This window comes from Ralstonia chuxiongensis (assembly GCF_024158925.1).
Classification (GTDB): domain Bacteria; phylum Pseudomonadota; class Gammaproteobacteria; order Burkholderiales; family Burkholderiaceae; genus Ralstonia; species Ralstonia chuxiongensis.
In genome coordinates, this window is the sequence record NZ_JAMYWC010000002.1 from 728,208 (window position 1) to 953,365 (window position 225,158).

The 225,158-nt window shown below is 64.1% G+C and carries 205 protein-coding genes, 1 tRNA gene and 1 other RNA gene (2 of these 207 cut by a window edge); 116 read left to right on the top strand and 91 right to left on the bottom strand.

The genetic code is table 11. From position 1 onward, the window contains the following. The 17 genes from ubiB to NKG59_RS08160 all read left to right on the top strand — a co-directional run. Positions 1–497, top strand: the 3' portion of a protein-coding gene (ubiB, locus tag NKG59_RS08080; protein ID WP_253536283.1) for a ubiquinone biosynthesis regulatory protein kinase UbiB. It extends 1,081 nt beyond the left edge of the window; the window shows 497 of its 1,578 coding nt (coding positions 1,082–1,578); its start codon lies beyond the left edge, outside the window; its stop codon occupies positions 495–497. A gap of 23 nt (positions 498–520) precedes the next feature. After that, positions 521–1,150: a class I SAM-dependent methyltransferase gene (locus tag NKG59_RS08085; protein ID WP_045203780.1), complete on the top strand. Its 630-nt coding sequence runs from the start codon at positions 521–523 to the stop codon at positions 1,148–1,150. A gap of 231 nt (positions 1,151–1,381) precedes the next feature. Continuing rightward, the gene (locus tag NKG59_RS08090) at positions 1,382–2,821 is read left to right on the top strand and encodes a high affinity choline transporter 1 (protein ID WP_253536285.1); all 1,440 of its coding nucleotides are present in this window, start codon (positions 1,382–1,384) and stop codon (positions 2,819–2,821) included. Positions 2,822–3,069: 248 nt separating this feature from the next. Next, entirely contained in the window at positions 3,070–3,411 is a 342-nt protein-coding gene (locus NKG59_RS08095) for an FmdB family zinc ribbon protein (protein WP_045203778.1), read from the top strand. 31 nt (positions 3,412–3,442) lie between these two features. After that, a complete protein-coding gene (locus NKG59_RS08100) occupies positions 3,443–4,180 on the top strand; it encodes a DUF502 domain-containing protein (RefSeq protein WP_037027596.1) in 738 nt (245 codons plus the stop codon). A gap of 50 nt (positions 4,181–4,230) precedes the next feature. Continuing rightward, positions 4,231–6,102: an aspartate--tRNA ligase gene (aspS, locus tag NKG59_RS08105; protein WP_092973306.1), complete on the top strand. Its 1,872-nt coding sequence runs from the start codon at positions 4,231–4,233 to the stop codon at positions 6,100–6,102. A 162-nt stretch (positions 6,103–6,264) separates the two neighbouring features. Continuing rightward, positions 6,265–7,125, top strand: a complete 861-nt coding sequence (locus NKG59_RS08110; RefSeq protein ID WP_253536287.1) for a hypothetical protein — start codon at positions 6,265–6,267, stop codon at positions 7,123–7,125. Between the two features lie 116 nt (positions 7,126–7,241). Beyond that, entirely contained in the window at positions 7,242–7,727 is a 486-nt protein-coding gene (gene nudB, locus NKG59_RS08115; RefSeq protein WP_253536288.1) for a dihydroneopterin triphosphate diphosphatase, read from the top strand. Position 7,728: 1 nt separating this feature from the next. Continuing rightward, on the top strand, positions 7,729–8,475 hold the full coding sequence (locus tag NKG59_RS08120; protein WP_045203774.1) for an endonuclease/exonuclease/phosphatase family protein: 747 nt from the start codon (positions 7,729–7,731) through the stop codon (positions 8,473–8,475). Beyond that, complete coding sequence (gene clsB / locus NKG59_RS08125) at positions 8,472–9,740, top strand: cardiolipin synthase ClsB (RefSeq protein ID WP_253536290.1); 1,269 nt, start codon at positions 8,472–8,474, stop codon at positions 9,738–9,740. Before NKG59_RS08120 ends, clsB begins: the two co-directional genes overlap by 4 nt. A 42-nt stretch (positions 9,741–9,782) precedes the next feature. Beyond that, complete coding sequence (locus NKG59_RS08130; protein ID WP_253536291.1) at positions 9,783–11,447, top strand: acyl CoA:acetate/3-ketoacid CoA transferase; 1,665 nt, start codon at positions 9,783–9,785, stop codon at positions 11,445–11,447. Positions 11,448–11,851: 404 nt separating this feature from the next. Continuing rightward, positions 11,852–12,442, top strand: a complete 591-nt coding sequence (locus NKG59_RS08135) for a TetR/AcrR family transcriptional regulator (protein ID WP_021196492.1) — start codon at positions 11,852–11,854, stop codon at positions 12,440–12,442. A 51-nt stretch (positions 12,443–12,493) separates the two neighbouring features. After that, positions 12,494–14,281: an acyl-CoA dehydrogenase C-terminal domain-containing protein gene (locus tag NKG59_RS08140; protein WP_045203771.1), complete on the top strand. Its 1,788-nt coding sequence runs from the start codon at positions 12,494–12,496 to the stop codon at positions 14,279–14,281. Between the two features lie 74 nt (positions 14,282–14,355). Then, positions 14,356–16,836: a 3-hydroxyacyl-CoA dehydrogenase/enoyl-CoA hydratase family protein gene (locus NKG59_RS08145; RefSeq protein WP_253536292.1), complete on the top strand. Its 2,481-nt coding sequence runs from the start codon at positions 14,356–14,358 to the stop codon at positions 16,834–16,836. Between the two features lie 42 nt (positions 16,837–16,878). Beyond that, positions 16,879–18,078, top strand: a complete 1,200-nt coding sequence (locus tag NKG59_RS08150) for an acetyl-CoA C-acyltransferase (RefSeq protein ID WP_092973292.1) — start codon at positions 16,879–16,881, stop codon at positions 18,076–18,078. Positions 18,079–18,304: 226 nt separating this feature from the next. Beyond that, complete coding sequence (locus NKG59_RS08155) at positions 18,305–19,270, top strand: DegV family protein (RefSeq protein WP_253536294.1); 966 nt, start codon at positions 18,305–18,307, stop codon at positions 19,268–19,270. Positions 19,271–19,296: 26 nt separating this feature from the next. Next, positions 19,297–20,061, top strand: coding sequence for an enoyl-CoA hydratase (locus NKG59_RS08160; RefSeq protein ID WP_253536296.1), 765 nt, complete (start codon positions 19,297–19,299; stop codon positions 20,059–20,061). 65 nt (positions 20,062–20,126) lie between these two features. Here the strand turns inward: NKG59_RS08160 and NKG59_RS08165 are convergent, their stop codons facing one another. After that, complete coding sequence (locus NKG59_RS08165; RefSeq protein ID WP_024976649.1) at positions 20,127–20,564, bottom strand: acyl-CoA thioesterase; 438 nt, start codon at positions 20,562–20,564, stop codon at positions 20,127–20,129. 92 nt (positions 20,565–20,656) lie between these two features. Between NKG59_RS08165 and NKG59_RS08170 the strand changes: the two genes are divergently transcribed. The 7 genes from NKG59_RS08170 (at position 20,657) to NKG59_RS08200 (ending at position 28,597) form a co-directional block, all read left to right on the top strand. Continuing rightward, positions 20,657–22,495, top strand: coding sequence for an ABCB family ABC transporter ATP-binding protein/permease (locus tag NKG59_RS08170; RefSeq protein WP_253536298.1), 1,839 nt, complete (start codon positions 20,657–20,659; stop codon positions 22,493–22,495). A gap of 15 nt (positions 22,496–22,510) precedes the next feature. After that, the gene (locus tag NKG59_RS08175) at positions 22,511–23,455 is read left to right on the top strand and encodes a LysR substrate-binding domain-containing protein (RefSeq protein WP_004633215.1); all 945 of its coding nucleotides are present in this window, start codon (positions 22,511–22,513) and stop codon (positions 23,453–23,455) included. Positions 23,456–23,606: 151 nt separating this feature from the next. Next, on the top strand, positions 23,607–24,908 hold the full coding sequence (locus tag NKG59_RS08180) for a Glu/Leu/Phe/Val family dehydrogenase (protein ID WP_253536300.1): 1,302 nt from the start codon (positions 23,607–23,609) through the stop codon (positions 24,906–24,908). Positions 24,909–25,429: 521 nt separating this feature from the next. Beyond that, positions 25,430–26,338, top strand: a complete 909-nt coding sequence (locus tag NKG59_RS08185) for a glutamate/aspartate ABC transporter substrate-binding protein (protein WP_045203763.1) — start codon at positions 25,430–25,432, stop codon at positions 26,336–26,338. Positions 26,339–26,436: 98 nt separating this feature from the next. Then, a complete protein-coding gene (locus NKG59_RS08190) occupies positions 26,437–27,165 on the top strand; it encodes an amino acid ABC transporter permease (RefSeq protein ID WP_045203762.1) in 729 nt (242 codons plus the stop codon). A 17-nt stretch (positions 27,166–27,182) separates the two neighbouring features. Next, positions 27,183–27,866, top strand: a complete 684-nt coding sequence (gene gltK, locus NKG59_RS08195) for a glutamate/aspartate ABC transporter permease GltK (RefSeq protein WP_253536301.1) — start codon at positions 27,183–27,185, stop codon at positions 27,864–27,866. Next, positions 27,863–28,597, top strand: a complete 735-nt coding sequence (locus NKG59_RS08200) for an amino acid ABC transporter ATP-binding protein (protein WP_004633206.1) — start codon at positions 27,863–27,865, stop codon at positions 28,595–28,597. Before gltK ends, NKG59_RS08200 begins: the two co-directional genes overlap by 4 nt. Positions 28,598–28,662: 65 nt before the next feature. Here NKG59_RS08200 and NKG59_RS08205 read toward each other — a convergent pair whose 3' ends face one another. Continuing rightward, a complete protein-coding gene (locus NKG59_RS08205; RefSeq protein ID WP_045203830.1) occupies positions 28,663–29,493 on the bottom strand; it encodes a class II glutamine amidotransferase in 831 nt (276 codons plus the stop codon). A 158-nt stretch (positions 29,494–29,651) separates the two neighbouring features. Between NKG59_RS08205 and NKG59_RS08210 the strand changes: the two genes are divergently transcribed. From NKG59_RS08210 to rnpB, 4 genes are all read left to right on the top strand, one after another. Beyond that, positions 29,652–30,950 carry a glycerate kinase type-2 family protein gene (locus tag NKG59_RS08210; RefSeq protein WP_253536303.1) on the top strand — a complete coding sequence of 433 codons (1,299 nt, stop codon included), beginning with the start codon at positions 29,652–29,654 and terminating at the stop codon, positions 30,948–30,950. Positions 30,951–30,983: 33 nt separating this feature from the next. Beyond that, the gene (gene pyrC / locus NKG59_RS08215) at positions 30,984–32,018 is read left to right on the top strand and encodes a dihydroorotase (RefSeq protein WP_024976641.1); all 1,035 of its coding nucleotides are present in this window, start codon (positions 30,984–30,986) and stop codon (positions 32,016–32,018) included. Between the two features lies 1 nt (position 32,019). After that, positions 32,020–32,823: a DUF3025 domain-containing protein gene (locus NKG59_RS08220; protein WP_253536305.1), complete on the top strand. Its 804-nt coding sequence runs from the start codon at positions 32,020–32,022 to the stop codon at positions 32,821–32,823. Positions 32,824–32,836: 13 nt separating this feature from the next. Then, positions 32,837–33,178: RNase P RNA component class A (rnpB, locus tag NKG59_RS08225), an RNA gene on the top strand. A gap of 1 nt (position 33,179) precedes the next feature. On the opposite strand, the gene NKG59_RS08230 is transcribed toward rnpB, so the two are convergent. Further along, positions 33,180–33,626, bottom strand: a complete 447-nt coding sequence (locus NKG59_RS08230) for an OsmC family protein (RefSeq protein WP_004633197.1) — start codon at positions 33,624–33,626, stop codon at positions 33,180–33,182. A 702-nt stretch (positions 33,627–34,328) separates the two neighbouring features. Here NKG59_RS08230 and rplM point away from each other — a divergent pair. The 5 genes from rplM (at position 34,329) to erpA (ending at position 37,099) form a co-directional block, all read left to right on the top strand. Continuing rightward, entirely contained in the window at positions 34,329–34,757 is a 429-nt protein-coding gene (gene rplM, locus NKG59_RS08235; RefSeq protein ID WP_009239122.1) for a 50S ribosomal protein L13, read from the top strand. Between the two features lie 12 nt (positions 34,758–34,769). Further along, entirely contained in the window at positions 34,770–35,162 is a 393-nt protein-coding gene (rpsI, locus tag NKG59_RS08240; protein WP_004633190.1) for a 30S ribosomal protein S9, read from the top strand. Between the two features lie 231 nt (positions 35,163–35,393). Beyond that, entirely contained in the window at positions 35,394–36,149 is a 756-nt protein-coding gene (locus tag NKG59_RS08245) for a DUF6776 family protein (protein WP_045203756.1), read from the top strand. A 43-nt stretch (positions 36,150–36,192) separates the two neighbouring features. After that, complete coding sequence (locus tag NKG59_RS08250; protein ID WP_253536307.1) at positions 36,193–36,597, top strand: bactofilin family protein; 405 nt, start codon at positions 36,193–36,195, stop codon at positions 36,595–36,597. A gap of 127 nt (positions 36,598–36,724) precedes the next feature. Continuing rightward, positions 36,725–37,099 carry an iron-sulfur cluster insertion protein ErpA gene (erpA, locus tag NKG59_RS08255; protein ID WP_004633183.1) on the top strand — a complete coding sequence of 125 codons (375 nt, stop codon included), beginning with the start codon at positions 36,725–36,727 and terminating at the stop codon, positions 37,097–37,099. Positions 37,100–37,165: 66 nt separating this feature from the next. On the opposite strand, the gene NKG59_RS08260 is transcribed toward erpA, so the two are convergent. Next, the gene (locus NKG59_RS08260; RefSeq protein ID WP_253536309.1) at positions 37,166–38,320 is read right to left on the bottom strand and encodes an anhydro-N-acetylmuramic acid kinase; all 1,155 of its coding nucleotides are present in this window, start codon (positions 38,318–38,320) and stop codon (positions 37,166–37,168) included. Between the two features lie 175 nt (positions 38,321–38,495). Between NKG59_RS08260 and tyrS the strand changes: the two genes are divergently transcribed. Genes tyrS through NKG59_RS08275 form a run of 3 tightly spaced genes read left to right on the top strand, consistent with a single transcriptional unit; the run spans position 38,496 to position 40,970 of the window. Next, entirely contained in the window at positions 38,496–39,761 is a 1,266-nt protein-coding gene (tyrS, locus tag NKG59_RS08265) for a tyrosine--tRNA ligase (RefSeq protein WP_253536311.1), read from the top strand. After that, the gene (gene dtd, locus NKG59_RS08270) at positions 39,758–40,270 is read left to right on the top strand and encodes a D-aminoacyl-tRNA deacylase (protein ID WP_253536321.1); all 513 of its coding nucleotides are present in this window, start codon (positions 39,758–39,760) and stop codon (positions 40,268–40,270) included. Before tyrS ends, dtd begins: the two co-directional genes overlap by 4 nt. Positions 40,271–40,289: 19 nt before the next feature. Next, on the top strand, positions 40,290–40,970 hold the full coding sequence (locus NKG59_RS08275) for a histidine phosphatase family protein (protein ID WP_253536323.1): 681 nt from the start codon (positions 40,290–40,292) through the stop codon (positions 40,968–40,970). Here NKG59_RS08275 and NKG59_RS08280 read toward each other — a convergent pair. The 11 genes from NKG59_RS08280 to NKG59_RS08330 all read right to left on the bottom strand — a co-directional run bounded on the left by NKG59_RS08280 (position 40,967) and on the right by NKG59_RS08330 (position 52,430). Next, complete coding sequence (locus NKG59_RS08280; protein WP_253536325.1) at positions 40,967–41,683, bottom strand: queuosine precursor transporter; 717 nt, start codon at positions 41,681–41,683, stop codon at positions 40,967–40,969. The genes NKG59_RS08275 and NKG59_RS08280 overlap by 4 nt on opposite strands. A 23-nt stretch (positions 41,684–41,706) precedes the next feature. After that, positions 41,707–42,780, bottom strand: coding sequence for a Holliday junction branch migration DNA helicase RuvB (gene ruvB, locus NKG59_RS08285; protein ID WP_253536327.1), 1,074 nt, complete (start codon positions 42,778–42,780; stop codon positions 41,707–41,709). A 64-nt stretch (positions 42,781–42,844) separates the two neighbouring features. Beyond that, complete coding sequence (gene ruvA, locus NKG59_RS08290) at positions 42,845–43,426, bottom strand: Holliday junction branch migration protein RuvA (protein ID WP_253536329.1); 582 nt, start codon at positions 43,424–43,426, stop codon at positions 42,845–42,847. 100 nt (positions 43,427–43,526) lie between these two features. Next, entirely contained in the window at positions 43,527–44,660 is a 1,134-nt protein-coding gene (locus NKG59_RS08295; protein WP_253536331.1) for a glycerophosphodiester phosphodiesterase, read from the bottom strand. A 78-nt stretch (positions 44,661–44,738) separates the two neighbouring features. Then, on the bottom strand, positions 44,739–45,284 hold the full coding sequence (gene ruvC / locus NKG59_RS08300) for a crossover junction endodeoxyribonuclease RuvC (protein WP_092973250.1): 546 nt from the start codon (positions 45,282–45,284) through the stop codon (positions 44,739–44,741). A gap of 83 nt (positions 45,285–45,367) precedes the next feature. Beyond that, the gene (gene purH / locus NKG59_RS08305) at positions 45,368–46,942 is read right to left on the bottom strand and encodes a bifunctional phosphoribosylaminoimidazolecarboxamide formyltransferase/IMP cyclohydrolase (protein ID WP_253536333.1); all 1,575 of its coding nucleotides are present in this window, start codon (positions 46,940–46,942) and stop codon (positions 45,368–45,370) included. Between the two features lie 96 nt (positions 46,943–47,038). Continuing rightward, positions 47,039–47,272 carry a Fis family transcriptional regulator gene (locus NKG59_RS08310; protein WP_045203747.1) on the bottom strand — a complete coding sequence of 78 codons (234 nt, stop codon included), beginning with the start codon at positions 47,270–47,272 and terminating at the stop codon, positions 47,039–47,041. Beyond that, the gene (gene dusB / locus NKG59_RS08315; RefSeq protein WP_253536335.1) at positions 47,269–48,336 is read right to left on the bottom strand and encodes a tRNA dihydrouridine synthase DusB; all 1,068 of its coding nucleotides are present in this window, start codon (positions 48,334–48,336) and stop codon (positions 47,269–47,271) included. Before dusB ends, NKG59_RS08310 begins: the two co-directional genes overlap by 4 nt. 195 nt (positions 48,337–48,531) lie before the next feature. Further along, a complete protein-coding gene (locus tag NKG59_RS08320; protein WP_253536336.1) occupies positions 48,532–49,815 on the bottom strand; it encodes an NAD(P)/FAD-dependent oxidoreductase in 1,284 nt (427 codons plus the stop codon). Positions 49,816–49,818: 3 nt separating this feature from the next. Next, positions 49,819–51,054 carry a UbiH/UbiF/VisC/COQ6 family ubiquinone biosynthesis hydroxylase gene (locus tag NKG59_RS08325; RefSeq protein WP_253536337.1) on the bottom strand — a complete coding sequence of 412 codons (1,236 nt, stop codon included), beginning with the start codon at positions 51,052–51,054 and terminating at the stop codon, positions 49,819–49,821. Further along, a complete protein-coding gene (locus NKG59_RS08330) occupies positions 51,051–52,430 on the bottom strand; it encodes an aminopeptidase P N-terminal domain-containing protein (RefSeq protein ID WP_253536338.1) in 1,380 nt (459 codons plus the stop codon). Before NKG59_RS08330 ends, NKG59_RS08325 begins: the two co-directional genes overlap by 4 nt. 227 nt (positions 52,431–52,657) lie before the next feature. On the opposite strand from NKG59_RS08330, the gene NKG59_RS08335 reads away from it, so the two are divergent. Continuing rightward, positions 52,658–54,715 (top strand): putative bifunctional diguanylate cyclase/phosphodiesterase, encoded by a 2,058-nt coding sequence (locus tag NKG59_RS08335; protein WP_253536339.1) that lies wholly within the window; start codon positions 52,658–52,660, stop codon positions 54,713–54,715. Between the two features lie 4 nt (positions 54,716–54,719). Here the strand turns inward: NKG59_RS08335 and murU are convergent, their stop codons facing one another. From murU to NKG59_RS08355, 4 genes are read right to left on the bottom strand one after another with little or no spacing between them, the layout of a single operon-like run. Beyond that, entirely contained in the window at positions 54,720–55,412 is a 693-nt protein-coding gene (murU, locus tag NKG59_RS08340) for an N-acetylmuramate alpha-1-phosphate uridylyltransferase MurU (protein ID WP_253536476.1), read from the bottom strand. 17 nt (positions 55,413–55,429) lie between these two features. Then, positions 55,430–55,756: an AzlD domain-containing protein gene (locus NKG59_RS08345; RefSeq protein ID WP_045203740.1), complete on the bottom strand. Its 327-nt coding sequence runs from the start codon at positions 55,754–55,756 to the stop codon at positions 55,430–55,432. Continuing rightward, positions 55,753–56,481 carry an AzlC family ABC transporter permease gene (locus NKG59_RS08350; RefSeq protein WP_253536340.1) on the bottom strand — a complete coding sequence of 243 codons (729 nt, stop codon included), beginning with the start codon at positions 56,479–56,481 and terminating at the stop codon, positions 55,753–55,755. Before NKG59_RS08350 ends, NKG59_RS08345 begins: the two co-directional genes overlap by 4 nt. Further along, positions 56,481–57,542: an aminoglycoside phosphotransferase family protein gene (locus NKG59_RS08355; protein WP_253536341.1), complete on the bottom strand. Its 1,062-nt coding sequence runs from the start codon at positions 57,540–57,542 to the stop codon at positions 56,481–56,483. The genes NKG59_RS08350 and NKG59_RS08355 overlap by 1 nt, the downstream gene beginning before the upstream one ends. Before the next feature lie 176 nt (positions 57,543–57,718). Between NKG59_RS08355 and NKG59_RS08360 the strand changes: the two genes are divergently transcribed. From NKG59_RS08360 to rsmA, 4 genes are all read left to right on the top strand, one after another. Continuing rightward, positions 57,719–60,148: an LPS-assembly protein LptD gene (locus NKG59_RS08360; protein ID WP_253536342.1), complete on the top strand. Its 2,430-nt coding sequence runs from the start codon at positions 57,719–57,721 to the stop codon at positions 60,146–60,148. Continuing rightward, complete coding sequence (locus NKG59_RS08365) at positions 60,141–61,643, top strand: peptidylprolyl isomerase (RefSeq protein ID WP_253536343.1); 1,503 nt, start codon at positions 60,141–60,143, stop codon at positions 61,641–61,643. The genes NKG59_RS08360 and NKG59_RS08365 overlap by 8 nt, the downstream gene beginning before the upstream one ends. A gap of 87 nt (positions 61,644–61,730) precedes the next feature. After that, complete coding sequence (gene pdxA, locus NKG59_RS08370; protein WP_253536344.1) at positions 61,731–62,747, top strand: 4-hydroxythreonine-4-phosphate dehydrogenase PdxA; 1,017 nt, start codon at positions 61,731–61,733, stop codon at positions 62,745–62,747. Between the two features lie 31 nt (positions 62,748–62,778). Next, positions 62,779–63,624, top strand: a complete 846-nt coding sequence (gene rsmA, locus NKG59_RS08375; protein WP_253536345.1) for a 16S rRNA (adenine(1518)-N(6)/adenine(1519)-N(6))-dimethyltransferase RsmA — start codon at positions 62,779–62,781, stop codon at positions 63,622–63,624. Here the strand turns inward: rsmA and NKG59_RS08380 are convergent. From NKG59_RS08380 to NKG59_RS08505, 26 genes are all read right to left on the bottom strand, one after another. After that, entirely contained in the window at positions 63,611–64,516 is a 906-nt protein-coding gene (locus tag NKG59_RS08380; protein ID WP_253536346.1) for a DMT family transporter, read from the bottom strand. The two genes, rsmA and NKG59_RS08380, sit on opposite strands and share 14 nt — an antisense overlap. Further along, positions 64,500–64,907 carry a lactoylglutathione lyase gene (gene gloA, locus NKG59_RS08385; protein WP_253536347.1) on the bottom strand — a complete coding sequence of 136 codons (408 nt, stop codon included), beginning with the start codon at positions 64,905–64,907 and terminating at the stop codon, positions 64,500–64,502. The genes NKG59_RS08380 and gloA overlap by 17 nt, the downstream gene beginning before the upstream one ends. Positions 64,908–65,030: 123 nt before the next feature. Beyond that, a complete protein-coding gene (locus NKG59_RS08390; RefSeq protein ID WP_253536348.1) occupies positions 65,031–65,909 on the bottom strand; it encodes a M48 family metallopeptidase in 879 nt (292 codons plus the stop codon). Then, entirely contained in the window at positions 65,906–66,658 is a 753-nt protein-coding gene (locus tag NKG59_RS08395) for a lysophospholipid acyltransferase family protein (RefSeq protein WP_045203731.1), read from the bottom strand. The genes NKG59_RS08390 and NKG59_RS08395 overlap by 4 nt, the downstream gene beginning before the upstream one ends. Before the next feature lie 10 nt (positions 66,659–66,668). Beyond that, positions 66,669–67,247: a D-glycero-beta-D-manno-heptose 1,7-bisphosphate 7-phosphatase gene (gene gmhB / locus NKG59_RS08400; protein WP_024976609.1), complete on the bottom strand. Its 579-nt coding sequence runs from the start codon at positions 67,245–67,247 to the stop codon at positions 66,669–66,671. Between the two features lie 31 nt (positions 67,248–67,278). Then, complete coding sequence (glyS, locus tag NKG59_RS08405; RefSeq protein WP_253536349.1) at positions 67,279–69,372, bottom strand: glycine--tRNA ligase subunit beta; 2,094 nt, start codon at positions 69,370–69,372, stop codon at positions 67,279–67,281. An 86-nt stretch (positions 69,373–69,458) separates the two neighbouring features. After that, complete coding sequence (locus tag NKG59_RS08410; protein WP_253536350.1) at positions 69,459–70,118, bottom strand: hypothetical protein; 660 nt, start codon at positions 70,116–70,118, stop codon at positions 69,459–69,461. Then, complete coding sequence (gene glyQ / locus NKG59_RS08415) at positions 70,115–71,101, bottom strand: glycine--tRNA ligase subunit alpha (protein ID WP_253536351.1); 987 nt, start codon at positions 71,099–71,101, stop codon at positions 70,115–70,117. Before glyQ ends, NKG59_RS08410 begins: the two co-directional genes overlap by 4 nt. Before the next feature lie 175 nt (positions 71,102–71,276). Then, positions 71,277–72,788 (bottom strand): apolipoprotein N-acyltransferase, encoded by a 1,512-nt coding sequence (lnt, locus tag NKG59_RS08420; protein ID WP_253536477.1) that lies wholly within the window; start codon positions 72,786–72,788, stop codon positions 71,277–71,279. Positions 72,789–72,852: 64 nt separating this feature from the next. Further along, a complete protein-coding gene (locus NKG59_RS08425) occupies positions 72,853–73,746 on the bottom strand; it encodes an HlyC/CorC family transporter (protein ID WP_253536352.1) in 894 nt (297 codons plus the stop codon). Between the two features lie 163 nt (positions 73,747–73,909). Next, entirely contained in the window at positions 73,910–75,196 is a 1,287-nt protein-coding gene (locus NKG59_RS08430) for a hypothetical protein (protein WP_253536353.1), read from the bottom strand. A 371-nt stretch (positions 75,197–75,567) separates the two neighbouring features. Continuing rightward, a complete protein-coding gene (gene ybeY, locus NKG59_RS08435) occupies positions 75,568–76,380 on the bottom strand; it encodes an rRNA maturation RNase YbeY (protein ID WP_253536354.1) in 813 nt (270 codons plus the stop codon). A 12-nt stretch (positions 76,381–76,392) separates the two neighbouring features. Beyond that, on the bottom strand, positions 76,393–77,388 hold the full coding sequence (locus NKG59_RS08440; RefSeq protein ID WP_253536355.1) for a PhoH family protein: 996 nt from the start codon (positions 77,386–77,388) through the stop codon (positions 76,393–76,395). A 21-nt stretch (positions 77,389–77,409) separates the two neighbouring features. After that, positions 77,410–78,780 carry a tRNA (N6-isopentenyl adenosine(37)-C2)-methylthiotransferase MiaB gene (gene miaB / locus NKG59_RS08445; RefSeq protein ID WP_045203723.1) on the bottom strand — a complete coding sequence of 457 codons (1,371 nt, stop codon included), beginning with the start codon at positions 78,778–78,780 and terminating at the stop codon, positions 77,410–77,412. A 52-nt stretch (positions 78,781–78,832) separates the two neighbouring features. After that, on the bottom strand, positions 78,833–79,246 hold the full coding sequence (locus NKG59_RS08450) for a hypothetical protein (RefSeq protein WP_045203722.1): 414 nt from the start codon (positions 79,244–79,246) through the stop codon (positions 78,833–78,835). 90 nt (positions 79,247–79,336) lie between these two features. After that, positions 79,337–80,335 (bottom strand): NAD(P)/FAD-dependent oxidoreductase, encoded by a 999-nt coding sequence (locus NKG59_RS08455; RefSeq protein ID WP_253536356.1) that lies wholly within the window; start codon positions 80,333–80,335, stop codon positions 79,337–79,339. Between the two features lie 140 nt (positions 80,336–80,475). Further along, complete coding sequence (locus tag NKG59_RS08460) at positions 80,476–81,408, bottom strand: OmpW/AlkL family protein (protein WP_253536357.1); 933 nt, start codon at positions 81,406–81,408, stop codon at positions 80,476–80,478. A gap of 211 nt (positions 81,409–81,619) precedes the next feature. Further along, a complete protein-coding gene (locus NKG59_RS08465) occupies positions 81,620–82,525 on the bottom strand; it encodes a DUF1571 domain-containing protein (protein WP_253536358.1) in 906 nt (301 codons plus the stop codon). 20 nt (positions 82,526–82,545) lie between these two features. Next, positions 82,546–84,285 (bottom strand): AMP-binding protein, encoded by a 1,740-nt coding sequence (locus NKG59_RS08470; RefSeq protein WP_253536359.1) that lies wholly within the window; start codon positions 84,283–84,285, stop codon positions 82,546–82,548. Between the two features lie 89 nt (positions 84,286–84,374). Then, a complete protein-coding gene (locus NKG59_RS08475; protein ID WP_253536360.1) occupies positions 84,375–85,694 on the bottom strand; it encodes an acetyl-CoA C-acetyltransferase in 1,320 nt (439 codons plus the stop codon). A gap of 4 nt (positions 85,695–85,698) precedes the next feature. Then, positions 85,699–86,619: a MaoC family dehydratase gene (locus NKG59_RS08480; RefSeq protein WP_253536361.1), complete on the bottom strand. Its 921-nt coding sequence runs from the start codon at positions 86,617–86,619 to the stop codon at positions 85,699–85,701. Positions 86,620–86,626: 7 nt separating this feature from the next. Further along, the gene (locus NKG59_RS08485; RefSeq protein WP_253536362.1) at positions 86,627–88,039 is read right to left on the bottom strand and encodes a 3-oxoacyl-ACP reductase; all 1,413 of its coding nucleotides are present in this window, start codon (positions 88,037–88,039) and stop codon (positions 86,627–86,629) included. A gap of 34 nt (positions 88,040–88,073) precedes the next feature. Beyond that, positions 88,074–90,584, bottom strand: a complete 2,511-nt coding sequence (locus NKG59_RS08490; protein WP_253536363.1) for an acyl-CoA dehydrogenase — start codon at positions 90,582–90,584, stop codon at positions 88,074–88,076. A 116-nt stretch (positions 90,585–90,700) separates the two neighbouring features. Further along, complete coding sequence (locus NKG59_RS08495) at positions 90,701–91,765, bottom strand: TetR/AcrR family transcriptional regulator (protein WP_253536364.1); 1,065 nt, start codon at positions 91,763–91,765, stop codon at positions 90,701–90,703. A 256-nt stretch (positions 91,766–92,021) separates the two neighbouring features. Next, complete coding sequence (locus NKG59_RS08500) at positions 92,022–93,056, bottom strand: histone deacetylase family protein (RefSeq protein WP_253536365.1); 1,035 nt, start codon at positions 93,054–93,056, stop codon at positions 92,022–92,024. A 25-nt stretch (positions 93,057–93,081) separates the two neighbouring features. Next, positions 93,082–94,389: an MFS transporter gene (locus tag NKG59_RS08505; protein ID WP_045203711.1), complete on the bottom strand. Its 1,308-nt coding sequence runs from the start codon at positions 94,387–94,389 to the stop codon at positions 93,082–93,084. 129 nt (positions 94,390–94,518) lie between these two features. Here NKG59_RS08505 and NKG59_RS08510 point away from each other — a divergent pair, with 129 nt between their 5' ends. The 3 genes from NKG59_RS08510 (at position 94,519) to NKG59_RS08520 (ending at position 98,371) form a co-directional block, all read left to right on the top strand. After that, the gene (locus tag NKG59_RS08510) at positions 94,519–95,523 is read left to right on the top strand and encodes a LysR family transcriptional regulator (RefSeq protein ID WP_253536366.1); all 1,005 of its coding nucleotides are present in this window, start codon (positions 94,519–94,521) and stop codon (positions 95,521–95,523) included. A gap of 131 nt (positions 95,524–95,654) precedes the next feature. Then, complete coding sequence (locus tag NKG59_RS08515) at positions 95,655–97,331, top strand: DEAD/DEAH box helicase (RefSeq protein ID WP_253536367.1); 1,677 nt, start codon at positions 95,655–95,657, stop codon at positions 97,329–97,331. A 5-nt stretch (positions 97,332–97,336) separates the two neighbouring features. Then, positions 97,337–98,371, top strand: coding sequence for a serine/threonine protein kinase (locus NKG59_RS08520; RefSeq protein ID WP_045203827.1), 1,035 nt, complete (start codon positions 97,337–97,339; stop codon positions 98,369–98,371). A gap of 39 nt (positions 98,372–98,410) precedes the next feature. Here NKG59_RS08520 and NKG59_RS08525 read toward each other — a convergent pair whose 3' ends face one another. After that, positions 98,411–99,307 (bottom strand): pirin family protein, encoded by an 897-nt coding sequence (locus NKG59_RS08525; RefSeq protein WP_253536368.1) that lies wholly within the window; start codon positions 99,305–99,307, stop codon positions 98,411–98,413. Between the two features lie 150 nt (positions 99,308–99,457). On the opposite strand from NKG59_RS08525, the gene NKG59_RS08530 reads away from it, so the two are divergent. The 3 genes from NKG59_RS08530 to NKG59_RS08540 all read left to right on the top strand — a co-directional run bounded on the left by NKG59_RS08530 (position 99,458) and on the right by NKG59_RS08540 (position 101,986). Then, positions 99,458–100,375 carry a LysR family transcriptional regulator gene (locus NKG59_RS08530; protein WP_045203707.1) on the top strand — a complete coding sequence of 306 codons (918 nt, stop codon included), beginning with the start codon at positions 99,458–99,460 and terminating at the stop codon, positions 100,373–100,375. A 458-nt stretch (positions 100,376–100,833) separates the two neighbouring features. After that, positions 100,834–101,574: a response regulator transcription factor gene (locus NKG59_RS08535; RefSeq protein WP_253536369.1), complete on the top strand. Its 741-nt coding sequence runs from the start codon at positions 100,834–100,836 to the stop codon at positions 101,572–101,574. A 79-nt stretch (positions 101,575–101,653) separates the two neighbouring features. Then, positions 101,654–101,986: a cupin domain-containing protein gene (locus NKG59_RS08540; RefSeq protein ID WP_253536370.1), complete on the top strand. Its 333-nt coding sequence runs from the start codon at positions 101,654–101,656 to the stop codon at positions 101,984–101,986. Here NKG59_RS08540 and NKG59_RS08545 read toward each other — a convergent pair. Further along, the gene (locus NKG59_RS08545; RefSeq protein WP_253536371.1) at positions 101,970–102,545 is read right to left on the bottom strand and encodes a hypothetical protein; all 576 of its coding nucleotides are present in this window, start codon (positions 102,543–102,545) and stop codon (positions 101,970–101,972) included. The genes NKG59_RS08540 and NKG59_RS08545 overlap by 17 nt on opposite strands. Before the next feature lie 19 nt (positions 102,546–102,564). Further along, a complete protein-coding gene (locus NKG59_RS08550) occupies positions 102,565–103,773 on the bottom strand; it encodes an FAD-dependent oxidoreductase (protein WP_253536372.1) in 1,209 nt (402 codons plus the stop codon). A gap of 119 nt (positions 103,774–103,892) precedes the next feature. On the opposite strand from NKG59_RS08550, the gene NKG59_RS08555 reads away from it, so the two are divergent. From NKG59_RS08555 to NKG59_RS08565, 3 genes are all read left to right on the top strand, one after another. Continuing rightward, positions 103,893–104,816 (top strand): LysR family transcriptional regulator, encoded by a 924-nt coding sequence (locus NKG59_RS08555; RefSeq protein ID WP_253536373.1) that lies wholly within the window; start codon positions 103,893–103,895, stop codon positions 104,814–104,816. 139 nt (positions 104,817–104,955) lie between these two features. After that, positions 104,956–106,284: an MFS transporter gene (locus NKG59_RS08560; RefSeq protein WP_253536374.1), complete on the top strand. Its 1,329-nt coding sequence runs from the start codon at positions 104,956–104,958 to the stop codon at positions 106,282–106,284. A 38-nt stretch (positions 106,285–106,322) separates the two neighbouring features. Further along, positions 106,323–107,309: a M14 family metallopeptidase gene (locus tag NKG59_RS08565; RefSeq protein ID WP_253536375.1), complete on the top strand. Its 987-nt coding sequence runs from the start codon at positions 106,323–106,325 to the stop codon at positions 107,307–107,309. Here the strand turns inward: NKG59_RS08565 and NKG59_RS08570 are convergent. Beyond that, positions 107,306–107,974: a TetR/AcrR family transcriptional regulator gene (locus NKG59_RS08570; RefSeq protein WP_253536376.1), complete on the bottom strand. Its 669-nt coding sequence runs from the start codon at positions 107,972–107,974 to the stop codon at positions 107,306–107,308. The genes NKG59_RS08565 and NKG59_RS08570 overlap by 4 nt on opposite strands. 120 nt (positions 107,975–108,094) lie before the next feature. On the opposite strand from NKG59_RS08570, the gene NKG59_RS08575 reads away from it, so the two are divergent. Both NKG59_RS08575 and NKG59_RS08580 read left to right on the top strand, forming a co-directional pair. After that, positions 108,095–109,633: a flavin-containing monooxygenase gene (locus NKG59_RS08575; protein ID WP_253536478.1), complete on the top strand. Its 1,539-nt coding sequence runs from the start codon at positions 108,095–108,097 to the stop codon at positions 109,631–109,633. Positions 109,634–109,656: 23 nt separating this feature from the next. Continuing rightward, entirely contained in the window at positions 109,657–110,613 is a 957-nt protein-coding gene (locus NKG59_RS08580; RefSeq protein ID WP_253536377.1) for an alpha/beta fold hydrolase, read from the top strand. 82 nt (positions 110,614–110,695) lie between these two features. Here the strand turns inward: NKG59_RS08580 and NKG59_RS08585 are convergent. Beyond that, a tRNA-Met gene (locus tag NKG59_RS08585) sits at positions 110,696–110,772 on the bottom strand. 48 nt (positions 110,773–110,820) lie between these two features. Beyond that, a complete protein-coding gene (locus tag NKG59_RS08590; RefSeq protein WP_253536378.1) occupies positions 110,821–112,524 on the bottom strand; it encodes an MFS transporter in 1,704 nt (567 codons plus the stop codon). Positions 112,525–113,027: 503 nt separating this feature from the next. Here NKG59_RS08590 and NKG59_RS08595 point away from each other — a divergent pair. The 4 genes from NKG59_RS08595 (at position 113,028) to NKG59_RS08610 (ending at position 117,622) form a co-directional block, all read left to right on the top strand. Then, positions 113,028–113,336, top strand: coding sequence for a DUF485 domain-containing protein (locus NKG59_RS08595; RefSeq protein ID WP_045203695.1), 309 nt, complete (start codon positions 113,028–113,030; stop codon positions 113,334–113,336). Next, positions 113,333–115,063 (top strand): cation acetate symporter, encoded by a 1,731-nt coding sequence (locus NKG59_RS08600; RefSeq protein WP_045203694.1) that lies wholly within the window; start codon positions 113,333–113,335, stop codon positions 115,061–115,063. The genes NKG59_RS08595 and NKG59_RS08600 overlap by 4 nt, the downstream gene beginning before the upstream one ends. 65 nt (positions 115,064–115,128) lie before the next feature. Beyond that, positions 115,129–116,955: a DUF294 nucleotidyltransferase-like domain-containing protein gene (locus tag NKG59_RS08605; RefSeq protein WP_253536379.1), complete on the top strand. Its 1,827-nt coding sequence runs from the start codon at positions 115,129–115,131 to the stop codon at positions 116,953–116,955. Between the two features lie 16 nt (positions 116,956–116,971). After that, a complete protein-coding gene (locus NKG59_RS08610; RefSeq protein ID WP_253536380.1) occupies positions 116,972–117,622 on the top strand; it encodes a 3'-5' exonuclease in 651 nt (216 codons plus the stop codon). Positions 117,623–117,632: 10 nt separating this feature from the next. On the opposite strand, the gene NKG59_RS08615 is transcribed toward NKG59_RS08610, so the two are convergent. The 3 genes from NKG59_RS08615 to NKG59_RS08625 are packed head-to-tail and all read right to left on the bottom strand — an operon-like array spanning position 117,633 to position 120,212. Next, positions 117,633–117,944, bottom strand: coding sequence for a sodium/substrate symporter small subunit (locus tag NKG59_RS08615; protein WP_253536381.1), 312 nt, complete (start codon positions 117,942–117,944; stop codon positions 117,633–117,635). Then, positions 117,941–119,509: a sensor histidine kinase gene (locus tag NKG59_RS08620; RefSeq protein ID WP_253536382.1), complete on the bottom strand. Its 1,569-nt coding sequence runs from the start codon at positions 119,507–119,509 to the stop codon at positions 117,941–117,943. The genes NKG59_RS08615 and NKG59_RS08620 overlap by 4 nt, the downstream gene beginning before the upstream one ends. Continuing rightward, positions 119,502–120,212, bottom strand: coding sequence for a response regulator (locus tag NKG59_RS08625; RefSeq protein ID WP_024976564.1), 711 nt, complete (start codon positions 120,210–120,212; stop codon positions 119,502–119,504). Before NKG59_RS08625 ends, NKG59_RS08620 begins: the two co-directional genes overlap by 8 nt. Before the next feature lie 265 nt (positions 120,213–120,477). Here NKG59_RS08625 and recA point away from each other — a divergent pair, with 265 nt between their 5' ends. The 11 genes from recA (at position 120,478) to NKG59_RS08685 (ending at position 131,069) form a co-directional block, all read left to right on the top strand. Further along, complete coding sequence (gene recA / locus NKG59_RS08630; RefSeq protein WP_045203689.1) at positions 120,478–121,536, top strand: recombinase RecA; 1,059 nt, start codon at positions 120,478–120,480, stop codon at positions 121,534–121,536. A 96-nt stretch (positions 121,537–121,632) separates the two neighbouring features. Then, entirely contained in the window at positions 121,633–122,112 is a 480-nt protein-coding gene (gene recX / locus NKG59_RS08635; protein WP_253536383.1) for a recombination regulator RecX, read from the top strand. A gap of 287 nt (positions 122,113–122,399) precedes the next feature. Further along, the gene (locus tag NKG59_RS08640; RefSeq protein ID WP_253536384.1) at positions 122,400–123,026 is read left to right on the top strand and encodes a DUF2889 domain-containing protein; all 627 of its coding nucleotides are present in this window, start codon (positions 122,400–122,402) and stop codon (positions 123,024–123,026) included. Positions 123,027–123,092: 66 nt separating this feature from the next. Continuing rightward, positions 123,093–124,259 carry an ADP-forming succinate--CoA ligase subunit beta gene (gene sucC, locus NKG59_RS08645; protein WP_253536385.1) on the top strand — a complete coding sequence of 389 codons (1,167 nt, stop codon included), beginning with the start codon at positions 123,093–123,095 and terminating at the stop codon, positions 124,257–124,259. A gap of 88 nt (positions 124,260–124,347) precedes the next feature. Next, a complete protein-coding gene (gene sucD, locus NKG59_RS08650) occupies positions 124,348–125,229 on the top strand; it encodes a succinate--CoA ligase subunit alpha (protein ID WP_039600709.1) in 882 nt (293 codons plus the stop codon). Positions 125,230–125,390: 161 nt separating this feature from the next. Then, on the top strand, positions 125,391–126,089 hold the full coding sequence (locus tag NKG59_RS08655; protein WP_253536386.1) for a TerC family protein: 699 nt from the start codon (positions 125,391–125,393) through the stop codon (positions 126,087–126,089). A gap of 184 nt (positions 126,090–126,273) precedes the next feature. Further along, a complete protein-coding gene (locus NKG59_RS08660; RefSeq protein ID WP_253536387.1) occupies positions 126,274–126,792 on the top strand; it encodes a pilin in 519 nt (172 codons plus the stop codon). 263 nt (positions 126,793–127,055) lie between these two features. After that, a complete protein-coding gene (locus tag NKG59_RS08665) occupies positions 127,056–127,628 on the top strand; it encodes a pilin (protein ID WP_253536479.1) in 573 nt (190 codons plus the stop codon). Positions 127,629–127,742: 114 nt separating this feature from the next. Then, complete coding sequence (locus NKG59_RS08670; RefSeq protein ID WP_253536388.1) at positions 127,743–128,519, top strand: hypothetical protein; 777 nt, start codon at positions 127,743–127,745, stop codon at positions 128,517–128,519. 124 nt (positions 128,520–128,643) lie between these two features. Next, complete coding sequence (locus NKG59_RS08675; RefSeq protein ID WP_253536389.1) at positions 128,644–130,380, top strand: PglL family O-oligosaccharyltransferase; 1,737 nt, start codon at positions 128,644–128,646, stop codon at positions 130,378–130,380. Positions 130,381–130,550: 170 nt separating this feature from the next. After that, on the top strand, positions 130,551–131,069 hold the full coding sequence (locus NKG59_RS08685) for a pilin (protein WP_301288086.1): 519 nt from the start codon (positions 130,551–130,553) through the stop codon (positions 131,067–131,069). A gap of 62 nt (positions 131,070–131,131) precedes the next feature. Here the strand turns inward: NKG59_RS08685 and moaC are convergent, their stop codons facing one another. Next, positions 131,132–131,608 (bottom strand): cyclic pyranopterin monophosphate synthase MoaC, encoded by a 477-nt coding sequence (moaC, locus tag NKG59_RS08690; protein WP_253536390.1) that lies wholly within the window; start codon positions 131,606–131,608, stop codon positions 131,132–131,134. A gap of 105 nt (positions 131,609–131,713) precedes the next feature. Here moaC and NKG59_RS08695 point away from each other — a divergent pair, with 105 nt between their 5' ends. Continuing rightward, complete coding sequence (locus tag NKG59_RS08695) at positions 131,714–133,417, top strand: beta-barrel assembly-enhancing protease (protein WP_253536391.1); 1,704 nt, start codon at positions 131,714–131,716, stop codon at positions 133,415–133,417. 20 nt (positions 133,418–133,437) lie between these two features. On the opposite strand, the gene NKG59_RS08700 is transcribed toward NKG59_RS08695, so the two are convergent. From NKG59_RS08700 to NKG59_RS08720, 5 genes are read right to left on the bottom strand one after another with little or no spacing between them, the layout of a single operon-like run. Further along, entirely contained in the window at positions 133,438–134,019 is a 582-nt protein-coding gene (locus NKG59_RS08700) for a DUF2946 family protein (protein ID WP_253536392.1), read from the bottom strand. Further along, a complete protein-coding gene (locus tag NKG59_RS08705) occupies positions 134,012–135,088 on the bottom strand; it encodes a YheT family hydrolase (RefSeq protein ID WP_253536393.1) in 1,077 nt (358 codons plus the stop codon). Before NKG59_RS08705 ends, NKG59_RS08700 begins: the two co-directional genes overlap by 8 nt. A 34-nt stretch (positions 135,089–135,122) precedes the next feature. Next, entirely contained in the window at positions 135,123–135,563 is a 441-nt protein-coding gene (locus NKG59_RS08710) for a YybH family protein (protein ID WP_024976550.1), read from the bottom strand. Positions 135,564–135,588: 25 nt separating this feature from the next. Then, positions 135,589–136,614 (bottom strand): lipopolysaccharide heptosyltransferase II, encoded by a 1,026-nt coding sequence (gene waaF / locus NKG59_RS08715; protein ID WP_253536394.1) that lies wholly within the window; start codon positions 136,612–136,614, stop codon positions 135,589–135,591. Between the two features lie 49 nt (positions 136,615–136,663). Then, complete coding sequence (locus tag NKG59_RS08720; RefSeq protein ID WP_004636130.1) at positions 136,664–136,861, bottom strand: zinc-finger domain-containing protein; 198 nt, start codon at positions 136,859–136,861, stop codon at positions 136,664–136,666. Positions 136,862–137,189: 328 nt separating this feature from the next. On the opposite strand from NKG59_RS08720, the gene NKG59_RS08725 reads away from it, so the two are divergent. The 11 genes from NKG59_RS08725 to NKG59_RS08775 all read left to right on the top strand — a co-directional run bounded on the left by NKG59_RS08725 (position 137,190) and on the right by NKG59_RS08775 (position 148,211). Further along, positions 137,190–137,984, top strand: a complete 795-nt coding sequence (locus tag NKG59_RS08725; RefSeq protein ID WP_253536395.1) for an AzlC family ABC transporter permease — start codon at positions 137,190–137,192, stop codon at positions 137,982–137,984. Beyond that, complete coding sequence (locus NKG59_RS08730) at positions 137,981–138,304, top strand: AzlD domain-containing protein (RefSeq protein WP_024976546.1); 324 nt, start codon at positions 137,981–137,983, stop codon at positions 138,302–138,304. Before NKG59_RS08725 ends, NKG59_RS08730 begins: the two co-directional genes overlap by 4 nt. 2 nt (positions 138,305–138,306) lie before the next feature. Further along, the gene (rarD, locus tag NKG59_RS08735) at positions 138,307–139,203 is read left to right on the top strand and encodes an EamA family transporter RarD (protein WP_045203825.1); all 897 of its coding nucleotides are present in this window, start codon (positions 138,307–138,309) and stop codon (positions 139,201–139,203) included. A 119-nt stretch (positions 139,204–139,322) separates the two neighbouring features. After that, on the top strand, positions 139,323–140,534 hold the full coding sequence (locus NKG59_RS08740) for a phosphoglycerate kinase (RefSeq protein WP_253536396.1): 1,212 nt from the start codon (positions 139,323–139,325) through the stop codon (positions 140,532–140,534). Between the two features lie 48 nt (positions 140,535–140,582). Beyond that, positions 140,583–142,022 (top strand): pyruvate kinase, encoded by a 1,440-nt coding sequence (gene pyk, locus NKG59_RS08745; protein WP_253536397.1) that lies wholly within the window; start codon positions 140,583–140,585, stop codon positions 142,020–142,022. Positions 142,023–142,110: 88 nt separating this feature from the next. Further along, positions 142,111–143,175, top strand: coding sequence for a class II fructose-bisphosphate aldolase (fba, locus tag NKG59_RS08750; protein ID WP_024976542.1), 1,065 nt, complete (start codon positions 142,111–142,113; stop codon positions 143,173–143,175). A gap of 113 nt (positions 143,176–143,288) precedes the next feature. Beyond that, positions 143,289–144,212 (top strand): phosphoribosylaminoimidazolesuccinocarboxamide synthase, encoded by a 924-nt coding sequence (locus NKG59_RS08755; protein WP_004636116.1) that lies wholly within the window; start codon positions 143,289–143,291, stop codon positions 144,210–144,212. 15 nt (positions 144,213–144,227) lie between these two features. Beyond that, positions 144,228–144,737: a 5-(carboxyamino)imidazole ribonucleotide mutase gene (purE, locus tag NKG59_RS08760; protein ID WP_253536398.1), complete on the top strand. Its 510-nt coding sequence runs from the start codon at positions 144,228–144,230 to the stop codon at positions 144,735–144,737. Between the two features lie 19 nt (positions 144,738–144,756). Next, positions 144,757–145,992, top strand: a complete 1,236-nt coding sequence (locus NKG59_RS08765; RefSeq protein ID WP_045203671.1) for a 5-(carboxyamino)imidazole ribonucleotide synthase — start codon at positions 144,757–144,759, stop codon at positions 145,990–145,992. 13 nt (positions 145,993–146,005) lie between these two features. Continuing rightward, positions 146,006–147,019, top strand: a complete 1,014-nt coding sequence (locus NKG59_RS08770) for an L-threonylcarbamoyladenylate synthase (protein WP_253536399.1) — start codon at positions 146,006–146,008, stop codon at positions 147,017–147,019. Between the two features lie 145 nt (positions 147,020–147,164). Beyond that, the gene (locus tag NKG59_RS08775; RefSeq protein WP_045203669.1) at positions 147,165–148,211 is read left to right on the top strand and encodes an SGNH/GDSL hydrolase family protein; all 1,047 of its coding nucleotides are present in this window, start codon (positions 147,165–147,167) and stop codon (positions 148,209–148,211) included. Between the two features lie 62 nt (positions 148,212–148,273). Here the strand turns inward: NKG59_RS08775 and NKG59_RS08780 are convergent, their stop codons facing one another. The 5 genes from NKG59_RS08780 to ku form a co-directional block, all read right to left on the bottom strand. Further along, positions 148,274–149,446 (bottom strand): tetratricopeptide repeat protein, encoded by a 1,173-nt coding sequence (locus tag NKG59_RS08780; RefSeq protein WP_045203668.1) that lies wholly within the window; start codon positions 149,444–149,446, stop codon positions 148,274–148,276. A gap of 78 nt (positions 149,447–149,524) precedes the next feature. Further along, positions 149,525–150,052, bottom strand: coding sequence for a molybdopterin-guanine dinucleotide biosynthesis protein B (gene mobB / locus NKG59_RS08785; protein WP_045203667.1), 528 nt, complete (start codon positions 150,050–150,052; stop codon positions 149,525–149,527). After that, positions 150,049–151,587 carry a D-alanyl-D-alanine carboxypeptidase/D-alanyl-D-alanine endopeptidase gene (dacB, locus tag NKG59_RS08790; protein ID WP_045203666.1) on the bottom strand — a complete coding sequence of 513 codons (1,539 nt, stop codon included), beginning with the start codon at positions 151,585–151,587 and terminating at the stop codon, positions 150,049–150,051. The genes mobB and dacB overlap by 4 nt, the downstream gene beginning before the upstream one ends. A 139-nt stretch (positions 151,588–151,726) precedes the next feature. Continuing rightward, on the bottom strand, positions 151,727–154,330 hold the full coding sequence (gene ligD, locus NKG59_RS08795; RefSeq protein ID WP_253536400.1) for a DNA ligase D: 2,604 nt from the start codon (positions 154,328–154,330) through the stop codon (positions 151,727–151,729). A gap of 18 nt (positions 154,331–154,348) precedes the next feature. Continuing rightward, positions 154,349–155,263: a non-homologous end joining protein Ku gene (gene ku, locus NKG59_RS08800; protein ID WP_253536401.1), complete on the bottom strand. Its 915-nt coding sequence runs from the start codon at positions 155,261–155,263 to the stop codon at positions 154,349–154,351. 156 nt (positions 155,264–155,419) lie between these two features. Between ku and NKG59_RS08805 the strand changes: the two genes are divergently transcribed. The 3 genes from NKG59_RS08805 to NKG59_RS08815 all read left to right on the top strand — a co-directional run bounded on the left by NKG59_RS08805 (position 155,420) and on the right by NKG59_RS08815 (position 158,040). Then, complete coding sequence (locus NKG59_RS08805; RefSeq protein WP_253536402.1) at positions 155,420–156,604, top strand: MFS transporter; 1,185 nt, start codon at positions 155,420–155,422, stop codon at positions 156,602–156,604. A 211-nt stretch (positions 156,605–156,815) separates the two neighbouring features. After that, the gene (locus NKG59_RS08810; protein WP_253536403.1) at positions 156,816–157,205 is read left to right on the top strand and encodes a hypothetical protein; all 390 of its coding nucleotides are present in this window, start codon (positions 156,816–156,818) and stop codon (positions 157,203–157,205) included. Between the two features lie 19 nt (positions 157,206–157,224). Continuing rightward, entirely contained in the window at positions 157,225–158,040 is an 816-nt protein-coding gene (locus NKG59_RS08815) for a hypothetical protein (RefSeq protein ID WP_253536404.1), read from the top strand. Here the strand turns inward: NKG59_RS08815 and NKG59_RS08820 are convergent. Both NKG59_RS08820 and NKG59_RS08825 read right to left on the bottom strand, forming a co-directional pair. Beyond that, on the bottom strand, positions 158,030–158,806 hold the full coding sequence (locus tag NKG59_RS08820) for a DUF1045 domain-containing protein (RefSeq protein WP_253536405.1): 777 nt from the start codon (positions 158,804–158,806) through the stop codon (positions 158,030–158,032). The genes NKG59_RS08815 and NKG59_RS08820 overlap by 11 nt on opposite strands. A gap of 8 nt (positions 158,807–158,814) precedes the next feature. Further along, the gene (locus NKG59_RS08825; RefSeq protein WP_253536406.1) at positions 158,815–159,990 is read right to left on the bottom strand and encodes an alpha-D-ribose 1-methylphosphonate 5-triphosphate diphosphatase; all 1,176 of its coding nucleotides are present in this window, start codon (positions 159,988–159,990) and stop codon (positions 158,815–158,817) included. 169 nt (positions 159,991–160,159) lie between these two features. On the opposite strand from NKG59_RS08825, the gene NKG59_RS08830 reads away from it, so the two are divergent. Both NKG59_RS08830 and NKG59_RS08835 read left to right on the top strand, forming a co-directional pair. Then, complete coding sequence (locus NKG59_RS08830) at positions 160,160–162,883, top strand: sensor domain-containing protein (RefSeq protein ID WP_253536407.1); 2,724 nt, start codon at positions 160,160–160,162, stop codon at positions 162,881–162,883. A 149-nt stretch (positions 162,884–163,032) separates the two neighbouring features. Continuing rightward, positions 163,033–164,445, top strand: a complete 1,413-nt coding sequence (locus tag NKG59_RS08835; protein WP_253536408.1) for a methyl-accepting chemotaxis protein — start codon at positions 163,033–163,035, stop codon at positions 164,443–164,445. Between the two features lie 560 nt (positions 164,446–165,005). Here NKG59_RS08835 and NKG59_RS08840 read toward each other — a convergent pair. The 4 genes from NKG59_RS08840 to NKG59_RS08855 all read right to left on the bottom strand — a co-directional run bounded on the left by NKG59_RS08840 (position 165,006) and on the right by NKG59_RS08855 (position 169,330). Then, the gene (locus NKG59_RS08840; RefSeq protein ID WP_045203657.1) at positions 165,006–166,328 is read right to left on the bottom strand and encodes an MFS transporter; all 1,323 of its coding nucleotides are present in this window, start codon (positions 166,326–166,328) and stop codon (positions 165,006–165,008) included. 166 nt (positions 166,329–166,494) lie between these two features. Next, positions 166,495–167,856, bottom strand: a complete 1,362-nt coding sequence (locus NKG59_RS08845) for an amidase (protein ID WP_253536409.1) — start codon at positions 167,854–167,856, stop codon at positions 166,495–166,497. Positions 167,857–167,883: 27 nt separating this feature from the next. Beyond that, the gene (locus NKG59_RS08850; protein WP_253536410.1) at positions 167,884–168,561 is read right to left on the bottom strand and encodes a DUF2848 domain-containing protein; all 678 of its coding nucleotides are present in this window, start codon (positions 168,559–168,561) and stop codon (positions 167,884–167,886) included. A 46-nt stretch (positions 168,562–168,607) separates the two neighbouring features. Beyond that, complete coding sequence (locus tag NKG59_RS08855) at positions 168,608–169,330, bottom strand: GntR family transcriptional regulator (protein ID WP_045203654.1); 723 nt, start codon at positions 169,328–169,330, stop codon at positions 168,608–168,610. A gap of 176 nt (positions 169,331–169,506) precedes the next feature. Between NKG59_RS08855 and NKG59_RS08860 the strand changes: the two genes are divergently transcribed. From NKG59_RS08860 to NKG59_RS08870, 3 genes are read left to right on the top strand one after another with little or no spacing between them, the layout of a single operon-like run. Beyond that, positions 169,507–170,772 (top strand): flavin-dependent oxidoreductase, encoded by a 1,266-nt coding sequence (locus NKG59_RS08860; RefSeq protein ID WP_253536411.1) that lies wholly within the window; start codon positions 169,507–169,509, stop codon positions 170,770–170,772. Positions 170,773–170,813: 41 nt separating this feature from the next. Next, positions 170,814–171,947 (top strand): ABC transporter substrate-binding protein, encoded by a 1,134-nt coding sequence (locus tag NKG59_RS08865; protein WP_253536412.1) that lies wholly within the window; start codon positions 170,814–170,816, stop codon positions 171,945–171,947. A gap of 57 nt (positions 171,948–172,004) precedes the next feature. Further along, positions 172,005–172,520, top strand: a complete 516-nt coding sequence (locus NKG59_RS08870; protein ID WP_092973072.1) for a MarR family winged helix-turn-helix transcriptional regulator — start codon at positions 172,005–172,007, stop codon at positions 172,518–172,520. 74 nt (positions 172,521–172,594) lie between these two features. Here the strand turns inward: NKG59_RS08870 and NKG59_RS08875 are convergent, their stop codons facing one another. Further along, positions 172,595–172,936 (bottom strand): hypothetical protein, encoded by a 342-nt coding sequence (locus NKG59_RS08875; RefSeq protein WP_045203650.1) that lies wholly within the window; start codon positions 172,934–172,936, stop codon positions 172,595–172,597. 343 nt (positions 172,937–173,279) lie between these two features. On the opposite strand from NKG59_RS08875, the gene NKG59_RS08880 reads away from it, so the two are divergent. Further along, positions 173,280–174,488, top strand: a complete 1,209-nt coding sequence (locus NKG59_RS08880; RefSeq protein WP_253536413.1) for a cyclic di-GMP phosphodiesterase — start codon at positions 173,280–173,282, stop codon at positions 174,486–174,488. Between the two features lie 19 nt (positions 174,489–174,507). Here the strand turns inward: NKG59_RS08880 and NKG59_RS08885 are convergent, their stop codons facing one another. Continuing rightward, positions 174,508–174,669 (bottom strand): hypothetical protein, encoded by a 162-nt coding sequence (locus tag NKG59_RS08885; protein ID WP_253536414.1) that lies wholly within the window; start codon positions 174,667–174,669, stop codon positions 174,508–174,510. A gap of 229 nt (positions 174,670–174,898) precedes the next feature. Between NKG59_RS08885 and NKG59_RS08890 the strand changes: the two genes are divergently transcribed. From NKG59_RS08890 to NKG59_RS08900, 3 genes are all read left to right on the top strand, one after another. Further along, a complete protein-coding gene (locus NKG59_RS08890; protein ID WP_253536415.1) occupies positions 174,899–175,885 on the top strand; it encodes a DUF6685 family protein in 987 nt (328 codons plus the stop codon). A gap of 105 nt (positions 175,886–175,990) precedes the next feature. Then, positions 175,991–176,407, top strand: a complete 417-nt coding sequence (locus NKG59_RS08895) for a hypothetical protein (RefSeq protein WP_253536416.1) — start codon at positions 175,991–175,993, stop codon at positions 176,405–176,407. A gap of 85 nt (positions 176,408–176,492) precedes the next feature. Beyond that, positions 176,493–178,688, top strand: coding sequence for a TonB-dependent receptor (locus NKG59_RS08900; protein WP_253536417.1), 2,196 nt, complete (start codon positions 176,493–176,495; stop codon positions 178,686–178,688). Between the two features lie 50 nt (positions 178,689–178,738). Here the strand turns inward: NKG59_RS08900 and NKG59_RS08905 are convergent, their stop codons facing one another. Both NKG59_RS08905 and NKG59_RS08910 read right to left on the bottom strand, forming a co-directional pair. Further along, on the bottom strand, positions 178,739–179,371 hold the full coding sequence (locus NKG59_RS08905; RefSeq protein WP_253536418.1) for a hypothetical protein: 633 nt from the start codon (positions 179,369–179,371) through the stop codon (positions 178,739–178,741). Between the two features lie 134 nt (positions 179,372–179,505). Beyond that, positions 179,506–180,093 carry a hypothetical protein gene (locus tag NKG59_RS08910; RefSeq protein ID WP_253536419.1) on the bottom strand — a complete coding sequence of 196 codons (588 nt, stop codon included), beginning with the start codon at positions 180,091–180,093 and terminating at the stop codon, positions 179,506–179,508. Between the two features lie 174 nt (positions 180,094–180,267). Between NKG59_RS08910 and NKG59_RS08915 the strand changes: the two genes are divergently transcribed. Together NKG59_RS08915 and NKG59_RS08920 are read left to right on the top strand one after the other, a co-directional pair. Continuing rightward, positions 180,268–180,573 (top strand): hypothetical protein, encoded by a 306-nt coding sequence (locus tag NKG59_RS08915; RefSeq protein WP_253536420.1) that lies wholly within the window; start codon positions 180,268–180,270, stop codon positions 180,571–180,573. Continuing rightward, the gene (locus NKG59_RS08920) at positions 180,570–180,758 is read left to right on the top strand and encodes a hypothetical protein (protein WP_253536421.1); all 189 of its coding nucleotides are present in this window, start codon (positions 180,570–180,572) and stop codon (positions 180,756–180,758) included. The genes NKG59_RS08915 and NKG59_RS08920 overlap by 4 nt, the downstream gene beginning before the upstream one ends. A gap of 18 nt (positions 180,759–180,776) precedes the next feature. On the opposite strand, the gene NKG59_RS08925 is transcribed toward NKG59_RS08920, so the two are convergent. Then, positions 180,777–181,118, bottom strand: coding sequence for a hypothetical protein (locus NKG59_RS08925; protein ID WP_253536422.1), 342 nt, complete (start codon positions 181,116–181,118; stop codon positions 180,777–180,779). A 218-nt stretch (positions 181,119–181,336) separates the two neighbouring features. Between NKG59_RS08925 and NKG59_RS08930 the strand changes: the two genes are divergently transcribed. Continuing rightward, complete coding sequence (locus tag NKG59_RS08930; protein WP_253536481.1) at positions 181,337–182,800, top strand: aminotransferase-like domain-containing protein; 1,464 nt, start codon at positions 181,337–181,339, stop codon at positions 182,798–182,800. A 9-nt stretch (positions 182,801–182,809) separates the two neighbouring features. Here the strand turns inward: NKG59_RS08930 and NKG59_RS08935 are convergent, their stop codons facing one another. Genes NKG59_RS08935 through NKG59_RS08950 form a run of 4 tightly spaced genes read right to left on the bottom strand, consistent with a single transcriptional unit; the run spans position 182,810 to position 186,619 of the window. Beyond that, complete coding sequence (locus tag NKG59_RS08935; RefSeq protein WP_253536423.1) at positions 182,810–183,484, bottom strand: PqiC family protein; 675 nt, start codon at positions 183,482–183,484, stop codon at positions 182,810–182,812. Then, positions 183,481–185,124, bottom strand: coding sequence for a PqiB family protein (locus NKG59_RS08940; RefSeq protein ID WP_253536424.1), 1,644 nt, complete (start codon positions 185,122–185,124; stop codon positions 183,481–183,483). The genes NKG59_RS08935 and NKG59_RS08940 overlap by 4 nt, the downstream gene beginning before the upstream one ends. After that, positions 185,121–185,858 carry a paraquat-inducible protein A gene (locus NKG59_RS08945; RefSeq protein ID WP_045203638.1) on the bottom strand — a complete coding sequence of 246 codons (738 nt, stop codon included), beginning with the start codon at positions 185,856–185,858 and terminating at the stop codon, positions 185,121–185,123. The genes NKG59_RS08940 and NKG59_RS08945 overlap by 4 nt, the downstream gene beginning before the upstream one ends. After that, a complete protein-coding gene (locus NKG59_RS08950; protein ID WP_253536425.1) occupies positions 185,855–186,619 on the bottom strand; it encodes a paraquat-inducible protein A in 765 nt (254 codons plus the stop codon). Before NKG59_RS08950 ends, NKG59_RS08945 begins: the two co-directional genes overlap by 4 nt. A gap of 251 nt (positions 186,620–186,870) precedes the next feature. Here NKG59_RS08950 and NKG59_RS08955 point away from each other — a divergent pair, with 251 nt between their 5' ends. Continuing rightward, complete coding sequence (locus tag NKG59_RS08955) at positions 186,871–187,365, top strand: hypothetical protein (protein ID WP_253536426.1); 495 nt, start codon at positions 186,871–186,873, stop codon at positions 187,363–187,365. Between the two features lie 23 nt (positions 187,366–187,388). On the opposite strand, the gene fghA is transcribed toward NKG59_RS08955, so the two are convergent. Beyond that, positions 187,389–188,252, bottom strand: coding sequence for an S-formylglutathione hydrolase (fghA, locus tag NKG59_RS08960; protein WP_253536427.1), 864 nt, complete (start codon positions 188,250–188,252; stop codon positions 187,389–187,391). A gap of 22 nt (positions 188,253–188,274) precedes the next feature. Beyond that, complete coding sequence (locus NKG59_RS08965; protein ID WP_045203824.1) at positions 188,275–189,381, bottom strand: S-(hydroxymethyl)glutathione dehydrogenase/class III alcohol dehydrogenase; 1,107 nt, start codon at positions 189,379–189,381, stop codon at positions 188,275–188,277. A gap of 232 nt (positions 189,382–189,613) precedes the next feature. Between NKG59_RS08965 and NKG59_RS08970 the strand changes: the two genes are divergently transcribed. Continuing rightward, entirely contained in the window at positions 189,614–191,416 is a 1,803-nt protein-coding gene (locus tag NKG59_RS08970; RefSeq protein WP_253536428.1) for a methyl-accepting chemotaxis protein, read from the top strand. A 6-nt stretch (positions 191,417–191,422) separates the two neighbouring features. Here NKG59_RS08970 and NKG59_RS08975 read toward each other — a convergent pair whose 3' ends face one another. Continuing rightward, complete coding sequence (locus NKG59_RS08975) at positions 191,423–192,091, bottom strand: glutathione S-transferase family protein (protein WP_253536429.1); 669 nt, start codon at positions 192,089–192,091, stop codon at positions 191,423–191,425. 129 nt (positions 192,092–192,220) lie between these two features. Between NKG59_RS08975 and NKG59_RS08980 the strand changes: the two genes are divergently transcribed. Further along, a complete protein-coding gene (locus tag NKG59_RS08980; protein ID WP_253536430.1) occupies positions 192,221–193,033 on the top strand; it encodes an AraC family transcriptional regulator in 813 nt (270 codons plus the stop codon). 13 nt (positions 193,034–193,046) lie between these two features. On the opposite strand, the gene NKG59_RS08985 is transcribed toward NKG59_RS08980, so the two are convergent. Further along, positions 193,047–194,804, bottom strand: a complete 1,758-nt coding sequence (locus tag NKG59_RS08985) for a GGDEF domain-containing protein (RefSeq protein ID WP_315862596.1) — start codon at positions 194,802–194,804, stop codon at positions 193,047–193,049. 354 nt (positions 194,805–195,158) lie between these two features. Beyond that, a complete protein-coding gene (locus tag NKG59_RS08990) occupies positions 195,159–195,440 on the bottom strand; it encodes an antibiotic biosynthesis monooxygenase family protein (RefSeq protein WP_253536432.1) in 282 nt (93 codons plus the stop codon). Between the two features lie 254 nt (positions 195,441–195,694). Here NKG59_RS08990 and NKG59_RS08995 point away from each other — a divergent pair, with 254 nt between their 5' ends. Then, positions 195,695–196,744, top strand: a complete 1,050-nt coding sequence (locus NKG59_RS08995) for an AI-2E family transporter (protein WP_253536433.1) — start codon at positions 195,695–195,697, stop codon at positions 196,742–196,744. Between the two features lie 30 nt (positions 196,745–196,774). Here NKG59_RS08995 and NKG59_RS09000 read toward each other — a convergent pair whose 3' ends face one another. Then, on the bottom strand, positions 196,775–198,019 hold the full coding sequence (locus NKG59_RS09000) for a saccharopine dehydrogenase family protein (protein WP_253536434.1): 1,245 nt from the start codon (positions 198,017–198,019) through the stop codon (positions 196,775–196,777). A 440-nt stretch (positions 198,020–198,459) separates the two neighbouring features. On the opposite strand from NKG59_RS09000, the gene NKG59_RS09005 reads away from it, so the two are divergent. After that, the gene (locus NKG59_RS09005) at positions 198,460–200,046 is read left to right on the top strand and encodes an isocitrate lyase (protein ID WP_045203631.1); all 1,587 of its coding nucleotides are present in this window, start codon (positions 198,460–198,462) and stop codon (positions 200,044–200,046) included. Positions 200,047–200,125: 79 nt separating this feature from the next. Here the strand turns inward: NKG59_RS09005 and NKG59_RS09010 are convergent, their stop codons facing one another. Then, positions 200,126–201,067 (bottom strand): LysR family transcriptional regulator, encoded by a 942-nt coding sequence (locus NKG59_RS09010; protein ID WP_253536435.1) that lies wholly within the window; start codon positions 201,065–201,067, stop codon positions 200,126–200,128. Between the two features lie 252 nt (positions 201,068–201,319). On the opposite strand from NKG59_RS09010, the gene NKG59_RS09015 reads away from it, so the two are divergent. From NKG59_RS09015 to NKG59_RS09065, 11 genes are all read left to right on the top strand, one after another. Further along, a complete protein-coding gene (locus tag NKG59_RS09015) occupies positions 201,320–202,636 on the top strand; it encodes a cation:dicarboxylate symporter family transporter (RefSeq protein WP_253536436.1) in 1,317 nt (438 codons plus the stop codon). A gap of 26 nt (positions 202,637–202,662) precedes the next feature. Beyond that, complete coding sequence (locus tag NKG59_RS09020) at positions 202,663–203,226, top strand: carboxymuconolactone decarboxylase family protein (protein ID WP_253536437.1); 564 nt, start codon at positions 202,663–202,665, stop codon at positions 203,224–203,226. Between the two features lie 26 nt (positions 203,227–203,252). Continuing rightward, positions 203,253–204,086, top strand: a complete 834-nt coding sequence (locus tag NKG59_RS09025) for an SDR family NAD(P)-dependent oxidoreductase (protein ID WP_253536438.1) — start codon at positions 203,253–203,255, stop codon at positions 204,084–204,086. A 2-nt stretch (positions 204,087–204,088) separates the two neighbouring features. Continuing rightward, entirely contained in the window at positions 204,089–204,910 is an 822-nt protein-coding gene (locus tag NKG59_RS09030; RefSeq protein ID WP_253536439.1) for an amidohydrolase family protein, read from the top strand. Between the two features lie 9 nt (positions 204,911–204,919). After that, entirely contained in the window at positions 204,920–206,221 is a 1,302-nt protein-coding gene (locus tag NKG59_RS09035; protein ID WP_253536440.1) for an MFS transporter, read from the top strand. Continuing rightward, positions 206,218–207,159: an SMP-30/gluconolactonase/LRE family protein gene (locus NKG59_RS09040; protein ID WP_253536441.1), complete on the top strand. Its 942-nt coding sequence runs from the start codon at positions 206,218–206,220 to the stop codon at positions 207,157–207,159. Before NKG59_RS09035 ends, NKG59_RS09040 begins: the two co-directional genes overlap by 4 nt. A 39-nt stretch (positions 207,160–207,198) precedes the next feature. After that, positions 207,199–208,002 (top strand): substrate-binding domain-containing protein, encoded by an 804-nt coding sequence (locus NKG59_RS09045; protein ID WP_253536442.1) that lies wholly within the window; start codon positions 207,199–207,201, stop codon positions 208,000–208,002. 109 nt (positions 208,003–208,111) lie between these two features. Beyond that, entirely contained in the window at positions 208,112–208,993 is an 882-nt protein-coding gene (locus NKG59_RS09050) for an alpha/beta fold hydrolase (protein WP_253536443.1), read from the top strand. Positions 208,994–209,063: 70 nt separating this feature from the next. Next, positions 209,064–209,963 (top strand): alpha/beta fold hydrolase, encoded by a 900-nt coding sequence (locus NKG59_RS09055; protein WP_253536444.1) that lies wholly within the window; start codon positions 209,064–209,066, stop codon positions 209,961–209,963. Positions 209,964–210,203: 240 nt separating this feature from the next. Continuing rightward, on the top strand, positions 210,204–211,499 hold the full coding sequence (gene tcuC / locus NKG59_RS09060) for an MFS transporter (RefSeq protein ID WP_253536445.1): 1,296 nt from the start codon (positions 210,204–210,206) through the stop codon (positions 211,497–211,499). A gap of 55 nt (positions 211,500–211,554) precedes the next feature. Next, positions 211,555–212,337 (top strand): substrate-binding domain-containing protein, encoded by a 783-nt coding sequence (locus tag NKG59_RS09065; protein WP_253536446.1) that lies wholly within the window; start codon positions 211,555–211,557, stop codon positions 212,335–212,337. Between the two features lie 36 nt (positions 212,338–212,373). Here NKG59_RS09065 and NKG59_RS09070 read toward each other — a convergent pair whose 3' ends face one another. Further along, a complete protein-coding gene (locus NKG59_RS09070) occupies positions 212,374–213,288 on the bottom strand; it encodes a LysR family transcriptional regulator (protein ID WP_045203629.1) in 915 nt (304 codons plus the stop codon). Positions 213,289–213,595: 307 nt separating this feature from the next. Between NKG59_RS09070 and NKG59_RS09075 the strand changes: the two genes are divergently transcribed. Continuing rightward, on the top strand, positions 213,596–215,854 hold the full coding sequence (locus NKG59_RS09075; protein WP_253536447.1) for a LamG-like jellyroll fold domain-containing protein: 2,259 nt from the start codon (positions 213,596–213,598) through the stop codon (positions 215,852–215,854). 65 nt (positions 215,855–215,919) lie between these two features. Then, positions 215,920–217,185: a hypothetical protein gene (locus NKG59_RS09080; RefSeq protein WP_253536448.1), complete on the top strand. Its 1,266-nt coding sequence runs from the start codon at positions 215,920–215,922 to the stop codon at positions 217,183–217,185. A gap of 66 nt (positions 217,186–217,251) precedes the next feature. On the opposite strand, the gene NKG59_RS09085 is transcribed toward NKG59_RS09080, so the two are convergent. Next, positions 217,252–218,754 (bottom strand): GGDEF domain-containing protein, encoded by a 1,503-nt coding sequence (locus NKG59_RS09085; RefSeq protein WP_253536449.1) that lies wholly within the window; start codon positions 218,752–218,754, stop codon positions 217,252–217,254. 199 nt (positions 218,755–218,953) lie between these two features. After that, positions 218,954–219,817 carry an SDR family oxidoreductase gene (locus tag NKG59_RS09090; RefSeq protein WP_253536450.1) on the bottom strand — a complete coding sequence of 288 codons (864 nt, stop codon included), beginning with the start codon at positions 219,815–219,817 and terminating at the stop codon, positions 218,954–218,956. A gap of 103 nt (positions 219,818–219,920) precedes the next feature. On the opposite strand from NKG59_RS09090, the gene NKG59_RS09095 reads away from it, so the two are divergent. Continuing rightward, positions 219,921–220,820, top strand: coding sequence for a LysR family transcriptional regulator (locus tag NKG59_RS09095; RefSeq protein WP_045203624.1), 900 nt, complete (start codon positions 219,921–219,923; stop codon positions 220,818–220,820). Positions 220,821–221,693: 873 nt separating this feature from the next. Next, entirely contained in the window at positions 221,694–222,062 is a 369-nt protein-coding gene (locus NKG59_RS09100; RefSeq protein ID WP_253536451.1) for a hypothetical protein, read from the top strand. A 59-nt stretch (positions 222,063–222,121) separates the two neighbouring features. Here NKG59_RS09100 and pdxR read toward each other — a convergent pair whose 3' ends face one another. Continuing rightward, positions 222,122–223,657 carry a MocR-like pyridoxine biosynthesis transcription factor PdxR gene (pdxR, locus tag NKG59_RS09105; RefSeq protein WP_253536452.1) on the bottom strand — a complete coding sequence of 512 codons (1,536 nt, stop codon included), beginning with the start codon at positions 223,655–223,657 and terminating at the stop codon, positions 222,122–222,124. Between the two features lie 188 nt (positions 223,658–223,845). Between pdxR and NKG59_RS09110 the strand changes: the two genes are divergently transcribed. Continuing rightward, positions 223,846–224,601, top strand: coding sequence for an SDR family oxidoreductase (locus tag NKG59_RS09110; protein WP_253536453.1), 756 nt, complete (start codon positions 223,846–223,848; stop codon positions 224,599–224,601). Positions 224,602–224,694: 93 nt separating this feature from the next. Then, positions 224,695–225,158 carry the 5' portion of a carboxymuconolactone decarboxylase family protein gene (locus NKG59_RS09115; protein WP_253536454.1) on the top strand. The gene runs 16 nt beyond the window's last position, so only the first 464 of its 480 coding nucleotides appear in the window; it begins with the start codon at positions 224,695–224,697; the stop codon falls past the right edge of the window.

Genomic DNA, 225,158 nt, shown 5'->3' on the forward strand with positions numbered 1-225,158 from the left:
TCCGCGCATGCTGCGAGCCGTATTTCGATCGGCCGCTGGGTGAAATTTCGCTGGGTCTGGTGCTGATGCGGCTGTTCCAGACTTCGCGCCGCTTCAACGTGGAAGTGCAGCCGCAGCTCGTCCTACTGCAGAAGACCCTGCTTAACGTCGAGGGCCTTGGCCGCCAGCTCGATCCGGATCTGGACCTGTGGAAGACGGCCAAGCCATTCCTCGAACGCTGGATGCACGAGCAGATCGGCTGGCGCGGTTTTGTCGAGCGCCTGAAGGTCGAGGCGCCGCAGTGGGCCAACAAGCTGCCCGACTTCCCGCGCCTGGTGTACCAGATTCTGGATCGCCGCTCCCGGGAGGACGGCAATGCGCAGACCGCGGCGCTGACCGCACTGCTTGCCGAGCAAAAGCGCACGAACCGGCTGTTGTCTGCCGCGCTGTTGTTCGTCGGTGGTTTCGCGGTCGGCATCGTCGCCACGCATGTGCTGGCCTGGATGGCCCGCTACTGATCTGTCCTCACCTTCTGAGTGCCATGGCCCAACCGCCCGTCTTCCAATCCCGTGATGCCGCCGATCCCGCCTTCTGGGACGAGCGGTTCAGCCGCGAGCACACGCCCTGGGATGCCGCCGGTGTGCCCGCGGCGTTCCGGCAATTCTGTGAAGCGCAGCCTGCGCCGCTTTCCACGCTGATTCCCGGTTGCGGCAACGCCTATGAGGCCGGCTGGCTGGCGGACCGCGGTTGGCCGGTTACGGCCATCGACTTTGCGCCAAGTGCCGTGGCATCGGCCAAGACCCTGCTGGGCCCGCATGCCGGCGTGGTGGAGTTGGCGGATTTCTTCCGCTTTTCGCCGCCGCGTCCGGTGCAATGGATCTACGAACGCGCTTTCCTGTGCGCCATGCCGCGTCGTCTGTGGCCCGATTACGCTGCGCAGGTGGCAAAACTGCTGCCGCCAGGCGGCTTGCTGGCCGGCTTCTTTGCCGTGGTGGAAGGCCGGGAGGCAGCGCCCAAGGGGCCGCCGTTCGAGACCACGCAACCTGAGTTGGATGGGCTGCTATCGCCCGCGTTCGAGCGCATCAGCGATATGCCCATCGCCGAGGCCGATTCGATTCCGGTGTTCGCGGGTCGAGAGCGCTGGCAAGTCTGGCGCCGCCGCGCCGATTGATGCGTTTGCCCGGCCAGTGTTGGTGCGAAGCAACATGGGTCGTGGTCAACAAAAAGCCTGCCGGCGCCCGTTGCGGGCCGTCGCTCAAAATTCTGGCAAACGGGGCCGCCTTCGTGGTCGCACCGATGCCCCGGCGCGCGGTCCCATCGCTATAATCCGGCCACTTTGCCCGGCGCCCCTGGGCCCAAAACCGGGCTGCCATGGGGTTTTTCAGCTTCTTTCTGCGCTGCCATGCTGATCTGGTTTGTCATTGTTTACTGGGTGATTTCGGTCGGGATCGGCCTGTGGGCGGCACTGCGGGTGCGCAGTACCGCCGATTTCGCCGTGGCTGGCCGCAGCCTGCCGTTCTATGTCGTGACCGCCACGGTGTTCGCCACCTGGTTCGGCTCCGAGGCGGTGCTCGGGATTCCCGCAGAATTTCTCAAGGATGGCCTGCACGGTGTGGTGGCCGATCCGTTCGGTTCGTCGCTGTGCCTGATCTTGGTGGGTCTGTTCTTCGCCAAGCCGCTGTACAGGATGAACCTGCTCACCATTGGTGACTTCTATCGCAACCGCTTTGGCCGCACGGCCGAAACGCTGACCACCCTGTGCATCGTCGTGTCGTACCTGGGCTGGGTGGCGGCGCAAATCAAGGCACTGGGCCTGGTGTTCTATACCGTGTCTGACGGCGCTGTTTCGCAAGACCTCGGGATGATGATCGGTGCGGGCAGCGTGCTCGTCTACACGCTGTTCGGCGGCATGTGGTCGGTGGCGGTGACGGATTTCATCCAGATGATCATCATCGTGATCGGCATGCTGTACATCGGCTGGGAGGTGTCGGGCCAGGCCGGTGGCGTGGGGACGGTGGTGGCGCACGCGGCGGCTTCGGGCAAGTTCTCGTTCTGGCCGGCGTTCAACCCGATCGAGGTCGTCGGCTTTGTGACGGCGTGGATCACCATGATGCTCGGCTCGATCCCGCAACAGGACGTGTTCCAGCGGGTAACGTCATCGCGCACCGAGCGCATCGCCGGTACGGCCTCGGTGCTGGGCGGCGTGCTGTACTTCATGTTTGCGTTCGTGCCGATGTTCCTGGCGTATTCCGCCACGCTCATTGACCCGGAGATGGTCGCGAAGTACATCGATACCGATTCGCAGATGATTTTGCCGAACCTGGTGCTGCAGCATGCGCCGATCTTCGCTCAAGTGATGTTCTTCGGCGCGCTGCTGTCGGCCATCAAGAGCTGCGCGAGCGCGACGCTGCTGGCGCCGTCCGTGACGTTTGCCGAAAACGTGCTGCGCCCGCTGTTGCCGAATATGGACGACAAGCGCTTCCTGCGCGTGATGCAGGCAGTGGTGCTGACGTTCACGGTGCTGGTGACGCTGTTCGCGCTGAACTCGCACCTGTCGATCTTCCACATGGTCGAAAGTGCTTACAAGGTAACGCTGGTGGCCGCGTTCGTGCCGCTGGCCTTCGGCCTGTTCTGGAAGCGCGCGACGAAGCAGGGTGGTCTGCTGGCCATCATCCTGGGCCTCGCGGCATGGATCTGGTGCGAAGTGTTCCTGCCCGATGCGATGCTTCCGCCACAATTGGTTGGCCTCCTGGCCAGCTTCGGCGCGATGGTCTTGGGCTCGCTCGGGCCGCAGTGGATCGCAAACCGCGCGCCGACCACCAAGGCGGCCACGCAAGCCTGAGCGTCTCGCTGCAGGCGTGCGCGGCGTGCCACTTTGTCGCACATCGCCATCGCCCGTGCCGAATCTGCGGTCGGGAATTCCCCCAAAAGGGTTTATAATTCAAGGCTTTGCGCGCCAGCACTTGTATGGCGCGCAGCTGCCCCGATCTTGCGTGAGCCCGTGTGCATTATTTCCCGCACCGTGTTTGCGGGAAGCGCGGGCAATCCAATCGCTTTCTTGTCATTTGTTTGTTTCAGGGTGAGGACACCATGCCGATCTATGCTTATCGATGCGACGCCTGCGGCCACGCCAAAGATGTGCTGCAGAAGATGAGCGACGCTCCGCTGACGGATTGCCCCGCATGCGGCGCGCCGGCGTTCAAGAAGCAGCTAACCGCTGCCGGCTTCCAGCTCAAGGGTTCGGGCTGGTACGTGACGGACTTCCGCGGCGGTTCGGGCGGTGCCTCGGCTGCGGCACCTGCAGCCGGTCCGGCGGCCAAGACGGACGCTGCTGCGCCTGCGGCAGCTGCCGCCTCGTCGGACAGCGCGTCGTCCAGTGCCAGTACGCCGGCCGCGTCCGGTGGCTGTGGCACGTCGTGCGCTTGCCACTGATCGCATCGCTCACCTTTCGGTCCATCGCCCCATGAAACAGAAAACCAGCGCACTCAAGACATGGTTCCTGACCGGTCTTCTGGTGCTTGTCCCGCTTGCGATCACGCTGTGGGTGCTGTCGCTCATCATCGGCACGATGGACCAGAGCCTGGCGCTGCTGCCGTCGGCATGGCAGCCGGATCAGCTGTTTGGCCGGCGCATTCCCGGCGTGGGTGCGATTCTCACGCTGGCGTTCATCCTGATCGTGGGCGTGCTGGCGCACAACTTCATCGGCCAGAAGCTGGTGCTGTGGTGGGAGGCGCTCGTGGGCCGCATTCCTGTGGTCGGCCCGATCTATTCGAGCGTGAAGCAGGTGTCGGACACACTGCTGTCGTCCAACGGCAATGCGTTCCGCAAGGCGCTGCTGGTGCAATACCCGCGCGAAGGCTCGTGGACGATCGCCTTCCTGACCGGCCGCCCCGGCGGTGATGTCGAGAACCATCTGCAGGGCGAGTACGTCAGCGTGTACGTGCCGACCACGCCCAACCCGACGTCGGGCTTCTTCCTGATGATGCCCAAGGCCGACACCATCGAGCTGGACATGACGGTGGATGCGGCACTCAAGTACATCGTGTCGATGGGGGTGGTGGCGCCCGAAGCGCTGCCGCGCCGCATGGACCCGCCCGATGCCTCGCCACAGACGGAGGACCGGTCGCCGGCTCAAGGGCCGCGCGACCCTTCGAATCCGACCGCGCTGCCTGCAGAGGGCGGCGCCATCGCGGCACCCTGAGCCGACGATACGAACGAAGTCGAATCGACCCCGGCCCCCAATCAACTTTCATGCGCGACGTTTTCTTGGCGGCGCGCTTCGCGGAAAACCACAACATGCAAATGCGTACTCAATACTGCGGTCAGGTCACCGAACAACTGCTCGGCCAGAGCGTCACGCTGTCGGGCTGGGCCCATCGTCGTCGTGACCACGGTGGCGTGATCTTCATCGACCTGCGCGACCGTGAAGGCCTGGTGCAGGTCGTGTGCGACCCGGACCGCCCGGAGATGTTCAAGGTGGCCGAAGGTGTGCGTAACGAGTTCTGCCTGCAGGTGAAGGGCGTCGTGCGCGCCCGCCCGGAAGGCACCACCAACGCCAACCTGACCAGCGGCAAGGTCGAAGTGCTGTGCCACGAGCTGACGGTGCTCAACGCCTCCGTCACGCCGCCGTTCCAGCTGGACGACGACAACCTCTCGGAAACCACGCGCCTGACGCATCGCGTGCTGGACCTGCGCCGCCCGCAAATGCAGTACAACCTGCGTCTGCGCTACAAGGTCGCGATGGAAGTGCGTAAGTACCTGGACGACAAGGGCTTCATCGACATCGAAACGCCGATGCTGACCAAGAGCACGCCGGAAGGCGCGCGCGACTACCTGGTGCCGTCGCGCGTGAACGCCGGCCAGTTCTTCGCGCTGCCGCAATCGCCGCAGCTCTTCAAGCAGATGCTGATGGTGTCGGGCTTTGACCGCTACTACCAGATCACCAAGTGCTTCCGCGATGAAGACCTGCGTGCTGACCGCCAGCCCGAATTCACCCAGATCGACTGCGAAACGTCGTTCCTGAGCGAGCAGGAAATCCGCGACCTGTTTGAAGAGATGATCCGCACGGTGTTCAAGAACACCATGTCGGTTGAGCTGGATGCCAAGTTCCCGGTGATGGAATTCCGCGAGGCGATGGCCCGCTTCGGTTCCGACAAGCCGGACCTGCGCGTCAAGCTGGAATTTACCGAGCTGACCGACGCCATGAAGGACGTCGACTTCAAGGTGTTCTCGAGCCCGGCCAACGCAGAAGGCGGCCGCGTCGTAGCACTGCGCGTGCCGGGCGGTGCTTCCCTGTCGCGTGGCGATATCGACGCATACACCAAGTTCGTCGAAATCTACGGCGCCAAGGGCCTGGCCTGGATCAAGGTCAACGAAGTGGCCAAGGGCCGTGACGGCCTGCAATCGCCGATCGTGAAGAACCTGCACGACGCGGCCATCGCCGAGATCCTCAAGCGTAGCGGCGCACAAGATGGCGACATCCTGTTCTTCGGCGCTGACCGCGCGAAGGTCGTCAACGACGCGATGGGTGCGCTGCGCCTGAAGGTCGGTCATTCGGACTTCGCCAAGAGCAACGGACTGTTCGAAGATGCCTGGAAGCCGCTGTGGGTGATCGACTTCCCGATGTTCGAGTACGACGAGGAAGACGCGCGCTGGGTGGCCATGCACCACCCGTTCACGAGCCCGAAGGACGAACACCTGGAATACCTGGAAACTGATCCGGGCAAGTGCATCGCCAAGGCTTACGACATGGTGCTCAACGGCTGGGAAATCGGCGGCGGCTCGGTGCGGATCTACCGCGAAGAAGTGCAGAGCAAGGTGTTCCGCGCGCTGAAGATCAACGATGAGGAAGCGCGTGCCAAGTTCGGCTTCCTGCTCGACGCACTGCAGTACGGCGCGCCTCCGCACGGCGGCATCGCGTTCGGTCTGGACCGCGTCGTCACGATGATGGCCGGTGCGGATTCGATCCGCGACGTGATCGCCTTCCCGAAGACGCAGCGTGCGCAGGATCTGCTCACGCAGGCACCGAGCCCGGTTGACGAAAAGCAACTGCGCGAACTGCACATCCGCTTGCGTGCTGCCGAGGCCAAAGTGGCCGCGCCGACGGCTGCAACGACTGCCTAAGCGCCCGCGCTGACGCTTCACAAAGACCGCGCCGCCTGACAAGGGCGGCGCGGTTTGTTTTTGGGCGCCTGCCGGGCAACGCGCAGCAATCGGGAACATTGCGTGCTAAACCGAATCTTTCGTTTCTGTCACGTTGGGTGACGACGAAGGAGGAGTGTTTAGATGGACTACATCGACTTTGCGCGCACATGGATCGCCGCACATGCCGAGTTCTTGTTGACTTGGTTGATCGCCGCGCTGGTGGTGATGACGCTGGCGTGGATCGAAATTCGCCGTGCCACGCGGCGTGCCGCCATGGCCATGACCGAAGCAGTGGCCACCACGGTTGCGGCTTGCGTGCCCGAAATTGCGGCAGCGGCGCAGAGCGCACATCTGTCGGTACCCGCATCGGCGGCGTCTCCGGGTTTGGTCAAGGCGATGCGCGCGCTGGGTCACCTTGCGGCGGAGCGGATGCGTTGGCTGCACGCGGTCGCCAACCTGCGTTTGCCCGACACGGCGTTGCCGCCGGCCGCACCGGGCATGCCTGTGCATCCGCTCGTATATGACACACCGCGCCCGTTGGCCGAAGCGCATTTGGCGGCAGAACTTCGCTTTGCCGACCACGCACGTGTTTTGCAGGCCGAACGCCGCGCCCTGCAAGCGCTGGAGACCGCTGAGCGTGAGGGCACCAGCGAGCTGCATCGCATTGAGCGCGAGACCTCAGCCATTGTTGAACGCTTCGACCAGGCCAACGCGCAATCGGAGCAGACCGATGTACAGCGCTTCCTCATTCAGAAATTCAACACGCTGGGCAATCGCGAACGCGAATTGACCGCGCAGCTCGCTGCGCTGCGCCAACAAATCGGCGAGCGTACAGAAGCGTTGTGGGCGCAATCGCAGCGCGCTGCCGATGACTATGCAGCGATGCTCGATCCGCTGCTTGCTGTGGCTCGCCGCGAGCTTGGTCACGAAACGGCGACGGATGAGACAGCGCTGTGGCTCGCCCGCACACGCACCGGTCAAGGGCCGCTGCGCGCTGCCTGATTGTTGCCACGGCATGGCAGCACGCTGAGCGTCACGGTGGCACGCTTCTGGCTGCGGTAAGCTATTGCCTTGCAGCGCGATCGCGCCGCCCATCGAAGCACGCAGCAACCGCACCCATGTCGCACAAGATTCCCGTCTCCGTTCTCGTCGTCATTCACACGCCCGATTTGCATGTGTTGGTGATGGAGCGGGCAGATCATCCGGGCTTCTGGCAATCCGTGACCGGCAGTTGCGATACGCTCGACGAGCCCCTGGCCGACACGGCTCGCCGCGAAGCGCTCGAAGAAACCGGCATCGACGCGGCCCAGCATCATCTGATCGACTGGGGTCACCACATCGAATACGAGATCTACCCCCGCTGGCGGCACCGCTACGCGCCGGGCGTTACGCGCAACACCGAGCATTGGTTTGGCCTGCTGGTGAGCGGCAAGGTGTCGGTACGGATGTCACCGCGCGAGCATGTGCAGGCCGAATGGCTGCCCTACCAAGAGGCTGCCGAGCGGTGCTTCTCACGCAGCAACGCCGAGGCCATTTTGCAGTTGCCCGAACGCCTTGCTGCCTATCACGCGCGTCAGGCCGCGCTGACAAAGGACCGAGCCTGACATGCTGCGTTTGCGCGTCGCCACCTACAACATCCACAAGGGCGTGACGGGCATTGCGCGGCGCGTGCGCGTGCATGACGTGCGGCAGGGCCTGCATACCATGGACGCCGACATCGTCTTTCTGCAGGAAGTGCAGGACCGCAACGATCGCCTCGTCGCCGCCGAGTTGTTCGACCCGAACTACACGCAACTGCGCTACCTCGCGACCGACGTCTATCCGCACACGGTCTATGGCCGCAACGCCGTTTACGAGCACGGGCACCACGGCAACGCCATCCTGTCGCGGTATCCGATCCTGCTGTCGGAAAACCTCGATATCTCTGACCACCGCTTTGAGCAGCGCGGCCTGCTGCACGCCGTGACGGATCTTGGCTTTGGCGAAGTGCATCTGCTGTGCGCGCACTTCGGCCTGTTTGCACGCAGCCGGCAGCGGCAGGCTGAAGCGCTCGTTGATCGCGTGCGTTCGGTCGTGCCGCCAGATGCGCCGCTCGTGGTGGCGGGCGATTTCAACGATTGGAACAACCGGCTCGATCGCATGATCTGCCAGGCGCTGGGTGCGACCGAAGTGGCCGACAAGGCCGCCGATACGCGCCCGGTGCGCACTTTCCCGAGCCACATGCCCTGGCTGCGGCTGGACCGCATTTACGTGCGCGGGTTCGAGATCGAACGGGCGCATGCGCTGACCGGCCGCGAATGGGCGCAGCGCTCCGATCACGTGCCCCTGCTGGCGGAACTGGCGCATCCATGAGGGTCGTGCGCGATGCGGGTCCGCTGCGCTCGGAGTGGCGGCGGGGTAAGCCCCTGCCGGGGAACGACGTCGACCTGCTGTGCGGCGGTGCCGAGTTCTTCCCGGCCTTGATCGAGGCCATCGATGCCGCGCAACGCCGTGTCGCGCTTGAAACCTACATCTACACCGACGACGCCGCCGCCCACCGTGTGACCGAAGCGCTCGCCCGCGCGGCACGCCGTGGCGTGGATGTCCACCTGACCATCGACGGCTTCGGCACCAGCCCGCTGCCCCCCAGCATCGCCGCGATGCTCGAAGGGGCGGGCGTGATCTTGCGCATCTATCGTCCGGTGCGCGGTTTCCGCCTGCAACGCCGCTACTTGCGCCGGCTGCATCGGAAGATCGCAGTCATCGATGACCACGTGGCGTTCGTGGGCGGCATCAATATCATCGACGACCTGAATCACGCGCCATTTCACGACGCTGCGCTGGGACCGCGTTACGACTTTGCCGTGCGGGTGCGCGGGCCACTGGTCGCGCAGATTGCGCTGACCGTCGATCGGCTCTGGTGGCAGATGGGCGTGCGCGCAGGCATGCGGGAGGTAGGCGTCACGGGTGTCGCCGCCGACTTTCCGGTGATGACCGATACGCTGCGACCACGGCATCGCGGCGCGTCCGGGCGAGAAAGTGCGCGCGCACCGGGCACCGTGTTGGCTTCGCTGGTGCTGCGTGACAACGTCCGCAACCGGCGCGCGATCGAACGCGAATATCTGCGCGCGCTGGGTGTGGCGCGGCACGAGGTGATCATCGCCAACGCGTACTTCTTGCCGGGCGTGCGTTTCATGCGTGCGCTGGCGGCATGCCGCCAGCGCGGTGTGCGCGTTCGCCTGTTGCTGCAAGGACAGGTCGAATACCGGTTGCAGCACTACGCGACGCGTTCGCTGTATCACATGCTGCTGCGGGACAACGTCGAGATCCACGAATACACGGCCAGCTTCCTGCACGCCAAGGTGGCCGTGGTGGACGACCGCTGGGCCACCGTCGGCTCCAGCAACATCGACCCGTTCAGCCTGTTGCTGGCACGCGAAGCCAACGTCGTCGCGTGGGATGCAACCGTGGCCAACGAATTGCGCGGCGCGCTTGAAGACGCGATCACTCATCACGCACGCCGCGTACTGGCTGATGAGCACGCCGCGCGCCGCTGGTGGTGGCGCCTGGCAGACTGGTGCGCCTACCGGCTCGTGCGCCTTGGCGTCGTCATCAGCGGGCGCGCAGCGCAGTATTAGCGGTGCAGACATCTGAAAAAAACATAACAAGACGGAGGAGACATGCAAGTCATCACAGCCGATGAGGCGGCGCGGTTGGTACAGCCGGAGTGGACGGTTGCGTGCGCAGGGTTTGTCGGCGCGGGCCATGCAGAGGCCGTCACGCATGCGCTCGAACGCCGCTTTCTGGCCACCGGCGAGCCGCGCGATCTCACGCTGGTCTACTCCGCCGGGCAGGGCGATCGCGCCACGCGCGGCGTCAACCACTTCGGCAATCCCGGGATGACGCGCTGTGTGGTCGGCGGGCATTGGCGCTCCGCCACGCGACTGGCGGACCTAGCGCTTGCCGAGCAATGTGATGCATTCAACCTGCCCCAGGGCGTGCTCACGCATCTGTACCGAGCCATCGCGGGTGGCAAGCCCGGCGTGCTGACCAAGATGGGTCTGCACACCTTCGTCGACCCACGCACGGAGCTTGACGCCCGTTACCACGGCGGCGCCATCAATGCCCGCGCCAAGGCGGCGCGCGCAGCAGGCACGGCCTCGTGGGTCGAGTACGAACGCTTTCGCGGCGAAGACTATCTCTTCTACCCCAGCTTTCCGCTGCACTGCGTCTTCTTGCGCGGCACGGCCGCCGACCCCCGCGGCAATATCAGCACGCACGAAGAAGCCTTTCATCACGAACTGCTGGCCATGGCGCAAGCCGCGCGCAACTCGGGCGGCATCGTCATCGCGCAGGTGCGTCGGCTCGTCGATCGGCACGACAACCTGCAGGCGATCCACGTGCCGGGCATCCTCGTCGATTACGTGGTCGTTGCTGACGATGAAACCGAGCACCAGATGACCTTCGGTGAGGCGTTCAACCCGACCTATATCCGGCCCTGGCAAGGCGAGGCGATCCAGCTCAAGGAAGACGCCATCGAAGCGAGCGAGGCGCTGGAGACCAGCCAGCACGGCGCGCTTGATGCCCGTACGCTGGTGCAACGCCGCGCCGTGCTGGAACTGATGGCGCAGCAACCGCGCGTCGTGAATCTGGGCGTGGGCATGCCTGCAGCGGTCGGAGCCCTGGCAGAACAGGAAGGCGCGCGTGGCTTTACGCTCACCGTGGAGGCTGGCCCAATCGGTGGCACGCCGGCAGATGGCCTCAGCTTCGGCGCCTCGGCCTATCCTGAAGCCGTGGTGGATCAGCCAGCGCAGTTCGACTTCTACGAAGGTGGCGGCATCGATCTCGCCATCCTCGGCCTGGCAGAACTGGACGGCGCCGGCAACGTCAACGTCAGCCTGTTTGGCGAGGGCGGCGACACCGTCGTCGCGGGCGTCGGCGGTTTCATCAACATCACGCAGAGCGCACGCTCGGTCGTGTTCATGGGCACGCTCACCGCTGGCGGCCTGCAGGTCGAAGCCGAGGACGGCAAGCTGCGCATCGTGCGGGAAGGACGGCTCAAGAAGATCGTGCCGGCCGTGTCGCACCTGACCTTCAACGGTGAATACGCCGCGCGGTCGGGCATTCCCGTGCGCTACGTGACCGAGCGCGCTGTCTTCGAAATGCGTGACGATGGCCGCGGCAGCCGGCGCCTCACGCTGACCGAAATCGCTCCCGGCATCGACCTGCAGCGCGACGTGTTAGATCAGTGCGCTGCGGAGGTTGCCGTGGCAGCTGATCTGCGCCAAATGGACGCCCGCATCTTCCGCCGTGGTGCCATGTCCGCAGGCATCGCGCCGGTCTGAATTTACGCCGGTTTATTTACTGATGGGTAGCACTAGAAAATCCGTCAGATATGCTGCGCCGCACGCGTTTTATGGGTGCGGCGCACACCCTGCGAAGCCTTTCATCTAAAGGGTTTACGGGATTTGCGCTGCACCGCGGAAGGTGGCGATTCAGAGTCGCCATTTAGATGCCGCTTTCTAATAAAACACTTGCCGCTCCAAGAGCCCCTGTAAATAATTGAACGACCGTTCGATTTTGGGCTAGAGTGTTCGCGCAGGCTGGTTTACAGTCCTGCCCGGCACGCGAAAGGCGCCCTGCAAGAAGCCAATTTTCTCGCGTGTCACGCCCCAGAAAAGAACGGAGAGAAATCATCATGCGTCACCCGACCGCTCGTCTCGAATCAAATCACGCAGCAGCCACCCCGATGCGCAAGGGCGAACTGACGCGTGCGGCGATTCTCGATGCCGCGCTGGAATTGGCTTCGCGCGACGGACTGGAAGGATTGACGATCGGTGTGCTCGCGGAGCGCATGCAGATGAGCAAGAGCGGGGTGTTCGCGCACTTCGGCTCGCGTGAGGATCTGCAGGTGGAAGTGGTTCGCGAGTATCACAAACGGTTCGAGCAGGAAGTCTTCTACCCGAGCTTGACGGAACCGCGCGGTCTGCCGCGCCTGTGGAGCATGGTGCGACGCTGGATGGAGCGTCGCATTCAGGAAGTGACCACGGGCTGCATCTACATCAGCGGCGCGGTGGAGTACGACGATCGTGCCGAAAGCCCGGTGCGCGACGAACTCGTCAAGAGCGTGACGATCTGGCGTGCAGCATTGGCTCGCGCGATCGCACAGGCAAAGGAAGAAGGCCACCTGCGTGCAGAAGCGGACCCGCAATTGATGCTCTTCGAGATGTACAGCCTGGAGCTGGGTCTGCATCACGATGCGCGTTTCCTGCGGTTGCCGAACAGCGCCGAGCTGGCCATGGTGGCGCTTAACAAACTCATTCAGTCTTACCGAACCTGACGCGGCATCGCACACCTAGCGGTCGCGCAGTACACACCAAGGAGTTGCAAGATGGGTCAATACACCGCACCGCTGCGTGACATGCAGTTTGTTCTCCACGAACTTCTCGGCGTGGAGGACCACCTGAAGCAAATGCCGCAGCACGCGGAGATCGATGCAGACACCATCAATCAGGTGATCGAGGAAGCGGGCAAGTTCTGCTCTGAAGTCATCTTCCCGCTCAACCAGTCCGGCGATCGGGAGGGCTGCACCTACCACGGCGACGGCGTGGTGACGGCACCCAAGGGTTTCAAGGAAGCGTATCAGCAGTACGTTGAGGCTGGCTGGCCCTCGCTGGGCTGCGATCCCGAGTACGGCGGCCAGGGTCTGCCCATCCTGATCAACAATGCGCTGTACGAGATGCTGAACTCGGCCAACCAGGCCTGGACGATGTATCCCGGCCTCTCGCATGGCGCGTACGAAGCCCTGCACGCGCACGGCACCGACGAGCTCAAGCAGCGCTACCTGCCGAAGCTGGTGTCGGGCGTGTGGACCGGCACGATGTGTCTGACCGAGCCGCATTGCGGCACCGACCTCGGCATCCTGCGTACCAAGGCTGAGCCGCTGGCCGATGGCTCGTACGCCATCACCGGCACGAAGATTTTCATCTCGGCGGGCGAGCACGACCTGGCCGAAAACATCATCCACCTGGTGCTGGCACGCCTGCCGGACGCGCCGGGCGGCACGAAGGGCATCTCGCTGTTCGTGGTGCCGAAGTTCATCCCCGATGCCAACGGCAACCCCGGCGAGCGCAACACTGTGAAGTGCGGCTCCATCGAACACAAGATGGGCATCCACGGCAACGCCACCTGTGTGATCAATCTGGACGGCGCACGCGGTTGGATGGTCGGCGAGCCGAACAAGGGCTTGAACGCCATGTTCGTGATGATGAACGCCGCCCGTCTGGGCGTCGGCATGCAGAGCCTGGGTCTGACCGAAGTTGCGTATCAAAACTCGGCCGCTTACGCCAAGGAACGCCTGCAAATGCGCAGCCTGTCGGGCCCGAAGGCACCGGACAAGCCGGCTGACCCGATCATCGTGCACCCGGATGTGCGCCGCATGTTGCTGACGCAGCGCGCCTTTGCAGAAGGCGGCCGCGCATTCAGCTACTGGATCGCACTGCAGATTGACCGCGAGCTGTCGCACGAAGATGAATCCGCGCGCAAGGACGCGGCTGATCTGGTCGCGCTGCTGACGCCGATCGCCAAGGCCTTTCTGAGCGACAACGCATTCATCTCCACCAACGAAGGCATGCAGGTGTTCGGTGGCCATGGCTACATCGCCGAGTGGGGCATGGAGCAATACGTGCGTGATGCCCGCATCAACATGATCTACGAAGGCACGAACACCGTGCAGTCGCTGGACCTGCTGGGCCGCAAGATCCTCGGCGACATGGGCGCCAAGATGAAGAAGTTCGGCAAGCTGGTCCAGGACTTTGTGGAAGCCGAAGGCACCAACGAAGCCATGCAGGAGTTCATCAATCCGCTGGCCGACATTGGTGACAAGGTCCAGAAGCTGACCATGGAAATCGGCATGAAGGCCATGGCCAACCCGGACGAAGTGGGCGCGGCGGCGGTGCCGTACCTGCGTGTGGTCGGCCACTTGGTGTTCTCGTACTTCTGGGCCCGCATGGCCAAGATCGCTCTGGAAAAGCAAAACAGCGGCGACACCTTCTACAAGGTCAAGCTGGCAACGGCGCGCTTCTACTTCGCCAAGCTGCTGCCCGAAACGGCTTCGCAGATCCGCATGGCACGTGCCGGCGGCGCGACGCTGATGGCGCTCGAAGCGGATCTGTTCTAAACAGCCGCATTCTCTTGGGGCGACGTATGCAAACGTCGCCCCCTCGTCTCTTCCTCTCTCCCCGCGAGGACACCATGACCCGCACTGAACTCTCCACCAGCGCGCAGCCGCAGGCCGGCCAGCGCTCCAACTTCCTCGTCCGGCGTGTTGCTGTGCTGGGCGCCGGCGTGATGGGCGCGCAGATTGCCGCGCACCTGGTCAACGCCAAGGTTCCCGTCACGCTGTTCGATCTTCCGGCCAAGGAAGGCCCGAAGAACGGCATCGTGCTCAAAGCCATTGAAAACCTGAAGAAGCTGTCGCCGGCGCCGCTTGGCATCAAGGACGACGCCAACCTGATTCAGGCTGCCAACTACGAAGACGACATCGAAAAGCTGCGCGACTGCGACCTCGTCATTGAGGCCATTGCCGAGCGCATGGACTGGAAGCACGATCTGTACAAGAAGGTCGCGCCGCACATTGCTCCGCATGCGATCTTTGCGTCGAACACCTCGGGCCTGTCGATTACCGAACTGTCGGACGGCTTTGATGCCGAGCTGAAGTCGCGCTTCTGCGGCGTGCACTTCTTCAACCCGCCGCGCTACATGCATCTGGTCGAGTTGATCCCGACCGCACATACGCGCGGCGACATCCTCGACAAGCTGGAAACGTTCCTGACCTCCGCGCTCGGCAAGGGCGTGGTGCGCGCGAAGGACACGCCCAACTTCATCGCCAACCGCGTCGGCATCTTCTCGATCCTGGCGGTGTTTGCAGAATCGGCCAAGTACGGCATTCCGTTCGACGTGGTGGATGACCTGACGGGCTCGAAGCTGGGCCGCGCCAAGTCGGCGACGTTCCGCACGGCCGACGTGGTGGGTCTGGACACCATGGCGCACGTCATCAAGACGATGCAGGACAACCTGAAGGACGATCCGTTCGCCCCGGTCTACGCCACGCCGCCGGTGCTGGCCAAGCTGGTGGAAGCGGGTGCCCTGGGCCAGAAGGCAGGCGCCGGTTTCTACAAGAAGGAAGGCAAGGAAATCAAGGTGCTGGACCCGCAAAGCGGCCAGTACGGCCCGAGCGGCAAGAAGGCGGACGACATCGTCGTGCGCATCCTGAAGAAGGAGCCTGCCGAACGTTTGAAGCTGCTGCGCGAATCGACCAACCCGCAGGCGCAGTTCCTGTGGGCGGTATTCCGCGACGTGTTCCATTACATCGCTGTGTATCTGGAGCAGATTGCGGATTCCGCTGCAGAAGTCGATCTGGCAATTCGCTGGGGCTTCGGTTGGAACAGCGGCCCGTTTGAAGACTGGCAAGAGGCCGGCTGGAAGCAAGTGGCCGAGTGGGTGAAGGAAGACATCGAAGCTGGCAAGGCGCTGTCGAACGCGGCGCTGCCACAGTGGGTGTTCTCCGGCCCGGTGGCGGACAACGGCGGTGTGCATTCGGCAGAGGGTTCGTGGTCGGCCAACCAAGGCACGTTCCTGTCGCGCAGCACGCTGCCGGTGTACGGCCGTCAGGTGTTCCGTGCGCCGATCAAGGGTGCGACGACGGTCAACCCGCTCACGTATGGCAAGACCATTGAAGAGACCGACGCCGTGCGCATCTGGGTGGACGACGCGGCAGGGCAGGACGACGTGCTGATCGTTTCGTTCAAGAGCAAGATGAACACGATCGGGCCGAGCGTCATCGACGGTCTGACGCGCGCAGTTGATCTGGCCGAAGCTGGCTACAAGGGCTTGGTGGTGTGGCAGCCGACGTCGCTCAAGCTGGGTGCGCCGGGCGGTCCGTTCTCGGCCGGCGCCAACCTGGAAGAAGCCATGCCGGCCTTCATGATGGGCGGCGCCAAGGGCATCGAGCCGTTCGTCAAGAAATTCCAGGACGGCATGATGCGCGTGAAGTACGCCGGCGTGCCGGTTGTGTCGGCCGCATCGGGCATCGCACTGGGCGGCGGCTGCGAGCTGCTGCTGCACTCGGCCAAGCGTGTGGCTGCGCTCGAAACGTATATCGGTCTGGTGGAAGTGGGCGTGGGCCTGGTTCCGGCGGGCGGTGGCCTGAAGGAAGCGGCGCTGGCCGCTGCAAAGGCTGCACAGGCGGCAGGCAGCACGAACATCCTGCAGTTCCTGACCAACCGCTTCCAGGCGGCGGCCATGGCCAAGGTGTCGAGCTCGGCGCTGGACGCGCAGAAGATCGGCTACCTGCAGCCGACCGACACCATCGTGTTCAACGTGCACGAATTGCTGCACGTTGCGCGCAACGAAGTCCGTGCGCTGTCCGATTCGGGCTACCGCGCGCCGCTGCGTCCGGTGGGCATTCCGGTGGCGGGCCGTTCGGGTATCGCCACGATCAAGGCTTCACTGGTGAACATGCGTGATGGCGGCTTCATCTCGCAGCACGACTTCACGATCGCCTCGCGCATCGCTGAAGCCGTGTGCGGCGGTGACGTCGAAGCCGGCGCGCTGGTGGACGAAGAATGGCTGCTGGCGCTGGAGCGCAAGGCCTTCGTGGATCTGCTCGGCAGCTCCAAGACCCAGGAACGCATCATGGGCATGCTGCAGACCGGCAAGCCCGTTCGTAACTGACCCGCGCGACCTGTAGACGAAAACGAGAACAGGAATTTCATCATGACCAAGCAACTGCAAGACGCCTACATCGTCGCCGCGACGCGTTCCCCGATCGGCAAGGCACCCAAGGGCACGCTCAAGAATCTGCGCCCCGACGATCTGCTGGCGACCATCCTCAAGAGCGCCGTTGCCCAGGTGCCGAACCTGGACCCGGCGCTGATCGAAGACGCCATCGTTGGCTGCGCGATTCCCGAAGCGCAGCAGGGCCTGAATGTGGCGCGTATCGGCGCGCTGCTGGCCGGCCTGCCTAACACCGTGGGCGGCGTGACCGTCAACCGTTTCTGCGCCTCGGGCCTGACCGCCGTGGCGATGGCTGCCGACCGCATCCGCGTGGGTGAATCCGACGTGATGATCGCCGCCGGTGTGGAATCGATGAGCATGGTGCCGATGATGGGCAACTCGCCGTCGATGTCGCCCGAAATTTTCACGCGTGACGAGAACGTCGGCATCGCCTACGGGATGGGCCTGACGGCCGAGAAGGTCGCCCAGCAGTGGAAGATTTCGCGCGAGGCGCAGGATGCCTTCTCGCTCGCTTCGCACCAGAAGGCACTGGCCGCGCAGCAAGCCGGCGAGTTCAAGGACGAGATCACCCCGATCGAAATCATCGAGAAGTTCCCGAACCTGGGCACGGGTGCGATCGACATCAAGACGCGCACGATGTCGCTGGATGAAGGCCCGCGTGCCGATACGTCGGTCGAAGGCCTGGGTAAGCTGCGCGCCGTGTTCGCCAACAAGGGCAGCGTGACCGCCGGCAACAGTTCGCAAACGTCGGACGGCTCGGGTGCGCTGATCCTGGTGTCGGAAAAGATCCTGAAGCAATTCAACCTGGTGCCGCTGGCGCGCTTCGTATCGTTTGCGGTGCGCGGCGTCCCGCCGGAAATCATGGGTATCGGCCCGAAGGAAGCGATTCCTGCCGCGCTGAAGGCTGGCGGCCTGACGCAGGATCAGATTGACTGGATCGAGCTGAACGAAGCGTTTGCCGCGCAATCGCTGGCCGTGATCCAGGACCTGGGCCTGGACACCAGCAAGATCAACCCGCTGGGCGGCGCGATTGCGCTGGGCCATCCGCTGGGCGCGACCGGTGCCATCCGTGCAGCCACGGTTGTGCACGGCCTGCGCCGTCGCAACCAGAAGTACGGCATGGTGACGATGTGCGTCGGCACCGGCATGGGTGCCGCGGGCATTTTCGAACGCATGTGACCCCACGCAAGGGGGAAGGCTCAGGTAGCTTTTTAGGGCCTTCCCCTGCTTGCTAATCGCCCGTCTCACCACGCATAGTTGCGCAGGCGCGCAGTCGTCCAGAACAAGCGCGCCGAAGAATGCGGCCGGCACCAAGCCGGTATCGCAATAGAAGCGGAGCCACGACTCCGCAACAGAGGAGACACACCACCGGGTCACCGGCGGTGCACCAAGAGGAGGGCGCGCGATGGGCAACACTGTCGGCGACACAATCGTATTGACCGATGCGGCATGCGATATGCCGCGCTCGATGATCGATCAACTGGGTTTGGGCGTGGTGCCGTTCCGCATTCGTGCCGGCGAATTGTTCGTAGAAGACCGTCGCGACGAGGCGGCGCTGCCGCAGCTTTATCGCAAGTACCTCGTCGACAAACAGGATCACTATGCCGAATCAATTCCGCTGCTTGAGCGCGAGATCGAAGACTACCTGCTCAAGCACGTGGTCACGCAGTACGACCGTGCCTTGCTGCTGACGATTGCCAGCTCGCGTAGCCATTTCTACAGCCATGCAACTGGCGCGGTGGTGGGCACCACCGCCAAGAGCTTCAAGCCACGCAAGGATGCCGGTCGCTCGGGGCTGTTCGAGTTGACGGTGGTGGATACCGGTGCCATTGGCCCCGGCCAGGCGCTGATGGTGCACGAAGCCGCGCGCATGCTGCGTGAGGGCGCGGAGGTGCGTGACGTCGTGCACGTGGTCGAGAACCGCCTGCGCGATGCCTCGCACGTCTATCTCGTGCCCGATGAGCTGCTGTACATGTACACGCGCGCCAAGCAGAAGGGCGAGAAGAGCATCACCTGGAGCCGCTACATGATGGGCACGGCGTTCAACGTGCGCCCGCTCATCCATATGCACCGGGGCGAGACGGAAGCCATCGCCAAGGTGCGCGGTTCCGATGAAGGCATCCGCCGTCTGATGGCGCATACCGAAACCATGATCGCCGAGGAGCGTCTGGCCACGCCCGTGGTGGCGATCACGTATTCCGGTTCGCTCGACACCGTGCGCCGCATGGAGCCGGTGCAAGCGTTGATGCGAACCGCACAGGATCACGGCGTGGAAGTGCTGCTCGCGCCGATGAGCCTGACCGTGGCGTTGAACGTGGGGGCCAACGCGTTCTCCGTCGGTTATCTATCTGACTCTCCTGTGCCGATCTAGCCGCGCAGGTTTCACCTGGAGTTTTCATGTCGATTCGTACCGAGACCGCAGACGGCGTCCTGACGCTCACTTTTGACCGCCTGGATCGCAAGAACGCCATCACGGCCGCGATGTATCAAACGCTGGCCGATGCACTGGTGGCCGCCGAGACCGATCCTGCCATCCGCGTGATCGTGCTGGCCGGCCACGAGAGCGTGTTCACGGCGGGCAACGATCTCGAAGACTTCATGAAGAACCCGCCCAAGGACGAGAGCGCCCCCGTGCACCAGTTCCTGAAGGCGATCAGCAGGGCGACCAAGCCGCTGATTGCCTCTGTGAGCGGCGCGGCTGTCGGCGTGGGCACGACGATGCTGCTGCATTGCGACCTCGTCTACGCATCCGAGACAGCCAAGTTGTCGATGCCGTTCGCGCAGTTGGGCCTTTGCCCGGAAGCCGCATCAAGCTTGCTGCTGCCGCAACTTGCCGGTTATCACCGCGCGGCGGACAAGCTGCTCTTCGGCGAGCCTTTTGACGCGAACGAAGCGCGCGAACTCGGCCTGGTCAACCGCGTGCTGCCGGCCGGCGAGCTGGATGCCTTCGTGCATACGCAGGCGCGTAAGCTGACGCTGCTGCCGCCCGCATCGCTGCGCGCCACCAAGCGTTTGATGAAGGAAGGCGCCACGCCGCAGATTGCGGAGCGCATGTCGGTGGAGGGCAAGCAGTTTGGCGAGATGCTGCGCGCGCCGGAAGCGCGCGAGGCGTTCACGGCGTTCTTCGAAAAGCGCCGCCCGGATTTCTCCAAGTTCAACTGAGCGAAGCGTTCATACGCAAAAGAAAACCCGGCGCGAGGCCGGGTTTTTTGTTGAGCGCTGCCGGTTCAGAGCGGCGGTAGCACGCGCGGCTTGCGTGTCTCGTCGGTGGCCACGTAGGTAAGAGTGGCTTCCGTGACCTTGACGGTGGCGTGGCGGCCGCTGGCGTGCATGCGCTGCGCATAGACCTCCACGTCCACAGTAATCGACGTGCGCCCTGTCTTGACCACGTTGGCGTAGAAGCTCACAAGATCGCCCACGTACACGGGCTGCTTGAAGACGAAGGAGTTGACCGCGATCGTGGCGACACGGCCGTTGGCGCGCACCACGGCAGGGATCGACCCGGCGATGTCCACCTGCGACATGATCCAGCCCCCAAAAACATCGCCGTGGACGTTGGCGTCGGAGGGCATGGGCATCACGCGCACGGCGGGCTGCTTGTCGGCGGGCAGCGTGACGGTTTCAGTGGTGGCTTGGGTATCGGACATGATGATGCAGGGCAGCATTGAAGCGGAGGGAGGGCCCACCAGCGGGCCCAGGGCGCGCGCGCAGGTGATCGGTGGGAGAATACACAATCCGCCATTTTATTGCACCGCACATGCGCCGCTTTCCCGCCTCTTCCGAACCACCTCCGCCGGGGGCTGCCCGCGGCGACTGGCGCACCATCAAGAGCCTCCTGCCATATCTGCTGGCCTACAAATGGCGCGTGGCGCTGGCGCTGTCGTTCTTGATCGCGGCCAAGGTGGCAAACCTTGGTGTACCGGTGGTCATGAAGCGGCTGATCGATTCGATGAACGTGTCGCCGTCCGACCCCCGCGCGCTGCTGGTTGTGCCGGTGGGCGTCATCATTGGCTACGGGCTGCTGCGGTTGTCGACGTCGCTGTTCTCGGAGCTGCGCGAAATCTTGTTCGCGAAGGTGACGGAGAGTTCGGTGCGCACGCTCGCGCTGCAGGTGTTCCGGCATCTGCATGCGCTGTCACTGCGCTTTCACCTTGAGCGCCAGACGGGCGGTATGAGCCGCGATATCGAGCGCGGCACGCGTGGCATCCAGTCGCTCATTTCGTATTCGCTGTACAGCATCCTGCCGACGCTGGTGGAAGTCGGCCTCGTCATCACGTATTTCTTCGTGAAATACGACGTGTGGTTCGCGCTCATCACGTTCTGCGCGCTCGTGAGCTACATCGTCTTTACGGTGACGGTGACGAATTGGCGCACGCACTTTCGCCGCAAGATGAACGAGCTGGATTCGCGCGCCAACCAGAAGGCGATCGATTCGCTGCTCAACTTCGAGACGGTCAAATACTTCGGCAACGAAGATTACGAAGCACGTCGCTACGACGAGAACCTGAAGCACTACCGCGCGGCTGCGATCCGCTCACAGAACTCGTTGTCGGTGCTGAACTTCGGTCAGCAGGTCATCGTGGCCACCGCGCTCATCCTGATTCTGTATCGCGCCACTCAAGGGGTAGCGGCGGGGCACATGACGCTGGGCGACTTGGTGCTCGTCAACACGTTGATGCTGCAGATCTACATTCCGCTCAACTTCCTGGGCGTGATCTATCGAGAGCTGAAGCAGGCTGTGACCGACATGGACCGCATGTTCCACCTGCTGCAGACCAATCGCGAAGTGGCTGATAAGCCCGATGCCAAACCGCTGGCGGTGCACGCGGGCGAAGTCCGCTTCGCGCATGTCGACTTCAGCTACGAAGCCAAGCGCCAGATCCTGTTCGATGTGGACTTCACCATTCCTGCCGGCACGACCACGGCGGTCGTGGGGCAAAGCGGCTCGGGCAAATCGACGCTGGCACGCTTGCTGTTCCGCTTCTATGACGTGAAGTCCGGCGCTATCCAGATCGACGGCCAGGACCTGCGTGACGTCACGCAATCCAGCGTGCGTGCGGCCATCGGCATCGTTCCGCAAGACACGGTGCTCTTCAACGACAGCATCTACTACAACATCGCCTACGGCCGCCCCGAAGCCACGCGCGACGAGGTGATCGAAGCCGCCCGCGCGGCGCAGATCCACCACTTTGTCGAATCGCTGCCTGATGGCTACGAGACGCAAGTCGGCGAGCGCGGTCTGAAGCTCTCCGGCGGCGAGAAGCAGCGTGTGGCGATTGCACGTACCTTGCTCAAGCGCCCGCCGATTCTCGTGTTTGATGAAGCAACGTCCGCACTCGACTCGCGTACCGAGCACGCCATTCAAGAAGAGCTGATGCGGCTGGCGCAGAACCACACCACGCTGGTCGTTGCGCACCGGTTGTCGACCATCGTGCGTGCGCACCAGATTCTGGTGATGGAACACGGCCGCATCATCGAGCGCGGAACGCATGAATCGTTGTTGCGTGCGGAAGGCCGTTACGCGCAGATGTGGCGCATGCAGGCACGCGAGCCCGAACGCGTGGCCGAAGAAACAGAAGACACCCGAGCAGGTTGAGGGAGAGACAACGCGATGGAACTCAAATGGCTGGAAGACTTCATCAGCCTGGCGGAGACGCGCAGCTTTTCGCGCTCGGCCGAATTGCGGCACGTGACACAGCCGGCGTTTTCGCGGCGCATTCAATCCCTCGAGGCGTGGCTCGGCAATGAGCTGATCGACCGATCAAGCTACCCAACCCGCCTGACTCCCGCCGGAGAGGTCTTCTACGAACAGGCGTTGGCGATGCTCGCCCAGGTGAGTGAGACGCGCGCCCTGATGCGCGGCCAGCGTCCGGCCAGTGCGTCGACGATCGACTTTGCCGTGCCGCATACGCTATCGCTGACGTTCTTCCCCGGCTGGCTCGCGCAGGTGGAAGAGAAGATCGGCAAGCTGCAATGCAGGCTGCGCGCGCTCAATGTGCACGATGCGGTGATGACGCTGGTGGAGGGCGGTTGCGATCTCGTGATGGTCTATCACCACGCACGGCAGATGATCCAGCTCGACCCTACGCGTTACGACATGCTGGTGCTTGGCACCGAGCGGCTTTCGCCGTTTTCCAAGCCCGATGCAAGCGGGCGGCCGATTTATCGGCTTGTTCCCACCGCACGCAAGCCGATCGCCTACCTCAGCTACACGCCCAATGCCTTTCTGGGCCGCATGGTGGATGTGCTGCTGGAAAACTCGCCCGTGGCACCGCTGCTCGACAAGTGCTACGAAACCGACATGGCCGAAGCGCTCAAGGTGATGGCGCTGGCTGGCCATGGCGTGGCGTTTCTGCCCGAGAGTGCGGTGCGGGAGGATGTGGCAGCGGGACGCCTGGTGCGTGCGGAAGGCAAAGGCGGCGGTACGTTGTCGATCGAGATGGAAATCCGGCTCTATCGCGAGCACCCGCAAAGCGGCGCCCACGACCGTCGGCACCCCCAGTCCAAGCGCAAGCGCGAACTGATCGACACGCTATGGAGCGCGCTGGCGGGCTGAGCGGGCTATCGGATTCGACCACGGGGTTATGCGTTCAATGCATAACCCAATGTAAAAACGGCATTGGATTTCGTTCTGGGCGGTCCCTAAGCTGGCGGGCATTTTGTGGGACTTGAAGGGCCTTACCAAGGTCCAAAAAAGGAAGACAGCCATGTCCAATGTCGCATCTCCGTCGACACTCCAGCACTCCATCCCGTCCTATCTGCCGGCCGACAATCTTGGCCCATGGGGCATCTATCTGCAGCAGGTCGATCGGGTCACCCCCTATCTCGGCTCGCTCGCACGTTGGGTTGAAACGCTCAAGCGCCCCAAGCGCGCGCTGATCGTCGACGTGCCGATCCAGATGGACGATGGCCGAATCGCCCACTTCGAAGGCTACCGCGTGCAACACAACACGTCGCGCGGCCCGGGCAAGGGCGGCGTGCGTTTCCACCAGGACGTGACGCTGTCGGAAGTGATGGCGCTGTCTGCGTGGATGTCGGTGAAGAACGCGGCTGTGAACGTGCCGTACGGTGGTGCCAAGGGCGGTATCCGCGTCGACCCGCGCAAGCTGTCTTCCGGTGAGCTCGAACGCCTGACCCGCCGCTATACCAGCGAGATCGGCATCATCATCGGCCCGAACAAGGACATTCCGGCTCCGGACGTGAACACCAACGCCCAGATCATGGCGTGGATGATGGACACGTACTCCATGAACGAAGGCTCCACCGCCACCGGCGTGGTGACCGGCAAGCCGATCGCGCTGGGCGGCAGCCTGGGCCGTCGTGAAGCTACTGGCCGTGGCGTGTTCGTGGTCGGCAGCGAAGCCGCACGCAACCTCGGCATCGACGTCAAGGGCGCGCGTGTGGTGGTGCAGGGCTTCGGCAATGTGGGCAGCGTGGCCGCCAAGCTGTTCCACGACGCTGGTGCCAAGGTCATTGCCGTGCAAGACCACAAGGGCATCGTGTTCAATGGCAACGGCCTGGATGTCGACGCGCTCATCAAGCACGTTGACCACAATGGCAGCGTGGCCGGCTTTGTTGCAGAGACCGTCTCGCAAGACGACTTCTGGGCGCTGGACTGCGAATTCCTGATTCCGGCCGCGCTGGAAGGCCAGATCACTGCGAAGAACGCGCCCCATATCAAGGCAAAGATTGTCGTGGAAGGTGCAAACGGCCCCACAACGCCCGAGGCGGACGACATCCTGCGCGATCGCGGCATCCTGGTCTGCCCGGACGTGATTGCCAACGCCGGCGGCGTGACGGTCAGCTATTTCGAGTGGGTGCAGGATTTCTCGAGCTTCTTCTGGACCGAAGACGAGATCAACCAGCGCCTGGTACGGATCATGCAAGACGCCTTCCGTGGCGTCTGGCAAGTGGCGCAGGACAACAAGGTTACTCTGCGTACGGCGGCGTTCATCATCGCCTGTACGCGGATTCTGCAGGCCCGCCAAGAGCGCGGTCTGTACCCCTGATCGGCAACGCGCTGATCAATACCGGCGCGGTGCCCCAACAGGGCGCTGCACTGGTCTATCGCGTTGCTGCCGATCAGGCGGCCATGCGCGACGGTTGAAGAAAGCCGGTGCTCATGGGACGAACCATAACGTTCCGGAGTACCGCACCATGAGAAGGGCGATGGCATCATCGTCGTCCTTCCCATCCTCAAGTCGGGTTCGTTAAGCGACAGAGAGCGCACATCGGGCGGGCTTTATTTCCCCTTGTTTTCCTTAGCAATTGGCGGTGATCCGCTCAAGCAATCTGGCATGCGTGCCGATGTTGCAGAGCGTTGCCATGTCTGGCGCTGCACGTCTTTTCCAGATTTTCGGAAAAGCACAGCGTAAGGTATCCGGTTGCCTGGAAAGCGCGGTTGCGGCAAGGTCCGCGCCAGAGGAAAAACTCCGTTGGATTCAACGATTTAGTGGCAACACCAATACTGTCGCCAAACGTTTTTTGGTACAGTCCCGTCTTTCTCTTTCATGGTCAAAAGGAGACTTTCATGAACCTCGCCAAGCTGGCAACCGTGGTTGCAGCCGTTGGTGTCGCCGTTGGTACATTCGGCAGCGCAGCCCACGCAGAAGAGCTGACTGGTACGCTCAAGAAGATCAAAGACACCGGCACCATCACGCTGGGCGTGCGTGATTCGTCGATTCCGTTCAGCTACAACGTCGGCGGTGTCCGCACGATCGGCTATTCGTACGACGTCGCCACCAAGATTGCCGAGGACGTGAAGAAGCAGCTCGGCCTGAAGGATCTGAAGATCAACGAGATCCCGGTCACTTCGCAAAACCGCATCACGCTGCTGCAGAACGGCACCATCGATCTGGAGTGCGGCTCGACCACGAACAACCTCGAGCGCCAGAAGCAAGCATCGTTCACGAACACCATCTTCATCATCGGCACGCGCATCATGGTGAAGAAGGATTCGGGCATCACCGACTGGGCACAGCTCAAGGGCAAGAACGTCGTGACCACCGCCGGCACGACGTCGGAACGCCTGCTGCGCAAGATGAACGATGAAAAACAGATGGGCATGAACATCATCAGCACGAAGGACCACGGCCAGTCGTTCCTGACGCTGGAATCGGGCCGCGCTGTGGCGTTCATGATGGATGACGCCCTCCTGTACGGCGAGCGCGCCAAGGCCAAGAGCCCGACTGACTGGGTGGTCGTGGCCAAGCCGCAATCGCGCGAAGCCTACGGCTGCATGGTTCGCAAGGACGACAAGCCGTTCAAGGCACTGGCTGACAAGACCATCGCCGGCATGATGAAGGACGGCTCGATCGCAGCCGAGTACAAGAAATGGTTCGAACAGCCGGTTCCGCCCAAGGGCGTGAACATGGAGTTCCCGCTGTCGGACGACATGAAGGCGCTGATCAAGAACCCGAACGACAAGGCTCTTGACTGATCGGCTCCCTCAACGGGCCTGATACAAGCGTCACGAAACGGAAGGCAAAGGCCGGTTAACAGGTCTTCTCCCTTCCGTTTCTTTTTGAGGGAACCATCATGAATTACCACTGGAACTGGGGCGTTTTCTTTACGGAAGCCGCCCAGAATCAGACCTATCTGGACTGGCTGCTGGCGGGGTTGAAGACCACCGTCGTGCTCGGCCTGTCTTCCTGGATCATTGCGCTCGTCATCGGCTCCGTGCTGGGCGTGCTGCGTACGGTGCCGAACAAGTGGCTGTCGGGCCTTGCCGCAGCGTACGTTGAGCTGTTCCGCAACATTCCGCTGATCGTGCAGCTCTTCATCTGGTACTTCGTCATGCCCGAACTCGTGCCGGGTGGCGATTACATCAAGCAGATGAACCCCAATACGGCGATGTTCCTGTCTGCGATGCTCTGTCTCGGTACCTTTACCGCGGCGCGTGTCTGTGAGCAGGTGCGCTCGGGTATCAATTCGCTTCCGCGCGGTCAACGCAACGCCGGCCTGGCCATGGGCTTCACGCTGGCGCAGACGTATCGCTACGTGATGCTGCCGATGTCGTTCCGGATCATCGTGCCGCCACTCACGTCGGAGTTTCTGAATATCTTCAAGAACTCGGCCGTGGCGTCGACCATCGGTTTGCTTGAGCTTGCCGCACAGGGTCGCCAGCTGGTTGACTACACCGCGCAGCCGTACGAATCGTTCATCGCCGTGACGCTGATGTACATGCTGATCAACCTGACCGTAATGGGCCTGATGCGCTGGGTGGAAGCACGTTCCCGGCTGCCTGGCTTCATCGGTGGCAAGTAATCGGGCGAGGACTCTTCATGGCTTATCAATTCGATTTCTCGTCCATCAACGTCGACAACATGCGCGTGCTCGGCGAGGGGATGGTCCTCTCGCTCCAGATCACGGGCACGGCCATCGTGGTCGGCATCGTGTGGGGCACGCTGCTCGCGATGATGCGCCTCTCCGGCATCAAACCGCTGCAGTGGTTCGGGCAGGCGTACGTGAACCTCTTCCGGTCCATCCCGCTGGTGATGGTGCTGCTGTGGTTTTTCCTGATCGTGCCGCAGTTGCTGCAGAAGATCTTCGATCTGTCGCCGGCAACCGACATGCGCATGATGTCTGCGCTGGTCGCTTTCGCGCTGTTTGAAGCGGCGTATTACTCGGAGATCATCCGCGCCGGTATCCAGAGCGTGTCGCGCGGGCAGATGTTCGCGGCCTATGCGATGGGCATGACGTATGGCCAGGCCATGCGCTTGGTGGTCCTGCCGCAGGCATTTCGCAACATGATTCCGCTGTTGCTCACCCAGGCCATCGTCTTGTTCCAGGATACGTCGCTGGTGTATGTGAGCGCGCTGTCGGACTTCTTTACGCAGGCATACAACATCGGTGAGCGCGACGGCCGTATCGTCGAGCTGCTGCTGTTTGCCGGCTTGTGCTATTTCGTGATCTGCTTCGGCGCCTCCGTGCTGGTGAAGCGACTTCAGAAGAAGGTGACCCAATGATCGAGATCAAGAACGTTTCCAAGTGGTACGGCAGCTTCCAGGTGCTGACCGACTGCACCACCAGCGTGAAGAAGAGCGAAGTGGTGGTGGTGTGCGGCCCGTCGGGTTCGGGCAAGTCCACACTCATCAAGACCGTCAATGCGCTGGAACCGTTCCAGAAGGGCGAGATCTTCGTTGACGGCACTTCGGTGGGCGCCAAGGGTACGAACCTGCCGAAGCTGCGTTCGCGCGTGGGCATGGTGTTCCAGAACTTCGAGCTGTTTCCACACCTGTCGATTACCGAGAATCTGACGATCGCGCAGCAAAAGGTGCTGGGCCGCTCGAAAGAGGAAGCCATGGCCAAGGGCCTGAAGTATCTGGACCGCGTGGGCCTGAAGGCGCACGCTGCCAAGTACCCGGGCCAACTGTCGGGCGGTCAGCAGCAGCGCGTGGCAATCGCACGCGCGCTGTCGATGGACCCGATCTGCATGCTGTTCGACGAGCCGACCTCAGCGCTGGACCCGGAAATGGTCAACGAAGTGCTCGACGTGATGGTGGAACTGGCCAAGGAAGGTATGACCATGATGTGCGTGACCCACGAAATGGGCTTCGCTCGCAAGGTTGCCAACCGCGTGATCTTCATGGACCAGGGCCGCATCGTTGAAGACTGCGAGAAGGAAGAGTTCTTCGGCAACATCGACGCTCGTTCCGATCGTGCCAAGCAGTTCCTGTCGAAGATCCTGTCGCATTGATCGACGGTTCCCGGCAGCAAAAAGCCGCTCTTTCGAGAGCGGCTTTTTTTATGGGCGATGCGGCGTCAGGTGCAGGCGGTGTTGGCTGCGTTGGCGATCTGCACGGCTTCCGGAATCGGCACCTTGGTGGCCATCGTGGCCTGGCCCGATTCGAACATCAGCAGCTCGCCCGGCACGAATTGCGTCCAGACTTCGTTGTCGGTGAGCGGCGCGGTGGCGATGACAGCCACGCGGTCGGCAGGCGTCGTGTATTTGGCGAAGTCGATTGTCATGTCGGCGTCGATCAAATGCGCCGTCGAGAACGGCCACTGCCGCACGATGTAATACAGCCGCGTCGAGCAATGCGCGAACTGGGCCTGCCCGTTGCACAGCAAGAAATTGAACACGCCGTAGCGGGTGATTTCCTTGGTGATGTCGGAAAGCGCGTAGAACAGCTCGTTGAGCGGCGGCTGCGAACCCGGAAAGCGCTTGCGCAGCGCCTGCATGATGAAACAGAAGGCGAGCTCGCTGTCGGTATCGCCCACGGGCTGATAGACGCCCGAGAGGAACGGCGAGAAGTTCTTCAGGTCGCCGTTGTGGGCGAAGATCCAGTGCCTGCCCCACAGCTCACGCATGAAGGGGTGGCAGTTTTCCAGTCGCACCGTGCCCTGCGTCGCCTTGCGGATGTGCGAGATGACGTTCTTGGACTTGATCGGGTAACGCTTGACCAGATCCGCCACCGGCGAGGTGCCGGCAGACTGGTTGTCGATGAACAGGCGGCACGCCTTGTCTTCGAAGAAGGCGACGCCGAAGCCGTCGGCATGGTGGTCGGTCACGCCACCGCGCGCAGCGAACCCCGTGAACGAGAACGTCACATCGGTCGGTTCAGCGCAGTTCATGCCCAGCAGCTGGCACATGGTGGGGGAAAAGTCGGATGCAATAAAATGATCATTATCCTGCCGGCCGCCGGGGGTGCCAAGCGCCTTCGTCTTCACGGCGCCGCGCCTGGGGGCCGGGCGTTGCGCACATGCCGCACGCCACCGCCTCCAGATTGCCTTAACCGGAAGCCATTCCCATGAAGCTCGACCGCACTGCCGCCCGCGCCCTCCTGCTGGAGAGCTATGCCGCCGCCGTGGGCGCGGCCGACCCGCTCAAGATCGTCGCTGACTTCCTCCCGCCGCCGCATGCCGGCGGCAAGACGCTGGTGGTCGGCGCCGGCAAGGCAGCTGCATCGATGGCGCTGGCTGTCGAGCAGGCCTATGCCGGCCGCGCGCAGGTCGAGGGACTGGTCGTCACGCGCTATGCGCATGGGTTGCCGACCGAGCACATCCGCGTCATTGAAGCAGGGCACCCGGTGCCGGACGAGGCCGGCGAACAAGCCGCGCGGGAAATCCTGGATCGCGTCTGCGCGCTCACCGAGAACGACCGCCTGATTGTGCTCGTCTCCGGCGGAGGCTCCAGCCTGCTGTCGCTGCCTGCCGAGGGCATCCCGATGTCCGATCTGAAAGCCGTGACGCGCGAGCTGCTGCGCTGCGGTGCGCCCATTACCGACATGAACATCGTGCGCAAGCATCTGTCGCGCATTCAAGGCGGGCGCCTTGCCGCCGCATCACACGCGCCGGCCACAACGCTGATTGTTTCCGACGTGGCTGGCGACGACCCGAGCGCCATCGCGAGCGGCCCGACCGTGCCAGATGCGAGCACCTACGCCGATGCGCTTGGCATCCTGAAACGCTGGGGCGCCCAGATGCCAGATACCGTGCGCGCACACCTGGAATGTGGAGTACGCGGCGAGATTGCCGAAACGCCCAAGCCCGGCGACGCCTGCTTTGCACGCGTGACCAATCACGTCATTGCCACCGCGCAACAGAGCCTCCAGGCCGGTGCGCAGGTCTTTGCGGCGCGCGGTATCCACACGGCCATCCTCGGCGACACGGTGACCGGCGAGGCGCGCGAGGTCGCCCAGGTATATGGGGCGCTGGCGCGGCAGGTGCGCCAGCACGGCACGCCGTTTGTGGCGCCGGTGGCACTGATCTCCGGCGGCGAATGCACGGTGACGATTCCACCGGGCCTGACCGGCGGCCGCGGCGGGCGCTGCGCGGAGTTCCTGCTCTCGCTCGGCGTCACGCTCGAGGACATGGATGATGTCTATGCGCTCGCCGCCGATACAGACGGCATCGACGGATCGGAGGACAATGCGGGTGCGCTGCTTGACCCCGACTCCATCGCCCGCGCCGCCGCCAAGGGCATCGCCGCCCGCGCCGCGCTCGACGCACACGACGCCTACGGTTTCTTTGCCGCTGCCGATGACCTGATCGTTACCGGCCCGACGCGCACCAACGTCAATGACTACCGCGTCATCCTGATTCTCTGATTCACGTTTTTGCTGACCGTTTCTGCACGCACCATGACCGACACTCTTACGATCGTCCGCCCCGATGACTGGCACCTGCACCTGCGCGATGGCGATGCCCTCGCAGATGTGGTGGGCGATACCGCACGCCAGTTCGGCCGGGCGATCATCATGCCCAACCTCAAGCCGCCGGTGACCACGACTGCGCAGGCACGCGCCTACCGCGAGCGTATTCTCGCCGCGTTGCCAGCCGGCACGCAGTTCGAGCCACTGATGACGCTGTACCTGACCGATAACACCTCGCCCGACGTCATTCGTGAGGCCCGCGCCAGCGGTTTCATCCACGGCGTGAAGCTGTACCCGGCCGGCGCCACCACCAACAGCGATGCCGGCGTCACCGACCTGCGCCGCTGCGCCAAGACGCTCGAAGCCATGCAGGAAGTCGGCATGCCGCTGCTCGTGCACGGCGAGGTGACTGACCCGACCGTCGACATCTTCGACCGCGAGGCTGTCTTCATCGACACGGTGATGCTGCCGCTGCGCCGCGACTTCCCGGCGCTGAAGGTCGTGTTCGAGCACATCACGACCAAGCACGCTGCCGAATACGTGCGCGATGCGGAGGGCCCGGTTGGCGCGACCATCACCGCGCACCACCTGCTGTACAACCGCAACGCACTGTTTGTCGGCGGCATCCGCCCGCATTATTACTGCCTGCCGGTGCTCAAGCGTGAAACGCACCGCCTGGCGCTGGTGGCCGCGGCGACCTCGGGCCACCCCCGGTTCTTCCTTGGTACCGACAGCGCGCCGCACGCCAAGGGTGTGAAGGAACACGCCTGCGGGTGCGCCGGCTGCTACACCGCGCTGCACGCCATGGAGCTGTACGCCGAGGCCTTTGAAGACGCCAACGCGCTCGACAAGCTTGAAGGCTTCGCGAGCCTGCACGGGCCGGACTTCTACGGTCTGCCACGCAACGCCGGCACGCTCACGCTTACGCGCTCGCAATGGCAGCTTCCCGCCGAAGTCCCGTTCGGTGAGCAGACGCTGGTGCCACTGCGCGGCGGCGAGATGCTGCGCTGGAAATCCGTCTGACTTGGCGCTTGAATGTTTGCGTGCGATCGACTGGAGCCATCCGGCGTTCGCACCGCTGGCAGCGGTCGGCGTCGCAATTGCGCGCGCGATTGAGGGCGGCGCCGATCTTCGAGACGCACTGAACGCGCATCCGGCCGCACGGGCAATCCGCACCTCCGGCGATCATGCTCTGCGCTTCATCCCGCAAGATGCCCTGCCTGCCGGTACCGCTTACGAAGCGCACGTCGCCGCCACCGGCGAGGTGCCGACGCGGGACAATCTCCACGATTTCTTCAACGCACTGATCTGGCTGCATTGGCCGCTTGCCAAGGCGGCGCTCAATGCGCGCCAGGCGCGGGCAATTACGCGGGACGGGATTGGCGCGGCACGCGGCACCGTGCGCGATGCCGCCACGCTGTTCGACGAAAACGCCCTGATCTTCCTGCACACCGAAGAGGCGCCGGAGCGAAGCCTGACCGGGTTCGATTGGCACGGCTTGTTCGTCGAGGGCAGGGCAGCGTGGGGCGCAACCTGCGCCGTTCTGCCGTTCGGCCATGCGCTGCTGGAAAAGCTAGTTGCACCGTACAAGTCGATCACTGCGCATGCTTGGCCGCTGCACGTGGCTGCGTTACCAGCGGATCGTCCCTCGCTCGATGCCGCGCTGGCAGAGATGCTTTTGCACGTCGATCTGGCGCCCAGCAATTTCCGTCCGTTGCCCGTCATGGGTATCCCCGGTTGGTGCGATGCCAATGAGGACGCCGGCTTCTATCTGGATACGACCGTCTTTCGCCCGGGCCGGCGGCGATTTATACCCGAACAGTGCTAGACTCGCGCCTCGCGAAGCGGATCAGACAACCGCTGCTTCCGCCGCCTCGTGCGAGTGGAAGGGGAGGAAAGTCCGGACTCCATAGAGCAGGGTGATGGCTAATGACCATCCACGGTGACGTGCGGAATAGGGCCACAGAGACGAGTCTTCGCCCCGGCTTCGGTCAGGGCGAAGGGTGAAACGCGGTAACCTCCACCCGGAGCAATCCCAAGTAAGCAGGCGATGAAGCGGCTCGCTGAGTCTGCGGGTAGGGAGCTTGAGCCGGCTGGCAACAGCCGGTCTAGAGGAATGGTTGTCACGCCGCTGGCTTCGGCCATGCGGCGCACAGAATCCGGCTTATCGGTCCGCTTCGCGTCTTATTCCGATGCCGTCGGCTGCGTGGCCAGATCCACCAGTTCCAGCGAGTGCGTGATCTCGGCCGTCTTGGCCAGCATGATCGACGCCGAGCAGTACTTCTCGTGCGAAAGCTGCACAGCCCGTTCCACCGTTTCCCGCTTCAGGTTGCGCCCCGTCACCGTGAAGGTGAAGTGGATGCGCGTGAAAACCTTCGGGTCGGTCTCGGCGCGGTCGGCATGCAGCTTGACGCTGCAGCCTTGCACGTCCTGGCGGCCTCGCTTGAGGATCAGCACCACGTCATAAGCGGTGCAGCCACCGGTGCCCAGCAAGACCATTTCCATCGGGCGTGGTGCGAGGTTGCGGCCGCCGCCGTCGGGCGCGCCATCCATCGTGACGAGATGGCCGCTGCCGGTTTCCGCCAAAAAGGCCATGCCATCCGGGCCAGTCCAGCTCACTGTGCAATCCATGTCCAATCCTTGTGCAGAGGGTCGACCATCGCCGACGAAAAGCCACATTGTAGCCACCAGCCCTCGCGCGCGTTGGCGCCCTAGGGTGAACGCGGCTTGACAGTGATACCCGGGCGAAAAGGTGCAACCCATTCTTTTTGCACCGAAATTGCGCCGAAATTCGAGGAATGTCTCTAGTGAACAGCAGGTGGCTGAGTGCAGAAGGATTGTAAGTGGCTGATTTATAAATGGATATCACCATTTATTGCCCCGTGATTTTCTTTCCGCATTACGAAATGCGATTTCGTAGTGCAAATTTCCTTGCGCGTGCCCCAGAAATGGGTATAATTTGCACCATTGGATCGGCTGATGCGGTGCAACCCACCAAGTCAACGATCAGCAGGTGTCTCCTCCACCCTCCTCCTTTGGTGGATTCAAACCCAAGCTTGATGGCTTGGGTTTTTTTTCGCCTGCAGGACCCATGCGCACCTTTTTCCTTGTGTCAAGGAGTCTGTGCGAGGTACAATCGAAATCTTTTCCGGATTGCCCGCGGAAAAGAGAAATTTAGAGAGCCCGCACCAACAAGCGGGAAGGCGGGCCGGCGATGACCTCGCATGGGGTTGCGCAGGCGTCCGCAAGACGATCCGTTCGTGAGCAGTTTGAACGCAAGTTCTCAGCGCGATACGGGTCCACTCGGGCACTGACTCAATATTTGGAAAAATCATGAAGACCTTTTCCGCAAAGCCCCATGAGGTGAAGCGCGATTGGTACGTGATTGACGCGACGGACAAGGTCCTCGGGCGTGTCGCCAGCGAAGTGGCACACCGACTGCGCGGCAAGCACAAGCCCGAATTCACTCCGCACGTCGATACCGGCGATTTCATCATCGTCATTAACGCAGCCAAGCTGCGTGTGACGGGCGCCAAGACGACCGACAAGAAGTACTATCGCCACTCGGGTTACCCGGGCGGTATCTACGAAACGACGTTTGGCAAGATGCAGCAGCGTTTCCCGGGCCGCGCCCTGGAGAAGGCTGTGAAGGGCATGCTGCCGAAGGGTCCGCTGGGCTACGCGATGATCAAGAAGCTGAAGGTTTACGCCGAAGGCTCGCATCCGCACGAAGCTCAGCAGCCGAAAGCGCTGGAAATCTAAGGGGCCTAATCCATGATCGGAAACTGGAACTATGGCACCGGCCGCCGCAAGAGCGCTGTGGCACGTGTCTTCATCAAGTCCGGCAAGGGCGACATCATCGTCAACGGCAAGGCCATCAACGAGTACTTCGCTCGTGAAACCTCGCTGATGATCGTGCGTCAGCCGCTGGAACTGACCAACCACGCAGCTACGTTCGACATCAAGGTGAACGTGGTCGGCGGCGGTGAAACCGGCCAAGCCGGTGCCGTGCGTCACGGCATTACTCGCGCCCTGATCGATTACGATGCAACGCTCAAGCCCGCCCTGTCGAAGGCCGGTCTGGTGACGCGCGATGCACGTGAAGTCGAGCGTAAGAAGGTCGGTCTGCGCAAGGCCCGCCGCGCCAAGCAGTTCTCGAAGCGTTAATCCGCTTCCTGCTGCTTCAGCAAAGAACCACACCCTCGGGTGTGGTTTTTTGTTTTTGAGGGTTCGAACCAAACGGTGTGATCTTTTCGGCGCCTTGCTTACCCTTTGCAACAGCTCCGACATGTCCGCGAGACTACAATTCACATTTCGTTAGCGTTCGGCCCGTATGATGCAATCCGCTGTTTCTCCTAATCCGATTCTGATCCGCAAGGCGGGTCGGGAGGCGCGCGCATGAAGGCGCGTCGCTTGTTGCGTCGCGCTTCCGTGCTCGCCCCGAACGTCACGGTGCGTTCGCGTCTGCCTTGGCCGGTAACGATTTTGTTGATTGCCGTGGTATTTGGGCTTGCGGCGGCTGCGGCGCTGTGGGCCTTCGAAGAAGGGCGCCGCCTGACGGGGCCGCACGACGCCGATTTGCGCGCCATGAACCGCGAGCTGACCGCCAAGTTGGCCGCCGTGCAGGCCGAGCGAGACAAGCTTTCCGCGTCCGCGGGCACCGTGGATGCCCGGCTGGGTATTGCCGAAGGCGCGCAAGCGCAGATGGCTGAGCAACTCAAGGCGCTGGAAACCGAAAACGCGCAGTTGAAAGAGGACCTAGCCTTCTTTGACAGCCTGTTGCCCGCACCTACCAATTCCGCTGGTATTTACGTGCGCAGCTTCCGCATCGCGCCGGACGAGGCGCAGCCGACACGCATGCGGTTCCGCGTTCTGCTGATGCAAGGCGGCGGAAAGGCGTTCGCGCCGGTCTCCGAATTCGAGGGGCAACTGGCGCTTACGCTGAACGTGGTGCAGGGTGGCAAAGCTGCTACGATCGATTTCCCGGGAACGGCGGCCAGCGGATCACCCGTTACCAGCGCCCGCGTCAAGCTCACGCACTACCAGCGCCTTGAGGGCTGGGTAGACGTGCCCCCCGGCACCACGGTGCAATCGGTGATGGTGAAAGTGCTGCAGAACGGCAAGATCAAAGCGAGCCAGAGTTTTTCCATCTGACGGGCATTGTCCTGTCGAGGATCCGTACACAGAGGAGTCGACGATGCTGTTTGGCAAAAAGAAAGGGCTGGCGATTGAAACGCTGCTGGGGGCTCACACCAAACTGGAAGGGAATCTGCGCTTCTCGGGCGGTCTGCGGATCGACGGCGAGATCAGCGGCAACATCTACGGCGATCCGGACAAGCCCAGCATGCTGGTGATTACCGATAGCGCTCGCGTCGAGGGCGAGGTGCACGTCGGGCATCTGATCCTGAATGGCACCGTGGTTGGCCCCGTGCATGTGGCGGAGCTGCTTGAGTTGCAGCCGAAGGCGCGCATTGAGGGCAATGTGCAATATGCGGCGTTGGAAATGCACCAAGGCGCCGTCGTCATGGGCACGTTGATGCACGCGGCGCCTAGCGATGTGAAGTTGCTGCCCAATCTGAAGCTGGCATCCAATCAGGATTGATCACATCGCGCGCTGGCCGTTGCTGGCGCACCGCACAATTGCCCACTTGAAACGCGGGGCTTCGGCACGATTTGCAGCTTGCGCTTAAAATACAGGCAAGTTTCAGACGTTCCCACAGGAGATTTTCATGAACGCAGTCGCCCAGGCAGCCACGCCCGATGTGAACGAGGTTCCGGCTCCGCTGGTCTTTACCGACAGCGCTGCGGACAAGGTCAAGCAACTGATTGAAGAAGAAGGCAACCCGGAGTTGAAGCTGCGCGTGTTCGTGCAAGGCGGCGGGTGCTCGGGCTTCCAGTACGGCTTCACCTTTGACGAAGAGACCAACGAAGACGATACGACCATGACCAAGAATGGCGTCTCGCTCTTGATCGACTCGATGAGCTACCAGTACCTGGTGGGCGCCGAGATCGACTACAAGGAAGACATCAACGGCGCGCAGTTCGTCATCAAGAACCCGAATGCTTCGACCACGTGTGGTTGCGGCTCGTCGTTCTCGGTCTGACGCCGCATCGCTGTAAATGAAAAAGCGCACTTCGGTGCGCTTTTTTGTTGCCTGCAGATTGTGTGCTCAAGCGGGGTAGATCGCGCCGAGGATGCGACCGCCCGATGCGCCGGTCGCGGTGTGCAGATTGCCGTGGGCGCGGAGCACGCACTGGCGCGCGAGCCATGCGAAAGCGAGCGCCTCCACCTGATGCGCGGGCATGCCGAAGTCATCTGTCGGAGCGACTCGCACGCCCGGCAATTGCTGCGCGATACGTGCCATGAGCGCGCCATTGCGGGCGCCGCCACCGCAGACCAGCAGTGACGCCGCCTGCGGCGCATGGGCACGCATGGCATCGGTGATAGTGTCGGCGGTGAGGGCGAGCAGCGTCGCTTGAACATCTGCGGGGCGGGCGGTGTTCAACGCATCGCCGAGAGTTTGTTGCAGCCACGCTGGGTTGAACAGGTCGCGGCCGGTGCTCTTGGGCGGCAGCGCTGCAAAGAACGGCTCGGCCTTCAGACGCGCGAGGAGCGTTTCGTCGATGCGTCCGGTGCGGGCCCAGGCGCCGTCTGTGTCGTAGCGGGTATCGCGGTGCGTGTGAACCCAGTAATCCATCAGCGCGTTGCCGGGGCCGCAGTCGAAGCCGAGTACGGCGTCGCGTGCGTCGGAGGCTTGCGGCGGCAAGACGGTGAGGTTGGCGATGCCTCCAATGTTGCAGACCACGCGCCATGCATCGGGCAGGCCGAACAGCGCCCGATGCAGTGCCGGTACCAGAGGCGCGCCTTGGCCGCCGGCGGCGATGTCGCGACTGCGAAAATCGGCAATGACGTCGATGCCGGTACGCTCAGCCAACACCGCCGGGTGCTGGGTTTGGCGCGTGTAGCCGAGGCCATCGTGCGTGCCGGGCTGGTGGCGAATCGTCTGCCCATGGGCGCCGATGGCTTGTACGTCGCGGGCGGCCAAGCCGGCGGCAGCAAGCAGTTGGGCAACGCAGTCGGCGTAGACCATGGCCAGCGCGTTGGCTGCCAGGGCCTCGCGATGGATCTCGTCGGGGCCGGCGTGTTGCAGGTCAAGAAAGCGCTGGCGCAGTTCGGGCGAGAAGGGCACGTAGGCGTCGGCGAGGACGGCCGGGTGTTCGCCGGAAAAGTCCGCCAGCACGCCATCGACGCCGTCCAGGCTGGTGCCCGACATCAAGCCGATGTAGCGATCGGTGGAGCGTGCGGTGTGGTTGGGATGGCTCATGCGCGACAGCTTACCAGCGCAATGGCGGGCCAAACGGGCACATCACGGTAAAATCCCGGGATTGCGCGGCCGGCACGTTTCAATCGATGTCGGCCATCGTGCACGCACCGTTTCCCCGATTGTTGATTCGTTCGCGCCGTTTTCCATTTGCGGCGCGGTTACCTTTCTTTTTGCCATGACTGCACCTGACACTTCCGCCGCCTCCGATAACGCCACGCCGGCCAAACCCAGGTATCCGATTACCCCGGAGGTGGCGCACGCAATGGAAGTGTCGCTGCGCGGCTGCGACGAACTGTTGATTGCTGCCGAATGGGAACAGAAGCTGGCCAAGAGCGCCGCGACCGGCGTGCCGCTGCGCATCAAGCTGGGCCTGGACCCGACGGCGCCTGACATTCACATCGGCCACACCGTGGTGCTCAACAAGATGCGCCAGTTGCAGGACCTGGGGCACCAGGTGATTTTCCTGATTGGCGATTTCACCTCGACGATCGGTGACCCGTCTGGCCGCAATGCCACGCGCCCGCCGCTCACGCGCGAGCAGATCGAGGCCAACGCGCAGACTTATTACCGCCAGGCCAGCATGGTGCTGGATCCGAGCAAGACCGAAATTCGCTACAACAGTGAATGGTGCGACCCGCTGGGCGCGCGCGGCATCATCCAGCTTGCCGCCAAGTACACCGTCGCCCGCATGATGGAGCGCGACGATTTCACCAAGCGCTTCAAGGCCGGCGTGCCGATTTCGGTGCACGAATTCCTCTACCCGCTGATGCAGGGCTACGACTCGGTCGCGCTCAAGTCCGACCTGGAACTCGGCGGCACCGATCAGAAATTCAACCTGCTGGTCGGCCGCGAATTGCAGAAGGAATACGGTCAGGAGCCGCAGTGCATCTTGACGATGCCGTTGCTGGTGGGCCTGGACGGCGTGGAGAAGATGTCCAAGTCCAAGGGCAACTACGTCGGTATCAGCGAGGCGCCGAACGAGATGTTCGGCAAGCTGATGAGCATCTCCGACGACCTGATGTGGACGTACTACACGCTGCTGTCGTTCCGCCCGCTGGCCGAGATCGACATGATGAAGGCGGAGATCGCGCTGGGCCGCAACCCGCGCGATTGCAAGGTGCTGCTGGCGCAGGAGATCGTCGCCCGCTTCCACAGCCAGGCCGATGCTGAACGCGCGCTGGAAGACTTCAACCACCGCGCACGCGGCGGTGTGCCGGACGATATTCCGCAGATCGAGCTGGCGGGCGCGCCGCTGGGCATTGCGCAACTGCTCAAGCAGGCTGGCCTCTGCCCGTCCACGTCGGACGCCAACCGCAATATCGAGCAGGGCGGCGTGAAGATCGACGGCACCGTCGTCAGCGACAAGGGCCTGAAGGTGGATGCCGGGACGTTCGTGATGCAGGTCGGCAAGCGTCGCTTCGCGCGCGTGGTGCTGAAGTGATTGGACTGATCCAGCGTGTGTCTGAAGCGGCTGTCCGTGTGGGCGGCCGCGTTGTCGGCGAGATCGGCCCGGGCCTGCTCGCGCTTGTCTGTGCCGAACGCGGTGACACCACCGCCGAGGCCGATCGTCTGCTGGAGAAGCTGCTCAACTACCGCGTGTTCTCCGACGCGCAGGGCAAGATGAACCTGCCCGTGCGCAACATCGGCGGCAACGGGCAGGCCGGCGGCTTGCTGGTGGTATCGCAGTTCACGCTGGCGGCCGATACCAAGTCCGGCACGCGGCCGAGCTTCACGCCCGCTGCTGCGCCGGAAGATGGCCGCCGCCTGTACGAACACTTCGTGGCGCGCGCCCGTGCGCAGCACCCCATCGTGGCCACCGGCGAGTTTGGCGCCGACATGAAGGTGTCGCTCGTCAACGATGGTCCGGTCACGTTCTGGTTGCAGGTGGCGCCGCAAGCCGCTCCGCCCGCCGCAAAAGCGGCCGCGCCGGAAGCGGCCAAATCTGTCTGATTCGTTCGGGAACCCTGTGATGCCACGCGCCGCCGCTGTCCCTCTGCCGATGCCGCAGATCACCCACATCGTGCTCATCCGCCACGGCGAGACCGACTGGAACCGTGAACGCCGTCTGCAAGGCCAGCTCGACGTGCCGCTGAACACGCAAGGGCTGGAGCAAGCGGCGCAGCTGGGCAAGGCGTTGGCTCGCGAGCGGTTCGATGCGGTCTATGCGAGCGATCTGTCGCGCGCCAGGCAGACGGCGCAGGCCCTGGCAGATGAATTGGGTGTGACCGTGCGCGACGACGCCGGTTTGCGCGAGCGCTGCTACGGCGAGTTTGAAGGCCTGACCTATGCTGAAGTCGCCGCACAGCATCCAGCCGACTTTGATGCCTGGCAAAACCGCGTGCCCGAGTTCGCCCCGCCTGGCGGCGAGACGCTGACTGAATTCCACGAACGTGCAGTCGAGACCGCGCTTCGCCTGATCCGTCGCCACCCCGGCGAGCGCATCGCACTGGTCAGCCACGGCGGCGTACTCGATTGCCTGTATCGCCAGGCCAACGCCATGACGCTCACCGAGCCGCGTCAGCATGAGCTGCGCAACGCGAGCATCAACCGGCTTTCATCCGATGGTCATCAACTGACCGTACTGCAATGGGGGGATGTCGCGCACCTGGATTTGCTGGTGCTCGACGAGGTGGACCGCCGCGTTCCCTAAACCTTCAGCCGGAACGGCGTGAAGTCGGTGTCGCGGTCGTAATAGTCTTCGTGCTCGACGCGTTTGAGGAAGGCGACGACCCGGTACGTGAGGGGCGTCGCCACGACTTCCCAGCCGGTCTTGAGGATGTATTGCGCGATGGCCACGCGAAGCACCTGCTGGTGGGGCCAGATCCCGTAGAAGGCGATCACGTAGAACAGCGAAGAATCCACTGCCTCGCCCACCACCGTGGACCCGATAAGGCGCGTCCACAGCCATTTTCCTTCCGTCGCGATCTTCATCTTCGCCAGCGTGTAGCTGTTGGCAAAGCTGCCGCACCAAAACGCGATGAGCGACCCGGCGACGATGCGGGGCGTGTTGCCGAACACGTCGTTCAGGCTCTTCTGGTAGTCCGCCATGAATGGCGCTACTGGTAGCGCCAGCACGACCAGCGACATGAACGACGCGAAGATCAGTGCGGCAAAGCCCGCCCACACCACGCGCCGGTCGCGCCCGTAGCCGTACACCTCGGTGAGGATGTCGCCAAAGATGTACGAGATTGGGAAGAACAGCACGCCGGCGCCAAACGTGACCGGCCCGATGATCGGCAGTGTGACTTGCGCCGCCTTGGCCGCGCCGATCAGGTTCGAGCACAGCAGCACCGTGACAAAGGCTGCCATGACGAAGTCGTAGTAGCGGAACGTGCGGTTCGGGTGATGCGGGGCGGCGGACATGTCGGGGCGGCCCGGGTGGGCGTTTATTGGTTGTCGTCCCAGAGATCGCGTACGGGGCCGCTCTTGGGGGCGCCCAGCCCGAAGTGCTGGTACGCCGAAGCCGTGGCGATACGACCACGTGGGGTGCGCTGCAGGTAGCCTTGCTGGATCAGGTAGGGCTCAAGCACGTCCTCGATCGTGTCGCGCTCCTCGCCGATGGCAGCCGCCAGATTGTCGATGCCGACCGGGCCGCCGTTGAACTTGTGCAGGATCGCTTCGAGCAGCCTGCGATCCATCAGGTCGAAGCCGACCGCATCCACGTCGAGCATGGCCAGCGCGGCGTCGGCCACCTCGCGGGTAATGACACCATCGGCCTTCACCTCGGCATAGTCGCGCACGCGGCGCAGCAGGCGGTTGGCGATACGCGGCGTTCCGCGCGAGCGCTTGGCGATTTCTAGCGCGCCCTCGTCGACGATGTGGGCGTTCAGCAGGCCCGACGAGCGCATGACGATCTTTGCCAGCTCAGCAGGCGTATAGAACTCCAGCCGCGCAACGATACCGAAACGGTCGCGCAGCGGATTGGTCAGCATGCCGGCGCGGGTGGTGGCGCCCACCAGCGTGAACGGCTGCAGATCGAGCTTGACCGAGCGCGCCGCCGGGCCCTCGCCGATCATGATGTCGATCTGGTAGTCCTCCAGCGCCGGGTACAGGATTTCCTCCACCACGGGCGAGAGCCGGTGAATCTCGTCGATGAAGAGGACGTCGTTGGCTTCGAGGTTCGTGAGCAGCGCAGCCAGGTCACCCGGGCGCTCCAGCACCGGGCCGGAAGTCTGGCGCAGGTTGACACCCATCTCGCGCGCAATGATGTGCGCCAGCGTCGTCTTGCCCAGGCCAGGCGGGCCGAACAGCAGCACGTGGTCCAGCGCTTCCCTGCGGTTCTTGGCCGCGGTCATGAAGATGTCGAGCTGGCCGCGCACCTTTTCCTGGCCGACGTATTCGTCGAGCAACTTAGGGCGCAGCGCGCGCTCGAACGCCTCCTCGTTGGGGGAGGCGGGGGAGGCTGAGATGATGCGCTCAGCAGAGACAGCCTTGGCGGCGAGCTTGTCGGTTTCGATCATGACGGGCAGACGGCGCCGGGACGGCGCGAGCAGGCCATTCTACCGTTTCGCCGCGCCTCGGGCGTCAGCCCTTGGAGAGCGCCTTGAGCGCCAGCTTGATGCCTTCGGAGACGCCCGTACCGGCCGGCACTTGCTTGATGGCGAGCGCCGCTTCCTTGTCGGAGTACCCCAGCGCCAGCAGGGCGTTGAGCACGTCGACCGCGTCGTCCGACACAGCCGGGCCGCCCGGCACTGCGCCCAGGTCGGCGCCAAGCTTGCCCTTGAGTTCGAGCAGCAGGCGCTCGGCCGTTTTCTTGCCAATGCCTGGAATGCGCGTCAGCCGCCCGGCTTCCTGCAGCGTGACGGCCTGCGCGAGTTCGGCCACTGACATGCCCGACAACACCGCCAGCGCGATGCGGGCGCCGATGCCGGAAATCTTGATGAGCTGGCGGAAGGTTTCGCGTTCGTCGGCGGTGCCGAAACCGTAGAGCAGGTGCGCATCCTCGCGCACGATCTGCTGGGTGAGCAGGACGACCTTCTCGCCGGTGGCGGGGAGGTTGTAGAACGTGCTCATCGGCACGTCGATCTCATAGCCGACGCCGTGGCAATCGACCAGCAGGTGCGGCGGGTTCTTTTCGATCAGCGTCCCGGCGATGCGTCCGATCATGGGTGGGGTTCCTCCTCCAAAGCGGGACGCAGTGTAGCCGAAACCTACTGCGCGGCCCGATCCAGGCTCGGCCGCTCGCTACGGTTCCGATGCGCGAAGACTAGCGTTTGAAGGTCGACACGGCTTGCCGCCCAACGGCAGGATCGTCGGTGAAGAAGCCGTCAACGCCCGCGCGCAGGAACGCCTGGATCTCCGTAATCGAGCCGTTGACGTTGCGCGTGTTGTCGGCACCGCTGCGCAGCGACGGCGGCAAAAAGGTGTTCTCGGGGCGGAACGTGTACGGGTGGACGACCAGCCCGGCGTTGTGCGCGTTGCGGATCAGGTCGGTCGGATCGGTGAGTCGGCCGTTCGCATCCAGGCCCATGATGCTGCTCTTGTCAGGGCCGACACCGTTGGCATACGCGGCGATGTCGCGCATCCCCTGGCTGGTCATCATGTCGCCGAAGGTGCGGCTGTCTTTGGCGACCACAAAGTCGTAGGGCTGTCGGGTCGATGTGCCCATCAGCTGCACGAGTTTCCAGTTCGGCTGGCTGCTGCCGATCTTGTTCCGAATGGCCTTGAGATTGGCCACTTCGAACGACTGGATGTAGACCGTCGTGCGGCTGGCCGTGAAGGCGTCACGGCGCAGGCCGTCGATCAACCTGTCTTCCAGCGGCAGGCCGATCGACTGGAAGTACGTCGGGTGTTTCGTCTCCGGATAGATGCCGATGTTGCGGCCGAGCTTGGCGGATTGGTCACGCGCCAGCGCGATGATCTCGTCGAGCGTGGGGATGTCGAACTGGTCGTTGTATGCGACGTTGTCGGGGCGGATGCTCGGGATGCGCTCGCGTGCGCGCAGCGTTTTCAGTTCACCCAGCGTGAAGTCTTCGGTGAACCAGCCCGTGACGCTCTGGCCATCGATCGTCTTGGTGGTCTTGCGGCCGGCAAACGCTGCAACGTCGGCCACGTTGGTCGTGCCGGAGATTTCGTTCTCGTGACGCGCAACCAGCACGCCGTCTTTGGTGGATACGAGATCCGGCTCGATGATGTCCGCGCCGTCGTCGATGGCCTTCTGGTACGAGGCCAGCGTGTGCTCAGGCCGCAACGCAGGCGCACCGCGGTGGCCGATCACCTGGACGGTGGCGATGGGCGTGGTGTTGCCACCGCCACCGTGGTTGTACTCCAGCCGGCAGGCCGACAAGGCCAGGGAGGCACTCAAGACGAACGGGCTCAGCAGGATGAGACTGCGCAGCATCGGGGTCTCCTGAAGACGGATACCCGCATGGTAGTCGCCGTGTATGCGTGCAGCTACCCGACGTCTTTAAGAATCCTGTCAGCCCACGAGGCGCCCGCGCCGCACGCGCAACCCCTTTTGCGCAAGCTGCGGCGCCAGCCCGGCCATGGCGGCCAGCGTCTCGCCGCCGTGCGCATGGCAGATTGCCACGCCCAGCGCGTCGGATGCATCTGCCCCGGGTTTGCCCTCGAGGTTGAGCAAGCGCACGACCATTTCCTGCACCTGATCCTTGTTGGCGCGGCCGTAGCCAACCACGGCCTGCTTCAATTGCAGCGCGGTGTATTCGAACACGGGCAGGTCGCCGCTCATCAGGCCGCAGATCACCGCGCCGCGGGCCTGGCCTAGCAGCAGCGTCGATTGCGGGTTGACGTTGACGAACACCTTTTCGATGGAAGCGCAGTCGGGCCGATATGTGCTCACCAGTTCAGAGACGCCGTCGTACAGCGTCTTCAGACGACTGGGCAGATCAGCATTGCCGTTGCTCTTGATCGTGCCCGAGGCCACGTAGACGAGCTTGTGGCCGTGCCGTTCGAGCACGCCGAAACCCGTGGTGCGAAGGCCGGGGTCGATGCCGAGGATGCGCATGAAATGGAGCTGAGCAGAAAAGAAAAACGGGGCAGGCGCCAGTCTACGCCCTGCCCCGCTGATCGGTCGAACGACCGTGCCGTTTAGTGGCGGAAGTGTCGGGTGCCCGTGAAGATCATCGCCACGTTGCGCTCATCGGCGGCGGCGATCACTTCATCGTCGCGCACCGAGCCGCCCGGCTGGATCACGCACGAGGCGCCCGCATCGACCACCACGTCCAGGCCGTCGCGGAACGGGAAGAACGCATCTGATGCCACGGCCGAACCGGCCAGCGTCAGGCCCGCGTTCTGCGCCTTGATGCTGGCGATGCGTGCGGAATCCACGCGGCTCATCTGGCCGGCGCCCACGCCCAGCGTCATGCCGCCGCCGCAGAACACGATGGCGTTGGACTTGACGAACTTGGCGACGCGCCAGGCAAACATGAGGTCGTCCATTTCCTTCGGCGTCGGGTGGCGCTTGGTGACCACGCGCAGCTCGCTCGGCTGCACGTTCTTGGCATCCGGGCTCTGCACCAGCAGGCCGCCGCCAACGCGCTTGAAGTCGTACGCGTTCACGCCCTTGCCCAGCGGAATTTCGAGCACGCGGACGTTCTGCTTGCCTGCGAACACGGCACGTGCGCCTTCCGAGAAGCCCGGAGCGATCAGCACTTCCACGAACTGCTTGGCCACCACCTGTGCGGCTGCTTCATCCAGCGGCACATTGAAGGCGATGATGCCGCCGAAGGCCGAGGTCGAGTCTGTCTTGAAGGCCTTCTCATACGCTTCTTGCGCGGTACCCCCGATGGCCACGCCGCACGGGTTGGCGTGCTTGATGATCACGCATGCCGCGCCCTTGGCCGGGTCGAACGACTTCACGCATTCCCACGCGGCATCGGCGTCGGCGATGTTGTTGTACGACAGCTCCTTGCCCTGCAGTTGCTTGTAGGCTGCCAGCGCGCCGTCCGTGGCCTTGAGGTCGCGGTAGAAAGCGGCAGATTGGTGCGGGTTCTCGCCGTAGCGCATTTCCTGCACCTTCTCGAAGGCCAGGTTCAGCGTTTGCGGATAAGCGCTGCGCGTGCTGTGCGACTTGTCGGCGCCCAGGCTCGTCAGGTAGTTGGTGATGGCGCCGTCGTACTGCGCGGTGTGCGCGAACACCTTCTTGGCCAGCATGAAGTTGGTCTCGTAGCCAACCGTGTTGTTGTTGGCCTGCATTTCGGCCAGCACGGTGGCGTAGTCGGCCGGGTCAACGATGACCGTCACATCACGGTGGTTCTTGGCAGCCGAGCGCAGCATGGTCGGGCCGCCAATGTCGATGTTTTCGATGGCGTCGGCCAGCAAGCATTCGTCCTTGGCCACGGTTTGCTGGAACGGGTACAGGTTCACCACCAGCAGGTCGATGGTCGGGATGCTGTGCTCGGCCAGCGCGGCCATGTGTTCGGGCAGGTCGCGGCGGGCCAGGATGCCGCCGTGCACCTTCGGGTGCAGCGTCTTGACGCGGCCGTCGAGCATTTCCGGAAAGCCCGTGTAGTCCGCCACTTCCGTCACGGGCAGGCCGGACTCGGCGAGCAGCTTGGCGGTACCGCCGGTGGAGAGAAGCTTGACGCCGCGCTCGTGCAGGGCACGGGCAAAGTCGACGATGCCGGTCTTGTCGGAAACGGAAAGCAGGGCTTGCTGGATCATGGTGGAAACGCCGGTGGGCGGGTGTGGCGCTGAGTTTGCCGAGTTGGCAGGAGGCGCCGTCAGAAAGGAAATCGGTTCAAAGGCCGGCCTGCGACCTCAGATGAGGCCGTGCTGCTGCAACTTCTTGCGCAGCGTGTTGCGGTTGATGCCGAGGTAGTCGGCCGCCTGCGACTGGTTGTTGGAAGCCCATGCCATCACGGTTTCCAGCAGCGGCCGTTCAATGGCCTGCAGCACCATGTCGTAGACATTGGACGGGTTCTCCCCGTCCAGGTCACGGTAATACGCATCCAGGCTGTCGCGGATGCAACGTTCGATCGGATTGCGGCTCATGCGGCAAGCAGTTCCTTGTTATTGTCGTTGTTGCCCGTCGTGGGGTGGCCGCCACCGGTGGCCTGATCTTCGTAGACCAGGCGGTCGGACAGCGCACGCTGCTCGTCGAAGAACGCGTTGACGGCGGCCAACTGGGCCGCAGTGTCTTCGATGGTGTTCATGCGGTGGCGGAACAGGTTGGCCCCCGCCAACCCGCGCGTGTACCAGGCGATGTGCTTGCGTGCGGTGCGCACGCCGGTGTATTCGCCATAGAACGCGTAGTGCTCTTCCAGATGCGCATTCATGATGCCGCGAATCTCTTCCACTTCCGGCGCGGGCAGCAGCGTGCCGGTTTGCAGGAAGTGGGAAATCTCACGGAACAGCCACGGACGCCCCTGCGCCGCGCGGCCGATCATGATGGCGTCGGCGCCGGTCACGGCAAGCACGTGCCTGGCCTTGGCCGGCGTGGTGATATCGCCGTTGGCCACCACCGGAATGCGTACCGACGCCTTCACCGCGGCGATGGTCTCGTATTCAGCATCACCGTGATAAAGATCGGCACGCGTGCGGCCGTGCACGGTCAGCATGCTGATGCCGGCGTCCTGCGCAATGCGCGCCACGCTCAATGCGTTGCGGTGTTCGCGGTCCCACCCGGTGCGGATCTTCAGCGTCACAGGCACGCGATCGCCGACTGCGCCCACTACGGCCTCGACAATGCGCTGGACCAGCGGCTCGTTCTGCAGCAGCGCAGAGCCGGCGGCCACGTTGCACACCTTCTTGGCCGGGCAGCCCATGTTGATGTCGATGATCTGCGCGCCGCGATCGACGTTGTAGCGCGCGGCCTCGGCCATCATCATCGGCTCGGCGCCGGCAATCTGCACGGCGATCGGCTCGACCTCGCCCGTGTGGTTGGCGCGCCGCATCGTCTTCTCGCTTTTCCACAACTGCGCGTTGGACGCGACCATCTCGGACACCGCGTAGCCCGCGCCCAGCCGTTTGCACAGCTGACGGAACGGGCGGTCCGTCACGCCCGCCATGGGGGCGACGAACAGGTTGTTGCGGAGGGTATGCGGTCCGATCTGCAAGGCTGGCGAGGAAGAAGCGGCTGAAAGAAACGAAAAATCACCCCTTCCGCCCAGAGTCGAATGATGACCGGGCGGAGCGACGGGTGTGAAAAATGCGAGGACGAGATTTTACCGCCAAACCGTCGGATTGCCTAAATGTTGTGCACAAACTATGCGGCAGTGCGGTCGGTGGCGCAGTTCTTGCCGCGGCTGGCGTTATCGGAACCGTTGCAGGCCGTAGGCGCGGGCGTCGATGAAGGGCCGGCGCCCGTTGACCAGATCGGCGATGAGTCGGGCGGTGCCCGGCGCGCCCGTCATGCCAAGGTGGCCGTGCCCGAACGCGAAGAACACGTTGCGGTAGCGCTCGGAGCGGTCGATCACCGGCAGGCTGTCGGGTAGCGAGGGGCGATGCCCCATCCACTGGCTGTCGTCCGTGAAGCTGAGGCCGGGGAAGAGCTGCTGGCCCTGCTGCATGAGGATGCGCGCGCGGCGGTAGTCGGGCGGCGCGTCCAGTCCGCCGATTTCCACGGTGCCGGCAATGCGCAAGCCGCCTTCCATGGGCGTGGCGATGAACTTGCGCTCGCAATCCATGATCGGCCGCGAAGGCTGCACGGTGGGGGCGCGCAGCGTGGCGTGATAGCCGCGTTCGGTGTCGAGCGGGATGCGGATGCTGGTGAGCTTGGCTCCCAGCCGCATCGACCACGCACCGGCGCACAGCACGAGCTTCAACACGGGCAGCGTGCCGCAATCAGTGTGCAGTCGAGTCGGGCCGCCGTAGTCGCTTCGGCCGAATTCCACGTCCAACACCTTGCGGCGCAGGAAAGTGCCACCCGCCGCCGCAAAGTTAGCCGCCAGCGTCTTCACGAGCCGTTCCGGGTTGATCGTGAAGCCGTTGTCGGGCAGCAGCAGACCGGATTGGATGTCGGCAGCCAATGCGGGCTCCAGCTCGCGGGCTTCACCGGCGCTCAGGGCTTGCGAGCGTACGCCGGTGGCATCGCGAATGGATTGCGCCAGCACATCGCCGGAGGAGCGCGCCAGTGTGCGCCAAACATACAAATGCCCGCTCTGGCGGATCAGGCTGTCGTATTGCGCAGCGTCGAGCAGGTCGCGATAACCGGGAAAAGTCGCGCTGAAAAGACTCGCCAGCGGCTGCGCAGTCGCACGGGCCTGCGCCTCATTGCCTGCGAGCACCCATTGCAGCAGCCAAGGCAGCGCGCGTGGTAGATAGGGCCAACGCACCGTTAGCGGACCCATCGGATCGGCCAGCCATTTGGGCACCTGCTTGAGCATGCCCGGCAGCGCCATCGGCACGACCGACGCCACGCTCAGGCAGCCGGCGTTGCCGAACGAGCAGCCTTCGCCAATGCCAGCCTGATCGAGCAACGTGACCTGATGGCCTTCACGTTGCAGTTGCAGTGCGCACGCTGTGCCGACAATGCCGGCGCCCACCACGGTGATCTGTTGGCGATCGCCCGCAGTGCTGACTTCGGGAGTCGCCACGCGCTAGCCCCGCTGCCCGAACATCATCTGCCGGGCCAGCCCATGCTTGAGCGGCGGCAGGCATTCCAGCAGCGTAAGCGCCGCACCGCGCAGGTGGCCAAACGGCCGGCCCGGCACGGCAAACGCGCGCGGCAGCAAATCGGTCAGGCCGATGGTGACGGCGCGGTCAAACGCGCGTTCGCGCGCGAAACGGGCGAGGGTGGCTGCCGTTGCCCCATCCCGAAGCGCGCGCGCCATCTCGAATGCATCGCGCAGGCCGAGGTTGAAGCCCTGGCCCGCCACGGGGTGGATCGTCTGCGCGGCATTGCCGATTGCGGCGACGCGGCGATCGACCGGAATGCGCTGGGCGTGCAGCCCGAGCGCGAAAGTGTGGCGCGGGCTGGCGTGCGTGAAGCGGCCCATGCGCTCGCCAAAGGCCGCGCCAAGTTCAGCGAGGAAGGCGTCGTCGGGCAACGCTGCGCGTCGGCGTGCTTCGTCGGGCGCGCAGCACCAGACGAGCGCGTAGCCGGGACCGTGCGCGTCATCCTGCGGCAGCAAAGCGAGTGGGCCTTCGGGTGTGAAGCGCTCCCACGCCCAGCCTTCAAGCGGCGCGCTGCAGCGCACGTGCGCGACGATGGCTGTCTGGCCGTAATCGCGGCGCCGCGCGTGGCCGATACCGCCTTGCTGCTTGCGCGCGTCGTCGAACAAGCCGCCTTCAGCCTGGATGACAACTTCCGTTTCGATGGCCAGCGGATGACGCCCTTCGCGTAGCGCGCGCACGCGGGCCGGCGCGACGGTGCCGTCGGCGCGCGGCAGTTGCTCGACGCGCTCCACGGGTGTGTGGTCGAAGCGGGTGAGACGGTTCGGGTGACGCTCCATCTGCGTGGCGAGTGCGGCGTTGAGCGCGGCGCTCAGGTCGCCGTATTGCACGACGTGGCCGAGCGCGGGGACGTCGTAGTCTTCACGGCGGATATGCGTCTGCCCGAAGTGGCCGCGCTGCGAGACATGAATGTGCGTGATGGGCGTGGCGCGCGTGGGCCAGCCGCCAATCTCCTGCAGCAGCACGCGCGAGCCATGCGAGAGCGCCAGCGAGCGCGGGTCTCGCGCTGCGGCTTCAGCATCGCGCGCATCGAACAGGGCGATGCGCCAGTCGGTGTCGCGCAGCAACCAGTTGGCCAGCGCCAGCCCGACAGGCCCCGCGCCGACGATGGCGACGTCGAAGTCTGGCACCGCGCTGCTTGCTGTGATGCCGTCGGTCATGCCTGGCTCCGCATCACCAATTCAATTTCGTCTGGGGCCACGGGCACGTCGCGCGTGATGATTTCGCAGCCTTCGGGCGTGACGATGGCGTCGTCTTCAATGCGGATGCCGATGTGCCAGTACTGTTCCGGCACGCCGGGCGCGGGGCGCACGTAGATGCCGGGTTCGACGGTCAGCACCATGCCGGCTTCCAGCGGGCGCCACGGGCGTTCGCCTTCCGCGGGAGCGGCGGTGCCGGGCGTGCGGTATTCGCCCACGTCGTGCACGTCCATGCCGAGCCAGTGGCCGGTGCGGTGCATGTAGAACTGGCGGTATTGACCGCCGGCGATCACGTCGTCGAGCGTGCCGACTTGGTTGGCGTCGAGCAGGCCGGTGTCGAGCATGCCTTGCGCCAGCACACGCGTGGCGGCGTCGTGGGGCACGTTATACGGCACGCCCGGCCGCGTTTCGGCAATGGCGGCTTCCTGCGCGGCAACCACAAGCTCATACAACTCGCGTTGCGGGCCGGTGAAGCGGCCGTTCACGGGGAACGTGCGCGTGATGTCCGACGCGTAGCCGTCCAGCTCGCAGCCGGCGTCGATCAGGCAGAGATCGCCGTCGCGCAGTTCGGCGTTGCCGGCGCGGTAGTGCAACACGCACGCGTTGGGGCCGGTGGCAACGATGGAGTTGTAGGCGACGCTTTGCGCACCGTGGCGGCGGAATTCGTACAGCAGTTCGGCTTCGAGATGGTATTCACGCAGGCCGGCACGCGAGGCCTGCATGGCGCGCACATGCGCCCCTGCAGAGATGCGTCCGGCGCGGCGCATGATGTCGAGCTCGCTCGCGTCTTTGAACAGGCGCAGCTCGTCGAGGATGGCGCGCACGTCCAACGCCTGGTGCGGCGACGACACACCCGCGCGGCCTTGCATGCGCACTGCGTCGAGCCAGCGGCGCATGCGGCGGTCGAACATGCCGCTCTCGGCCAGCGGATATGCCACGGCGGCGGCGTTGGCGAGCAGCTTGGGCAGCGTCGCGTCGATCTCTTCCACCGAGTGCGCCTCATCCAGGCCGAAGGCTTCCTTCGCGGCTTCGGGGCCGAAGCGGAAGCCGTCCCAGATTTCGCGCTCTTCGTGCTTCGGGCGGCAGAACAGCACGCTGCGTGCGGGTGCGCTGCCCGCGGGTACCACGATGGCGAGCACCGCTTCGGGCTCGGTAAAGCCGGTCAGGTAATAGAAGTAGCTGTCATGCCGATAGGGGTAGTCGCTATCGCGGTTACGCATCGCTTCGGGTGCGGTGGGCACGATGGCGACCCCGCCACCCGCCGCGCGCAGCCACTGCACGACGCGCTCGCGGCGCTGGCGATAGGTCTGGAGGAAAGCGAGTTCGGTGGCGGACATGGCGTGTTTTCCAGCGGCAGAAAGGATGCGTCGATTGTAACGCCGCGCTTGGTGGGCATTCGGGGGAGGGGCATTGCCACACCCGTAAGGAGACTTGTGCGGTGCGGGCGGCCTCTCCTAAAGTCTCGGGCGGCCACCGCCGTTAATACTGACCTGTTTTGCATCCCGGTTGCGACCTCTGCCTGCAGTGGATTGGCCGCATTGGATCGGCCTGCCCAGGAGAACCGATGCTCGCCAGCAGTTACAACCCTCTTCTCGTCCTGCTTTCCCTCTTCGTGGCCATCCTGGCGTCGTATACGGCGCTGGATATGGCAGGACGTGTCGTCACCGCACACGGCCGCGCGGCGTTGTCGTGGCTCATCGGCGGAGCTTCGGCCATGGGGCTGGGCATCTGGTCGATGCACTTTGTCGGCATGCTGGCGCTGAACCTGCCGATCCCGGTTGGATATGACGTCGGAATCACGCTTACCTCGCTCGCCATCGGTATTGGTGCGTCGATGTTTGCGTTGTGGCTGGTCAGCCGACGTGAATTGCCGTGGCCGCGTCTGGCGGGCGGCGCGCTGCTCATGGGCGCGGGCGTCGCGGGCATGCACTACACCGGCATGGCCGCGCTGCGCATGAACCCAGGCATCCAATACGACCCTGCAAGGTTTGCGCTGTCGATCGTGATTGCGGTGCTGGCCTCTGGCGTGGCGCTGTGGATCGCCTTCCGCCTGAGGCGGCAGTCGCGACGCGTTCGTGCACTGCGTGCCGGTTCGGCGGTGGTGATGGGCGTGGCCATCGTCGGCATGCATTACATGGGCATGTCGGCGGCATCGTTTCCATTTGGCAGTGTGTGCGGCGCTGCGCACACCGGTGCGAGTGCCGAATGGCTGGCGCTGGTCATCATCATCGTGACGCTGGCGGTGCTGGCTATCGCGCTGATCATCTCAGTGCTCGACCTGCGCATGGAAGCGCGCACCGCCTTGCTGGCGAATTCGCTGGCCGCGGCCAACAAGGAACTGGCCTACCTTGCGCTGCACGACAACCTGACCAAGCTTTCCAACCGGGTGCTGCTGGAAGACCGCCTGACCCAGGCGATCCGCACGGCTGAACGCGAGAAGCGCCGCTTCGCGCTCATGTTCATGGACCTGGATGGCTTCAAGGCCGTCAACGATGTCTATGGGCACCATGTGGGCGATCTGCTGCTGATCGACGTCGCGCAGCGCATCAGCGCGCGGGTACGCCAGCAGGACACCGTGGCGCGTGTCGGCGGCGACGAATTTGTCGTGCTCGCCTACGTGGACGATCCGGAAGACGCCGGCACCCTGGCCGATGCGCTGCTGGAAGTGGTGCGCGAGCCCTTCATGGCTGGCGGTCACGAGCTGCGGGTGTCGACCAGCATCGGCATCGCGATCTACCCCGGCAACGGCGGCAACCAACACGATCTGCTGACCAACGCCGATGCGGCGATGTACCACGCGAAGGGTTTGGGCCGGAACGCCTACAGCTTTTTCGAGCCCTCGATGAACGCCGACGTTCATCACCAGTTGCAGCTCGTGCAGGACTTGCGCCGCGCGGTCGAGCGGCACGAACTCGTGCTGCACTACCAGCCCAAGTTCAACGCGCCCAATGGGCCGATCATGGGCGTGGAGGCGCTGGTGCGCTGGCAGCATCCGCAGCGCGGTTTGGTGCCCGCCGACGAGTTCATCCCGCTGGCCGAAAAGACGGGGCTGATCGTGCCGCTCGGCACGTGGGTGCTGGACGAAGCCTGTCGCCAGATGGCGCAATGGCACCGCGAGGGGCGCACCGGCTGGACCGTCGCCGTGAATTTATCTGCGCTGCAGTTTGGCCATGCCGCACTCATCGACACCGTGCGCGACACGCTCGAGCGCCATGCGCTGGACCCGCGCAGCCTGACGCTTGAGATTACGGAGTCGACCGCCATGCGCGATGTCGATGCGAGCCTGCAGATTCTGCAGCAGCTCGACGCGATGGGTGTGGGGATTTCGATCGACGATTTCGGCACCGGCTATTCGAGCCTGCTGTATCTGAAGCGTTTGCCTGCCAGCGAGCTGAAGATCGATCGTGGCTTTGTGCGCGATCTGGCGCACGACACGGAAGACGCGGCCATCGTCTCGGCCATCGTGGCGCTGGGTCAGACGCTGAACCTGCGCATCGTCGCAGAAGGTGTAGAGACGGCCGAGCAGCAGGCGTTCCTGACGCGGCTCGGTTGTCACTCGCTGCAAGGCTATCTGCTGGGCCGCCCCATGACGGCGGAATCACTGAGCGCCGCGATGGCGTAAGCGCTTAGCGCGACGCAACTTCGGCGTCGAGCGCGGCCAGCTGGGCTGGTGTGCCGACGTTTTCCCAGCGACCGTCGAAGCGCTCTCCGGTGGCCCGGCCTTCGGCGATGGCCTGGTGGTACAGCGGCGTCATCGCCAGCCGCGTGCCGGGCACGATGTCGGCAAACAGGCGCGTGTCGTACAAGCCGATGTTGCCGAACGTGAGGCGCTCGGGGCCTTCGGCGTGGAGCGTGCCTTCGTCATCCAGGGCGAAGTCGCCGCGCAGGTGATAAGGCGGATTGGGCACCATCACCAAATGCATGCCGGGTGTCGCTTGCGCCGCCATTGCGGGCGCACGGTCGCGTAGCACGGCGTAGTTGTAATCGCAGAACACGTCACCGCTGACGGCAATGAATACGCTGTGCCCATCGCCGGCATGCAGCAGCGGCATCGCCTGGGCGACACCGCCCGCCGTCTCCAGCGCTTGCCCTTCGGGTGAATATGCGAGGCGTACGCCCCACGCGCTGCCATCTCCGAGCGAGGCTTCGATCTGCGCGCCGAGCCACGCGTGGTTGATGACAATGTCGCGCACGCCTGCCGCGGCCAGGCGCTCGATCTGCCAGACGATCAGCGGTTTGCCGCCCACGTTGAGCAGGGGCTTCGGCGTGTGGTCGGTCAGAGGGCGCATGCGGTCGCCGCGGCCCGCCGCAAAAATCATGGCACGCGTCGTGGAATTCAAGCCATCACCTTCATCAGAATAAGCAGCACAGCCATGCCGCCGACGATGGTCCACATCGCACTCTTCGTCACCCGTGCGATGACGATGGCGACGATGCCGGCAAGCAGGCGCGGGTTGTCGATCGACACCGCGAGCGCGCTGTCGCGCATCAGCAGGTCGGGCGCGATCAGCGCGGTCAGCATCGCGGCCGGCACGTAGGGCAGGGCGCTGCGGAACCACATCGGCAGGTTCATGCGCCCTTCCAGCGCGATGAACGATAGGCGGATCAGGTAGGTGGCCGCACCGGAAATCAGCAATACGCCGAAGAGGACCAGGGCTTTCATGCGGCAGCCCCCTTGTCGGCCGGTCGGGCGAGCAAGCGCTCGACCAGCGCGCCGACGGCGATGCCCACACACGCCGCGCTCATCAGCCCGAGCTTGTGCGGCCAGCCCGTCCACGCCACCGCCAGCGCGGCGCCCGTCAGGGCGGCGGCCAACTGCGCACGCGTGCGCAGCGCCGGCACCACGATGGCGATGAACGTGAGCGGCAGGAAGAAATCAAGCGGCCACGAAGTCGGCACCTGCGCGCCTAGCACCACGCCGACGATCGTCGACGCCTGCCAGCTGGACCACAGTGCCACGCCAGCGCCAAGGAAATACCAGTGGCGGTAGGCGGTTTCCTCGCTGCCGGGCTGCGCGGTGACGACCCGGCGGTTCATGGCGGCGAACGCTTCGTCGGTCAGCAGATAGGCGATCAGCCATTTCCAGCGGCGCGGCAGATGCGCCAGCGTTGGTGCAATGCTGGCTGAGTAGAGCGCGTGCCGCAGATTCACCATCGATACCGTCGCTGCAATCACCAGCGCGGGCGCGCCACCGGCCCACAACTGCACGAGGATCATCTGCGAGGCGCCACCGAAAACGATAGCGCTCATCGCGACGGCAAGCCACGCGGGCATGCCGGCGGACGTGGCCAGCACGCCGTAGATCAGGCCGAACGGCACCACGCCCAGCAACATGGGCGCGAGTGCCAGCATGCCGGCGCGGAACTCGACGGCGCGGGGAGAGGCCATCAGAACGTGTAGCCGATCTGCTGCGCGCGATCTTCGAGTTGATCGAGCAGGCGGGCCAGCGGCGCCAGCGCGTTGTAGCGGCTGCATACACGGCGCAGGTAGGCGATGAAGCGCGGAGTGTCTTCCACGTAGCCGGTCTTGCCGTCTCGGTAGCGCAGGCGCGCGAAGATGCCGGCCACCTTCAGATGGCGTTGCGCGCCCATCCATTCGAGCGCGCGGTAGAACTCGCCGAAGTCCTCATCCACGGGCAGCTTGGCAGCGCGGGCCGCTTCCCAGTAGCGCACGGCCCAATCCAGCTCCTGTTCTTCATCCCACGACAGGAAGGCATCGCGCAGCAGCGAGGCAGCGTCGTAGGTGATCGGGCCGTAGACGGCATCCTGGAAATCCAGCACGCCCGGCTGCGCCGGGTCGGCCGCGTTGATCATCAGGTTGCGCGGCATGTAGTCACGGTGGACGTACACGCGCGGCTGGGCCAGGGCGCTGTCGACCAGCAGCTTGAACACCTTGTCGAGTGATTCGCGCTGGGCCGCGTCCAACGGGCGTTGCAGATGCCGATCGACATACCAGTCGGGAAACAGCGACAGCTCGCGGCGCAGCAGCGCTTCGTCGTACGGCGGCAGTTCCCCTTCGCGCGAGGCCAATTGCCAGCGCACCAGAGTATGGATGGCGGGGCGGAACAGCGTGTTGGCGTAGGCGAGGTCGAAATTGCGTTCGCGCAGCGATTGCAGATACGTTTGCGGGCCCAGGTCGGTCAGCAGGAGGAAGCCCTGCGCGAGATCCTGCTCCAGCACCTGAGGTGCATGAACGCCGGCGCCATTCAGCAAGCCCGCCACATGAACGAAGGGGCGGCAGTCTTCCTGTGGCGGCGGGGCGTCCATGACGACCAGCGTGCCGTTGGCGCTGTCCAGGCGGAAATAACGGCGGAAGCTGGCATCGGCCGAAGCGGGCTGTAGCGTGTCGATGCGCAGGCCGTGGGCGGCGGGCAATGTGCCGAGCCAGTCGCGCAGTTGACTGAGGCGTGCGTCGGTTGCGCCTGCTGCGGCGCCAGGGGTCGAAGCCATGCTGAGAGAATGCTGGAATGAGGCTGGAAGGAAGCCCCGTATAATACCCGACCGAGTTTCGCCGCGAGCGAGCGCCGGCCCTGTCCAGGCCGCGTCCGGCGGCGGGATTGACCGCAGTACTGACTGATTTTGTGCCTGTGCGTGCCGTTGCGCGTGCGGCCCTGTTCCCGATCTGCATGACCGAACCGAACCGAGCCAGGAAAAACCGGCAGCGCGCTGCTGTTGCCGCGCCCGATCAGCGGCCCGCCAACCGGCGTGGCACGCTGGCATTGCGCCCGCTGGTGTTCGCGGTGGCCGGTGTCTGGACGGCGACGTCCGCGGCGCAGAGCGCGGACACCACGCAGGCGACGGCGCCTGCTGTCACCCCGGCCTCGTCGGTGACAGCGCTGGCCACGTCCGGCCCGACCACGCCTGGCGGCAGTCCGCTGGTGCCCAAGATGGCCGAGCCCGTCCAGCGACCGGACAACACTGTTCCCACGTTTACCGCGGCCGACAAGATGGACGGTCGCACCAATGAAGACATCCACCTGCGCGGCAATGGCGAATTGCGCCGCAACGGTTCGGTGCTCAAGGGCGACACCCTCGACTACAACCAGGACACCGACGTTGCCACCGCCACCGGCAACGTGCGTCTGTTCAAGGGCGGCACGCTCGTCACCGGCCCGGATGCCAAACTCAAGGTCACCGCCAACGAAGGCACCATCAGCACGCCGACCTACGAGTTCCACTCGACCGGCGGCCGCGGCACCGCAGACCGCATCGACTTCATCGACAAGGACAACAGCCGCATCACGCGCGGTACGTACACCACGTGCTCGCCCGACAATGTCGACTGGTACTTCAGCGCAAGCCGCATCGACATCGACAGCGACCGCCAAGTCGGTACTGGCCGCAACGGCGTGCTGCACTTCTTCGGCGTGCCGGTGTTTGCCGCGCCGATCATGGACTTCCCGCTCAATGACGACCGGCGCAGCGGCTTCTTGGCACCGGTCTTCGGCTACAACAGCCGCAGCGGGACAGACATTACGCTGCCCTATTACTTCAACATCGCGCCGAACCGCGATCTGACGTTGTACCCGCGTCTGCTGAGCCAACGTGGTCTGCAGCTTGGCGCCGAATATCGCTATCTTGATACCTCGTACAACGGAGTCCTGCGAGGCGAATTTCTGCCCGATGACCGTGAGGCGGGTCGCAATCGCTGGTCGATTTCAGCACTGCACACGCAGCGCCTAGCACCGGGCCTGACCGGCTACATCAACTACAACAAGGTCTCCGATAACACCTATCCGGATGACCTTGGCCGCAGCATCGTCACGGCGACGCAGCGTCAGTACACCCAGGAAGGCGGCGTTACCTATTCCATCGGCGACTGGGTTGCGATGGCGCGCGTGCAGAAGTTCCAGACGCTATCGACTGCGACGACGCCACTGGCAGCGCCGTACGAGCGCCTACCACAGTTGAATCTGGCGTATAACCGGTACGACGTTGGCGGGTTTGACATCAATTTCCTGACCGACTACACGCGGTTTTCGATCCCGACGGCCAACACAGTCCAGGGTGAGCGGTTGTTCATGCAGCCGACGATCAGCTATCCGATCATCCGGCCGGGCTGGTTTGTGACACCGAAGTTCATCCTGAACGCCACATCGTATCGACTGGACCGGCCTGCAGGTGATACGCAGGACACGCAGATCAATCGCACGCTGCCAACGTTCTCGCTCGATTCGGGCATGACCTTTGAGCGCGATGCGCCGTTGGTCACCAAGCTGTTTGGCGTGAGCTACATCCAGACGCTGGAACCGCGCGTGTTCTACGTGTACACGCCGTATCGCGATCAGTCGCAGATTCCGTTGTTCGATACTGGTCAGTCGGACTACAACCTCGGCCAGATCTTTACCGAGAACCCATACACGGGTTACGACCGCATTGCCGACAACAACAAACTGACGGCGGGCGTGACCACGCGCTTTATTGAAGCGGAATCGGGCATTGAGCGTTTGCGTGCCACGATCGCGCAGCGTATCGATTTCGAAGGCCAGCGCGTGACGCTGGCGGGGGCGGCGCCGACGTCGGTGCGCCGCTATTCGGACCTTCTGGGAGCGACCACGATCCAGATGTTCCGCGGCATCTTCTTCGATACGAACCTTCAGTACAATCAGGACATCGACCGCATCATGCGCTCGACCGTCGCATTCAGCTGGAAGCCGGAAGCCAACAAGGTGATCAACCTCGGCTACCGCTATTACCGGCAAGATGCCAATACCGGCCAACTGCCTCTCGAACAGGCCGATATCTCAACGCAGTGGCCGATCACACGGCGTCTGTACGGTCTGGGCCGCATCGGTTACGACCTGGATGCGCGCAAGCCATCGGATATGCTGCTTGGCCTCGAATATGTGGCGGACTGCTGGGTTGGCCGACTGGCGGTACAGCGCTACAGCAATGCGGTTTCGGGCTATACGACGCATATCTTTGCCCAGATCGAATTCAAGGGTTTGTCGAAGGTGGGGAACAATCCGATCGACGTGATTCGTCTGAACGTGCCTGGCTACCAGCCGGTGACCGCGCAGCCGATCACGCCGTCCGTGCTGGATCAATATGAATAACGACATCATGGCTTTCCAATCGACCGCTTTCGCCACGCGTGTGGCTCCTCTGGGCCGCTTGCGTGTCGCCACCGGCGTGCTGGTCGCGCTGTTGGCGGGGACCACTCTGGCACCAGCCGTCCACGCCCAGCAGACGCAATCGGCAAAGAAGAGCACACCCGTGCGCGGCATCTTCGCCAACCCGGGTTCGTCGCCAAGCCAGCCGCTGCTGCAGGGCACGCTGCCCGAGCCGACGGCTCCTGGTGCACCGCGCAGTCAGCTGGTCGACGAGGTGGTGGCCGTGGTCAACACCGACGTCATCACCCGCCGCGAACTGCTCAACCGCGCCGATCTGGTTGAGCGTACGTTCCGCGCCCAGAACCGTCCGCTGCCTCCGCGCGCAGATATGCTCGGCGAAGTGCTTGAGCAACTGATCCTGGAGCGCGTGCAGGCGCAGACCGCCAAGGAAAGCGGCATCCGCGTGTCTGACGCCGATGTGGATCGTGCCGTGGAAAGCGTGGCCCAGCGCAACAACCTGTCCGTGCCGCAGCTCAAGAGCAAGCTGAAAGATGCCGGCATGACGTACGACAAGTACCGCGACGACCTGCGTCAGGAAATCCTGCTGGCTCGCCTGCGCGAGCGCGAGGTCGACTCCAAGGTGCAGGTCTACGACGGCGAGATCGACAACTATCTGGCGCAGCAGGGCGGCGGAACGGCCCCGGCTGGCGAGCAGCAATACAACGTCGCGCAGATTCTCGTGCCGGTCGCCGAAGGCGCCACGGATGCCGAGAAGGCCGCAGCGCGCAGCAAGGCCGAAGCCCTGCTCAAACAAGCACAGGGCGGTGCGGATTTCGCCAAGCTGGCCCGTGACAATTCTGGCGCGCCGGATGCCTCGCAAGGCGGCGAACTTGGGCTGCGTCCGATCGGTCGCTTGCCGGCTGTGTTTGCCAACGCCGTGGTCGACATGAAGGCCGGCCAGGTGGCGAGCCAAGTGTTAGAAAGCCCGGCTGGTTATCACGTGATCAAGCTGTTGGAGAAGCGCGCACCGAGCACGGCGATTGCCGCCAAGGTGCAGCAGACGCAAGTGCGCCACATCCTGATCAAGACCGGTCCGACGATGTCCGCGGACGACGCGCGCCGCCAGTTGGTAGGCCTGCGTGATCGGATCGTCCACGGCTATGACTTTGGCGATGCGGCTCGCCGGTATTCGCAGGACGGTTCGGCCGGTGCGGGTGGCGAGCTGGGCTGGGTGTCCCCGGGACAGTTGGTGCCGGAATTCGAGCAGGCGATGAACCAGCTCAAGCCGGGCGATGTGTCGCAGCCGGTGCAGAGCCAGTTCGGCGTGCATCTGATCCAGGTGGAAGGTCGCCGCGAGGCCGAGGTGTCGGGAGATCGCCAGCGCGACTACGCACGCTCTGTGATTCGCGAGCAGAAGGTGCAGGCCGCCTATGAAGATTGGCTGCGTGAGCTGCGCGACTCGGCACACGTGGAATACCGCGTGAACCGTCAGCAGTAAGCTACGGAGATCCGCATCGCTCACGGCCGCCTGCGGGCGGCCGTGGCGTTTCTAGACCGACCGGAAACCATCGCAGGAAAGCGCTGCATGCTGAACATTGCCATCACCACCGGAGAACCTGCAGGTATCGGCCCCGATATCACCGTGGCTGCGTTGCTGCACTTGGCGCGACAGGCGGCGCCGCGTTACGCCGATGTGCAATGGCATGTGATGGGCGATGCGGCATTGCTGCAGGCGCGCGCTGATGCGATCGGGCAGGGCGATTTCTGGCGCGTTGCGTCCACGGCGCTGACCATTGTGGAGCGCCCGCTGGGTGCGCCGGTACGCGCCGGCGTGCTCGACGCCGCCAACGGCCGCTATGTGCTGGACCTGCTCGACGCAGCCATCGACGGCTGCCAGATTGGCACGGCGGACGGCGTCCGTTACGACGCGATGGTCACGGCGCCGGTGCAGAAGAGCACGATCAACGACGCAGGCGTGCCGTTTACTGGCCATACCGAATACCTGGCCGAGCGCAGCCGCACGCCGCGCGTGGTGATGATGCTCGCTGGCCCGCAGCCGGCACACGACGACGCCATGCTGCGCGTGGCGCTGGCGACGACGCATTTGCCGCTGCGCGAGGTGCCGGACGCCATCACGCCCGCAGTGCTCGACGAAACGCTCGACATCGTGCAGCGCGATTTGCGCACACGCTTCGGCTTGACCGCACCGCGCATCCTCGTAACGGGGTTGAATCCGCATGCGGGTGAATCAGGTCACCTCGGCCGCGAAGAGCTCGAGGTGATCGAGCCGGCCATCGCGCGTGCGCGTGCGCGCGGAATCGATGCGCGCGGTCCATATCCGGCCGATACGCTGTTCCAGCCGCGCCTTCTGGCAGACGCCGATTGCGTGCTGGCGATGTACCACGACCAAGGTCTGGCGCCGCTCAAGTACGGCACCTTCGGGCATGGCGTGAACATCACGCTGGGCCTGCCGTTCGTGCGCACATCGGTGGACCACGGTACGGCGCTGGACCTGGCGGGCACGGGGCGCGCCGAGTTCGGCAGCATGATCGAGGCGATCGATACCGCCATCGCCATGGCGCGGCACACGGTACGTTCCTGAATTTCTTCACCTTTTCGATTTCGAGTTCGCAATGGCACGATCCACGACCGGCGTTCACCAGGGGCACCAGGCCCGCAAGCGCTTCGGCCAGAACTTCCTGGTCGATGACGGCGTGATCCACGCCATCGTTGCAGCCATTGATCCGAAGCCCGACGATGTGCTCGTCGAGATCGGCCCGGGCCTGGGCGCGCTCACCGTGCCGCTCATGGAGCGCGTGCGCACGCTCCAGGTGGTCGAGCTGGACCGTGACCTCGTCGCGCGCTTGCAGAAGCGCTTCGGCGATCGGCTGATCGTGCATGCAGGTGATGCACTCGCGTTTGATTTCGGCTCGCTGGTGGAGGCGGACCGGCCGCTGCGCATCGTCGGCAACCTGCCGTACAACATCTCGAGCCCGCTGCTGTTCCATCTGGCTACCTTCGCCGATCGTGTGCGCGATCAGCATTTCATGCTGCAGAAAGAAGTGGTTGACCGCATGGTGGCCGCGCCGGGCAGCAAGGCGTTCAGCCGGCTGTCGGTGATGCTGCAGGTGCGGTACTACATGGAGCTGGTGCTGGATGTGCCGCCGGGTTCGTTCAACCCGCCGCCCAAGGTGGATTCGGCGGTGGTGCGGATGATTCCCTGGCCAGCCGATAAATCGCCGTATGCGCCGGTCAATATGCGCGCGCTAGGCACGGTGGTGACGATGGCGTTTTCGCAGCGGCGCAAGGTGCTGCGCAACACGCTGGGCGCGCTGCGCGACGTGATCGATTTCGAAGCGCTGGGCTTTGATCTGGGCCGCCGCGCAGAAGAAGTGCCGGTGGAAGACTTCGTGGGGGTGGCGAATGCGCTACCGGCCAACCGCATTGCCGGCAGCGTTTCCGAGCTTAGCGAAGATTGACCAGCAGGATGCCCGACAGCACGAGCGCTGCCGCCAGCGCAAACCGCAGGCCCACCGGCTCGTGCAACAGCAGCACGCCAAACGCCACGCCAAACAACGGCGTCAGGAACGAGAACACCGATAGCCGCGACGCCAGGTAGCGGCGCAGCAACCAGAACCACGTCAGGTAACTGGCGAATGCGATCAGCACAGACTGGTAGGCAAGGCTCGCCAGCGCCGTGGGCGTGAGGTTCGCGGTAAAGGCCTGGCCGGTGCCGGCGGCCATCAACAGCAGCAGCACGGCCGAGACGGCCAATTGGTACAGCAGCGTCTTCGCCGCCGGGGCTTCGGAGAGCTTGCTTGCTCGCACGACGATGGTCGTCGCGCCCCACAGCGCGCCTGCCACCACGCCCAGCGCGTCGCCCAACGAGGTCGACGGCCCGGCCGCCGGGTGCAGGACACCGTCGGCAAATGCCAATACGATTCCCGCAAACGCAATGCCGATGCCGATCCACTGGCGCGGGCGCAGATGCTCGCCTGGCACGAAGAAGTGCAAACCGAGCGCGGTGAAGATGGGCGCGGTGTAGAGGAACACCGCCATGCGCGAAGCGGTCGTGTAGCCCAGGCCGATGAAGATGCACAGGAACTCGACGCCGAAGAGCACGCCGGCCATCAGGCCGCCGGCCAGCGTGCCGTCGCGCAACGAGAGGCACGTGCCGCGCCAGAGCGCAAATGCGAACACAAGGACCGACGCAATTGCCGAACGCACGCCTGCCTGCATGACGGGGCCCACGTCGTGCGCCGCCACCTTGATGGCGACCTGCTGAAAGCCCCAGCACATGCACAGCACCACCATCAGGCCGATGGCGGTGCCGTCCAGCGGCCGGCGGATGGCGTCAGTGGCGGTTGCCATCGGGCATCGAGCGCGCCTGGATCAGTTCGATCTTGTAGCCGTCCGGATCTTCCACAAACGCAATGATGGTGCTGCCGCCCTTGACCGGGCCGGCCTCGCGCGTGACCTTGCCGCCCGCGTTGCGGATCTGGTCGCAGGCTTGCGCGGCATTGTCGACCTCGATGGCAAGGTGGCCGAACGCCGAGCCCAGATCGTATTCGCTCACGCCGTAGTTGTAGGTCAGCTCAATGACGGTGTTGCCGGCCTCCGGGCCGTAGCCGACGAACGCGAGGGAATATTTGTATTCCGGGTTATCACTGGTGCGCAGCAGCTGCATGCCGAGCACCTCGGTATAGAAGTCGATCGATCGCTGCAGGTCGCCGACGCGCAGCATGGTGTGGAGCATTCGCATGGGATTTCCTTCCTGGGGGACTGCGGAAGGCCATATTGTAGGAGGGTGTGGCGGAGCGTGCAGGCGGGGTTTTTTTCCTGCAGGCGCATCCCTCGTACGCCGTTGCGGCGTGGGCGAGGCGAATCAGAACGCCGGCAAGTATTCCGGCGGATGCGAGCGCAGTTGCTCCCGTGCCTCACGAAACTCAGGAAAGATGGACTCCACCGTGTCCCAGAAGCGCGGGCTGTGGTTCATTTCCTTGAGATGCGCGAGCTCATGCGCAACCACGTAGTCGATCAGGCTCAGCGGGAAATGCACGAGGCGCCAGTTCAGACGGATCTTGCCGTCGGCGGTGCAGCTTCCCCACCGCGTGGCAGCTGAAGACAACGCATACGCGCTGTGCCGCACACCCAGGCGCTCGGCATACACCTCAAGTCGTTCGCCGAAGAGGCGTCGCGCCTGCGTCTGCAGCCAGCTTTGTACGCGGTCCTTGATCTGCTGCTCGGTGGTGCTGGGCGGCAGGCCCAGGTGCAGCATGCTGGTGTCGGCATCGAACATCAACGCGCCGATGGGCGATTCCAGCTTAAGCGTGATCGTTTTGCCGAGGAACGGCAGCGCGGCGCCGTCCTGCCAGTCCATGGGCGGCAGCATGCGGCGTGCGGCGTTGGCCCGCCATTCGGCTAGCTTGGCGAAGATCCACTTCTGCTTTTCGGCGATGGCGTGTTCGATCTCGGCGAGTGTGACCCAGCGCGGTGCCGTAATCGACAAGCCGCGATCATCGATGACAAAGCCGATGGTGCGTCGCGACGAACGCTTGAGGTTATAGATGAGCGCGCGCTCGCCCAGCGTCAGACGGCGTTGGTTGGGGCCGAGCGGTGCGGTGGAAAAGTCGAGTGCGGGCGGGGCGAGGAGGGACGCGTCAGGCGGCTGCGAAGGCGACGGGGCTGCGGGCGCGAGCAGCGGCAGCTCAAGCTGGACGCTGTCGGCGGGGGTGGGCGAAGTCGGTGGGCGCAGCAGTTTCATGCGTGCTCGCGGTAGCTATCGGCGTCGATTCTACGCATTTCTGCTTCGATCCACGCTTCGACTTCGCGGTTAAGCTCGTCGCTGGTCTTGCCGGCGCTCGGAATGGCCGGCCCGACCGACAGCGTGATCAAGCCCGGATGCTTCAGGAACGAATTGCGCGGCCACACCCGGCCGGAGTTGTGCGCGATGGGAATGACCCATGCGCCGGTATCCACGGCAAAGCGCGCACCGCCGCTCTTGTAGCGCGGTTTCGGGTCGCCCGAGCGCGTGCGCGTGCCTTCCGGAAACATGATCACCCATGCGCCATCTGCAAGGCGCTCTTTACCCTGGCGCGCGACCGACGCGAACGCATTGGCGCCGTCCTTGCGGTTGATGTGCACCATCTTGAGCATGCCGAGCGCCCATCCGAAGAACGGCACATATAGCAGCTCGCGCTTGAACACGTAGCACAGCGGGCGCGGCATGGTCGCAACATAGGCCATGGTTTCCCACGCTGACTGATGCTTGGAAAGCAGCACCACCTGCTTGTTGGTGGCGACGGCTTCCTCGATGTTCTCCCAGCCCTGGTATTTCCAGCGGATGCCGAGCAGCCAGCGCGCCATCCAGATTGCAGACTTCGTCCAGCCGGACACCATCCAGAAACGGCGGTGCGGGTTCATGAACGGAAAGACGATGAAGCAGGTCACCGCATAAATCGGTGTCCAGACGATCAGGAAAACCAGGTACAGCAGCGAACGGATAAAAGTCATGGGGGCGAATTCAAGGGGCGCGCGTGGGCGTGCCCTGGGGCGCAGGGGATAGCAGCGCACGCGCAAACGCACGCAGGTCCTCGTGAATCTGGGTGCCTGGGGGCAGGTCGCCGGCATCGCGGGTCTTGGCGCCCTTTCCGGTCAGTACGAGGTGCGGTACGGCGCCGACTTCGACGCCGGCTTGCAGGTCGCGCAGCGAGTCACCCACGACCGGCACGCCCGTCAGATCCATGTCGAAGCGGCGTGCAATCTCGCGGAGCATGCCGGACTTGGGCTTGCGGCACTCGCACGCATCGGCGGCGGTGTGCGGGCAGAAGAAGACGGCATCGACGCGCCCGCCGTAGGTGGCCAGCGCCTTGTACATCTTCTCGTGCATGGCGTTGAGCGCGGCGGCCTCGAACAGGCCGCGTCCGATGCCCGACTGGTTGGTTGCCACCACCACTTGGTAGCCGGCCTGATTCAGCTCGGCAATGGCTTCCAGGCTGCCGTCGAGGGCGATCCACTCGTCTGGCGACTTGATGAACTGGTCGCTGTCGCGGTTGATGACGCCATCGCGGTCGAGAATCACCAGTTTGGGAACATGGGGCATGGTGGGCTCCGAACGGTGCTTGGAGTGCCGATCAGGCGGCCAGCTTGGAGATGTCCGCGACGCGGTTCATCAAGCCGTGCAGTTCACCCAACAGCGCGAGGCGGTTGTCGCGCAGCGCGGTGTCGTCGGCCATCACCATCACGCCGTCGAAGAACGTGTCGACCGCTTCGCGCAGGCCGGCCAGCGTCTTGAGCGCGGTGGTGAAATCGCCGCGTGCGAAGGCATCGTGCACCTGCGGCTCCGACGAGGCCACGGCCTGGTGCAGCGCGCGCTCGGCGTCTTCCTTGAGCAGTTGCGGCTGCACGGCGCCAATGGCCACGTCGGTCTTCTTCAGGATGTTGGTGATGCGCTTGTTGGCGGCGGCCAGCGCTTCTGCCTGCGGCAGAGCAGCAAAGGCGCGCACGGCTTCGAGGCGCGCGACGATGTCGTCCAGGCGCTGCGGGCGCTGGCTGACCACGGCTTCCACCTCGTTGGTGCTGTAGCCCTTGTCCTTCAGGTAGCCGCGCAGGCGGTCGTACAGGAAGTCGGAGATGGCGGCCAGATCCGGTTTGACGGCCGCAATGCCATCGAAGCTGGCGGCGGCAATCTGCAGCGCATCGTCGATCGTGAGAACGAGCGGCTTCTCAATCAGCATGCGCAGGATGCCCAGCGCGTGGCGGCGCAGCGCGAACGGATCTTTCTCACCCGTGGGTTGCAGGCCGATGCCCCAGATGCCGACCAGCGTTTCCAGCTTGTCGGCCAGTGCCACCACGGTCCCGGTGGCGGTGCTGGGCAGCGCGTCGCCAGCAAAGCGCGGCTGATAGTGCTCGGAGCAGGCCAGCGCCACGTCGTCGGGTTCGCCATCGTGGCGGGCGTAGTACGTGCCCATCGTGCCCTGCAGCTCGGGGAACTCGCCCACCATGTCGGTCAGCAGATCGGCCTTGGCCAGCAACGCGCCGCGCGAGGCGTGTGCCACATCCGCGCCGAGCTTCTCGGCCAGTTGGCCGGCGATGGCCTGCAGGCGCGACACTCGCTCAAGCTGCGTGCCGATCTTGTTGTGATAGACCACGCGCGAGAGCAGCGGCACGCGATCGGCCAGCGGCTTCTTCTTGTCCTGCTCGAAGAAGAAGCGCGCGTCGGCCAGGCGCGGGCGAACCACGCGTTCGTTGCCTTGAATGATGGCCTCGGGCGTGCCCGTGGCGATGTTCGAGACGATCAGGAAGCGGTTGCGCAGGTGACCTTGTGCATCGGTCAGCGCAAAGTACTTCTGGTTGGTCTGCATGGTCAGGATCAGGCACTCCTGCGGCACGGCGAGGAAGGCTTCCTCGAAATGGCAGGGGTAGACCACGGGCCATTCGACCAGCGCGTTCACTTCATCCAGCAGCGCTTCGGGCATGACCACCGTATCGGCGCCGGCGGTCTTGAGCAGTTCGGCGCGGATGGCTTCCTTGCGCTTACCATAGCTGGCGATGACCTTGCCCTGCGACTCCAGCGCGCTCGCATACGACGTGGCGTCTTTGATGACGATCTCGCCGGCCGACAGGAAACGGTGGCCCAGGGTCACGTTGCCCGCTTGCAGGCCAAATGCGCTGACGGGGATGATTTCGCTGTCGAGCAGTGCGATCAGCTTGTGTGCGGGGCGCACGAACTGAACGTTCTCGCCGTTCGGGCGCTGATACGTCATCACCTTCGGGATTGGAAGGTTGGCGATGGTCTGCGACAGTGCAGTCTGCAGGCCGTCAGCCAGCACGGCGCCGCGTGCGGTGTAGCGATAAAACAGCGCTTCGGCCTTGCCGTCAGGCGCGCGTTCGAGCAATTCAGGCGCGATGGCATCCACGCCCACGGTCTTGGCCAGCGCGGCCAGCTTCTTGACCAGCGGCGCGGCGGGCTTGCCCTCGGCATCGAAGGCGATGGTCACGGGCAGCACCTTCTCGCGCAGCTCGCGATCGGGCGCGGTGCGACGCACGCCGGTGATCGATGCAGCCAGGCGGCGCGGCGTGGCAAAACCTTCCACGGCGGCGCCCTCTTCGAGCAGGCCTTGCGCCGACAGACCGTCAAACAGGCCGCGCGCAAACGCCTCGCCCAGGCGGGCCAGCGCCTTGGGCGGCAGTTCTTCGGTCAGCAGTTCGATCAGGAGGGTGGACATAGCGTTTGAATCGGTGACGTCGTTGTTCTGCGCCGCTGGGTGTTCAGATCAGGTGCGGCGGTACGTTGTGTGGTTCGGTTCAGTAATCAGCAGGGCGAGCCGGGCACGGGCTCCACGCCCGAGAGCAGCCACACGCCGTTCTGCTGCTGGAACTGCAATTGCGTGCCGGCGCACTGGCCCGGCGGCGGTGGCGGTGCAATCGGCGCGGGCGTGGTGCCGGGCGCGGCCGCATCGCGGCGCAGGAAGCGGGCCGACAGCAAGCCGCGTCGCGCGTCGTAACGCACTTCCTGCAGCGTGCCGGACACGTTGAATTCCAGACGGCTCGGCAATTGCCCTGCCGAGCGGAACACGCGCGCACGGCGCTGTGCCTTTGCGCCGGTGCCTTGCCACTCCACCCACGTGAGCGGGAAGCGCAGGGCCGTCGCATACGTGCGCAACGGCACGCGATGCCAGCCGAGGTCACGCGCGCCGGACAGGTCGCAGGCCATCGTGCGTACCAGGCTCGTCCATTGATCGATCGACGGCGGAGGCGGCGCCCAGGCCCCGCTCAGCGCTTGCTGGAGCGGCTTGGAATCGGCCACGCAAAGCTGCGTCAACGTGTTGGGCACGACAAAAACCTTCTCCGCCGATGCCGCCTTGGAGCTGCGATGTCGGGCCGCTTGCGCAACGCTCGCCGGTAGCGCCAGCGCGGCGATGGACGCTGCCGTCAGCAGCGCCAGGCCACGCCGTGCTCGGTTGGCCGTCATGCGGCCTCCGTGGTCTTGGCGCCGGCAGCGGCCGTGCCGCACATTGGGAAGCCCAGGCGCTCGCGCGAATCGTAGTAAGCCTGCGCGACCAGACGCGACAGATTGCGGATGCGACCGATGTAGGCTGCGCGCTCCGTCACCGAAATGGCGCCGCGTGCGTCCAGCAGGTTGAAGGTGTGGCCGGCCTTGAGCACTTGCTCGTAGGCGGGCAGGGCCAGTTGCACGACAGGTGCGTCGCCCTCGGCAGCGGCATCACCTTCTGTGCGCACGCCCATCAGGCGCTTGGCTTCGGCTTCGTGCTCGGCAAAGCGGCGGAACAGCACGGTCGTGTCGGCCTGTTCGAAGTTGTACGTCGATTGTTCGACTTCGTTCTGGTGGTAGACGTCGCCGTAGGTCAGGCGGCGCTTCACGGGGCCATTCGGGCCCGGCTCTTCCCACTCGGTCCAGACCAGGTCGTAGATGTTTTCGACCTGCTGCAGATACATCGCCAGACGTTCGATGCCGTAGGTGATCTCACCGGTCACGGGCTTGCAGTCGAGGCCGCCGACTTGCTGGAAGTACGTGAATTGCGTGACTTCCATGCCGTTGAGCCACACCTCCCAGCCGAGGCCCCAGGCGCCGAGCGTGGGGTTTTCCCAGTCATCTTCGACAAAGCGCACGTCGTTCTGCTTCAGGTCCAGGCCCAGCGCTTCCAGCGAACCGAGGTACAGGTCGAGGATGTTTTCCGGCGCCGGCTTGAGCACTACTTGGTACTGGTAGTAATGCTGCAGGCGGTTTGGGTTCTCGCCGTAGCGGCCGTCCTTGGGGCGGCGGGACGGTTGCACGTAGGCGGCACGCCAAGGCTCCGGGCCGATCGCGCGCAGGAAGGTGTGCACGTGCGACGTACCGGCGCCGACTTCGAGGTCGATCGGTTGCAGCAGGGCGCAGCCCTGGGCGTCCCAGTACGACTGCAGCTTGAGGATGAGTTGCTGGAAGGTGAGCATGGTGGAACCCGTTGGTCCGCGGCGGCACGGAACGTGCGTTGCACCGCGCGACGGTGGAATGCAGCGGCGGGCACGAGAAGCGCCTGGCTCCGTGCCCGCCGTAAAACGTTGAATTTTAGCGTTTTTTGTCAGCGACTCCGGAAAGTGGCTTGAAAGCCCTCCGGACGCTGAACGATCAATCTGCCGATGCCCGGCGGCGGCGCACGAATGCCACCAGCAGAACCAGCGCACCCAGGCCCAGCGCAGGCGCGTTGCCGGCCCGCACGAATGGCGTCAAGCCTTGCATGCCCTGCACGTCAGTCTGCAGCGCGCCAAGCGTGAAGACGGGCAGGCGGGCCTGTACGCTGCCGTCCGGCCGCACCACGGCGGTCGCTCCCGTGTTGGTGGCGCGCAGCATCGGGCGGCCCGTTTCCAGCGCGCGCATGCGCGAGATCTGCAGGTGCTGGTCCAGCGCGATGGTGTCGCCAAACCAAGCAAGGTTCGTCACGTTGGCGAGCATCGTGGCAGGCTGATCCGCATGTCGCAGCGAGGCGGCAATTTCCTCGCCAAACAAATCCTCGTAGCAGATGTTGGGTGCGACGCGTTGGTCGGCCACCGCCATGGGCGGCTGCACGGGCAGGCCGCGCCGGAAGTCGCCCAGCGGCATGTTCATCATGTTGACGAACCAGTGGAAACCGAAGGGGATGAACTCGCCGAACGGCACGAGGTGGTGCTTGTTGTAGCGGTAGACGCCCTGGAATTGCGGGCCGACGCCGAACACGCTGTTGGTGTAATCGACGCGTGAGTCCTCGCTGGCGGCGCCAAAGAGCACGCTGGAGCCGGTGGTATCCACATAGGTGCGGATGGCCAGCGCGATCTCCTGCGGCATCTCCTGAATCATGATCGGGAAGGCCGTCTCGGGCGTGACCACGAGTTGTGCGGGTTTCTCGGTGACCATCTTGGCGTACAGCTCCAGCGAGCGTTCGATGCCGGTCTGCTGGAACTTCACGTCCTGCGGCACGTTGCCCTGCAAGAGGCGTACGGAAATGGGCTTGCCCACCGGTTGCGTCCACGCAATGCCGTGCAGCGGCCAGCCCGCCACCAGCACGAGCGCACCGGCGATGCCCGGCAGCCAGTGCAGGCGGCGCTCGGCCGCGACGCACAGCAGACCGGCCAGAACGGCGGCGATCAGCACGATGCCGTAGACGCCCACCAGCGGCGCATAGCCGGCCAGTGGGCCATCGGTGTGTGCGTAGCCGCCGTTGATCCAGGGAAAGCCCGTCCAGACCGTGCCGCGCAGCCACTCCGTGACGGCCCATGCCGCGCCAAATACCAGCGCGGATGCGGTACCAGACCACCGTCCGCGTCGCGTTAGCCACTGCCATGCCCACACCGCCAGCGCTGGATGCAGCGCCAGGTAGCCGGCGAATAGGAGCACGGCCAGGGCGGCCATCCATGCCGGCATGTCGCCGTAGACGTGCATGCTGATGAAGAGCCACCACACGCCCGACAGGAACCAGCCGAGCCCGAACGCATAGCCGACCCATGCCGCATCACGCAAGCGCGGTGCGCGCTGCACGAGCGCGGCCAACCCCGTTAGCGAGAGGATCTGCAGCCACCACCAGTGGTTCGGCGCGAACGACAGCGTATGCATGACGCCAAGCAGCGCTGCCAGCGGCATCGCAAAACGCAGCCGCGCGAGCGGCACAGCTTGGGCGTCCTGCCGACGGGACGGTGCGGCAGGGGAAGAGAACTGAGCGGGCACGGAAGGATCAGGCGGGGTGGGAACCAGAAGTGTCGGTCGTGGCATTGCCGCCGGCCGGCGTGGTGAGGCGGCGCACGAGCAGCACCTGCACTTGGCGCGCATCGGCGCGCAGTACGTCGAACTGCAGCGTGCCCATGACGATCTTCTCGCCCCGGTGCGGCACGCGGCCCAGGTGGTTGGACAGCAGCCCGCCCACGGTATCGACGTCTTCGTCGGAGAAATGCGTGCCGAAGGCTTCGTTGAACTGGCTGATTTCGGTCAGCCCGCGCACGCGCATGTGGCCATCGGCGGTCGGCAGGATGTTGTCTTCTTCCTGGTCGAAGTCGTATTCGTCCTCGATGTCGCCGACGATCTGCTCGAGCACATCTTCGATGGTGATGAGGCCGGCCACCCCGCCATATTCGTCAACGACGATGGCGATGTGGTTGCGGTTGACGCGGAAGTCGCGCAACAGCACGTTCAGTCGCTTGGATTCGGGGATGAACACGGCCGGGCGCAGCATGTCGCGCACGTCGAAGCGTTCGTCCGTATAGAAGCGCAGCAGGTCCTTGGCGAGCAGGATGCCGATGATGTTGTCGCGGCTGCCCTCGTAGACGGGGAAGCGCGAATGCGCGGCTTCTTGCACGAACGGGATGAATTCTGACGGCGCGTCGGCGATGTTGAGCGCGTCCATCTGCGCGCGCGGGATCATGATGTCGCGCGCACACAGGTCTGAGACCTGGAAGACGCCCTCGATCATCGACAGGGAGTCGGCGTCGATCAGGTTGCGCGCATGGGCGTCTTGGAGGATTTCGAGCAGCTCGGCCCGCGATTCGGGCTCGGGCGAGATGAGGTCGGTCAGGCGTTCCAGCAGCGTACGGGGTTTGTCGGCTGGCTTCGGACTGGGATACGGATCATTCATGGCGCGGTCGCGCGTCGTTAAACATCGGCCCAGCATACACCAAAAGCCCTGCCGTCCCGATGACGCGGGGTGGCCGCCCGGCCTCCGGAAGTGCGTTTTATTTCACATCTGGAGGCCGGGTTCGGGCGCGTTAAGGACGGACCTTCTGCCGAAGGGGGAGCGGTCAGTCGCGTCCGCCGTCGCCGCCGCGTTGCTGGCCGTTGTCGTGCGTGTTGCTGCCTTCGTTGCCTTGGTGATTGTCGTTCTGGCCTTGGTCGCCTTCGCCCCGACCATGATGCTGGCTGTGCCCCCCTGAGTCGTCGCGTTCGCTACCATGGTCGTGGTCACCGTTGTGGTTGCCATCGTCGCCGTGGTCGTGGTCGCCGCTGTGGTTGCCATCGCCACCATGGTCGTGATCACCGCCGTGGTCGTGATCACCGCCATGGTTGCCATCGCCGCCGTGGTCGTGATTGCCGCCGTGGTTGCCATCGCCGCCATGATCGTGATTGCCGCCGTGATTGCCGTTGCCGCCGTGGTCGTGATCACCGCCGTGGTTGCCGTCGCCGCCATGATCGTGATCACCGCCGTGGTTGCCGTCGCCGCCATGATCGTGGTCACCGCTGTGGTTGCCGTCGCCGCCATGGTCGTGATCGCCACCGTGATGACCGCCGTGATCATGATCGTGATCATGGTGGTGCCCGGGATGGTGATCGCCTCCGTGGCAGCTTCCACACGGCGATGGGACTGGCGATGGGCTCGGCGTTGGCGTTGGGACTGGTGTCGGTGTGGGTGTGGGTGTCGGTGTCGGTGTCGGTGTCGGTGTGGGACTCGGGGATGGCGTCGGACTCGGCCCCGGGCTGGGTATTGGGGCCGGAGTGGGGCTGGGGCTGGGCGATGCGCCAGGTGCCGGTGCCGGTGTGGGACTGGGCTTGGACGGCGGCGTGTTGTTGCCGTTGGGTGGCGGCGCGTCGTTGTTGCTCGTCGGCGCGGTTGCGGCCGGTGCCGGGTCTGCGGGATGCGAATTGCTGTGATACCGGCCCAGCGTGCTCGCGCCGCCGTAGGCTGTCCAACGTCCGGCGATTTCCATATCGACGCCTGCGAGCCAGTGGTCGCCCGTGGCTCCGACGCCCACCAGCGCCTTGCTGCTCGCAAAGTCGTAGCCGCCGCCAATGAGTGCCTGCACGCTCGTGCTGCCCACCACCGCCTGCACACGCGGCCGGATGGTGCCTTGCGCGACCATCAGGTTCACCTCTGCGCCGATCACGTTGTTGCTGTCGGAGATGTTGACCGTGCGGCAACCGACCACCGCGCCCGGATGCCACGCGCCGTCAAATACGACGACGATGCCCGCATAGCACGATTGCTTGTGATCAGCGTGTGCAATGCGTGGCGTGACTGCCAGCGCCGTGCCGACACCCACGCCAAGCAGCAGCGTGGCCCACGGAATGCTATCCATGAAGCGTTGACGCATGATGACCTCCCCGCGGTGGCCTTGCCGTCTGTGCGCAGGCTGGCCGATGGCGCTCGTTTGCGCCGAATTCGTGAAGCGCGCTCGAGCGGCGGCTTATGCGTGGAGGATAGAAATCGCTACGGCAAAACCCATGCGCCATACGGAGAGCAGCGAGGGTCCCGGATGGCGGACGGCCTGTGCGACGTGTATGCGCGATTCGAACGGCGCGAGCATGCGCCGAATGGCGGAGGAAAACCCGGAAACCGTTGTCAGGACTGGGTTTTCGTCAATGCGGGTTGATTCACCGTTGAAACGGCATGCTGCAAGAATGGAACATGAAAAAGCAAAACGCCGGCGCGAAGCCGGCGTCTGAATATCAAGCGCGTGGCGCTTTAACGATCTGCGTACGGATCGGCAAAACCGAGGTCGCGGAGGATCTCCGTTTCGATGCCTTCCATTTCCTTTGCATCGGCTGCGTCTTCGTGGTCGTAGCCCTGGGCGTGCAGCGCGCCGTGCACGATCAGATGCGCGTAGTGCGCGAGCAGCGGCTTCTTCTGTTCCTTCGCTTCCTTTTCGACCACCGCGCAGCACAGCACGATGTCGGCGGAGACCGGGTCTTCCGCGCTCTCTGCGTACGAGAAGGTCAGCACATTGGTGGCGTAGTCCTTGCCGCGGTAGGTGCGGTTGAGCGTGCGGCCTTCTTCTTCGCCGACAAAGCGCACGTTGAGTTGCGCATCGGCAAACAGTGCCGGGGCGATCCACGCCTCGATGTCGCGTTCCTTCGGCAACGCCTTGCGAGCGGCAGCCTTGAGTTCGTCGCCGTACTGCACCGTCAGGTCGAGCGTGAGCATCTCGGCGCCGGCAGTGTCGTCATCGAAGGCTTCTTCCTTGGAGTCGGCCAACTCAGCGGCCTGGGTTTCGATGCGCAACGTGATGCTGTCGTGGTGCTCGGGGCGCAGCGAGAGCATGGCGTGCATATCGGCGTCGGCGTGCTCGGCAACCAGCGTGATCGGCCCGTCCACGGTATTCGGCAGACCGAGGATCAGGCTGCGACCATCGGCAAATGCGATGCGCAGCGCGCTGGCGTCGACCGTCTTGGGTTTGCCTTGGGCGTCGAACACGTCGACACGTGGGCCGAATGACTCGGCCGCCGCGGGTTGGGTTTTCTTGGGTTTTGCTTTGGTATCGGTCTTTGCTTTAGCCACGTTCAGGCGTCCTTATGCATCTTTATGCTGGGCATGGAATTCGTCATAGGCCTCGACGATGCGGGCCACCAGTGGGTGCCGCACCACGTCGACGCTGGTAAAGCGCGTCATCGCTACGCCGCGCACGTCACGCAGCACATGCTGCGCTTCGATCAGGCCGCTCTTCTGGCCGCGCGGCAGATCGATCTGCGTTGTGTCGCCGGTAATCACTGCCTTGGAGCCGAAGCCGATCCGCGTGAGGAACATCTTCATCTGTTCCGGCGTGGTGTTCTGGGCTTCGTCCAGGATGATGAAGGCGTGATTGAGCGTGCGCCCGCGCATGTACGCCAGCGGCGCGATTTCGATCATCTGGCGCTCGAACATCTTCTGCGTCTTGTCGAAGCCAAGCAGGTCGTACAGCGCGTCGTACAGCGGGCGCAGGTACGGGTCCACCTTTTGCGCGAGATCGCCGGGCAGGAAGCCCAGGCGCTCGCCAGCTTCCACTGCCGGGCGTGTCAGCACGATGCGCTTGATGGCGTCGCGCTCCAGCGCATCCACCGCGCAGGCCACGGCCAGATACGTCTTGCCCGTACCCGCCGGGCCGATGCCAAACGACAGGTCGTGCGATAGGATGCTACGCAGGTACTCGCGCTGCATCGCTGTGCGGCCGTGCAGATCGGTGCGCCGCGTATGCAGCACCGGCGACAGATCATTGCCGTCCGGCACGTCGGCGCTCGATTCCGGCAGGTAAGCGCCGTGCGCAGCCACTTGGCGGGTTTCCACCAGGCCAAGCTGGATATCGTCTACCGACAGCGGGTCACGTGCTGCGCTGTTGTAGAACGTTTCCAGCGCGTTGGCCGCGCCTTGCGCGTTGGCGCCGCGCACGGTGAACTTGCTGCCGCGCCGGTTGATGGTCACGTCCAGCGCTTGCTCGATCTGGCGCAGGTTCTCGTCCAGCGGCCCGCACAGGTTCTGCAGGCGCGTGTTGTCGTTCTTCGGCGCTGTGAATTCTGCGGTGGTGGGTTTCATCAAGTCAGGTTGTGTTGATGATCAGTGAGTTGCGCTGGCCGTACGCTGTTCCGCCACTTCGCCACGCAGCGAATGCGGGAAGGCGTGCACGATGCGCACGTCCAACATCTGGCCGATCAGCTGTTCGCGGCGCGCCTGCGGCAGATCGGGCAGTGCGAAGTTGACGACGCGGTTGTTCTCGGTGCGGCCGTGCAGTTCGGTCGGATCCTTGCGCGACGGGCCTTCCACCAGAATGCGCTGCACGCTGCCGACCATGCCTTGGCTGATGCGCGCTACGTTTTCTTCGATGGTCGCCTGCAAATGTTTCAGGCGTTCGAGCTTGACGGCTTGCGGCGTATCGTCGTGCAGGTTGGCGGCCGGCGTGCCAGGACGCGGGCTGTAGATGAAGCTGAAGGAGGTGTCGTAGCCGATCTCGTGAATCAGGTCCATCGTCTTTGCAAAGTCCGCATCGGTCTCGCCCGGGAAACCGACGATGAAGTCGGTGGCGATCGAGATGTTCGGCCGGATCGCGCGCAGCTTGCGGATGCTGCTCTTGTATTCGAGCACCGTGTAGCCCCGCTTCATCGCCATCAGGATGCGGTCGGAGCCATGCTGCACCGGCAGGTGCAGGTGGTCGACCAGCTTCGGGTTGGTGGCATAGGCCTCGATCAGGCGCGAGCTGAATTCCTTCGGGTGGCTGGTCGTGTAGCGGATGCGCTCGATGCCCGGAATCTCGGCCACGTACTCGAGCAGCAACGCGAAATCTGCGCGTTCGCTGGTGTCGCCCATCTTGCCGATGTACGCGTTCACGTTCTGGCCCAGTAGCGTGACTTCGCGCACGCCCTGTTCGGCCAGGCCAGCCACTTCGGCCAGCACGTCGTCGAACGGGCGCGAGACTTCTTCGCCGCGCGTGTACGGCACCACGCAGTAGCTGCAGTATTTCGAGCAGCCTTCCATGATCGACACGAAAGCGGTGGCGCCATCAACGCGCGCGGGCGGCAGGTGGTCGAATTTTTCGATTTCGGGGAACGACACATCGACCTGCGACCGGCCCGTGCGGCGGCGCGCTGCGATCAGCTCCGGCAGGCGGTGCAGCGTCTGTGGGCCGAACACCACGTCTACGTACGGTGCGCGCGCCACGATGGACGCGCCTTCCTGACTGGCGACGCAGCCGCCCACGCCGACCACGAGATCCGGCTTGAGCGCCTTGAGCGCCTTCACGCGGCCGAGTTCGGAGAACACCTTCTCCTGCGCTTTCTCGCGCACGGAGCATGTGTTGAAGAGGATCACGTCCGCATCTTCGGGCGTGTCGGTGGGGACGAGGCCTTCAGCCGCATTGAGCACGTCGGACATCTTGTCCGAGTCGTACTCGTTCATCTGGCAGCCGTAGGTTTTGATGAAGACTTTTTTCATGTGCCGTTCACAGTGGTTGACCTGGGGGCACGTGCTTCGTGGGGTGCTCTGACTACTGAGACTGCGCTTGCGCCTGACTTTGAGCGGCCACCGCAGCCTTGTAATCGTCATCGCTGACAACCCAGGCTGTCAGCAACTGCTGATACAGATCGAGCTGATAGCGCACCTTGAACGTCTGGCCGACCACCGAACCCGGTGGCAGCAGCCGCCCATCCAGCGACAGAATCCGCACGCCGGGGGCGAAGCGGATATCGGCGCTGGTGCTCCCGAAACCCAACAGCAGGATGCGGACAAGCCCGGTGCTACCGGTACTCAGCGTGCCGGAGTTGGCCGAATTGATGGTCAACTGGGCTGCCGGAGCCGTCGCCGGAATGTTACGCAGCACTTGCGCGTGGGACAGCAGCGGCGCCGATGCCGCAGCAACGGCAGCAAAGGCGAGGGCGAGGACTTGGCGTCGGGTGCGCATGGCGTCGTCAGAAGAAAGCCACCGCCGGGTGAGCGACCCGGCACACGAAACACGAGACAACCCGATATTGTAGCGTTCCGGGGCGAAGTCTTATAGCGCTTCGGCAATCTTGGCGGCCAAGGCGACGCCGCTCAGGAACGCGGCTTCCACGCGCGGGCCTTCGCACCAGTCACCGCAGGCACCCAGGCGGGCGGCGGCGTCCCAGTGGCAGGGCATACCGGCGGACTGCTCCACCAGCGCGTGTGGCCACAGGTGCGCGGCCATCAGATCGGGCTGCGGCGTGCCCGGGAAGGCTTCGGCAAAGCGGGCGTGCATGGCGTGGAGCGCCTGTTCGGGCGTGTCCTGGACATGCGCGGCTGACCAGGCCGGCGACGCATGCACCACCCAGGATTCATCGACCATGACGCGGCCCGGTTTGGTGTTGTCACGGGCGGCCCAGGCGAGCATGTCGTCGTCGATGCGGATGCCGTCATACGGCAGGTCCAGCGGTTGCGCAAAACCCATCATCAGCGCCCAGCACGGGGCGTAGTGCACCGGGGCGATGGCTTCCTGCAGCGACGCCGGCGTGGCGCCATGAAACAGCGCCGGCAGTTCGGGCGCGGGCAGGGCCAGCGCGATGATGTCGGCCTGCGCGGTCTCCGTGCCGTTGCGCTCAATCGTCCAGCGCCGGCCATCGTGCGCCACATGCGTGACGGCGTGGCCGAAGCGCACATCCAGCGGCGCGGCCAGGCTGCGCACCAGCGCGCCCATGCCGGGCAGGCCGACGTAGCGGGCTTCGTCGCGTGAATCGGCTTTCAGGGCGTCGACCGTGCGATGGCCCCAGCGCGCGGGCCACGGCAGCACCGAGCCCTGACGGCCAGCGGCATCTACCGCGCGGCGGAAGGCTTCGCTGCGCACGTTGAATGACTGCGCGCCGTGGTCGAACGCATACGCGGGGGCGGACTCGGGCAGCACCGTGGTGGCCAGCCGGCCCCCCACACCGCCCGCGCGCTCATAGACCGTGGTGGCAATGCCTTCTGCGGCAAGCGCGTTGGCACAGGCAACACCGGCAATGCCGGCTCCGACGATGGCGATGGAAGGCTGGCTCATGGATGTGACGTAGGTGCGGGGCGGGGAATCCGGGAATCGGCGCGCAAATCGGCGCGTAACAGTCCGCCATGATATCGGGTCGCGCCGCAATGAAAAACGCCACCCGGAGGTGGCGTTTTGCGATGGAGCAATTCTGCGGCTTAGAACTTGTAACCCACAGCCAGCCCGAACACGATCGGGTCGACCTTGATGTCGGTCTTGTTGACCGCCAACACCTGGCCTTGCTGGCTGCGGATCGTGATGGTGGAGGTCGTCTTCAGCGGCAGGTACGACACCGTGCCGATGGCGGTCCAGTTCTTGGCAAACTCATACGACACGCCCACGTTGGCGACCGGCGTCCACGAGCTGGACGTTTCCGCCGTCACCTTGGCCGGGCCCGTCGGAACCTGGCCCATGCCGAGCTGCAGCACCTGACCCAGGTTTTGCAGGCCGTTGACGAAGTTCTGGTTCAGCTTCAGGTTGGTGAAGAAGTTGTAGCTGACGCCTGCGCCGACAAACGGGCGCAGCTTGCTTTCCTTGGTGCCGAAGTAGTACTGCGCGACGATTGCCGGGCTCCATTCACGCACGGTGGCGACCGGGTTGTTTTGCGGCAGGCCCAGGTTGATCAGCGTCAGCGGCCCAACAACCGGCACCGGCGCGATCACATTGCCGCTGCCATACAGGTTGAACTTGGGAGGCACGCCACCCACGAACGTACCGGCAATGTTGTCGGTAAAGAAGTGCGTGAACGTGAGCGACAGCGTATTGGCGTTACTGACTTTCACGTCAGTTCCTGGCGACTGATAGGTGCCCAGGCCCAGTGCGCTGGTGGTGGTGGTCAGGGGCGTGGCCGAATCCATCGGGCGGATGTAGAACCAGCCCAGTGCCATGACGTTGCGGCCCCAGACGTAGTTGTCCATGAAACCGCTGAAGCCGCCACCACTGCTGCTGCTGATGCCACTGCCGCTACCGCTGCTGGCGCTTGCGGCCACGTTGGCCTCTGCGGTGGATTGGGCGTGAGCCAGGGGGGCAGCAAGGGTGCTGGCGGCAGCGCAGGCAAGGGCTGCAGCAAGGCGGAGGGCGGTGCGGTTCATGTGGTTGTCTCTCTGGATTGGATTGTTATCACGCCTTGGTGTGGCGATTTGTGTTTCCGCAGCATAACGCAGCGCTTTTGTTCGGTTGCGCTGCGATGATCGAAGTTTTCCTCTAGCGTGTACGCACGCAACAAGGGGTTTCCCCTAGTCTCGTTTCATACTCTCCACCGGTCGGCGGAGCCTTGGCCCACAACGGTCTCCGGGCTGCTGTCTAAAATTTGTATTCCGGATTTTTAGGGTTGAAAGTCTGGTCGTTCCAGGTCTTGCGCGTCACGCTCTCAATGACGATTTTCTCGAGCTGATTGCCCGATTCATCCCACGCTTCTTCAATGCGCACCCACGGGTTTTTGAGGTCGAAATACAGGCGCACGCGCTTGGCGTAGAACGTGGGCGGTCCGCTTGGCGCATCCCAGGTCAGCCGCAGCATGCGCTCACCGTCTTCGGTCACCATCTTGGCTTCGCTGAACTTGCCGCTGCCGCCGGCTGCCAAGTGGGCACGTCCGTCGCGTTCGAGCGTATCGACGATGAATTGCAGCCCAAGCTCCCGCGCCGTGTGGTTCGACTGCGATCTGGCCAGCGAGCCATCCAGCGCACTCCAGATCGCCACGAAACCGACGAGCCCACCCAGGTGGCCGTACATCTCGTCCTTGCGCACGGTTTCGTCGTAGATGATTTCCTGACCAGCGTGCGAACCGCCCTTGAGCCAGCGCGCGTAGACCTGGCGCGGTGCGTTGCGGTAGCGGATGAGCATGAGCGCCGGCTGGCTTTGCCACTGGTCTTTCACGCGTTCCTGGCGGCGCATGCGGTATTCATATTCGGGCAGCTTGGCCGCCTCACCCTTGAGCCAGCGCACCAGCGTTTCGGGCTTCATGGCCTGCGCCATGGCGAGGACGTCTTCGTCAGACCAGCCCGCAAACGCGTTGGCGTGGACCTGGCTGCCGAGCCAAGCCGTCTGTCTGGCGATGTCCATGGCGGCAAAGCCGCCAATGGCGGCCGATTGCGATGTGGCCGCCGGTGCGGCTGCCGCAGGCAGGGAAGCATCCGGCGTGGCGGGCTGGGCCCAGGCGTGTGCGGCGCCTGCCAGCACCATGGCCAGGGCGAGAGTACGCAAGCGCATACAAGTCTCCGGTGATGTTGTTATTGCTGCGCCTGCGCGCGGGCGCGCTTGATGTCCGGATCGGCATCGCGCAGTTCGCGGCGCAGGATCTTGCCCACCGTCGACTTGGGCAACTCTTCATGGCGGAACTCGACGATGCGCGGCATCTTGTAGCCGGTCAGATGGGCGCGGCAGTGTTCGAGCAGCGCGGGCTCGGTCAGCGCGCCGCTGCGCGGCACCACGATGATCTTCACGCGCTCGCCAGCCACCGGGTCGGGCACGCCAATGGCCGCCACCTCCAGCACTTCGGGGTGCAGCGCCACCACGTCTTCGATCTCGTTCGGGTACACGTTGAAACCCGAGACCAGGATCATGTCCTTCTTGCGGTCGATCAGGCGGATGTAGCCGTTGGCGTCCATCACGCCGATGTCGCCGGTCGAGAACCAGCCTTCAGCGTCGATGGATTTGGCAGTTTCATCCGGGCGCTGCCAGTAGCCGCGCATGACTTGCGGCCCACGCACCTGCAGTTCGCCGGGTTCGCCCAGCGGCGCGATCGTGCCGTCGTCGCGCTTGAAGCGCACTTCGGTGGACGGCGCGGGCAGCCCGATCGTGCCGCTGAATTCGGTCACCTGCGGCGGGTTCATCGACACGACTGGCGAGCATTCCGTCAGCCCATAGCCTTCAACGATGGTGTGGCCCGTGACCTCTTTCCAGCGCTGCGCAATCGCACGCTGCACTGCCATGCCGCCACCGATGGTGATTTTCATGGCCGAGAAATCGCGCTTGGCAAAGTCCGGATCTTCCAGCAGCGCATTGAACAACGTGTTCACACCCGCAATGCCCGAGAAGCGCTCGTTGCGCAGGATGAAGATCACGCGCTTGGTGTCGCGCGGATTGGCGATCAGGATATTGCGCCCGCCAAGCGTCATGAACATCAGCAGGTTCACCGTGAGCGAGAAGATGTGATACAGCGGCAGCAGTGTGACGTTGGTTTCCACGCCGCCGTTGAGCATGCTCTTGGACCACTCTTCGGCCTGCAACAGGTTGGCGATGATGTTGCGGTGGGTGAGCATCGCGCCCTTGGCCACGCCCGTGGTGCCGCCGGTGTATTGCAGGAAGGCAATGTCTTCCGGCGCCAGTTGCAGCGGCTGCATCGCGCGTGAGCCGCCGACGGCCAGCGCATCGCGCAGCCAGACCGGCGACGGCAGCTTGTAGGGCGGTACCTGCTTCTGCACGTGGCGCATCACGAAGTTCAGCGCGCGGCCCTTGAGGTTGATCGCGCCGCCCATCAGGTCGCCAATGCCGGTAATGACGATGTTGCGGATATCGCTGCCGGGCAGCGCCTGCTCCAGCGTGCGGGCGAAGTTCTCCAGCACGACGATTGTCTGCGCGCCGGAATCGCGCAGCTGGTGCGCCAGTTCTGGCACCGTGTACAGCGGGTTGACGTTGACGACGATGGCGCCGGCCAGCAGCGTGCCGAACAGGCACACCGGGTACTGCAGGCTGTTGGGCAACATGATCGCTACGCGGTCGCCTTTCTTCACGCCGCGCGATTGCAGCCACGCCGCAAACTGCTTGGCCTGGCGTTCGCATTCGTCGTAGGTCATCTCGGTGCCGACACTCACGTAGGCGACGCGGGTGCGGTACTTCTCCACCGATTCGCGAAACACCTCGGCCAGCGAGTGATAGCGATCGGGGTTGATTTCGGCGGGTACGCCTTCGGGGTACGACTTCAGCCAGATGCGGTCGGTAAGGCTGTTGCGGTCGGCAACGGTGTCCATGGTGTCTCCGTCCATGAAAAACGCGGCGTGGTTTTGTTATGTGCCGCGCGGGTTCTCGGGTCGGGCCGTTCCCGTATTGGCCCGAAGGTTCAATGCGACATCGTTTCGGGGCGCTCCAGAATGGCCACCACGCCTTGTCCGCCCGCAGCGCAGATCGACACCAGGCCGCGGCCGCTGCCGCGCTGCGCCAGCATCTTGGCCAGCGTGGCGACAATGCGCCCACCCGTGGCGGCAAACGGATGGCCCGTGCCCAGTGAGCTGCCATTCACGTTGAGTTTGCTGCGGTCGATGCTGCCCATGGGTGCATTGCGACCGAGCTTTTCGCGGCAGTATTCGGGCGATTCCCACGCGGCCAGCGTGCTGAGTACCTGGGCGGCAAAGGCTTCGTGGATCTCGTAGTAATCGAAGTCCTGCAGCGTGAGCCCCGCGCGTTGCAGCATGCGCGAGACGGCATAGGCCGGCGCCATCAAGAGCCCTTCGTTTTGCTCCGGCGTGCCGCTGAAGAAATCGACGGCAGCCGTATCCGCGCAGGTCATGTAGGCCAGCACGGGCAGGTTGTGCTCACGCGCCCAGTCTTCGCTGGCAAGCAGCACGCACGATGCGCCGTCGGTGAGCGGCGTGGAGTTGCCGGCGGTCATGGTGCCGGCCGCGCTGCGATCGAACACGGGCTGCAGCTTTGCCAGTTGCTCGATGGTCAGGTTGCTGCGTAGGTTGTTGTCGCGATCCAGCCCCAGGTGGGCGGTCATCAGATCGGTGAAGAAACCGCGCTCGTAAGCGGCCGTGAGGTTGTGGTGGCTGCGCAGGGCCAGCGCGTCCTGATCTTCGCGGCGGATACCCCAGCGCTTGGCCATCAACTCGCAGTGTTCGCCCATCGACAGGCCGGTGCGCGGCTCGCTGTTGCGCGGCAGCAGGGGGCGCACGAACATCGACGGCCGCAGGCCGGCCAGCGCTTTGACGCGCGCGCCGGTGGACTTGGCCCGGTTGGCCTCCAGCAGGATCTTGCGCATCTTCTCGTTGAGCCCAACGGGCGCATCGGACGTGGTATCCGTGCCGCCGGCAATGCCCACGTCGATCTGCCCCAGCGCGATCTTGTTGGCGACGAGGATGGCCGCTTCCAGCCCCGTGCCGCATGCCTGCTGGATGTCGTATGCGGGCGTCTGCTTGGCGAGCGTGGTTGAGAGCACCGTTTCGCGCGTGAGGTTGAAATCGCGCGCGTGCTTGATGACGGCGCCGGCCACGACTTCATCCAGGCGCTGGCCGTGGAGGTTGAAGCGGTCGATCAGGCCCTGCAGCGCGGCGGTCAGCATCTGCTGGTTCGACGCCGTGGCGTAGGCCGTGTTCGAGCGCGCGAACGGAATGCGGTTACCCCCGAGGATGGCGACGCGGCGCACCTGCGCGTTGACGAGCATGGATTCAGTCTCCCGTGTTTTCTTGTTGTGCTTGCGGCAGCGTCAGCATGCCGCGCAGATAGGGTTTGTCGCCCGCAGCGTTGCGCACTTCAAATGCGCGACCGGGAGTCGCTTCGTTGGCTTGCCACAGCGTCGCCGCCCCGGGCAGCGATAGCGGCGTCTTGAACTCGACCGCCACTTCGCCTTGCGTGAGCGGCGCGGTCGGCAGCAGCGCGGCCAGCGCACGGGCCTTCGTCCACATTCCGTGGGCAATGGGTTGCGCAAAGCCGAACAGCTTCGCGCCGATGTTGGATACGTGGATGGGGTTCCAGTCGCCAGACACACCGGCGTAGCGTCGGCCGGTGTCGGCAGGCACATCCCAGTGGCCGACGGGCGACAAGTCCTGCGCATTTGGCAGCGCAATCAACGGCGCACCCTGCGGAGAAGTCACGCCCACGCGCAGATACGTGGAAAGCGATTCCCACACCACCGCACTGCCTCTGACGATGGTCGTTTCAATAGCGAACGCCTGCCCGCGTGCATGGTGGAACAATCTGCGTGGGCGCACTTCCACGCGCACGCGCTCGCCAGCCTGCAGATGCTGGTGCTGGCGGATCGTGTTGCACAGGTGAACCAGGCCGATCACCGGATACGGAAACGCCGATTCCGTCATCAGCATCAGTTGCAACGGAAAGCCCAGCAGATGCGGATATGTCATCGGCACGCCATGCGCCGAGGAGAAACCGCACACCGCCGCGTACTGCGCGATGTGTTCGGCCTCAAGCGGCACTTCCCGGCGCACCAGCGTGTGGCGGGGCAGCGGCCCGCCGCGCCTGCCCTTGCGTTGCGACAACAGCGCGCGCCACGCCAGTGCACCCGGCGACGGCGGCTCGGTCACCAGCGTCTGGGTCGCGATCATCGGATAGGGCAGGGCTAGCGAGCGCATGGTCGCCTCAGGCTCCTAGCAGGCTTTGCCCGCACACGCGCACGATGTTGCCTGTCACGCCGTTCGACGCGGGGTTGGCGAACCACGCAATCGTCTCGGCCACGTCGACCGGCTGACCACCCTGGCTCATCGCGTTCATGCGGCGGCCGGCTTCACGGATGGCAAACGGCACGGCCGCTGTCATCTGCGTTTCGATAAAGCCCGGCGCCACGGCGTTGATGGTGATGCCGCGTTCGGCCAGCAACGGGGCGGCAGCCTGCACGAGGCCAATCACGCCAGCCTTGGATGTCGCGTAGTTGGTCTGCCCCAGGTTGCCCGCGATGCCGCTGATGGACGACACGCACACGATGGCCCCGCCTGCATGCAGCGCATTGGCCGCAAGCAGCGCGTCGTTGATGCGCAATTGCGCTGTGAGGTTGATGTCGAGGACGCTGCGCCACGCGGCTTCGGTCATGCGGGCGATGGTCTTGTCGCGCGTGACGCCCGCGTTGTGCACCAGGATGTCGATGCCGCCCAATGCAGCAAGTTGCTGCGCGAGCAGGGCGGGCGTCTCGGGCGCGGCAATGTCGTAAGCCATGGCTTCACCGCCGATCTCCTGCGCGACGGCGTTCAGCGCTTCCTGCGCGGCGGGCACATCCAGGCACAGCACGCGCGCCCCATCACGCGCCAACACGTGCGCAATGGCTGCACCGATGCCGCGCGAGGCGCCGGTGACCAGCGCGGTGCGCCCCGCGAGCGGCTTCTGCCAATCCACCGAGACCGATGCGGCGCGATGCACGCGCACCACCTGCCCCGACACATAGGCCGAGCGTGCCGACAGCAGAAAGCGCAGCGTCGACGCGGCCACGTTTTCCGCACCTTCCGCTACGTAGACGAGCTGCGCCGTGCAGCCGCGCCTGACTTCCTTTCCGAGCGAGCGCGTGAGCCCTTCCAGCGCGCGCTGCGCAATCGCCGTTTCGGGCGTCTTGCAGGCCTCCGGCGGGCGACCGATCACGACCACGCGGCCACACCGGCCGATGGCGCGCACGCCGTCGTGGAACACGTGATACAGCGCGTCGAGGCCGTCGATCGACGCAATGCCCGTGGCATCGAAAACGATGCCGCCAATGCGATCGAACGCGTCGCCGTCCTTGCCCGTGGGCTCAACAAAGCGGCCGGTGATCTGCCCGTGCCGGTTGGCAGCGCCGAGCCATTCCGGATCGCTTTCATGAAAGCGCGTGGGTACGCCGGCCTCGGCAAACAGCGCGGCGAGCGTCTCACGCATGGAGCCACCCGGCGCCGCGCCCACCGGAAACGGCCCGACAAATTCCGGTTCCCCCGGCACATAACGGCGCAACGGCACGGGCTGTGGCAGGCCAAGGTTGGCCGACAGCCACTTGCCGAAACCGGAACCGACGAAATCGAGGTACTTGTCTTGCATCGTTGTTGTTGTCGTTTGTCAGGCCCCTGGGCCATCAGGCTGCGTGGCGCTCGGCAGCCTGCAGGGCATCGAGCGCATCCTTGCGGCGCTGCAGGTCGGCCATCAGGTTGAAGTCGGGCGGGAAGTCGTCCACGGCGACTGCGTGCTCGCCGTAGCGCGCGTAGTCGCACAGTTGTTTGCGTTCGCCTTCGTCGATGAGGTTTTGTGCGACGGCTTGCGCGGTCCAGGCTTCGAAATCGGGCAGGCTTTGTGGCACCGGCGGCAGCTTGCCAGCGCGGATGGCCGGCTTCAAGCGTTGCTCGATCGCGTCCACCGCGGGTTGCAGGCGGAAGGCCGCTTCGCCATAGGCGATGGGGTCGACCTCGGGTGTCGGGCAGTACGAGTCTGCCAGCAGGCGATCGCGCACTGCGCCCGGCGTTTGCATCAGCTCGGCAACCTGCGCAGCCAGCGCATCCGACGGCCTGCGATACGGCGTGCCGAACGGGAAGATCAGCACACGCAGCAGCGCCGCGATGCCCGCGTTCGGGAAGTTGGCCAACACGCCGTCGAGCGCATCGTGCGCCTTCACCAGCGCGTCCTGCACCGACCAATGCACGAGTGGCGCGTCCTCGGCGGGGCGGCCCTCATCTTCAAAGCGCTTGAGCGTGGACGAGATCAGGTACATCTGCGAGAGGATGTCGCCCAGCCGCCCCGTGATGCTTTCGCGGCGCTTGAGTGTGCCGCCCAGCGTGAACATCGACACATCGGACAACAGCGCCAGCGCGGTCGAGAATCGGTTCACGGCTTGGTAATAGCGCTGCATTTCCGGTGCGGCATTGCCCGGCGCACTTGCCGCGCGCCCGCCGGAGAGCGCATGCAGGAACGCACGCACCAGGTTGCCCGCGATGAACGCGCCGTGGCCGAACAGCGCTGCATCGAACGCACGCAGCGTCTCGGGGGAATAGGCGCCTTGCGCGGCCGTCATCTCGCGCAGCACATACGGATGGCAGCGGATCACGCCCTGCCCGAAGATGATCAGGCAGCGCGTCATGATGTTCGCGCCTTCCACCGTGATGGCGATCGGCACTTGCTGATACGCACGCGCCAGGAAGTTGTTCGGCCCCATGCAGATGCCTTTGCCGCCGACGATGTCCATCGCATCGGTCACCACATCGCGCGCACGTTCCGTGACGTGGTACTTGGCAATGGCGGAGATGACCGAGGGCTTCTCGCCCAGGTCTACGGCCAGCGCAGACAGACGCCGCGCGGCATCCATCATGTACAGGTTGCCGCCCATGCGGCCGAGCGCCTCCTGAATGCCCTCGAACTTGCCGATGGGCGTGCGGAACTGGCGGCGCACGGCGGCATACGCACCGGTGCTGCGCACAGCCAGCTTGGCCATGCCCACGTTGGACGACGGCAGCGAAATCGCACGGCCCGCTGCCAGGCATTCCATCAGCATGCGCCAGCCACGGCCCACCTGCGCCTGGCCGCCAATGACCCAATCGATGGGAATGAATACGTCCTTGCCCCAGTTGGGGCCGTTCTGGAACACCGCGTTGAGCGGCCAATGGCGGCGCCCGATGTTCACGCCCGGATGCTTCGTCGGAATGAGCGCGCAGGTGATGCCGGGCTCCTTGTCGCTACCGAGCAAGCCATCCGGATCAACCGCGCGAAACGCCAGCCCCAGCACCGTCGCGATGGGGCCGAGCGTGATGTAGCGCTTGCTCCACGTCACGCGAAAGCCGAGCGTCTCGCGGCCTTCGTGCATGCCGCGGCAGACCACGCCCACATCAGGAATGGCTGCGGCATCAGAGCCGGCATACGCGTTGGTCAGCGCAAAGCAGGGAATTTCTTCGCCGCGTGCGAGGCGCGGCAGGTAGTGGTTTTTCTGCGCTTCGGTGCCGTAGTGCAGAAGCAGTTCGGCCGGGCCGAGGGAGTTGGGCACCATGACCGACACGGCTGCGGCGGAGCAGCGCGTCGACAGTTTCATGATGACCTGCGAATGCGCATACGCCGAGAAGCCTTTGCCGCCGTATTCCTTCGGGATGATCATGCCGAGGAAGCCGGCACGCTTCGCATAGGCCCATGCGTCGGGCGACAGGTCTTGCCAGATCTGCGTACTTTCCCAATCGTTGGCCAAGTCGCAGAGCTTTTCGGTTTCGACGTCGAGGAAAGATTGCTCTTCCGCCGACAGGCGCGGCGGCGGCGAAGACAGCAATCGCGACCAGTTGGGTCGGCCGGAGAACAGTTCGGCATCCCACCAGACGGTGCCCGCTTCAATGGCGTCGCGCTCCGTTTGCGACATCTCCGGCATGATCTTGCGGAACATCGCCAGCACCGGGCGTGCGATGAGGGCCCGGCGCAGCGGCTTGAGCGCGAGCACCAGCGCCGGCAGCACAAAGACGATGGCGAGTACCGTGGTCATCACCGGGCCCACCAGCCCCAGCCCAGCGCCGGCCACCAGCCACACGGCGGTCGCGACCAGCCAGGCGAATGCCGAGGCTTCCATGCTGGCGAGCCCGAGCACGCCGATGCAAAGCAGGACGATCCAGATCGTCGTCATGAGGGTCTCCATTCGATGCGTCTATGTGCCGGATGTCTCGAACACGGGCGGCACCTGCCAATTGCCCGAGCGACTCCCGTGCCCGCACACGGGAGATCGTGGCCGGGCCTGGGTTGTCAGGCGTTAGGGCTGCGCCAGGGGCGCATCGGATTGGCCGGGAAGATTGCGCGAGCTGCATTGCTGCGGCGAACGGCCAATGCCCGGGTGCGCGCGGAGGGCGCGGGGCCGTCGCCATCGCTGTCGTCACCGTGATGATCGTCGTGTGCATTGGCACCGAGATCGTCGTGGTCGTCTGCGGCGTCGTCGGCGCTTGCGCGTGCGGCGGGTGTGCGGCCGAACAGGTCACCGGCAAAGGGCGAGGCGGTGGTGTGCGTCGGGCTGCGTTCTGCGCTGCGGCCGTTGCCGTGCCCGACGTGGCGCCCGGAGCCGCCGTTGCCGCTGTCGTTGCCATTGGCGGCATCGTCCGCTTGCGCAACGGGCGTGGGCACCTGGGCTTCGGCCAGTTCGACCACCTGGTCGAGCGCACCGGCCTCGCCGGGCAGGGGGGCGTTGAGCGTGGCCACCACCAGCGCCGTCAGGCGTGCCAGCAGCGAGGCATCGTTCATCGTCTTGCCCTGCGTGAACAGCGGCAGCAGGTTGTTGAGGTCGTCCCCGGCCAGCACGCCGGCCAGTGCCTTGAGCGCAAAGTGCAGGCGCCAGCCCAGTTCTGCGCGCGGCAGGTGCGGCAGCGCACGCGAGAAGGCCTCGAAAAAGCGATCGAACACCAGCGCGTAGTGGCCGAGCAGATAGTTCTGCACGAACGGCGAGGTGTCGGAATACACGCGCCCCATCAGGCGCAGGAACGCAGGGCCGCCGGTGTCGGGGTTGCGCGCCATCTGCAGCGCCGGCACAAACAGCGCGCCGAGCACGTGGTCGCAGGTCAGTTGTTCCTTGGTCCAGCGTTCTTCGCACGCGGTCAGCAGCGCCAGCCGGCGCGTGTTGAGCGGGTCGAGCCTGCGCCCAAGCACCGACTGCATCAACGCTTCCTTGCTGCCGAAGTGATAGTTGACCGCAGCCAGATTGACCTTGGCGCGCGCCGTGATCTGCCGCAACGACATCGCCTCGTAGCCGAACTCGATGAACAGCAGTTCGGTGGCTTCCAGAATGCGGCCCTTGGTGTCTCCTGCTCCAGGACGTCCCATGTCTCCTACCTCGTTTTTTTAGGCCTGATATCGAGGTCGATTGCTGCAGTGCAGCGCTCGAACGTACGATTCAAACATGTGTATGGGGTTGCCCGGGCATGTTAGGAACAGACGTTTGAAAACGCCAAGCGCCCAATTCGAGCGGGGACTCTAGAGGAAGGAAGGTTGCCAAGCCAACGTATGAAACACGTGGCTTGGAAAGTGAGTGGGCGCAAACATCAAAAAGCTAAAGGAGGTCTGCGCCCCGGTTGGCGGGTCAGCCGGCCGGCTGATGGAGGGAGGTCAGGCCGCCAAAGAATGCGGCAGCGTTTTGTGCAAGGGTGGGGAGGTGATAGCCGCCTTCCTGGACGACCAGCGTCGGCAGCCCGATCGCGCCAACTGCATGGCCAAGCCGGCCGAAGCCCTGCGTCGAGACATCCACCTGCGATTGCGGGTCTTCGCGATAGATGTCGAAGCCGAGCGACAGCACCAGCGCATCGGGCTGAAAGCGTTCGAGTGCCGCAATCGCATCCCCGAGCTTGTCGAAGAACACCGATTCCGGCGAGCGATGCGGCATCGGCAGGTTCACGTTCAGGCCCAGGCCATCGCCCGCACCGCGCTCGTCGTCAAAGCCGGCGACGACCGGGTAGAAGTTGGTCGGATCGCCATGGATGGAGATGTACAGCACGTCGGCGCGGTCGTAAAAGATCTCCTGGATGCCCTGACCGTGATGCATGTCGGTGTCGAGAATGGCCACGCGCCTGAATTTGCCGCGCAGCGCCTGTGCGGCAATAGCGGCGTTGTTCAGATAACAGAAGCCGCCGGCTGCCTCGCGGCGCGCATGATGGCCGGGCGGGCGGCACAGCGCGTAGGCCGTGCGCTCGCCATGGAGGATGGCTTGCGCGCCGGCTGCTGCGCTCTGTGCGGACCAATACGCCGATCGCCATGTGTTCTCGCCGACTGGGCAACTGCCGTCTGCCAGGTAGCGGGCGGCCTGGGCCAGCACGCCGCGCAACGCATTGGGCTCGCGCACGAAGATGTTCGACATGACCTCGTCACCCCAGTCTTCGGGCAGGCGCAGCCAGTCGGCATGAGCGTCTTGCAGGAAGCGCAGATAGGGCTCGCCGTGCACGGCGGTGAGCGGCGCGATGCCGTGATCTTCGGGCCGCGCAATGGTAAAGCCGAGGTCGCGCGCCGCCTGCAGCAGATTCAGCGCGCGCTCCGGCACTTCCTGCGGCGTGCGCATCTTGCCGCGCGAGTAATAGCTCTGCGGATGGTGCAGAAGCTGTTCAGGGTGAAAGAACGTCAGCATGGGTAAAGCAAGGGTGGGGAGACTGTTATGCGCCGACTGCCTCGCCGGCAGTGGCACGGCCGCGCTGGCGCACATCGATGGCGGCAATGCACACCAGCGAGATACCGGCGAGCAGCGTGTAGAACACCGCTAGCGGCCACCATTCACCATGGAAGCGCTGCGCGAGGATGGTGCCGACCAGCGGCGTGAGCCCGCCCGCCACTGCGCCGCACACCTGATATGACAGCGAGATTGCCGAATACCGCACGCGCGTTTCGAACACGCCCGACACGAAGCCCGCAATGACCGAGTAGAAGCTCGCCATGCACACCACGGCCAGCGCAATGCCCAGCACCATCAGCGGCGCCTGGCGCGTCTGCACCAGCAGGAACATCGGATACGGCGATGCCATTGCCAGCAGTGCCATCAGCTTGAGGAAGCGTGCGCCGCCAAGCCGTTCCGCCAGCCATGCCGCCAACGGTTGGGCGAGGAACTGGATGAACGCGACCACAAACAGGCAATCGAGAATCAGCGTTTTCGACAGCGACAGATACTGCGTCGTGTACGCGATCATGAACGTGTTGGTGAAGTACACACCCGCAATGCCGATGGTGTTAGCGCCAATGCAAAGCAGCACCGGCACACGCGCCGTGCGCCAGACTTCGGCGATTGGCAGCTTGGCCGTCTTGCGCTGCGCCTGCACCTGCGCAAACTCCGGCGACTCATTCACGCCCAGGCGGATCGCCACGCCCACCAGCAGCAGCACAGAGCTGGCGAGGAATGGCAGACGCCAGCCCCAGTCCATGAACGCATCCTTCTCCATCGACGTGACGAGGCGAAACGCCAGCAGCGAGAGAATCAACCCGGCCGGGCTGCCCAGTTGCGCAAACGATGCGAAGAACGTGCGGCGGCCCTTGGGCGCGTGTTCGCCCGCCATCAGCACCGCGCCGCCCCATTCGCCACCGACCGCGATGCCCTGCACCACGCGCAGCAGCACCAGCAGCACGGGCGCGAGGGCGCCGGCGGTGGCATACGTCGGCAGCAGCCCGATACCGATGGTCGCCAGGCCCATCATCGTGAGCGTGATCATCAGCGCTTTCTTGCGACCGATGCGGTCGCCCCAATGGCCGAACACGATGCCGCCCAGTGGCCGCGCGAAAAAGCCCACGGCAAACGTGCCGAACGAAGCGAGCGTGCTGAGGAATGGATCGCCGCCCGGAAAGAACAGCGGCCCGAACACGAGCGCAGCGGCGGTAGCGTAGATGTAGAAGTCGTACCACTCGATCATGGTGCCGACAAAGGCGGCGGTGGCCGCGCGCGCAGGCTGGCGCCCGCCGGGTTGAGACGGTTGCATGGTGTAGCTCCTCACAGATTTTTTAGCCCGCCGCTTCAAGGCGACGATGCGTGTTTATTGCCGCTTGACGGGTATTAGTCAAATTCTGAATACTTATTGTTTGTATAAATTCAACTCATATTCGCCGCCATGGATCCGTCCGCTCTTGATCCCGCCCTGGTCAGCGACCGGCTTGACTGGAACCTGCTGCGCACCTTTCTCACCATCGTCCACGAGCGGAGCATCAGTCGCGCGGCGGTGCGGCTGCACATCACGCAGCCGGCGGTCAGCCTCGCGCTGCGGCGCCTTGAAGATCAGCTCGGCCACACGCTGATTGAGCGGCGCGGCTCGCACTTTCGCCTCACGCGCGTTGGCGAAGACGTGTTGCGCATCGCCACCGATGTCTACGGCAATGTGGCGCGGCTCGGCTCAGAGCTTGGTGAACCGCAAGACGATGTGAGCGGCGTGCTGCATCTGCTGACGGTCAGCCGCATCCAATCGGGCGTGTACGACGAATGCCTGGCGGCGTTCCATCGCCATCACCCGCGCGTGGATCTGCAGGTGGAAGTGATGCGCAGTACGGACATCCTCGATGCGCTTGCGCAAAAGCGGGCGGGCATTGGGCTGAGCCTGTGCCGCACGCCCGTCGAAAAGCTCGAGCGGCAACTGTTCCTGCGCCAGCGCTACGCCGTGTTCTGCGGGCGGCATCACGGGTTGTTCGGGCGGATGGGCTTGTCGATCAGCGATCTGCTCGGCGAGAACTTCGTTTCGTTCTTGAGCGACCAATTGGGCGATGCGCTATCGCCGCTGGCGGTGTTTCGGGATCAGCAGGGATTTACCGGTCGCATCGTCGCCACGTCTCCGAGCCTGGACGAGATCAAGCGGCTGGTGTTTGCGGGGTATGGGATTGGCTGCCTGCCGGAGCACATCGTGGCGGACGATGTGGCGCAGCAGCGCTTGTGGCGGCTGCCGCCTGAAGAGGGTGTTGCCGACATCGATCTGTACCTGATGTGGCACAAGGAGCGGCGTCTGGCGCCAGCTGAAGACGCGTTCCTCGCGCATTTCCGGCGGTATATGGCGCGGTATTCGTTGGCGGAGCGGCTGGGGGACGTGGTAAATGCGCCGTTGGCGGCATTGCGGGCGCCGGTGGGGTAAACACCATCACCTGTTAAACTAGCGCCCTTCTTGCAGTCCCCGGGGTCCAGTCGCCCCGTCACCTACCCAGGCTTTGTCCACGATTGGCGCACGAACGAATGCGCGGGACACGCCGGTCCAATCGCTTTTCCATGTCGTTTTCCGAACTCGGCTTGTCAGACAAGCTGGTACGCGCCGTGGCCGAACTCGGCTACGCAGAACCCACTCCGATTCAACGCCAGGCCATCCCCGCTATCCTCAAGGGCGGGGACCTGCTCGCCGGTGCCCAGACCGGCACCGGCAAGACCGCCGGTTTTACGCTGCCGCTGCTGCATCGCCTGTCTGCCTCGCAACCGAACAAAGTGCAGACGCCGCAGGGCATGCGCTTCCCGATCCGCGCGCTGGTGCTGACGCCCACGCGTGAGCTTGCCGCGCAGGTGGAAGAAAGCGTGCGCGCCTATGGCAAATACCTGCCGCTGAAGTCGATGGTGATGTTCGGCGGCGTCGGCATCAACCCGCAGATCGATGCACTCAAGCGCGGTATCGATATCGTCGTGGCCACGCCGGGCCGCCTGCTGGACCATGTGGGCCAGCGCACCATCGATCTGTCGCATATTGAACTGCTGGTGCTGGACGAAGCTGATCGCATGCTCGACATGGGCTTCATCCACGACATCCGCAAGATCCTCAACATCCTGCCGCCAAAGCGTCAGAACCTGCTGTTCTCGGCAACGTTCTCTGACGACATTCGCGAATTGGCCGATCGCTTGCTCGACAAGCCGGCGCTGATCGAAGTCGCGCGCCGCAACACGACGGCCGAGACGGTCGAGCAGCGCGTCTACCCGGTCGACCGCGAGCGCAAGCGCGAACTGCTGGCCAAGCTCGTGCGCGACAACGACTGGCACCAGGTGCTGGTGTTCACGCGCACCAAGCATGGCGCGAACCGCCTGGCTGAGCAGCTCACGCGCGACGGCATTCCCGCGCTGGCCATCCACGGCAACAAGAGCCAATCGGCACGCACGCGCGCGCTGACGGAATTCAAGGCCGGAACGCTGCGCGTGCTGGTTGCCACCGATATCGCCGCGCGCGGTATCGACATCGACCAACTGCCGCACGTGGTCAACTTCGACTTGCCGAACGTGCCCGAGGACTACGTGCACCGTATCGGCCGCACGGGCCGTGCCGGTGCGCAAGGCGAGGCGATTTCGCTGGTCTGCGTGGACGAGCATGGTTTGCTGCGTGACATTGAGCGCCTCATCAAGCGTGAACTGCCGCGCACCGTGCAGGAAGGTTTCGAGCCGGACCCAACCATCGCGGCGGAGCCGATTCCGAACGGGCGCAACTCGGCGGGCCGTGGCGGCAACGCGCGCGGCGGCCGCCCGGGCGGTGGGCGCAGCCAGCAGCCTCGCCAGGCCAGTGGCAACGCTGCGCCGCGCGAGCCGCGGGCCCCGCGTGAACCTCGCGAACCGCGTCGCGAGTCGAGCGGTAACGGTCAGGGTCAGGGTCAGAATCAAGGCCAAGGCCAAGGCCAGGGTCGCAATGGTGCCGGCAGCCGCCAACGTCAGGCGCAAGGTCAGCAGGGTCAACGTGACGGCCAAGCTGCGCCGAAGCCGCGCAATGGCCAATCGCAAGCGCGCGGCCAGCGCCAAGGCAATGGTCAAAGTCAGGGCCAGGGCCAGGGCAATGGGCAAGGCGCGCAGGGTGGCCAACAACGCCGCGCATCGAACACGCAAGCCGCGCAGCCAACCCACAAGGGGCAGCCGGCCAAACAGCCGTTCAACGGTCTGTTTGCCAAGGCTGCTGCGTTGCTCGGCGGCCGTAAAGCTTGACGTTCATGCACGACGACGGTCAGCCCGCATCAGCTGAAGCGCCCTACGACGGCCTGACGCCCGACAGCATCCTCGATGCGTTGGCGCAGGTCGGGCTGATGCCGGACGGCCGTATGTTCGCGCTCAACAGTTACGAAAACCGCGTCTACCAGGCCGGCGTGGAAGACAGCGCGCCGGTGGTGGTCAAGTTCTACCGCCCGGCCCGCTGGACCGAGGCGCAGATCGTCGAAGAGCATGCCTTCACGGCAGAACTCGCGGCGGCGGAAATCCCCGTGATCGCGCCGCTGGAAATCGATGGCCGCACGCTGCACACGTTCGAGCGTTGGTATTTTGCGGTCTTCCCGCGCTGCGCAGGCCGGGTGCCTGCCATCGACCGGGACGACACGCTTGAATGGATGGGCCGTTTCCTCGGGCGCATCCACGCCGTCGGGGCGCAGCGGCCGTTCATAGCCCGGCCCGCACTCGACATTGACACCTTCGGCGTGCAATCGCGCGATTGGCTGCTCGAACACGATTTCATCCCGCCCGATTTGTTGCCAGCCTGGCGCAGCGTTGCCGACGCTGCACTCGACGGCGTGCGCCGCTGCTACGACCGCGCCGGTGACGTTTCGCTGCTGCGTCTGCACGGCGATTGCCACGCCTCGAACGTGCTCTGGATCGAAGAGGCCGACGCCAAGCAGGGCGATCCGCTGCGCAGCGCTGGCCCGCATTTCGTCGATTTTGACGACAGCCGCACCGGCCCCGCCGTGCAGGACTTGTGGATGCTGCTCTCGGGCGATCGTGCCTCGATGCAATCGCAGCTCGCCAGCCTGCTGGCCGGCTATGAAGACTTCTGCGAATTCGACACGCGCGAGCTGTATCTGGTGGAAGCGCTACGCACGCTGCGCTTGCTGCATTACAGCGCATGGTTGGCGCGTCGCTGGAATGATCCGGCGTTTCCCGCCGCGTTTCCGTGGTTCAACACGCAACGCTATTGGCAGGACCGGGTGTTGGAATTGCGCGAGCAGATCGCGCTGTTGGACGAACCGCCGCTCTGGTGAAACCGAGCGGCGGTTTTTCTTTGCGACTGCGTAGACGCTCTACGCGAACTTGCCGGCCTGGAAGTCTCGAACAGCCTGGAAGATCTCTTCCTGCGTGTTCATCACAAACGGGCCGTATTGGGCAATCGACTCGTTCAGCGGCTTGCCAGCCACCAGCAGCACGCGTGCGTCTGCGTCTGCTGCACGGATGACCACACCGTCACTGCCTTCCGTGTTGGCGAGGATGGCCATCTGCTTGTCTTCCACGCGCTGCAGCCCGGCGTTGCCGGACGCTTCGGCATCGCCCACCAGCGCGCTGCCGCGGAACACGTAGACGAACGCGTTGTGCCCGGCCGGCAGCGGCTGCGCAAACGACGCACCCGCGGGCAGCGTGATGTCGAGGTACAGCGGCTGCGTCGCTTCACGCGTCATCGCACCTTGCACGCCTTGCGATTCTCCGGCAATCACACGCACGGCCACGCCGTCTTCCGTCGTGAACTCGGGAATCTCGTTCGACGGGATGTCGCGGTACCACGGCGTCGTCATCTTGTCGCTGGCGGGCAGGTTCAGCCACAGCTGGAAGCCTTCCATCACGCCATCTTCCTGCTCCGGCATTTCAGAGTGCACCACGCCGCTGCCGGCCGTCATCCACTGCACGCCGCCGTGTTGCAGCAGCCCTTCGTGGCCGGCGCTGTCGCGGTGGCGCATGCGGCCAGCGATCATGTACGTCACCGTTTCAAAGCCGCGGTGCGGGTGGTCGGGAAAGCCGGCCAGATAGTCGTTCGGGTCGTCGCTGCGGAACGCGTCCAGCATCAGGAACGGGTCCAGCCGACGTTGCAGGTTGTTCGTCAGCACGCGCGTGAGCTTCACGCCCGCGCCGTCCGAAGTGGGGCGGCCAGTGATGATGCGCTCCACGCGGCGGCCACGCTGCACTTGCGGTTGTACGAGGGTTTCCATGTTGTTCTCCTGAAATCGGGCATTTGTCATATGCCAAATGTAGGGTGGTTGCCCGGTTTGCACTAGTCGGTTATTGTGGGAAAAAATGTTGCTCCCGGCGAGACAATCACAATCCCAGGCCGGCGCGCGTCACTACAAGAAGAGGAAACCATGGATCTGAATCAATTGGCGCTGTTCGTGCGCGTGGTTGAAGCGGGGAGCTTCACGGCAGCGGCAACGCGGCTCGATTTGCCCAAATCGTCCGTCAGCCGAGGCATTGCGGCGCTTGAACAGGATTTGAACGTACGACTGTTACAACGCACCACGCGCACGCTGCATTTGACCGACGCCGGCCAGAGCCTGTATCAGGTGGCGTCGCATGCCCTGGAAGACATCGAACGCGCCACGACCTGCGCCGGCGAGCTGCAAGACCTGCCACGCGGCAAGGTGCGAATCACGTCTTCCGAAGACGTCGGCCGCCTGCTGGTGGCGCCCGTCGCGGCGCGCTTCATGCAGCAATACCCGGAGATCGATCTGGACGTGGTGCTGACGCCGCGCAATGTCGATCTGGTGCAGGAAGGTTTTGACCTTGCCGTCCGCGTCGGACGCTTGGCCGACAGTTCTCTCGTGGCGCGGTCGCTTGGCGTATTGCGCATCGGCTTATTCGCCTCGCCCGATTACCTGCAGCGCCGCGGTGCTCCGGCCACCGTGCAAGGGCTGGCCGACCATTGCTGCCTGGATTTTCGCGGCACCGGCCGCGGCGAAACGCAATGGCGCCTTGTTGGCCCCGATGGCCTGAAAACCGTGGCCGTGCGCGCCCGCCTGAATTCCGACAGCCTCATCTATCTGGAAACGTTGATTGCGTCGGGCGCCGGCATCGGCCCGCTGCCGCTGTACGCGAGTGCCGTGGCGCGTGCCAATGCACCGCTGCCTCGCCTCGTGCGTGTGCTGCCCGACTATGCGACCAGCGGAGAGCCGATCAACCTCGTCACGCCATCCGCGCGGTTCGTTCCCAAACGCGTTCGGTTGCTGATCGACATGCTGACCGAGTCGATTCGGCAAGAGCTGGAAAACGCTGATCCCACCTGAGGTGTCGCCGCCCCGACGCTGGGCGCGTCAAATGTTGTCACGACTGCTCCGGCTGGGTATTTAGCGCGGCATCATGCGCTTCGCATGTGCCGACCAGTACGTCGGGCCCTCCTTGACGTTATCCCGTAGCGTTGCAGTGTTTCCCCCCCGGTGCACTGCGACGCGTCTGGCACATGCGACCCTTGGGTGTTTCCGATCCCGTCACGTTGTGGGAAACACCGCCGCCCGGACCGCGTTGTCCGGGCTTTTTTTTGTCCACATTCCGCAGAGTGGATACGGCATTGCGTGGCTCAAGGGTCTTCACAAAATAGGACTCTTCTCATGGTTCGTAGCAAACCTCGCCATGAAAATTGCAGACACGTAACACATGCAACGGATCGCGCTGAACGCGACAGTTCGGGCGCTATCAACGCCCGTACCATCCGGCACGCATGTGCGCAATTTCCACGGAGCAGAACATGCGCATCGCCTTGCTTGAAGACGATCCCTTCCAAAGCGAAGTCATCGTCCAGATATTGACCCAGTCGGGACACGACGTGATGACCTACAGCGATGGGGCGACGTTGCTTCGCATGCTGGGGCGCTCGTCGTATGACATGCTGATCCTCGACTGGCACACGCCGGGCATGCTCGGTATCGACGTGCTGAGCGTGGTGCGCGGCCGCCACCGGGAAGTGCTGCCCATCCTGTTCGTCACAGCCGAAGAAGGTGAAAAGAGCATCGTGCGCGCACTCACACACGGCGCCGATGACTACATCGCCAAGCCGTTCCGCATTGCCGAGTTGCGCGCGCGTGTCGATGCTCTGCTGCGCCGGGCGTATCCGATTCCGTATGGCCGCCTGCCGTTCGCGGTGGGGCCGTACTACTTCAACCCTCAGCGCCAGCAGGTCACGCTGCACAGCGAGCCCGTTACGCTGACGGCCATCGAATTCCAGCTGGCGTTGCTGCTGTTCTCGAACGTGGGACGCACGCTGTCGCGCGATCACATCTTCGGGCAGGTGTGGGGCCGTAATTCTTCGGAGTACACGCGCACCATCGATAGCCACGTGTCGCGCATCCGCATGAAGCTGAACATCGAGCCGGAGAACGAGGTGCGCCTGGTGGCCGTGTACAAGCACGGCTATCGCGTGGACCATCTGAAGCCCGCGGACGACATGAATGGGCTGTCGGACATGGACGTCGCGTCGTACGGCGTCTGAACGCGGGCCGATCGCGCAACCCAGAATGGGCGCCATCGCTGAAACGCGGCGGCGCCCATTTTATTTTCTATCGACTGGTATGCTCGATGCCTCTCATTCTTTGGGCGAGGCCGGTGTGCCACTTGTCAATCTCAATGCAGAAGCCGATGCGTTGCCGCGCGCATGGTCGTCTCGCGTGCTGGAGCGTTTTGGCGGCGGCAACTTCAAGGTGTTGCGCATGGACGGCACGCCGTATCCCGACGAAGTGCACGACTATGCCGAGGGACTGCTGGTGATCGATGGCGAGCTGCGCCTGCGCATTGACGGCGAAGCGGTAACGGTGTCGCGCGGCGAGCTGTATGTGGTGCCTGCTGGTGTGCCGCACAGCGTGGACGCCGGCAGCGCGGGCACGTTGGTCATTCTGGACGTGTAAGCGGGGCGTCGCGTGCTTCCGCGAGTTGCTTGATCCGCTGCAGCATCATCCGGCGGATCAGCCCGCTTGGGATGCGGATCAGCACCCAGTAAGGCGTGAAGCGGCGGCGTGCCGTTGTGTTGGAGCAATGCACGCACGTGCGCGTGGTCAGCAGCGTGCCGGCGACGTCGGGTTCGGCGACGAACGTCATGACCAGCTTGGCGATGTTGGGCTCCGAGAACGCGCGAAATGCGCCGGCTTCAACCCGGACGAGCCCACCCGCGGATTCCCAGAAGCGGCCGACCAGGCCCAGCGCGAATTCGCGATCTCCATCGCGGCCGAGTACGGTGAAATCGTGCAGACCGAATCCGGCATCGATACGTCGCACATTGGGCTTGCCCATTGCGGCGGCGATGCGCGCCGGGATGGCGCGCAAGTGCAGAAACATTCGGGCCAGCGGGAAATCGGTAACGTCAAGCTGCGAAACCATGTCGAGCACGCGCCCGGGCGCGGCATTGACGCGTATGTTGTGCTGCTCGCTGAACTGATGCTCCGGAAGGAAGGTGTGCAGCAGGCTCATGGTGATCGGTGGCGTGGTGTCATGCCTGCGGTTCCTCACTGGCAGTCGTGGAAGCAGTGGCTGGGGCGAATGCGGCGTCGCGAGCAGGCGGTTCTGCCAGGCTTCGTTTCATCAGCCATGCAACCCCCGGGATGCGCAAACCTGTGGCGAACACCACGTCTCGCATCCAGCCTCCATATTCGGACTGGAAGCACGGCGTGAGTGCTCGGCTCAGCGTCTGATAGGCCTGCACGGTACGCAGACGCCGGGCGTGATAGGCGAGGGCGCCATCGGTGGGGCCATGCACTTGCACGCACGCGGCAAGTGCCAGGGCATCCTGCGCGGCCAACGTGGTCCCCAGGCCGAGCTGCGGGCTCATGGCATGCGCGGCATCGCCGATCACGCAGTAGGGCGGTTTGGCCAGCGCGCGCGGCCATGTGTGGCGATATACGGCAAAAGGCATATCGTCGTGCGAGCCAATCTGTTCGACCATGGGCGCGGCTTGCGGCCACAGGCTCAGCACATGCGCCTTCCACTGTGTGATGTCGGTCTGGCGCCAGGCGCTGACAGCATCACCGGGCAGGCTCCAGAACATCGACAGGCGTGTGCGGGTGCCGTCCACTTCGGTAGGCAGCAGGCCCATCATCTCGCGCGTGCCGCGAAAGCGCTGCTGCAGCACGCGCGGGTTCCAGCCATCCACCCATCCTTGAAACCACAGCGTGCCCCATCGGTAGGTGCTGGACGGGCCGGCCAGGCCTGCGGACTCACGCAGCGCAGACGCCGCACCATCGGCAATCACAAACAGGTCGAAGATTGATTCGCCCTGTGCGTGCATGACCCGTGCACGCGAGCCATCAAGAAGCAGTTGCTGGATCGCACAACCAAAGTGGAACGATGCGCCCGCGTGCAACGCGGCGTCGTACAGCATGGATGACAACGCGTGCCGTGTGACGGCGCGGCCGGGCGCATCGGCGTAGTCAATGTCGAGCAGGCGCCAACCGCGATGGCTCAGGCCGATCAGCCGGTCGATTGGTGCGCCGATGCCCTCCAGCTCGCGGCCGACGCCAAGTGCCTCCAGCGCGCGGATACCCTGCGGCTGGATCAGCAGGCCCGCGCCCATGGCGGTCAGCTGCGGGTGCTTTTCGAAGACGTGCACGTCGTGCCCCTGGCGGGCAAACGCGATGGCGGCGGCGAGGCCGGCGTTACCGGCGCCGGCAATGCCGATGGTCAGCGGGCGGGGTGCGGTCATGAAGCGTGGCAGATCGTTTGCTCAGGATGATAACGATACGGCACGCACGTTAAGGCTGTTCGTGCACGCTGCGGAGATAATGCGCAGACCTCACGCCCACTACCCCACCCGGATGCGCCATGCAGATCAAATGGCTGGAAGACTTCAAGGAACTCGCCAAGACCCGCAGCTTTAGCCGCGCTGCCGAGAACCGCAACGTCACGCATCCCGCATTCGGCCGGCGGATCAAGGCGCTGGAAGAATGGGTGGGCACCGCGCTGGTCGAGCGCAGCGAGCATCCGGTCACGCTCACGGCGGCGGGGCGCTTGTTTCTGGATGCCGCGGCCAATGCCGTCGATGGCTTGAACGATGCGCGTTTGCTACTGCGCGAGGCGCAATTGCCGGTGGCGCTCAAGATCGGCACAGGGCGCACGCTGGCGCGCACCTTCGTCCCCGGCTGGTATGAAACGCTGGCACGCCAGCGCGGCGTGTTTCCGCTTAGCGTGACGACGGGCGGCACGCAGGAAGGCGTACTCGCACTTGCCGATGGCACGGTCGATTTGCTGATCGCTTACGCCAGCCCGCAGGCCGATGCGCTGCTCGATCCGCGCAAGTACGACCATTGCACGCTGGGCAGCGAGACGCTGGTGCCGGTGAGTGCGCCCGACAAGCGTGGTCGTGCCCGGTTCACGCTGCCGGGCTCGGCCGCCGCACCGCTGCCATGGTTGGCCTTCGCGCGTGGGCTGACGTTGCGGCAGATGCTCGACAGCCACCTGGCCGCCGCCGATCGCAAGGCGCATCTGCAGCCCGTGTTCCAGGCGGATTTTTACGAGGCGGTGGAAGAGATGGCCCTACGGGGATTCGGCATGGCGTGGCTGCCGTATCGCTTGGCCAAGCCGCACCTGAATGCGGGTGAACTCCGCCCCGCCGGCGATGACGCCTGGCACATCCACGTCAACATCCGCATGATGCGGGTGCGCAGCAACCAGAGCGCACTGCTTGATGAGGTGTGGCAACTGGCCGTTGATAACGCCAGCAACAACGCCCGCACCGACCTCGCCTGAAGCGCATCGCAAAAAGCCCAACCTTGTGCCGAAACGGCACAAGCCGCCTGGGCACGGCACCTAGACTCCTCCGCAACCTTCGCCCGCCAGCGTTATTCAGCAAAACAGGCGGATCGGCACAGACCACGGGGAGACAACCATGCCAGCCCACACCCTCAACGCAAGCGGCGCATCCGCACGCGCCACCAACACCCATCGACATCCCTCGCCCTGGCGTGCCGTACTGGCGGCCAGCGTCGGCAACGCGCTCGAATACTACGATCTGCTGATCTACGGCTATTTCGCCATCACCATCGGCAAGCTGTTCTTCCCGACGGGCGACGCGTGGAGTTCGCTGATGCTCTCCGTCGGCACGTTTGGCGTGTCGTTCATCATGCGGCCGCTGGGCTCGATGGTGCTGGGCAGCTATGCAGACCGTGTGGGCCGCAAGGCTGCGCTGACGTGGTCGATTCTGTTGATGATGCTCGGTACCGCGATGATCGCGTTTGCACCGACGTATGCGTCGATCGGGGTGTGGTCGCCGGCCATCGTGATCGTGGCGCGACTGCTGCAGGGCTTCTCTGCCGGCGGAGAATTCGGTTCGGCCACGGCGTTCATGATCGAGCACGCCAACGGCAAGCGCATGGGATACAACGCGAGCTGGCAGGCCGCGACGCAGGGCCTTGCTACATTGCTGGCCGCGGGCTTGAGCGCATGGCTGACCTACGCGCTGACCACCGCGCAGGTGGAGTCATGGGGCTGGCGCGTGGCGTTCCTGTTTGGCTTGCTGATCGGCCCCATTGGTGTCTACATTCGTCGCCACACGCCTGAGACGCCCGAGTTCGTTGCCATGCAAGCCGAGGCGCAGGACGCGCCGCAAACGCATTCGCCGCTGCGCGATACGCTCACGCAGGGTTTGCCCGGACTGCTGCTGGGTGCGGGCGTGGTCGTGGCGGTCACCGCATTCAACTACGTGCAGAAGGTCTACATGCCGACCTATGCCATCAATCAACTCCACATCGCGACCAGTGCCTCGCTGGTTTGCACGATGATCACCGGCGCGATGCTGATGGTGATGGCGCCCGCGTTCGGCTTGCTGGCAGATCGTTTCGGCAGCATCCGTGTGGTGTCGATTGCGATGGTCGTGATTGCGCTGTCGACGTATCCGATGTTTGCTACGCTGGTCGCGCAACCGACGTTCTGGACGCTGCTGGTCATGCAGGCGATTGTGGGCGTGCTGTTGGCCGCCATCTTGGCGCCGTTGCCGGCGCTCTTGGCCGACATCTTCCCGACGCGCACGCGCGGCACGGGCCTGGCGCTGAGCTACAACTTGTCGGTAACGATCTTCGGCGGGTTCTCGCCGCTGATTGTCACGTGGCTGATTGGTGTCACGCACATCAAGACGTCGCCGAGCTTCTATGTGTTTGCGACCACGCTGATCAGCCTGGCCTCGCTGTGGATGCTGCGCGGACGCGCGCGTGCGCACTGAACCTGAACAGAACTTCTCGTCACACCGAAGGATTTCGCATGATGACCCTGGAGGCGCTGCGCGCCACGCTGCCGGTGTACCCAATTGAGCTGCAGAAGCCCGATATCCGCCGCTGGAAGACAGGCACGCACGGCATTGACTACGTGCACACGTTCGACAGCGACATGCCTGGGCCGCACCTCATGATCAACGCCCTCACGCATGGCAATGAGCTGTGCGGCGCGATTGCGGTGGATGCGCTGCTAGGTGCCGGCGTGCGCCCGGCACGGGGCCGGCTCACGCTGTCATTCGCCAATGTGGAGGCGTACGAGCGCTTCGATATGAACGATCCGGATGCCACGCGATTTATCGACGAAGACCTGAACCGCGTGTGGTCTGCCGACAAGCTCGACGGCCCCGGCAACACGCTGGAACTGCGTCGCGCGCGCGAGCTGCGCCCGGTGATCGACACGGTCGACTACCTGCTCGATATTCACTCGATGCACGAAAAAGCCGAACCGCTGATGTTGACGGGGCCACATGCAAAAGGCGTCGCGTTGGGCCGCCAGGTTGGCGCGCCTTCGCATCTGATGATCGATGCCGGCCATGCCGCCGGCCGCCGTCTTCGCGATTACGGCGGCTTTGGCGATGCCGCCAGCCCGAAGAACGCGCTGCTCATCGAATGCGGTCAGCATTTCGAGCGCGCGAGCCGCGATGTGGCGCTGGATGCGTGCGCGCGTTTCCTGGTGGCGCTCGGCACCGTCGATGCATCGGCGGTATCGGAATGGCTGGGGATTGCGCCCGCACTGGATGTGCGATGCATTCGTGTGACCGATCCGGTGGTCGCCAAATCTACGGCGTTCCGTTTTGCGGACGACTATCGCGGTATGGAAACCATCAAGCGCGCAGGCAGCGTCATCGCCTCCGATGGAGACCTGCAGATCGTCACGCCGTACGACAACTGCGTGCTGCTGCAGCCATCGTTGCGGCATCTGGCGCCGGGGGTGACCGTGGTGCGGTTGGGCAAGCCGGAGGGGATGGCCTAATCGCCCAGCATGGTGCGCAATGTGCCGAGCACGACCTGCCGGCAGTTGCGCACCATCTTTTCTTCGGGATCTCGATAGCCGGTTAGAAGCCACGCTGCACCGACGTTGGTCAGGGCACCCACGAGCGCAAGACCGATGATGCGTGGATCGGCGCGCGGCCCGGCATCCTCGTGATTGTGGGCGCCGGGCAGTTGGGCATTCGCCATGATCTGCCTGCCGAACTCCAGCAGGTTGCGCTGGTAGGTTGCGTCCGTTTCCGGGCTCACGCCCATCACTTCCAGAAGCAGCACGCGCGCTGCGCACGGCTCTCGCAGGAACGCGAAAAACGCGTGCAGGCCGGCGTCGATACGAGCTTCCAGCGTGCCTTCCGCAGCGGCGGTGGCTTCTGACACCTGCGCGCGCAAGTCTTCGGCATGTTGCTGGTAGGTCGCGCGCAGCAGGGCTTCGGTACTGTCGAACGCGGCGTAAAAGTACCGGTCATTGAGCTTCGCTTCCTGGCAAATCGCGCGCACGGTGGTCTTGCGAAAGCCCGCCGTGCCGAAGACGCGCGTGCCGGCGCGGATCAACGCATCCCGGCGTTCTGCGGCACGTGCTTCTGGCGCCACACCGCCATATGGGCGGCCTTTCTTGGCGGGCGCGTCGGCTGTTTCAAATGTTTTCTCCATTTCGCTATTTGACGTCAGGACGTCCAAAAATTAAAGTGGTGACGAATCACACCACATTTAGTGCGAAATTTGCCACGCCTGCCCCCAAGGCTGCAAACAGGAGACCGCATGGATACGACGATGGAGCGAAGCGCCAGCCCGGGCGCGCCCCGCAACCTGGCGACCGCGCCGGATACAGATCTCGACGTACTCATCGTCGGTGCGGGGCTATCGGGCATTGGCGCTGCGTATCACCTGCGCGAGCGTTGTCCGTCGGCGCGTTTCGCCATCCTGGAAGGGCGCGAAACCATCGGCGGCACGTGGGACCTGTTCCGCTATCCAGGCATCCGTTCCGACTCCGACATGTTCACGCTCGGCTACAGCTTCCGGCCGTGGCATAGCAGCAAAGCCATTTCCGACGGCCAGACGATTCTCGATTACATCCGCGAGACCGCACGTGTCTTCGGCATCGACAAGTCGATCCGCTTTCGTCACAAGGTGACGGGTGCAAGCTGGGATTCCGCCGCTGCACGCTGGACCGTCCAAGCGCTGCGCAGCGATGGCGCCCGCGAGGAACCGGTGCAGTTCACTTGCAAGTTCCTCTACATGTGCAGCGGCTATTACGACTACGAAGAAGGCCACGCGCCGACGTGGCCCGACATGGATCAGTTCCGGGGGCGCATCGTCCATCCGCAGCATTGGCCGAACGATCTCTCATACGCTGGCAAGCGCGTGGCGGTGATCGGCAGTGGAGCTACGGCCGTCACGCTGGTGCCAGCGATGGCAGGCACCGCGCAGCACGTGACGATGCTGCAGCGCTCGCCTACATATATCGTCTCGCGGCCGGAACAGGATGCCGTGGCCAACACGTTGCGTCGCTGGTTGCCGTCGGGCCTCGCTCACCGGCTGGTGCGCACCAAGAACGTGCTGCTGACGATGTACTTCTACAGCCTTGCGCGCCGCAAGCCCAAGGCATTCAAAGACTTCATCATCCGGATGGCCGGCAAGCAGATCGGCCCCGGCTTCGACGTGCGCAAACACCTCACTCCGCGCTACAACCCATGGGACCAGCGCTTGTGCCTTGTGCCCGACGGCGATCTGTTCAAGACGATCCGCGCGGGCAAGGCGTCGATTGCGACCGACGAGATCTCGCGCTTCACGCCCACCGGCCTGCAGCTCAAGAGCGGCGAGCATCTAGATGCCGACGTGATCGTCACAGCCACAGGGCTCAAGTTGAAGGTGCTGGGCGGGGCGGCCATCAGCGTCGATGGGCGCGCTGTGAATCTGGCAGAGACGGTCTCGTACAAAGGCATGATGTACAGCGGCGTGCCGAACCTCGCGTCGTCGTTCGGCTATACGAATGCGTCGTGGACGCTCAAGGCCGAGTTGATCGCGCAGTACGTTTGCAGGCTGCTCAACCACATGCAGTCCAACGGGTTTGATACCTGCGTGCCACGTCTCGATGACGAAGCCATGGGCCGCGAGCCCGCCGTCGATCTGACGTCTGGCTACATCCAGCGTGCTGCTGCCATCCTGCCCAAGCAGGGCGACAAGCAGCCGTGGAAGTCGTATCAGAACTACGCACGCGATCTGATGATGCTCAAGTTCGGCACGTTGGCCGACAGTGCCATGCAGTTCGAACGCCGCGCGCAGCCGATCGGCGCCGCACAGCCCGCTTAACCGCCTCCCGCATCGGGGAAACTATGACCAGCACCATTCTTGGCGTCATCGCATTTGCACTCCTGGCGCCTGTTGCGTTTACGTTCTTCATCGCACGCCGCGTCACAAAGGGGTTTCCGCCCGAAGGCAAGTTCATTGATGTCGGGGCAGACCGCGTGCATTACACCGATCGCGGCCAAGGCCCCGCCATCGTGTTCGTGCATGGCCTGTGCGGCAACCTGCGCAACTTCGCGTATCTGGATATGGATCGGCTTGCGCGCTCGCACCGCGTGATCGTGATCGACCGGCCGGGGGCGGGGCGGTCCGTGCGCGGGGTGGATTCACCCGCCAACATCTACGCGCAGGCGCGCATGGTCGCGCAGTGCATCGAGAAGCTTGGGCTCGACAAGCCGGTGCTGGTGGGGCATTCGCTTGGTGGGGCGATTTCACTGGCGGTGGGGCTGAACCATCCGCAAGTCGTTCGCCGGCTCGCGTTGATTGCACCGCTCACGCATGCAGAAAGCACGCCGCCCGGTGCGTTCAGGGGCCTGGTGTTGCCGTCGCCGCTGGTGCGCAGGCTGGTGTCGTGGACGCTCGCGATTCCCCTGTCGATCATCAATTCTCGCAAGGCCATCGCGGCGGTGTTCGCGCCTGAGACCATGCCGAAGGATTTCCCGTTCAAGGGTGGCGGCTTGCTGGGGCTGCGTCCGCATGTGTTTTATGCGGCATCGGCGGATCTTGTCTCCGCGCCGGAAGATCTGCCCGACATGGAACGCCGCTATGCCTCGATGACGGTGCCTGTCGACATGCTGTACGGTCGCGGTGACCGCATTCTCAACGTCAAACGCCAGGGCGAAGCACTCAAACAGAAGCTCGACCGCGTGAACCTGCGCATCATCGAGGGTGGCCATATGCTGCCCGTGACGCAGCCGGCGTTGACGACGGATTGGGTGTTGGCGGTTGCCGCTGCTGCGCCTGCGCAAGTCGAGGCGCTTGCCTAACCTGGGCCCCTGTGCGGGGCTAGGGATGCGCGGAAGCAGCAGAAAAGCAAAAAGCCCTGCCGAAGCAGGGCTTTTTGGTATTTGGTGGCGAATCAGGGACTCGAACCCCGGACCTGCGGATTATGATTCCGTCGCTCTAACCGACTGAGCTAATTCGCCGAAGAAGCGGGATTCTACCGTCTTCGGCGAATATGTCAACCCCCTATCTCAATCATTGCGGTAGATATCCACATCCTTGGTTTCGCGCACGAACAGCACACCGATCACGAAGGTGATGGCCGCGATCCAGATCGGGTACCACAAACCGTGATAGATATTGCCGTTCTGGGCCACCAGGGCGAACGAGATGGTCGGCAGCAGGCCCCCGAACCAGCCGTTGCCGATGTGATACGGCAGCGACATCGACGAGTACCGGATGCGTGTCGGGAACATCTCGACCAGCATCGCCGCGATCGGGCCGTAGACCATGGTCACGTAGATCACCAGGATCACGAGGATGACGAGCACCATGATGGTGTTCATCTGGGCGGGATCAGCCTTGGCCGGGTAGTTGGCCGCCTTGAGCGACTCGCTCACCTGCTTCTTGAAGTCGGCGATCTTGGCCTTGCTGTCGGCGTCGAAGTTCTGGCCGTCTGCCGTGCGGGTGGCGTTGAGCGAGGTGATCTGCTTACCCGCAATCGACACCGAGGCGACTGTGCCGGCCGGGCCGTCAACCGTCTCGTAGCTGGCCGACGATTGCGCCAGCGTGCGCTTGGCGATGTCGCACGACGAGCGGAAGTCCACCTCGCGGGCGATCGGGCTGCCTTGGAACGAGCACTCCTTCGGGTCGACCGTGATGGTGATCTGCGCGGTCTGCTGGGCGCGCTCCAGCGCCGGGTTGGCGTAGTGCGTGAGCGCCTTGAACAGCGGGAAGTACGTCAGCACCGCCAGCAGGCAGCCGGCCATGATGATCTTCTTGCGACCGATGCGGTCAGACAGCGAGCCAAAGAACACGAAGAACGGTGTGCCGATGGCAAGCGCCACGGCAATCAGCACGTTGGCCGTGAAGGCGTCGACCTTCAGCACCTGCGTGAGGAAGAACAGCGCGTAGAACTGGCCCGTGTACCACACCACAGCCTGGCCGGCGGTCAGGCCGAGCAGCGCCAGAATCACGATCTTCAGGTTGCGCCATTGGCCGAAAGCTTCCGTCAGCGGGGCCTTGGAGGTCTTGCCCTCGGCCTTCATCTTCTGGAACGCGGGCGACTCGCTCATCGACAGACGGATGTACACCGACGTTGCCAGCAGCAGGATCGAAACCAGGAACGGAATACGCCAGCCCCAGTCGTCGAACGCCTTGCCGGTCAGTTCGCGCACGGCCAGGATGACGATCAGCGAGAGGAACAGGCCCAGCGTGGCCGTCGTCTGGATCCACGACGTGTAGGCACCGCGGCGGCCGTGCGGGGCATGCTCGGCGACATACGTGGCGGCGCCACCATACTCACCACCCAGCGCCAGACCTTGCAGCATGCGCAGCGCGATCAGAATGACCGGCGCGGCGACGCCAATCGTGCCATACGACGGAAGCAGACCGACGACGAATGTCGACGTACCCATGATGACGATGGTCACCAGGAACGTGTACTTGCGCCCGATCATGTCGCCCAAGCGGCCGAACACCAGCGCGCCGAACGGGCGCACCAGGAAGCCGGCGGCAAACGCCAGCAGCGCAAAGATGAAGCCCGCCGTGGGGTCCAGGCCCGAGAAGAACTGCTTGGCGATGATGGCCGCCAACGAGCCGTAGAGATAAAAGTCGTACCACTCGAACACCGTCCCCAGCGACGAAGCGAAGATGACCTTCTTCTCCTCCTTTGTCATGGGCGCGGGCTGCACACGCCCAGCGGGCGCGTTCGGTGCACTTTGCACGGTTGCCATGTTGTCTCCTGTTTTTTTTCGTAGGTCGTCCCGCTGGGCATGGACATGACAACGCAAACGCTCTTCGCCCGCGGAAGTGTCAACGATTGTGGGAGCCGAAACTTACGGCGTTCTGACAAGCATGTGCTTTTCAATGCACGCGAGCGGCGGCCTAGATTTCAAGAAAATCAAGCACTTGGGCTCGTCTCGGTCCTTCGGTGCGCTGCGTGCGCTGCATCATCCAACAGCCGCCTTGTGCCGGCAGTGCCAACCGGTATGTGCACCTCCTGCGAATGTGCATACGCACAAGATGCACGCGTTTTGCCACCGTTGTTTGGGGCGACGGGAGTTGGCCCGCGACCCCTTTGCCGCTGGAGGTTGCGCATTGTTTCTTGCGTTGTTTTGCAGCGCTAGGGAAAACCACTATCGCAGTAAACCGCCACGGACGGCGTGAGTAAGAGTTCAGTCAGTTTCGCTATCCAGAATCGCCGCACACATTCCAAAAGCAAACCAGGAGACAGGCGATGCAGGATGGATTGGTAGGAAAAATTGAGGCGCATCCGAAATATGCGCAGCTCAAGCAGCGGCGCAACAAGCTCGGAATCGTTCTGACAGTGCTGATGCTTGCTGTGTACTACGGTTACATCGCGCTGATCGCGTTCGATAAGGCGTTTCTCGCCAAGCCGGTGGGTACAGGTGTGACGAGCGTAGGCGTGCCCGTCGGTATGGCGGTCATCATCTTCACGGTCGTCATTACCGGCATCTACGTGCGCCGGGCCAACAGCGAATACGACCAACTGACGCAGGACATCCTGAAGGACGTCGCCAAATGAAAAAGATGCTTTCGATCCTGCTGGTGGCGCTACTGGCCGCTGGCGCCTGCGGAGCAGCTCTGGCTGCCGGCGGCGATGTCGGACAGACCGCCAAGCAGGAAACCAACACCACGGCCATCGTGCTGTTCGCCGTGTTCGTGGCCGGCACGCTGTGGATTACGAAGTGGGCTGCCAAGCGTACGCGCTCCGCGGCAGACTTCTATACGGCGGGCGGCGGTATCACCGGTTTCCAGAATGGCCTGGCCATCTCGGGCGACTACATGTCGGCAGCGTCCTTCCTGGGCATCTCGGCGGCCGTGATGACCTCCGGCTACGACGGCCTGATCTATTCGATCGGTTTTCTGGTCGGCTGGCCGATCATCACGTTCCTGATGGCCGAGCGGCTGCGCAACCTCGGCAAATTCACCTTTGCAGACGTGGCGGGCTACCGGTTTGAGCAAGGCCCCATCCGCAGCTTTGCCGCAGTTGGCACGCTGGTGGTGGTGGCGTTCTACCTGATCGCTCAGATGGTCGGTGCAGGCCAGCTCATCAAGCTGCTGTTCGGGCTGGATTACTGGATCGCGGTGGTCATCGTCGGCGCGTTGATGATGGTCTATGTGCTCTTCGGCGGTATGACCGCAACCACCTGGGTGCAGATCATCAAGGCGTGCATGCTGCTGGCCGGCGTGACCTTCATGGCGATCATGGTGATGGCGCAGTACGGCTTCAGCTTTGAAGCGCTGTTCGCCAAGGCCGTGCAGGTCAAGACCGCCATTGCAGCCAATGCTGGCAAATCGCCCGATGAGGCTGCCAAGATCGGTCTGTCTGTGATGGCGCCGGGCGGCTTCATCAAGGATCCGATCTCGGCTATCTCGTTCGGTATGGCGCTGATGTTTGGCACCGCTGGTCTGCCGCACATTCTGATGCGTTTCTTCACGGTGCCCGATGCCAAGGAAGCACGCAAATCGGTCTTCTGGGCAACCACCTGGATCGGCTACTTCTACATCCTGATCTTCATCATCGGCTTTGGTGCGATCACGCTGGTGTTGACGAACCCTGAGCTGTCCGACGTGGCCAAGGGCATCATCAAGGGCGGCGCGGGCACGGCCAACATGGCAGCCGTGCTGGTGGCCAAGACGGTCGGCGGCGATGTGTTCTACGGCTTCATCTCGGCCGTGGCCTTTGCCACGATTCTGGCGGTGGTGGCGGGGCTCACGCTGTCCGGTGCCTCGGCGGTGTCGCATGACCTCTACGCCACGGTCTTCAAGAACGGCAAGGCCAACAGCGCAGATGAACTCAAGGTGTCGCGCATCACCACGCTGGTGCTCGGCGTGATTGCCGTGTTGCTCGGCATCGCTTTCGAGAAGCAGAACATCGCGTTCATGGTGTCGCTGGCGTTTGCGGTGGCGGCGTCTGCCAACTTCCCGGTGTTGTTCCTCTCGATGCTGTGGAAGGGCTGCACCACCCGCGGTGCGGTCATTGGCGGGTTCCTGGGGCTGATCTCGTCGGTGGGTCTGACGATCGTTTCGCCGTCGGTGTGGGAAGCCACGCTCGGTTATCCGAAGGGCTCGGCGTGGTTCCCGTACACGTCGCCCGCGCTGTTCTCGATGACGATCGGCTTCGTGGGCGTGTGGCTGTTCTCGGTGCTGGACAGCAGCGTTCGCGCCAAGAACGAGAAGGCGTCGTTTGCCGCACAGCAGGTTCGCTCGGAAACGGGCCTCGGCGCGGCTGGCGCGTCGGGTCACTGATCGGCAATTCGCCACGCTGATGGGAGGCGGGTGACGCGATTGCATCGCCCGCCTTCAAGGCAACCATGCCCAGCGCTTTCAACTTCGCCGTCTGGCCGTTCGATTGCCTCAATCAGGACGAGCAGCGCCTGGTGCGCGATGCCGTCGACATCGGCTATTACCCGGAAGGGCAGACCATCCTCGATACGGGTGCCGCGCCGCTGCACCTGTTCCTGATCATCAAAGGTCACGTCGCCCAGTACGACGGCGACGAGCTGATTGCCACCTATGGCCCCGATGATTGCTTTGACGGCCGGGCGCTGGTAGCCGGCAAGGCAAGCAGCCGCTTCGTTGCTGCTGAAGAAGTGGTGGCCTATCAGGTGGCACGTCAGGCGGTGCGTGACCTCATTGCCGCCAACGCCACTTTCGGTGCACTGCTTTTTTCCGATCTCGGCAGCAAGCTCAGCGCCATTGCACAGCGGCAGAGCATGGAGACGATGCAGTCGCTGGCCGTCTCTCGCGTGAGCGATGCCTTCATCCGGCCCGCCCATTTTGTGGATGCCGACACGGACGTGGTTTCCGTGGTCAAGCTGTTCCAAGCCCATAACACCTCGAACGTGCTCGTGCGCGACGGCACCAGCAGCCCGCCGCGCGTGGGCATCTTCACGCGTAGCTCCTTGCAGCGCGCCGTCCTGCAAGGCACACCGCTGGATCGTCTGCCGGTGGGGCAGATGAGCCAGTTCTCGCTCATCACGGTGCCAGCCTCCGCGCAGATCGGCGACGCCCTGACGCTGATGCTGCGCCATCGTGTGCACCGACTGGTCGTCACGCACGGAGATGAGATTCTCGGTTTGCTGGAATCACTGGATGTGTTCAGCTTTCTGGCCAACCACTCGTATCTGCTGACGGTGCAGATCAACCTAGCCCAGGACTTGGACGCCCTCGCGCAGGTGGCTGCGCAGATCACGCGGATGGTCGCGCTGCTCACGCGTGGCGGCTCGCGCGTTGACCACGTCGCCAGCCTCGTGCGCGAAATCAACGCGCGGCTGTTTGAACGGGCCTGGCAGATGATCGCGCCCCCGGAACTGGTGGCAAACAGTTGCCTGTTCGTCATGGGCAGCGAGGGGCGTGGCGAGCAGTTGCTCAAGACCGATCAGGACAATGCGCTGGTGCTGCGCGATGGTTACGTGCCTCCCGCGGATCTGCAGCGCATCGTCACGCGCTTCTCCGATGCGCTAGCCGCGTTCGGCTACCCGCCTTGCCCCGGCGGCATCATGCTCAGCCGGCCCGAGTGGTGCATGAATGCGAGCGACTTCGCGCGGCGCATTCGCGAATGGCTGATCCTGCCCAGCCCCGAGGGCTTGATGCATCTGGCAATCTTCTTCGATGCCCATGCGGTGTGCGGCGATGCCGCCTTGCTCAAACAACTGCGGCGGACGTTGCTGGAGCTGACCATCGACAATGACGCCGTACTTGGCCGCTTTGCCGCTGCCGTTGAAGCCTTCAGTGCCGCGCCGGGTTGGCGCGATCGCCTGCTCGGGTTTGGCGATTCCGATCCCGTGCTCGACGTGAAGAAGGAGGGCATCTTCCCGATTGTCCATGGAGTGCGCAGCTTGGCGCTGGCCCACCGCGTACTCGACGAGACCGGCACTGTGCTGCGCCTGGATGCACTGGTGCGCGCCGAGGCTCTCGACGCACACATGGCTGCCGAGTTGAGTGAGAGCCTGCATTTCCTGATGACGCTGCGGCTCAAGGCCGGGCTGGCGGAAATCGATGCGCATCAACCGGTGTCGTGTGACGTGCATCTGTCACGCCTGTCGTCACTGGAGCGCGATCTGCTCAAGGATGCGCTGAGCGCCGTCAAGCGATTCAAGGCGCTGCTGCGGCAGCGCTGGCGGACCGAGTGGATGTGAACATGAGCGAGCGGTCATGAACGGACGGCTCTCCGACTGGCTGCAGGCACTGCTAAGGTGGCGCCAGTTGCACAAGTTGCGCGATCCGGCGTTTCGCTTCCTGTTCGAGGCCCCGCCACCAGATGAGTGGGTCGCGCTCGATTGCGAGACCACCGGCTTGAACGTGCGCACCGACGAGATCATCTCCATCGGTGCCGTCCGTATCGCTGGCAATCGGATTCTGACCAGCGAGCGCCTGGAGTTGCTGATCCGGCCACGGGGCGAGATGCACGCAGACAGCATCCGCGTGCATCGTCTGCGCAACCGCGACCTGGACAGCGGCGTACCAATCGAGCAAGCCGTTCACGCACTGCTGCACTTCATCGGCAGCCGGCCATTGGTGGGTTACTACCTTGAGTTCGATGTGGCGATGCTCAATCGGGTGGTGGTGCCTATGCTCGGCATCGGCTTGCCGCAGACCAAGATTGAAGTCTCCGCCTTGTATTACGACTATCAGTTCCGGCAGCTACCGCCGTATCGGCAACAGGGCGACCCCGATCTGGACCTGCGCTTCGCCACTGTCATGAAGGGATTGGATTTGCCGACATGGGACGCGCACGATGCGCTTAATGACGCGGTAATGGCCGCGTTGGCCTTCGTGAAGCTGCGCCATCTGGGTGCCGCATAACGTGCGGGTTTCAGATGGATGGCGGAGGGGATGACTCCGACGCATCGCGCTGCGCCGTTTCGTCTTCTTGCGCCGCCGCATCCGCAGCGCGGTTGGTGCGCCACGCATAGAGCACAGTAATCAGCACATACACGATAGGCGCACCCTGCGCGCCGACCCAGTAGGCGAACGTCCAGTCCGAGTTGAAAAAGTGCGTCGACAGGTCACGCGCAAAGAACGCGACCACGAACGTCACCACAAACCACACCGCGAGCAGCGCCGCGATCCAGCGCATGTTGGTAATCCACCGGCGGCGCGCCGGGGTTCCGGGCGTAATGCTCATGCGTTGGTTTCCTCGCCCCGGGGGCAGAGGTGCAACGTGATGCGAAAGCGCGCCCCTGCCAGCCGCGGCGATGCCTGATACACGTTGTCGAGTACCTCGATGTCGCCGCCGTGCTGCTGCACGATCTCGCGCACGATGGCCAGGCCCAGCCCGCTGCCCTCGGCTTGCGTGCCGAGAATGCGATAGAAGCGCTGCATCACGCGTTCGCGCTCGGCCACGGGGATGCCGGAGCCAGTGTCATCCACGTCGATGAAGACGAACGGCTCGAACGGCGCGGTGGTCACGCGCACGGTGACATGTCCACCGTCGGGCGTGTAGCGGATCGCGTTGTCGAGCAGGTTATTGAGCATCTCGGCGAGCATCGTCGCGTTGCCCGAAATCATGACGGGCGGCCCAGGCTCCTCAAAGCCGAGGTCGATCTGCTTGGCCCAAGCCTTGGGCAGCCACTCGGCCACTACTTGGCGTGACAGCGCGCAGATATCCAGCGGCACCAGACCGTCGGTCGCGCCCATGTTCTCCATGCGCGCCAGCGAGAGCAACTGCTTGACGAGGTGCGCGGTGCGATCCGAACTGTCGGCGATATGCGCGAGCGTGCGACGCAGTTCATCGGGCGATTGTTCGCGCTGGGCCAGTTCCGCCTGCATGCGCAGCCCGGCCAGTGGCGTCTTCATCTGATGCGCGGCATCTGCAATGAAGCGCTTCTGCGTATGCACCGACTGCTCCAGCCGCCCGAGCAGATCATTGAACGACGCCACCAGCGGCGTCAGTTCCTGCGGCGCGGCGCCTTCGTCGATGGGGCTGGTGTCGCCCGGGTTACGCGCGCGGATGCGCTCCTGAATCGCATTGAGCGGCGCCAGCCCACGCGTCAGCCCGAACCACACCAGGATCACCGCCAACGGCAGGATCACGAACTGCGGCAGGATCACGCCCTTGATGATTTCGTTAGCGAGTTGCGCGCGCTTGTCGAGCGTTTCCGCCACCTGCACCAGCGCGGGTTTATCGCCGGAGCCCGGTCGCTGCACGAACGTATAGGCAACGCGAATCTCTGCGCCGTGGATGTGGTCGTCGCGCAGTTGCACAAGGCCACCGGCGTTGGCGTCTTCTTCGGGCGGCAGGGGCAGGTCGCGGTCCCCGGAGATAAACTCGCCGTTGGTGCCAAGCACCTGGTAGTAAATGTTGTCGGTTTCGTCGGCACGCAAAATCTCGCGCGCCGAGATCGGCAGTTGCAGCGTCACGCGCCCATTCACCTCACGCAGCTGCTGGCTGAGCACGATCGCGCTCGATTCCAACGCGCGGTCGTATGGCGCATTCGCAATCGACTTGGCCACCAGGTACGTCACCGCAATGCTCATCGGCCACAGCAAGAGCAGTGGCGCGAGCATCCAGTCGAGAATTTCGCCGAAGAGGGATCGGGCGACGGGCCGCGTGGCGTCGTCTTCGAGGTGGGGGAGGGTGTCGGTGAGGTCGCCGCCGTCATCGCTGCCGTCGGCTCCGGGTGCCGTGTCGGCACGTTCACGCAGCGACGCGCGATGCCGACGCCACGGCCAGGCCAACCGATCACCCATGGGCAGCCGTCGCGGTTGTCGTCGGGGTGGCCATGCGTTCCAGGCAATAGCCCAGCCCGCGCACGGTGGCGATGCGAATGCCTTCCACCTCGATCTTCTTGCGCAGCCGGTGGATGTAGACCTCGATGGCGTTGTTGCTGACTTCTTCGCCCCAGCCGCACAGGTGGTCGACCAGTTGCTCTTTCGACACCAGGCGGCCGACGCGCGCCAGCAGAATCTCCAGCAGCCCGATCTCGCGTGCCGACAGTTCCACCACCTGATCATGGATATAGGCGATGCGCCCGACCTGATCGAACGCCAGCGGCCCATGGCGGACAAGCGTGGCGCCACCGCCCGTACCCCGCCGCACCAGCGCGCGCACGCGCGCTTCCAGCTCAGACAGCGCGAACGGCTTGGCCATGTAATCGTCTGCGCCAAGATCCAGGCCCTTGACGCGTTCTTCCACACTGTCTGCGGCGGTCAGGATCAACACCGGCAGCATGGCCCCGCGCGAGCGCAGTCGTTTGAGGACCTCCAGCCCCGACATGCGCGGCAGGCCCACGTCGAGAATCAACAGGTCATAGGTTTGGGCCGTTTGCGCGGACAGCGCCGCGTCGGCAGTTGCCCCATCGGAGGCTTGGTCGACGGCGTAACCCGCCTGGCGTAGCGAGCGTGTGAGCCCGTCAGCCAGCGTGGCGTCGTCTTCGGCAATCAGGATGCGCATGCGTGTCTCCCCGCGATGCCGGGCAAGATGTCTTGCCCATCCCGCCCGCTACATTGTTTTCGCGCGACATATGTTCTGGAGACTTGTCAAAACCACTGGTTTTTTATACAGTACTCCGAATTCGCGGTGCTGTAGTCTTGGCGGCGCTAAAGTCATGGAATGGGTCGTGTCGGGGCAATCACGCTGCGGCCCGTTATTGCAGGCAACCGCTGGAATCGCAAGCCCTTGCGGCCCATTTATACACCAATTTGCACGAAGGACGACCATGGAAGACGGTAAGAAGGCAGCCGCAATGAGCGCAGAAAAGCAGAAGGCGCTGGCTGCCGCGCTCGCGCAGATCGAAAAGCAGTTCGGCAAGGGCTCCATCATGAAGATGGGCGACGCCGAGGTCGAGCCGGTCCAAGTCGTGTCGACAGGTTCGTTGGGGTTGGACGTGGCGCTGGGCGTTGGTGGCTTGCCGCGCGGCCGCGTAGTGGAAATCTACGGTCCGGAATCGTCGGGTAAAACTACCCTGACACTGCAGGTGGTTGCCGAGATGCAGAAGCTGGGCGGCACTTGCGCCTTCATCGATGCGGAACATGCGCTAGACGTCACTTATGCCGACAAGATTGGCGTGAGCGTGCCGGACCTGCTGATCTCCCAACCGGACACGGGTGAACAAGCTCTGGAAATTGCCGACGCGCTGGTTCGGTCGGGCTCGGTTGATCTGATCGTCATCGACTCGGTGGCGGCACTGGTGCCGAAGGCTGAAATTGAAGGCGAAATGGGCGACGCGTTGCCCGGCCTGCAGGCCCGTCTGATGAGCCAGGCGCTGCGCAAGCTGACCGGCACCATCAAGAAGACCAACTGCATGGTCATCTTCATCAACCAGATCCGCATGAAGATCGGCGTGATGTTCGGCTCGCCGGAAACCACCACGGGTGGTAACGCACTCAAGTTCTACGCTTCGGTGCGTCTGGACATCCGCCGCATCGGCTCGATCAAGAAGGGCGACGAGGTGGTCGGCAACGAGACCAAGGTCAAGGTCGTCAAGAACAAGGTGGCGCCGCCGTTCCGCGAAGCCATCTTCGACATCCTGTACGGCCAGGGCGTGTCGCGTGAAGGCGAAATCATCGACCTCGGCGTGGAAGCCAAGATCGTTGAGAAGTCCGGCGCCTGGTACAGCTACGGCGGCGAGCGCATCGGCCAAGGCCGTGACAACTGCCGTGAATACCTGCGCGAAAACCCCGACCTCGCCCGCGACATCGAAAACAAGGTCCGCGAAGCACTGGGCGTGACGCCGATGGGCGCCATCGCAGTGGCCGAGGAAGTCGGAGAAGAGTAATTGGGTTGGCCGTCGGCGCAGATCGACGGCTCTATCGAGCTTCATACGCCTGCCGTCCCCCAACGGTGGGCGTTTTCTTTTTGAGCCTGAAACCGTATGCCGTTGCCGCGCCCACCGTTATCGCTGAAGGCACGTGCGCTGGGCTATCTGTCTCGCCGCGAGCACAGCCGCGTCGAATTGCGCCGTAAGCTGGTTCCGCACGCCGAGTCCGCCGAGGAGGTCGACGCGCTGCTGGATTGGCTGGAAGGCGAAAACTGGCTATCCAACGCGCGCTTTGCCGAAAGCATGGTGCACCGCCGAGCGGGCCGCTACGGTACGGCGCGCCTGATGCAGGAGTTGAAAACACATCAACTTGGCGAAGAGACGCTGGGCGAGGTCAAGGCCCAACTGCAAACTACCGAGGCGGCCCGGGCCAAGGCCTTGTGGGAAAAGCGCTTCGGCCGCCCACCGGCCGATCTGGCCGAACGCGCCAAGCAGGTGCGATACATGATGGCGCGCGGATTCTCCCGTTCCGTGGTGTCGCGCATCATCGCAGGGGCGCATGAACTGCTGGAAGATGGCGACGAATCCGCTTGAACGCCGCCGATCTCGCCACAATTCGCGCCGAACAATTCTCTTGTGTGCGGATCGCGTCGTTTGCACCTCATCCGGTTGTTGCAACCGCTTTCACACTGCGTTGCAGCACGCGACCAGTCTGGTCGTGACGACGTGTTAAAATTCGAGTCTTTGGTACCGTCCTTCATCTCAATTGCCGGACGGTAGTGTTCGTGTGTGGCGGCTGATGCGCTGCTGCATATGTCCCGTGGGCGACGCGCGAGATCCGCGTGCGCCGCCTCCATCGGCCCTATCAGTCTGTCTGGTCCATGCCTCTGTCTGCTCCCGTCCCGCGCGTCATGCGCCACCGCCGTGCCATCACGGTGGAGGCCTATTTGCGGGAAGACGGCCTGTGGGACATCGAAGCACGCCTGACCGACACCAAACCACGTGACATTCCCCTGGCCAGCGGCGGCGTGCGCCCTGAGGGCCAGCCGCTGCATGACCTGTGGCTGCGCGTGACGATCGATACCCGCATGAACGTCGTGGATGCCGAAGCGTGTTCCGACTGGGTGCCGTATCCCACACATTGCGACACGATTGGCCCTGCCTACCGACAGCTCATCGGCCTGAACCTGGTGAAGGGATTTCGAAAGGCCTCGCGTGAGAGACTCGGCGGCGTGGCGGGTTGTACGCACCTGACCGAGCTGTGTGGTGTGCTGCCGACCGCCGCCATCCAGGCCTTCGCGGGCGACGTCTTCCCGGTGCGAGATAACTCGAACGACCTCCGGCCTGTCGAGCCCGGCGAAAAGCCGCCTTATCAACTCCACGGCTGCCATGCCCTGCATCTTGAGGGCGAGGTGGTCCGCAAGCATTACCCGCGCTGGTTTGCATACCAGCCCGAAGCCAAGATCCAACCGCCACCCACCGAACTGTCGCCTGAGCCCTCGTCCTGAAGGGCACCGCGCTGTTCGCGTTTTCAATACTCATCACACTCACTCTGCCTAGCAAAGGAAACACGCATGAATATCCATGAGTACCAAGGCAAGGAAATCCTGCGCAAATACAATGTGCCGGTTCCGCGCGGCATTCCGGCCTTCTCGGTCGACGAGGCTATCAAGGCCGCAGAAACCCTGGGCGGCCCGGTGTGGGTCGTGAAGGCACAGATTCATGCGGGTGGCCGTGGCAAGGGCGGCGGCGTGAAGGTTGCCAAGAGCATGGAGCAGGTCAAGGAATACGCCAGCAGCATCCTGGGCATGACGCTGGTGACGCACCAGACCGGTCCGGAAGGCAAGCTGGTCAAGCGCCTGCTGATCGAAGAAGGCGCGGACATCAAGAAGGAACTGTACGTGTCGCTGGTGGTGGACCGTGTGTCGCAGCAGGTCGCGCTGATGGCCTCTAGCGAAGGCGGCATGGACATCGAAGAAGTTGCCGAATCGCACCCGGAAAAGATCCACACGCTGCTGATCGATCCGCAAACCGGCCTGCAAGACGCCCAGGCTGACGATATCGCCCGCAAGATCGGCGTGCCCGACGCGAGCGTGCCGCAAGCTCGCCAAGCCCTGCAGGGCCTGTACAAGGCATTCTGGGAAACCGACGCTTCGCAAGCTGAAATCAACCCGCTGATCCTGACCGGCGACGGCAAGGTCATCGCGCTGGACGCCAAGTTCAACTTCGACTCGAACGCGCTGTTCCGTCACCCGGAAATCGTGGCCTATCGCGATCTGGATGAAGAAGACCCGGCCGAAATCGAAGCCTCGAAGTTCGACCTCGCCTACATCTCGCTCGACGGCAACATCGGCTGCCTGGTGAACGGCGCCGGTCTGGCCATGGCCACGATGGACACCATCAAGCTGTTCGGCGGCGAGCCGGCCAACTTCCTCGACGTGGGCGGCGGTGCCACCACCGAGAAGGTGACCGAAGCCTTCAAGCTGATGCTCAAGAACCCGGACGTGAAGGCCATTCTGGTCAACATCTTCGGCGGCATCATGCGTTGCGACGTGATCGCCGAAGGCGTGATCGCGGCAGCAAAGGCTGTGTCGCTGTCGGTGCCGCTGGTCGTGCGCATGAAGGGCACCAACGAAGACCTCGGCAAGAAGATGCTGGCCGACTCGGGTCTGCCCATCATCGCCGCAGACACGATGGCAGAGGCCGCCGAGAAGGTCGTGGCCGCAGCGGCCGGCAAGTAAGCCGCCCGCTGACCCAACCATACGCGAACGCGAGTTGCGCCCGCTGCTGAGTACGTCGGCGCGGCTCGCTGCATAAAAGGATTACAGCATGTCGATTCTGATCAACAAAGACACCAAGGTCATCACCCAGGGGATTACCGGTAAAACCGGCCAGTTCCACACCCGCGGCTGCCGCGACTACGCCAACGGCAAGAACGCCTTCGTGGCAGGCGTGAACCCGAAGAAGGCCGGCGAAGACTTCGAAGGCATTCCCATCTACGCGAGCGTCAAGGACGCCAAGGCACAGACCGGCGCGACCGTGTCGGTGATCTACGTGCCGCCCGCTGGCGCCGCTGACGCCATCTGGGAAGCTGTCGAAGCCGAGCTGGACCTGGTGGTTTGCATCACCGAAGGCATCCCCGTGCGCGACATGATGATGGTCAAGGACAAGATGCGTAAGGCCGGCAGCAAGACGCTGCTGCTGGGTCCGAACTGCCCGGGCCTGATCACGCCGGACGAAATCAAGATCGGCATCATGCCGGGTCACATCCACCGCAAGGGCCGCATCGGCGTGGTGTCGCGCTCGGGCACGCTGACGTACGAAGCCGTGGGCCAGCTCACCGCGCTGGGCCTGGGTCAATCGTCGGCTGTCGGTATCGGCGGCGACCCGATCAACGGTCTGAAGCACATCGACGTGATGAAGATGTTCAACGACGATCCGGAAACGGACGCCGTGGTCATGATCGGTGAGATCGGCGGTCCGGACGAAGCCAACGCGGCTTACTGGATCAAGGACAACATGAAGAAGCCGGTGGTTGGCTTCATCGCTGGCGTGACCGCACCTCCGGGCAAGCGCATGGGCCACGCCGGCGCGCTGATCTCGGGTGGTGCCGACACCGCGCAAGCGAAGCTGGACATCATGGAAGAATGCGGCATCAAGACCACCAAGAACCCGTCGGAAATGGCACGTCTGCTCAAGGCGATGCTGTAATCGACAAGGTTTGAGGTTGTGCGAGAACGGGAGGCCTGGCCTCCCGTTTTTGTTTGGTCGCGACGCAGCATGCGATCCAGGCACGACATGTGTATAAGCAAACAAGATCCTGCAAACCGACTCACTGCACGCCAACCCCCAAGGACATCTTCGAGAACACTATGGCGCTCACCTCCAGCGCATTCTGGTTCGCACTCGGCTCCATCACCCTGACCAACATCGTGCTGTCGGGCGACAACGCGGTCGTCATCGCGCTGGCCGCGCGCAACCTGCCCAAACGCCAGCAGAAGCAAGCCATTTTCTGGGGCAGCGCCGGCGCCATTGTGTTGCGCGTGGTGTTGACCGTGCTGGCCGTCAAACTGCTTGCGCTGCCTTATCTAAAAACGATTGGCGCGCTGCTGCTGGTGTACATCGGCGTGAAGCTGCTGACGGAAGCTGAAAACGAGGCCTCCGGAGACCACCGCCAGCGAGTTGGCCTGTGGCCTGCTATCCAGACCATCCTCATCGCCGACTTTGTGATGTCGCTCGATAACGTCGTCGCCGTGGCCGCCGCGGCGGAAAAAGGGCCACCAGGCACGACGTTTCTGCTGCTCGTCCTGGGGCTTGGTTTGTCGGTGCCGTTGATCGTGTTCGGGAGCACGCTGCTGGTGGGGGTCATGGCGCGCTTTCCGGTGATCATTACGCTCGGGGCGGCGCTGCTTGGATACCTTGCCGGCGATATGCTCGTCACTGATCCGATTGACGCGGCGTGGTTTGAGCGGGCGGTGCCGTATGCGGATGTGGTGGTTGGGTGTGTTGGGGCGCTGCTGGTGGTGTGTGTGGGCTGGTGGCTCAGCCGACGAACGTTGCGCCAAGCCTAGTTCGAACGATTCCCCACGAAAGTAGGTGATGACGGGTTCTGTCCGAAATTCTGTCAAGAACGGTCAGATTTGCGCCCGAATTCCCACCAAAGTGCGCCAGTTTTTGCCCAGATATACGTTGCGTGCCTTGGCATGGTCCCTGCAGGGTGGCTTCCCAATAACAAATGCGTTTTGGGGAGAGGTCATGGGCTTCAAGCACAGCACAGGAACGAGGCGTCGGGCGGGTGGCTTTACGCTGATCGAGCTGATGATTGTGGTGGCGATTGTTGGGATCCTGGCGGCGATTGCGCTGCCTGCGTATCAGGACTATACGATTCGGTCCCGCGTGGCGGAGGGATTGGTGATGGCCGAGCAAGCCAAGGTGTTGGTGGTCGATAATGTCGCAAACTCACAGACCACTCTATCAATGGGCTTCAACCCCATTTCGCCCACCAAGAACGTGAACAGTCTGGGCGTCAACGCAAACAATGGCGAGATCATCATTACGTACTCGCCTGTTGTGAGCGGACCCAACGCATATACATTGGTGTTGACCCCGTATTCAGGTGGCGGTGCGTCGGTTGCAAATCTTCAAGCGGGCATGGCGCCGCCCAGCTTGGTCATGTGGGACTGCTCAGCTCTAGGTAAGGCGCCTCCTGCCCCTACCGTAACAGTGACGGCGGCTACGTTGCCCGCACAGTACGCTCCCGCAGAGTGTCGCTAGAAGACGCGGTGGATAATCCATGAACAAAGACGCCCTAGGGCGTCTTTGTTGTTTGTAGAGCACCAGCACAAATAATGCTTCGAAAAGCACTTATTGGACCAAAATCGTCATACAGTGTCAAAAACTGTCATTGGTTGGGCTTTGGTGACGGCGGATCACGTCAGTTTCCCCCGCAATAGCGGCGAGTTCCCCCTGGCACGGTCCCTGCTCTATATCCGTCGCATCATCTTTAACCAAACAATCCGGGGGATCTTAAGATGTCGATGCGTACTAACAAGCACGCCCAGAAGGGCTTCACGCTGATCGAACTGATGATCGTGGTTGCGATCATCGGTATTCTGGCTGCTATCGCGCTGCCGGCTTATCAGGACTACACGATTCGTACGAAAGTGACGGAAGGCTTGGTTCTGGCTTCGGGTCAAAAGGCGCTGGTAGCCGAGAATGCGGCGAACGGCAGTGCTGCCGCTACCGGCGGTCTTTTCACCGGTATGCCGACGGCTGCCAACGGTACCGCACCGTGCAACTCGGCCGCTCCGAGCCTTTGCTCCCTGAATGGTGGTGTTGCAGGTACGCCGCTCACGAAGAACGTGACTGCTGTTAACGGTCAGACTCAAGACGGCCACATGGAGATCACCTACGAAGCTTCATTGGTGCCCCCCGCCAACAATCTGCTGATTCTGTATCCGCAATCCAACAATGCATTGCTTGTGGCCGGTACGCCGCCGACCAGTGCTATCACCTGGACTTGCTATGCTCAAGGTAAAGCCGTGGTTGGCGCTGCTCCGAACAATGCAACGCTGCTGCAGAAGTATGCTCCTGCAGAATGCCGCGCTTAAACGTTAGATGAGTGGTCGGCAGACAAGGGTCTGCCGGCACAGAAGAAGGGATTTCGGTCACACGGAATCCTTTTTTTTGTTGCAAATTGCAAGGCGTAGATTTCGCAATCCACGATGATCGGTCACAAAAGAATTCGCTCAGCCATCAAGGCGGCCAGCGTTCACCTCAGCTTGAGCGTGTTGGTGGCGGTCGGGGTTGCTGTAATTGTCTTGGGTGTGTGGTTTCCCTATCCGTTTCGCGCGTTGTCAGGCGGTCAGCATCTCTTCTGGATCATTGTTGGGGTAGATGTCGTCTGTGGTCCGTTGCTTACGAGCGTGCTTTTCAGTCCGGCTAAATCCCATCGCGAGCTGACATCGGATCTGTCGATGGTTGCCGCAGTGCAGCTGGCCGCGTTGCTGTATGGCGTGCACAGTGTCAGCTTGGCCCGTCCTGTCGTTGTGGCGTTTGAAGCTGATCGATTGGTCACAGTTTCTGCTGCGGAAATCAACGTTGGTGATTTGCCCCAGGCTTCACCGGCGCTTCGCGCGCTCTCGTGGACGGGGCCCGTGCTGGTCGGCACCCGTGCTCCCAAAGATGGGAACGAAACCTTGAAAAGCATCGATATGTCGATCCAAGGGATTGGGCCCAGTGCTCGACCCGGCTGGTGGCAGAGTTATGAAAAAAGCCGGCCGGTTGTGCAGCAACGCATGAAACAGCTTGGCGAGCTGCGGTCCAAAGTTGGACCGAATGGGCGGGCCATCGTTGACGACGCTGCCAAAAAAACAGGCTTACCAGTCGACCAGCTTTACTACCTCCCGTTGGTTAGCCAAAAGCAGCTGGACACCTGGATTGCGTTGCTCGATGCACACGGCACCGTCAAGGGCTATGCGCCAATCGACGGCTTTGAATAAATGGCATCTCTCCACCCGCCAGCCCTGGAGTGGGAAGCTGTCCCTAAGCTAAACTAGCTCGCCTAGTGGAAGCGCCTTCGGGCGCTTTTTTCGTTTCAAGCGACTCCCCCCGTCCTACTCACCGATGCGCCGATTCTCTGTTTTGCATTTGCTAGCCTGGCTAGCCCTGGGGTCATGCTGGGTGATTCCTTTCTTGGTCGCACCGCATACCTATCCAATCCCCACGTTCTATTCCGAGTGGGTGGCAGCCGCTTGTTGGATCGCGCTAGGGGTGGCGGTATTGGGTGCCACATGGGGCCGAGCCATTGGTCTGCCGAGAGTCGCGCTTGCGCCGCTGGCCCTGGTCGCAGTGTTGATTGTGCAATTGGCGATTGCCCCGCCGCTGAACCCGTTCTTCTCTTCCGGAGCCATCGCGGCGTTATTGGCGGCTGCCGTCATCTGCGGGTTAGGCGCACGGTGCCGCGACCTGCCTGGCGTGTTAGACGCCATTGCGGTTGCCGTCACCGTCGGAGGCTTGCTGACCGTGGCGATCGAGTTGCTGCAATTGTTCCGCGTGCCAAATCTACCCGAAGCATTTTTCTCGATGACCCCCACGGGTGGCGCGCGGCGCATGTGGGGCAATCTGAATCAACCCAATCATGTCGGCTCGTATCTGGCGTTCGGGTTGGCGGCATGTCTCTTCTTGGGGAATCGGCACAGGAAGTGGCTCGGCTTGCTAATGGTTGCCGTGCTCACCTTGCTGTTCGGCATGGCATTGACCTTCTCGCGAGTGACTTGGATCCATATCGCGGTGGTTGGGCTGTTGGCCGGTATGCCGCTTGCCGCAGAAACGCGGGGCCGTGCATGGTCGGTCCGATTGCTTGCACTCTGCGGCCCTGTAGTGCTGCTGGCGCTGACGTATCAGGCTTGTGGCTCGGTGGTCGCACTCGCCAACGGCGCTTGGAATCTGGATTTGCCGGGGTCCATGGGGCAGCGCATGCAGGAGGGCGTCGGCCTGCGCCCGCTGCTTTGGAAGCATGCTTGGCACATCTTCCTCTCGCATCCTTGGCTCGGCGGCGGCTGGGGCGATTACGCATGGAATCAATACGTGCAAACGGACACGGTCGGCCCAGTCGAGATGTCGATGAATGCACACAACATCGTGCTGGATCTATTGGCAAAGGTGGGCGTGGCCGGTTTGCTGGCGGTATTGATTCCGCTTGCTTGGTGGGCGCTTGGTTTGCTCAAGCGACTGCGGTCTCCTGATGTGGCATTTCTATGCGCTGTTGTTGCTGTGATGGTGGTGCATTCATTGCTGGAGTACCCGCTTCACTACGTGTTCTTTCTGTTTCCGTTTGCCTTTGTTCTGGGATTGCTCGACAGCAAGACGCTACGGTTTCCTTCCCCGTCCATAGCGTGGGTTTTCTCGGGTGTGATCGTCGTCTTGGGGGGCGTGCTTCTTGTTCGTTTGTGGGCGGACTACCGCTCGGTGGAACGGCTCTATTTCGTACCAGGCGCGCGCAGCGCATCGGCGGGACACCTAGATGGCGGCCCCGTGTTGCTAGCGCCCTATGCAACGTTGGTCGTCGCTATGAACGCATCCGTCAACGAGCAGACTGCGCCCTTGCTGGTGAAGCTTGAGCGACAAGCGGTGCAGTTCTACCCGGCATCCGCGACCATCCAGCGGTATGCGCTGGCGCTGGCCTTCGAAGGTAAGAATGAGGAGGCCGTCGTTCAGATTCGACGTCTGCATAGTCACTACTGGACGGATTTTTCTGCGCAAAGCTTATTGCTGAGTCAGACTTGTCAACGCAATTTCAGCAGCTTAAAGACATTTTGTTCAAGCCTGAAATCTGAAAAGCTACTTGCTAACGCCGATTGAGTGGGAGTTCAATGTAAATTTTCTGAATTTAAGGTGAAATTTGCTTTTTAAGATTTTGATTGTGTACTCGTAAAAATTGGTTGTCGGATATCGATCTTGCAAGGTTGTCCACTAATCTCGCTTCGCTTTCGGTTTTCGAATGAAGTGAATTCATAAATTGTGGAGAATCTATGCGAGTTCAGTATCGAAACAAATATCGGTGGCAACGAGGCTTCACCCTCATTGAGCTGATGATCGTGGTTGCTATCGTCGGCATCTTGGCGGCGGTCGCGGTGCCGGCGTACCAAGATTATGTTGCGCGCTCGCGTGTAACAGAGGGCCTCGCATTGGCGGCTGCAGCCAAGACCGCTGTAGCCGAGAATGCCATCGCCGGTGCTGTCCTGAATCGAGGCTACGATGCAGGGAATGCAGCGACACAGAACGTAACCGGCATCACGATCAATCAGCAGAATGGCGAAATCAGTATTGCCTATGGGGCGAACGTGGCAGCCGCAGGTGCCAACACTCTGATTCTTAAGCCGACGGCCAATAGTGATGCCCTTGAAGGGACAGAGACGGGCAGCACGCGACCCACTGGCAGTATCCGTTGGGATTGCTACGCAAGTGGCGCAACTGCGCGGGGGGATTTGCCCCTGCCGAACCCAGGGGCCACGTTGGATGGGCGATTCGCCCCTGCCGACTGCAGGTAACGAAGGAGTCCTCAACAAAAAGAGCGTCAAAAACGACGCTCTTTTGCTATTCAGGCAGCAAGTTACGCCGCCACCCAATCCCCCGATTTCCCCCCATGCTTTTCCAATAGCTGCACATCCCCAATCACCATCCCCCGATCCACGGCCTTACACATGTCGTAGATCGTGAGCAGCCCCACCTGCACCGCAGTCAGCGCCTCCATTTCAACCCCAGTCTGCCCCCGCGTCTCGGCACGAACCGTACAGCGGACGGTGTGTGAAGCCTCATCCAGCACAAACTCCACCGCCACCTTCGTCAACGCCAACGGATGACACAACGGAATCAAATCCGACGTCCGCTTGGAGCCTTGGATGGCCGCAACGCGCGCAATACCGAGCACGTCGCCCTTCTTGGCGTTGCCATCGCGCACCAGCGCAAACGTCTCGGGCAGCATCCGGATCGTGCCAGTGGCCACGGCCACCCGGTGCGTGACGGCCTTGTTGCCGACGTCGACCATATGGGCTTGTCCGGCGGAATCGAAGTGGGTCAGTTGCGACATAAGTGACAGCGCGTTTTGCGGGGCAGGGTGCGAAGCGTTTTATGATAGCAAGCACCCGGCTTGCGGCTATGTGGCCGCGCTGATTCCGCTCTCCGTGCTTTCCGTATGACGCTTTCACTTTTTCGGCCGCGCGTCCGCAAGCTGACGGCTGCTGTGTTGTTGACGACGTGGCTGGCGCCCCTGCCGCTGCCCGTGCTGGCGCAGGCGGTGGCGTCCGCGCCGGCAGCTTCGGTCAATCCGGGGTTGGGCTCTGCCGCGGCGGCAGATCAGGTGCAGAGCAACCTGAACCGCAGCGTGCAAATCGGCCGGCAGTCGCCGTATTTGCCGAAGGAGCCGACCGTTATTGACGCGCCGACGTACGAGTTGCCCGATATGGGCGATCCGTCGACGGCGTCGTTGTCGCCCGAGATGGAGCGCCGTCTGGGCGACCGTGTGATGCGCCAGATACGCCGCGATCCGGACTTCGTGCCCGATCCGCTGATCACCGATTACCTCAACACCATTGGCTACAAGCTGATCGAAGCGGCGCGCCGTCAGCACGTGGCGGGCAGCACGTCGGCGTCGAGTTTTGAGCTGTTCGCCGTACGCGATCCGGGCATCAACGCGTTTGCGCTGCCGGGCGGCTACATCGGCGTGAACACGGGTACGTTGGTCGCGACCGAGAGTGAGTCGGAGCTGGCCTCGGTCCTCGGCCACGAAATCGGGCACGTGCTGCAGCGGCATATTGCGCGCGGCATCGATAAATCCGGCGAGTCGATGTGGATTGCATTGGCGTCGATTCTGCTGGCCGGTCTGGCAGCCACCAAGAGCGGTGACGCCGCGCAGGCGCTGGCGATGGGTGGGCAGGCGGCGGCAGTGTCGAACCAGCTCGCTTTCTCGCGCGGCGCGGAGCGCGAGGCGGACCGCGTCGGTTTCACGCTGCTCACCGGCGCTGGCTACAACCCGGACGGCATGCCGGACTTCTTCCGTCGTCTACAGCGCGTAACGAACATTGCCGACACAGGCGTGATTCCCGGTTATGCGCGCACCCACCCGCTGACCGGCGAACGTATCGCCGACATGGAAGACCGCGCACGAGGCTTGCCGCATCCGCGCCAGCCGCGTCGGCCAGAATTTGGTTTTGCGAAGGCGCGTGCGCGCGTGCTGCAGGAAACGTCAACAAGCGCCTATATCGATGTGCGAAATGCGATGCGCTCGCAGTTGTCGTCGGCGCCAGATGCGCCTGTCGAGAAGCGCGCGGCGCTCTGGTACGGCGTGGCCGTTGCCAACCAGATGGCCGGGCGGCTGGATGACGCTGAGCAGGCGCTGCAGGAGGCGCGACGCCTGTACGGCAACATTCCCGGCATCACATCTGGCAGCGTCGAGCTGGACGTAACGGCCATCGAACTGGCACGCGCTCGCGACCGTACCTCCGAGGCGCTGACATTGGCGCGCGCGGCGCTCACTGCGTACCCGCTGTCACGCGCGGTCGGGATCACCTATGCGCAAACGCTGCTGACGGCCGGCCGGGCCGATGACGCGATTCCGTATCTGAAAGACAAGACCCGCGAAGACACCGCCCAGCCAATCTGGTGGGACATGCTCGCTCGTGCCTATGCCGACAAGGGCAAGCGCGTTGAGCAGCACCGCGCGCTGGCAGAGAAATACGCGCGGGATGGGGCGTGGGGGTCGGCAGTGGAGCAATTGAAGCTCGCCCGCGATGCGGGAGATGCGGATTTCTACACGCTATCCGAAGTGGATGCGCGCTTGCATCAGATGGAGCGCCAATACCGGGAAGAGAAGGCGGAAGACAAGGCGTTGCCGAAGTAGGGCGGGTAGGTCGGGGGACGCTATTCCGCCGGCCGAGTTACGAAACCATAGCGCTTTGCGACTTCGGCGCGCGCAATCGGCTCAATGTCGAATGTCCGATCACCCAGGGTCAGCGTACCCAGCGCGGCTCCGCATGCTTCTCCGTGCCATTGGGCCAACGAGGAGAACGGCTCGAGATCGTGATCGTGCAGCAGGGCAATGGTCTCTTCTGCTTCGCATCCGCCCACGCGGCCCGAGAGCAGCACGCTGCCTTGTTCATCGACAAAACAGCCGCTTGGCGAGAACGCAGCGCCGGTGGTTGTCGTGAACGCTGGGGGCGCGCCGTCGGCTGACAGCCGCACCACCCACGGCGTGTAATCGAGTTCGACAAACACCCGCTGCGGCCCATTCTGAAAGAACCAGCGCCCGACATCGTCATGCGCGTAGTTGCGCACGATGAAATCGACGAGCGCGGCGTGGCGGATCGGCTCACCGGATAGCTTGTTGGCCTGCGCATATTCGTTGCGCATGCGCCATTGGCCCCGCCGATCCAGCGCCAGCCAGCCAAAGCAATTCGGCACGTTCGGCCACTTGGCCATGGCTTGGCGGACGATGTCATCCATGGGCGTCTTCCGCGTTGGTTTGGCGGCCCAACACGTCATCGAAAAAGCGCAGGACGCGGGCGGGCATCCAGTCGACGCGGCCTGTCTTGCCATGGCGTACCAGGAAGCCGACATGGCCGCCGTGCAGCGGCTGGTCCAGCGTGATGTCGGGTGATACCTCGGCCGCGCCAGGCAGGTGCTGTCCGGGCAAGAACGGATCGTTGCGCGCGTTCAGCACCAGCGCGGGCACGCGCACCTCGCGCAGCACGGGTTTGGACGAAGCGCGTGTCCAGTAGTCGAGCACGTCACGAAAACCGTGCAGCGGTGCGGTGACAAGGTTGTCGAATTGCCCCAGCGTGCGCGTGGCCATCATGGCGGCGCGGTCGTACAGGCCTGGGTGCTGGTCGAGCTTGGCATTGGCCTTGTCCTTGAGCGTGCGCAGGAACATGCGCGTGTAGACCATGTTGAAGCCTCTGGACAACGCTGCGCCGCCCGCTCGCATGTCCAGCGGTGCAGACACCGTCGCAGCCGCGCTCACGTAGCGCGCATCGGTGCCGTGTTCGCCCAGGTAGCGCAGCAGAGCATTGCCGCCCAGCGAGATGCCGACGACCAGCAGCTTGCGGCCCTGCGGCTGGCAAACCGTCCGATAAAGGCGTTCTAGGATCCACGCGATCTCGGCGCCGTCTCCACAGTGGTACATGCGCGGCGCGAGGTTCATCTCGCCCGAGCATCCGCGAAAGTGCGGAATGACCCCAAGCCAGCGGCGCGCGCGCAGCGCGTCCATCAGCAGCCGCGCGTAATGGCTGCGCGAATCGCCCTCCAGGCCATGAAACATGACGACGAGCGGCGCGTTCGCATCCGTTTCATGCGTGGTCCAGTCGAGGTCGATGAAATCGTGGTCGGGTGTGTCACAGCGTTCGCGCCGATACGCAATGCGCGGAAAGCGCCACAGGCGCGCGGGCACGATCGTCTGCGCGTTGCCGCCGATCAGCCACCACGGCGAGCGGAACGCGTGCGGCTCGAACGGCCCAGTAAGCAGGGCGCCCAGATTCAGTTCAAGGGGAGTGGCGTGGCGAGACGGGTGAGTCATCGAGAGAGACGGCAGCCACGCCAAGCGCGGCAGCTTAGTGCAGAGAGTGCGTAACGCTGGCGATGGAGGCGGCCACGCGTTCTTCGGCGGCCTGGCTGGAATGCACGTGGGCGATGCGCCAGCCTTCGTGGTTCTGCATCAGCACGTAGGTCGTGTGCACGTACAGGTCGGCCTCGGTGGCGGTGGCCGAGAAGCGCAGCGCTTCCGTGGCTTCGAAGATCGATACGCCGAGCGACGAGTGCACCTGCTGCGAGAGGCATTCGATCCAGACCGGGTTCTTCTCGACCAGCGCATCAAGGCAGCCGCGCAGTTGCTCGTGGCCGTTCAGGCGCTGGCCGTCGGGCAGGATGAAGCTCACCGAGTCCTCATCGAGCCACAGCTTGAGCGCGCCATCGGCATCGCGGCGCTTGAGCGCATCGCGATAGGCTTCGAGGATGTCCTCGGCGGCTTCGAACAGGCGGGCAAATCGTGGCATGGCGGTGAACGTTAAGGAGAGCGTATTACTGCGGCTGCAGCAGCCGGCGCAATTCATGAAACACCATCTCGGGGCCGATGTCGCGCAGGCAGCGCAAGTGGCCCAGCGGGCATTCGCGTGCAAAGCACGGGCTGCACTCCAGATGGAGCCACATGATACTCGCAGCGGGCGACAGCGGCGGCGTGTGGCGCGGGTCGCTGGAGCCGAAGACGGCCACCTGAGGGCGCCCCAGCGCGGCCGTCACATGCATCAAACCGGAGTCGTTGCAGATGGCGGCTTCGGCGCGGGCAAGCAGCTCGATGGCTTCGTCCAACGAGGTCTCGCCGCACAGATTGCGCACGAACGGCGCGCGCTCGACGATGGCGTTGGCCATCTCGCGGTCCTTGCCCGAACCGAGCGCGACGATCTGCGCATACGGGAACGAGCGGCGCAGCATCTGCGCAAGCTCTGCAAAGTGTTCGGCAGGCCAGCGCTTGGCGGGGCCGTATTCCGCGCCCGGGCAGAAGGCAATCAGCCGCGCGTTGCCCGGAATGCCGAACTTGGCCGAGGTGGCGGCAACCCGCTGCACATCAACGTCGAGCTTGGGGTCGGGCAGGGTGTCGGGCAACTTGGCGTGGGGCTTGAAAGCCAGCGCCGCGTAGTGCTGCACCATCGGCGGACGCGCGTTCTTGGGCGGATTCGGGTAGCGCACGTTCAGCACGCCCAGGCGCGACTCGCCCTTGTAGCCGATGCGCAGCGGAATGCCGGCCAGCCACGGGATCAGCGCGCTCTTGAACGAGTTCGGCAGCACGTACGCTGCGTCAAAGGTTTCGCCTTTGAGCTGCTGCGCGAACATCGTGCGGCTGCCGAGCTGCAGCTTGCCGTGGGCGAGTTCGGTCGGCAGCACGCGCGCGATCTCGGGCATGCGCGCGAGCACGGGCGCAACCCATTTTGGGGCGATGGCGTGGATCTGCGCGCGCGGGTGCCGCGCCTTGATCTGCGCGAACAGCGGCTGCGCCATCAGCGCATCACCGATCCAGTTGGGGGCGACGACGAGAATCTTGCGCATCATCGAATCGCCTGGTGAGCGCTGCGACCGGTGTACTGCAGGTGAATCGGGCTCAATGGTGGCCCTTCAGTTCAACGCCGGGGGCCAGCTTGTAGACGGTGCCGCAGTACGGGCACTTGGCCTCGCCGGTGTCGGCGATGTCGAGGAACACGCGCGGATGGTAGTTCCAGGCCGGCGTTTTGGCGGTCGGGCAATGCAGCGGCAGGTCGTCTGCGCCGATTTCGATCGTGGGTGCGGTTTGCGTGGTCATGGTGAGTGAGGAGTGCCGGCGCGGTCTGAGCAGGTCAGCCACACCGTGATATAGGCTGCAGGTTCAAAAACCGACAAAAACGAAATTGTAAGGGGTGGGCGCAGGCGCGCCAACGCAGATTGTTGCAGTGCGTGGCGCCCGGCATGAATCGTTTCGTAGGGCAGGGCGCACGCGCATCCCCGTTAAGCGGATGCTTAACATCAAAAGTATAATCGCGTGTTTCCTACGAGCCACCCATGTCGCCCCCGACGTTTCTGCGCGTACGCGCTGCCGGCTGCCCCTGTCCGGTTGATCAAAAAGAGTCTGATTCGCCACTTTTGGGGACGCCATGGCGCTAGTTCGCTGGGCGGCTGCGTTGCAGCGCCGCTGGGAAGCAATCGATCCAGCCGAACGTGCGGGCTTCTTTGCTGGCGTGCGCGCCTACATGCCGTCGATGCCGCCGGTGCTCGCCTGGGGGCTGGTGACGGGCGTGGCGATGAGCAAATCGGTGCTGACCATCCCGCAAGCCATCGGCATGACGATCTTCGTATATGCCGGGTCGTCGCAGTTGGCGGTGCTGCCGTTGCTGGCGGCGGGGTTGCCGATCTGGACGGCGCTGCTGACGGCGTTCATCGTGAATGTGCGCTTCATCATCTTTAGCGCCGGGCTGATGCAGCATTTCGGGCATCTGCCGTTCATGCGGCGCGTGGTTCTGGGTGTGTTCAACGGCGATCTGCCGTTCGTGCTGTTCACTCAGCAGTACCCTTCAGCCGCGCCGCAGGCGGGCAAAGAGGGCTATTACTGGGGCATGGTCCTGCTGAGCTTCGTTGGCTGGCAGGTGTCGTCCATCGTGGGCATCGTCGCGGCGAGCCTGTTTCCTGACGCGTGGGGCCTGGCGCTGGCCGGGACGCTCGCGCTGATTCCTGTCATGGTGTCGACCATTCGTAGCCGTGCCACCCTCATGGCGGTGGCTGTGGCGGCGGTGCTGGCGCTGGTTGCCTTCAAGCTGCCGTATCGATTGAGCCTGGTGATTGCCGTCACTGGCGCGATGGCTGCCGGCCTCGCCGCCGACGAAGCCGCCGCGCGCCTGCAGTGGCAACGCCGCCGCGCCGCGCGTGTTGCAGCCGAAGAGGACGACGCATGAGCGCACTCGAAATCTGGCTGGTGATTGCCGGGATGACCGTGGTGACGATCGTCACGCGTTCGCTGTTCCTGATCGTGGGCAACCGCATGACCCTGCCCACCCGCGTGCAGCACGCGCTACGCTTTGCGCCCGCTGCCGCGCTCGTCGCCATCGTCTTGCCCGACCTGCTCTGGAATCAGGGGCACTTCGACGCGAGCTGGACCAACCCGCGCCTGATGGCCGGCGTTGCCGCCACCGCGTTCTATGTAGCGACGCGGCGCATGCTCGGCATGATCTTCGTCGGCATGGGCGTCTTTACCGTGCTGCGTCTCTGGGGATGAACATGCCGGGCTCCAATCGCAACGGCGCGATCTTCGCGTTTCTGGCCTACACGATGTGGGGCCTGTTTCCGCTGTATTTCAAGCTGCTCAAGGCGGTGTCGCCGGTGGAGATTCTTTCGCACCGGGTGATCTGGTCGTTGGCGGTGATGGTCGTGATTCTGCTCGTGAAGCGGCACTGGGCGTGGCTTTGGGCGCTGCGCACGCAGCCGCGTGTGGTGGGGCGCTACGCGGCCAGCACCAGCCTGTTGGCCGCCAACTGGCTGACCTATATCTGGGCCGTCAACCACGACCACGTGATCGACGCCAGCTTGGGTTACTTCATCAACCCGCTGGTGGTGGTGATGCTGGCGCTGCTGGTGCTCGGCGAGCGGCTGCGGCCGGTGCAGTGGGTGTCGGTAGCGCTGGCCGCAGCCGGCGTGGCGTGGCTGACCTGGCAGGCCGGCACGCTGCCGTGGATTGCGCTGGCGCTGGCGTTCTCGTTCGGGTTCTACGGCTTGCTGCGCAAGACTTCGCCGCTGGGCGCGCTGGAAGGGCTGACGCTGGAGACGCTACTGCTGTTTCCGCTTGCGCTGGCCTACCTCGGCTGGCTGGCTTCGCAGCATCAGAATGCCTTCCTGGCCGCGTCGCCCGGCACGCAGTTGCTGCTGGCGCTGGCCGGCCCGCTGACGGCGCTGCCGCTGCTGCTGTTTGGCGCTGGCGCCCGGCGTATTCCGCTGTCGCTGTTGGGTTTGTTGCAATACGTGAGCCCGACGCTGCAGCTGCTGCTGGGCGTTTGGCTCTACAACGAGCCGTTTGCGGGCCCCAAGGTGGCGGGCTATGTGCTGATTTGGGCAGGTCTGGCCGTGTATTCGGCCGAAGGCTGGATGCGGCTGCGCCGTCGCACGCCGCTGCCTGCATAGTCCCCGCCAATCGGCCTCGGCAAGACGGTCGAGCCCGGAAGCTTCGGCCGAGAAACGCACGTTTTGACCAGTCGCATCGGGTAAAATCGTTGTTTTCCGCGATTTCTTCCGTAGCTGCCATGCCCCACGTCCTGCGTCTGTCCGATCTCATCTCCGAAGGAAAGCTTGCCGGTAAGCGCGTGTTCATCCGCGCCGACCTCAACGTGCCGCAAGACGATGCCGGCAACATCACCGAAGACACGCGCATCCGCGCATCCGTGCCGGCCGTCAAAGCTGCGCTGGACGCGGGTGCCGCCGTCATGGTCACTTCGCACCTGGGCCGCCCGACCGAGGGTGAATTCAAGCCCGAAGACTCGCTGGCGCCGGTTGCCAAGCGCCTGTCCGAGCTGCTGGGCCGTGACGTGAAACTCGTCCAGAACTGGGTTGACGGCGTGGATGTCGCGCCCGGCCAGGTCGTGCTGCTGGAAAACTGCCGCGTGAACAAGGGCGAGAAGAAGAACAGCGACGAACTAGCCCAGAAGATGGCCAAGCTGTGCGATGTCTACGTCAACGACGCCTTCGGCACCGCCCACCGCGCGGAAGCCACCACCCACGGTATCGCCAAATTTGCGCCCGTCGCCTGCGCCGGCCCGCTGCTGGCCGCCGAGCTGGATGCGCTGGGCAAGGCGCTGGGTCAGCCCGCACGCCCGCTGGTGGCCATCGTGGCCGGCTCGAAGGTTTCGACCAAGCTGACCATCCTGAAGTCGCTGGCTGACAAGGTGGACAACCTGATCGTCGGCGGCGGCATTGCCAACACGTTCATGCTGGCCGCCGGCCTGAAGATCGGCAAATCGCTGGCAGAAGCTGATCTGGTAGGCGATGCCAAGGCCATCATTGAGATGCTGGCAGCACGTGGCGCGTCGGTGCCCATTCCCGTCGATGTGGTGTGCGCCAAGGAATTCAGCGCCACCGCGGCCGCCACCGTCAAGGATGTGGCGGATGTGGCGGACGACGACATGATCCTCGACATCGGCCCCAAGACGGCTGCCCAACTGGCCGAACAACTGAAGACAGCCGGCACCATCGTCTGGAACGGCCCGGTGGGCGTGTTCGAGTTCGACCAGTTCGGCAATGGCACCAAGGTGCTGGCCGAGGCGATTGCTGCCTCGTCGGGTTTCTCGATTGCGGGCGGCGGCGACACGCTGGCTGCTATCGCCAAGTACAACATTGCCGACAAGGTGGGCTATATCTCCACCGGCGGCGGTGCGTTCCTCGAATTCCTGGAAGGCAAGACGCTGCCGGCCGTCGAAATCCTGGAACAACGCGCGCAGAACCAGGCCACCGCGGCCTGAGCGCAAGCGCTGCGAACATCCCCCCACAACAACGAGACACCGCCGCCCATGACCCGCGCTACCAAGATCGTCGCAACGCTCGGCCCCGCGTCCAGCACGCAGGAAGTCCTGACCCGCATGATCGCCGCGGGGGTGGACGTGGTGCGGCTGAACTTCTCGCACGGCGCGGCGCAAGATCACATCGATCGTGCGCAGCTCGTGCGTGAAGTGGCGCGTTCGGTGGGCCGCGAGGTGGCCATCATGGCTGACCTGCAGGGTCCGAAGATCCGCGTCGGCAAGTTCGAGAGCGGCAAGATCACGCTCGAACCCGGTGATCGCTTTACGCTCGACGCCCGCTGCGAACTGGGCAACCAGGAGCGCGTCGGCCTCGACTACAAGGAATTGCCGCGCGATGTTGGCCCCGGCGATCTGCTGCTGCTCAACGATGGGCTGATCGTGCTGCAGGTCGAGCGCGTGGTGGGTGAAGAGATCGAGACCGTCGTCAAGATTGGCGGCGATCTGTCCAACAACAAGGGCATCAACCGCCAGGGCGGCGGGCTGTCGGCGCCGGCGCTGACCGCCAAGGATATGGAAGACATCAAGACCGCGATGGCGCTGGGCGCCGATTACGTCGCGGTCAGCTTCCCCAAAAACGCGACCGACATGGAAATGGCGCGCCAATTGGCCGCCGTGGCGGGCGCGCCGCACAATCACAAGACGCGCATGATCGCCAAGATCGAACGCGCCGAGGCCATCCGCCCGGGCGTGCTCGAAGAGATCCTGGCCGCTTCCGACGGCATCATGGTCGCGCGTGGCGACCTGGCGGTGGAAGTGGGCAACGCGGCCGTGCCGGCGCTGCAGAAGCGCATGATCAAGCTGGCCCGCGAAAACAACAAGCTGGCCATCACCGCCACGCAGATGATGGAATCGATGATCGTCAACCCGGTGCCGACGCGCGCCGAGGTGTCGGACGTCGCCAACGCCGTGCTCGACGGCACCGATGCGGTGATGCTGTCGGCGGAAACCGCCGCCGGCCGCTATCCGGTCGAGACCATCGAGGCCATGGCTGCCATCTGCTTGGAAGCCGAGAAGTCGCAATCCGTGCACCTGGACACCGACTTCCTCGACCAGACTTTCAGCCGCATTGACCAGTCGATTGCCATGGGGGCGCTGTTCACGGCGCACCATCTGCAGGTCAAGGCGATTGCCGCGCTCACCGATTCCGGCGCCACGGCGCTGTGGATGAGCCGCCACGGCATCAACATCCCCATTTATGCGATGACGCCCAACGTGGCCTCGCAGCGCAAGATGGCCCTGTACCGCAACGTGCAGTCGCTGCCGCTGGCCAACAGCGCCGACCGCGACGAAGCGTTGCATCAGGCCGAAGAACTGCTGGTCGCGCGCGGCGTCGTGCAGCGTGGCGACTTCATCGTCCTAACCGTCGGCGAGCCGATGGGACAGGCCGGCGGCACCAACACGCTCAAGATTGTTCGCGTCGGCATGCACTGACGCCCACGACGGAACGCCGTTTGCTACGTCTTCCAGACGCCCACGGGGTTCCTGAGACCGAATACAGATCGATCCATAGGAGAAAACCATGCCACTCGTCTCGATGCGCCAACTGCTGGACCACGCCGCTGAAAACGGCTACGGCCTGCCGGCATTCAACGTGAACAACCTGGAGCAAGTCCAGGCTGTGATGGAAGCTGCCAAGGAAGCCGGCGCACCGGTCATCCTGCAGGCCAGCGCAGGCGCCCGCAAATACGCCGGCGAATCGTTCATCAAGCACCTGATCCAGGCCGCCGTCGAGGCTTACCCTGAGATCCCGCTGGTCATGCACCAGGATCACGGCCAAAGCCCGGCAATCTGCCAGGGCGCCATCGACCTGGGCTTCGGCTCGGTCATGATGGACGGCTCGCTGCGCGAAGACGGCAAGACCCCGGCCGATTTTGACTACAACGTCGACGTGACGCGCCGCGTGGTCGAGATGGCCCACAAGGTTGGTGTGACCGTTGAAGGCGAACTCGGCTGCCTGGGCTCGCTGGAGACCGGTATGGCCGGCGAGGAAGATGGCCACGGCGCGGAAGGCAAGCTCGACCACTCGTCCCTGCTGACCGACCCCGAAGAGGCTGCCCAGTTCGTCAAGGCGACCCAACTGGACGCGCTGGCCATCGCCATCGGCACCAGCCACGGCGCCTACAAGTTCACGCGCAAGCCCACCGGAGACATCCTCGCCATCAGCCGCGTGAAGGAAATCCACGCCCGCATCCCGAACACCCACCTGGTGATGCACGGCTCGTCGAGCGTGCCGCAAGAACTTCTGGCCATCATCAACCAGTACGGCGGCAAGATGAAGGAAACCTACGGCGTGCCCGTCGAGGAAATCCAGGAAGCCATCAAGTACGGCGTGCGCAAGATCAACATCGACACCGACATCCGCCTGGCAATGACGGGCGCGGTGCGCAAGTTCCTGGCCGAAAACCCGGACAAGTTCGATGCCCGCGAATGGCTCAAGCCCGCCCGGGAAGCCGCCAAGCAAGTCTGCAAGGCGCGCTATATCGAGTTCGGCTGCGAAGGTCAGGCTGGCAAGATCAAGCCGATCGGCCTGTCTGTGATGGCGCAGAAGTACCAAAGCGGCGATCTGGCGCAAGTGGTGCAATAAGCATTTCGCGTCACATCTGGCAAACGGCTGGCACTGCGCCAGCCGTTTTGCATTGCATGGGCCACGTATAATGCTGGCCTTCCACGTTTTCTTATCTCCTCTCGGGTTCCGCCGTGTCCGCCACCCCTGCATCCTCCGCCCTTTACGAATCGTCGATCACCAGCCTGCCGTTGCTCGGCCGTGGCAAGGTGCGCGAGAACTACGCTGTCGGCGACGACAAGCTGCTGATGGTCACCACCGACCGCCTCTCGGCGTTTGACGTGATTCTCGGCCAGCCGATTCCGGACAAGGGCCGTGTGCTCGCGCAGATGTCGGATTTCTGGTTCAACAAGCTGCGCCACATCGTGCCGACGCACGAGACGGGCATCGCCCCGGAAACCGTGGTGGCCCCGAATGAAGTCGACCAGGTGCGCGGCCGCGCCATCGTGGTCAAACGGCTGAAGCCGATCCTGGTGGAAGCCGTGGTGCGTGGCTACCTGGCTGGCAGCGGCTGGAAGGATTACCAGGCCACCGGCGCCGTCTGCGGCGTGCATCTGGCCCCCGGCCTGCAGAACGCGCAGAAGCTGCCCGAGCCGATCTTCACCCCCGCCGCCAAGGCAGAGATGGGTGAGCACGACGAGAACATCTCCTTCGATGAAGTCGAGCGCCGCATCGGCCCCGACCTTGCCGCGCAGATCCGCGACGTGAGCATCCGCCTGTACAAGGAAGCCTCCGACTTTGCCGCCACGCGCGGCATCATCATCGCCGACACCAAGTTCGAGTTTGGTCTGGATGAGAACGGCACGCTCACGCTGATGGACGAGGCGCTCACCGCCGATTCGTCGCGCTTCTGGCCGGCCGATTCGTACCAGGTTGGCACGAACCCGCCGTCGTTCGACAAACAGTTCGTGCGCGATTGGCTCGAAGCCGTGCGCATCGATGGCAAGCCGTGGCCGAAGACCGCGCCGGCGCCGCAACTGCCCGCCGACGTGATCGAAAAAACCGCCGACAAGTACCGCGAAGCACTGACCCGCCTGACCGGTGAGTCCCTGCGTTAAACCGGAGCGATGACGATGACCGCACAGCAATCCGCCCCGCTCGTTGGCGTGGTGATGGGCTCCAGCTCCGACTGGGAAGTGATGCGCCACGCCGTCGACATGCTCACGCAGTTCGGCATTCCGTTCGAGGCGCAGGTTGTTTCTGCGCATCGCATGCCGGACGACATGTTCCGCTACGCCGAAGCCGCACGCGGCAGGGGTTTGCGCGCCATCATCGCTGGCGCGGGCGGGGCGGCGCACCTGCCGGGCATGATCGCCGCCAAGACGATCGTGCCGGTGTTCGGCGTGCCGGTGCCGTCCAAGTACCTGCGTGGCGAAGACTCGCTGCTCTCCATCGTGCAGATGCCCAAGGGCATTCCGGTGTCGACGTTCGCCATTGGCGAAGCCGGTGCCGCCAACGCAGCGCTGGCTGCCATCGCGACGATCGCCACCACCGACTCGGCCCTTGCCGACAAGCTCGAAGCCTTCCGCTCGCAGCAGACAGAAGTCGCGCGCGGCATGACGCTCCCTGTGCACGGCGCTTAAGTAACCTACGACCCGATTCATGGCCGACGACCTGAACCCGCGCCTGGCGCAAGCCCACACCGCGGAATCCCGCGCGCTGAACGTTCCCAACGCGATCCTGCCCGATGCCTGGCTTGGCATGCTCGGCGGCGGCCAGCTCGGCCGCATGTTCACGCACGCCGCGCAGGCGATGGGTTACAAGGTCTGCGTGCTCGACCCGGACCCGAATAGCCCGGCTGGCACCATCGCCGAGCGTCATCTGTGCGCCGGCTACACCGATGAAGCCGCATTGGCAGAGATGGCCGCGCTGTGCCCGGCCGTCACCACCGAGTTCGAGAACGTGCCCGCGCAAGCGCTCGACAAGCTTGAGCAGCTCGGCGCGTTCGTTGCGCCGCGTGCCAACTGCGTATCGATCGCGCAGAACCGCATCGCCGAGAAAAAGTTCTTCGCGCTGTGCGCTGCACGCACAGGCATCCACCCCGCACCGAGCTGGGTGATTGAACACGAAGCCGATATCGAACAACTGCCCGCCGACCTGCTGCCCGGCATCCTGAAGATTGCCCGCATGGGCTACGACGGCAAGGGCCAGGCGCGTGTCTCAACGGTTGAAGAGCTGCGCGCTGCCTGGGGCGCCATGCAACATGTGCCGTGCGTGCTGGAGAAGATGCTGCCCCTGGCGTACGAGGTATCGGTGCTGGCCGCGCGCGGCGCTGATGGCACCACCGCCACTTGGCCGCTCGCCGAGAACGAGCACCGTGACGGCATCCTGTTTTCAACGACCATGCCCTCGCGCAGCGTGTCGGACGACATTGCCACGCGCACACGTGCCGCCGCGGCGATGATCGCCGAAGAAATGGGCTACGTCGGCGTGCTGTGCATCGAATTCTTCGTGCTGCAGGATGGCTCTCTGGTCGCCAACGAAATGGCGCCGCGTCCGCACAACTCCGGCCACATCACCATGGACGTGTGCGAGACCAGCCAGTTCGAGCAGCAGGTGCGCGCCATGGCCCGTCTGCCGCTGGGCAGCACGCGGCAGCATTCGCCGGGGCGCATGCTGAATGTGCTGGGCGACGTGTGGTTCGAATACGGCTTGGAGCGTACGCCTGCGTGGCACGAAGTGATGCGCCACAGCGGGGCGAAGGTGCATCTGTATGGCAAAGCCGACGCACGCCCAGGCCGCAAGATGGGCCACGTGAATTGCGTCGGCACCTCGCCGGAAGTGGTGGACGAAGCATTCCGCCATGCCGCGCACGTGCTGGGCCTGCAGCCCGCCTAAAGACGAGTCGCCCATGCCGCATCGGACCAAAACGCCCTACACCATGCCTTCCGCCGAACGCCTCGAAGAGGCTGCGCGCAAGCTGGAGGCGGGCGAACTGGTCGCCTTCCCGACCGAGACCGTGTACGGACTCGGCGCCGATGCCGAAAGCCCGCAGGCCATCGCCAAGATTTACGCGGCCAAGGGCCGGCCGTCTAACCACCCCGTGATCGTGCACGTGGTGGACGGCGCCGATATTTCTTATTGGGCCGACGATGTGCCCGGTATCGCGCTGCAGCTCATCGAAGCCTTTTGGCCCGGGCCGCTCACGCTGATCCTGAAACGTGCACCGCACATCCCCGCAGCCGTGGCAGGCGGGCAGGACAGCATCGGGCTGCGTTGCCCGTCGCATCCGGTGGCGCAGGCGTTGCTCTCGCGCTTCAAGCGTGGGCGCGGCGGCATTGCGGCGCCGTCGGCCAACAAGTTTGGTCAGGTGAGCCCGACCACCGCACAGCACGTGCGAGACGAATTTGGCGATGCCGTGTTCGTGCTCGAAGGCGACGGCGTGGACGTGGGCATTGAATCGACCATCATCGATCTCTCGCGGCTGGATCAGGGCATTGGCCCCGTGCTGCTGCGCCCGGGCGCCATCACGCCCGAAGACATTGAACGCGTGACCGGCGAAGTGCCTGCGCTACCGGACGCCGCTGCGCCGCGTGCTTCCGGCACGTTGAAGGCGCACTACGCACCGCGTACGCCATTGCATCTGCTATCGGCTGCCGAGGTGCCCGCGCGCTTGGCTGCACTGCCCGCGGACAAGCGCATCGTGTGGCTTGGTGCCCCCGTGACACTACGTGATGGCTGCGACCAGCGCGTCGCGCCCGCCACACCTGCCGCCTATGCCAACGCGCTCTACGCGCTGTTGCGCGAGCTCGACCGCGGCGGTTACGACGCCATTTGGGTGGAAACCCTAGCTGACACGCCCGCCTGGGCGGCCGTCAACGACCGCCTGCGTCGCGCGGCCGCCGCGTTCGAGACGGACCTCTAATTCTTACAGGGCGCGCGTTCGCCGTGCGCCCGGCAACCTCGCTACACTTGGGCGTTGTGTCGTTCCGCGTGCTTCAAACGCGCACGGCGAGGTTACGCACCGCGGCACCACAGACCAAAAAAATTCCACACGGGAGACAGACATCATGAAGTTGCGTCAATGGATGGGCGTCGTCGCTTCGGCGGCCCTGGCCTTGAGCCTGGCCGCTTGCGGCGGCGGTGAAAGCGATCAGAGCGGCAATCCCAACGTCGCCAAGGTGCAGCGCATGGTGGTATTCGGCGACAGCCTGAGCGACGCCGGCACCTACACGCCGGCAGCGGCTGCCGTGGGCGGCGGCAAGTTCACCACCAACCCCGGTCCGATCTGGGCGGAAACCGTGGCCGCACAACTCGGTGTGACGCTCACGCCGGCCGTGATGGGTTACGCCACCTCGGTGCAGACCTGCCCGAAACCTGGTTGCTTCGACTACGCGCAAGGCGGCTCGCGCGTGACCGACCCGAACGGTATCGGTCACAACGGTGGCGCCGGGGCGCTCACGTATCCGGTCAAACAGCAACTCGCCAACTTCTACGCGGCCAGCAACAACACGTTCAACGGCAACGACGACGTGGTGTTCGTGTTCGGCGGCAACAACGACATCTTCTACTGGGCTGCCGCTGTCGCGACCCCCAACTCGGGTGTAACGCCGGCAATTGCTACCGCACAAGTGCAGCAGGCGGCGACCGATCTGGTCGGTTACATCAAGGACATGATCAGCAAGAACGCGACGCAGCTCTACGTGTTCAACCTGCCTGACAGCAGCCTGACGCCGCAGGGCGTGGCGGGCGGCGCGACAGGCCAGGCACTGCTGCATGCACTGGTGGGCGCGTTCAACACCACGCTGCAGACCGGTCTGGCCGGCACCAGCGCTCGCGTCATCGACTTCAACGCGCAGCTGACGGCCGTGATCCAGAACGGCGCGACGTTCGGGTTCAGTAACACAAGCGTGCCGGCGTGCGATGCGACCAAGATCAACGCACTCGTGCCGGGCGCGGGCGGCAGCTCGCTGTTCTGCTCGGCCAACACGCTTGTGGCCACGGGCGCCGATACGTCCTACCTGTTCGCAGACGGCGTGCACCCCACCACGGGCGGCCACCGACTGATCTCGAGCAACGTGCTGCAACGCCTGCTGGCTGACGGTGTGACGCACTGATCGAGCACCACTGAGCAAAACGCCCGCGTGAAGCGGGCGTTTTTGTTTGTGGCGATGTTTTCCTACTTGGCGTCGGCGGTCGGCAATGTCACGGCCAAGCGGGCCAGCGTAGCGTTGAGCACATCGTTTTGCGGCGACATGGCGAGGCCCTGCCTGAAGCAATCGTGCGCTTCGTCCGCGCGGCCCAGCTTCCACAGCACTTCGCCCTTGTGTGCAAAGCCTTCCGCGCGTGCTTCGCGTACCGCTTCGTCGCTCGCTTCATAGTCGCCGTCGGGTTGCGTGAAGACGGCGATGGAGCGGTCGAACCACGTAAGCGCTTCGTCGTTGCGGCCGAGCCGGTACAGCGCCCAGCCCTTGCTGTCGAGCGCGAACGGGTCGTCCGGGTGCTTGGCCAGATAGGCATCGATCATCGACAGGCCGCGCTCCACGCGCAGGCCCGCGTCAACAAGTTCGTAGCCGTAGCTGTTGAGGCGGTCTTCCGGCACCGGCTGCAGATCGAGGGCGAGGTCGATGCGGGCATCATCTCGTGCGGCAATTGCCACTGACATCAACTTGCGCGCGATGCGGCTCTGCAAGTCTTCGCTGAGTGTCGCCGCGTTGGCGGTGAGCGTACCGAGGTATTGCGTGTAGAGATCTGGTGCGCCCTGCGAGTTGCTGCTATCGGCGATCGCGCGGCCTTCGCCGGCGCACCAGGCGTCGTCAGCCCGCGTGAAGGTCACGGTGTTTTCAAGGTGCACGGTGCGCGACTCGCGCGATTGCACGTAGGCGGTATAACCGCCGGCGCTGGAGTGGCCGCAGACCAGGTATTCGCCCACCACATCGATCAGATATGGATGCCCCTCGATGGGCGCGCCGCCGAGGGAATCGACCAGGCGGAACGATTCGCCAAGCTCTCCATTGCCAACCACCGGGTTGAGCACCCAGCGTGCCGCCGCATAACGCTTGGGCAGCCGAACCTTGGCCGTGCGCCCGGCGCTGTCGGTGGTGCCGAAGATCACGCTGTCGGTTTCACCCACCTGCGGCGGCTTGCCGGCGATGGTGTGGTCGGGCAGGAACAGCCGGTAGCGCGCGTTGGGCATCGGGCGCCCGGTCGCAGAATCGATGAGGACGAACTGGTGGACCTGTGCGCCACGCCCGAGGGTGGCATTTGGGGCGACCCAATCACGCGCTGCGACTGGCAGGGCCGAGCAAAAAAATGCCGCGCCAAGCAGCGCGGCCGATAGACGGGAAAGCATGTTGTTGGGAGGGGGGCTGGCAAAAAACTGGACGGCCCCATCATAGCCAAGCTGCTTCGCCCGGATGTTAAGAGTGCTTCATATGGATGCGTTGGCCAGTTGCCGCACGGCAAACCGGTACACCGCATCGACGTCGTTCAGATCCAGCACGGCAACGCCTTCGGGTGGTTGCACGGCGTCAGGCGAATCGGTGGCCACTGCTACCACGCCGCCAATTTCTGGCCAAAGCGGCGGCCGCCCCAACGACGGGCGAAACACCTCGATCTTCGGGAAGGTGCTGCGCTTATAGCCTTCTACGATGACGAGGTCGGTGGCGGGCGAGAGCAGTGCCAGCACGTCGTCAAGTTCGGGTTCCACGGCGTTGGCGTATTCGCGCATCAGCACGAGGCGTTCGCCGCCCACGAGCACGACTTCGGCGCTGCCGGCTTCGCGCATACGGTACGAATCCTTGCCCGGTGAATCGAGATCGAAGCCGTGATGCGTGTGCTTGATAGCTGCGACGCGCCGCCCGTCGCGCACGAAACGGGCGATGAGCTGCTCGACGAGCGTGGTCTTGCCGCTGCCCGACGTGCCGGTGATGCCCAGTAATGCCTTGCGTGAACTCATCGCGGCGCGCCCTGGTAAATCCATTGCAGCAGTGCGTCGTGTGCGGCCTGGCCGCCGCTGGCGTTCGGGTGGTTGATCATGCTGACCACCACGAAGCGCTCGCCGTTTTCACCTTCCACGTAGCCTGCGATGGCGCGCACGTCGTTGAGCGTGCCGGTCTTGATCTCGGCATTGCCGGCCACTCCGGCCCGTGTCAGGCGGTTGCGCATGGTGCCGTCCACGCCGACGACGGGCAGCGCATCGCGCAGCACGCCGCCGTTCGGGTTGGCGTCTGCCTGTTGCAGCAGGCGTCCCATGTTGCGTGCGCTGATGCGTTCGATACGCGACAGGCCCGAGCCGTTCTCCAGCACCAGCTCCGGCATCGTCAGGTTCTGTTTGGCAAGCCAGCGGTTGATGACCTCGGTCGATTGCCGCACCGATGCGGGCTTGCGGCCGATTTCCGCGCCGATCGTCAGGAAGAGCTGGCGCGCCATCACGTTGTTCGAATACTTGTCGATGTCATGCACGACCTCCGACAGCGGCGGGCCGTAGTGCGTGGCCAGCAGAACAGCCTGGCGCGGCACCTTGCCCTCGCGCAGGCCCGGCGTGAAACGGGTCGTGCCACCGGCTTGCTGCCACAGCGCCAGGAAGCCGCCCCAGATAAAGTCGGCATGCGTGAGCGCAGCGATATTGAAGACGCGTTCGCCGCACGCGGCGGCATAGCGGCCGTCAAAGCTGGCAAGCACATGGCCGTCGGTTTGCGTGGAGATGTTGGCGCCGGAGGTTGTCTTCCAGTCGCCGCAGCCGCCGCGCGTGGTGCGCAACTGGTTGTCGATCTGCAATTGGGCCAGCGGCGGCGATACATCGATGTTGACCGCGCCATTACCGGCATCCGGCGACAGCGTGAACGTCAGCGTCTTGAATGAATACAGCAGCGCGTCGGGCGCGACGTTGTAGGCACGCGCGCTGTCGCCGTCCAGCGGCGGGGCTTCCGACAGACCGCCCTCGAAGTAGGTGCGATCCAGCACGATATTGCCGGCCAGTTCGTCCACGCCGGCGCGGCGCACGTCGGTCACCAGCTTGACGAGTTCTTCGGGAATCAGCTTCGGATCGCCCTGGCCGCGCAGGTACAGGTTGCCGTCGAGCGTGCCGTTGACGGGCTGTTTGTCGGCATAGGCCGTGGTCTTCCAGCGAAAGTCCGGGCCCAGCAGGTCCAGCCCTGCGAAGGTTGTCAGCAGCTTCATGGTTGACGCCGGGTTCATTCCGGTGTCTGCATTCCATTGCAGGATGGGCGTGGCGGTGCCGGTGCGGATCACGAACACGCTCACCGCATCCAGCGGGATATGCGCGCGCGCAAAGGCCAACGCCACGTTGGCGGGCAAACCAGCGGGATTGTGCGCAGCCTGGCGCGCTTGTGCGGGGGTGGCGCGCGCTGCCGCGTGAGTCTTGGCTTTTTTGGCGTGGGCCAGCGGCGAAGCCGCAATGGTCAAAAGCACAGCGCAGGCGAGCGCACTGCGCGACAGATTCAGCAAACGGGTCGGACGAATTCGGGCCATCGGCGGGGGGCAGAGTGGAGCGCAGACAAGTGCGCCAAGTGCAGACGCAGGCATGTTAACGCAGCGGCCCCCCACTTCGGCCGACAAGCAATAGGGCGTTCACCGCCCAATTCTTTAAGAATCGCCAGCGTGTGACGGTTCAGTCATTGGCGGCGATGCGCTTGCGCATGTCGGCCGTGACCGATTGGCGCGTGCCGGCGTAGTCGGCCCATGGGTCGTCCTTGAGCTTAGCCAGCTGCTCCGGCAGCGTGCGCAGCGTCCACTGGGCAGACGATTGCAGCCCCTCCAGTTCGTCGTGACGGATCGGCACCGACACCGGCAGCCCCGTCCGAGCACGCACCGAATACGCCGCCACTGTGCTTGCGCCGCGGTTGTTGCGCAGATAGTCGATGAAGATTTTTCCCACGCGGTTCTGCGGGCCCATCTTGGCCACAAAGCGGTCAGGAAAAGTCGCGGCCATGTGCTGCACCACGGCTTGCGCGAAGGCTTTGAGCGTGTCCCAGCCGGCGGCCTCACGGCGCGTGAGTGGCACCACCACGTGCATGCCGTGCCCGCCGCTCGTCTTTAGGAACGCCTTCAGGCCGAGTTCATCGAGCAGCGCGAGCGTGAGCTGCGTGGCCTCGATCACGCGCGCGAAGGGCAGTGCCGGGTCGGGATCGATATCGAAGACGATGCGGTCGGGCTGTTCGATGCGGTCGGCCAGTGCATTCCACGTGTGGAATTCCACCGTGCCCATCTGCACTGCACCGACCAGGGCTTCCGCCGAGTTGATCGCTAGCAGCGACGGATGCCCCGGGTCAAGCGATGGGTCCAACTGCGTGATGCCCTGCAGCTTGAGTGCGGCGGAATGCTTCTGGAAGAAGCGCTCGCCGTCGATGCCATCGGGCGCCCGTACGAGCGACGTCGGCCGGTTGCGCAGATGCGGCAGCATCCATTCGGCCACGCCTGCGTAATACCGCGCCAGGTCGGCCTTGGTGGTACCGCTGGCGTTCTCGATCACGCGATCCGGATGCGTGACATCCACACCTGCGATGCGTTCGGCACCGGGGCGCACCTTGCGTTCGGGGGCATTCACGGCGCGGGTCTCCTTGCGGGCGGCGGCACTGGGCGGTTTGGCTTTTTCACGCACGATGTTGCGCGCGGCTTTGTCATCGCGCAAACCTTGAAACACCGCCTGCCGCACGATGCCTTCGCGCGTCCATTCGGCAAAGGCGATTTCCGCCACGCGTTCGGGCTTCACCCATTGCACGTCGCGCGCATCGCTGCCGGTGGGCGGGTCGGCGAAGGGCGGCGTGTCGACGGTCAGACCGGTCAGTTCGTGATGCAATGCGTGCAGACTTGTCTCGTTGAACCCGGTGCCGACGCGGCCCGCATAGCGCAGCGTGCCCGCGTCGTCATATACGCCGAGCAGCAGGGCACCAAAGCCGCTGCGGCTGCCCTTGGGCGCGCTGTAACCGCCGATCACGAATTCCTGCCGCTGCCCACATTTGAGCTTGATCCATGCTGGGCTTCGGCCGGCGCGGTACGGCGCATCGGCGCGCTTGCCGATCACACCTTCGAGCGACATGCTGCACGCAGAAGACAGCAAGTCTTCGGGTGCCGTGTTGAATGTGCCTGAGAACAGCACCGCATCGCGGTCCAGGTCGCCCGGGGCCGCATCGAGAATGCGTTGCAGCAGCGCCCGTCGTTCGCGCAACGGCACACCGCGCAAGTCCATGCCGTTGCAGAACGGGATGTCGAACAGGTAATAGGCAATGTGTTCGGCATGCGCTGTTTCGAAGGCGTTCTGCAGCGTCTGGAAGTCGGGCACGCCGCGTTCGCCCATCACCACGACTTCGCCGTCGAGCCACGCCTCACGCAGGCCCAACGCATTTAGCGTGCGCGCTTGGCGCGGCAGCTTGGCTGTCCAGTCACGGCCGTTGCGGCTGAACAGGCGCACGGTGGTGCCGTCGATGCGCGCAAGGATGCGGTAGCCGTCGAACTTCACTTCGTAGTCCCACTCGCCTTGCGCGGGCGGCCCATCGACCAGTGTGGCGAGTTGCGGCTCCAGCGTTCTGGGCAGCGTGCCGGGCACGGCGCCAGCGGGCGGCTGCACTTGTGCAGGCTCGGCACGCTCGGTCCTGCCGTCATCGGCCTTGGCCTTTCCTTTGGTCTTGGGTTTTGCGCCAACGTTCTCTCCGGTGACCACGCTAGCGGGCAGTGCCTGTGTCACGTCGTAGTCGCTGGATGCGCGCACCTGGTCGTCCCGTTCCTTGATCAGCAACCACTGTTCTTTCGGATGTCTGCCTGTGCCGTGCAAGTGCGTGCGCACGAGCGCCCACGCACCGTGGAGCTTCTCGCCGTCGAGATCGAATTTGAGCTTGCCGTCGCGGTACGCCTTGCGCGGATCGCCATGCGGGCGCCAGGTGCCGCGATCCCACACGATCACGTCGCCACCACCGTATTGGCCTTCGGGGATGTGGCCTTCGAAATCCGCGTAGTCCAACGGATGGTCTTCAACATGCACGGCGAGGCGCTTGTCGGCGGGGTCGAGGCTGGGGCCTTTCGGGACGGCCCAACTCTTGAGCGTGCCGTCGAGTTCAAGCCGGAAGTCGTAGTGCAGCCGTGTGGCGTCGTGCTTCTGGATCACGAAGTGCAGGGCGCCATCGTCATGTCGCTCATCGGCTTTGCGGCGTGCGCCCGCCGGTTCCTGTGTCTGCGTGAAATCGCGCTTGCGGCGGTAGTCGGCGAGATGGCGTGGCATGGCGTCGGCTCCGTCGTGTTATGCGCGCTTGCGCGTGGCTGTCTTGCGTGCCGTCTTGGCCGCAGCTTTGCGTGGTGCACGCTTGCGCGGGGCGGGTTCGTCTTCCGCCTCGTCGTTTGACGCACCTTTGCCCTTACCGCGCTTGGCAAGGCTCTGGCGAAGCAGGTCGGTCAGGTCGATCACGTTGCCGGTACGCGGTGCGGCGTGCCCGGCTTCCATCGGCTCGACGGATTCCGTGCGGCCTTCGCGCACTTTGCGATCAACCAGCGCAAGGATGTCGTCGCGGAAGGTGTCGTGGTATTCGGCAGGGTCCCACGTGCCGCTCATGTCGTCGATCAGCTTTTCAGCCATGTCGATTTCCTTGGCCGTGAGCTTGGCGGCCTTGGCACCTTCTTCCGGCACGTCGAGTTCGGACCAGTCGCGCACCTCGTTGGACCAGCGCAGCGTATGCAGAACAAGCACGGGCCCCATCGGAATCAACGCGGCCAGATGCTGCTTGGTGTGCAGCACCACGTTGGCAACGCCGATCTTTTGCGAGCGCGTCAGCGCCTCGCGCAGCAGTGCGTAGACCTTTTCGCCGCGCCGGTCGGGCGCGAGAAAGTAGGGCGTATCGAGATAAAGAAATGGAATCTCCGCCGCATCGACGAAGGACAGCAAATCGACTGTTTGCGTGGAGACCGGGTTGGCCGCGCGCATGTCCTCGTCGGTGAGGATCACGTAGCGGTCTTTCTCGTAGGCGTAGCCGCGCACGATCTGCTCGCGCGGCACCTCTTTGCCGGTGGTTTTGTTGATGCGCTTGTAGCCGACGCGGTCCATCGTGCGGCGGTCGAGCCAGTCGAAATCGAGATCGTCGCTGCGGGTGGCCGGATACAGCGCAACAGGAATGTGAACGAGGCCGAAGCTCACGGCGCCCTTCCAGATCACGCGGGGCATGGCAGGTCTCCCGATGCGGTGGATTCGAGCGTGGTGACGCAAGCCGCATACCTGCCTGGCGCGGGCCGGCGTCATACGCTCATCAGTCGGGCGCGGTAGCATGGTGCCTTTGCAGCGCAGCACGTTTGCGCCGCGCGTTTTTCCCAGCAGTCCTTCATGTCTTCCGAATACGTCCAATCTACCGGCGCGTTACGGCCCCGCCGGCTTCCCCTGTCAGCCCGCGCGGCGACGATGGCGCTCTTTTTCGCCAACGGTGCAACGTTTGCGACCTGGGGCATTCACATTCCTACGGTGAAGGCACGCTTCGGGTTGTCCGAGGCGTCGCTGTCGCTGGCGATGTTCATGGTGGCCGCCGGCGCCATCGTCGCGATGAAGTTTGCGGGCAAGTGGGCGGCACGCGTCGGAACCCGGCGCGCGAGCGTGCAGGGCGGCGTGGCATTTGGTGCCATGACCGCGCTCCTCATGCTGATGCCGAGCTACCCCGCGCTGCTGGCTGTGCTGCTGCTGTTCGGCATTACCAACGCGGGTTTCGACGTGGCCATGAACGCGCAGGCCGCCACGGTAGAGGCCAATCACCACAAGCCGATCATCTCGTCGCTGCACGGCATGTTCAGCCTGGGCGGCATGGTGGGGGCGGCGGTGGGCGGCGTGCTGCTGGAACTGGGCGTTCCGCCGGCGGTGCACTGCGGCGGCATGGCGCTCGTCACCATGGCGGCCGCGCTGTGTGCGGGCCCTTTCATGCTGCCTGACCACGTGCATGCAGAAGGCGAATCCGCGCATCCGACCACGGGCCGCACGCTGTTCTTGCTCGGCGTGCTGGCCTTCCTGGGGCTGGTAGGCGAAGGCGCGATGTACGACTGGACGACCGTGTACATGCGCGAGATCGCCCAATCTCCGGAAGCCGTCGCCAGCGCGGGGTACGCAGCATTTTCAGGCGGGATGGCGCTTGCGCGTTTCGGCGGCGATTTCGCACGCGGGCGCTGGGGCAACATGCGCGTGCTTGGCGGCAGTGGCGTGCTGGCAACGGGCGGAATCCTGCTAGCTTTGTTGTGGCCAGCGCCGATTGCTGTCCTGACAGGCTTTGCGCTGATGGGCGTGGGCGCCGCTAACATGGTGCCGATCTTCTTCATCACCGCGTCGCGCCTGCCTGGGGTGCCAGCCGCCGAAGGCATTGCTGCCGTGGCGCGCTTTGCCTACGTGGGCTTGCTGATCGGCCCGGTCATCATCGGGTTGATTGCGCATCGCTCCGACCTGCGCTGGGGGCTGTCGGTGGTGGCGCTCACCATGGCGTTGATTGCGGTGTTAGGCCCGCGTGCGATCCGCCAGCCGGAACGCCGCTGATCGGCCTGAACTTCAGCTCGCGCCTGCCCAAAAAATATGCAGTTTCTGTGCGTTGACTTTCCTGTGCGCTTGCCATAGCTTACGACGAGGAGAGGGGTTTCCCGGCGCCGTCGCCAACGTGCCAGTTGCGCACGACATCGGGATGCGTTCAAAACGAGGCTGCACCATTTAATTTGATCAGCCCAAACGACCCATAGGAAAGGAGCTTCAGATGCCGTACAAACGTCTTACCCTCGTGGCAGCGGTAGCTGTCGTAGCAGCCATCGGCACCGTAGCCCACGCGCAGACTGACCAGAAGAAGTTCGACCCCTATAGCCAAGGCGCAAAAGTCGGCGACAAGTTCGATCCGTACCAGCAGGGTGCGAAGGCCGGCGACAAGTTCGACCCGTATTCGCAGGGCGCCAACAAGAGTGACAGCACCGCCAGCGCGCTCAACCCCGGCGCCCAGCCGGCCAATGTCGAGAAGGGCAAGTACGACACGTACACCCAGGGCGCCAAGGCCGGTGAGAAGTTCGATCCGTATAGCCAGGGCGCCAAGGCCGGCGGCAAGTTTGACCCGTACAGCGAGGGCGCCAACAAGAAGGACGCGCCCAAGCAGTAAGCCCGTGCCGATCGGGTTCATGAAGACGCTGATGCATCGCCCGATGCATCGGCGTTTTTCTTTATGGAGCGCCGCCGTAGCCGTGGTCGGGATTGCACTGGCGTTGCCTGCGCAGGCAGCGGGGCTATGCTCCGCGCCCTGGGTGCACGACGGCAGCCGCGTGCGCCTGGACGGCAACGGCAAGACGCCGATGATCGTCGAGTTCACCCTGCATGACGTCAATCGCGACATGCAGGACGGCTGCGAAATCGGTCTGCACATCTACGCCAAATCGGGCCTCGTGGCGCTGGGCGGCCGGCCCATCGAGACGGTGCAGGAGCACCAGCTATTGGTGGACGAGGCTGGCGTGGTGACGCGCATTGTCAGCATCAACGGCCGGGTTTTTGCGCAAAGCGAACATGCCGATCTGATCGGCACCGTGAGCACTGCCATTTCCGGCATGTTCCTGTATGGCGCCGGCCTGGCGCCCGAAGCCCAAATGCTGCCGGGCGATACGTACGAATCCAGCTTCGATTTCGATGTGGTGTCACCGCGCCTGGGGATCTCCGTCGGGCGCATGCGGGCCGAGCGTGCCAAGGTGGAGGTGTCGGAGCGAGAGGTGGGGCCGCCGCAGCCGATGGACACCGTGGTCGGCCAGTTGCAGTGCCGGCCGATCCGCTACACGCGCACGGCGCGCCTCGGTGTGCTGCGGCTGGGCAATGAAACGCTCGAGCCCGACCCCACCGTTGCGCACATCACCGATTGGTACTGCCCAGAAGCGGCCGTCGTGATGCGCCAGGAGGTTGAGCAGCACGGCCAGACGGAGGTGATCGACGTGGTCGAACTCAAGCGCTGAGCGCGCTCTGCGCAGCGTCGAAATCTTCCGTGCTCCCATCAAACCGGTACACACGTGCCACCGTAAACGGCGCTTCCGGCGCAGGCTGCGAGAACAACGCGATGTGATCGATGGGCATGGAGGCTGGCAGCACCACGCGCGAGGCTTCCAATGCGCGATAACACGCAAGCTGCTCGGCATGGTCGAGCCGCCCGGTCAGCGTGATGTGGAACGTGAACGTACCAAACACATACGGATAGCCCCAGCGCTGCAGATGGTGCTCTTGCGCATCCGACAGGCCCGCACGACGACGGCGCGCCAGTTCAGCGGGCCGCGGCGGTGCGCGAAAGACGTCGAACTCGGCGACGCATGCATCGGCGAACTTGTGGAGCGTGTCGCGCGCTGGGTCGCCGTGACGCAGCCGCCAAGCGAGAAAGCCGCGCAGCGTCTGCAAGGCCGGCTCGATCGCGAAGGTTTGCTGCTGCTGTGCGAAGCGGCGCAGCGCGGCGTCCAGCTCATCGACGGTGCGATCGCTTGCCAAGCGGAACGGCGGTTTGAACGTGGCGTGCAGGCCGTACTGGCGCGGCGCTTCAGTCCAGCGGTCAAGCGTGGCGAGATCGATCGCGGCTTCGCTGAGAAACGCCTCGCGCTCATCGGCAGCGATGGCGGTGTTGGAGCGAGCGCAGCGGCCGAGCCAGCGCGTGCCCAGGCCGTACCAGGGCTCGGGCGGCAGCAGGTAGAGCGCATACCGCCAGGCTGACGGTAAAGGTGCCGGCGCTTGCTCCATGGTGTTGCTCAGCCGATCAGCGGCAACTGCCCGGCGGCGTGGCGCAGTCGTCCGCCCACCACGGCCGCCACCACGCGCGGCAGTCCGGGGCGGCGGTCATCTATCACGATGGCGTCGGCGCGCAGCCCTGTTGCGAGCGTGCCGCGATCCCTCAGCCCTGCGGCTTCGGCCGGGTTGGCGGCCACCAGCGCCCAGGCCTGGGCCAGCGGTACCACACCGCGCTCTGCCAGCTTGAACGGCGCGGCCAGCAGCGCGGGGTAGTAATAGTCGGATGCCAACACGGTGCCCAGGCCCGCGGCCACCATGGCTGTCGCATCGGGTGCGCCGTTATGGCTGCCCCCGCGCACGACGTTGGGCGCACCAAAGACGATATGTCCGCCATGCGCGCGCGCCGCCTGCGCGACATCCTCGGTCAACGGAAATTCGGTGACGGTGCAGCCGTGCGCGTGGAACGTGTTGCGGGTGGCAATGTCGGGTTCGTCGTGTGACGCCATGCAGATGCCGCGTTGCTTCGCTGCCCGCGCGAGCGTGCCGGTCACCTCGGCGAGTCTGGTGGCGTTGACTGCGGCAGCATTCAGACGGGCGAGGAACGTGTTGATGTCGCACTCGGCCCGATCGGCGTATTGTGCGAGCTTGCGCGCGTCGCCCAGCTTGTCGCGCATCCCGGGCAGGTGATCGTTGAACGACAGGAAGTGCACGCGGCCAGCGTCCATCCAGCCGAGCGCATCGGCAACCCCGTCGGCGTGATGCAATTCGAAGCGCAGATGCATCAGGTGCTGGGCTCCCAGATGCGGGCGCATGGCGTCGAGGGTCTCCAGCATGCGCAGCGCGTAGGGTCGGCCGCGCAAGCCGCCTTCCCAGGAATAGGTAACGCCGTGGAATTCGGTGGTGATGCCGCAGGCCAGCAATTGGCCGTCAACGTCGGCCAGCGCGGTTTCGTAAGGGAAGGCCACGCCGGGGCGCGGCATGACCGCGCGTTCGAAGGCATCGCCGTGCAAGTCGACGATACCGGGCAGGACGAGCAGGTCGCCGCAGTCGATCATGCCGCGCGTCGGGTTGGCGTCACAAGCGGCAATCTGCCCATCTCGGAACTGAACGGCAGCTTCCGCCAGCCCTTCTGGCAGCAGGGTACGTCGCGAAATCAAGCCGGCCACGTGGCTGACGGAAGACGAAAACGATTGCATAAGGCCCAGGTGCGAGAAGTGCGCAGAGACGTCGTGCGGGCATTGTGCCGCAACTGGCGTGCCGCTTAGCCGCACATCCGCCATTTGCCCCACCCTGAAGAGGGGAGAGCCAGCCAAACGCCTTAACTTTCCTGACACATTGGTCGATATCTTGAAAAACAACCCAGATATGGACGCCACCTCTGCTGAGCGGCCTGACCGTCCCGAACCGGATGTGATCGATCAGGACAGCCCCAGGCCGTTGCCGCTCGCCGATGACCGTTACGAAGCGCTTGTCCGGCAAATGCCAGATGCGCTGTACATCGTGGCGGACGACATTATCGTTTTCGTCAACGAGGCGGGCGTTCGGCTGTTTGGCGCGCAAACGGCGCGCGACATCGTGGGCCGCGAACTGGATGAGTTCGTCCACGACAATTCGACGCACCTCGCTCGTCAGCGCCGGGAGTGGATGGTTGAGCACAACGCGGGCTTGCCGCCTGTCGAGCAGACCTTGCTGCGTTGCGATGGCACGCCCGTGGAAGTCGAGGTGCTTTCCGCGCCGGTGCAGCTTGGCTGGCGCACCGCCATCCAGGTGGTGGCCCGCGACATCACGCAGCGCAAGCAGGCCGAACAGGCCCTGCGCGAATCCGAAGCCAATTACCGGGCGCTGGCCGCCGAAACCGCGCGCGCCAAGGAATTGCTGCGCTGCGAAAAAACCGTGCTGGAACTCAGCTCGCGCAACGTGCCGCTTCCGGATCTGCTGGCAGAGGTGTGCCAGCTGGTGGAGGTGCTGCTTGACGACGGCGCGAAGTGTTCCGTGCTGCTCAGTGGTGACGGCGAGCACATCACGCAGGCCGTGGCACCGTCGCTGCCTTTCATACTCTCGCAGTTGCTGGTTGGGATCGCGCTCGGTCCTTCGGTCGGTTCGTGCGGGACGGCCATGTTCCTGAACAAGACCGTGGTGGTGGAAGACATCGACGCCGACCCGCTATGGGATGGCTACCGCGATATCGTTGCGCCGTTGGGCCTGCGCGCCTGCTGGTCCACGCCCATCCGGGGCGACAACGCGCAGATGATCGGCGCGATGGGCATCTACTACGACACCCCGCGTGCGCCCACGCGCGACGCCATGGGGCTGCTCGACGGCATTACCGACATCATCGGCGTGGCCGTGCAGAAGGCGCATATCGCACGCGATCTGCAGGAGAGCGAAGAACGCTACCGCCTGGCCGTCGACAACCTGACCGAAGGCATCGTTGTGCAGGCGGCGGACGGCACCATCCTCGCGTGCAACCCGAGCGCACGCCGGATTCTTCGAGCGGGCAACGTGTCGCCCGTTGGCACCAGCCATCTGACGCTGATGCGCCGTTCGTTGCGCGAAGACGGCAGCGAGATTCCGCTCAATGAACGCCCAACGCGCGTGGTGTTGGCCACCGGCCGGCCGCTGCTAGGCTTGACCGTCGGCCTGGAGCTGGTGGACGGCGACATCGTGTGGGTGCACGAAAACGTGCTGCCCATCGTGCGCCCCGGCGACGACACTCCGTCGGCCGTCCTCATCTCGTTCAACGATATTGGCCCCGCGCGTGCGGCTCAGCAGCAGCTCACTTTCCTCGCGCAGCGTGACGCGCTCACCGGCTTGTACAACCGCGCATATTTCTCGCAGCGCATGCAGGCGGTGATGGAGCAGGCGGCCAGTCAGGCCAACGAAGCACGCCAGGTCGCTGTGCTTTTCCTCGATCTGGATGGCTTCAAGAAGGTGAACGACACAGCCGGCCACGAAGCCGGTGACCACCTGCTGCGCATCGTCGCGCAACGCTTGTCCGCCTGCGTGCGCCAGAGCGATACGCTGGCGCGCCTGGGCGGCGACGAGTTTGTCGTGCTGCTCGACAACGTGCGGTCGTTGGGCGAGGCGGAGCGCCTGGCCAAGCGGATCGTCCATTCGATCGCGCAGCCGTTCTCGACGAGCGGCACGGAGTATTACCTGGGCGCCTCGATCGGCATCGCGGTGTATCCGGAGCACGGCAACGATGCCGCCACGCTGCTGCGCTGTGCGGATGCCGCCATGTACAACGCCAAGCAGAATGGCCGCAACCAGCATCGCGTGTACACCGCGCGCCTGTCGCAGCGTGCGCAACGGCGCTTCCAGTTGGAATACCACCTGCGCCGCGCGCTGTCAGCCGGCGAGCTGTCGCTGCGCTTCCAGCCCATCGTCGATGCCACGTCGATGGACATCGTCGGCGCTGAAGTGCTGCTGCGCTGGCACAGCACCGAACTGGGCGAAGTGTCGCCTGCCGAGTTCATTCCCGTGGCGGAAGATGCCGGGCTTATCGGCGACATCGGAGAATGGGTGCTCGCGCAAGCGTGCCGTCAGGCCGCGCATTGGCGCGCCACCTGCATGCCGGAATTCTTTGTCGCCGTGAATCTGTCGCCGCGCCAGTTTGGCGAGGGGCTGGTGCCGACCATCTCGCGCTGCCTGACCGAGGCCGGTTTGCCCGCGAGCGCGCTGGAGATGGAGATCACCGAAGGTCTGCTCATGCGCGACACCGCCGCTGTGATGCCGATGCTCGACGCGCTCACGGCGCTGGGTATTCGCATCTCGATCGACGATTTCGGCACGGGGTATTCGTCGCTGTCGTATCTGCAGCGTTTCCCGATCGACAACCTGAAAGTGGATCGTTCGTTCGTCTCGGGCATTCCGCGCCATCGCGATTCGGTGGTGATCTCGCGCGCCGTGGTCGCGATGGCCGCGTCGCTGGACATGACCGTCACGGCAGAGGGCGTCGAGACACTGGAGCAGGCCGAGTTTCTGCAAGCCGCCGGGTGCGACAAGTTGCAGGGCTTCCTGTTCGGCCCCCCAATGACGGCCGCCGCCTACGAGGCCCGGCTGCGTCGCGACCGTTCCGCCCAGGCGTAGTGCTGCGCAAGGCGCATGTAATGCCCGCGTAAGGCGGGACGGGTAGCGTCGCTCAAGCGCGCGCCGCCCGCGCCGATACTCCCCACAGAGGGTTGCTTCGCCACCAGCGCGAGCGCACAAACAACAACGACATCTGGAGACCACCGCACGTGAAGCCATTTGCCTGGGGCCGCGGCCCGAAAGCCCCTCCCGAACTTGTCGCCCGTATTGCCGAAGAGGCCGGCCGCGTGGGCATGGGCATCTGTGAGGTATCCGGCAATGTGGAAGACGTGGCCGTGCGGCTGCGCCTGCAGGCCGATGTGTTCGATCAGTTGCGCAACGCTGCCGATGTCACCATGCGCGGCAACCACGACATCGCTGTGGCAGCGCGGCATGCGCGTGAAGTCGCCTCGCATGCCAGCGAGGAGGTGAGCGGCTCGCGTGCAACGGTAGATGCATCGCTGCGCGACATTCGCGAGCTTGCCGTTGGCGTGGCGAGCATGGAGCAGCAGATTGCTGCGCTGCGTGAAGCGCTGATCCAGGTGGCACAGGCGTCCGAGCAGATTTCGCAGATTGCCAGGCAGACCAATCTGCTGGCGATCAACGCCGCCATTGAAGCCGCGCGCGCGGGTGAATCGGGCCGCAGCTTTGCCGTCGTTGCGGGTGCGGTGAAGCAGCTCGCAGGACAGACCGCCGAAGCCACGCAGCGTATCGAAACCACCTTGGCGGATTTGTCCGGCCAGACCGACAAGCTGATCGGCGACAGCAGCGCGAACGTGGCACGCGCCCAGCGGGTGGATACCGGCACGCAGGCGATTGGCGCGGTGATTGGCGTGGCGGGCGAGGCCATCGCGCGCTTTGACGTCGAGGCGACGAGCATTGCGGAATCCACGGCAGCCATTGAAGGCGAATGCGCGTCGCTTGCGCGTGAGGTGGATGCGATGGCAGAGGGTGTGAAGCAATCGAGCCACAACATCGACAACGCGCAACGGCAGCTTTCCGGGTTGCTGGGGGCGTCGGAAACGTTGATCCGGTTGACGGCGTCAACCGGTGTGCAGAGCGCCGATACGCCGTTTATCGAAGCGGTGCAGGCCGCGGCCGGCAAGATCAGTGCGTTGTTTGAATCGGCGCTGGCGCGGGGTGATATCAGCGAGGGCGACTTGTTCGACCGCGCCTATGAGCCGGTGCCGAATACCGATCCGCCGCAGCATATGGCGCGGTTTACGGTGTTCACGGATCGCGTGCTGCCTCCGGTGCAGGAGCCTTTGCTCCAGCTTGATCCTCGCGTGGTGTTTTGTGCGGCGGTGGACACCAACGGCTATCTGCCGACGCACAACCTGAAGTTCTCGCAGCCCCAGGGCAGCGATCCAGCCTGGAATGCTGCCAACAGCCGTAACCGCAGGCTGTTCACCGATCGCACGGGGCTGGGGGCCGCGCGCAATACCGAGGCATTTTTGTTGCAAACGTACCGTCGCGATATGGGGAACGGGACGTTTGCGATGATGAAGGATGTGTCGGCGCCGATTTACGTCAAGGGCCGCCACTGGGGTGGCGTTCGGATGGGTTACAAGGTGGCCGGTTAAGGTCCGTAACGCCGGGGTTGCGGTTCTGAACTTCTCTGGCGGGGTTCGGAACGTCATTGTTGACGTTCGGAACTGCATCCATGGGGTTCAGAACTGCATTTGCTGGGTTCGGATCTTGGGCCCTTGGCGTTCGGAACGCCGTGAATGGGGTTCGGAACCGCTTTGGGCGGGTTCGGAACCTCATCAGTGGGGTTTCGGACTGCGTTGATGGGGTTCAGAACGTCGAAGGGTGGGGTTTGGAACTTCGTGGGTGGGGTTTGGGACCTTGCTGGCGGGTATTTTTGTTGGTGGTGCATCCCTTGTTTCATCCCCTGCCGGGGCTGACTTACTTTCTTTGTCTTGCCAAAGAAAGTAAGCAAAGAAAGGCGCGCCCGAGATGGCGAAAGACTCCTTGAATTTCTGTAACCGTGCGGAGAAGGAGGCAAACTCGCTGCGCTCAAACAGGCCTCCTTCTTCTTTTCGCCCGCTTACAGAAATTCAAGACGCCATCTAGGGCAGGAACGTCAACGGCCAAACCATCGCAGCGCTGGGGTTGGCGCCGCGATGGTTCGTCAGCGTGCTTAGTGTTTGCGGGTGCCTAGGATGACCAGCACGGCGGCGCCCAGCTCCAGCGCGGCTACGAAGTAAAGGCCGGCGGAAAGGTGGCCTGTGTTCGTCTTCAGCCAACCAATCATGTACGGCGCGACGAAGCCGGCCAGGTTGCCGATGGAGTTGATGAGGGCGATGCCGCCTGCGGCTGCGGTGCCGGCCAGGAACACGGCCGGGATCGACCAGAACACCGGGAAGGCGGCGAGGATGCCGACGGCGGCGACCGTCAGCGAGATCAGCGCAAGCACCGGCGAGCCCAGCATTGCGCCTGTTGCCACCAGACCGGCGGCCGCGATGACGGCTGCAATGGCGCAGTGCATGCGGCGTTCGCCTGTGCGATCGGAATGCGCGCCGTTCCACACCATCGCAATCGTGCCCGCGATGAACGGAATGGCTGAGATCAGGCCGATGTGGAAATTGCCCTGCACGCCCAGCTCTTTGATGATCGACGGCGTCCAGAACGCAATGGTGGCGTTGCCGCTGACCACGCAGAAGTAGATCGCTGCGCAGATCCACACGCGAGCGTTGGCCAGTGCCGCGCCAAACGAGGCGTGCTTGGCAGGGTCGCGGTTCTCCACTTCAACGGCGCGCACGACGGCGTCTTGTTCTGCAGCGGAAAGCCATTTGGCCTGGCGAGGCGTTTCGGGCAGCCACGCAAGCACGGCAAAGCCGGCCAGCACCGATGGAATGCCCTCGAGCAGGAATAGCCATTGCCAGTTGGCGAGGTGGCCGACGCCTTCCATGCGGCTCATGATGAAGCCGGCAACGGGGCCGCCCACGACGCCTGCAATCGCAAACGAGGTCATGAACAGACCATTGATGCGTGCGCGGTGTGCGGACGGAAACCAGTACGTCAGATACAGCACCACGCCCGGGAAGAAGCCCGCTTCAAAAATGCCCAGCAGGAAGCGCATCACGTAGAACGAGGTGGGCGTCTTTACGTAGATCATCGCCATCGAGGCCAGGCCCCACAGGATGGTGATACGCGCCAGCGTCTTGCGTGCGCCGATCTTTTCCAGCAGCAGGTTGCTCGGCACTTCAAACAGGAAGTAGCCGATGAAGAAGATGCCGGCGCCCAGGCCGTACACCGCTTCGCTGAACTGCAGATCCTGCAGCATCGAGAGCTTGGCGAAGCCGACGTTGACGCGGTCGATCCACGCGAGGATGAACAGCACCACCAGAAACGGCACCAGCCGGTACGCAATGCGGCGGTAGGTGACATCCAGCTCCGTGCTGGGGAGTGGGCGGCTGGCCGGGTCCGTTGGGGTGGCCGCCAGGGCTTGGGTTTGCGACATGGTTTCCTCCGATAGCGTGTGAGGGCGCCGGCGCTTCGTGTGCTGCTGTGTTGCACGAAACGCAGGCATGAGTTGGGCCCGGCGCGTCTGCTGCGCGCCTTTTGACTTGGCTTGGGAAACCGCCTGCGCGGCCCGGGCGCAGGCGGGGAGTGTTCTGGCTAGTCGATCAACGCCGCAGGGCAGCCTCCACCGCCCGGCCAACGCGCAGGATGCGTGCGTCGTCGTTGGCGAGACCGCAGAGCGACAGGCCGACCGGCAGCTCGCCGGCGGCGTGTACGGGCAGCGTCAGCGCGCAGCCATCCAGGAAATTGATCACGCTCGGATTGCGCAGCGCGAGTGCGTTGGTGCGGAAGAACTGCGCGTCATCCGCTTCGAGCGGTGCGACCTCGGGCGGCACGATGGCAACCGTCGGCATCAGCCATGCATCGAGGTTGCCCAGGCGCTTGCGTGCGGTGGCAATCATGCGGGCGCGCGCGTTGATCACGTCGATGTATGCGGCCGCGCCCATTTGTTCACCACGGCGGATGCGTGTGGCGACGCGCGGGTCGTACTGGGCTTCCGCACGCGCGAGCAGCGAGCGATGCCATGCCCACGATTCTGCCGCCGAGAAGCCGCCGCCGCTATTGATCTCGGGCAGTTGCAGTAGCTCGGGAAACTCAAAACGCACGATGTGTGCACCGGCACGTTCGAGCTGTTCAACGGCGCGGTTGAAGGCAACGGCGACCGTGTTGTCGAGATCCGCGCCAACAAAGTCCTGTGTGATGCCAAAACGCAATCCGGCCAGTGGCACAGCGGTGGTGTCGAATGCGTCGTGGTCAGACTCGCCGCTCAGCACGGCATCGACGATGGCGCAGCAGTCGACCGAATTGGCGAGAGGGCCGCCCGAATCGAGCGACGTGGACAGCGGCACGCCGCCTGTCATCGGCACACGGCGCGCGGTGGGTTTGAAGCCGGTCAGATTGCAGAACGCCGACGGAATGCGGATCGAGCCGCCGGTGTCCGTGCCCAAGGCCGCCACGGCCATGCCGCCCGCAACAGTGACGGCACCGCCCGAGGTGGAGCCGCCCGCCGCACGCGCGCCGTCTGCCGGCGTGCGCGGTGTGCCGTAGTGCGGGTTCAGGCCAAGACCCGAGAACGCAAATTCGCTCATGTTGGTGCGGCCGAGCAGCACGGCTCCGGCTGCACGCAGGCGCGCAACGGCAGCGGCATCGGCAGTGGCGCGCGGCTGATGGGCCAGGGCGCGCGAACCGGCTGCCGTCACCTGGCCGGCCACGTCAAACAGATCCTTGATCGACACGGGCAACCCCGCCAGCAGCGAGGGCACGTTACCTGCCGCACGCGCGGCATCGGCGGCGCGCGCCATGGCCAGCGCGGCTTGCACGTCGATGCTCACATAGGCGGCACCGCCGGCGGCGCGGTGCGATTCGGCGCGCTGCAGTGCGGCTTCGGTCAGCGCGACGCTGGTGGTGCGGCCGGCGGCCAGGTCAGCGGCCAGCGAGCGGATCATGTTGGGGCGGGGCGTCATCATGCGGTGGTCTCCGTTGGGTGGGGCGCTTCAGCCTTCAACAGGCAGCGTGTCAACAGCATAGCGATGGCGCAGCTCGGTGCCCGACACCGGGTCGATCAGGGCCATGTCGAAGGCCTCGCCAAAACCGAGTTCGCCGATGATGGGCTGCGTGCCGCAGAACATGGCGGTGCCCACCGGCAGCGCGTCGTTGCTGGTGTAGCGGCGGATAAGGTCACGCGGGTCGAGCATGCGCGTGACGCCGCCTTCCTGGTACAGCGCGGTCTGGCCGTCGCGCGTGCGCCAGGTCTTCATCTGCAGGCTGTCCCAATGCTCGGCCAGCGCTTCGAAGCGCCATACGTCGCGGCTCACGGGCTTGGCGCACATCTGTTTGGAGACCGTCACGCCATAGGCTTCGACCTTGCGGTCGGTGTGGTCCGAGCCAATGCCGACCAACAAGCCCATCGGCGTGGAATACAGCACGAACTCCGCTTCGCCCGATGAATCTGCGCCGGGAATCTCCACGCTGGCATCGGTGGTCAGCAGCGAGGCCGACACGCGGTAGAAGCACGGCACGCGCGCCGGACGCGCCACGCCAATGGCTTCCAGTTCAGCAATGTGGTGTTCAACGGCTTGCGCATCGCGGCCGGTCCAGCCGGCAATGACAAGGTGGTCCACGGTCACGTCGATGGGGCCGTGGCCGATCAGGTTCAGGTGCAGCGTGGTCATGCGGAATCCGGAAGAAGCGGGAAAAACGAACGGGGGGAAATCGGGATCAGAGCGTGCGGATGATCGTGCGGCGGAACTCGTCGATGTGCTCGCGAATGGCTTCGCGCGCTGCGGGCACGTCACGGCGCTCCAGCGCATCGAGCACGGCAAGGTGCTCGTCGTACACGTTCTGCAGGTGCTGCGGCTCTGAGAGCGAGAGGAACCAGAAGCGCGCCTGCTTCTCGTGCAGGCCGCGCAGCAATTCGGCTAGCACGCGGTTGCGCGAGGCCGCGGAAATGGCGAGGTGGAACTTGAGGTCCAGCGCGGCCAGCGCGGCAATGTCGCGGTGCTCGATCAGCGTGGGCGATGCATCGACGATCGCGCGCATGGCCTCGAAATCGGCGGGGTGGGCGCGCTCGGCGGCCAGCGTTACGCACAGGATCTCGTTGGTGGCGCGCACCTCGATCATGTCGAGCACGTCGTTGAGCGACAGCGGCGTCACCAGCACGCCCTTGCGCGGCAGGATCTGCACCAGCCCCTCCACCTCCAGACGATGCAGCGCCTGGTGGATCGGCGTGCGGCCCAACCCCAGAATCGTGCCGAGCTGCGCTTCGTTGAGCGGCTCGCCCGGGCGGAACTCGCACGCCATGATGCGGCGCTTGATCTCGTTGTAGGCGAGTTCACGCATTGCGGCGCCCTTGGGCGCATGCGCGTCGGGTTCAACGGCAAACGGTGCAGATGCAGACGCGGGTTTGGCAGACCCGGAAACCAGCTTGATGGGACGCGACATCGCGGCGGCCTCGAATTTCGTAAAAGTCGAGTGATGGTATTGTGATATCTCACAGAGCGTCAAGCGAGCAACACGCCGCATTCAGCTGCGTTCTTCTAGGTATTTGCCCTGATATGTCGATGGCGGGACGCCGTTGATATTCGTTATAGACTGCAACAAATTTCAGGGAGACAGCCATGAAGATCGCCATCATCGGGGCGGGCATCGGCGGCCTGACGCTCGCGTTGATGGCCGAGCGCCAAGGTTTCGAGGTAGAGGTGTGGGAGGCCGTGCAGACGCTGCGGCCACTGGGCGTTGGCATCAACCTGCTGCCGCACGCGGCGCGCCAGCTGTGCGAACTGGGCTTGGAAGACACGCTGAGTGCGCTCGCGATTCGGACGTCCGCGCTGGCTTACTACAACCGTTTCGGCCAGCCGATCTGGCACGAGCCGCGCGGGCTGGCCGCGGGCTACGACTGGCCGCAGTTCTCCATTCACCGTGGCGAATTCCAGATGGCGCTGGCCGATGCCGTGATCGAGCGGCTCGGTGCTGATTGCATCCGCCTTGGCCACAGCTTCGAGGCGGTTCAATCGACGGGCGAGAAGGGCGGCCCCGTGCGCTTCACGCTGCGCGATCGCACCAACGACACTGTTGTCGAATCCTCGGCCGACGTGCTGATCGGCGCAGATGGCATCCACTCTGCCGTGCGCCGGCACTTTTACCCGAGCGGCGATGCGCCGCGTTTTGCGGGCCGCATGCTGTGGCGCGCCGTCACCGAAGCCGAGCCGTATCTCGATGGACGCACCATGTTCATGGCGGGCCATCAAGACCAGAAGTTCGTCGCCTATCCGATCTCCGAACCGCTGCGCCAGCAGGGCCGCTCACGCATTAACTGGATTGCCGAGCTGCGCGTGCCCGACGAGGCACCGCCGCGCAGCGACTGGAACCGCGAAGTCGACCGTGCGATCTTCCGCAGCGCCTTCTCCGACTGGAAATGGAGTTGGATCGACATCCCGGCTTTGATCGACGGCGCAGAGGCCGTGTACGAATTCCCGCTCGTCGACAAAGATCCGCTGCCGCGCTGGACCTTCGGCCGCGTCACGCTGCTGGGCGACGCGGCGCACCCGATGTATCCGATCGGCTCGAACGGCAGCGCACAGGCGATTCTCGATGCGCGGGCGTTGGTCGATTGCCTGCTTGCCACGCGCGACACCGGCGTGGCCCTGCGTGAGTATGAGGCCGATCGCTTGCCGCGCACGGCTGGCATCGTGCTGCGCAACCGCCTCAACGGGCCGGAGCAGGTCATGCAGCTCGCGCATGAGCGCGCGCCCCAAGGCTTCGCGCGCATCGATGACGTGATCCCGCGCCCGGAATTGGAAGGGATTGCGATGCGCTACAAAAAGCTGGCCGGCTTCGATCCGCAATCGCTGCGCGATCAACCGCCCATGCCGGACCGCGCCTGAAACGCCGAACCGTTCAAACGCCAGAAAAAATGAGGGGACCCATGACCATCCGCCGCACCATCTGCGCCGCTGCTGCGCTGTTGCTCGCCACCGCTGCCCATGCGGAAATCGTCGTTGGTGTGAGCCTGTCGACGACAGGGCCCTCGGCGTCGCTCGGCATCACGCAGAAGAACTCGCTGGCGTTCTATCCGGATTCCATCGGCGGGGAAAAGCTGCGCCTCGTGGTGGTGGATGACGCCTCCGACCCGAGCACCGGCACGCGTCTGGCGCGCAAGCTCGTGACGGAAGACCACGTCGACATCATCGTTGGCTCGTCGGCGGTGGCGCCGTCGATTGCGATTTCCGAAGTCGCCACCGAATCGCACACGCCGCAACTGGCGTTGGCGCCGGTCGAGCTGAAGCCGGGCAAGGGCGATTGGACGTATCGTCTTGCGCAGCCGATCTCGCTGATGGCCGAGGCGATTGCCACGCGCATGGCGGCGTCGGGCATCAAGAACGTCGGTTTCATCGGCTTTGCCGATGCGTACGGCGAGAGCTGGCTCAAGGACTTCACTGCCGCCGCCACGCCGCGCGGCATCAAGATCGTCGACGTGGAACGCTATGCCCGCGCAGACACCAGCGTGACGGGGCAGGTCGCCAAGCTGGTCAGCATCAAGCCCGACGCGATCCTGGTGGCCGGTGCAGGCACTGGTGCTGCGATGCCGCACACCGCGTTGCGCGATCGCGGTTATGCGGGGCCGATCTTTCAGACGCATGGCGCGGCAACGAAAGATCTGATCCGCATCGGCGGCAGGGCGGTCGACGGAGCCATTCTGCCGGCAGGCCCGGTGATCGTGGCCGAGCAATTGCCCGACAGCCACCCCAGCAAGAAGACCGCGCTGGAATACGTGACGCGCTATGAGAAGGCCAACGGGCCCGACACGCGCACGCAGTTCGGCGCCCACACGTGGGATGCGCTGCAGGTGCTCCAGCGCATCGTGCCGGTGGCGCTCAAGAAGGCCAAGCCAGGCACGCCCGAGTTCCGCCAGGCGCTGAAGAACGCGCTGGAATCGGAGCACGACATTGTTGTTTCGCACGGCGTGCTCAACTACACAGCCACGGATCACTTCGGCTTTGACGCGCGTGGCCGCGTGCTGCTGACCATCGACCACGGCAAATGGAAACTGTTGAACTGAAACGCGCGCGCGTGCATCGCCGACGATAATCGAGAATCTTCTCCCATCCACACCGCCATGCCGCGCACGCCCAAAGCCGACGACCTGTATCCCGCCGTGGCCCCCTCGGGGCACTTCAACCCCCATTTGGCGGACGTGGAGTATGGCGCGCTCGACGGGCTGGTCGGCTATGCCGTGCGTCGCGCGCAGCTGCACATCTACGAAGATTTCGTGCGCTCGCTGCACGCGTGGAACATCACGCCGCCGCGCTTCTCGGCCATGACCGTGATCGCGCATAACCCGAACCTCAAGCTGACGGAGTTGGCCAACATTTTGGGCGTGGCGCGCTCCGGTGCAGTGCTGCTGGTCGATACGCTGGAAGACATGGGCATGGTCGAGCGCCAGCCGTCGCCCAAGGACAAGCGCGCCTTCCGGCTCGTGCTGACCGCCAAGGGCGCAACCACCCTCGACGAAATCACCCGTGCCGTCACCGCGCACGACGCCCGCGTAACGGCGCATCTTTCAAAGGATGAACGGCACACGCTGCTGGCACTGCTCAACAAGCTGGCCTCGGGGCCGGATTCCGCTTCCTGATCTACAGCCGGTGCGTGCAAATGACAAGCGGCCCGAACGTGGGCCGCTTTGCTTTGGTGCGAGGTGCGAGTGGTTCAGCGCTTGTTTGCGTCGATGGCTTTCTGCCAGAGGTCCTTGTCCGGCGGATACAGCGAATCGAAGTATTCGCGCAGCGTGCAGATTTCCTGGACGATCTCGAACGGAAAGCCCTGGCGGCCACCACGGTCGTCAATCTGCAGGCTGTTCAGGTAGCGTCGGCAGCCAATGAAATCGGCCCACTTGGCGGCGATCGTGTTGATGATGCGCGGAAACTTCCGGCCGAGTTCGATCGGCCGCACCTGGTCGGGCAGGGACGCGAGCCATCGGATGGCGTCGCGGTTGAGCGCGAAGTCATCGGCGTTTTGCTGCTTGCGTTGAGAGGTGGGATCTTGAGCCATATCGGATGCGCATCCTTGAAGTCTAGTGTACCCCTCCCGCGCCGGCCTGCCAGCCCGACAGGCGAGGGTCTTGACGCATCACCTGTTTGATTCGACCGCCGCCACAGCCAGTGTCCCGCTGTTTGCTTGCCGAGGCTGCGGTATGCTGCGCGCCGCCCAATCCACATTCGCCTCAAGTTTTGCGCAGGCTTGCCGATAAGCCAAGCGCGGTTTGGCGCGCTGATGGACCAGAGCATCCACCAGCTTAAAACGCCTAGACTGCGAAACACGAGCCAGTGTCGGCTGGCACGCCGCTCCCCTAATTCAATCAAAAAACCGGGCTTCGAGCCGAGGTAGGCAGGGTATGAAGCGAATCGATGCGAGCCAATTGCGTATCGGCATGTTTGTGATGAAGCTGGGCGGGTCCTGGCTCAAGCATCCGTTCTGGCGTGCGCAATTCCAGTTGTCGCACCAGGGCCAGATTGACGACATCCGCCGCGCGGGTATCACCGAGATCTGGATCGACCCCGAGCGCGGCGAAGACGTCATGGTAGAGACGCAGATGCCCGTACCGGCGCCCGCGCCCGAACCGCTCACGCGCGAGACCTTGGCCGCGCGGCCGCCGATCACACCAACGTCGCTCAAGGAAGAGTGGAAGCACGCCCAGCAGCTGATGCAGAACGGCAAGGTGACGCTTGGACACATGTTTTCCGAAGCCCGCATGGGCCGTGCTCTGGAAACCGAAAAAGCGCTGCTGCTGGTGGACGACGTGTCGAACTCGCTGGCACGCAACTCGTACGCGCTGATTGCGCTGGCGCGGCTGAAGAACAAGGACGACTACACCTATCTGCATTCGTTTGCCGTTTGCGCGTTGATGGTGGCACTGGCTAAGACGCTGGGCTTGCCTGAAGACGAGATCCGCGAATGCGGGCTGGGCGGGCTGGTGCACGACATCGGCAAATCGGCCATGCCGCGCACGCTGCTTGACAAGAGCACCGCGCTGACCAAGGACGAACTGGCGCTGCTGCAGACCCACGCCGTGGGCGGCCACCACCTGCTGCAGGGCACCGGCCAGTTCAGCGAGATTGCGCGCGAGATCTGCCTGCACCATCACGAGCGTATTGACGGCAGCGGTTACCCCGACGCCCAGAAGGCCGAGGCTATTAGCCTGTGGGCCAAGATGGGCGCCATCTGCGACGTGTACGACACGCTCACGTCAAGCAGCCCGTACCACCACGCGTGGTCTCCCGCGCAGGCGCTGAAATACATGATGGCGCGCACCGATACGCAGTTCGATCGCACCGTGTTCCAGGCCTTCACGCGCAGCGTAGGCATCTACCCGGTAGGCACGCTGGTCAAGCTGCGCACCAACCGGTTGGGCGTGGTGGTTCACCAGAACGAGGCATCTGCGCTCAAGCCGGACGTGGTCGTCTTCTATTCGGGCAACACCAAGACGCGTGTGCGCCCGGAGCGCATCAGCCTGGGCAAGTCCGACGATTCCATCGTCACCGTGGAAGACGCCACCACCTGGGGTTTGTCGGACGAGGAAGTCTCCGACATGTGCCTGGTCTGAGCCGCGGGGCACCCCAGGTTCACACGTTTTCCACGGGCGGCTCATTCTGCTCGGGTGGATTCGGGCGGGTATCGCGTGGCACCAGCGGGTCGCCGGGCTTGCGCTTGGCGGGCTGGGGCTGGGCTTTCGGGCTGGCGGGCTGTGTCGTATCGGTTTCTGAACGGCTTGGCTGGGTGGGCATCGCGGTCTCCCGATCTGCGGATGCCTCTCTTCCAGCATGTCGCGCGCCTGGCAAGTCCCCACGCTTCATGTGTATTTTTCTTAACACGGACTTCAACAAACTTCATGGCGCACCCCTCTAAAGTGGGGTACGTTTGAGTCGTTGTTTTTTACATTGCTGAACAATCGCCACACATTCAGAGCGACGTCGGCAATCCGCAAACAAACGATTCAGTCTTCCGGGGGGTGACATGAACGTTTCCAATCTGCTGCATGCAGCGTCGAACTGGGTCGTCCAGTCGCGCGCTTTCAATGTCGCGCAATCGGTGGCACACCATCGCACGCCCAGCGATGCGCTGTCGCACTGGAAACTCGATATCTGGCACAAGAGCGTGCCGTTCCTGTTCGAGGGCGGCCTTGCCGAGCCCGCGCACCAACTGTTTCCCAAGCATCTGGCGCATGCCGAATGGGTGGACGAGTTGCACCACCATCTGAGCCAGCTCGTGGGTGTGCGCCGCGAGCACTGCAAGATCGACATTCGCGCGGTGACGGGGCTGGCGCAGTCGCCATGCTCGGTGCATTCGTTTCCGAGCATGCTGGTGTTTGCGCACCAGCATTGCCGCCGCATTCCGCACAGCACGGACGCCGACTTTGCCGCCAACCGGCGCCATGTATTCCGCTACGCAGATCAGGCCAACGTGTTCCGCGCCTACGATTTTGCCGGCGGCGAGCTGTTCTACATGAACGAGTGGGGTGCGCACCATTTCGCCGCGCTGGCGTTGCAGGCTCGCACGCAGAACCGTGAGCTGCTGGTCGATGCCGAGGTGCGTCACGCGCGTTCTGCGCTGGGGTTGCGTCGGCTGCTTGACGGTTTCTACGTGATCGGCGCGCGACGGCAAGGGCAGCAGCGCTACGGCACGCGTTTGTCGGAAGCGCTGGCCAGTCATCAGGTGCCGCATCGCTGGATGCATGGCCGCCGCGAGACCGAAGGCTTTGAGCTGTGCTTCCTGCCCAAGTCGGATCGCTTTGCCAATTGCGTGGGCGAACAGCTCGTGCGCGACGGCTGGTTCGACTACGGGGCTTGGCTGGCCAGCCTGCACGATGCCACCGAGGTGGGTGCCCCCGCGCAGCGCGCCGAGGCCGCCCGCAAGACGCGCCCGAACTGGAAGCGCGTGCAGGTGCCGAGCCTGGGCGTGCCGACGGGCCTCATGCCGGGCTTCGCGCACACACGCCTGTAATACTGGGGCGCTACGCTCGGGGGCTGTTCTGCCCCACCACCTGACGGATTGCTGAATTAGGCGGCTGGTGTCAGAATTCGCAACTTAGTTGCATTGAGGCGCGCAGTGTCGAGTGACATCGCGCGCCGGCACCTGCGCCCGACCTTGCGTTCCTTCCGCTCCTCCTTCCTCCATCTGCGTTGGCTGGCTTGCCTGCTGACCGTGTTCCTGCTGTTTGGTCAGCAGGGCGCGCTGCGGCATGCGCTCTCGCATTGGAGTGAACTGAGCGAAGGGGCTGCTGTTCAGTTCAACGCTGCCGCCACGGCCAAGCCGGCCGGCGCCGAGCGCAGCCAGCCCGCGCAGGAGCACGCCGCGTGCTTGCAGTGCGCAGCCTATGCCGCGCTGGCGGCTGCCTTGCCGATGCTGGTGGCGCTGCGCCTGGCGCATACGCGGCGCTGGCATTTCCCGCACATCGGCTTTCATGCGTGCGCGCCGGTCTTTCCGGTGGCCGTGTGTTCGCGCGATCCTCCATTCCGCCTTTGATCCTGCCTTGCCCCTCGGCCCGCGCGTTGTGTTGACGCATGTGCGGGCCGCTGCTTAACGCATTCGCTCGATTCAAAGGTCTTTCATGATTCCGTTCCAGCCCCGCAAGCTGGTGATGGCGCTTGCCGCCGTCTTGCCATCCGTCGCCTCGGTTTCCGCACTGGCTCAGGAAGCCACGACGCCGGCCCCCACACCCGCCACGACGGCGCCCGCTGCACAGGCCAAACCGGCCGCCGCCAACGTGCGCGACCTCAGCGAAACGCGTGTCACGGCCAAGCGCCTGGACGCCGCACGCAATGCGCTGTCGCCGGACACCGGTAGTTCCGTCTACAAGTTCGACACCGATGACATCGCCCGCCTGCCGCTGGGCGATGCCACGCCGCTCAACCAGGTGCTGCTGCAGGCGCCGGGCGTGGTGCAGGATTCGTACGGGCAATTGCACGTGCGTGGGGACCACTCGAACCTGCAGTACCGCATCAATGGCGTGATCGTCCCTGAGCCGATCAGCGGTTTCGGGCAGATGCTCGATACGCGCTTCGCCAACCAGATCAATGTGCTGACCGGCGCGCTGCCGGCGCAGTACGGTTACCGCACGGCCGGCATCGTCGATATCACCACCAAGGGCGCATCCACCGACGAGGATGGCGAGCCCAAGGCGTTTGGCGGGGAAATCGGCACCGTGCTGGGCAGCAATGCCACGCACGAGGTCAATGCGCAGATCCAGGGCACGAAAGACCGCTTCAGCTATTACCTCTCGGGCGTGTTTGCCGAGAACAACCTTGGCATTGAAAACCCCACGGGCAACCGCAATGCCACGCACGATCACACCACGCAGAACAAGTCGTTCGGCATGCTGTCGTACCTGCTCGATAACGATAGCCGCGTGAGCTTCATGTTCGGCACGTCGAACGGCCGTTTCCAGATCCCGACGCGCCCCGGCCTGACGCCACAATTCACGCTCGACGGCGCAGTACCGCCTGCTTCTGAAGCGCTTAACGCCAATCAACGCGAGAAGACCGACTTCCAGATCCTGACGTATCAGCAGAAGGTGTCACCCAAGCTGGACTACCAGGTGTCGGTCTTCCGCCGTGCAAGCCGCATCGACTACATGCCCGATCCGATTGGCGATCTGGTCTACAACGGCGTGGCGGCCGACATCACGCGCCGCAACGAGGCCTACGGTGTGCAGGGCGACGCGAGCTACAAGCTGACCGACAAGCACACGCTGCGTGCCGGTGTGTTCGTGCAGCGTGAGCGCTACGTAGCCGACAACACCGCCAGCGTGTTTGCCGCCGACGGCTCCGGCGCGCAGACCAGCACGACGCCGTTCACCATCGTCGACAACCACAGCGGCAGCGGCACGACCATGGGCGTCTACCTGCAGGACGAGTGGAAGCCCACCGACAAGCTCACCGTCAACTACGGTGCACGCTACGACCGCGTCAACACCATCGTCAGCGAGCAGCAATTGAGCCCCCGCCTGGGCGTGACGTATGACCTGACGCCGCGCACCCGCGTGCATGCCGGCTACGCGCGCTACTTCACGCCGCCGCCCACGGAGAAGTTCGACACCACGTCGGTGCAGGCCTTTGCCGGTACGACCAATGCGCTGCCGTCGGATGCCAACACGGCCGTCAAGTCGGAGCGTTCGAACTACTTTGACCTGGGGGTTTCGCACCAGCTCACGCCGCATCTGACGCTGGGGCTCGATGCGTATTACCGAGACGTGCGCCATCTGCAGGACGAAGGGCAGTTCGGCAATGCGCTGCTGTATTCGGCGTTCAACTACGAGCGTGGCCGGATCTACGGGCTGGAAGGCAGCGCGAACTATCGCAACGGCAACTTCGGGGCGTATCTGAACCTGGCGGTGTCGCGCGCGCAGGGCAAGGGCATCGAGACTGGCCAGTTCAACTTTGATGCCGGCGAGCTGGCCTACATCAACAATCATTGGGTCAACCTCGATCACGACCAGCGCCTGACCGCATCGGCGGGTGTGTCGTATCGGTACGCTGGCACGACCTATACGAGCGATGTGCTGTTCGGTACAGGTTTGCGCAACGGCTTCGCCAACACTGAGCACCTGCCGGCCTACTGGCAGATGAACGTAGGCGCCGCACGCGACTTCAACCTGCCGACGTTGGGCAAGTTCAAGACGCGCCTGACCGTGCTGAATATCTTCGACCGCAGCTACCAGTTGCGCGACGGCACGGGCATCGGCGTAGGTGCGCCGCAGTTTGCGCCGCGCCGTACGTTCCTCTTGTCGGTCAGCAAGCCGTTCTAAGCAAATCGGGCCAGCGTATGAGGCTGGCCCGATTTCCCATCACATCGCCGTCACATCGGCGGGACCATCCCGTCCTTGCCGACCAGCACGCGCTGCGCGACCAGCGTGCCTTGCGCATCGGCGCGCACGAACATGACAACGTGCGCGCCAGCTTTCAGGTCATCACGCCGACCCGGCTCGAAGGTGACGATCGGCACTTGCGGCGGCACCACGATGCGCTGCTCCCCATCCTTGTATTTGACCGACAGCGTGCGGCCCTGAGCCCCGGTGACGGCGCCTGCCTGCTCGACCGTGCCGTTGGTCATGCTGCTGTTCGGGCCCATGTCGTAGGGGCGGTGGCCGTCGCCGGTGCCACGCATGGCTTCCGGAAACACGTGGACTTCGAGCGCGCGCAACGTACCGTCCGGCTCCTTGACCGCCGCCGCGCCGATATAGCTGCCGGCGCGAATGGCCGACGGTTCAATCGGCGCGACCTGGGTGACGCTGAGGTCCACCGGCAGCGTCACAGTGGCCTTGTTGCCGGAGGCGTCGGTCACATCGACAGCGGTGCTGTGGACGGCATTGATGGTGGCGCGCACGCGCGTGGGCGCGGCGGTACTTTGCGCGGACGCGGCCAGCGGGAAGAGTGCTGTCACGACGGTGACAACCGCGGCGGTACGAGCTGAGAAACGTAGTCGGGTCATTGGATAGGGGGCGTGAAGTTCGCTCAAGGTGAGCAGGGCGGCCTTCGCAACTCGCATGGGCTGCGGGGGCGGTGCGCCAGTCTAGACCGGACCGCGCTGGCGTGCAGGCGCGGTCCGCGTTCATCCGATGCGGCTTAGCCGCGATGCTGGCCCGGCACGCGCTTGCCCTTGTACGTCGGGCGGCTGCGGCGCATGTTGTCGGACCAATCCGTGCCGCCACCGGTGGGCGAGTGCACCGGTACATCGCGGCTGCCGGGTTTCGGGTCGATTGGCGCTTCGTCCAGGTCCACCGCATCCGGCGCATCGGCGTCGTCGTTTTCACCGGCGAGGCCCGTGGCGTGTTCAAAATCCTCGTCGTCGATGGGTGTGTCGACTTCGGGATGGTTTATGTCGTGTATGGCGTCGGGCATGAGGTCGCCGCCTTCGCGTATGACGGGTTCGTGCCCGGCCGCGCGACGCTCGCCGGTGCCGGCGGAATCGGTGTCGCTGTCGAGGTTCACATCCCCCAAGTCCGCGCCGGCCGTGCGGTTGGCTGCATTGCCGCGCGGGTGCACGGCGGGATCCTCGTCAAAGCGATCTTCAACGTCGCTGCCCAGGCCCGGGCCGCCCACCACGTCACTGCCCGAGTCCGAGCTGTCGGAGGGGCCGAGTGCGTCGGTTCCGTGACCCTTGCCGGTCTGTGCGGGTGCTTCGCCGGTGCGATACAGGTTGCTGGTTGCCATGTGGTTTCTCCATGCGTGCTTGTGCGCCAACGCGCGACACTGCACGTGCAGCAAGGCGGATACCTGGGCGCGGCGCGCCGCACGCGTACATCAGCGCACTGTCACGGCGGCACGCTGGTTGCGACGCAGGTGGGCACGGGCGATTCGTCCGTAAACCGAACCAGGAGGCTGACGATGAAGCAACACGCACAGCAACCGCACAAGCCCGCTGCGACCGCGGCGGAAAAAGCGGGGGAACGAAAGAGCGAAGCCAAGAAGGGCGAGCGCGGCGATCAGGCACAGCAAGGACGGGGTGCCGCCAAGGACCGCGCTGATTCCGACCGCGCCGAGCGCACTTCAATGCAGCATGGCACAAACCAATCGGCGAAACGCCCGATGCCGGTGCCCGCCGAGGATGGCCGTGCCTCCGCACAGGAAGGGCAACTGCCGCAGAATCAGCAGCGCCTGGGGCAGCACCAGAACAGTCGGAAGCAGCCATGAACGCCACCAAGAAGCCTCGTGCCGAAGACAAAGCCAAGGCGCCTTCGGGTGACGCCGCCAGGCCCGTCGCGCCGGCCATCCCAAGTGAAAGCGGCGTAGGCGAGGAAGACCCGGGCGACTTCGAGAACGCGTCGATCCATTCGGATGACGGGAAGCGTCTCCGCGCGCCTAGCGAGGGGCGCTGACAGGGACACCTCTTCACTTCAGCCGCGCGACGTCTGGCGCGGCTGAATGACGTTTGCCAACCAACGCCATATCGCTGGCCACGCCGGGCGTCGTGTGCCCGCGACAGCAGTCACGATGTGCACGTGCGCGCCGCTGCGCCTGTCGGCATGCAGGTGCCACCACCCGGACGTTTCCACAACATGCGCGTGGCCGGCGCCAAGCGTGTATTGCGCTGCTGCAATCGAGCGCGATGGCGGTTCCAGGCGCAAGCTGCCTTCCAATGCCACGAGCGTGGTTCCAGCGGGGAGCCAGCGCAGGCCGGCCTGTCCGGGGCAAAGCGTCAGCCTTTCGGGTTCGGCTGCGGGTGTCGTTGCAGTCATGTCGATCTCCTGAACATGGCTCCAGCGTAGGCATGCGGCACCACCGCCAACAGACACAGAACCGGCAAGGTACGGGGCAACAGCCGAACCTTGTGACAATCTGTTGCGGTACAGTTTGACATCGTCTGTATCTGTTGCGGTGACAGGCTTGCCGGCATGATGTGCTGGCCCCTCTCCTTGCCGCCTGTCGCCGTCCGCTTGCCGCCGCCCTCGCCGCCATGTCCGTCACCGAGTTGACTTCCCCGCCCGCGCAGCCGCTGTACCGGACGCTTGCCGATCATTACCTTGGCGCGATCCGCAGCGGAGTGCTGGCCCCGGGCGAGCGCATGCCGTCGGTGCGCATGCTGATGCGCACGCACGCGGTGAGTCTGTCGACCGCGCTGCAGGTGTGCCGGCATCTGGAGACGGAAGGCTGGCTGGAGGCGCGCGAACGTTCGGGCTACTTTGTGCGCCAGCCACGCCGCGCCTTGCTGGCCCCGGTCAAGGAACCCGAAGTTTCGACGCCCGATCCGGCGGCGTACGTGGGCGTGCATGCGCGCGTATCCGCCATCGTGGCGCGTGGGCAGCAGGCCAGCGTGAATGTCGATCTGTCAGGGGCGAGTGGGGCGGCCGCGTTGTACCCGGCAGCAGCGCTCAACCGGATTGCGTCGCAGGTACTGCGGCGGTATCCGTTGCTGCTGACACAGGCTGTCATCCCGAACGGCCATCCTGAATTGCAAACTGCCGTGGCGCGCCGTGCGCTCGACATGGGCGTGCAGATCGCGCCGGACGACGTAATCGTCACTCACGGCTGTATCGAGGCGATCAACCTGGCGTTGCGTGCTGTGGCGCAGCCGGGCGATACCGTGGCCGTGGAATCGCCGACTTACTACGGGCTGCTGCAGGTTCTGGAAAGCCTGGGCATGCGCGCAGTGGAAATTCCTACCAGCCCGCGCACCGGCATGTCGCTCGAAGCGCTGGAGATGGCAGTGCAGGCCTACGGCAACATCCGCGCCGTGGTGGTGGTGCCCAACCTGCAGAACCCGCTCGGCAGCATCATGCCGGACGCAGCCAAGCGCCGGATGGCCGCCTTTTGCGATGCCAACCGCATCGCGCTCATTGAAGACGATACCTACAGCGCGCTGGGCGATAGCCCCACGCCACTCAAGGCGCTCAAGGCGTGGGACCGCACGGGCAACGTCATCTATTGCGCGTCATTGAGCAAGGTGCTGGCACCGGGCCTGCGCCTGGGCTGGATGGCTGCTGGCCGCTGGCAGGGGCGCGTGCAGATGCTGAAGTTTGCCCAATCGCGGCCAAACGATTCGTGGTCGCAGGTGTTGGCGGGGCGCTTTATCGCCTCGGGTGCGTACGACCGTCACCTGCGCACCCTGCGCCAGACCTTGCGTGAACAGCGCGAGCGCATGGCCGAGTCGATTGCGGGATGCTTTCCCGCCGGCACGCGGTTGTCGGTGCCCTCAGGCGGCTTGGCGATGTGGGTGGAGTTGCCAGCCAACGTGTCGTCGGTGGCACTGTTTGATGCGGCGTTGGCGCAGGGCATCCGCATTGCGCCGGGGACGATGTTCTCGAACCTGAACCGCTTCGATCATTACTTCCGCATCTGTTTCGGCCTGCTGCCTTCGGCCAACCTCGAAGCTGCACTTGCCACGCTCGGCCGCCTCACGCAGGAACTGGCCGAGCGCTGATCGATCGACCTACCGGCACCACGCCGGCACGGCGGAGGGCGATTCAAGCCCCTGCACGCTCTGCGCAATCTGTTGCGACCACTGCTGCACGAGGCGTTGCGTGGATGACACCACCGCATCTACGCCCGCATTCGCATTCGCATCCGCACCTGCAGGTTGGCCATTCACGGGCAGCGCAAGCGTCGTCTGGCAGGTCAGGGCGGCGGGGCTCGCGCCCTGGGTGGCCGCATCGCGCGATACGCGCCACGTCACCAGCGCCGTCACGCCTTGGCCGGGCCGCGCGTCATAGCTGCGCATTTCGGCTCCGATGCGGTAGAGCGGCACGCCCGCCGGCGCAGCCGCACTTCCCACGTCCACCGCAGACAGCGTTGTCGCCATGTCCGCAGACAGCGCATCGCGCAGTTCAGAACCAAACGGTGCGGCCCAGCGTTGCTGCTCAAGCGCCACCACTTCGCTATCGGACGTACGCAGCACGATCTGCGGCTTGTCCAGGCGATCAGGCACCCGCACGCCCGAGAGGCGGAAGGCGCGCTGGAAACGGCCGGTGTCCGTGGCTTCGGGGCGCACCGACAGCGTATGCAACGTCGGCTCGGGCGAAGCGCACGCGCCAACCAGCAACGCTACGGCGGCGGCGCCGGCCAGGCGAAGAGAAGAAGACAGCATCGTCGTTTGCATTGGCATCATTGCGCGTCCTTTGCCTTGCCGCGGATCAGCGCTTCCGGGTGGCGGTCCAGATAATCGGTCAGCACGCGCACGGACGCGGCGGCCTTGGCCACTTGTTCCAGCGTGTCGCGCGCGTTGCGTTGCAGCGGGGCATCGTCGGAGAAGACCTGGCGCGCAGAATCCAGCGTGCGGCGCGCCTCGGCCAGCGTTTCCTTCATCTGCGGGGCGAGGTCGCTGTTGACGGTCTTGGCCAGTTGCTCGGTTTGCTTGAGCGTGGCGTCGAGCGTCGTCAGCGTGCGGTGAACATCCTGTCCGATCTGCTCGAACGGCACCTTGTTGAGTTTCTTGGCGATGCCGGCAATCTGCGCTTCGATGTCGTCAGTCGGGTTATCGGCAGTCGGGAACACATACGCGCCGTCACGATCGCGCATGCCGAAGCGCGGCGGGGTCTTGTCGCGGTCGGCTGCGTCAATGAAGTCGAGGTTCACGAACTGCTGGCCCGTCAGCAGGCTCGCGCTCTTCAACTGCGCGCGCATGCCGTTCTTCACCAGCACGTCGAACTGCGTGCGGACGTCTTCGGCGGCGTGCAGCGGGTTGTCGTCGCGGATGTCCATGCCGAAGCGCGTGGGGTATAGCGTGGCCGTCACGGGCAGCACGAACTCGTGGCGCTTCTTGCTGTAGTGGATGCCGATCGACTTGATTTCGCCCACGTTGATGCCCTTGAACTCCACCGGTGCGCCCACGTTGAGCCCGCGCAGCGAGCGGTGGAAGTACATCACCACGGTCTGCGACAGGTGTTCGGGGTCTTTCAGTGCCATGGTCTCGTTGCGCACGAGCGGGAACTCGGCGTCGGAGGCGGCCGGCTGGTGATCGGCTTCTTCGGGTGTCTGGAAGGCGATGCCGCCCAGGGCCACGGTCAGCAGCGATTGCGTGTCGACCTTCAGCCCGTTGGCGTCGAGCTTGAGGTCGATGCCGCTGGCATTCCAGAACCGCGTGCCGTGTGCCACAAACTTGTCGAACGGCGCGTTGACGAAGATGTGCAGCGTCACGCCCTTGCCGTCGGTGTCGATGTCATAGGCGGTGACCTGGCCCACGCGCACGCGGCGGAAATACACCGGCGCGCCGATATCGAGTGAGCCCAGGTCAGGCGCGCGCAGCGTGAACTGTTTGCCGGGCGCATCAGCGGAGATGGCCGGCGGTGTGTCGAGGCCTTTGAAGATGGATTTCTTCTCCTGCGAGCGGCCGCCGTCCACGCCGATGTACGCCCCTGAGAGCAGCGTGCCGAGCCCCGAGATGCTGCCGGCCGCCACGCGCGGGCGCACCACCCAGAAGCGCGTATCCGACGCGGCGAACGCCTTGCCGTCATGCGTCAGTTCGATCAGTACCACGGCGCCAGACCGGTCCTCCGTGAGGCCCACCGCCTTGACCACGCCGATATCGACGCTCTTGAATTTCACGCGCGTCTTGCCCGCTTCGATGCCCTCTGCCGAGCTGAAGGTGACGGTCACCTGCGCGCCGCGCGCCAAGATCACGCGCGCCATGAGCGTGGCGCCCACCAACAGTGCCACGATCGGCACCAGCCAGATCAGCGAGGGCAGCCAGCGCTTGCGCTTCGTGCGACGCGGCGCGGGGATGTTTTCGTTATCGACGGGGTCGGTCATACATCGGTCTCTTCGGGATCGGGCTCGTCGATGACGTCCCAGATCAGGCGGGGATCAAAACAGCGGGCGGCGAACATGGTCAGCACCACCACGGCGGCAAAAGGGCCGACACCAGGGCCGGGTTTGATGATGGCCAGCGTCGACAGATGTACAAGCCCTGCGAGCAGGGTCACCACAAACACATCGAGCATCGACCACCGGCCGATGATCTCGACCAGCGCATACAGGCGCGTGCGCAGTCGCGGGTTCCAGCGCCAGCGCTGCTGCACCGAGAGGCACAGCACCGCCAGGATGCCGAGCTTGGCCAGCGGCACCAGAAAGCTCGCGATGAACACGATGATGGCCAAGTGCCACGAGCCCGACGTCCAGAGATAGACGATCCCGCTCATGATGGTGTCCTGCTGCGTGCCGAGCAGCGTGTCGGTAATCATCACGGGCAGCAGATTGGCGGGCAGGTACATGGCGGCCGCTGCAATCAGCAGCGCCCAGCAGCGCGCCAGGCTGTCGGGCTTGCGCACGTGCATGGGCGACATGCAGCGCGGGCAGACCGGCGCTGCGGTGGTCTCGTCAGGTGCGTCTTCGTGCGTGAGCACCGCCTGCGTGGCGGCCGAAGCCTGGGGCATGCGCGCCAGCAGGCCGCAGCGCTCGCATGTCACCAGGCCTTGTGCGGCGGCCCGCAGCGGGCGACCTTCTTGACCCCGTTGGGCCGGTGCAGGAGTGGTGACGCTGTTCATGGGTGATCCTCGCCGGGGCGGGCGGCGGCGTCCATGCCGGTGGGCGCGTCGACGTGTGAGCCCGGCGGCAGCGTCAACCCGATCTCGCGCCAGAACGGTCGCAGGTCGATCGACAACGCCACCGTCAAGAATACGGTGAGCGCGGCAAACGCCCACAAGCCCGCATCGGCTTCGAGCGACACCATGCGCGCCACTTTGATGAGCGCCACCACCACGCCCAGCATGAAGATCTCGACCATTGCCCACGGGCGGATCAGCGCTGCCGCGCGCAGCACCAGCGCTGCAGCCGGATGCTGGCGCCCACGCCATCGTGCAATGAGCAGCGGTGCCAGCACCGACATGTACATCAGCGGGAAGAACACCGTGGTGAGCGCCACCAGTACGGCAGCGAAGAGCATGTCGTAGTCGTACAGCGCCACGATGGCGCCCCACAGTGTGGTGGCGTGCCGGTTGCCGCCGCCGTTCATCTCGGCAATCGGAAAGATGTTGGCGACGATGTAGACGATGAGGCCCGTCAACACCAGCGGCAGCAGTACCGAAAGCCGCTCGCTCTGGTTGCGGTACAGCTTGACGCCGCAGCGCGTGCAATGCGCTTCTTCATCCAGCGCAATGACCTCGTGGCGATGCAGGGTGTCGCAGTGCTCGCATGCGATCCAGGCATCGGGATCGCCAGGCAGGGGCTGGGCTACCAGGGCGGCTTTTGCGTCGGGGGTGTCGCCCGCTGCGCGCCAGGACTGCGGCAGCGGGAAGGGGAGTTTCACGGTTTACAGCTCCATCGTCGGGCTGAAGGTGGGCCGGCAGCGTTGCAGACGCGTGCGGCGGCACACCGACAGTGGGGGCAGGCGATTATACATACACCGTTGAATGTATAGCTGAGTGCGGGCTTCCTCATTTTGACGCACGGTCACAAGCAAATATCCCGCCAATCGGCGCACTCGATATTGCATGGCGTGATGGCGGAACGGGCCTTGCTGCCTTGGAGGGCATGTTCTCAACCTGAAAGGAGCATTTCATGACGTATCTCCGTGCATCTTCTCTAGTCATCGCGTTGGCGCTGGCAGGCGGTACCGCTGCGGCGTATGCCCAAACGGGGGCAGCCCAATCCAACAGCACGGCGGGCGGCAGCAGCATGTCTCCGGCGGGCGGTGCCGACACCGGCGCTACTGCAACGGGCACGGCGGGGACCGCTGTCAACGGCAGTTCGGCCAACGGCGGTCGGGATGCCACGCGCAACCGCAACGCCGCCGGCAAGCAAGGGCGCGCCGGCAATATGCGCTCGGGTTCGAGCGGTGGCTATGGCGGCAGTGCCAACGATTCAACCGGCAGCGCAACCGGCGGCGGCTCGGGTGGAGTGGGCGTAGGCGCGCCAGGCACGGGCGGGTCGATGGGCGCGCCGGGCGGCGGGAGCGGCGGCGGTGCTGCTGGTTCAGGCGGCGCTGGGGCCGGTGCGGGTACCGGAGGCGCCGGTGGGGCGGCCGGCGGCAATGCCGGTGGAGGCAGCCGCTAGCCTAGCCGCGCGCTTACCTGCTGCTAGCGCAGTTGTGCTGCGTGATGCAGCAGGTGATCTTCGATGAAGCTCTCGATGAAGTAGTAGCCGTGGTCGTAGCCCGGGTGGTGGCGCAGTTTCAGCGGCTGCCCGGCTGCGGCACACGCGGCAGCAAAGTCATCCGGGTACAACTGCTCGGCGAGGAATTTGTCGGCCTCGCCCTGATCGATCAGGATGCCGCTCGGGAACGGGCACGATGCCTGCCGCATCAACTGCGTGGCGTCGTGGGCTGCCCAAGCGGTGCGATCGTCCCCGAGATATCCGGTGAACGCCTTGATGCCCCAAGGGCACACAGACGGATGCGCGATAGGCGCAAACGCGGAGACCGAAGCAAAGCGTTCCCGATGTCGCAAGGCCAGCGTCAACGCGCCGTGGCCGCCCATCGAATGCCCAAAGATGCCGATGCGCCCCGGCGCCACCGGAAAGGCCACGCGCGCGATGTGGTGCAGCTCGTCGGCAATGTAGCTTTCCATGCGGTAGTGCTCGCGCCACGGCGCCTGCGTGGCGTCCAGGTAGAAGCCGGCGGCGATGCCGAAATCCCAGCTATCGGTTTCGCCGGCGATGTTCGCGTCGCGGGGGCTGGTGTCGGGCGCGATGAGGATGAGGCCTTCGCGCGCTGCCACGCGTTGCGCACCGGCCTTGATGGCAAATGTCTCTTCCGTGCACGTCAGGCCCGCCAGATAGAACAGCGCGGGGCAGGGCGTGCCTTCCAACGCCTGCGGCGGCAGGTAGACCGAGAAGCGCATCGGCAGCCCAATGGCCGTCGAGGTGTGCCGATAGAAACGCTGCACGCCGCCAAAGCAGGCATGCTCGGAAAGCAGTTCAAGTGCCGGTACCGGGATCGTCATCGCGTGGTTCCATCCTCAAGGTTCAATACAGCACGACCGAACGGATCGACTCACCGCGCTTCATCAGCTCGAAGCCCTCGTTGATGCGCTCCAGCGGCAACCTGTGCGTGATGAGGTCGTCGATGTTGAGCTTGCCTTCCATGTACCAATCGACGATCTTCGGCACATCGGTGCGGCCACGTGCGCCGCCAAAGGCGGAGCCCTTCCACTCACGACCCGTGACGAGTTGGAACGGGCGCGTGCTGATCTCCGCGCCGGCCTCGGCCACGCCGATGATGATCGACTGGCCCCAGCCCTTGTGGCAGCACTCCAGCGCCTGACGCATGACCTTCGTGTTGCCGATGCACTCGAACGAGTAATCCGCGCCGCCGTCAGTGAGCTGGATGATGTGGTCGACCACGTTGTCCACATCGCTCGGGTTGATGAAGTGCGTCATGCCGAATTTGCGTGCCATGGCTTCGCGTGCGGGGTTCAGATCCACGCCGATGATCTTGTCGGCGCCCACCATCTTCGCGCCCTGGATCACGTTCAGCCCGATGCCGCCCAGGCCAAACACGACCACGTTTGCGCCCGGTTCCACCTTGGCTGTGTACACGACTGCACCGACGCCCGTGGTGACACCGCAGCCGATGTAGCAGACCTTGTCGAACGGCGCGTCGGGGCGGATCTTGGCCAGCGCAATCTCCGGCACCACGATGTGATTGGCAAACGTGGACGTGCCCATGTAGTGGAACAGCGGCTTGCCGTCGAGCGAGAAGCGCGACGTGCCGTCCGGCATCAGGCCCTTGCCCTGCGTGGCGCGAATGGCCTGACACAGGTTCGTCTTGCGCGACAGGCAGAACTTGCACTGCCGGCATTCCGGCGTGTAAAGCGGGATCACGTGGTCACCGGCTTTCAACGATGTGACACCGGCGCCCACCTCCAGCACCACGCCCGCGCCTTCATGGCCGAGGATCGCCGGGAAGATGCCTTCCGGGTCGGCGCCCGAGAGCGTGTAGTAATCGGTATGGCAGATGCCGGTCGCCTTGATCTCGACGAGCACCTCGCCAGCTCGCGGGCCCTGCAGGTCGACTTCTTCCACGGTGAGCGGAGCACCGGCTTTCCAGGCGATGGCGGCTTTGGTTTTCATGCGCATTCCTTTTTTTGAAGTGGAGCCTGCCCGATGTGGGCAGCGTAGGGAGGGCGATTGTAGAACGTTGCCTGCCCCGGCAATGTGATAGCGAAGTCATGGCATTCACATCAGACTTCAGATTTTCTTACGACGGCCGTTTCTTGTGCGACGGCAGGGCCGACAGGGCCGTGTGCCGCATGCCTTACATGGTGGAATCCCTGCCATGGGCCTCGTAGTAGGAAACCATACCGTGCTTGCATCCATCCGTACTCGCATTTTGCTGACCTGCGTTGCCATCGTGGTCGGCGCATTGACCTTCGCCGGCGGTCTTAACTATCTCGTGACGCGTTCGTACAACGACGAGTCCATCCGCCAGAACCTGCAGTCCGTCGCGCGCGGCCACATCGCCGGCATCGACGACTGGGTAGCGTCCAAGACGCAGATGATGGTGTCGCTGCAGGACGTCGCTGTGTCTGCGGACCCGATTCCGGTTTTCAAGGCCGTGCACAAGGCTGGCGGCTTCATCAACGTTTATGTCGGTTACCCCGACAAGTCGTACAAATTCTCGAACCCCGAAGGCATTCCGCCAACGTATGACCCGACCGCGCGCCCCTGGTACAAGCAGGCGGTGGAGGCGGGCAAGCCGGTGGTGACGCCGCCGTACGTGAGCGCCAGCACCGGCCAGCTCGTCGTGACTTTCGCGGTGCCCATTCTGGAAGGCGGCACGCTCAAGGGCGTGATTGGCGGTGACGTCGCGATGGACAGCGTGATCGCCAACGTCAAGGCCATTCACCCGACGCCGGCCAGCTTCGGCTTTCTCGTCAACGCGGCTGGCAAGATCGTCGCGCACCCGAATGACAAGCTCACGCTCAAGCCGGCGACCGATCTGTCGGCAGGGCTGAACGAAGCCACGCTGGCATCGCTGGCGCAGGCGGAGAAGCCGGTGGAAGTGTCAGTGGATGGCGCATCCAAGCTGCTCTACCGCCAGGGCGTGAAGGGTACCGACTGGGGCCTGGTGGTGGCGCTGGACAAATCCGATGCCACAGCTGGCATGCGCTCGCTGGTGATGACGTCGATCGGCGCGCTGGTGGGTGTGGCCATCGTTGCAGCACTCATCGTCGGTGCGATGACCTCGCGCGCGTTCCGTCGCCTGTCGATGATCCGCGATGCCATGGACGACATCGGCTCGGGCAGCGGTGACCTCACCAAGCGTCTGCCGTCGGATGGCGAAGACGAAGTCGCGCAGATCGCCCGCTCGTTCAATACGTTTGCCGACAAGCTGACGGCGGTGATGCAGCAGATCCGCCTGGGCAGCGATTCGGTACGCTCGGCGGCGCAGGAGATTGCCGCTGGCAACGCAGATCTCTCGCAGCGTACGGAAGAGCAGGCCAGCTCGCTGGAAGAAACCGCATCGAGCATGGAAGAACTCACGAGCATCGTGAAGCAGAACGCCGACAACGCGCGTCAGGCCAGCCAGCTTGCCGTGACGGCGTCTGACGTTGCTACGCGCGGTGGCAACGTGGTCGGCCAGGTCGTGCAGACCATGGGCGGCATCAACGAGAGCAGCAAGAAGATTGCCGACATCATCGGCGTGATCGAAAGCATTGCCTTCCAGACCAACATCCTGGCGCTGAATGCTGCGGTGGAAGCCGCGCGTGCCGGCGAACAAGGCCGCGGCTTTGCCGTGGTGGCCAGTGAAGTGCGTAGCCTGGCGCAGCGCTCGGCGGGCGCAGCCAAGGAAATCAAGGCGCTGATTCACGACTCGGTGGATCGTGTGAGCAACGGCACGGCGCTGGTGGACCAGGCCGGGGTGACGATGGCGGAGATCGTCGATGCGGTGAAGCGGGTGACCGACATCATGGGCGAAATTTCGTCGGCCTCGGAAGAGCAGAGCAGCGGCATCGAGCAGGTCAATCAGGCCGTCAATCAGATGGACCAGGTGACACAGCAGAACGCCGCGCTGGTCGAGCAGGCAGCGGCCGCTGCGGAGTCGCTTGAGGAACAGGCCCACAACCTGAACGAGGCGGTGGGGCAATTCCGCCTGTCGCACTGAACTGGCTCAGGCCGAAGGAGCGGCCGCGCTGGCGGCCGCTTTGGCCTTGTCCTGTTCTTCCGCCAGAGCGAGGTCTGCGGCCCGGGCGCGCTTGACCGCAGGCCGTGCCAGGATGCGGTCGATATACGCGCGCACCACGGGCGTTTCGGGCATCAGCTTGAACATCGTGATCCAGTCCAGTGCGGCGCCCCAGAGCACGTCTGCCGCCGTGAAGCGCTCGCCCAGGAAGTAGGGCCCTTTGGTCAACTGTGCGTTGATCGCGGCAACGACCGTATCGAAGTCGCCATAGGGTGAGGTCGAATACGCAGCGGGCGCGCGGCCCATTGAATGGTCGACGACAGCGGGCTCGAAGCACGAACCGTAGAACGCCATCCAGCGCAGATACGCACCGCGCAGCGGATCGCCAACCGCGGGCGACAGCCCGGCTTCCGGATACAGCTCTGCCGCGTAGAGATAGACCGCCACCTGCTCGGTGACGACCACATCGCCGTGGCGCAGTGTCGGCACCTTGCCTAGCGGGTTCATCGCGAGAAACTCCGGCGTCTTGTGCTGGCCCGTGGTCAGGTCGAAGGCATGTACCTCGTAGTCGGCACCGAGTTCTTCGAGCAGCATGCGCGCGCCCCGCGAGCGGCTGCGCGGCGAGTGGTAAAGGATCAGGTGGCGGTCTTGGGGCATCGTCGGCTCCGTGTGCGATGGAACGGGTGAGGAAAGACTGCCACTGTAGGCGCAGGGCATGCCTGCGTCTTGGAAAAATCCGCTGCGGCGGTGCATCATCGCGGCATTGTCTTTGCCCCTGCCGTTTCCATGACCGATCTACGTGACGTTGCCGCCAAGCCAAAGGGCGTGGTCGATCCGCTGGCATTTCGCCAGCGCTTCCGCCTGAACCGTTACCAGCCGTGTGCCGCGCTGGCCGGCGTGCTCGATCATCACTGGATTGTCGAATGGGACCTGCGCGGCCAGTCGCCCTATACGCAGCGCACGTTGCCGTACCCGTGCGTGAACGTCGTGTTCGACCGTCGGCAGACCGCTATCTTTGGCGTGGTGTCGGGCGCGTTCGAGACCACATTGGCTGAGACCGGCCGCGTGATCGGCCTGCGCTTTCGGCCCGGTGCCTTTCGCGCGTTCTTCGGCAAGCCGGTGCGTTTGCTGACCGACAAGACCATGCCGGTTTCCGATGTGCTTGGCATTGGCGATGCGCAGGCAGAAGAGATTGTGCTGAGCGCACGTGACGACGCCGGCATGGTGTCTGCCGCAGAAATGCTGCTGCTGCGCGTGTTGCCGCCACCCGATCCGCAGGTTGAGCGCATCCACAGCATCTTGCAGTCGCTTCACCAGGACGCAGGCCTGACCCAGGTGCGCGACATGGCCGAGCGCGCCTGCGTGAGCGAACGCACCCTGCAGCAATTGTTCTCTGAGTATGTGGGGGTGACACCCAAGTGGGTGATCCGCCGATACCGCTTGCATGAAGCGGCCGACCAGCTTGCCAACGGCGCGGACGTGGATCTGGCTGAGCTTGCGCACGGGCTCGGTTACTTTGACCAAGCGCACTTCACGCGTGACTTCCGCCGCCTTGTCGGCAAGGCGCCCGCGGAGTATCGGCGCGCCAATCAGGCCTAGCGCGCCCAGCGCATCAATCCGCCGCGAGCGCCACGTCTGGCGACGCAGGCGGGCGGTCCGTCATCACGCAGTTGCGCCCCGCCAGCTTGGCGGCGTAAAGCAGATGGTCTGCCCGTCGCAGCAGTGGCTCCAGTTCGGGGCCATCGGCCGCAGGTGCTGCCGCCACGCCAAAGCTGGCCGTCATGCGGCAGGGCAGATCGGTGCCGGTGGGCACCGTCACCTCGGCAATGCGATGGCGCAGATGGTCGGCCACCGCGCGCGCCTGCGCGAGGCTATCCGCCCACACCATGACCGCGAATTCTTCGCCGCCGATGCGCGCCACCATGTCGGCCGACGGGCCCTCGGCGCGGCACAGGCTTGCAACGGTGCGCAGCGCTTCGTCGCCCACGGCATGGCCGTACGTATCGTTGATGCGCTTGAAATGGTCGATGTCGAACATGATGAGCGCAACGAGCCGCGCTTTCGGCTGCGGCGACTTGCACATCGCGCTGGCACGGTCTTCAAAGGCGCGGCGGTTGAGCAGATGGGTGAGCGGGTCGGTCTCGGCCATGCGCGCAAGTTCCCGCATCAGGTGCGCGCGCTCCAGTTCCAGCCGACGGCGCTCGATGCTGTTGATGCGCAGCACCCGGATCGCCTCGAACATCGCGCGGATCTCGCGCCGTGCAAAGCCGGTCGGGATGTGCACGCTCAAGTTGCCACGCGCAATCCCGTCGATCAGCCGCGTGGCGTTGACAAACGGTCCCACCACGTTGCGGCGGAAAGAAATTGTCATCCATGCCAGCGCGCCCAGCACCGACACCACGGCGCCTGCCGAGCCGATGAGCACCAGCAACATCGCGCGCCGATGTTCGCGGATGTCGTCAACCGCCAGGCCCAGCACGATGTCGCGGAAATCCGTAATGGCGCGCATGGTGGGCACGTAGCGCTCGGCAAATGCGGCGGGGGTGATATCGACGCCGCCGGGCTGGCTGGCCTTGGCGCGCACGGCAGCCACATAGCGCAGCCCATCGCCGAAGTACTGGGCGCCGAGCGTGGCCAAGGCGTGCTGGTTGAGTGCCGAATGCGCCCCCACGCGGGTCTCGATCATGCTGCGCAGCTGGTCAATACGGCCTTGCGTGCGTTCGATCGCAAGCTGCTCTTCAAATGTGAGCATGCGGTGCATGGCCAGCGCGCCGGTAAAGCGCGAACCGAGCTGGCCCGCGTATTCACGCAAATCGGCCGACAGCCGCGCCAGTGTCAGGCAATTGAGCACGTCAGGATCGCCGCGCGTGATGTTGGCCGTGCGTGCGTTGACGATGGGCAGGAATTCCGGGATCACCGCGATCATGCGGTTCACGCCGTCGGCCAGGTCGCTGCTGCTGCGCGAGCGCAGGGGCAGGGCGGTCAGTCGGTCGATGTTGGCGCGGGCTGCGGCCAAGTGCGTTTGGGCGCGGCCTGCTGCCTTGATGTCGGCTTCGCAGCCTGGGCAATGTTCCGGGCCTAAGGCGTCGAGCAACTGGGCGATGTGTTCGTCGCTGGCGGCGCGCATGCGTTGCAGGGCCGCGATGCGCTCGGCCGGCACCGGCAAGTCTTCGCCCAGCACGCCGTTGGTCGGGCCGCGTTCGGCTGAAACCTTCTCCATGGCGAGCAACGTTATGCGCAGCGCCTGGACGCTGCGGGCGGCATTGTCGGCGCGGCCGTAAGCCAGCCACGCGTAGCCCAGCAGCCAGCACGATAACGACAACACCGGAACGAGGACGATGGCGACGCTGGCGCTAAAGCGCCTGTCCATCGACGTTTCAGAAGACATGAACGGAGTGGTTGGGCGTCTTGGCGGGCGGTTGGGCAGAGCCGGGAGGCTGTTGCGAACGGGTTGCGCAGGTGCCCGCGCTCATTGCCGCGCGTAGTGCACATCTCTGGCTAACGGCAGCATCGGGGGCTTCTTTACCGTGCCATTGGACCCGCGCCGCGAGGGGGCACTGCAAACAAATGCAAAAGGATTCTTACGGGATGTCCAGGCCGGAGCGTAGAAAAAGGGGTCTGGACGGACGGGCCGTAACGCTGGCAAGACACGAGATGAGCGCAATCTGAGAGCGCCGCGCGCATCTTGTGTCTGGGGGAGGATCGAATGATTCGGGCGGGCCGATTACTTGACCGCCACCTCCGAGTGCACGACCTCCGGCGCCTTCGCGAAGAATGGCCCGACCAGCTTGCGCCATTCCTGGAAGTCGTCGGACTCGCGAAAATCGACCATATGGTCTTCCACGGTGTTCCAGCGCACGATCAGCACGTAGCTGGTGTCGCGCTCGACGATGTGGTGCAGCTCGGCGCCGTGGCAGCCCTTGGCGCGAGCAAACAGCGGCAAGGCTTGCTGGACGGCGGCTTCAAACTCGCGCTGCTTGCCGGCAAGAATATCGATGTGAGCCATTTCGAATACCACGTTGTTCTCCGTTCGGTTGGATGGGTGAGGAGACTATAGCCGGCAATCGGCGTTGCCATAGCCTGGCGAGCATCGGGGTTGTTTGATGGTGCGGACGCCAACTTTGGGTTGGCTTCCGGACGTCTGTCTGCCCGCGCGCGCCTCTATGACAACCGCGGCGGCGCGGGCATACTCGGATTCCATTGCCTTGGCCCGGATCCTGCTCGGGCTCTTCAGACGTCACCTTCAAGCGAAAGCAACCCATGGATAGCGGAAACGACCACCAGAAATTTTTCTACCTCTTGCTGTTCGTCGTCACGCTCGGGCTCTGCTGGATCCTCTCGCCGTTCTTTGGCGCGGTGTTCTGGGGTGTCATCCTGGCGATCCTGTTCCAGCCCGTGCAGCGCGCGCTGGTCGCCCGGATGGGCAAGCGGCGCAATCTCGCTGCACTCACCACGCTCGCCCTGATCATCCTGATCGTGATCCTGCCCGTCGTCTTTGTGACGGCGACCATCGTGCAGGAAATCGGTGTTGCCTATCAGGAGATCCAGAGCGCGCAGCCGAATTACTCCCGCTACCTTTCGGAAGCGGTTCATGCGCTGCCCACATGGGTGCAGCAACTGCTTGCCAAAGCCGGCCTGACGAACATCCCAGGCATCCAGAAAAAGCTCGCCGACGGGGCTGCGCAGATCAGCCAGTTTGCCGCCACGCAGGCGCTGAGCATCGGGCAGAACACGTTCCAGTTCGTGGTCGGTTTTGGCGTGATGCTGTACATGGTGTTCTTCCTGCTGCGCGATGGCGCTGAGATCGGCCGCCGCGTGCGCCGCGCGCTGCCGATGGACGAAGAGCACAAGCGCCTGCTGCTGAGCAAGTTCACGACCGTTGTGCGCGCCACCGTGAAAGGCAACATTGCCGTCGCGCTGGTGCAGGGCGCGCTCGGCGGGCTCATCTTCTGGTTCCTCGGCATTGACGGCGTGGTGCTGTGGGGTGCGCTGATGGCGTTCCTGTCACTGCTGCCCGCGATTGGCGCCAGCCTCGTGTGGATTCCGGTCGCGCTCTACTTCCTGATGGTGGGCGCGATCTGGAAATGCGTGATCCTCGTTGCGTTCTGCGGCGGTGTGATCGGCCTGGTCGACAACCTGCTGCGCCCGTTGCTGGTCGGCAAGGACACCAAGATGCCCGACTGGGTCGTGCTGATCTCCACCCTGGGCGGTATGGAATTGTTCGGCATCACCGGCTTTGTGATCGGGCCGCTGGTCGCCGCGCTGTTCATGGCCAGCTGGGATATTTTTGCGCGCGGGCAGAACGAATGAGGCTTCGGCCCGGCGGGCGGCCCGTCGAGCTTATATCTGCTCGAACCGCAGACCTGCGTGGCGGCTCAGGCGCTCGATGAATCGGTCATCAAACATCGTCGCCGGCGTCCAGAAACCGCCCGGGCGCCCGGTCTTGGTGCCGTCTTTCACGTGGTCCAGCGCGAGGCTGGCGGCAGCCTGACCCAGCATCTTGCCGGTCGAGCCATAGCCGGGGTCGCGATCCCCGGTCACCTTCACCCGCAACGTTTTTCCTTGGTCAGTGCGGCCAAAAAGCCGCAGGTCATAGCGCCCTGCCAGTTGCGCCGCAGGCGTAGGGCCTTCGCCGGGTTTGGGCAACAGAAAGCGCTCCATCACGATGCGGATGGGCTTGATGACAATGCCAAGCATGAAGGCGCCCAGGCCGGCCACCATCGTCAGGGCCCTCAAACGCCCGCTCAGGCCCGCCCCCGTCATCACCGCTTCGTCGTAGATGAATGGGTTGCCATAGGCGTTGCCGGCCAAGGCGTTGGAGCGGTGCACCACGCGCTCGTTGATGGCCGCCATGACAAAGGGCGCAATCCACACATCGAAATCGGCATCGAACGCTGCGCCCCGGACCGAGCGTTGGCGTGCCGTGAAGCCGTGGCCCTTGGGGCAGAGGGAGTAAGGGTCGGCCAGCTCCCTGCGCAAGGCGGGGTCGGACGCGGCTTCTTGCACGACGTTGATCAGGCTGGCCACCGTGCCGCCAGATGCGCCGCCCTTGAGCGTTTTGACGCGCAACTTCACCTGCCTGGCCGGCGTACCCCATTCCCGCATGGCTTGTTGCTGCAGGAAATAGACGCCCATGTCCGACGGCACCGAGTCGAAACCGCAGCAATGCACGATGCGTGCTCCTGATTGCTGCGCCGTCGCTTCATATTTGCCGATCATGCGCCTGATCCATTGGGTCTCGCCGGTGAGGTCGCAGTAGTCCGTCCCGCATTCGGCGCAGACCTTGATCAACGGCTCGCCGTACAGCGCGTAGGGGCCAACTGTGGACACCACCACCCGGGTCTGTGCGCATAGCGCGCGCAACTGGTTTTCGTTTGCAGCGTCCGCCACGATGATCGGGAGGGATTCACCCGCCGCGCCCAAGGAATGCTTGACGTCCAGCAGCTTCGCTTCGGATCGGCCGGCAATGGCCCAGCGCAGCGTTTCTCCACCGCCCGAAAACTGTTCGGCCAGGTAGCGGGTCAGGATCTGGCCGACAAAGCTGGTGGCGCCAAACACGACAACGTCAAAGTGCGGAGCGGGCATGGAGTCTTCCTTTTGATGGGCGGGTGACAGTGCCGGTATGGCGGCCTTCTGTCGTTCAGCGGCAAACAATAGTGAAGGTGCCCCGCCCGCCAAGCAACTGGCATCGCCGGCATCGCATGACTCAGGCAGACACGCCTCCGCCCTCTCCGCGGCCTCCACGTTCCCCGCCTTCAGCACCTGAAAGACCGTTTCACATTACGGAATTTGCCTCGAATTTCTCGAGCTTCGTCTTCCCGTTTGCTGAAAACACGTTCCGCATCGCAAAATTTGTTGTCTATCTCATTGAAAAATATAGAAAAACTAACTCTTATGTCTTATATAAGACCTTGCTGCGACGCGTCAAAGTCGACCTACAATAAATCCACGCTGCTCGCTTCGAACTCCGTAGCTGCACACGCAACCGATTCTTCTCAAACGCGCTTTATTTCCAGGAAATTGACATGGCCCAGTATCAAGACGACATCAAGGCAGTTGCCGGTTTGAAAGAAACCTACGGCAACGCATGGAACGCGATCAACCCCGAGTACGCTGCTCGCATGCGTGCTCAGAACAAGTTCAAGACGGGTCTGGACATCGCCAAGTACACCGCCAAGATCATGCGCGCCGACATGGCCGCCTACGATGCTGATCCGGCCAAGTACACGCAGTCCCTGGGTTGCTGGCACGGCTTCATCGGCCAGCAGAAGATGATCTCCATCAAGAAGCACTTCAAGAGCACCGAACGCCGCTACCTGTACCTGTCGGGCTGGATGGTCGCTGCGCTGCGCTCGGAGTTCGGCCCGCTGCCGGATCAATCGATGCACGAGAAGACTTCTGTCAGCGCGCTGATCCGCGAGCTGTACACGTTCCTGCGCCAAGCCGACGCTCGTGAACTGGGTGGCCTGTTCCGCGAACTGGACGCCGCCAAGGACGCCGCCGCCAAGGCCGCGATCCAAGAAAAGATCGACAACCACGTCACCCACGTGGTGCCCATCATTGCCGACATCGACGCCGGTTTCGGCAACGCAGAAGCCACGTACCTGCTGGCCAAGCAGTTCATCGAAGCGGGTGCCTGCTGCATCCAGATCGAAAACCAAGTGTCGGATGAGAAGCAGTGCGGCCACCAAGATGGCAAGGTCACCGTGCCGCATGAAGACTTCCTGGCCAAGATCCGCGCAATCCGTTACGCGTTCCTGGAGCTGGGCGTGGACGACGGCATCATCGTCGCCCGTACCGATTCGCTGGGCGCAGGCCTGACCAAGCAGATCGCCGTGACGAACACGCCGGGCGACCTGGGCGACCAATACAACGCGTTCCTCGACTGCGAAGAGCTGTCGGCCGACCAACTGGGTAACGGTGACGTCGTCATCAAGCGCGACGGCAAGCTGCTGCGTCCGAAGCGCCTGCCGAGCAACCTGTTCCAGTTCCGCGCCGGCACGGGCGAAGCACGTTGCGTGCTGGATTGCATCACCTCGCTGCAAAACGGCGCCGACCTGCTGTGGATCGAAACCGAAAAGCCGCACATCGCCCAGATTGGCGGCATGGTGAGCGAAATCCGCAAGGTCATCCCGAACGCCAAGCTGGTGTACAACAACAGCCCCTCGTTCAACTGGACGCTGAACTTCCGTCAGCAGGTGTATGACGCGATGAAGGAAGCCGGCAAGGATGTGTCGGCCTACGAGCGCGGCCAACTGATGAGCACGGAATACGACGACAGCGAACTGGCGAAGCTCGCCGACGAGAAGATCCGCACGTTCCAGGCCGATGCGTCGCGCGAAGCCGGCATCTTCCACCACCTGATCACGCTGCCGACGTACCACACCGCCGCGCTGTCGACCGACAACCTGGCCAAGGAATACTTCGGCGACCAAGGCATGCTCGGTTATGTGGCTGGCGTGCAGCGCAAGGAAATCCGCCAAGGCATCGCTTGCGTCAAGCACCAGAACATGTCGGGCTCGGACATCGGCGACGACCACAAGGAATACTTCAGCGGCGAAGCAGCGCTGAAGGCCGCGGGTAAGGACAACACGATGAACCAGTTCCACTGATTCACGGATACGTCTTACCTCAAGCAGAACGCCAACCCATTGCGGGTTGGCGTTTTTTTTTGGCCGTGAGACGGCTTGGTCAGTGAGCACCGTCCTTCGGCCAGACCACATCGGCCTTCCACGATTCCGACGCAATGAATTCCTTGAGCTTGTCCTGCAGCAGTGCGGTCCAGGCAGCGGCGAAGCGGGAAGGCGGATTCTCGCGCAAGGTCGTGATCGCCACGCTCGATCGGATGCCGGGGCGCCCCATGCGATGCGCCACGAGTTCACCACGCGCGATCTCCTCCTTGATTGCGATGTAGGTCAGGATCGAATATCCGGCGCCGGCCTTCACCAGTTGCTTGGTCAGCGACACGCTGTCGACTTCCAGGGCGATGCGCAGGCGCACACCGTGCTGGATCGCAGCCTGTTCGACCAGACGCCGGTTGCTGTGCGGCAGTCCGGGCAAGATCAGCGGAATGCTGGCCAGGTCGCGGATCTGGTATTCGCGCTTGTCGGCCTCTGAGCCAGGCGGCCCGACGAGGATCATGGGCTCGCTGAACAAAGGGCGCACGTGGAACGCATCCAGCGGCGGCTGGTTGTAGACGACGGCAAGGTCAACGCGCCGATCCAGCACCCACTCCTGCAGCGAGCTGCTCAGGCCTTCTCGCACGTGCAGTGACACCCGAGGCCACTGCGCCCGGAAGTCCTGGACGAGATCGGCGCCGATCAGCGCGCCCATGGTCGGCGGCAGGCCAACGGCCAGATGCCCGCGCTCCTCGTCGGCGCTGGCGCGTACGTCTTCGCTGGTTTCGCTGAGGAGGTGCGAGATCATTTCAGCGCGCTCCAGCAGACGTGAGCCCGCCGAGGTGAGCCGGACGCCACGGCCATGCCGAACCAGCAGCGACACGCCAATCTCTGCCTCCAGTTTTGCAATCTGCCGACTCAGCGCGGGCTGCGCGATATACAGCTCGGCGGCTGCGCGGCTGAAACTGCCGGCACGCGCCACGCGAATGAAGCTCTTGAGTTCTCGGATGTCCATGCTTGCGTTGAGATATGCCGTGTCGGCATAGGTTTGTATGTTCACATGGTCTTTGTCAAGAAAAGACCGTCAATCTATGCTTTCTACAAATAACAAATCACCCAACGCGTACAGGAGACGGCTCGCCCTAAGGCTCAACGGCCAGCGGCATTCACGCTCCCAGTGACGACCGCCTTTCAAGCAAGACAAGTCCAGCACGCTGGTGCCGCCTGGTAGCGGCAGAGCGCTGAATGACTGGACGCAGGAGACACCATGAAACATCTGAAGAAGCTGCACGTGCAGGTCTTGATCGGCCTGGCGTGTGCGGTCGTCCTCGGCATCGCCGCGCCGCAGTGGGCCGTTGCCATGAAACCCATCGGGCAGGCGTTCATTGCGTTGCTGAAGATGATGCTGGCCCCGATCATCTTCTGCACGCTGGTGCAGGGCCTGGCGCATGTGCGCGACTTGCGCATGCTGGGCCGCATGGGCGTGAAGTCGCTGGTGTACTTCGAGGTGGTCAGCACCGTGGCCATGGTGCTGGGCTTTGTGCTCGTCAACGTGTTCGAGCCCGGGGTGGGGCTGCATGCCACCAACCTTGCCGAAAGTGCCGATGCGGTGAAGGCCACAAGCGGCGCTGGCGGCATCTCGGCCGTCAATTACCTGCTCAGCCTGATTCCGCACACGCTGGTCGATGCCTTTGCCAAGGGCGACATCGTGCAGGTGCTGATCATTTCCATCCTGGCGGGTTTGGCGCTGAACCTCTCGGTAGGGCCGGACTCGGTTCTGCTGCGTGGCATGGATGAAGCGCAGAAGGTGCTGTTCCGCATGCTCGGCTTCATCATGAAGCTGGCACCGCTGGGCGCGTTTGGCGCCATGGCTGCGGCCGTGGGCAGCTATGGCGGCGTGACGCTGCTCTATCTGCTGAAGGTCATCGTGCTGTACTACGCCGCCTCGCTGCTGTTCGTGTTCGGTGTGCTCAGCTCGATTACGTGGATGATCGGCCTGCCGTATTTCAGCGTGCTCAAGCTGATTCGCGACGAGATGCTGTTGATCTTCGGCACGGCATCAAGCGAGGTGGCCTTCCCGCGCCTGGTTGAGAAGCTGCAACGCGCGGGTTGTGACGAGGCCGTGGTCGGTTTCGTGCTGCCCGCCGGCTACAGCTTCAACCTGGACGGCACCTCCATCTACATGGCCATCGCTGTGGGTTTCATTGCGCAGGCGACGGACACGCCGTTCTCTCTGTGGCAGCAACTCGGGCTGCTCGCCATCCTCAGCCTCACTTCCAAGGGTGGTACCACGGTTGCCGGCGGGGCGTTCGTCAAGCTGGCGGCCACGCTGCAATCGGTGCGCTCGCTGCCCGTGGCCGGCCTGGGCTTGCTGTTCGGCATCGACCGCGTGATGGCGATTGCCACTGCGCTCGTCAACGTGGTGGGCAACACCGTGGCGGTGTTCGCCATCGCCCGCTGGGAAGGTGCGTTCGACGCCGAAGCCTTCCATCGCGAGACCGGCGGGCAGGCCCGTTCTTCTCTCCTCAAGCTGCAGAAGCCCGCCGCACAGGCTGCGGTTGCGCAAGACGCGCTGACCCACTGAGCCACTAAGCACTGAGTAACACCAACATGCAACGCATTCCCGCCCTCAATCCTGATGCGCTGGACGCAGACCAGCGCGCCGTCTACGACGCCATTGCCAACGGCCCCCGCAAGGGTGTGCGTGGCCCGCTGGCGGTCTGGCTGCATCGCCCCCTGCTGGCCGACCGCGCACAGGCACTCGGACGCTACTGCCGTTACGACAGCAGCCTGCCGCCGCGCCTGTCCGAACTGGCCATCCTGTTCATGGGCCGCTACTGGCTGGCGGAATACGAATGGGCCGCGCACAAGCCGTTCGCGTTGGAAGCCGGTGTGTCGCCGGCGGTGATCGACGCCATTCGTGACGGCATGAACCCGGCGTTCGAGCAGCGCGACGAGGCGCTCGTCTTCGCCTTCCTCACACAGCTGCATGCCAAGCGCGAAGTGGACGACGGCTTGTACGCCGAACTGGTTGAAGCCATCGGGCAAGACGGCGTGGTCGATCTGGTTGGCATTGCCGGCTACTACACGCTCATCTCCATGACCATCAAGGCATTCAACGTGCCCGCGCCGGCCGGTGCGACACCGGAACTGCCGACGCAACTGCCGATGTAACAGCAACAAGCAACAAGGAATTCACTGTGCAAGCAACGACCGAATTTGAACAAGCCACGGCCGCGGGCCGTCTGGCAGGCAAGGTGGCCATCGTGACTGGCGCGGGCTGCGTCGGCCCGGGCTGGGGCAATGGCCGCGCCGTGGCCGTGCTGTTTGCGATGGCCGGAGCGCGCGTATTCGCCGTCGACAAGAACCTCGAGGCCATGGAAGAAACGGTGCGCCGCGTGCGCGAGGCGGGCGGTGAGGTCACGCCCTACACCTGCGACGTGACGGACACCACGGCCGTCAAAGGCATGGTCGATGCCTGCGTGGAGCAGTACGGCCGCGTCGATATCCTGGTGAACAACGTTGGCGGGTCCGCTGCCGGTGGCCCTGTGGCGTTGTCGGAAGACAAGTGGGATGCGCAGGTCGCGTTCAACCTCAAGAGCGTCTATCTGACCTGCAAACATGTGCTGCCCGTGATGGAAGCGCAGGGCAGTGGCGCCATCGTCAATACGGCATCGACTTCCGGCATCCGCTGGACGGGCTCGGCACAAGTGGCCTATGCCGCTTGCAAGGCGGGCGTGATCCAGCTTTCCAAGGTGGTGGCGGTTGAGTACGCGAAGAAGGGCATCCGCGTGAACACCGTGGTACCGGGCCAGTTGCATACGCCCATGGTGGAAGTGCGCCTGGCGGGCCAGCGTTCCGGCGGCGATGTCGACAAGCTGCTGGAAAGCCGGCTCGCACGCATTCCGCTTGGCTTCATGGGCGATGGGCGTGACACCGCGCATGCCGCGCTGTTCCTGGCGTCTGACGAGGCGCGCTTTGTCACCGGCACCGAAGTCGTGGTCGATGGCGGAATGACGGCCCGGTGCGACTGACCATGCAAGGCGAACTGAACGGCGGCGTGTGGGATTGCCATACGCACATCTATGGACCTTGGGACGCGTTTCCGCTGCCGGCCAACGCGTCGTATCGCCCGGCGGAAGCTCCGATGACGCAATTGCTTGCGTTGCATGAGCAGTTGGGCATCACGCATGGCGTGCTGGTGCAGGCGGCGTGCTACCAAGCCGATCACCGTGCGCTGCTGTCAGCGCTTGCGATGACGAAAGGGCGCTATCGCGGCGTCGCGCTGGTCGATCACACCACGAGTGGCGACGCCCTGCGCGAATTGCACGAGGGCGGTGTCCGCGGCATCCGCTTCAACTTCATGGGCCACCTGCCGGGCGAGCGTGATCTGGACCGCTTGCGCGAGCTTGCCGAGCGCGTCGGGCCGATGGGTTGGCACGTGCTGCTGCATGGGCAACTGGATCAGCTTCTGCCGGTGCTCGATGCGTGGGAAGACCTCGACGTGCCGCTGGTGATCGACCACATGGGCCGGCAGGATGCGACCCGTCCGCTGGATGAAGCTGCCGTGCGCGAGTTGGAGCGCCATCTGCGCAAAGACAATCGGTGGATCAAGTTGTCGGGTGTCGACCGCCTGATGCAAGGGGCAGCGCCGCCGTGGACTGCGGCGCTGCCCCTGGTCAGGCGGCTGGTGCAGGCGGCGCCCGAGCGGGCCATCTGGGGTACGGATTGGCCGCACCCCAACATCAAGGGCGACGTGCCTGATGACAGCAGCCTGCTTGCATTTGTGCAGGAAGCCTGCGGTGCCGAAGCGGCTGAAGCCGTGCTCGTTCATAACCCGCAACGGCTCTATTTCTGAGGCATCGCCATGCAAGCCACCTTCATCGATGCCGCACAGGCAGAGCACACTGCTGAGCAGAGCGCCTGCCGCAAGGCCGCCTGGCGCCTGGTTCCCCTGCTGGCGCTCGCCTACTTCGTCAACTATCTCGACCGGACCAACGTCGGCTTTGCCGCACTGACCATGAACCGCGACCTGGGCCTGAGTGCGGCCCAGTTTGGCCTGGCGGCTGGCATCTTCTACGTGGGCTATTGCCTGTTCGAGGTGCCGAGCAACCTGGCGTTGTATCGCTACGGCGCGCGTCGCTGGCTGGCGCGGATCATGATCACGTGGGGTTTGTTTGCCGCCGCCACCAGCTTCGCCGTGGGCCCCAACAGCTATGCAGCGATCCGCTTGCTCGCCGGGATTGGCGAGGCGGGGTTCTTTCCTGGCGTCATCTTCTATCTGACGCTGTGGTTTCCGTCGCGTTATCGCACGCGCATGATGGGCTGGTTCCTTGCTGCGATTCCGTTGTCGTCGGTGTTCAGCGGGCCGCTGTCGGTATCGATGCTGGAGCTGGACGGTTGGCTCGGGCTGCACGGCTGGCAATGGCTCTTCATCCTGCAGGGGTTGCCGGCTTGCGTGCTGGGCCTGCTGTGTCTGCGCATGCTGACTGATCGCCCGGACAACGCAGCCTGGCTTACGGCAGATGAGCGCTCCGCCCTGGCCGCTGCCATCGAACGGGAGCGCAGCGCGGCGGTCGAGCATCGCCTCGGGCCTGCGCTCAAGGACGCGCGCGTCTGGCTGCTCACGGCCATTCTCTTCAGCTACATCATCGGCATTCTCGGCATTGGTGTGTGGATGCCGACCATCCTCAAGACGCATCATCTGACAAACACGCAGGTGGGTTTTGCCACGGCGCTGCCCTATGTTGTTGGCGCCCTGGTGATGCTCGGCTGGGCACGCGTGGTGGCGCGCACCCAGCGCTATGTTCTGCACCTGGTGATCACTTGTGCGGTGGCGGCGCTGGGCTTCTTTGCCTCGGTAGCGTCCGATGCGCTGGTGCCGGCCATGCTGGGCTTGACCGTGGCGGTGGTCGGGTTGTCATCCGTGCGCACATGCTTCTACAGCATTCCGGCCACGTTCCTGGATAAGCAGGCTGCCGCCGGCGGTCTGGCGTTCATCAACTCCGTGGGCAGCCTCGGCGGGTTGTTCGGCCCCTACATGGTGGGCTGGCTGAAAGACGCCACGGGCTCGTTCAAGGCTGGGCTGATCGGCATGGGCACCATGCTGGTTCTCGCAACGCTGCTGTCTCTTGTGCTGCTGGCCCGCGTCAAGGAGGGCCAGCGATGAGCAACGATGGGTGGCAGCCGAGCCTGCGCACGCCTGACCCCGCCGTGCGCATCCTGGACTCGCGCTTTGAGCACTACCGTCTGCCGCACGCCAAGGTCGAGCGCCTGTGGACCGGCTGCCGGTGGGCCGAAGGCCCCGTCTGGTTTGGCGACGCAGGCGCGCTCTATTGGACCGACTTGCCCAACGATCGCATCCTGCGTTGGGACGAGGCATCCGGCGCAGTGGCGACATACCGCGCGCCCTCAGGCAAGGCCAACGGTCTGACGCGCGACAGGCAAGGACGCCTGATTGCCTGCGAGCATGGTCAGCGCCGCGTTACGCGCACGGAATACGACGGCAGCATCACCGTGCTGGCCAGCGAGTTTGAAGGCAAGCCGCTGAATTCGCCCAACGATGTGGTGGTCGCAAGCGACGGCGCAGTGTGGTTTACCGATCCGCCGTTCGGCCTGGTGAGTGACTACATGGGTCAGATTGCCGAGCCACAGTTGCCGGCCAGCATCTATCGGATCGACCCGCGCGATGGGCGATTGGACTGTGTTGCTGACGACGTGCTCGGCCCCAACGGATTGGCGTTCTCGCCGGATGAGCGCACGTTGTATGTGGTGGCATCACGTGCGCGGCCGCGCGAGATCCTGGCATTCGACGTGGTCAACGGCAAAGCGCTTGCAGACCGCCGTGTGCTGATCGACGCGGCGGACGGTGCTCCGGACGGCTTTCGCGTCGATGTGCACGGCAACCTGTGGTGCGGTTGGGGCACAGGGTCGGCGGAGCTTGATGGCGTGCGCGTGTTCGCCCCCGACGGCACCGCGATCGGTCACATCGCACTGCCGGAGCGTTGCGCGAACCTGTGCTTCGGCGGGCGACAGCTCAATCGCCTGTTCATGGCGTCCACCACATCGCTCTATGCCCTGTACGTGAATACACGCGGGGCGGTCTAGCGCTGTACCCCACACCAATAACGAACGAGGAGACACGACATGCCATTCCAATCCACCGCACGCCGCTTTGCAGTGCGCAGCTTGTGTGCAATACCGCTTATTGCCGCTGCCAGTGCCACCTGGGCCGCTGATATCCACGTGCTGGCGACCGGCGCGTTGCACGCGGCCTTCGAGAAGGTCATACCGGCGTATGAGCAGCAGTCGGGCAACCATCTGATCATCGCGTGGGGGCCGTCCTATGGCACCTCGCCCGACGCCTTGCCGATGCGCATCAAGAACGGCGAGCCGATGGACGTCTGCTTCATGATCGGCGCCGCCTTGACGGACCAAGTGAAGCAAGGCCGCTTCATTCCGGAGTCGCGCGTTGACCTGGTGGCGTCAGGCGTGGGCGTGGCGGTGCGCAAGGGCTTGCCCAAACCGAATATCCAGACCGTCGACGATCTGCGCCAAACATTGCTGGGGGCCAAGTCGGTGGCGTTTTCGGAAGGGGCGAGCGGTACCTACATCACCGGCACGCTGTTCGCGCGTCTCGGGATTGCCGAGCAGATGAAGGCCAAGAGCGTGCTGATCCGGGGCAAGGAACTGGTCGGCTCGGCGCTTGAGCGCGGCGAGGCGGATCTGGGCCTGCAGCAGATCAGCGAGCTGCGGGCGTTCGGCGGCATCCAGTATGTGGGGCCACTGCCTGCTGAAGTGCAGAAGACCAGCGTGATTGCCGTTGCCGTGGCAAAGGATGCAAAGGAGCGCCAGGCCGCTGAAGGTCTCATCACGTATCTGCGTTCTCCGGAAGTCGCCGCCAAGCTGGTCCAGACGGGGCTCGACCCGATTTCCGCCAAGCAGAAATAGCCTGATTCGTTGCGGTTGTCCGATGCATCGCGCTGGGTTTCCAGCCGCGAGGGGCAACTGCTGCCCGAAACAAACATAACCGGGCCACGTCCCGGAACAAGGAGACTCCATGACGTTGCAGAAATGCCTACTGGGCGCCGCATTGATTCTGATGATGTCCGCCTGCGCCACGTCGACGCAAACCGGTCCAGACGTACAGCGAGCGCTCGTGCGTCACGGCGATGTGCAGATCGAAACCCTTAGCCAGGGGCGTGGCCCGACGGTCGTCATCCTGCCGTCGCTTGGGCGCGGCGCGGAAGACTACGACGAGGTGGCCCGCCTGCTTGCAGCCGATGGGCTGCGTGTCCTGCGGCCACAACCGCGCGGCATCGGCCAGAGCAAGGGCCCGATGACGAATCTCGACATGCATGCGTTTGCAGCCGACGTTGCCGCCGTGCTCGATCAGGAAAAGACGGGGCCCGTTGTCGTGGTGGGGCATGCCTGGGGCAGCCAGCCGGCGCGCATGCTGGCGGTGGATCGGCCTGACTTGGTGAGGGGCCTTGTCATGGCTGCAGCCTCTGCCGGCAAGCTGCCGCCCGGTTCCAACGAGAAGCCCTACGGCCGATTGCGCGAAGCGATTGACGGCTCCGGCAACCTCGCGCTGCCCGAGGCAAAGCGCCTGGAATATCTGCGTCAGGCGTTCTTCGCGCCCGGCCACGACCCCAAGCCGTGGCTCGGAGGCTGGTATTCGGATGCGCACCACGCGCAGGCCCACGCTCGCAACGTCACGCCTGTGGATGCGTACTTCGCGGGCGGCACGGTGCCCATGCTTGATCTGCAAGCGCAGTACGACGCCGTGGTCGTGCCCAACGTGTTCAAGCCCATGCTGGGCAACCGCGTGACGGTGGAAGTGATTCCCGATGCCGGGCACGCCATGGCGCCCGAGCAGCCCGCGGCGATGAGCCGCGCCATCGCGCGCTTTGCCCGACGTGTCTATGCGGGCGCGTCCTGATTCCGTCAACACAACAACACGCAGGCCGACGCATCCGCGCGGCATGTCTATCCACACCAAGGAGAACATCATGAAATTGATCAAGTACGGCTGTACCGCATTGGCTGCGGTCATGCTTTCCTTCTCTGCACTGGCAGCCACGGATGCCGGTCAGATTGATCGTGAACTGGTCAAGTACAGCAACGTGCAGATCGAGGTGATGCGCCAGGGCAAGGGGCCGTTGATCGTCATCCTGCCTTCGCTGGGCCGTTCGGGGCGCGATTACGACCAGGTCGCAAGCCAGCTCGTCGCCGATGGCTTCCGTGTGCTGCGCCCTGAGCCGCGCGGCATCGGCCAGAGCCAGGGGCCAATGACCAATCTGGACATGCATGCCTTTGCCGCCGATGTGGCCGCTGTGATCGAGCACGAGAAGCAAGGGCCCGCAGTTGTGGTCGGCCACGCCTGGGGTAACTTCCCGGCACGCATGGTGGCCGTGGATCGACCCGAGCTGGTGCGCGGCGTCGTTCTGGTTGCGGCGTCGGCCGGCAAGGTGCCGCCGGGCTCGACCGAAAAGCCCATCAACGCAGAGATGCGTAAAGCCATCGACGGCGCGGGTGATATGCGTCTTTCGGAAGAGCAGCGCCTTGCGTATCTGCGACAGGCTTTCTTTGCGCCGGGCAATGACCCGCGCGTATGGCTCGGTGGCTGGCACGAAGAGACGCATGAAGCGGAGTCCCATGCCCGCAACGTGACGCCGGTGGACGCGTACTTCGCGGCCGGCACCGCGCCGATCCTGGACCTCCAGGCCGAGCACGATGCTGTGGCGCCGCGCCGCTTCTCGCAGGTTCTGAAATCGATGCTCGGCGATCGCGTGACAGTGGTTGTGGTGCCGAACGCAGGCCATGCATTCGCACCCGAACAGCCCAAGGCGATGGCGGATGCGATCGCGACATTTGCCAAGCGCGTGTACGCAGAACCGGCCAAGCAGTAATCAAGCGCGCTTGCCATGTGGAGGTTGGGTCCGTGATTCGCCTCCACGGCTGGCTTGATGGCGCAGAAAAGCCAACGAGGGAGCGCAGGGGGATTGATAACCAAATCACATCAATCCTTCCGAAAATTGCACTTCTCGTTTCTCGGTCTCCCGGTGAGTATTGCCAAAACGACAAAACGACAAAACGACAAAACGCCGTTCGACGGCGTATTCTTTTTTTGGCTTCCAGGAGACACCTCGATGCACCCCCAGTCCAGCCTTTCGACCGGGCAATCAAAGGCCGCCGCGGTCTTCCGCGTCACCGCCGGGAATTTCCTGGAGCAGTTCGACTTCTTCCTGTTTGGCTTCTACGCCACGCAGATCGCCAACGTCTTCTTTCCCGCCCAGAGTGAGTTCGCCTCGCTGATGATGACCTTCGCCGTTTTTGGCGCAGGGTTCCTCATGCGGCCGCTGGGCGCCGTCGTGCTCGGTGCGTACATTGACGACGTCGGCCGCCGAAAGGGCTTGATCGTCACGCTGTCCATCATGGCAAGCGGCACCGTGCTGATCGCGTTCGTTCCCGGCTACGCCACGATCGGCCTCCTGGCGCCTGCGCTCGTGTTGCTCGGACGCCTCTTGCAGGGCTTCTCGGCGGGCGCCGAGTTGGGCGGCGTATCGGTCTATCTGGCCGAGATGGCCACGCCGGGCCGGAAGGGTTTCTTCACGAGCTGGCAGTCGGCCAGCCAGCAGGTCGCAATCGTCGTGGCGGCGGGCCTGGGGTTTGTGCTCAATCAATGGCTGAGCGCACCGGCCATTGCCGCATGGGGATGGCGCGTGCCGTTCTTTGTCGGTTGCATGATCGTGCCGTTCATCTTTGTGCTGCGCCGCAATCTTGAAGAAACGCAAGAGTTCAAGGCACGCAAGCATCGTCCGAACATGAAAGACGTACTCAGCACGCTGGCGCAAAACTGGGGGGTCGTCGTCGCCGGCATGATGCTGGTGGCAATGACCACCACGAGCTTCTATCTCATCACTGTCTATGCGCCCACCTTCGGTAAGACGGTCTTGCACCTGAGCACGGCCGACAGCCTGCTCGTCACGCTGTGTGTGGGGGTATCGAACTTCGTGTGGCTGCCGATTGGTGGTGCGCTCTCCGACAGGATCGGCCGCCGGCCGCTGCTCATCGGCATGACGGTGCTCACCATTGCCACCGCATACCCGGCGCTTTCGTTCCTCGCTCACGCGCCGAGCTTCATGAACATGCTGCTCGTGCTGCTGTGGCTGTCGTTCATGTACGGCATCTACAACGGCGCGATGGTTGTCGCGCTCACGGAAGTGATGCCCGTGCAGGTGCGCGTTGCGGGGTTCTCGCTCGCTTATAGCCTTGCGACGGCAGTGTTTGGCGGCTTTACTCCCGCCATCTCGACGGCCGCCATCCACATGACGGGCGACAAGGCCGCCCCTGGCTACTGGATGAGTTTTGCCGCCGTGTGCGCCCTCCTGGCGACGTTGACGCTGTATCGTCGCCGCGCGGTGGTGCTGGCACCGGCGCACTGACGCACAGCGCGTTCCGCATATTCACAAACACGTACGACCTGGCATGACCACCACCATGAAGACTCTGTTTCTGAAACTGTGCGCAGCCGCGCTCGTCGCCACCTCGGCAGTTGCAGCGCCCGTCCAGGCAGCCGAACTGCACGTCATGAGCTCCGGTGGCTTCACTGCCGCCTACAAGGTGCTCGGGCCGAAATTTGCATCGCAGACGGGCAACACGCTCAACACCGCACTTGGACCCTCGATGGGCAAATCGCCCGAAGCGATTCCGAATCGGCTCGCGCGCGGTGAGCCTGCCGACGCCGTGATCATGGTCGGCTACGCACTCGACGATCTGATCAAGCAAGGCAAGGTCATTCCAGACTCGCGCGTGGAACTGGCCGACTCGCGCATCGGCATGGTTGTGCGCGAAGGCGCGGCCAAGCCAGATATCAGCTCGCCGGAGGGGCTCAAGCAAGCGCTGCTGCATGCCAAGTCGATTGCCTACTCGGACAGCGCAAGCGGCGTCTATATCGAGCGCGAGCTGTTCAAGAAGCTCGGCATTGAAGAGCAGGTCAAGGCGAAAGCGAAGATGATCCCGCGCATTCCGGTGGCCTCGGTGGTGGCCACCGGCGACTGTGAAATCGGCTTTCAGCAAGTGAGCGAGCTTCTGCCGGTGCAGGGCGCAACCTTCGTCGGAAAGATCCCGGAGTCGCTGCAGTCGGTCACGCGCTTTGCTGCGGGCGTCCCCGTTGGCGCACAGCATCCGAAGGAAGCGAAGGCGCTACTCGACTATCTTGCTTCGCCCGGTGTGCAGGCAGACGTGAAATCGACCGGGCTCGATTCGGTGACTGCGCATTGAGGCAGGGCGACGGTGCGATGGGCCAAGCGGCCCATGCTATGCACCGCTCGCCATCCCGCCGCGCTTCGCTTCAATGATCATCCGGTGAAATTCCTCCGCGGCTGGTGTGAGCGCACGGCCGCGCCGCTTCACAATGCCAACGCGCCGGTTCACCACCGGCTCCACCAGCGGCACGCTCGTGAGAATCGGGTGGTCACGCCCCGGCATGGCCATCGATGGCACCGCGGCAACGCCAAGCCCCGCTTCAACCAACCCCAGCATGGTGGTGACGTGCCGCGTCTCGCACACGCTGGGCGCTCGCGGCGCCACGGCTGACAGCGCCTGGTCCAGCAGCAGGCGGTTGCCGGACGTCTTGTCCACTGACACGTATTCGTGCGCGTAAAGCTCGTTCCACGTCACGCGCTTCTTGCGGGCGAGCGGATGATCGCGCCGGCACGCTGCAACAAACCGCTCCTGCAGCAGCATCTTGAATTCGATCTCGGGCTCCTGGCTGCCCATGAAGCTCACGCCAAAATCTGCCTCGCCGCTGATGACCGCACCGAGCACTTCGTTCGCGCTTGCATCCAGCAGCTTGACCCTGATGCGCGGAAAGCGGCGGTGATACGTCGCAATCAGGTTCGGCAGAAAGTAATAGGCCACCGACGGCACGCATGCGATGGTCACGTGCCCGAGGCGGCTTGATGAAACGTCGCGGATGCCGAGCAGGGCGACGTCCAGGTCGTCGAGCAATTGTTCAGCACTGCGGGCAAACACGCGCCCGACGGTGGTGAGCGTGACGCTGCGTGTGGTGCGCTCGAACAGGGGCACGCCCAGCGCGCTCTCGAGCTTGTCGATCCGACGGCTCAACGCGGGCTGCGAAATGCTGATCGCCTCGGCGGCCTTTCGGAAGTTGCCCAACTCCACTACCGCGCGAAACGCCTGCAAGTCCGTCAAATCGAAATTGATGCCCACCGGCTTGCCTCCACATCTCAGATGCGCAGCATTTTGCGCGATTTATCACTGGGTGACACGGGGCGGGGAAGGGCGGAAGCGGTGCTGCTGTCACGCTGATGCACCCATTTGCGCAAGGAACCATGCCGGAAAGCGCACCCGCGCTTTATCAAAAAAGCTCATCAAATCTGCCCTTGCATTGAAATCTGCTGACGCTTCGTGTCACATGTCGCACCAAGCCGCGTCACCCCTCTTTGGTAGGGGGTGTGGCACGGTTCGTGCAGCCTTGCGCACGGTTTGACGACAACAAAAAAAGTTGGGAGGGTGTATGAGCAACAAGCAGGAACCCGGGGCGAAGATTTCGCGTCGACACTTCGTAATGGGGCTGGGGGCCTCGCTGCTGGCCGGTTGCGGGGGCGCGGGCGACGATGCCGACGCTGCCAGCGTCGCCCCGGCAACAACGGCAGGCGGGAGCACCACCGCGCCGGGCGCCCCGATCAACAAGACGCCCGTCGCGCCTCCCGCGGGCACCGTGCAGATCCAGAGTTTTACGCATCCCGGCCTGCTGCATACCGAAGCGGATTTCGCGCGCATGCGCACCAAGGTGGGGGCTCACGCGTCTCCCTGGATCGATAGCTGGAACGTGCTGGTTGCGAATGGCCACACGCGCCTGACGAACAAACCGAATCCGCAAACCGCCATCTACCGGGGCAATGACCCGACGCATGGACAGAACTACGGCACGCTCTACCACGACATCGCCGCTGCTTACGGCGACGCGCTGCGCTGGAAAGTGTCGAACGACAAGCAATACGCCGACAAAGCCATCGAATATCTGGACCAGTGGGCCTCGACGCTGACGACGCTGGGCGGCAGCGACGTGGCTTTGGCCGCCGGCATCTACGGCTACGAGTTCGCCAACGCGGCCGAAATCATGCGCAGCTACAGCGGCTGGAGCCCGGCCGGCCTGGCCGCGTTCCAGTCGATGATGCGCAAGGTTTTCTACCCTGTCAGTCATGCTTTCCTGACGCGTATCGACACCGCCATGGACACGCATTACTGGGCCAACTGGGGCCTGTCCAATATCGCGTGCATTCTGGCCATTGGCGTGCTGTGTGACGATGCCGATCTCGTCAACGAGGCCATCACCCATTTCAAGACCGGGGGCAGCAACGGTTGTATCCGGCAGGCCGTGTACTACATGCACCCCGGCAACCTCGGACAATGGCAGGAAGCCGGCCGCGATCAGGGCCACACCACGCTCGGCATTGCCTTGACGGGTGCCATTTGCGAGATGGCCTGGAATCAGGGCATCGATTTGTACGGCTATGACAACAACCGCTTCCTGGCGGGCGCCGAATACGTCGCCAAAGCCAACCTGACGCAGCCGGACGGCGCGTTCTACACGGTGCCCTTCGTCACGTACCAGAACAGCGCCGGCGTCATCCAGACGCAGTTGTCCACCGGTGGGCAGGGCGGCGCCCTGGGCCGGCCGTGCTGGGCGCTGGTGGCCAACCATTACATCAACCGTAAAGGCCTGGCGGCGCCTTACACGAAGCGCGCAGCCGACCTCGTGGCGCCGGAAGGCGGTGGCGGCAACTACGGCCCCAACAGTGGCGGCTTCGATCAGTTGGGCTACGGCACGCTCACGTGCACGCTCGACCCTGGAACACCTGCTGCGGCGCCGAGTGGCCTAACCGGCTATGCGAGCGCGGGCAAGGTCGTGTTGTCGTGGTGGGGCACCAGCAACGCCACCAGCTACAACGTCAAGCGCGCCACGATTGCCGGTGGCCCGTACACCACCATTCGCAGCGGCATCACAGACCTGCTGACCTATACCGATATGCCGCCCGCTGCAGGCACGTATTTTTATGTCGTGACAGCGCAAACGATTGGTGGTGAATCGGCTGTCTCCAACGAGGTGAAGGCCATCACGGCGGTGCAGCTGCTTGCGCATCTCGCCTTCGATGAGGGCAGTGGCACCACCGCAGCCGATAGCTCCGGCAACGGGCGCAACGGCACGCTCAACGGCGCGGCATGGGGCGCCGGACGCAGCAGCAACGCGGTCTCGCTCAACGGCTCGGGCGCTTATGTTGCGTTGCCCAACGATCTTCTGGTCGACGTGTCGGACTTCACCATCGCGGCGTGGGTGTTCTGGGATGGCTCACAAACATGGGCCCGCCTGTTCGACTTCGGAACGGGCTTTCACCGTTACATGATGTTGACGCCCCGCGGGCAGTTGCGTAGCGGCTGGGCCGGCATGCGCTTTGCCATGACGGCCAATGGCCCGGGCGATGGCCCTCCGGAACAGATCATCGACGCCCCCACCGAGCTGCCCAGCAAGCGATGGGTGCATGTTGCCGTGACGCTATCGGGCTCCACCGGCACGCTGTACGTGGACGGTGCCGCCGTGAGCACCAACACAGCCATGTTCCAAGCACCGTTCCGCCTGGAGAGCACCACGCAGAACTGGCTGGGCAAATCGCAATACAGCACAGACCCGACCTTCAGCGGCCGGATCGATGACTTCCGCATCTATCGCGGCGCGCTCAGCGCTGCCCAGATTGCGTCGCTCATGGCGAGTTGATTGCCACGGGCCCGATGGAGGCCCCGGCGACCAGATACCCCTTTTCTTTCAAGGATGTTTTTTCGATGACCGTGTTTTCTCAACGATGGATTGCCGTCGCCGCGATTGCGTTCGCGCTATTTGGCTGCGGCGGCGGGTCCGATAGCACGCAGGGCAGTAGCACGACAGGCAGCGGCACTGGAACGCAAGGCGGCACCAACGGAGGCACCACGGGTGGCCAGACCGGTGGAAATGGCGGCGGAACTGGAGGCGGAACCACGGGCGGCAGCGCATCCAGCCTGTCGGCCAGCGCCGCGCTCGTCGCCAAGTTGGGCAAGCCTTCGCGCGTGCTCGTCGGCCTCGGTTCGGGCCAGTCGATTTCAGACATGCAAAGCCAGGGCATTCGGCCGGACATCATCGACGTCTACCTCGTCGGCGCGGGACCTGGCTCGTGGCCGTACTGGAACAGCCCCGACGGTGCCTACATCACGTACAGCGCGCAGGCCGCCCACGCCTATGGCGCAACGCCGATGTTCACGTTTTATCAGATGGCGCAGAACGGTGACGGCAACCTCAGCGGCATCACCGACACGACGTTCATGAACACGTACTGGAGCCAGGCGCGGTTGATGTATCAACGCATTGCCGCTCTGAACGCGCCCGTGTTGGTCAACCTCGAGCCCGACTTCTGGGGCTATGTGTGGGCGCAGGCACCGAGCCATGACCCAACGCAGATGGCCGCGGTGGTGAACAGCCAGCCCGAATGCAGCAGCCTGCCCAACACAGCCGCCGGCATCGGGCAGTGTCTGGTGCAGATGGCGCGCCAGATCGCTCCCAAGGCGCTGATCGGCTTCCCGCCGGCGTTCTGGTCAGGATCACCGAGTGCGGTTGCGGGGGAAATGCGTGCCGCCGGTGCGCACCAGGCCGACTTCATCGTCGCCCAGACCAGCGACCGTGATGCCGGCTGCCTCGAAGCCGCCACGGTGTCGGAATGCACGGGCCGCAGCGGCACGTTCTACTGGGACGAGGCCAACATCAACACGCCGAATTTCCATCAGTCGCAAAGCAGTTACCTGGACTATCGGACTGCGTTGGGCAATGGGTTGCCGATTCTCTGGTGGCAGACGCCCCTGGGTGTGCCGTCCAGCACGCCGGGCGGCACCAACCAGCACTATCGCGATAACCGAGTCGACTACATGCTGCACAACACACAGGAATACGGCGACGGCCATACCTTCGCGGTCGTCTTCGGCTCGGGCGGCACGTACCAGACGACGATCAACACCGACGGAGGCCAGTTTGCGCGCCTGCTCGGTCTGTATCTCGGCGGGGGCGGGGCCACGCTGCAATAACCGGGGCGTGGCGCTTATGCGGGGCTGCTCGCGGGTTATAGCCGCGAGCACGCCCTGCCTGCGAGGCTACGGAGTTGTCGCGTAGTCAACGCGGTTTCTCCCTTTGCGCTTGGCTTCGTAGAGCGCATCGTCCGCGGCCTTGGTCAATGCATCCAGCGACGGGAAGCTCGAGCGGCGCGCCGTAGCGGATCCGACGCTCACTGTGAATGGAGCCAAGCCTGGGCTCCCTTCTGCGGTGCGGTTTCCTTCGACTTCGGCACGTATCGCTTCAGCGATTTGCCTGGCGCCGGTTTCGCCCGTATCGGGCAACAACACCACAAACTCTTCACCGCCGTATCGGGCTGCGAGGTCGCCGCGTCGACGCGCATGCTTGGAAATGCAGTGGGCGAGGTACTGGAGCGCGGAGTCGCCCTGGGCATGCCCGTGCTCGTCGTTGTAGCGTTTGAAGTGGTCGGCATCGACAAACAGCACGGATAGGCGACTGTCATTCCGTTGCAGGCGGTCCCACTCGTTCTCTAGCGCGACATTCAGTGCGCGTCTGTTCTTCAGGCCGGTCAGTGGGTCGGTTTGCGTAAGCTCGCGCAGGTGGTTTTCCGCCATCACGCGCCCGCGCAGCGCAAAAGCCAGGAGCCAGACACCTGCGCAGAAGGCAAGACTGACCGACAGCGACGACAACCCCACGATCCACGACAGCCGTTGCCAGGGTGCAAGTGCATCGTTCATTGCCGGAGCCACCACGGCGATGAAGGGTGTGCCCGGCACACGTTGAAACGTATAGAGGCGCAGCACGCCGTCGCTGGCCGACGGTGCTACGTAGAAGCCGGACTCCTGATTCACCATGCGCGGGAACGTCAACGATTTGCCGAAATTGAGCGCGCGGGCTGCGCCTAGCGGCGGATTTCTCGCCACAAGCGTTCCGTCGATGCGAACGATGGCCGTGATGCCGCGCGGCCCGACATCGAGCTTCTCAAGAAGCTGCTTGAAGTAATCGAGATCGATTGCGACCAGCGCGGTGCCCGCGAACGTCCCATCGGCTCGGTTCATCCTCCGGCTCAGCGCAACGGACTCCACGCCTGCGCGTGAGCGCGCCTTATAGACGGCAGACGTGTAGAGGCCAACGTTTGCGTTGTCGCGATGGACGATGAAGTAATCGCGGTCGCTGAAATCCCAGTGGTGCGTCACAGAACAGCAACCGTCGATGAGCCGGCCCTTGTCGTCTGTGACGCCCATGCCCGTGACATACCGGGCAGAGGCTGTCGGGCTGAACAGCAGATCGTGCCGGATTTCTGGATCGAGGTGTCGGATGCTGGGTTTGTCGAGTGCGGCGATCAGCGTCTGCAGCGACTGATCTGCCGATTCAACGGTGCGCGAGATGTGGCTTGCCAGAACGGCAGCGACATTCCTTGAGGTTTCGTTAGCGTGCTCGATGGCCGTTTCGCGGTTGGCCCACAGTGTCAGCGCACTGATTGCCAGGACAATCAATGTCAGCAGCGTCCCCAGCGCACCAACGATAAAGGGATGGTGGCCTGCCGATGTAGCCAGCCGTCTGGCAAAGGAGCGAAAGGGCATGTCGTGGTCTTGGGCGCAACGACAGACCGCGTGTCTGCCTGTTTGAGGAGGCAGACTGCGGTCGGTCTGGGGCGGTATTGATGCGTGCGTGGCACGCCATCACCGCTGGTAATCGGCACAAGACAGGAAAACTGCAGTCCGACGAGCCGCTTTTATTGCAGGCCTTTCCAGTTGGACCGAGCCCCCGCGCCGGCCGGGCTCAGCCAGCGAGCGCGGCAGCGAAGTCGCGATACGAGCCCAGCGGTCGGCCCAGGATGCGGGTCAGACGCTCGACATCGCCAGCCTGCGGAACCATCCCATCGCTGACATAACGCTCGGCCATCAGGCGCATCTCATAGGCCATCCACCTGGGCAGGAAGTTCGCCGCGTTGTTCTCGAAGCCGGTTGGATCGTCGCCGCCGTAGACGACCGGGCGGCCAAGGGTCTGTGACCAGATGGAGGCCAGTTCAGGGCCCGTCAGCGTGTCCGGCCCCACCAAGTTGATGGTCTCGATCGGCAGCTTGCCCGGTGCCGTGTCCCGACGGATCAGTTCGATGGCCGCCACTTCTGCGATGTCGCGCGTGTCGACCATGGCAATGCCCTTGCTGCCGATCGGCATGGGGTAGACGCCATGGTTGACGATGATGTCCTTGGCCATGTGCTCGTTGTCCATGAAATAAGCCGGACGCAGGATGGTGGCGCTGAAGCCCATCTGCTCGATCATGCGTTCTGCGCCGGACTTCACCGCAAAGTGCGGCACGTTCACAAAGCGCTCGGCGTGCATGACCGACAGATAGACGACGCGCTCAACGCCGGATTCGCGTGCAACGTTCAGTGCAATGAGTGCCTGGGTGAATTCGTCCCCTGCAACCGCGTTGAGCAGGAACAGTGTCCGGACACCGACAAAGGCACGCCGAAGCGATTCGAGATCCAGCATGTCGCCCTGCACGACATTCACGCTGGCCGGGAAGTCGGCTTTTGACGGGTCGCGAACCAGCGCGCGCACGTCCGCACCGCGGTTGGCAAGTTGATTGACGACTTGGCGGCCGACGCGGCCGGTAGCACCAGTAACGAGGATGGTCATGATGTTCACTCCTTGAGTGGGTTGGGTTCCCAGCTAAGGTAGGTGATCCATCTGTGGTCCGGAAGATGCTATAAATGGACGGGGTATCTCACTGGTGGAACACATGGATTTGCTTGCGCTTGCCGATTTCAACCTGGTTGCCCGGCATGGAAGCTTTGGTGAGGCCGCGCGCGCGACGGGGCGTCCAAAGGCCACGCTGTCTCGCAGGGTCTCGGAGCTGGAGGGCAGTCTCGATCTTCGGCTGTTTGAGCGCGGGCCTCGCGGGCTCAAGCTCACCCAGGAAGGGCATGCGCTGTACGAGCGTACCGGCACGCTGCTCACCGAGATTGCCGAGAGCGCTGCGGCAATTGCATCAGGAAGCGATCGGCCACGCGGACGTCTGCGCATCAGCGCGCCGATGCTCTTTTCCCAAATCGCCATGGGCAAGCTGGTTGCCACGTTCGCGCTGAAATATCCCGAGGTGCAGTTGGAGGTCACGACCGAAGACCGTGGCGTCGACATGATCGAGGAGGGGTATGACCTCGTGATTCGAGTCAACCCGGACCCGGACGAAAGCCTGATCGGACGCGTGTTCTTGCGTGATCGCCTCGTCGTCGTGGCAACGCCGGAACTGGAGCAGCCATCAGGTAAGGCTGTTGCGCCGGCCGTCTTGCGCGGCCCCGGCACTGGAAGCGCTGCCTGGGATGTCACGGGGCCCCGGGGAAAATCGCGCATAGCGATCAAGCCCGTCGCACACTTATCGTCGCTGATCATGGTGCGCGACACAGTGCGTCTTGGCGTGGGCGCCGCCTGCCTGCCGGTGTCGCTCGTCTCCCACGATCTGGAGGCCGGCACGTTGGTGCATTGGGGCGATGTAGACGGCCCCGATATCGCGCTATGGGCGCTTTATCCTTCCAGGCGGTTGCTCAGTGCCCGCGTTTCCGCTTTTCTCGAGCACCTCAAAGACGCATTCCCGACGGGCGAGCCCGAAGAGCTGGCGGCTTATCTTCATTCCGCGGCATAGGGATGCAGGAAGGGCGAAGCGGCCTTGGCGGTCTCGATGGCCTTCGGCCCTCACACGAAATTGCTGACAGGCTCGCCTGCATCGGACCTGCCCCGTCCAAAGGCAACCGTCGGCCTGAAACTGCCGATGACGGGCCTTTGAGGCCCGAACGTGGACCTCCAACAGTCGAGCTTGAACCTCTGCGGGCGGAGCGCGAGTGTCAAACACTCGCCTTCCGCAGTCCAAGCTCGAAAATTTCGACCTCTGACACCCGGCTTCGACCCTCGGACGGTGGAACGTCGGCCTCAAGGGGCCAGCGTCGAGTGTTTGAGGGCCAAGATCGGGCTTCGAAGGTCCGATGGGTCGAATGTTTTTGGGCCGTGTTCGGGCCTCCGAGGGCCATGCGTCACTGTCTGACGGTGGCGTGTCACTCTCAGACTGCCGAGATCGAATGTTTGAGGTCGACAAACGCGCCTAAAACCGTGGCGCTCGGCCGCCTGCAGGAAGACAGCAGAGAGCAGAAGGACGGACGTGCTCCGTCCAGGGCCGACCGCCGCACGCGTTGGACCAAGTTGCGCAGTGCGTGCGCGGCCTTTGGAGCCCAGCGGCCGGAGACACAGAATCGGAAGTTGGACGGAGCCCCCATCGCTATAATCCATCCCGCTGCCGCACCAACGGCAGCCGGGTGTAGCGACCTGATCTATTCAGTACCTCTGGACGGCAATCGCTCAGCGATTCGCCGGCAGACACTCGCGCGCTTTCAAGGGCGGGCCGGGTGGGGAGACCTTCGGGTCTGCCGGTGCTCCAGAGAACCGGTTCGCTACCCCCGCCGTCGGGCCCGCCACCCCCGTGTAGCGACGAGCTGGCGGGCCTCCAACCACCTCTGGAGGCTCTATGCCAAATGGTCCAAGCGGGCACCGCCCCGCGTCTTATCCATCTCCACCCGCATCACCCAGCCCACTGCCCACGTCATCCGACACAGGCAGGCTCACCAAAAACCGCACCTACCTGAACGGCGCCATTGCAGCGCAGGCGTATCTCAAGCGCACGCGCATCGCCATGTGCACGCACGGCCAATGCCGGCCGGGCATGCTGCGCGAGCAGCTTCAACATCTGTCCGCGCACGCGTTCCCGCCGGCGTTCATCAAAGGCTTTGTGGATGCGATTGATGCTTACGTATCGATGTCGCTCGGGGGCCGCGATGTTGATCCGCAGACGTGGGATGTATTAGCTGCCGTAGAGCGGCGTGGCTACAGCCAATAAAAACAGATTGATGCATTCCCGTGACGGGCGGGAATGCCGAGGTCGGTCGAGCGTCAGCCTCAGCAGCCAGGCAAGCAAGCACGCAACGTTCGAGCGAGTCGGGCCGCTTCACCTGCATCGGTAACGTTGGCGAAGCCGATCACAAGACCGCGCGGCACATGTGGTGTCCGACCATTCGCGTACCAGATCGAAAGTGGCAGCACGGCGAGCCCCGCCTCACGCGCACGCGCGGCAACGGCAACATCGTCAACCGGCCCGTCTGCGCCTTCCGTGAAGTGCACCGCGAACTGGACGCCACCGGGCGGCAATTCGACGTGCAATCGCGGGCCGAACGCATGCTCCATCGCGTGCGCGATCAGCATGCGACGCTGCGCGTACAACGCACGCATGCGCTTTACATGGCGCGCGAAATGTCCCTCGTCCATGAAGTCCGCAACCGCTGCCTGCAACAGCGTTGGCGAGCCGGCGTTCATGCTGCATGCCACCCGCCCGACGCGCTCGATGGCGCGCTCCGGCACGACCGCATACGCGAGCCGCAAACCGGGAAACATCATCTTGCTGAACGTGCCGCAATAGATGACGTGATCGTGGCGATCCAGGCTCTTCAACGCCGGTAGTGGCCGGCCCTGATAACGGAACTCGCTGTCATAGTCGTCTTCAACAATCCAGCGCGACCCTTTCTCGGCCCAATCCAGAAGCGCCATGCGTCTGGCGAGCGAAAGCGTGTGCCCCAGCGGGCTCTGATGAGACGGCGTGACCAATGCAAAGCGCGCTTGCGCGTCCAGCGCGATACCGCGTTCGACGTTGAGCCCTTCTTCATCCACCGGCACCGGCACCAGTTGGATGCCAGTTTCGGCAAGAAAGCTGCGCGCGAGCAGGTAGCCAGGGTCTTCGAACCATACGCGATCGTTCGGTTGCGCGAGACTGCGCAGCACGAGTTCCAGCGTTGCGCGATAGCCGCCGGTGACGAACACCTGCTCCGGCAAGCAGGTGACGCCGCGTGCCAGCCCGAGATAGGTTGCGATGTGTTCGCGCAGCGGCCGGTAGCCAGCCGGGTCTGGGTACGCAAGCACGGCACGTTCGCCACTGCGCGCGCGGCGCGATACGAGCCGATTCCATACCTTGCGCGGAAACGCGTCCAACGCGGGCAGGCCGGGTTGCAACGGTCGCGGCTCGCCGCTCATTGCGACGGCGATTGTCAATGGGCGCGCGGGGGTTTGCGGCATCCGATCTGACGCGTCGGACGTCTTTTGTTCCCGCATTTTTCCCGCGCCCCGCTTGCCGCTTGCATCTACCGGCGCGGCCCGACGTGATGAGTGCACCACAGCGGCCGGCAGCGACGGCGACACAAACGTGCCTGCCGCCCCGCGCATCTGCAGGTAGCCCTCATCCACAAGGATCGTATAGGCCAGCTCGACGGTGCCGCGCGCGGTGTTCAGTTGTGCCGCCAGGCCCCGCAGTGCAGGCACCCGATCGCCGGGGCGCAGATGCCCGGCCGCGATCGCTGTCCTGAAACGCTCACAAATCTGCTGATAGATCGGCAATGCCTCTTGCCGGTCGATTTCGATGGTCAGCGCGGGTGTGGGAGCGGTCATGGCGGCCTCGTCTGCAAGAGAGGTGGAAACGACTTGGACTAGTCATTTCGACAATTCTTGGCCCTTATTTATAGGGCGTGATTGTTCCACACTGGGTCTCAAGCGATGCGACGACAGCGACATGTTCGGACGGCGCCGCGCCCCCCAGCGCCTCGGGCGTTCACTGAGTCTCATACGGAGAAGTTGCCATGAAGATTGTCGTAATCGGTGGTTCGGGCCTGATCGGCTCGCGTGTTGTCACGCTGCTCGGCGAAGCAGGCCATGAGGTGCTTGCCGCCTCGCCGCGCAACGGCGTGAATTCCGTGACGGGCGAGGGCCTGAGCAATGCACTCACGGACGCTGATGTCGTTGTGGATGTGACGAACGCGCCGTCGTGGGAGCCGCAAGCGGTGCTCGATTTCTTCCGGAGCTCGGCGCGCAATCTTGGCAAGGCAGAAGTTGCCGCAGGCGTGCGCCATCACGTTGCGCTGTCCATCGTTGGTACTGATCGCATGGCCGACAACGGCTATTTCACGGCCAAAGTTGCGCAGGAAGAGGCGATCGAGGCGGCCGGTGTGCCGTACACGATTGTGCGTGCGACGCAGTTCATGGAGTTCATCGGCGGCATTGCCGACTTCAGCACTGTCGCAGGCACGGTACGCGTGGGCGACGGCCTGTTTCAGCCGATCGCGGCAGACGATATTGCAGCCATCCTTGCGCAGGTGGCAGTCGCCGCGCCACTGAACGGCACGGTCGACATTGCCGGACCGGACCGCGCCCCCTTCGCACAGATCATCGCGCGCTATCTGAAAGCGGTGGGCGATACACGCCCGGTCGTGACGGATGCCGACGCGCGTTATTACGGCGGCCTCGTCGAGGAGCTGTCGCTCGTGCCGGTCGGCGAGGCTCGAATCGGCCGCATCGGTCTCGATCAGTGGCTTGGCACGCAGGCAAAAGACCGTTGATCAGCGGCTGACATATCCCACACCACAAGCCCAGGGCCGCGCATCACGCCGTTGCCGGGCACTACCACTCGGTCATCTCCACTGGAGCGCTTCATGACACAACGCCTCAACTACTTTCAGCAATCCCCGGAACTGAGCAAGAAGCTCGTGGAGCTCAACACGCTGCTTCAGAAAACGACCATCGAGACGCACATCCGCGAGCTTGTCGAGCTGCGCGTGTCGCAAATCAATGGCTGCGCCTTCTGCGTCGACATGCACGTCAAGATGGCGAAGATCCACGGCGAGCGTGAACTGCGCCTGTACCACGTGGCGATCTGGCGGGAGTCGACGCTGTTCTCGCCGCGCGAGCGCGCCGCGCTGGCATGGGCTGAAGTGCTGACCCACATTCCCGCCTTGGGCGTGTCAGACGAGATCTACGACAGCGTGCGGGCGCAGTACTCCGAAAAGGAGCTGGCCGATCTGACGTTCCTGGTGGGCGCGATCAACAGCTGGAACCGGCTGAACGTGGCGTTCCGCATGGTGCCCGGTTCGTCCGACAAAGCATTCGGCCTGGACAA

What these genes read in the sequence shown, in the direction of transcription:
- NKG59_RS08770 (WP_253536399.1), top strand. Translation starts at nt 146,006, where the DNA reads ATGCCGCATCGGACCAAAACGCCCTACACCATGCCTTCCGCCGAACGC.
- NKG59_RS08395 (WP_045203731.1), bottom strand. Translation starts at nt 66,658, where the DNA reads ATGACTTTTATCCGTTCGCTGCTGTACCTGGTTTTCCTGATCGTCTGG.
- NKG59_RS08685 (WP_301288086.1), top strand. Translation starts at nt 130,551, where the DNA reads ATGCGAGTTCAGTATCGAAACAAATATCGGTGGCAACGAGGCTTCACC.
- ruvB (WP_253536327.1), bottom strand. Translation starts at nt 42,780, where the DNA reads ATGATCGAAACCGACAAGCTCGCCGCCAAGGCTGTCTCTGCTGAGCGC.
- gltK (WP_253536301.1), top strand. Translation starts at nt 27,183, where the DNA reads ATGGCTTATCAATTCGATTTCTCGTCCATCAACGTCGACAACATGCGC.
- NKG59_RS09045 (WP_253536442.1), top strand. Translation starts at nt 207,199, where the DNA reads ATGCCATTCCAATCCACCGCACGCCGCTTTGCAGTGCGCAGCTTGTGT.
- NKG59_RS08475 (WP_253536360.1), bottom strand. Translation starts at nt 85,694, where the DNA reads ATGCTCGTCAACGCGCAGGTGCGCCGCGTCGCCATCCTCGGGGGTAAC.
- NKG59_RS08510 (WP_253536366.1), top strand. Translation starts at nt 94,519, where the DNA reads ATGGATCCGTCCGCTCTTGATCCCGCCCTGGTCAGCGACCGGCTTGAC.
- NKG59_RS08670 (WP_253536388.1), top strand. Translation starts at nt 127,743, where the DNA reads ATGATCGGTCACAAAAGAATTCGCTCAGCCATCAAGGCGGCCAGCGTT.
- NKG59_RS08540 (WP_253536370.1), top strand. Translation starts at nt 101,654, where the DNA reads ATGCTCGATGCCTCTCATTCTTTGGGCGAGGCCGGTGTGCCACTTGTC.
- NKG59_RS08815 (WP_253536404.1), top strand. Translation starts at nt 157,225, where the DNA reads ATGAAGACGCTGATGCATCGCCCGATGCATCGGCGTTTTTCTTTATGG.
- glyQ (WP_253536351.1), bottom strand. Translation starts at nt 71,101, where the DNA reads ATGCTCACCTTCCAGCAACTCATCCTCAAGCTGCAGTCGTACTGGGAC.
- NKG59_RS08620 (WP_253536382.1), bottom strand. Translation starts at nt 119,509, where the DNA reads ATGGGTGATCGGTTGGCCTGGCCGTGGCGTCGGCATCGCGCGTCGCTG.
- NKG59_RS09110 (WP_253536453.1), top strand. Translation starts at nt 223,846, where the DNA reads ATGAAGATTGTCGTAATCGGTGGTTCGGGCCTGATCGGCTCGCGTGTT.
- NKG59_RS08810 (WP_253536403.1), top strand. Translation starts at nt 156,816, where the DNA reads ATGCCGTACAAACGTCTTACCCTCGTGGCAGCGGTAGCTGTCGTAGCA.
- NKG59_RS08355 (WP_253536341.1), bottom strand. Translation starts at nt 57,542, where the DNA reads ATGGCTTCGACCCCTGGCGCCGCAGCAGGCGCAACCGACGCACGCCTC.
- NKG59_RS08700 (WP_253536392.1), bottom strand. Translation starts at nt 134,019, where the DNA reads ATGGATGACATCGTCCGCCAAGCCATGGCCAAGTGGCCGAACGTGCCG.
- NKG59_RS08175 (WP_004633215.1), top strand. Translation starts at nt 22,511, where the DNA reads ATGGAACTCAAATGGCTGGAAGACTTCATCAGCCTGGCGGAGACGCGC.
- NKG59_RS08900 (WP_253536417.1), top strand. Translation starts at nt 176,493, where the DNA reads ATGATTCCGTTCCAGCCCCGCAAGCTGGTGATGGCGCTTGCCGCCGTC.
- NKG59_RS08975 (WP_253536429.1), bottom strand. Translation starts at nt 192,091, where the DNA reads ATGCCCCAAGACCGCCACCTGATCCTTTACCACTCGCCGCGCAGCCGC.
- NKG59_RS08575 (WP_253536478.1), top strand. Translation starts at nt 108,095, where the DNA reads ATGGAGCGAAGCGCCAGCCCGGGCGCGCCCCGCAACCTGGCGACCGCG.
- NKG59_RS08935 (WP_253536423.1), bottom strand. Translation starts at nt 183,484, where the DNA reads ATGATGCCAATGCAAACGACGATGCTGTCTTCTTCTCTTCGCCTGGCC.
- NKG59_RS08725 (WP_253536395.1), top strand. Translation starts at nt 137,190, where the DNA reads ATGGCGCTAGTTCGCTGGGCGGCTGCGTTGCAGCGCCGCTGGGAAGCA.
- NKG59_RS08675 (WP_253536389.1), top strand. Translation starts at nt 128,644, where the DNA reads ATGCGCCGATTCTCTGTTTTGCATTTGCTAGCCTGGCTAGCCCTGGGG.
- NKG59_RS08955 (WP_253536426.1), top strand. Translation starts at nt 186,871, where the DNA reads ATGACGTATCTCCGTGCATCTTCTCTAGTCATCGCGTTGGCGCTGGCA.
- NKG59_RS08625 (WP_024976564.1), bottom strand. Translation starts at nt 120,212, where the DNA reads ATGCGCATCCTGATTGCCGAAGACGACGCCACGCTGGCTGACGGGCTC.
- NKG59_RS08145 (WP_253536292.1), top strand. Translation starts at nt 14,356, where the DNA reads ATGACCCGCACTGAACTCTCCACCAGCGCGCAGCCGCAGGCCGGCCAG.
- rarD (WP_045203825.1), top strand. Translation starts at nt 138,307, where the DNA reads ATGCCGGGCTCCAATCGCAACGGCGCGATCTTCGCGTTTCTGGCCTAC.
- NKG59_RS08910 (WP_253536419.1), bottom strand. Translation starts at nt 180,093, where the DNA reads ATGGCAACCAGCAACCTGTATCGCACCGGCGAAGCACCCGCACAGACC.
- gmhB (WP_024976609.1), bottom strand. Translation starts at nt 67,247, where the DNA reads ATGCCCCATGTTCCCAAACTGGTGATTCTCGACCGCGATGGCGTCATC.
- fba (WP_024976542.1), top strand. Translation starts at nt 142,111, where the DNA reads ATGCCACTCGTCTCGATGCGCCAACTGCTGGACCACGCCGCTGAAAAC.
- NKG59_RS09095 (WP_045203624.1), top strand. Translation starts at nt 219,921, where the DNA reads ATGGATTTGCTTGCGCTTGCCGATTTCAACCTGGTTGCCCGGCATGGA.
- NKG59_RS08170 (WP_253536298.1), top strand. Translation starts at nt 20,657, where the DNA reads ATGCGCCGCTTTCCCGCCTCTTCCGAACCACCTCCGCCGGGGGCTGCC.
- NKG59_RS08330 (WP_253536338.1), bottom strand. Translation starts at nt 52,430, where the DNA reads ATGTCCGCCACCGAACTCGCTTTCCTCCAGACCTATCGCCAGCGCCGC.
- gloA (WP_253536347.1), bottom strand. Translation starts at nt 64,907, where the DNA reads ATGCGAATGCTCCACACCATGCTGCGCGTCGGCGACCTGCAGCGATCG.
- NKG59_RS08880 (WP_253536413.1), top strand. Translation starts at nt 173,280, where the DNA reads ATGAAGCGAATCGATGCGAGCCAATTGCGTATCGGCATGTTTGTGATG.
- NKG59_RS09035 (WP_253536440.1), top strand. Translation starts at nt 204,920, where the DNA reads ATGCAAGCCACCTTCATCGATGCCGCACAGGCAGAGCACACTGCTGAG.
- NKG59_RS09005 (WP_045203631.1), top strand. Translation starts at nt 198,460, where the DNA reads ATGGCCCAGTATCAAGACGACATCAAGGCAGTTGCCGGTTTGAAAGAA.
- NKG59_RS08990 (WP_253536432.1), bottom strand. Translation starts at nt 195,440, where the DNA reads ATGGCTCACATCGATATTCTTGCCGGCAAGCAGCGCGAGTTTGAAGCC.
- NKG59_RS09015 (WP_253536436.1), top strand. Translation starts at nt 201,320, where the DNA reads ATGAAACATCTGAAGAAGCTGCACGTGCAGGTCTTGATCGGCCTGGCG.
- NKG59_RS08765 (WP_045203671.1), top strand. Translation starts at nt 144,757, where the DNA reads ATGGCCGACGACCTGAACCCGCGCCTGGCGCAAGCCCACACCGCGGAA.
- sucD (WP_039600709.1), top strand. Translation starts at nt 124,348, where the DNA reads ATGTCGATTCTGATCAACAAAGACACCAAGGTCATCACCCAGGGGATT.
- fghA (WP_253536427.1), bottom strand. Translation starts at nt 188,252, where the DNA reads ATGACGATCCCGGTACCGGCACTTGAACTGCTTTCCGAGCATGCCTGC.
- rplM (WP_009239122.1), top strand. Translation starts at nt 34,329, where the DNA reads ATGAAGACCTTTTCCGCAAAGCCCCATGAGGTGAAGCGCGATTGGTAC.
- NKG59_RS08995 (WP_253536433.1), top strand. Translation starts at nt 195,695, where the DNA reads ATGGATAGCGGAAACGACCACCAGAAATTTTTCTACCTCTTGCTGTTC.
- NKG59_RS08695 (WP_253536391.1), top strand. Translation starts at nt 131,714, where the DNA reads ATGACGCTTTCACTTTTTCGGCCGCGCGTCCGCAAGCTGACGGCTGCT.
- NKG59_RS08665 (WP_253536479.1), top strand. Translation starts at nt 127,056, where the DNA reads ATGCGTACTAACAAGCACGCCCAGAAGGGCTTCACGCTGATCGAACTG.
- NKG59_RS08365 (WP_253536343.1), top strand. Translation starts at nt 60,141, where the DNA reads ATGAATAACGACATCATGGCTTTCCAATCGACCGCTTTCGCCACGCGT.
- NKG59_RS08430 (WP_253536353.1), bottom strand. Translation starts at nt 75,196, where the DNA reads ATGCGTCAACGCTTCATGGATAGCATTCCGTGGGCCACGCTGCTGCTT.
- NKG59_RS08410 (WP_253536350.1), bottom strand. Translation starts at nt 70,118, where the DNA reads ATGACGGCCAACCGAGCACGGCGTGGCCTGGCGCTGCTGACGGCAGCG.
- NKG59_RS08460 (WP_253536357.1), bottom strand. Translation starts at nt 81,408, where the DNA reads ATGAACCGCACCGCCCTCCGCCTTGCTGCAGCCCTTGCCTGCGCTGCC.
- NKG59_RS09065 (WP_253536446.1), top strand. Translation starts at nt 211,555, where the DNA reads ATGAAGACTCTGTTTCTGAAACTGTGCGCAGCCGCGCTCGTCGCCACC.
- NKG59_RS09090 (WP_253536450.1), bottom strand. Translation starts at nt 219,817, where the DNA reads ATGACCATCCTCGTTACTGGTGCTACCGGCCGCGTCGGCCGCCAAGTC.
- NKG59_RS08200 (WP_004633206.1), top strand. Translation starts at nt 27,863, where the DNA reads ATGATCGAGATCAAGAACGTTTCCAAGTGGTACGGCAGCTTCCAGGTG.
- NKG59_RS08150 (WP_092973292.1), top strand. Translation starts at nt 16,879, where the DNA reads ATGACCAAGCAACTGCAAGACGCCTACATCGTCGCCGCGACGCGTTCC.
- NKG59_RS08805 (WP_253536402.1), top strand. Translation starts at nt 155,420, where the DNA reads ATGTCTTCCGAATACGTCCAATCTACCGGCGCGTTACGGCCCCGCCGG.
- NKG59_RS09010 (WP_253536435.1), bottom strand. Translation starts at nt 201,067, where the DNA reads ATGGACATCCGAGAACTCAAGAGCTTCATTCGCGTGGCGCGTGCCGGC.
- NKG59_RS08560 (WP_253536374.1), top strand. Translation starts at nt 104,956, where the DNA reads ATGCCAGCCCACACCCTCAACGCAAGCGGCGCATCCGCACGCGCCACC.
- glyS (WP_253536349.1), bottom strand. Translation starts at nt 69,372, where the DNA reads ATGTCCACCCTCCTGATCGAACTGCTGACCGAAGAACTGCCGCCCAAG.
- tyrS (WP_253536311.1), top strand. Translation starts at nt 38,496, where the DNA reads ATGACTGCACCTGACACTTCCGCCGCCTCCGATAACGCCACGCCGGCC.
- NKG59_RS08155 (WP_253536294.1), top strand. Translation starts at nt 18,305, where the DNA reads ATGGGCAACACTGTCGGCGACACAATCGTATTGACCGATGCGGCATGC.
- NKG59_RS08260 (WP_253536309.1), bottom strand. Translation starts at nt 38,320, where the DNA reads ATGAGCCATCCCAACCACACCGCACGCTCCACCGATCGCTACATCGGC.
- NKG59_RS08720 (WP_004636130.1), bottom strand. Translation starts at nt 136,861, where the DNA reads ATGACCACGCAAACCGCACCCACGATCGAAATCGGCGCAGACGACCTG.
- NKG59_RS08655 (WP_253536386.1), top strand. Translation starts at nt 125,391, where the DNA reads ATGGCGCTCACCTCCAGCGCATTCTGGTTCGCACTCGGCTCCATCACC.
- tcuC (WP_253536445.1), top strand. Translation starts at nt 210,204, where the DNA reads ATGCACCCCCAGTCCAGCCTTTCGACCGGGCAATCAAAGGCCGCCGCG.
- NKG59_RS09000 (WP_253536434.1), bottom strand. Translation starts at nt 198,019, where the DNA reads ATGCCCGCTCCGCACTTTGACGTTGTCGTGTTTGGCGCCACCAGCTTT.
- NKG59_RS08825 (WP_253536406.1), bottom strand. Translation starts at nt 159,990, where the DNA reads ATGCAATCGTTTTCGTCTTCCGTCAGCCACGTGGCCGGCTTGATTTCG.
- NKG59_RS08780 (WP_045203668.1), bottom strand. Translation starts at nt 149,446, where the DNA reads ATGCTTTCCCGTCTATCGGCCGCGCTGCTTGGCGCGGCATTTTTTTGC.
- pyk (WP_253536397.1), top strand. Translation starts at nt 140,583, where the DNA reads ATGACCCGCGCTACCAAGATCGTCGCAACGCTCGGCCCCGCGTCCAGC.
- NKG59_RS08555 (WP_253536373.1), top strand. Translation starts at nt 103,893, where the DNA reads ATGCAGATCAAATGGCTGGAAGACTTCAAGGAACTCGCCAAGACCCGC.
- NKG59_RS08570 (WP_253536376.1), bottom strand. Translation starts at nt 107,974, where the DNA reads ATGGAGAAAACATTTGAAACAGCCGACGCGCCCGCCAAGAAAGGCCGC.
- NKG59_RS08140 (WP_045203771.1), top strand. Translation starts at nt 12,494, where the DNA reads ATGGGTCAATACACCGCACCGCTGCGTGACATGCAGTTTGTTCTCCAC.
- NKG59_RS08855 (WP_045203654.1), bottom strand. Translation starts at nt 169,330, where the DNA reads ATGTCGCGTCCCATCAAGCTGGTTTCCGGGTCTGCCAAACCCGCGTCT.
- NKG59_RS08090 (WP_253536285.1), top strand. Translation starts at nt 1,382, where the DNA reads ATGCTGATCTGGTTTGTCATTGTTTACTGGGTGATTTCGGTCGGGATC.
- NKG59_RS08085 (WP_045203780.1), top strand. Translation starts at nt 521, where the DNA reads ATGGCCCAACCGCCCGTCTTCCAATCCCGTGATGCCGCCGATCCCGCC.
- NKG59_RS08250 (WP_253536307.1), top strand. Translation starts at nt 36,193, where the DNA reads ATGCTGTTTGGCAAAAAGAAAGGGCTGGCGATTGAAACGCTGCTGGGG.
- NKG59_RS08840 (WP_045203657.1), bottom strand. Translation starts at nt 166,328, where the DNA reads ATGTCGCAAACCCAAGCCCTGGCGGCCACCCCAACGGACCCGGCCAGC.
- NKG59_RS08865 (WP_253536412.1), top strand. Translation starts at nt 170,814, where the DNA reads ATGACCATCCGCCGCACCATCTGCGCCGCTGCTGCGCTGTTGCTCGCC.
- NKG59_RS09055 (WP_253536444.1), top strand. Translation starts at nt 209,064, where the DNA reads ATGAAATTGATCAAGTACGGCTGTACCGCATTGGCTGCGGTCATGCTT.
- NKG59_RS08120 (WP_045203774.1), top strand. Translation starts at nt 7,729, where the DNA reads ATGCTGCGTTTGCGCGTCGCCACCTACAACATCCACAAGGGCGTGACG.
- NKG59_RS08500 (WP_253536365.1), bottom strand. Translation starts at nt 93,056, where the DNA reads ATGCTGACGTTCTTTCACCCTGAACAGCTTCTGCACCATCCGCAGAGC.
- NKG59_RS08830 (WP_253536407.1), top strand. Translation starts at nt 160,160, where the DNA reads ATGGACGCCACCTCTGCTGAGCGGCCTGACCGTCCCGAACCGGATGTG.
- NKG59_RS08565 (WP_253536375.1), top strand. Translation starts at nt 106,323, where the DNA reads ATGATGACCCTGGAGGCGCTGCGCGCCACGCTGCCGGTGTACCCAATT.
- mobB (WP_045203667.1), bottom strand. Translation starts at nt 150,052, where the DNA reads ATGAGTTCACGCAAGGCATTACTGGGCATCACCGGCACGTCGGGCAGC.
- ruvC (WP_092973250.1), bottom strand. Translation starts at nt 45,284, where the DNA reads ATGCGCATCCTCGGCATCGACCCCGGCCTTCGCACCACGGGTTTCGGC.
- rsmA (WP_253536345.1), top strand. Translation starts at nt 62,779, where the DNA reads ATGGCACGATCCACGACCGGCGTTCACCAGGGGCACCAGGCCCGCAAG.
- erpA (WP_004633183.1), top strand. Translation starts at nt 36,725, where the DNA reads ATGAACGCAGTCGCCCAGGCAGCCACGCCCGATGTGAACGAGGTTCCG.
- NKG59_RS08915 (WP_253536420.1), top strand. Translation starts at nt 180,268, where the DNA reads ATGAAGCAACACGCACAGCAACCGCACAAGCCCGCTGCGACCGCGGCG.
- purH (WP_253536333.1), bottom strand. Translation starts at nt 46,942, where the DNA reads ATGATCCAGCAAGCCCTGCTTTCCGTTTCCGACAAGACCGGCATCGTC.
- NKG59_RS08605 (WP_253536379.1), top strand. Translation starts at nt 115,129, where the DNA reads ATGCCCAGCGCTTTCAACTTCGCCGTCTGGCCGTTCGATTGCCTCAAT.
- NKG59_RS08920 (WP_253536421.1), top strand. Translation starts at nt 180,570, where the DNA reads ATGAACGCCACCAAGAAGCCTCGTGCCGAAGACAAAGCCAAGGCGCCT.
- NKG59_RS08310 (WP_045203747.1), bottom strand. Translation starts at nt 47,272, where the DNA reads ATGAGCCGCAATCCGATCGAACGTTGCATCCGCGACAGCCTGGATGCG.
- NKG59_RS08885 (WP_253536414.1), bottom strand. Translation starts at nt 174,669, where the DNA reads ATGCCCACCCAGCCAAGCCGTTCAGAAACCGATACGACACAGCCCGCC.
- NKG59_RS08610 (WP_253536380.1), top strand. Translation starts at nt 116,972, where the DNA reads ATGAACGGACGGCTCTCCGACTGGCTGCAGGCACTGCTAAGGTGGCGC.
- NKG59_RS08595 (WP_045203695.1), top strand. Translation starts at nt 113,028, where the DNA reads ATGCAGGATGGATTGGTAGGAAAAATTGAGGCGCATCCGAAATATGCG.
- NKG59_RS09080 (WP_253536448.1), top strand. Translation starts at nt 215,920, where the DNA reads ATGACCGTGTTTTCTCAACGATGGATTGCCGTCGCCGCGATTGCGTTC.
- NKG59_RS08275 (WP_253536323.1), top strand. Translation starts at nt 40,290, where the DNA reads ATGCCACGCGCCGCCGCTGTCCCTCTGCCGATGCCGCAGATCACCCAC.
- NKG59_RS08190 (WP_045203762.1), top strand. Translation starts at nt 26,437, where the DNA reads ATGAATTACCACTGGAACTGGGGCGTTTTCTTTACGGAAGCCGCCCAG.
- NKG59_RS08965 (WP_045203824.1), bottom strand. Translation starts at nt 189,381, where the DNA reads ATGAAAACCAAAGCCGCCATCGCCTGGAAAGCCGGTGCTCCGCTCACC.
- NKG59_RS08930 (WP_253536481.1), top strand. Translation starts at nt 181,337, where the DNA reads ATGTCCGTCACCGAGTTGACTTCCCCGCCCGCGCAGCCGCTGTACCGG.
- NKG59_RS08390 (WP_253536348.1), bottom strand. Translation starts at nt 65,909, where the DNA reads ATGAAACTGCTGCGCCCACCGACTTCGCCCACCCCCGCCGACAGCGTC.
- NKG59_RS08325 (WP_253536337.1), bottom strand. Translation starts at nt 51,054, where the DNA reads ATGACCGACGGCATCACAGCAAGCAGCGCGGTGCCAGACTTCGACGTC.
- NKG59_RS08295 (WP_253536331.1), bottom strand. Translation starts at nt 44,660, where the DNA reads ATGCTGCGCAGTCTCATCCTGCTGAGCCCGTTCGTCTTGAGTGCCTCC.
- nudB (WP_253536288.1), top strand. Translation starts at nt 7,242, where the DNA reads ATGTCGCACAAGATTCCCGTCTCCGTTCTCGTCGTCATTCACACGCCC.
- aspS (WP_092973306.1), top strand. Translation starts at nt 4,231, where the DNA reads ATGCGCGACGTTTTCTTGGCGGCGCGCTTCGCGGAAAACCACAACATG.
- NKG59_RS08130 (WP_253536291.1), top strand. Translation starts at nt 9,783, where the DNA reads ATGCAAGTCATCACAGCCGATGAGGCGGCGCGGTTGGTACAGCCGGAG.
- NKG59_RS08245 (WP_045203756.1), top strand. Translation starts at nt 35,394, where the DNA reads ATGAAGGCGCGTCGCTTGTTGCGTCGCGCTTCCGTGCTCGCCCCGAAC.
- NKG59_RS08515 (WP_253536367.1), top strand. Translation starts at nt 95,655, where the DNA reads ATGTCGTTTTCCGAACTCGGCTTGTCAGACAAGCTGGTACGCGCCGTG.
- NKG59_RS08890 (WP_253536415.1), top strand. Translation starts at nt 174,899, where the DNA reads ATGAACGTTTCCAATCTGCTGCATGCAGCGTCGAACTGGGTCGTCCAG.
- NKG59_RS08440 (WP_253536355.1), bottom strand. Translation starts at nt 77,388, where the DNA reads ATGAAACCCACCACCGCAGAATTCACAGCGCCGAAGAACGACAACACG.
- NKG59_RS08870 (WP_092973072.1), top strand. Translation starts at nt 172,005, where the DNA reads ATGCCGCGCACGCCCAAAGCCGACGACCTGTATCCCGCCGTGGCCCCC.
- NKG59_RS08985 (WP_315862596.1), bottom strand. Translation starts at nt 194,804, where the DNA reads ATGGACAGGCGCTTTAGCGCCAGCGTCGCCATCGTCCTCGTTCCGGTG.
- NKG59_RS09030 (WP_253536439.1), top strand. Translation starts at nt 204,089, where the DNA reads ATGCAAGGCGAACTGAACGGCGGCGTGTGGGATTGCCATACGCACATC.
- NKG59_RS08230 (WP_004633197.1), bottom strand. Translation starts at nt 33,626, where the DNA reads ATGGATTGCACAGTGAGCTGGACTGGCCCGGATGGCATGGCCTTTTTG.
- NKG59_RS08860 (WP_253536411.1), top strand. Translation starts at nt 169,507, where the DNA reads ATGAAGATCGCCATCATCGGGGCGGGCATCGGCGGCCTGACGCTCGCG.
- NKG59_RS08740 (WP_253536396.1), top strand. Translation starts at nt 139,323, where the DNA reads ATGCCCCACGTCCTGCGTCTGTCCGATCTCATCTCCGAAGGAAAGCTT.
- NKG59_RS08425 (WP_253536352.1), bottom strand. Translation starts at nt 73,746, where the DNA reads ATGAATGATCCGTATCCCAGTCCGAAGCCAGCCGACAAACCCCGTACG.
- clsB (WP_253536290.1), top strand. Translation starts at nt 8,472, where the DNA reads ATGAGGGTCGTGCGCGATGCGGGTCCGCTGCGCTCGGAGTGGCGGCGG.
- ligD (WP_253536400.1), bottom strand. Translation starts at nt 154,330, where the DNA reads ATGCCACGCCATCTCGCCGACTACCGCCGCAAGCGCGATTTCACGCAG.
- NKG59_RS08980 (WP_253536430.1), top strand. Translation starts at nt 192,221, where the DNA reads ATGACCGATCTACGTGACGTTGCCGCCAAGCCAAAGGGCGTGGTCGAT.
- NKG59_RS08165 (WP_024976649.1), bottom strand. Translation starts at nt 20,564, where the DNA reads ATGCTGCCCTGCATCATCATGTCCGATACCCAAGCCACCACTGAAACC.
- NKG59_RS08705 (WP_253536393.1), bottom strand. Translation starts at nt 135,088, where the DNA reads ATGACTCACCCGTCTCGCCACGCCACTCCCCTTGAACTGAATCTGGGC.
- sucC (WP_253536385.1), top strand. Translation starts at nt 123,093, where the DNA reads ATGAATATCCATGAGTACCAAGGCAAGGAAATCCTGCGCAAATACAAT.
- NKG59_RS08205 (WP_045203830.1), bottom strand. Translation starts at nt 29,493, where the DNA reads ATGTGCCAGCTGCTGGGCATGAACTGCGCTGAACCGACCGATGTGACG.
- NKG59_RS08490 (WP_253536363.1), bottom strand. Translation starts at nt 90,584, where the DNA reads ATGACGACGATCTGGATCGTCCTGCTTTGCATCGGCGTGCTCGGGCTC.
- NKG59_RS08455 (WP_253536356.1), bottom strand. Translation starts at nt 80,335, where the DNA reads ATGAGCCAGCCTTCCATCGCCATCGTCGGAGCCGGCATTGCCGGTGTT.
- NKG59_RS09040 (WP_253536441.1), top strand. Translation starts at nt 206,218, where the DNA reads ATGAGCAACGATGGGTGGCAGCCGAGCCTGCGCACGCCTGACCCCGCC.
- NKG59_RS08820 (WP_253536405.1), bottom strand. Translation starts at nt 158,806, where the DNA reads ATGGAGCAAGCGCCGGCACCTTTACCGTCAGCCTGGCGGTATGCGCTC.
- NKG59_RS08100 (WP_037027596.1), top strand. Translation starts at nt 3,443, where the DNA reads ATGAAACAGAAAACCAGCGCACTCAAGACATGGTTCCTGACCGGTCTT.
- NKG59_RS08580 (WP_253536377.1), top strand. Translation starts at nt 109,657, where the DNA reads ATGACCAGCACCATTCTTGGCGTCATCGCATTTGCACTCCTGGCGCCT.
- NKG59_RS08850 (WP_253536410.1), bottom strand. Translation starts at nt 168,561, where the DNA reads ATGACCACGCTGCACCTGAACCTGATCGGCCACGGCCCCATCGACGTG.
- NKG59_RS08450 (WP_045203722.1), bottom strand. Translation starts at nt 79,246, where the DNA reads ATGCGCACCCGACGCCAAGTCCTCGCCCTCGCCTTTGCTGCCGTTGCT.
- NKG59_RS08875 (WP_045203650.1), bottom strand. Translation starts at nt 172,936, where the DNA reads ATGGCTCAAGATCCCACCTCTCAACGCAAGCAGCAAAACGCCGATGAC.
- NKG59_RS08180 (WP_253536300.1), top strand. Translation starts at nt 23,607, where the DNA reads ATGTCCAATGTCGCATCTCCGTCGACACTCCAGCACTCCATCCCGTCC.
- NKG59_RS08485 (WP_253536362.1), bottom strand. Translation starts at nt 88,039, where the DNA reads ATGCAAGACAAGTACCTCGATTTCGTCGGTTCCGGTTTCGGCAAGTGG.
- NKG59_RS08525 (WP_253536368.1), bottom strand. Translation starts at nt 99,307, where the DNA reads ATGGAAACCCTCGTACAACCGCAAGTGCAGCGTGGCCGCCGCGTGGAG.
- NKG59_RS08730 (WP_024976546.1), top strand. Translation starts at nt 137,981, where the DNA reads ATGAGCGCACTCGAAATCTGGCTGGTGATTGCCGGGATGACCGTGGTG.
- pdxA (WP_253536344.1), top strand. Translation starts at nt 61,731, where the DNA reads ATGCTGAACATTGCCATCACCACCGGAGAACCTGCAGGTATCGGCCCC.
- NKG59_RS08350 (WP_253536340.1), bottom strand. Translation starts at nt 56,481, where the DNA reads ATGGCCTCTCCCCGCGCCGTCGAGTTCCGCGCCGGCATGCTGGCACTC.
- NKG59_RS08940 (WP_253536424.1), bottom strand. Translation starts at nt 185,124, where the DNA reads ATGACCGACCCCGTCGATAACGAAAACATCCCCGCGCCGCGTCGCACG.
- NKG59_RS08535 (WP_253536369.1), top strand. Translation starts at nt 100,834, where the DNA reads ATGCGCATCGCCTTGCTTGAAGACGATCCCTTCCAAAGCGAAGTCATC.
- NKG59_RS09050 (WP_253536443.1), top strand. Translation starts at nt 208,112, where the DNA reads ATGACGTTGCAGAAATGCCTACTGGGCGCCGCATTGATTCTGATGATG.
- NKG59_RS08495 (WP_253536364.1), bottom strand. Translation starts at nt 91,765, where the DNA reads ATGGGACGTCCTGGAGCAGGAGACACCAAGGGCCGCATTCTGGAAGCC.
- NKG59_RS08360 (WP_253536342.1), top strand. Translation starts at nt 57,719, where the DNA reads ATGACCGAACCGAACCGAGCCAGGAAAAACCGGCAGCGCGCTGCTGTT.
- NKG59_RS08520 (WP_045203827.1), top strand. Translation starts at nt 97,337, where the DNA reads ATGCACGACGACGGTCAGCCCGCATCAGCTGAAGCGCCCTACGACGGC.
- NKG59_RS08095 (WP_045203778.1), top strand. Translation starts at nt 3,070, where the DNA reads ATGCCGATCTATGCTTATCGATGCGACGCCTGCGGCCACGCCAAAGAT.
- pyrC (WP_024976641.1), top strand. Translation starts at nt 30,984, where the DNA reads ATGACCGACACTCTTACGATCGTCCGCCCCGATGACTGGCACCTGCAC.
- NKG59_RS08135 (WP_021196492.1), top strand. Translation starts at nt 11,852, where the DNA reads ATGCGCAAGGGCGAACTGACGCGTGCGGCGATTCTCGATGCCGCGCTG.
- ruvA (WP_253536329.1), bottom strand. Translation starts at nt 43,426, where the DNA reads ATGATCGGACGCATCGCCGGGACGCTGATCGAAAAGAACCCGCCGCAC.
- NKG59_RS08925 (WP_253536422.1), bottom strand. Translation starts at nt 181,118, where the DNA reads ATGACTGCAACGACACCCGCAGCCGAACCCGAAAGGCTGACGCTTTGC.
- NKG59_RS08775 (WP_045203669.1), top strand. Translation starts at nt 147,165, where the DNA reads ATGAAGTTGCGTCAATGGATGGGCGTCGTCGCTTCGGCGGCCCTGGCC.
- dacB (WP_045203666.1), bottom strand. Translation starts at nt 151,587, where the DNA reads ATGGCCCGAATTCGTCCGACCCGTTTGCTGAATCTGTCGCGCAGTGCG.
- NKG59_RS09085 (WP_253536449.1), bottom strand. Translation starts at nt 218,754, where the DNA reads ATGCCCTTTCGCTCCTTTGCCAGACGGCTGGCTACATCGGCAGGCCAC.
- ku (WP_253536401.1), bottom strand. Translation starts at nt 155,263, where the DNA reads ATGCCCCGCGTGATCTGGAAGGGCGCCGTGAGCTTCGGCCTCGTTCAC.
- NKG59_RS08470 (WP_253536359.1), bottom strand. Translation starts at nt 84,285, where the DNA reads ATGGACACCGTTGCCGACCGCAACAGCCTTACCGACCGCATCTGGCTG.
- NKG59_RS09020 (WP_253536437.1), top strand. Translation starts at nt 202,663, where the DNA reads ATGCAACGCATTCCCGCCCTCAATCCTGATGCGCTGGACGCAGACCAG.
- NKG59_RS08530 (WP_045203707.1), top strand. Translation starts at nt 99,458, where the DNA reads ATGGATCTGAATCAATTGGCGCTGTTCGTGCGCGTGGTTGAAGCGGGG.
- NKG59_RS08210 (WP_253536303.1), top strand. Translation starts at nt 29,652, where the DNA reads ATGAAGCTCGACCGCACTGCCGCCCGCGCCCTCCTGCTGGAGAGCTAT.
- NKG59_RS08640 (WP_253536384.1), top strand. Translation starts at nt 122,400, where the DNA reads ATGCCTCTGTCTGCTCCCGTCCCGCGCGTCATGCGCCACCGCCGTGCC.
- NKG59_RS08465 (WP_253536358.1), bottom strand. Translation starts at nt 82,525, where the DNA reads ATGCGCTTGCGTACTCTCGCCCTGGCCATGGTGCTGGCAGGCGCCGCA.
- recX (WP_253536383.1), top strand. Translation starts at nt 121,633, where the DNA reads ATGCCGTTGCCGCGCCCACCGTTATCGCTGAAGGCACGTGCGCTGGGC.
- murU (WP_253536476.1), bottom strand. Translation starts at nt 55,412, where the DNA reads ATGATTTTTGCGGCGGGCCGCGGCGACCGCATGCGCCCTCTGACCGAC.
- NKG59_RS09100 (WP_253536451.1), top strand. Translation starts at nt 221,694, where the DNA reads ATGCCAAATGGTCCAAGCGGGCACCGCCCCGCGTCTTATCCATCTCCA.
- rpsI (WP_004633190.1), top strand. Translation starts at nt 34,770, where the DNA reads ATGATCGGAAACTGGAACTATGGCACCGGCCGCCGCAAGAGCGCTGTG.
- NKG59_RS08545 (WP_253536371.1), bottom strand. Translation starts at nt 102,545, where the DNA reads ATGAGCCTGCTGCACACCTTCCTTCCGGAGCATCAGTTCAGCGAGCAG.
- NKG59_RS08550 (WP_253536372.1), bottom strand. Translation starts at nt 103,773, where the DNA reads ATGACCGCACCCCGCCCGCTGACCATCGGCATTGCCGGCGCCGGTAAC.
- NKG59_RS08615 (WP_253536381.1), bottom strand. Translation starts at nt 117,944, where the DNA reads ATGAGCATTACGCCCGGAACCCCGGCGCGCCGCCGGTGGATTACCAAC.
- NKG59_RS08160 (WP_253536296.1), top strand. Translation starts at nt 19,297, where the DNA reads ATGTCGATTCGTACCGAGACCGCAGACGGCGTCCTGACGCTCACTTTT.
- NKG59_RS08110 (WP_253536287.1), top strand. Translation starts at nt 6,265, where the DNA reads ATGGACTACATCGACTTTGCGCGCACATGGATCGCCGCACATGCCGAG.
- NKG59_RS08505 (WP_045203711.1), bottom strand. Translation starts at nt 94,389, where the DNA reads ATGCAACCGTCTCAACCCGGCGGGCGCCAGCCTGCGCGCGCGGCCACC.
- NKG59_RS08600 (WP_045203694.1), top strand. Translation starts at nt 113,333, where the DNA reads ATGAAAAAGATGCTTTCGATCCTGCTGGTGGCGCTACTGGCCGCTGGC.
- NKG59_RS08280 (WP_253536325.1), bottom strand. Translation starts at nt 41,683, where the DNA reads ATGTCCGCCGCCCCGCATCACCCGAACCGCACGTTCCGCTACTACGAC.
- NKG59_RS08380 (WP_253536346.1), bottom strand. Translation starts at nt 64,516, where the DNA reads ATGGCAACCGCCACTGACGCCATCCGCCGGCCGCTGGACGGCACCGCC.
- NKG59_RS08345 (WP_045203740.1), bottom strand. Translation starts at nt 55,756, where the DNA reads ATGAAAGCCCTGGTCCTCTTCGGCGTATTGCTGATTTCCGGTGCGGCC.
- purE (WP_253536398.1), top strand. Translation starts at nt 144,228, where the DNA reads ATGACCGCACAGCAATCCGCCCCGCTCGTTGGCGTGGTGATGGGCTCC.
- NKG59_RS09075 (WP_253536447.1), top strand. Translation starts at nt 213,596, where the DNA reads ATGAGCAACAAGCAGGAACCCGGGGCGAAGATTTCGCGTCGACACTTC.
- NKG59_RS08945 (WP_045203638.1), bottom strand. Translation starts at nt 185,858, where the DNA reads ATGAACAGCGTCACCACTCCTGCACCGGCCCAACGGGGTCAAGAAGGT.
- NKG59_RS08905 (WP_253536418.1), bottom strand. Translation starts at nt 179,371, where the DNA reads ATGACCCGACTACGTTTCTCAGCTCGTACCGCCGCGGTTGTCACCGTC.
- NKG59_RS08480 (WP_253536361.1), bottom strand. Translation starts at nt 86,619, where the DNA reads ATGCGCTCGCTAGCCCTGCCCTATCCGATGATCGCGACCCAGACGCTG.
- pdxR (WP_253536452.1), bottom strand. Translation starts at nt 223,657, where the DNA reads ATGACCGCTCCCACACCCGCGCTGACCATCGAAATCGACCGGCAAGAG.
- NKG59_RS08185 (WP_045203763.1), top strand. Translation starts at nt 25,430, where the DNA reads ATGAACCTCGCCAAGCTGGCAACCGTGGTTGCAGCCGTTGGTGTCGCC.
- recA (WP_045203689.1), top strand. Translation starts at nt 120,478, where the DNA reads ATGGAAGACGGTAAGAAGGCAGCCGCAATGAGCGCAGAAAAGCAGAAG.
- NKG59_RS08335 (WP_253536339.1), top strand. Translation starts at nt 52,658, where the DNA reads ATGCTCGCCAGCAGTTACAACCCTCTTCTCGTCCTGCTTTCCCTCTTC.
- waaF (WP_253536394.1), bottom strand. Translation starts at nt 136,614, where the DNA reads ATGATGCGCAAGATTCTCGTCGTCGCCCCCAACTGGATCGGTGATGCG.
- NKG59_RS08845 (WP_253536409.1), bottom strand. Translation starts at nt 167,856, where the DNA reads ATGATGACGCCCCGCCCCAACATGATCCGCTCGCTGGCCGCTGACCTG.
- NKG59_RS08710 (WP_024976550.1), bottom strand. Translation starts at nt 135,563, where the DNA reads ATGCCACGATTTGCCCGCCTGTTCGAAGCCGCCGAGGACATCCTCGAA.
- NKG59_RS08590 (WP_253536378.1), bottom strand. Translation starts at nt 112,524, where the DNA reads ATGGCAACCGTGCAAAGTGCACCGAACGCGCCCGCTGGGCGTGTGCAG.
- miaB (WP_045203723.1), bottom strand. Translation starts at nt 78,780, where the DNA reads ATGAAAAAAGTCTTCATCAAAACCTACGGCTGCCAGATGAACGAGTAC.
- NKG59_RS08660 (WP_253536387.1), top strand. Translation starts at nt 126,274, where the DNA reads ATGGGCTTCAAGCACAGCACAGGAACGAGGCGTCGGGCGGGTGGCTTT.
- moaC (WP_253536390.1), bottom strand. Translation starts at nt 131,608, where the DNA reads ATGTCGCAACTGACCCACTTCGATTCCGCCGGACAAGCCCATATGGTC.